Below are 230686 nucleotides of genomic sequence, written 5' to 3' on the forward strand. Positions count from 1 at the left end.
GTCGTGTCGCAGCCGGCTCCGGGCTGGGCTGGTCGGGTCGCACCGACGGGTCCGACGGCGCCGGGGGCGTGGACCGCCTGGTCGCCGAGTCCGACGTGCTGGTGCTGTGCGCGCCGCTCGTGCCCGCCACGAAGGGCCTGCTCGACGCGCGGGTGCTGGCGCTGGCGCCGCGCGGGGCCGTGGTCGTCAACGTCGCCCGGGGGCCGCTCGTCGAGGAGGACGCCCTCTTCGACGCCCTCGCCGGCGGTCACCTGGGCGGGGCGGTGCTCGACGTGTGGTGGAGCTACCCGCGCGGCTCGGCCCCCGGGGAGCCGGCGACGGGGGCTCCGGGGCGGCGCGACTGGGCCTCGCTCGGCAGCCGGGTGCTCGCCTCGCCGCACTCGTCAGCGGTCACGCGGCAGGTGCTGCTGGCCCGGGTGGCCGACGTGGCCGAGAACGCCCGCCGCGCGCTCGCCGGCGAGCCCCTGCTCAACCCCGTCCACCCTTGACCGTGGTGTCAGCGGGCGTCCGGAGCACCTTCCCTCCGTGATCATGGGCGTCCGCCACCCCCGCTGAGCACGACCACGGCCACGCCGACCACCCCCAGCAGCCCAGCGCCGGCGGCCACCAGCGCCAGGAGGCCACCGCCGGGCCGCAGCTGCCCGGGGACCTCGCGGCGGGCGTGACGCCGCTCGCGCGCCGGCGCCGCGAGCAGCAGCGCGAGCCCCAGCGCCACCCCGACGGCCCCGAGCACCAGGCCGGCCACCCCGACGTGCGGCGCGAGGAGGCGCCCCCCGAGCAGCGAGCCCGCCACGACGGCGAGGCCGGTGCGGCTCCACGCCAGGGCGGTCCGCTCGGGCTGGAGCCCCGGGTCCCTCGCCGTCCCCGGCGCCTCCCCGCTCACCACGACCCCGCCCTCGTGATCATGCAGAAGACCCGCAGCACCGGGTCCCGGGTGCGGGTCTTCTGCATGATCACCACTGAGGGGCAGCTCACCGCAGGAGCATCCCCAGCAGCACCAGGACCCCGGCGAGCGTGCAGCCCAGCGCCAGCGGGAGAGCCAGGACGGGCGCCGCCAGCGGCTCTCCGAGGCGCATCGCCCGCTCGTCGCGGCGCCACCCCCGCCAGGCCTGCGCCGGGGCGAGCACCCCGAGGAGCACCAGCACCAGCGACGCGGCGAGCCGGAGCCCCGGCTGCAGCGGGCAGCTGGAGCGACTCCAGCGCCACGCCCGCGGCGAGCAGCGCCAGCCCGGTGCGCACCCACGCGAGGAAGGTGCGCTCGTTGGCGAGGGAGAACCTGACGTCGGGCTCGGACCCGACGCCGTAGACCCCCCGCGGGAAGCGAACCCCTCACAGCACAGATCCCACCACGCCCGGTCCCCCGACGGGCGTGGTGGGACGGCTGCGCCGACGCCGGGGTCAGCCCTTGAGGCCCGACCCGGCGACGCCCTCGATGATCCTCCGCTGGAAGATCATGTACAGGATGATCAGCGGCAGGGCGCCGAGGATCGCGGAGGCCTGGATGTCGGCGTACCGCTGGCCGAAGGAGCCCTGCACCGTGGCGAGACCGACGGGGATGGTCATCAGCTCGGGGTTGGAGACCACGAACAGCGGCAGGATCAGGTTGTTCCAGGTGCCGACGAACGTGATGATCGCCATCGCCGCGATGATCGGCCCCGACAGGGGCATGACGATGCGGCGGTAGATCTTCCAGTAGCCGGCGCCGTCGATCCGGGCCGCCTCGTCGAACTCCTTGGGCAGCCCGTCGAAGAACTGCTTGAAGACGAACACGGCGATGACCGTGGGCACCTGCGGGAAGATGACGGCCCAGTAGGTGTTGAGCAGGCCCATCCCGTCGAGCATCTGGAAGATCGGGACCACGAGCACCTGCGGCGGCACCATGATGCCGAGCAGCATCGCCGCGAACACGAGCCGCCGGCCCGGGAAGCGCAGCTTGGACAGGGCGTAGCCCGCCATCGAGGCGAAGAGCACCGCGAGCACGGTGGTGACGCCCGCGGTGAGGAAGCTGGACAGGTACCAGGCCCAGATGTCGCCGCTGGCCAGCAGGGTCGAGTAGCTGCCGAGCGTCGGGCTGAGGTTGGAGATGACCGTGCCGGCGCGAGCGCGGCGTCGCCGTTGCTCGACAGCGACGCCTTCAGCGCGAACAGGCTGGGGATCAGCCAGATGACGGCGAAGACGCCCAGCACGATCCCGGCGACGACGTTGAACGCGCGCCCGCTGGGGCGCTTCTCCGCGGCGTCCCGGGAGGTGTCGCGGGCCTGCGGCGCGGCGGCCGAGACCCCGGTGGTGGCGGTGGCCATCAGGCGGCCCTCCTCTCCTGGCGGCGCTCGATGAGCTGGCGGCCGACGGCGATGGCGATGATGACGACGAAGAGCAGCACCGAGGCGGCCGAGGCGGCGCCGATGCGGTTGTCGGTGAAGCCGGTGTTGGCGACCAGGGTCAGCACCACCTGCGTGGAGATGCCGGGACCGCCCTGCGTCATCAGGTAGACCTGGTCGAAGATCTTCAGGCTCGCGATGATCTGGAGGAGCACCACGAGCGTCGTCGTCCGCGACAGCAGCGGGATGGTGAGGAAGCGGATCTGCTGCCAGGGCGTCGCCCCGTCGACGGCGGCGGCCTCGTACAGCTCGCGGGGGATGTCCTGCAGGCCCGCGAGGTACAGCACGAAGTTGAAGCCGAGGGTCCACCAGACGGTGGCGATGGCGATGCCGATCATCGCCGTCGCCGGGTCGGCCAGGATCGCGGTGGCGTCGAAGCCGAACAGCCTCTGCGCCGCCGGCCACAGGCCGGTGTCGGGCGTGAAGATGTAGACCCAGATCAGCGAGATCGTGGCCGAGGGCAGCACGTACGGCAGGAAGAACGCCAGCCGGAAGAACCACTTGCCGCGCCGCACGCGGTTGGGCGAGCACCGCGAAGACGAAGCTGAGGATGACGAGCGGGATCGTCGTGATCAGCGTGAAGTAGAGCGTGTGGCCCAGCGCCCCCAGAACTCGGGGCGCGTGAGCATCTCGCGGTAGTTGGCCAGCCCGGCGAAGCTGCGAGGCCGGGGCGCACCAGCGAGGTGTTGAAGAAGCTCGTGACCAGCATGTAGAGCGTCGGACCGACGAGCCACAGCAGGTAGAAGACGGCGAACGGCGCGACGAACAGCCACCCGGCGCGCCCCTCGGCCTTAAGCGCACCGGTCTTCTCGGTGCGCGGCGGGACGTTCGAGGCCGCCGAGCGCTGCTCGGTCAGGGTCGGCGCGCTCATGCGACGGGGCTCGGGGTGTCGAGGTAGGTGTTGAGCTGCGACTTGATCGCGGCCATGGCCTCCTGGGGGCTGGCGAGCTGCTGCTGCACCAGGCCGATCTGCGACCCGACGACGTTCTCGAAGTTCGACCCCGAGCCGGAGTACCAGCCCGGCGGGTCGTACTTGGCGATCTCGGCGGCGGCCGCGTAGTCGGCCTGCGGCTCCAGCGCCGCGAACTCCGGCGAGGTCAGCGTGGGGATGTACGCGGGCACGTGGCCGCCCTCCGCCCAGCTCAGGCTCTGGTCGAGCATCGACTTCACGAAGCCCATGGCGAGCTGGCGCTGCTCGTCCGTGCGCTCCATCTTCGGGATGATGAACGTGTGCGAGTCGGCCTGGGCCGCGGGCACGTCGAAGACCTGCGGGATCGGCGCCATGCCGAAGGTGAGGCCCTCGATCGACTGGGCGGTGGTGATCTCCCACTCGCCCTGGGTCTGGAAGCCGACCTTGCCGGTGAACAGCTGCGTGCCCGCGCCGGCGTAGTCGACGGTCGGGGTGAGCAGGCCCTTCGCGGCCAGGCCGCCGATGAACTCCATCGTGGCGATGGCCAGGTCCTCGTTCACGGTGAGCTGCTGCCCGTCGTCGCCGAGGAAGTCGGTGGCGCCGTCCATCTGCCAGTACAGCGTCTGGAAGAGGCGCCAGGAGCCCGAGGTGTCGCCCACGTTGGAGGCGGCCCACGCCGCGCCGCCGGTGACGCCGGCGATGGCGGTCAGCGCGTCCTCGAAGGCCTGCTGGCCCACGATCTGCACCAGCTTGCCGTCGCCGTCGAGCAGGCCCGCCTGGCCGCACACGTCGCTGTTGAAGAACAGCACGTAGGGGTGGGTGTCGAGCGGGATCGTGTACGCGACGTCGCCGACCTTGCCGGCGTCGAACACCGACGTCGTGAAGTCGGAGCTGCTGAAGCCGCCGAGGGCGAGCAGCTCGTCGGTGATCGGCTCCAGCAGGCCCGCCTGCGCCAGGATCGTGGCCCGGGTGGAGTGGGCCACCGCGACGTCCGGCGGCTTGTTGCCGAGCGTGGCCAGGGAGACCTTCGTGTAGTACGGGTTGCCCCAGGCGAAGGTCGCCGAGGTCAGCGAGCCCGGGCGGTTCTGCTGGCGGTAGACGTCGAGCATCCCCTGCAGGCGGGCTCCGTCGCCGCCGCCGAAGAGGTTCCAGAACGTCACGGTGTCGGGGTTCAGCGGGGTGCCGGCGATGCCGGCGGCCAGCGGGCTGCCGCATCCGGCGAGCCCGAGGGCAGCGGCTCCGGCCAGGCCGCCGCGCAGGAGGGTCCTGCGGGTCGGGCCGGGTGGGGCGTTTCCAGGTCATCGTCGACCTCCTCGTCGCGTGGTGGGGCGAGTGTGCATGCTGGTCCGCAGATTTGCAACGATGGAAACGCGGTGTCGCCCCGTGGCACACTCCGACCCCGTGGCAGCGTCGACACACTCCCCCCAGCGACCGTCCGGCCGACCTCCCCCGGGCCAGCGCCCAGGACGGCACCCACCCCCGGCCGCAGCTCCTGCGCCCGGCCTGGACCGACCTCGGCGGCACCTGGCAGCTGGGCCTCGTCCGCGCAGGAGGGCCCGCCGGCGGCTCCGGGAGCACGGCGGCGGGCGGCCCCCGGTGGCGCCGCACCGACCTCGCCGACCGCACCGGGTACGAGCACGACGTCGTGGTCCCGTACCCGCCGGAGAGCGAGGCCTCCGGGGTCGGCGACCAGGGCCCCTTCGCCGAGCTCTGGTACCGCCGCGACCTCCGCCTGCGCGACGTCGCCGGCGCGGACCGGCTCGCGGACGGCCACCGCCTGGTGCTGCGCTTCGGCGCCGTCGACCACGCCGCCCGGGTCTGGTTCGACGGCCACCTGGTCGCCGAGCACACCGGCGGGCAGACGCCGTTCTCCGCCGACGTCACCGAGCTGCTCGACGCGGGGAGCGCCGGGGACGGCGACCAGCTCGACGCCTTCCTGGACGGCGAGCACGTCGTCGTGGTCCGCGCCGTCGACGACGCGCGCGACCCCGAGCTGCCCGCGGCAAGCAGGACTGGCACGACGCCCCCCACGCCATCTGGTACCGCCGCACGTCCGGCATCTGGCAGACGGTGTGGGCCGAGGTGGTCCCCCCGGTCAGCATCGAGCACCTGACGTGGCGCGCCGACGTCCCCGGCGCCGTCGTCCACCTCGTGGCCGAGCTGTCGTCGGTCCCCGGCGGAGCCCGTCAGCCTGGCCGTCCACCTGCAGCTGGGCGAGCGCGTGCTCGCCGAGGCCGTGGTCGCCGTCCCCGGGCCCGCCGAGCGCGGGGGCCCGCGGGTGGAGGTGGCCCTGGCGGTGCCGCTGCTGCGGCACGGGCAGGAGCGCGAGGCGCTGCTGTGGAGCCCGGAGCACCCCCACCTCGTCGACGCGCAGGTGCGGCTGCTCGCCGGCCCGCCGAGCCGGCCGGGCGGAGCGGTCGGCGAGCTCGACGCCGTGGCCAGCTACCTCGGGCTGCGCTCGGTGGAGGTGGGCGCCGGGCGGCTGCTGCTCAACGGCACCCCGCGCACCCTGCGGTCGGTGCTCGACCAGGGCTGGTGGCCCGACACCCACCTCGCCGCGAGCGCCGAGCGGCTGCGCACCGAGGCGCAGCTGGTGGCCGACCTCGGCTTCGACTCCGTCCGCATCCACCAGAAGGTGGAAGACCCGCGCTTCCTGCACTGGTGCGACCGGCTCGGCATCACCGTCTGGGCCGAGACAGCGAACGCCTACGCGCACACCGCGCGCGCCGTCTCGCTGCTGACGGCGGAGTGGCTGGAGGTGGTGCGCCGCGACGCGAGCCACCCGAGCGTGGTGGCGTGGGTGCCGCTCAACGAGAGCTGGGGCGTCCAGGACATCGGCACCGCGCCCGGCGAGAGGGCGTACGCGACGGCGCTGGCGGCCCTCACGCGGGCGCTCGACCCGACGCGGCCGGTGGTCAGCAACGACGGGTGGGAGCACACCGACTCCGACCTGTGGACCGTGCACGACTACACCGACGCCGGCGAGGTGCTGCTCGCGCGCTACGGCTCGGTCGAGGCGGTGGCGGCGCTCGTCGCGGTGCCCTCGCCGTCGTCGCCCTCGGGCCGCGTGAGCGCCAACGGGCGGCGGCTGCGGGTGGCCGGCGGGGGCGCGAGGGCCGGCGAGCTCCCCACCGAGGAGCGTCCGCTCGTGCTGAGCGAGTTCGGCGGGGTGCGCTTCACCCCCGGCTCGTCCGCGGCCGAGGGCGCGACCTGGGGGTACTCGACCGCCTCCGACGCGGAGGACTACGCCCGGCGCCTCGGCGACCTGCTGGGCGCGGCGAACGCCTGCGTCGAGGCGGGCGGGCTGGTGGGGTGGTGCTACACCCAGCTGGCCGACACGCTCCAGGAGGCGAACGGCCTGGTCACCGAGGACCGCACGCCCAAGCTGCCGCTGGAGCGGCTGCGCGCGCTGGTCACCGGCAGCTGAGGCCGCGCGACCGGCGCGCCGGCCTCACCGGCGGCCCAGCGCGCCGGTCCGCAGCGTCTTCCTGGCCGACGGCGTCAGCAGCAGCTGCCCTCCGAAGCCGATGACCAGCGCGGCGAGCACGCCGAGGTTGGCGTAGGCCCAGGCGCCGTCGCGCCCGCCGAGACCCAGGGGCTCCAGCAGGTAGCCCTGCCAGGTCAGCCAGGTGGCGCTCGAGTTCACCACCAGGCCCCAGCCGACGGCGGTCGCGGCGAGCAGCAGCGCCACCGGGCCCCAGCGCACCGAGCCGTAGGGGCCCGCCGGGTCGAACAGGGCGGCGTCGTCGTAGGCGCCGGAGCGGCGGACCAGGTCGGCGATGGCGGCGCCGGCCCACCCCGCGATCGGGACGCCCAGGGTGATGAGGAAGCCCTGGAACGGGGTGAGGAAGTCCTCGGAGGCGAAGACGACGTACACCGCGCCCGCGACCATGAGCGCGCCGTCGACCAGCGCGGCCGCCCACCGCGGCGCGGGCAGGCCGAGGGAGAGCAGCGCCAGGCCCGAGGAGTAGATGTCGAGCACGGCGCCGCCGACGAGCGACAGGACGGCGACCAGCGCGAACGGCACGAGGAACCACACCGGCAGGCCCGCGGCCAGGGCGCCGATGGGGTCGGTGTTCACGCCGGCGGCGAACTCCGGCGAGGAGGCCGCCAGGAGGACGCCGAACGAGGCGAGCACGAGGGGCGCGGTGGCGCCGCCGAACGTGGTCCACCAGACGACGCCCGGCCGGGAGGAGTGCCGGGGGAGGTAGCGGGAGTAGTCACCGGCGGCGTTGACCCAGCCCAGCCCGAACAGGGTCATCGCGAAGACCGTGGCACCCAGGAGCGCCTGCCAGGAGCCGTTCGGCACCGCGCTGACGGCCGACCAGCTGAGGTCCTCGGCGGCGAGCACCAGGAAGACGACGGTCAGCACCCCGGTGACCACGGTGATGAGGGCCTGCAGCCGCATGATCGCGTCGAAGCCGAGCACGCCCGCGCCGACGACGAGCAGGACGACGAGCAGCAGGGCGACCGCCTTGGTGATCGTGCCCCCGCCCCAGCCGAGCGTCGTGAACACCGTGGCGGTGGCCAGGGCCGCGAGGGAGACCAGCACCGTCTCCCAGCCGACGGTGAGCAGCCAGCTGATGGCCGACGGGAGCCGGTTGCCGCGCACGCCGAAGGCCGCGCGGGAGACCACCATCGTGGGCGCGGAGGCGCGGGTGCCCCCCAGGGCCACCAGCCCGCACAGCAGGAACGAGGCGAGGATGCCGACGACCCCCGCCAGCAGCGCCTGCCACCAGCTGAGGCCGAACCCGAGCACGAAGGCGCCGTTGGCGATGCCGAAGACCGACACGTTGGCCGCGAACCACGGCCAGAACAGGCTCGAGGGCCGGCCCCTGCGCTCGGACTCGTCGATGACGTTCAGGCCGTTGGCCTCGACCCGCGCCGGGACGGGGGTGGTGCTGCTCACCGGGAGAGGCTAGGGCCCCGCGCCGTGATCAGGGGGCCCGCGGGCCGCCCGACCGGCCGTCCCACCAGCGCCACGACCTCGGCCGTCGAACGCCTGTTTGAGATTCGCGTGCTCGACCCACTACCCTGGGTGGCTGGACCGCCGCACCCGCCGGCGGGGATGCGAGGAGGTCTGCTGTGGCGACGACGGGCTCGAGGAGCAGCGGCAGGGCGTCCTCCCGCGAGGCGGCGCCCGGCGCCGGGCTGACCAGCCGCCAGCAGGCCGTGCTCGACACGATCCGCGAGTCGGTCTCGAGCCGCGGCTACCCGCCGAGCATGCGCGAGATCGGGCAGGTCGTGGGGCTGCACAGCCCCAGCAGCGTCGCCCACCAGCTGGTCACCCTCGAGCGCAAGGGCTACCTGCGGCGAGACCCGAACCGCCCCCGCGCCATCGAGGTGGTCGACGCCGGCCGGGCCGCCGCCGGGCTCGCCGCCGTCGAGCAGCCGCAGAGCGCGGCCGAGGAGCGCCTCGACGCCGCGTACGTGCCCCTGGTCGGCCGCATCGCCGCCGGTGCCCCGGTGCTGGCGCAGCAGGAGGTCGAGGACGTCTTCGCCCTCCCCCGCCAGCTCGTCGGCGAGGGAGAGCTGTTCACCCTGCGCGTGGTCGGTGACTCGATGGTCGACGCGGCCATCTGCGACGGCGACTACGTCGTCGTCCGCCGCCAGCCCGTCGCCGAGAACGGCGAGGTCGTGGCCGCCATGATCGACGGCGAGGCCACCGTCAAGGTGTTCCAGCGCCGCGACGGGCACGTGAAGCTGCTGCCCCGCAACGACGCCTACTCCCCCATCGACGGTGACGACGCGACCGTGCTGGGCCGCGTCGTCACCGTGCTGCGCTCGCTCTGACCCCTACCCCTGGCCGAAGAGCTTCGGCAGCTGCTGGCTCATCGTGAGCACCGTCGCGGTCCCGTAGACGAGGATCGCGACGACCAGCAGCGCGAGCCTGACCCCCTTCACCCGGAGCGGGGCGGGCAGCAGCTTCCGGTTGGTGGCGATGAGCAGCGCCGAGTAGATCGTCATCATCAGGCCGCCGACGGTGGCCGAGACGACGACGAGCGCGATCGGCTGGTCGAAGCCGACGAGCAGCACCACGCACCCGATGACCACCAGGCCCCAGGTGAGCCAGAAGTAGATCTTCGACTCGTCGGCGTCCTTGGTGTAGCTGGTCTTCAGCACGTCGGCGGCCATGCGGCTGGTGTAGTCGGTGATGCCCAGGGCCGCTCCGAACAGCGAGAACGCCCCGATGATCCAGAAGAAGACGCCGAACCAGTCGCCCACGGCCTCGGCGAGCTGCTCGCCCTCCACGCGCACGAACTGGATGTCGTTGGGCAGGTCCTCCAGCCCGAAGACGGTGGAGTACGCCAGTAGCGAGGTGAAGAAGATCGACACCACGGTGATGGCGACGAACGTCGAGAGCTGCTCGACGTTGGCGAAGCGCCACCACCCCTTCCAGCGACGCAGGTTCTCCTCGCCCTGGGGCCCCTCGGTGGTGAAGACGTACCCGGTGCTCGGCACGGCCTCCGGCTCACCGGTGACCGGGCTCTGCAGGCGCGGCACGTAGGTGCCCATGCCGAAGCCCTTGTCGCGGATCCAGTTCGACTGCACCAGGTTCTGCCCACCGCCGGCGCCCGCGAAGATCATGGCGCCGAAGAGGGTGGCGAAGCCCAGCTCGGCGGCGGGGAAGCGCGCCTCGGTGACGATCGTCGGCACGGCCTGCCACGCGGTGGCGGTGATGGCGGCGAACGCGCCGACCACCAGCAGCAGCATCACCGCCGCCACCTTGACCATCTGGATCTTCTCCAGCGCGACGTAGACGACCGGGGCCAGGGTGAGGATCAGCCCGATCGCGATGAGCAGGCCGATGGCGATGTACCGCGGCGTGCCGCCGGTGAGGAAGCTGATGAGCGTCGCCGAGCTCGTGGCCCACCCCGGCCAGAGGTTGGCGCCGTACGTGAGGATCGCGAACACCAGGCCCCAGTGCGGCCAGAACCTGCTGAAGCCGGTGACGGCCGTCTCACCGGTGGCGAGGGCGTACCGCTCGATCTCCATGGTCACGAAGTACTGGGTGACCACGCCCACGAGCGCGGCCCACACGAACACGAGTCCCACCTGCGAGGCGATGAACGGGAACAGCACGAACTCGCCGCTCGACAGGCCGACGCCGGCCGCGATGATCCCCGGCCCGATCAGCGGGAGCCACCGCGCTGGTGGCTTCGGCATCTCCCGGACCTCGGGCACCGCGAGGTGCCCGGTCCTGCGGAAGGGGGTGAGGACAGAGGTGGCGCCGTCTCCGGCCGCGTCGTCGCGGGTCGACATGAGCGTCACGGTGGTGCACCGGAGACCGGGCCGCCACCGGAGCACCGGCCGGAGGGGGACGCTCTGCCTCGCGGCTCCTCAGCCGACGAGGAGGGCGCGGCCCATCCCCCGCACCACGCGGCCCGTCAGCCGCCCCCGGGCCAGGCCGATGTCGGCGACGTCGTCGAAGACCCCGGCGTCGCGGGACGACGCGCGCAGCGCCGCGTGCAGCAGCCGGTCGCTGCGCACCAGGCGCGCCGCGACGTCGGTGTGGCGCAGGTGGCCCGCGAGCGCCTCGCGGAGCGTCCTGTCGTAGCGGCCGCCGCCCAGGGCGGCCCGGCCGGCGAGCACCCCCGACAGCACGGCGTAGTAGATGCCCTCTCCCGTCACGGGGTTCACCAGGCTGGCGGCGTCGCCGGCGAGCAGCACCCGCCCCACCGACCAGACGCCGCTGCGCCCCGTCGACAGGGGCAGCGGGTGCCCCGCCACCTGCTCGGCGCCCGCCGTCGTCCCGGGGAGCAGCTCCTCGAGGCGCTCCAGCAGCCGGGCGCGGGTGGGGGCGGCCCCGGCGGAGGAGCGCGCGTCGACCAGCTGCCCGAACCCCACGTTGGCCCGGCCGTCCCCGACCGGGAACGACCAGGCGTAGCTGGGACGGTCGGTGTCCTCCGAGAAGGCGAGCACCTGCACGCCGTCGTGCTCGGGGAGCACGGGGGCGTAGGCGCGGACGGCGATCGCCGTCGTCCCCGGTCGCTGCGGCGGGACCGCCGCGGGCCCCAGCGCGCGCCGGACCTCGGAGTGCGCGCCGTCGGCCCCGACCACCACGCGGGCGCGCACCACCTCGCCGTCGGAGAGGACCACGCCGACGCCGGCGCCGTCCTGGTGGACGTCGCGCACCCGGGCCCGGCGCAGCACGGCGCCGCGGTCGAGGGCGGCCCGCAGGACGCGCTCGTCGAGGACCGCGCGGGGCACCACCTGCGCGGGACGCGACATGGCCTGCTCGACCACGGGGACGCCCGGCGTCCCGACGACGGAGATGCGCAGCCGCGGGGCCACCGGCCAGTCGTCGAGCAGGCCGGTGACGCCCACGGTCTCCAGGACGTCGAGCGCGTGCGGGGCCACGCCGTCACCGCAGACCTTGTCGCGGGGGAAGTCGGCTCGGTCGAGCAGCAGCACCCGCGCGTCCGCCCGCTGGGCCAGGGCCCCGAGGGCGGCGGAGGCGCCCGCCGGTCCCGCCCCGACGACGACGAGGTCCCACCGGGTGCTCGTGGTGCTCACCTGGCGAGGCTAGTCGTCGTCAGGGTCGGCTCCCCCGCTGCGTCGAGGCGGTCAGGCGGCCAGCGAGACGGTGAGGTCGGCGCTGGAGAGGGCCTTGGTGAAGGGGCAGATCTGCTTGGCCTGCTCCAGCACGCGCTCGGCGACGTCGTCGGCGAGGCCGCTGACCTCGAGGGCGAAGTGCGAGGTGTACCCGCCGCCCTCGCCGGTGGTCAGGTGCACCCGGGCGACGACCTTGGCGTCGCTGGCGTCGACGTCCTGCGTGGAGGCGGCGATGCCGATGGACTGCTGCAGGCACGCGGCGGTGGCGGCGGCCATGAGGTGCTCCGGGGTCGTGCGGTCTCCCGCGTCCTCGCCCGCGAGCTGGGTCTGCGCCTCCAGGACGCCGTCGGAGGTCTTGACGCTGCCCGCGGTGGCGGTGGCGGTGGCTTCCTGGACCGAGTGGGAGTCGCTCATGGAAGGACGCTAAGCAGCGCCGCCTCGACCCGCCTCCTGAGAACGGGCGCCGGCGTCGAGGCGCCGCAGCGCGCCCAGCACCACCTGGCGGTCGGTGGTCGGCCACAGCGGCGGCAGGCTCGAGCGGAGGTAGGAGCCGTACCGCTTGGTGGCCAGCCGCGGGTCGAGGACGGCGACCACGCCGCGGTCCGACGTGCTCCGCAGCAGGCGCCCCGCGCCCTGGGCCATGAGCAGCGCGGCGTGCGAGGCGGAGACCGACATGAAGCCGTTGGCGCCGGCGCGGTCGGCGGCCTCGGAGCGAGCGGAGGCGAGCGGGTCGTCGGGGCGCGGGAAGGGGATCCTGTCGAGCAGCACCAGCTGCAGGCTCGGGCCGGGGACGTCGACGCCCTGCCAGAGCGACAGCGTGCCGAACAGGCAGGTGCTGGGCTCGGCGGCGAACTCCTTCACGAGGTTCGCCATGGTGTCCTCGCCCTGGCAGAGCACGGTGATCCCGCGGCCGTCGGCGCGGTCGGCGAGCCGGTCGCGCAGCGCCTCGGCGGCGGCCTCGGCGGCGCGGCGCGAGGAGAACAGCCCCAGCGCGCGGCCGCCCGCGGCCACCAGCAGCTCCTCGACCTCGTCGAGCACCTCGGGCACCGGTCCCTCCCGCCCCGGCGGGGGCAGGTGCTGCGCCACGTAGAGGATGCCCTGCTTGGCGTGCTGGAACGGGCTGCCGACGTCGAGGGCCTTCCACGCCGGGGCGCCGCTCCCCGCGAGACCGACCGCGCCGGCGGCGGCGTCGAAGCTGCCGCCGGGGGTCAGCGTGGCGGAGGTGAGCACCACCACGGAGCTGCCGAACAGGTGCTCGCGCAGCACCATCGCCACGCTCAGCGGCGCGATGTTCAGCACCCGGGCCACGGGCCCGTCGTTCTTCCAGGCTCCCGGTGCGTCGAGCCACGCGACGTCGTCCCCCGGCCCCGTGGTGGGGCCCGTCACCGCGGCCAGCCGCTCGGCCACCTCGAAGACCTCGGTCAGCGCGGCGCGGGCCACCTGCTTGCCGCCGGCGTCCTCGGCGTCCTCCTTGCCCTGCTGCCCCCCGCTGTCGCTCTTGAGGCCGGAGAGGGCCTCGCGCGCCGCGTCGCGGACCCCGGCCACCGCGATGCGCACCGCCTCGGGCAGCCCGCGGGCGAACCTCCCGACGTCGGCGTCGTCGAGGACCTCGGCCAGGTCCTCCCCCGCCACCTCCAGGCGCTCCAGCGCGGAGCCGCCCAGGCCCGCCTGGCGGCGCGCCGTCGTCGCGGCCTGCGCCACCACACCCGCCGAGAGGGTGCCGGTGGCCACCGAGGTGACCCGGTCGGCCAGCTCGTGCGCCTCGTCGATGACCACGACGTCGTGCTCCGGCAGCAGCTGCACCTCCTCGACGGCGTCGATGGCGAGCAGCGCGTGGTTGGTGACGACGACGTCGACCTCCCGCGAGCGCGCCCGCGCCCGCTCGACGTGGCACTCCTCCGCCATCGGGCAGCGGGTGGCGCCGAGGCACTCCCGGGCGCTGACGGAGACCTGCCGCCAGGCGCGCTCGGAGACGCCGGGGGTGAGCTCGTCGCGGTCGCCGGTGTCGGTGTCCTGCGCCCAGCGGTGCAGGCGGGCGACCTCGCGGCCGAGCTGGCTGTTCGGGCCGGCGGCGCGGTGGTCGGTGGCCCGCTCGGCCCTGTCCTTCGAGCCGTCCAGGAGCTCCATGCCGGGGAGGACGTCGGTGGGCTCGTCGGGGAAGCCGCCGGCGAGCTTCTGCACGCACACGTAGTGGGCGCGGCCCTTGACGGTCTGCCAGGTCAGCTCGCGGCCGATGTGCGGGCGCAGCGCGGTGCTGAGGCGGGGCAGGTCCCTGTCGACCACCTGCGCCTGGAGCGCGAGCGTCGCCGTGGAGACCACGGTCGGGGTGCCGGTGGCGACGGCGTGCGCGGCCAGCGGCACGAGGTAGCCGAGCGACTTGCCGGTGCCGGTGCCCGCCTGCACCAGCAGGTGCTCACCGGTCTCGACGGCGTCGGCGACGGCCTGCGCCATCTGCTGCTGCCCCTCGCGGGGTGCTCCGCCGAGGGCCGCGACCGCCGCCGCGAGGAGGGTGGGGACGGACGGGACCTCGGGCACCGAGCCACCCTACGCAGCACGGCCCCCCGCCTCGGCCGTTCGTCCACAGCCCCCGCCCGGACCGGCGGTGATCATGCAGAAGACCCCCGGACGGGGTGCTCCCGTGGGGGTCCTCTGCATGATCACCAGCCCGCAGGCGGCCCAGCGAGCGCACGCCGGACCTCGGAGACCACCTCGCCGGGTCGGCGCCGCAGGTCGTCGCCGACGAGCTCGATGACGGTCCACCCAGCATCGCGCAGGCGGCGCCGCTTGGTCTTGTCCCACTGCCACTGCCCCCGGGTGGTGCGGTGGACGTCGCCGTCGAACTCGATCACGACCCTCCGGGCCCTCCAGACGAGGTCGACCCGGCCGAAGTACGTGCCCCCCTCGCGCAGCGCGAGCCCGCACTCCGGCTCGGGCAGCCCGGCGTCGACGAGCAGGAGCCTCACCTCGGTCTCCATCGGGGAGTCGACGCGCCACCGCACCTCGGAGCGGATCCGGCGCAGGCGGACGACGCCGCGGCGCCCCTCCCGGAGGGCGAGCGCCTCGTCGAGCTCCGCCTCTGACGCCCACCACCGCCGGACGGCGTCACCCAGCGCCACGGCGTCGGTGCGGTCGAGCCCGGGGACGAGGTCGCACCAGACGTCGACCGGGTGCTCGATGCGCAGGCCCCGGGTCCCGGGCGGAAGCAGCGGCAGGACCTCGCTGCGCAGGTCGCCCCCGAGAGCGGTGCGCACCCGGACGGCATCCAGACCGGTCACGCACTCGAGACCCGCGATCCGCGGCGCCGTCGGACCCACCGCCGAGGCGCAGATCCGCTCCCCGCCCGGTCGGCGCCGGGAGCGAGGTGTCGGCAGCCCCGCCACCTCGACCGCCGTCCACCCGCTCAGCGCTGCGTCGCCGGGCAGCGCGAGCGACGCCGCGACGAGGTCCACCGCTCGCGTGCGGGGGAGGTCCACCGGTACCCGGACCCCGCGGTGCGGTGTCCGGAACCGCCTCCCGTCCAGCGCACGAGGTGAGACGCCGCGTGCGAGGGCCTCGACGACGGTGAAGGGACGGCGCGCCAGGTCAGCGGGGAACGGGGAGCGCGGAGGCACCTGGCGATGCTGGCCCCGAACGCGGACAGCCCGCTGCGACTGTCCACAGGCACGAGCCCACCTCCGTGGTGATCATGCAGAAGACCCCCACGACGGGGTCCGTCGTGGGGGTCTCCTGCATGATCACCGACCCGGGCGGACCCGGGCGGCTCGCTCAGGCGGTGAGCTCGGCCGCCAGGTCGGGCGAGACGCGGGCGACCACGCGGGTGCCCTCGGCGGTGTGCTCGGTGGAGACCACCTCGCCGGTGGAGTGCACCCGCGAGACCAGGTCGCCCCGGGAGTAGGGCACGACGACGTCGACCAGCACCTCCGGGTGCGGCACCACCTCGGCGATGCGCTCGCGCAGCGCCTCCAGGCCCTCGCCCGTGCGGGCCGAGACGACCACGGAGCCGCGCTCGCGCCGCAGCAGGCGCGAGACGACCTCGGGGTCGGCCTGGTCGCACTTGTTCAGCACGACGACCTCGACGGGGCCGTCGTCGCCGTGGGAGCCGACCTCGGCGAGCACGTCGCGGACCGCGGAGATCTGGCCCTCCGGGTCGGGGTGCGACGCGTCGACCACGTGCAGCAGGACGTCTGCTTCGCCGACCTCCTCCAGCGTGGAGCGGAACGCCTCCACGAGCTGCGTGGGCAGCGAGCGGACGAAGCCCACCGTGTCGGACAGCGTCAGCGCGCGGCCGTCGGGGGTCTGCGCCTTGCGGACCGTCGGGTCGAGGGTGGCGAACAGCGCGTCCTCGACCAGCACGCCCGCCCCGGTGAGGCGGTTGAGCAGCGAGGACTTGCCGGCGTTGGTGTACCCGGCGATGACGACGCTGGGCACCGCCCCGCGGCGGCGCGACTGGCGGCGGGTCTCCCGCGCCGGGCGCATCTCCTTGATCTCGCGGCGCAGCCTGGGACATCCGGGTGCGGATGCGGCGGCGGTCGAGCTCGATCTTGGTCTCACCGGGGCCGCGGGAGCCGATGCCGGCACCGCCGGCGACGCGGCCACCGGCCTGGCGGGACATCGACTCGCCCCAGCCGCGCAGGCGCGGCAGCAGGTACTCCAGCTGCGCCAGCTCGACCTGGGCCTTGCCCTCCTTGGACTTCGCGTGCTGGGCGAAGATGTCGAGGATCAGGGCGGTCCTGTCGATGACCTTGACCTTGACGATGTCCTCCAGCGCGCGGCGCTGGGACGGCGAGAGCTCGCCGTCGGCGATGACGGTGTCGGCGCCGGTGGCCGAGACGACGTCGGCCAGCTCCTTGGCCTTGCCGGAGCCGAGCCAGGTGCCCGGGTCGGGGGTGTCGCGGCGCTGCAGCACGCCGTCGAGCACGGCCGAGCCGGCGGTCTCGGCGAGGGCCGCGAGCTCGCGCAGGGAGTTCTCCGCGTCGTCCGCGCTGTGGGTGCTGGAGGTCCAGACGCCCGCGAGCACGACCCGCTCCAGGCGGAGCTGGCGGTACTCGACCTCGGTGACGTCGGTGAGCTCGGTGGACAGCTGGCTGGCCAGGCCGCCCACGCGCCGCAGCGCCTGGCGCTCGGCGAGGTCGAGCTGGTCGCCGTCGTACCCGCTGTCGTAGCCGTTCTCGGGCTGGGCCGCGGGCTGCGCCTGCGGGGCCCTCCCGCCGTGGCGGGCGAGGATCCGGCTGACGGCGTCCTCGCCGGTGTCCTGCTGCGCCGCAGGCCGGGTCTCGGGACGGGTCGCGGGCCGGGCTGTGGTGGTCATGCGCCTCCTGGGCCGTGGTGGTCGCGCGTCTCGCGACCCACCTACTGTTCCTCACAACGCCGACGGCGTCGACGGTGTTTCCTCCTGACCGGCCGACCTGGGCTAGCGTCCCGGCCGTGCCCGAGCCGACCGACGACCAGACCGACGACGCGACCGCTGAGCACTACTTCAGCGCCGCGCCCTCGGGTGACGACCGCCGCCGGCCCCTGCACGTGCGCCTGGACGGCCGCGAGGTGGAGCTGGAGACGTCGTCGTCGGTCTTCAGCAGCGACCGCCTCGACACGGGCACCGCCGTCCTGCTCGACCACGTGCCCGCCCCCCCGGCGAGCGGCCCGCTGCTGGACGTCGGCTGCGGCTGGGGCCCCGTGGCCCTGACGATGGCGCTGCGCTCGTCCGAGCCGGCCACCCGCGAGGTGTGGGCCGTCGACGTCAACGAGCGCGCCCGCGCCCTCACCACCGCCAACGCCGCGCGCCTGGGGCTGTCCGGCGTCCGCGCCCTGGCCCCCGAGGACGTCCCCGCCGACGGCGACGTCGCCGCGCTGTGGTCGAACCCGCCGATCCGCATCGGCAAGGAGGCGCTGCACGCGCTGCTGCTGACGTGGCTGCCGCGCCTGGCCCCCGGGGCCAGCGCGCACCTGGTGGTGGCGAAGGACCTCGGCGCCGACTCGCTGCTGCGCTGGGTCGGCGAGCAGGGCGCCCAGCGCACCGACGGGCGCGGCTGGACGGCGGAGCGCACCGCGACGAAGAAGGGCTACCGCGTGCTGCGGGTGACCCGCTGACCCCGGGGTCAGGCGGTGCGGCTGGGGCGGCGCGTGCGGCGCTGGCGCTCCATGGCCAGCTGGTGCAGCAGGCGCTCGCGACGACGCATGCGGTCGTCCTCCTCGGAGCGGGGGTCGTTGACGGCGGCGAGCGCCATCGCGACGCCGATCGACGGAGCGTCCAGCACTGCGCCGGCGGCTCCCGTTCCCTCTCCCACTGCTACCTCCCCCGTGGCCCTGGGTCCACCTTGGGTGGACGCTGCGTGACCAGCAACCACTTTGCCCGAAGTGGTCCCCCGTGCGGCCGCACCGATCACCCCCACGGGGGGACGAAACGGACACCGGCCCCTCCAGTGAACACCCGCCACATCACGGTCCGGTCACGCCCGGCGTGTCGCCACGCCGGACGGCGCGGTGCCGCGGTGGGTCTCAGGCGCTGAGGGCGGCGAGGTCGACGGCGCCGCGGGCGAGCAGCACCGCGGGGCCGGCGAGCTCCACCCGCTGGCCCTCCAGGACGCGCACCGCGACCGTGCCGCCGGGCACGTGCACCAGCCACCGCTCGGGGGCGCCGCCCTCCACGCCGCCGGCCCACGAGCGGACCGCGAGCGCCGCGGCGCAGGCGCCGGTGCCGCAGGAGCGGGTCTCCCCCGAGCCGCGCTCGTGGACGCGCATCCGGATGACGCCGACGGCGCCGGCGAAGGGGGCCTCGTCGTGGTGGGCGGCCCCGCGGGCACCGCCGGTGCCGAGCGCGTCCTCCAGGACGACCAGCTCGACGTTGGTGCCGTGCGGGGGCAGCGGCTCGACCAGGGGCGCGCGGGTCAGGTCGGCGCCGTCGAGCTCGGCGGCCGAGGCGAGCGCCACCACGGTGTGCGGGTTGCCGACGTCGACCGAGAGCCCGGGCCGCTTCACGCCGTCCAGGCCGTGGACGCCGACCTCGGCGTCGGCCCCGGTCTCGGCGGCGCGGACGGGCTCGAGCAGGTGCCAGGGGCCCATGTCGACGGCGAGCCAGTCCTCGCCCTCGGGGCCGCGGACGCGGCGCACGTACCGGACGCCGGCGCGGGTGCCCACGGCGAGGCCGGGCGCGGCGCGCAGCACGGCCTCCTCGACCAGGCCCTCGGCCAGCAGGTGCGCCACCAGCACGCGCACGCCGTTGCCGCACATCTCCGCGAGCGAGCCGTCGGCGTTGCGGTAGTCCATGAACCAGGTGGCGGCCGGGTCCTGCGCGAGGGCGGCGGCGCCGTCGGGCAGCGCACCGGAGCGGACGGCGCGGATGACCCCGTCACCGCCGACGCCGGCACGGCGGTCGCAGAGGCGGGCCGCGAGGACGGCGTCGAGGGCGAGCTCGCCGTCGGGGTCGGTGAGCAGCACGAAGTCGTTCTCGGTGCCGTGGCCCTTGGTGAACGGCAGGGAGGCGGGAGCGCTGGTCACCCCCGCAGCGTAGGCGGCGCGGGGGTGGCCGCCCGGTCGCGCATCCACGCGGTCGCCTCGGCGGCCGGGAGGGGGTGGGCGTGCAGGTACCCCTGGCTGACGTCGCAGCCGAGCCTCCCGAGCTCGGTGAGCACGCCGTCGTCCTCGACGCCCTCGGCGACCACGCGCATGCCCAGGCTGTGGGCGAGGTCGACGGTGGTGCGGACGACGGCGCTGCTGCCGACGTCGCGCCGCAGCTCGCTGACGAACGACCTGTCGATCCTCACCTCCGCGACGGGCAGCTGGAGCAGCAGCGTCAGCGAGGAGTAGCCGGTGCCGAAGTCGTCGATGCTGATCTCGACGCCGAGGGCGACCAGGTCGCGCAGCACGGCCGCCGCCCCCTCGGGGTCGACCACGAGCACGGTCTCGGTGATCTCCTGGACGAGCAGCGCCGGGGGCAGGCCGCTGTCCAGGAGGAGCCGCGAGGCCCGCTCGACGAGGTCGGGGCCCACGTCGGCGGCGGTGAGGTTCACCGACACCGGCACGGGCAGGCCCGCGCGGCTCCACGCGGCGGCCTGGGAGACGGCCTGGTCGAGCACGAGGGCGGTGAGCTCGTGGCCGAGACCCACCTCCTCGGCCACCCGCAGGAACGCGTCGGGCGAGAGCAGCCCCCGCTCGGGGTGCTGCCAGCGGACCAGGGCCTCGACGCCCCGCAGGCGCCCCGAGACCACGTCGACCTGCGGCTGGTAGTGGAGAACGAGCTCGCCGTGGGCGAAGGCCCGCCGCAGCTCCTCGCCGGTCTCCAGCGCCTCGCGGGCGCGGCGGTCGAGGTGGGCGTCGTGCAGCACCGGGCCGGCGCCGCCGGCCTTCGCGGCGTGCACGGCGGTGTCCGCGCGGCGCAGCAGGTCGTCGGCCGCGAGCCGGGCCGCGGCCGCCGCCTGGCGCCGGCCGACGACCCCGGGGCCGGGGTGGTGCAGGGCGAGGCCGGTGCTGGCGGAGGCGTGCAGGGAGCGCCCCCGCACCTCGAAGGGCACGGCGGCGAGGGAGTGGTTCAGGGTCCAGGCGAAGGCCGGTGCGTCCTCGGCGCCGGCGTCGACGAGCAGGACGGCGAACTCGTCACCGCCCGTGCGGGCCAGCAGCGCTCCCGGCGGGAGGAGGCCGCGCAGGCGACCGGCGACCTGGCGCAGCAGCTCGTCTCCGGCCTGGTGCCCCAGGCCGTCGTTGACGTTCCTGAACCTGTCCAGGTCGAGCACGAGCAGGGCCACCGGGCGGGGGGCGGCGCAGACCTCCTCGAGCCGCAGCACCAGGGCGCGGCGGTTGCCCTCCCCGGTGAGGCCGTCGACCAGCGAGGCCTCGTGGGCGCCCTGGAGCGCCGTGGTGCGGTGGGTCAGCACCACCAGGCCCGCACCGACGGCGGCCAGGCTCGTCACGGCCAGCACCGCCGCGGCCGGTGACCCCGCCGGGGAGCGCAGGGCCGGGACCAGCAGCGCGGCGACGCCCATCCCGCCGATCCCGTGGACCGACAGCAGCAGGTGGGACCACCGGACCGGGGTGAGCACCACGCGCTCGGGGGCGGGGGTCAGCACGAACCCCACGAGGACGACGGCGCACGCCGCCACCGCGGCGACGGCGAGCAGGTCGGACCCCAGCACGGGCACCACCGGGCCGAGGAGCTGGACGGCGACGTTGACCACCGACAGCGCCGACGCGGCGGCCAGCCAGGGCGCGCGCCGGTCGCGGGCGGCGCCACCGGCCACCAGCGACCCCACGGCCACCGCCGTCCCGGCGAGGGCCGTCGAGGCGCAGACCAGCCCCAGGGGCGAGACGCCGCCGGCCAGGAGCCCGGGGACGAGCGCGAGGACCACCGCCGCGGCTCCGCAGCACGCGGCGAGCCAGTCGAGCAGGAAGGTCGCGGAGCGCCCGCTGCGGTGGGCGGTGAACAGGCGCAGCTGCATCGCGAGCAGCACCGCCTGGCTGGCGGAGCCGGTCCCGAAGACCCACCCCGGCGCCGGCTCGCTGCCCGGCAGCACGCCGTGCACGAGGGACGGCGCGGCGAGCACGGTCACCGCGGTCGCCGCGACGACCAGGGGTGCTCTGCGCGCCGAGCGCGGCAGGGGGTGGGAGATCACGGCGCTGCATCGGCGCCCGCGGCACGGGCCTCGACGCCGGACGGAGATGATCACCGGTCCGGCCGATCAGCGCAGGTCAGCGCAGGTCAGTCGAGTTCAGCGGCGGCGAGCACCGCCAGCGCGTCCGCCACGGCGACGCGGTCCGCGCCGGGGCGCGGGTCGAGCCAGCGCACCCGGGGGTCGGCGCCGAACCACGACAGCTGGCGCCGCGCGTAGCGGCGGGTGGCGGTGGTGGTGGCCTCCAGCGCCTCGGCCAGGGAGCACCGCCCGTCGAGGGCGTCCAGCACCTGGGCGTACCCCAGGGCGCGCCGGGCCGTCGGTCCCTCGCGCAGCCCCTCACCGGCGAGCCGCTCGACCTCCTCGACGAGCCCCGCGGCGGCCATCCGGTCGACCCGCGCCCGGATCCGCTCGCGCAGCACCTCGCGGTCGGCGCGCAGCCCGACCTGCACCACGCGGCCCAGCCCGGCGACCGCGACGTCGTAGCGGCGCACCGGCATCGACGCCGAGAACGGCCGCCCGGTCACCTCCACCACCTCCAGAGCGCGGACCAGGCGGCGCACGTCGCCCCGGGTCAGGGAGGCCTCGGCGACGGGGTCGACCGCCGCCAGGCGGCTGCGGAGCACGCGCTCGCCGTCCTCCCCCGCCGCGACCAGGGACGCCAGCTCGGCCTCGAGCCGGGCGCGGACGGCGGGGTCCGTGGCGGGGAAGGCGAGCTCGTCGAGGGCCGCGCGGACGTACAGGCCCGAGCCCCCGGTGAGGACGGCGACGCGCCCACGCGCGACGACGTCGGCCAGGGCGGCGCGGGCGTCGCGCTGGTAGGCGGCCACCCGGGCCTCCTGGCGCACGTCGAGCACGTCAAGCAGGTGGTGCGGCACGCCGCGGCGCTCGGCGGGCGTGAGCTTGGCGGTGCCGACGTCCATGCCGCGGTAGACCTGCGACGCGTCGGCGTTGACGACCTCGCCGCCCAGGGCCAGCGCGAGCTCCACGGCCAGGTCGGACTTGCCGGTGGCGGTCGGGCCGACGACGGCGACGACGGCCAGCGGCGCGCCGGCGGGGCCCTCAGCCGCGGCGCGCTCTGGGCTGGTCGGCTCCGGCACGGCGCAGGAGCCTAGCCAGCGGCGCCGGCGAGGTCGGCCAGGTGCCGGGCGACCAGGTGCGCCGGGTGGCGGTCCCACCCGGGGGCGAGCCCGGCGGCGCGCGCCTCGAGCGCGAGCCGCGCGTGCTCGGCCCAGACGGCGCCCACCGCCGCGGCGTCGGCCTCCTCCGCGGCGCTGAGCACCGGGGCGCACTGCGCGAGCGGCTCCGGCTCCAGCACGAGCCACCCGGGCGGCAGGCCGTGGGAGCCCTCCAGCGCCGAGAGCGCCGACGCGGCCGTCTCCGCCTGCGCGGAGGTGGGAGCGCCGCTCGGGTCGGGGCCCACCAGGACGACCAGCAGCCGCTCGGGCAGCGCCCCCAGCTCGACCTCCGGGGCGTCGGCCCCGCGCTCGGCGGTGGCGACCAGCGCCGCGACAGCGGCGTCCAGGGCCGCCCAGCCGGTCTCGGACGCGGCCGCGCGCAGGCCCAGCACCACGGGTGCGGCCTCGCCGCGCACGGCCAGGCCCTCCCGGCGCGCGGCGGCGACGCCCGCGGCGCCCGCCGGGTCAGCAGCCGGGTCAGCCGCGAGGTCGAACCAGACCCCGCTCGCCGGTGCGGTGCGCAGCCGGTGCAGCAGCTCGCCGTGCGCGGCGGTGACGGTCGCGGGGCCCAGGCCCGCGGGGGCGAGCGCCGCGGCCAGCGACGCCGCGTCGGGGGCGTGCCGGGCGAGCAGCCCCAGCGCCCGGCCGGCCCAGCGGCGCACGACCCGCTCGTCGGCGTCGCCGGGTCCGACCAGCAGCCGCGCGGTCACGGGCTCTGCGGCTCCGCCGGGGTGGTGACGACGCCGGCCAGCACCGCCTGCAGGCGCAGCAGCGCGACCTGGCGCAGCTGGTCGGCGGAGACCTCGAGCTCGGCGGCGGCGCTGTTGCCCAGGCGCTCGTCGAGGTCGGCGAGCACCTCCTCCTCGCCCAGCCCGGCCGCCCGCACGAGGTAGTGGTGGCCGAAGCGGGCCTCGTAGGCGGTGACCGCGGCACCGAGCCGCTCGCGCGAGGCGGGGTCCTGGGGCAGGGAGGACTGCTCCAGGCGGCACATGCACTCGTGGGGCCCGTCACCCGGCAGGTCCTCGCCGAGGCGCGGGTGCGTCGCCAGCGCGGCCAGCACCGCCTCGGCGGGCAGGGCCCGGGCCGCGGCGTCGGCGTGCTCGAGGAGCGTCTCGACGTCGGGGTGGGGCGCCGCGTCGAGGACGCCCGCCACCCACAGCGGGCTGCTCAGGCAGGCCGAGAGCGCCTCCTCCTCGCCGCCGGTGGGGGTGGCGCGGCCGAGCAGGACGTCGAGGAGGTGGGACACAGCCGCGAGGGTAGGGGCGCACCCCGTCCGCCTCCCGCGCGGCTGGGCCACCCGGGGGTCCGGGAGGTGGGGCGCTCGGACCGCGCGTGAGGCGCGGGGGGCGCTCAGGAGGCGCTGACGGCTGCGCGGCAGGCGGCGACGTCGTCGGGCAGCTGCAGGCGCAGGGGGCGCAGGTCGTCGACGATCTGGTCGAGCCGGACGGCGTCGAGGTCGGCGACGGCCCCGGCGGCGGCGTCGATGGCGTCGAGGGCCTGCTGGCCGGCCTCACCCGCCGCCGCGCACGCCGCGGACGGGGTCTGCGCGGTCGCGGCGCCGCCGGTGGCGCTGCTCGTGGTGCTGCTCGTGGTGCCGGTCGCGGTGGGCTCGGCGCCCGCCCCGCCACCGCCGTCGGCGCTCGTGGAGGGGCTGGTGCCGCTGGTGGGGGTGCCACTGCCGGAGCCGTCGCCCAGTGCTCCCACGACCAGGCCCCCCACGACCAGCCCGCCGACGAAGAGCAGCCCGCCCAGCAGCAGGGGCCGCGCCGAGTCCCGTCGTGCCACGTGTCCCCCTTGAGCGCGCGCCGCGGTCGTGATCACCCCAGCATAGGGTCGACCCGCCGGGACCGCCCCGAGGGAGAGCGCTGGGGAGGGCCCACCCGTGCACCACCTGATGCGCGCCGCCGCCCGGGCCTACCGGGGCCTGGTGGTCTCGGGCCGCTGGGTGGTGCTGGCGGGGTGGTCGGCGCTGGTCGCCCTCGTGCTCGTGCTGGTGCCGGTGACCGACCTGTCGGCGTCCTCGGGCGGGTTCAACGACCTGCTGCCGGAGTCCAGCTCGTCGGTGCAGGCCGCCCAGCGGTCGCTGGCGCAGTTCTCCGTCCCCGTGATCTCCGGGACGGCCGTGGTGCTGCACGACCCCGACGGCCTCGACCCGCTGACGCGCGCCCACGCCGTCGTCCGCGCCCTGGCGGTGCTGCAGGAGGGCGAGCGGGAGGCCGCCGAGCAGCCCGACGGCGTGCTGCCCCGGAACCGGGTGGTGGCCGCGGTGCCGGTGCCGCTGGTCTCGGCCGACACGAGCGTGACCTACCTGTTCGCCTCCCCGGGCTCCTCGCTCGGGGGGACCACGAACGCCGCCGACCGCTACGCCGCGCACTTCACCGAGCACGACCTGCCGGGGGTGCAGACCGCCGTGACGGGCTTCGTGCCGGCGCAGCGGGCGCAGGCCGACGTGCTGCGCGAGCACCTGGGCACCTTCGAGCTGCTCAGCCTGGCCCTGGTCGTGCTCGTGGTGGCCCTGATCTTTCGCTCACCGGTGGCCTCCCTGGCGGTGCTGGCGGTGGCCGCCGGCGCCCTGCTCGTCTACTACCCGCTGCTCACGTGGCTGGCCGCGGAGCTGGGCTTCAGCGTGCCGGCCGAGCTGCAGCCGGTGCTGGCGGCGCTGCTCATCGGCGTCGTGACCGACTACTGCGTGCTGTTCTTCCACGCCTTCCGCAACGGCCTGGCGCAGGGGCGCGGCGTGCACGAGTCGGTGCGGCGCACGGTCTCGGCGGAGTCGCCCGTGGTCGCGGTGGCCGGCATCACGGTGGCGGTGGGGACGCTGGCCCTGCTGGTCAGCCCGTTCGGGCTGTTCGCGGCGCTCGGGCCGGCGCTGGCCTTCACCGTGCTGGTGGGCGCCGTCGCCTCGCTGCTGCTCGCCCCCGCGCTCATGGCCGTGCTCGGCCACCGGCTCTTCCGCCTGCGCGGCCGGGTGCCGGTGACCCTCCCCCTCGACGCCGCCGACGCCCCCCCCGCCCCCGAGGGCGGCGGCGAGCGCACCGGCGGCTGGCTCAGCCGCGCCCTGGTGGCGGTGCTGACCCACCGCGCGGGCGCCGTGGCGGCCGTCGTTCTCGTCAGCGCCGTGCTCCTCGCCGCGGCCCTGCCGCTGCGGCACGCGGCCCTGTCGATGTCGTTCACCGCGGGCCTGCCCGCCTCGGACCCGGTGGCGCAGGGCGCCGCGCTGCTCGACGAGGCCGGCCTGGCGGGGCTCTCGGCCCCCACGGAGGTGCTCGTCGAGGGTCCGGGCGTCGTCGGCCAGCGGGAGGCCCTCGCCCGCCTGCAGGACTCCCTCGCCGGGCGGGCCGGGGTGGTCCGCGCGATCGGCCCCGCCGACCTGCCGACCCGGGAGGACCGCTTCGGCCTGCTCCTCGCCAGCAGCGGTGACGCCGCGCGCTTCTTGCTCGTGCTGGACAGCGACCCCCTCGCGGCCTCGGCCATCGCCGACGTGCGGTCCCTGCAGGCGCAGCTGCCCGCGCTGGTGGAGCGGTCGGGCCTCACCGGCGTCCAGGTCTCCACCACGGGCCAGACGCGCATCGCCAGCGAGGTCGCCGAGCTCACGGTGCACAGCCTCTTCGTGACCCTGGCGGTCGCGTTCGGCCTGCAGCTGCTCGTCCTGGCGGTCTACCTCCGCTCCCTCCTGACGCCGCTGGTGGTGCTCAGTGCGAGCCTGGTCAGCATGGGATCGGCCCTCGGCCTCACCGTCCTGGTGTTCCAGGACCTCCTGGGCCAGCCCGGGCTGACCTTCTACGCACCGTTCGCGACGGCGGTGCTGCTCCTGGCCCTCGGCGCCGACTACAGCGTCTTCGCGATCGGGGGGATCTGGGAGCAGGCGCGGCGCCACCCCCTGCGGCGGGCCATCGCCATCGCCGTGCCCCGCTCCGCCGGGGCGATCACCGCGGCGGGCGTCATCCTCGCCTCGACGTTCGCCGTGGTCGGCGTCATCCCCCTGGTCACCTTCCGGCAGATCGCGTTCACGATGGCGGTGGGCCTGCTCGTCGACACGCTGCTGGTCCGGCCGCTGCTCATGCCCGCGGCCCTGACGCTGCTCGGTCGCTGGGCGGGGTGGCCGGGCCGGCGCACGGCCCTGACGGAGCCGGGCGCGCCGGTGGTGGCGGCGCGGCGCGTCGAGGCAGGGGCGTGACGGGACGGCGCGTCGCCGGGCCCGAGCGGGGACGGGTCGAGCGCTGGGTGCTGGAGCGCTGGTCCGCGCGGCGCTGGGTGTCGCGGCGCGGCGCGGGCGCCCTCGTCGTGGTGCTCGTGCTCGGCGGCGGGGCGGCCGTGGCGGCGCCGCTGCTGGACGCCGCGGCCCGCCGCACCGCCGAGGAGCGCGTGGCGCAGGAGGCGGCGCAGCAGCTGGGGGCCTCCGGCCCCGTCAGCGCCGCGATCGGCGGCGGCTGGTTCGTGCCGCAGGCGCTGCGCGGCAGCTACCCCTCGGTGGTGCTGCGCGCCGAGGGCGTGCCCGCGGGGGGCGTCGTGCTCGACAGCGTCGAGGCCCGCCTGGTGGGGGTCGACGCACCCGCGAGCGACCTGCTGGGCGGAGACCCGCAGGTGCGCGCGCAGAGCGTCACCGCACGGGTGCTCGTGGCGACGGACCAGGTGAACGCGGTGCTGGCGGCCCAGGACCGCGGGCTCGAGGTCGCCACCGACGCGGGCGAGGACCGGCTGCACGTCACGGCCGAGGAGCGGGTGACGGGGCTGGACCTCGCGCTCTCGGGCTGGGTGGAGCTGCGGGTGGGCGGCGCGGGGCTGGAGGCGGTGCCGGTGGGCCTGGACGTCGACGGCGGCGGCCTGGTCGACCGCCTCTCCTCGGCCGTGCTGGGCCGCTACGAGGACCGGCTGGCCTTCGAGGTGCCGCTGGACGACCTCCCGCTCGGGCAGCGCGTCACGGCGGCGCGCGTCGTGGACGCCGGCGTCGAGGTCACCACCGAGGGCGGGCCGGTCATCGTTGTCGGATCGTGACCGTCAGTGAGCCTTCTGACAGGCCACGTTCATGTGAAAGCGGTAACAAGGTGCTGTGACCACTGAAGGACTACCGGTGGCCCGCGTGATCGTGAGCGGCGTGCGCCGCGATGCGGTGGCCGCGTGGCTGACCGCTCGCTGGCCCCTGCTCGCCTCGACCCTGCTGCTCGCGCTCCTGGTCGACCTGCTCCTGGGCGGGGCCGTGACCACCGCGCTGGACCCCGCCGTCCGCGAGCGGATGGCCGCCCTTCCGCACTCCCCCTCCGACGTCTCCGCGGCCCTGGTGCTCGACCGCACCGGCAAGATCACGACCGTGTCGACGGCGCTGCTGCTCGCCGGCTCCTGGGCCGCCTGGCGCGAGCGGAGCTGGTCGGCGCTGGTCATGGCCGGCACCACGCTGTTCTCGATGCTCGCCGTGCTCGCCGTCGTGAAGTTCGGGCTGGCCCGCGGGCTGGCGGTGAACGGCGACCCGTCCCTGTTCGTGCCGGGCGGCCAGGCCTTCCCCTCCGGCCACGGCGCCCAGGCGGCGCTCGGCGCGGCGCTCGTGGCGGTGCTGGTGGCGCGCGCCCGCGGCCGGCGGCTGCGCCGCTCCACCGCCCTGCTGGCGGTGCTGGTGCCCAGCGCCGTCATGACGTCGGTGTCGCTGTACCTGGGGTTCCACTGGATGAGCGACCTGGCGGCCGGGGCCCTGACCGGCGTCCTGGCCGCTCGCGCCGGGCTCGCCGTCGAGGCCCGCCTCGCGCGCCGCCGCGCCGACCGGGTGCGCATCGGCATCCCCCCGCTGGGTGCCGTGACCACCCCGTTCGACGCGCGCGAGCAGGCCGAGGAGCGGTCCGTGGTCCTGGCCGGGTCCCCGCACGTCCGCTGACGCCCGCGCGACCGGCGCGACCGGCGCGGCGGGTGTCGGCGCGCCAGCTTTTCGGTCGACCGAAACTCGTGGCACGCTGACGGCGTGACCACACCCCCCGCGACCGAGGAGTCCGAGCGGGCGCGCCCCGCGGGGCCCTCCCCGGAGCGGGGCCTGCTGCCCCAGCTCGGCCCGGCCTTCGTCGCGGCGATCGCCTACGTCGACCCGGGCAACGTCGCCGCCAACCTCACCGCGGGCGCCCAGCACGGGTACCTGCTGCTGTGGGTGCTGGTCGTGGCGAACGCCATGGCGGTGCTGGTGCAGTACCTGTCCGCCAAGCTCGGCGTGGTCACCGGGCGCACCGTCCCCGAGCACCTGCGCGACCGGCTCAGCCGCCCCGGCCGGTTCGCCTTCTTCGGCCAGGCGCAGGCGGTGGCCGTCGCCACCGACGTCGCCGAGGTCATCGGCGGGGCCGTGGCGCTGGGCCTGCTCTTCGGGCTCCCCCTGTGGCTGGGCGGCCTGGTCACCGGCGCGGTGTCGACGGCGGTGCTGGCCCTGCACGGACGCCGAGGCGTGCGCCGCTTCGAGGCCGTGGTCATCGGGATGCTCGGCGTCATCGCGGTGGGCTTCGTGGCGGGGCTGTTCGTCGCCCCGCCCGACCCGGCCGAGGCCGCCGCCGGGCTCGTGCCGCGGTTCGAGGGCGCCGGCACGGTGCTGCTGGCCGCGAGCATGCTCGGCGCCACGGTGATGCCGCACGCCATCTACCTGCACTCCGCCCTCGCCCGCGACCACCACGGTCCCGTCACCCCCGCCCGGGTGCCCCGGGTGCTGCGGGCCACGCGCACCGACGTCGTCGCCGCCCTGGTGGTGGCCGGCGTCGTGAACATCTCGATGCTGCTGCTGGCGGCCACCAGCCTGCGCGGGGTGGAGGGCACCGACACCCTCGAGGGGGCCCACGCCGCCGTCGTCGCCTCCCTGGGCCCGGTGGTCGGGCTGCTCTTCGCCATCGGGCTGCTGGCCTCGGGGCTGGCCTCGACGTCGGTCGGCTCCCAGGCCGGCGCCGTCATCTGGGAGGGGATGCTGCACCGCACCCCGCCGCTGCTGGTGCGCCGGCTGCTGACGCTCGCGCCCGCCATCGCGCTGCTGGTGGCCGGTGTCGACCCGACGCGGGCCCTGGTGCTCAGCCAGGTGGTGCTGAGCTTCGGCATCCCCTTCGTGCTGGTGCCGCTGCTGCGCTTCACCGGCGACCGCGCGCTCATGGGGCCCTTCGCCGACGGCCGCCCGGTGCGCGTGCTGGCGTGGCTGGCCGTCGGCGCCGTCATCGCGCTGAACGTCGTCCTGCTCGTGCTGACCTTCACGGGGGCGTGACCGGGCGCCACATGCCCACCGGCCCGCCGCCGTCGGCGAAGGCCGCCACCCGCCCCAGCGGCACGAAGCCCAGCCGCCGGTACAGGGCACCCGTGCGCGGGGACGACGACTCCAGGTAGGCGGGCTCCCCCGCCGCGTCGGCCAACGCCAGGCGGTGGCGCAGGAGCGCCCCGCCGACGCCGCGCCCCTGCCCCGCGGGAGCGACGCCGACGGCCTCGAGGTACCAGTGCGGCACCCGCGGGCGGGCGCGCCCGAAGGCGCCCAGCACCGCCAGCGGGTGGCGCAGGTCGACGCCGCGGAAGGCCCGCAGGTGCTCCGGCAGACCCCTCAGGAGCCCGGCGGCCGCCCGCACGGACTCCAGGAGCGCCCCACCCCGGCGCGGCTCCACCCACAGCGCCACGCCCAGCAGCCGCCCGTCGGCGGCGTCGCGCGCGGCGTCGACGGTCCCCCGCCGCAGGGGGCCGGCCACCAGCAGCGCGCGGTAGAGGTGCTCGGCGCGGCGGCGCAGCGGGGCCCGGTGCTGCAGCAGGGCCCCCACCTGCGGCTCGTGCTCGAAGGCGGCGGCCAACAGGGCGGCGGCCTCGGCGAGGTCGGCCGGTGCGGCGGGGACGACGACGACGCCCGGCTCCTGCTCGGTGCGCTCCTGGGGTGCGATCACGGTCTGCCTCCACGGGTGGTGTGCGGTGCGGGGTCGGGCCCGATCTGGTCATCTGACCAGTTCGATCGACCAGGAGGAAGCTACCCTGCTGCCGTGGACACCACCTCCTCCGGCCCCTCCGCCGGGCGCGATCGGCCCAGCGGCGGCCTGCGCGGCGAGGGCACGCGCACCGCCCTGGTCGAGGCCGCCGTGCGCGTCGTGGAGCGCGAGGGGGTCGCCGCGGCCACCACGCGCCGCATCGCCGCCGAGGCGGGGCTGCCCCTGGGCGCCGTGCACTACTGGTTCCGCGACAAGCGCGCCCTGCTGGCCGCCGTCGTCGCCGCCCTGCTCGACCAGGTGCGCGAGCAGGCCCTGGTCCCGACCGGCCGGACCGAGGGGCAGGCCGAGGGGCAGCCCGAGGGGCAGCCCGAGGGCCGGGCCAGCGGGGAGGACGGCGGGCTGGCGGCCCTCCACCGGCGCCTGGCCGCGCTCCCCGCCGAGCGCCAGCTGGCCCTCTTCGAGGTGACCACCCACGCCCTGCGCGACCCGGCGCTGCACCACCTGGCCCGCGAGCAGTACGCCGCCTACCGCGAGGTGGCGCTGGCCGCCGTGGCCTCGTGGGCCGGCGACGGTGTCGACGCGCTGCCCGGCGGGAGGGCGGCGCTGGCCACCCTCCTCGTGGCCTGCCTCGACGGGCTGACCCTCGCCGCCCTCGCCGACGGTCCCGCGCGGGGTGACGACGGCGCCGTCGACCTGCTGCTCCACCTGCTGCGTGGAGCCCTGCCCCCCACCCCGCCGGGGCGACCCGCCTGACGGGTCGCCGCCGCGCGTGGCCCGCCGTAGCGTCGCGCGGGTGACGCAGAGCGGCGCTGGCGGCGGAACCACCCTCACCGACGTGCGGCTCGCGCCGCGCCCGGGCGGCAGCCCGGAGCTGGGCGGGGTGCTCGGCGTCCCCTCGCGCGAGGTCCACGGCGACGGGCCCTGGCCGGGCGTCGTGGTGGTGCACGAGGCGTTCGGCGTCGACGACGTCATGCGCCGCCAGGTGCAGCGCCTCGCCGAGGCCGGCTACCTCGCGCTCATGCCCGACCTCTTCACCGCCGGCGGGGCCCGGAAGTGCCTCACGGCGACCTTCCGGGCGCTGGCCGCCGGGCACGGCCGGGCGTTCGAGGACGTCGAGTCGGCCCGCTCCCAGCTGCTCGCGCTGGACGAGTGCACCGGACGGATCGGCGTCATCGGCTTCTGCATGGGCGGGGCGTTCGCGCTGCAGCTCGCCGGCTCCCCCGCCGGCCGGTACGACGCCTCGTCGGTCAACTACGGCCGCCTCCCCTCCGACGACGCCTCCCTCGACGCGCTGCTCGCCGGGGCGTGCCCGGTCGTGGCCAGCTACGGCGGCCGGGACGCGTCGCTGCGAGGCGCCGCCGACCGCCTCGAACGCGGCCTCACCCACGCCGGGGTGCCGCACGACGTGCGGGAGTACCCGAGCGCCGGCCACTCCTTCCTCAACGACGCCCCCAACGGGCCGCGGCTCCTGCGCCCCGTGATGCAGCGCGTCATCGGCGCGGGGCCCGAGCCGGAGGCCGCCGCCGACGCGTGGGCCCGCATCGAGGCCTTCTTCGACGAGCACCTCGGTGGCGGGGCTGACCTCGCACCCCGGACGGGGCAGGGTGGTGGCCGTGCCCACTCCTGAGGAAGACCTGTCCGTCTGGAAGCGCCTGGCGCCCTCCGGCCTGCTGCTCGTCGGGGCCGGGACGGCGGTGGCCCTCGACGCCTCCGCGCGCCGCGGCTCCGGGGCCCCCCTGCTGCGCTGGGTGGCCGAGGGCACGGCGGGCCTGGTCCTGCTGAACGCCGGGCTGTCGGTGTTCGGCGAGGCCGTGAAGCGCCGCGCCCTGTACGACTGGTCGCAGCGCCCCTAGCGTTCGGCCATGGCCCTCGCACTGCTCCTGGTCGTGGTGCTCGTGGTGGTGGCGCTGGTCGCCCGCAGCAGCAGGCGGTCGCGCCCGCCCCGGACGCGGACCGGCGGGGACGCCGGGGGCGGCTCCGGCACCTCCTGGGGCGACGACGGAGGCCACCACTCGCACGGCCACTCCCACGGCCACTCGCACGGCCACTCCCACCACGGCGACGGGGGCGGCTGGTCCTCCGACGGCGGGGGCGGGGGTGGCGGCGACTGAGCCGGTGAGCCCGTGAGCCCGTGAGCCGGTGAGGGCACCCGCCTCAAGATCACCGGCCGACCGGTCGATGGGTCACCGTGTCCAGCAAGGGCGACGTCAGGGTCAGGCGCGAGGTGCAGGTCCGCCGCACCGGGGGGCGGCTGTCGCTGCCCGAGCGCGCGTCGCTCGCCAGCGCGCTGGGAGCCGCGGCCTACACGGTCTTCGCGCTCCTGCCGAGCACCGCGGCCCTCGCACCCGACGTCTCGATGGTGCTCGTGGCCGGGGCGGCCGTCGTCCTGGCGGTCGCGGCCCTCGCACCGCGCCCCGACGACCGGACCCCCTGGCTCCTCGTCACCGCCGGGCTGACCGGCACGGTCGTGGCCCGGGCCGTCGCCGTCGGCGCCGGGACCCTGCCGCCCGGAGCGGTCCTGCCCGCCCACCTCTACGCCGACGTCCCGTGGCTCGGGCCGGCGGTGGTCGCGAGCCTCGCCGTCGTCGTCGCCGGCGTGCACCGCCTCGTCGCCGGCTCCCTCAGCGGGGTCCGCGCCGGGCAGTGGCAGGACGCCGCCCTCGTCGCGGTCGTGGCCCTGGCGCTCGCCGTCGCGCTCCTGTCCCAGCGCCTGCACGACCTGGGGCTCGGTCCCGGCGCGACGCTGGCGGTCGTGGCGCGCCCGGTGGCCGCCCTGCTGGTCCTCGGCGTGGTCGTGGCGGCCGTGGTCCTGCGGGGCCGGGACCGGGACCCCCGCCTGGAGGTGGTCGGCCTGGCCGGCGCGGTGCTCGCGGTGGCAGAGGTGACCGCCTTCAGCTGGTCGCTGGTGCCGGGCCCCGTCGAGGCCTGGGTCGAGGTCGTGGTCGGCGCTGCCCGGGTGACCTCCTTCTGCCTGTTCGCCACGGCGGCGCTCAGCGCCGGCGCCCCCCGCTCGCGCGCCACCCCCTCGCCGCGCGTCGCCCAGCTGCTGGTCATCGGCGTGCTGCTGGCCGCCGTCGCGCTGGTCGGCGCCGACCACCTCGGCCTGGTCGCCCCGCTGCCCCCGACGGCGACCACGGCCCTGGCCGTGGTGGTGCTCGGGGCGGGCGTGCGGCTGGTGCAGCTGAGCGCCGAGGTGGGCGGGCTGGCCGACGCGCGCCACCAGCTCGCCCACGACGACCTCACCGGCCTGCTGAACCGCCGCGGCATGACCGCCGCCGCGCGCGACCACGTCCGCCGCGGCGGACGCTCCGCGGCGCTCGTGCTGGTCGACCTCGACGCCTTCAAGGACGTCAACGACCGGTGCGGCACCGCCGTCGGCGACGAGGTGCTGCGGGTGGTCGCCCGGCGCCTGGAACGCACCGTGCGGTCGGGGCTCGTCGCCCGGCTGGGCGGCGACGAGTTCGCCCTGGTGATGGCCGGCGTCGCGGAGCCGGACCTCGTGGAGCTGGCGGCGCGGGCCCTGGAGGCGGTGCGGGCACCGATCACCGTGGCCGACCGGCAGCTGCGCATCGGCGCCAGCGCCGGCATCGCCACCACCGGCACCGCCGCCGACGGCACCGGGGGCGAGGAGCTGCTGCGCAGGGCTGAGCTGGCCCTGCGCCGCGCCAAGTCCACCGGCGGGACGGCCGTCTACGACGAGGCGCTCGACGCCGCCGCCCGGCTGCGCGAGCGGCTGCTCGACGACCTGCGCACCGTCATCGAGTCCCCCAGCGGTGCGGCGGGCCGGGTGGTCGCCCACTACCAGCCGCAGGTCGACGCCGACGGCACCGTCAGCGGGGTCGAGGCGCTGGTGCGGTGGGAGCACCCCGAGCTGGGGCTGCTGCAGCCCTTCGCGTTCATCGACCTGGCCGAGGAGCACGGGCTGCTGCCGGGCCTGACCGAGCAGGTGCTGCGCCAGGCGGTGGCCGAGACCGCGCGCTGGCGGGCCCTCGGGCACCCGCTGAGGTGCTCGGTGAACCTTTCGGCGAGCTGCCTGGACTGGCCGCGGCTGCTCGACGTCGTCGACGACGTGCTGGCCAGCCGGCTGCTGCCCGCCGACGCGCTGGTCCTGGAGGTCACCGAGACCGGGCTGGTCAGCGACGCCGCGGACGGCCTGCGGGTCGCGGCCGAGCTGGTGGCGCGGGGCGTGGAGCTGTCCATCGACGACTACGGCACCGGGTACTCCTCCCTGGCCCACCTCAACCACCTGCCCGCCCGCGAGCTCAAGCTCGACCGCGCCTTCACGCGGCAGCTGCTGGACGACGAGCGGACCGCGACCATCGTGCGCGCCACCATCGCCCTGGCCCACGACCTGGGCATGCGCCTCGTGGCCGAGGGCGTGGAGGACGAGGCGACGCTCCTGGCCATCACGGCCATCGGCTGCGACGTCACGCAGGGGTACTGGCACAGCCGCCCGCTGCCGGCGAGCGAGCTCACCGGCTGGCTGGTCCAGCGCTCTGCACGGGCGATCACCGCCTGACACGAGCACGCTGTGCGGGGTGAGCCCAGGAGCGACGCCCTCGACCGACAGCCGTGACGCCCCCGCGCTGGCCAGGACGGTCTCGGGACGGCTGCTGTTCCTCTTCATCCTCGGCGACGTGCTGGGCGCCGGCGTCTACGTGCTGGTGGGCGAGGTGGCCGGCGCCTCCGGCGGAGCGGTCTGGGTACCGCTGCTGCTGGCCCTCGGGCTGGCGCTGCTGACCGCGGCGTCGTACGCCGAGCTCGCCACCAAGCACCCCCGCGCCGGGGGCGCCGCGGTCTACACGACCCGGGCCTTCGGGCCGCTGGTCGGGTTCGTCGTGGGGTTCTGCATGCTCGCGGCGGGGGTGGTGTCCGTGGCTGCCCTGGCCCGCGCGTTCGGCGGCGACTACCTCGCGGCCTTCGTCGACCTCCCGGTCGTGCCCGTCGCCGTGGTCTTCCTCCTGGCCCTGGCGGCGCTCAACGCCCGGGGCATCCGCGACTCGCTGCGGGCCAACGTCGTGATGACCTGCATCGAGGTGGGTGGCCTCGTGCTCGTCGTCGTCCTGGGCCTGGTGGTGCTGGCCCGCGACGGCGGCGACGCCTCGCGGCTCACCTCCCTGGGCACGCCCGAGAGCGGTCCCGTCGCCGCGGTGCTCGCCGGCAGCGTGCTGGCCTTCTACTCCTTCGTCGGCTTCGAGACGTCGGTGAACGTGGCCGAGGAGGTCCGCGACCCGCGCCGCAGCTACCCGAGGGCCCTCTTCGGCGCGCTGGCCGCCGCCGGCGTCGTCTACCTGGCCGTCGGCGTCGTGGCGAGCCTGGTGGTGCCCACCGACGTCCTGGCGAGCTCCAGCGGGCCCCTGCTCGAGGTGGTGCGCGAGGCCGGGATCGTGCCGCCGGTGGTGTTCGCCGCGATCGCGCTGGTCGCCGTCGCCAACGGCGCGCTGCTCACCGGGATCATGAGCTCGCGGCTCACCTACGGCATGGCCCGCGACGGAGCCGTTCCGCGGGGGCTGGCCAGGGTGCTGCCGCGGCGGCGGACCCCGTGGGTGGCGATCCTCGTCACCACGGCGGCGTCGCTCCTGCTGGCGCTCACCGGTGGGGTGGCCGACCTGGCCGCCACGCTCGTGCTGCTGCTGCTCGTGGTCTTCACCGCCGTGAACGCGGCGGTGCTCGTGCTGCGGCGGCGCGACGGCGGGAGCACCGACCACTTCCGGGCGCCCACGGTGCTGCCGGTCCTCGGCATCGCCTCGTGCGTGCTGCTCGCGACGCAGGTCGAGGGCGGCGTGTGGCTGCGCGGCGGGGTGCTGGTGGTCATTGGGGTGGTGCTGGGGGTGGTGTCGACGGCGCTGCGCCGCCGGTCACCTCGCGCGCCAGAGCCGTCAGCTCGCTGAGCACCCGCTGCACCACCGGCCGCTCGGCCACCTCGGCGCGCACCAGCGCGTCGACCTGGCGGCCCGCGCGCACGCCCAGCAGCGGCAGCAGCCGCACCCCGGGGTGGCGGCCGCAGGTGTAGCGGGGCAGCAGGGCCGCGCCGTGGCCCGCCGCCACCAGCTCCAGCACCACGTGGAAGTCGTTGACGCGGGAGACGACGCGCGGGTCGTCGACCACCGCGCGGAGCACCTCCGCCACGGGGAAGCCCTCCTTCACCGAGATCCACCGCTCCCGGGCGACGTCGGCCGGGGTGACCCCCGCAGAGCCCGTCGACGGGCGGGCCAGCGGGTGCGCGGTCGGCACGGCGACGTCGAGGGGCTCCCGCAGCAGCGGCACCACCCGCACCCCCGGGCTGCCCACCCACGCGCGCTCCCCCTCGGGACGGTGGGCGATGACGACGTCGAGCCTGTCGGTGAGGGGGGCGAAGTCGTCCAGCGGCACGTCCTCGTCGGTGACCTCGACCTCGACGCCGCTGCCCGCCAGGCGCGTCAGCAGCCCGGGGAGCAGGAGCTCCGCGCCGCTGGAGAACGCCGACACCCGGACCAGGCCCGTGGCCGCCTGCTGCTGGTCGCGGACCGCGCCGCGGGCCCGCTCGAGGGCCACGGCCACGTCGTCGGCGGCGGCCGCGAGCGCCAGGCCGGCGTCGGTGAGGCGCAGGCCGCGGCCGACGCGCTCGGTCAGCGGGACCCCGGCGGTGCGGGTCAGCGAGGCCAGGTGCTGGGAGACGGCCGACGGGGTCAGGTGCAGGACGGCGGCGGCGCGCGTCACCCCTCCCTGCGACCTGACGGCGCGCAGCGCCTCGAGGGCCCTCACGTCCACAGCCCCACCCCTCTCCCTCGCCCTCTCCGTCGTCCTGCCGTGATCATGGACGACTGCCGCTCCAACCATCCAGTGCTACTGAACCATCCGTGTCCCAGATGTCGATGGACTGCACGGTCGGTGGTGCCCCACCGTGAGCGGGTGCCTACCTCCGCCCGCCTGCTCGCCCTGCTCGTCGCCGTGACGTGGGGCCTCAACTTCGTGGCCATCCACCTGTCGCTGGAGCAGTTCCCCCCGCTGCTGTGCGCCGCGGTGCGCTTCGCGGTGATCGCCGTCCCGGTGGTGCTCCTCGTGCCCCGGCCGCAGGGCGTGCCCCTGCGGTGGCTGCTCGCCTACGGGGCCGGCTTCGGCGTCGCGCAGTTCGTCTTCCTCTACACCGCGATGGCGGTCGGCATGCCGGCTGGGCTGGCCTCGCTGGTGCTGCAGTCGTCGGCGCCCTTCACCGTGGTGCTCGCCGCGCTCCTGCTCCACGAGCGCCTGGCGCCGCGCCAGGTGGCGGGGGTCGCCGTCGCCGTCACCGCCCTGCTCGGCATCGCCGCGTCGCGCGCCGAGCTGGGTGGGACCGCGACGCTGGTGCCGGTGCTGCTCACGCTGCTCGGCGGTCTGGGGTGGGCGTTCGGCAACCTCGCCTCGCGGCTGGCCTGGCGCGAGCGGGTCGCCACCGGCTCCCCGCCGAGCGCCGCCGAGTCGCTGCGCCTGGTGCTGTGGGTGTCGGTGGTGCCGCCGCTGCCGCTGGGCCTGGCGTCGCTGGCGCTGGAGGGGCCGACCCGCATCGCGGGCGCGTTCACCGGCCTCGGCTCGACGACCGGGCTCCTGGCGATCGCGGGGCTGGCGTTCACCGTGCTCGTCGCGACGCTGGTGGGCCAGGTCGTCTGGTCGGCGCTGATGGCTCGCCACCCGTCGAGCTCGGTCGCACCGTTCTCGATGCTGGTGCCCGTCGTCGGCATGCTCGCGGCGCACGTGCTGCTCGGCGAGGCGACGCCGTGGCGGGAGGTCGCCCTCGGCGCCGTCGTCGTGGCCGGGGTCCTGCTCGGCTCGCTGCGCCCGCGGCGCCGCCCCGCTCCCCCGGCTCCCCCGGCCCCCGCTGCTGCGGCGGCTGCGGCGGCTGCGGCGGAGGGGGACGCCCCGATCGGCGCACGGGCCTGACACTTCCGGCCCTCGTCACCCCCTCCGCGACGATCACGCACCTGCGCGCCACCACCGCCCCCCTCGTACCGGCGATCTGACGCTCAGGTGAGTGATCGTCGCGGGGAGGGGGTCAGGCGACGGGGGTGCGCAGGGTGGGCATGCCCAGGCCGACCGAGCGACCACCGGCGCCGCCACCGGCACCCACCCCCTGCCCGGGGCTGCCCTGGGCGGGGACGCCGCACGAGGCCAGCTGGCGGCGGTCGTAGGCGTCGCCGCCGCGGGTCCGCCGCACGCGCAGCGCCTGGCCGGCCGGCACGTCGGCGACCAGGTGGTGCGGCGCCGACTGCGTGACCTCGACGGTGATGACGTCGCCCGGGCGGGGCCGGTCGGCGTCGTCCACGCCGTCGGGCAGCCCCACGTGCACGAGCCGGTTGTCGCGGGCGCGGCCCGAGAGGCGCTGGCTGGCGCCGTCCTTCTTGCCCTTCGCCTCGCCGACCAGCACCTCGACGGTCCGGCCGACCTGCAGCGCAGCCTCAGACTCGCCGATCCGCTCCTGCAGCGCGATGAGCCGCTCGTACCGCTCCTGCACCACGGCCTTGGGCAGCTGATCGGGCATGGTTGCGGCCGGTGTGCCGGGGCGCTGGGAGTACTGGAAGGTGAACGCGCTGGCGAAGCGCGACGCCTCGACCACGCGGAGCGTCTCGGCGAAGTCGTCCTCGGTCTCACCGGGGAAGCCCACGATGATGTCGGTGGAGATCGCCGCGTCGGGGATCTGCGCGCGCACGCGGTCGAGGATGCCGAGGAACTTCTCCGACCGGTACGAGCGGCGCATCGCGCGCAGCACCCGGTCCGAGCCCGACTGCAGCGGCATGTGCAGCTGCGGCATCACCGTGGGCGTCTCGGCCATGGCGGTGATGACGTCGTCGGTGAACATCGCCGGGTGCGGGCTGGTGAAGCGGACCCGCTCGATCCCGTCGACGCGGCCGACGGCGCGCAGCAGGTCGGCGAACGCCGAGTTGCCGCGGCCCCGCGCCGCGTCGTCGAGCGCGTCGCCGAAGCCGCCGACCCCCGTGCCGTACGAGTTCACGTTCTGCCCGAGCAGCGTCACCTCGACCACGCCGTCGGCGACGAGCGCCTCGACCTCGGCCAGCACGTCACCGGGGCGGCGGTCCTTCTCCTTGCCGCGCAGCGCCGGCACGATGCAGAACGTGCAGGTGTTGTTGCACCCCACGCTGATCGACACCCACGCGCTGGCCGCCGACTCGCGGGCCTGCGGCAGCGTCGAGGGGAAGACCTCGAGCTCCTCCAGCACCTCCACCTGCGCCTCGGCCTGCACGCGGGAGCGCTCCAGCAGCGCCGGCAGGGCGTGGGTGTTGTGGGTGCCGAAGACGACGTCGACCCAGGGCGCCTTCGCGACGATGACGTCGCGGTCCTTCTGCGCCAGGCACCCGCCGACGGCGATCTGCATGCCCGGGCGGCGCGCCTTCACGCTGGCCAGGTGCCCGAGGTTGCCGTAGAGCCGGTTGTCGGCGTTCTCGCGGACCGCACAGGTGTTGAGGACGACGACGTCCGCCTCCCCCGTCTTCGCGGCGTCGTCCTCGGCGCGGGAGTAGCCCGCGCCCTCGAGGAGGCCGGCCAGGCGCTCGGAGTCGTGGGCGTTCATCTGGCACCCGTAGGTGCGGACGGCGTACGTGCGCTCGACGGGCTCTACCGGTGACACCCGATGAGGATAGGTCGCTGTGAGCAGCACCCCGACGCATCCGCCGGAGGCGGTCAGCGCGGCCCCCGACCTGACCGGCCCCGTGATGATGGAGCAGGCCTGGCAGGACGCCGCCTTCCTCCACTGGGCGGTGCCGCCCGAGCGCGTGGCGCGGTGGATGCCGCCGGGGGTCCGGCCCGACGTGCACCCGTCATCGCCGGACGCGACGTGGGTGGGCCTGGTGCCGTTCCGCATGGTCGGGGCGGGGCTGGGCCCGCGGTCGGTGGGCCCGGCCGTGCCGTGGGCGGGCACCTTCCTGGAGACCAACGTGCGGCTGTACTCCGTCGACGAGACCGGGCGCCGCGGCATCGTCTTCGTGACCCTGGAGTGCTCGCGGCTGGTGGTCGTGGCCGGGGCGCAGGCCGCCTTCGGGCTGCCCTACCGGTGGTCGCGGATGGCCTTCGACCGCCGCTGGTCCGGCGGCGGGGAGGGGGACGACGTCGGGGCCGGCCCCCGGCTGGCGTACGCCCTGAGGGGGCGGGGGCGGCGGTCGCGCGTGCACCAGCGGCTCGAGCTGGCCCTCGGTGACGACCTGCCCGCCGAGGAGGCAGCCGACGACGCGGGCCTGCCCCGCTGGCTGACCGCCCGGTGGGGGCTGCACCAGCAGCACGTGGGGCGCACCTGGTACGTGCCCAACGAGCACGGGCCGTGGCCGCTGCGGCGCGCGAGCGTCGTCGGCTTCGAGGACTCGCTGCTGGCCGACGTCGGCTTCCCCGAGCTGGCGGACCGGGCCCCGGACTCGGTGCTCGTCTCCTCCGGCGTGGTCACCCGCTTCGGCCTGCCCGGTGACGCGCGAACACCCCGCTAGGGGCTCGATCAGGTCACATCCGCGTCACGATGTTTACTCGACCATGAAGGTTCCATGACCATCTCTTGACCTCGGGCTAGGTTCCCCGGCCATGGGAACCACCGCGGCGGAGCAGCCGCTCGTCGTCGCCCGGGGCGTGGTGAAGCGCTTCGGCGACCACACCGCCCTCAAGGGCGTCGACCTGACCGTGCACCGCGGCGAGGTCGTCGTCGTCATCGGTCCGTCGGGCTCGGGCAAGTCGACGCTGTGCCGGACGCTGAACCGGCTCGAGACCGTCGACGAGGGCACGATCGAGATCGACGGGCAGCCGCTGCCCGCCGAGGGGCGCGACCTCGCCCGCCTGCGGGCCGACGTCGGGATGGTCTTCCAGTCGTTCAACCTCTTCGCGCACAAGACCGTGCTGGAGAACGTCACCCTCGGGCCGGTCAAGGTGCGCAGGCAGCCCCGCGCGAAGGCCGAGCAGCGGGCGCGCGAGCTGCTCGACAGGGTCGGTGTCGGCTCCCAGGCCGAGAAGCTGCCCGCCCAGCTCTCCGGCGGGCAGCAGCAGCGCGTGGCCATCGCCCGCGCCCTCGCGATGGACCCCAAGGTCATGCTCTTCGACGAGCCGACCTCGGCGCTCGACCCCGAGATGATCAACGAGGTCCTCGACGTCATGACCGGGCTGGCCAAGGACGGCATGACGATGGTCGTGGTCACCCACGAGATGGGCTTCGCCCGCCGGGCCGCTGACCGGGTCGTGTTCATGGCCGACGGCGAGGTCGCCGAGGTCGCCGAGCCCGAGGCCTTCTTCACCGCGCCCACCAGCCGGCGCGCCCAGGACTTCCTGTCCAAGCTCCTCACCCACTGACCCGGAGGACCCCGTGACCCGTTCCACCCGCACCCACCGCCGCACCCGCACCCTCGGCCTCACCGCTGCGGCCGCCGCCTCGCTGCTGCTCCTGACCGCCTGCGGCGGCGGCTCCTCCGACGCCGGTGACGCCCCCGAGCCCGTCGAGAGCGCCTCGTTCGAGGCCGGCACGACGATGGCCGAGCTGTCCCAGGCCGGCGCCATCACCATCGGCACCAAGTTCGACCAGCCCGGCTTCGGCCTGGTCGGCCTCACCGACGAGCCCGAGGGCTTCGACGTGGAGGTCGGCAAGGGCATCGCCGCCCAGCTCGGCCTCTCCGAGGACGACATCACCTGGGTCGAGGCGCCGTCGGCCCAGCGCGAGGACCTCATCACACAGGGGTCGGTCGACATGGTGATCGCCACCTACACGATCAACGACACCCGCAAGGAGCGCATCACCTTCGCCGGCCCTTACTACGTGGCCGGCCAGCAGATCATGGTCGGCGCCAACGAGGACCGCCTCACGGGCCCCGACGACCTGCGCGCCAACCCCGACCTCAAGATCTGCTCGGTCAACGGCTCCACCCCGTCGGAGAACATCCGCGAGTACCTGGCCTCCCCCGACCAGCTGGTGCTCTTCGAGGTCTACGACGACTGCGTCACGGCCATGAAGAACGGCCAGGTGCAGGCGCTGACCACCGACAACGTCATCCTGACCGGGTACGTCGCCGAGAACGAGGGCGAGTTCAAGCTGGTCGGCGAGCAGTTCACCGAGGAGCCCTACGGCATCGGCATCACCAAGGGCGACACGGCGTTCTGCGAGTTCGTCAACGGCGCGCTGCAGACCATGAGCGAGGACGGCTCCTACGAGGAGGCCTGGACCTCGACCGCCGGGGAGTACGAGGGCACCGAGGTGCCGACGCTGCCGACCGCGGACCCCTGCGTCTGACGCATGGAGCCCGTCCTCGACAACCTCGACCTCTTCTGGTCCGGGTTCCTGCGCTCGCTCGGCATCGCCGTCTGGGCGTTCGTCGGCTCGATGGTGCTCGGCACGGTGCTGGCGGTCTTCCGCGTCAGTCCCGTGCCGGCGCTGCGGGCCGTCGGCACGGTCTACGTGGCGGTGGTGCGCAACACCCCGCTGACGGCGCTGCTGTTCCTGTTCGCCTTCGGCATCCCGGCACTGCAGGTCAACGCGTCGTTCTACGTCTTCGGCGTGAGCGGCCTGGTCGTCTACACCGCCGCCTTCGTGTGCGAGGCGATCCGCTCGGGCATCAACGCCGTGGCTCCCGGCCAGGCGGAGGCGGCACGGGCCATCGGACTCACGTTCTCGCAGACGCTCGGCCAGGTCGTGCTGCCGCAGGCCGTCCGGTCGGTGGTGCCACCGCTCGGGAACGTGCAGATCGCCATGGTCAAGAACTCCGCGGTGGTCGGCGCCATCGGTGTCGGTGGAGAGCTGTTCAGCGTGTACGCGCGCCTCTCCAGCGCGCAGGGGTACGAGCGCCTGCCGATCCTCCTCGGCGTCGCCGCCTTCTTCCTGCTGGTGACGCTGCCCGCCGGCGCGCTGCTCGCGGCCACCGAGAAGCGGCTGGCGGTGGCCCGGTGAGCGGGGTGCTCTTCGACGAGCCGGGCCCGCGGGCGAGGCGGCGCACCCGCATCGCCACCGCCGTCACGGTGGTCGCCGTCCTGGCGCTCCTGGCCGCAGTGGTGCAGCGCCTCGCCTCGACGGGCCAGCTGGACCTCGACCTGTGGGCACCGATGCTCGACCCGAGCGCCGAGGAGTTCGGGCCGGTGTGGGACATCATCGGCAGCGGGCTAGGGGTGACGTTGCGCGCCTTCGTGGTGGCGGCTGCGGCCTCCCTGGTGCTGGGCGTGACCGTCGCGGCGGTGCGCCTGTCGCTGGGGCGCACGGCTCGACTGCCGCTGGTGGCCGCGGTGGAGCTCTTCCGCGGTCTGCCCGTGGTGGTGACGATCTTCCTGGCCGGTGAGGTGCTGCGGCTGGTCGACAGCGGCATCTCGACGTTCTGGGCGCTCGTGCTGGGGCTCACCGCCTACAACAGCGTCATCATCGCCGAGATCGTCCGGGCCGGCGTGGTCGCGCTCCCGAAGGGGCAGGCCGAGGCGGGGCTCGCCATCGGTCTCACCCCCGGTCAGGTCATGCGCTCGATCCAGCTGCCGCAGGCCCTGCGGGCGATGCTGCCGGCGGTCATCAGCCAGCTGGTGGTGGTGCTCAAGGACACCGCCCTGGCCTCGATCGTCTTCAACGACGTCCAGGACCTGCTGTACGCGGCCAACCGCCTGCGGCTGGTGCTGGACAACTCCCTCCAGGCGTTCGTGCTCATCGCGGTGATCTACATCGTCCTGTGCGTGCTGCTCGACCGGGCGGCGGTGTGGACCGAGCGCAGGCTCTCCCGGGCCCGCCCCTCGACGGCGGGGGCGGTGGCCCCGGCCGAGGAGGCCGTCACCCGGGTGTGACGACGGGTGTCACGACGGGCCTGACGAGCTCGCGGCGCGCGAGGGCGACCTCCTCGCGCGCCGCGCAGCCCGGGGCGTGGTCGTTGACCAGGCCCATGGCCTGCTGGAACGCGTAGGCGGTCGTCGGCCCGACGAACCTCCAGCCGCGGCGCTTGAGGTCCTTGCTCATCGCCACCGACTCCGGTGAGGTCGAGCGCACCTCGAACGGGCGCTGCTCCTCACCGGCGGGCTCCCAGCTCCAGGCGTAGGCGGCGATGCTGCCGTGCTCGGCGACCAGCTCGACGGCGCGGGCAGCGTTGTTGATCGCCGCCTCGATCTTGCCGCGGTGCCGGACGATGCCGGCGTCACCGAGCAGGCGCTCGACGTCGCGCTCGTCGAACCCGGCGACCACCTCGTGGTCGAAGCCGGCGAAGGCCTCTCGGAAGGCCGGGCGCTTGCGCAGGATGGTGAGCCAGCTCAGGCCGGACTGGAAGCCCTCCAGGCAGACCTTCTCGAAGAGGCGGCGGTCGTCGACGACCGGGAAGCCCCACTCGGTGTCGTGGTACGCCGCGTAGTCGGGCGTGGAGCCACCCCACGCGCAGCGCGGACGGCCGTCGGCGCCGATGACCACGTCCACGTCAGTCCTCCGCCTCGAAGTCCTCGTCGTCGTCCGGCGCGTCCTGGTGCTGCTGGGCCCGGACGGCCTCGCGGACCACGCGCATGGTCAGGCCCTGCGGGTAGCCCTTGCGGGCCAGCATCCCCGCCAGGCGCCGCGTCTGGACCACCGGCTCCAGCGACCCCATCGAGCGCAGCTTGCGCTCGATCAGCGCCCGGGCCGCGGCCTCCTCGCTCTCGTCGTCGACCTGCTCCAGGGCGGCAGCCGCGGTCGCGTCGTCGACGCCCTTGGAACGCAGCTCGTGGGCCAGGCCCCGCCGCCCGAGCCCCCGGGTGAGCTGCTGGGAGCGGACGAGCACCTCGGCGTAGGCGGCGTCGTCGACGAGCCCCACCTCGGTGAACCTGTCGAGCACCTGACCGGCGGTCTCGTCCGGCACGCCCTTCTCGGCGAGCTTCTTCTCCAGCTGGGCGCGGCTGCGGGGCGCAGCCGTCAGCTGGCGGAGCACGACGTCGCGGGCGGTCGCGGCGGGGTCGCGGTCGACCGCGGACGCGGACCGCTCACCACCAGCGGGCCGGTCGGGGCGGTCGGTGCGGACGGGGCGGTCGGTGCGGCCGTCCCGACCATCGCGGGGACCGTGCTCAGCGCCGCCCGAGCGGCCGGGACCGCGACGACCGCGGCCCCGGCGCTGCTCGCGCTCGCCGTGCTCCTGCCCGTCCGACCGCCCGTACGGCTGGTCGGTCAGAAGTCGACCTTGGCCTCGGCGGGCAGCTCGACGGTGTCGGCGACCGCGGGCTGGCCGATGCCCAGCTTCTCCTTGATCTTGCGCTCGATCTCGTCACCGAGGTCGGGGTTGTCGCGCAGGAAGGTGCGGGCGTTCTCCTTGCCCTGCCCGAGCTGGTCGCCCTCGTAGGTGTACCAGGCGCCGGACTTGCGGATGAAGCCGTGCTCCACGCCCATGTCGATCAGGCCACCCTCGCGGGAGATGCCGACCCCGTAGAGGATGTCGAACTCGGCCTGCTTGAACGGGGGCGAGACCTTGTTCTTGACGACCTTCACGCGGGTGCGGTTGCCGACGGGCTCGTTGCCGTCCTTCAGGGTCTCGATGCGGCGCACGTCGAGGCGGACGGACGCGTAGAACTTCAGCGCCTTTCCACCGGTCGTGGTCTCCGGCGAGCCGAACATCACGCCGATCTTCTCGCGCAGCTGGTTGATGAAGATGGCGGTGGTGCCCGCGGAGTTCAGCGCACCGGTCATCTTGCGCAGGGCCTGCGACATGAGGCGGGCCTGGAGGCCGACGTGGCTGTCACCCATCTCGCCCTCGATCTCGGCGCGGGGCACCAGGGCCGCCACGGAGTCGATGACGAGGATGTCGAGGGCACCGGAGCGGACGAGCATGTCGGCGATCTCGAGGGCCTGCTCACCGGTGTCGGGCTGGGAGACGAGCAGGGCGTCGGTGTCGACGCCGAGCTTCTTGGCGTACTCCGGGTCGAGCGCGTGCTCGGCGTCGATGAAGGCGGCGATGCCGCCGGCCTTCTGGGCGCTGGCCACGGCGTGGAGCGCGACGGTGGTCTTTCCGCTGGACTCCGGGCCGTAGATCTCGACCACGCGGCCGCGGGGCAGGCCCCCGATGCCGAGAGCGACGTCGAGCGCCGTGGAGCCGGTGGGGATGAACTTCATCGGCTCGCGGACCTCGTCGCCGAGGCGCATCACGGTGTTCTTGCCGAACTGCTTGTCGATCTGCGCGAGGGCGAACTCGAGCGACTTCGACTTGTCGTTGCTGCGGTCAACGGTCTTGGTGGGCGCGGCGGCCACGGGATCAACCCCTGTCGACGGGCACCCGGCGGGCCGGGCGCTGCTGCGGTGCGTTCGTGGACGACGCTAGGCGCCACCACTGACAGTCCGGTGCCGCGAGCCCGCGCCCTGTGGACGGACGCCCCTCCCGATCACCCTCGAGGGCCCCACCCTACCGCGCGCGGACCACCCGGACCGAACGCGCGTTCGACCTCAGCCGCGCTGCCGCGCCCGGTAGGCGGCGACGGCGGCGCGGTTGCCGCACGAGCCGTCGCAGAAGCGCCGCGACCGGTTCTTGGACAGGTCGACGTACACGTCGGTGCAGTCCTCGCCCGCGCAGCGCTTCAGCCTGCCGAGCTCGCCGCGGCGCACCACGTCGACCAGCGCCATCCCCGCCTCCACCGCCATCCGCTGGTCCAGCGGGGCGTCGGAGGGGGTGGCGTGCAGGTGCCAGTCCCACCCGTCGTGGCGCACCAGCTGGGGCAGCGCGCGCGCCTCGCTGAGCAGCGCGTTGACCAGCGAGACCACGCCCTCGTCGTCGCCGGCCAGCGCCAGGTCCCACAGGGCCAGCAGGCGCGGGCGCAGCGCCCGCACCGCGTCGAGCTCCGCAGCGTCGTGGTCGCGCCGCCCGCTCCAGCGGTGCTCCTCGCAGAAGGCGTCGAGCGCGGCGACGTCGGGCAGCCCCTCCTCGCCGGAGACGTGGCCGAGCGTGTTGACCATCGCGACGAGCGCGGTCAGCTCGCGCTCGGTGTCATGAGCGAAGAGCACCTTGACTCCTTTCACGGCGGTGGATACTGTCCCGGCACATGTCATCAGCGTAGGAGGTTTCGGTCATGTCGGCCAGCACCGGCGAGCGCGTGACGACGGTCTCCGTCCCCCGGCAGGGTCGCAGGTCCGACCCCGCCCCCGGCGCCGCGCTGCCCGCCGCCTCCCCCACCCGCGGGCTCGTGCTGGCCCTCGTCTCCGCCAGCGCCTTCGGCCTGTCCGGCATCTTCGCCAACTCCCTGCTGCACGCGGGGTGGTCGCCCGGCGCCGCCGTCCTGCTGCGGATGCTCGGGGCGTCGCTGGTGCTCGCCCCCTTCGCCGTCGTCGCGCTGCGCGGGCGCTGGGCCTCGCTCTGGCGCGCCCGGTGGACCTGCCTCGCGTTCGGGCTCTTCGCCATGGCCGGCTGCCAGCTCGGCTTCTTCGCCGCCGTGCAGACCGTGCCCGTCTCGCTCGCCCTGCTCGTGGAGTACGCGGGCGTGCTGCTGGTCGTGGCCTGGTCGTGGACCGTCGGCGGCCAGCGGCCGCGGCTGCGGACCGCCCTCGGCGGCGCGGCGGCGCTCGGCGGGCTGGCCCTCGTGCTCGGCGTCGGGGGCACCGCGGGCGGCGCGGGCGGGGTCGGCCTGGTGTGGGCGGGCGTGGCCGGGGTCTGCCTGGCGGTCTACTTCCTCCTCGCGGCCCGGCCCGACGCCGGCGTCCCCGCGCTCGCCCTGGCCTGGGTGGGCATGCTCGTCGGCGCCGCCGTCCTCGGCCTGGCCGGCGCCACCGGCCTGCTCCCCATGCGAGTGAGCAGCGGCGACGTCGACCTGCTCGGCGGCCGCGTGCCGTGGTGGGTCGCCCTCGTCGGCCTCGTGCTCATCGCCACCGCCCTGGCGTACGGCTCCGGCATCGCCGCGGCCCGCCACCTGTCGGCCGCCCCGGCCTCGTTCGTGGCCCTGACCGAGGTGCTGTTTGCCGCGGCCTGGGCCTGGGTGGCCCTCGGGCAGCAGCTCAGCCCGCTGCAGCTCGTGGGCGGAGCCGTGGTGCTGGCCGGCATCGTCGTCGTCCGCAGCGACGGCCAGGGCGCCGCTCAGCAGGCGGGGGTCGTCGCCGAGGCGGCGGAGGCCGAGGCGGGGGCCGCGTCGGAGGCGTCCAGCACCTCGCGCAGCACGGAGACCGGCACCGCGTAGGCGTGCTCCCCGGTGGTCGCCCCGGCGTAGACCACGCCGACCACCGCACCGCTGCCGTCGACGACGGCGCTGCCCGAGCTCCCCGGCGCCACCTGGGCCTCCACCTGGAGCGACCGCGCGCTGCTGGTGCCGAGCGGGTCGTCGACGAGCCCCGTCACCGAGCCGGCCGCGCGGGCGAGGGCCTCGCCGCGGGGGTAGCCGACCACCGTGACGGCCTCGCCCGGGCCCGGGTCGGCGCCCGCCAGCGGGACGGCGGTCGGCAGCTCCTCGCGGGTCCTGACGACGGCGAGGTCCGCGACCGTCGCCGCCACCGAGCCGGTGACCGCCAGCTGGTGACCGTCCCAGGTGTCGACCTGCAGCCGCTCCGCCCCCGCCACGACGTGCGCGTTGGTGACCAGCGTGTGCTCGTCGAGCGCGAAGCCCGAGCCCGTCTCGACGGCGTCGCAGCCGATGCTGCGCACCCGCACCGAGGCCCGGACGGCGGTGCGCTGGGCGGCGGCGCCGTCCGCCGCGGCGACGGCCCGCTCGGCCGGAGCTGCGTCAGCGGGCTCGAGGGCGGGGGCGGGAGCCTGCGGCACCAGGGCGCAGCCCGCCGTCCCCAGCACGCCGACGAGGACGCCCAGGACGACGGCGCAGCGCCTCAGCGCGACCTCGCTTCGCGCAGGTCGGCGGCGCGGGCCTTCTCGGCGGCCAGCTGCTCGACGCGCGCGTCGGAGGCGTCCAGGGCGGCCTGCACCTCGTCGAGCTGCCGCTGCAGCTCGACGGAGGTGGAGGCCAGCCGGTCGCGCTGCGCCTCGGCGTCCTGGGCCTGGGACCGCCACGCCTCGGCGGCGCCCCACAGGTGCGCGGACAGCGCGAGCGCGGCCACCACGGCGGCGACCAGCAGCAGGACGACGGCGGCGGTGCTCCGCGACCGGCGCCGCGGGCGCTGCCGCAGCACCGGCTGGACGGCTCCGGCGCCAGCGCCCTCGGGGGTGCGCCGCGGCGCGGGCAGCAGGGCGGGCGGCGGGCCCGACGGTGCGGACAGATCGGCTCCTGGCCGCTCGCCCGCCACCACCCCCGCCTCGCGCACTCCCTCATCGTGACGCGCCGCGCGGCGGCGCGCGGGGCTTTCGCGGGGTTGACGAGGGGGTGACGAGGGGTCAGCGGGCCCCGGCGAAGGTGCGGCGGTAGGCCAGCGGCGTCGTCCCCAGCCGGGTGAAGTGGTGGCGCAGCACCGCACCGGAGCCCCAGCCCACGGCCGCCGCCACCTCGTCGACCGGCAGGTCGGTGGTCTCCAGCAGCTCCTGGGCGCGCTGCAGGCGCATCCTGGCCACCCACGCGGCCGGGGAGGTGCCGGCGGCGTCGGTGAACCGCCGGGCCAGGGTCCGCGGGGACATCCGCGCGTGCGCCGCGAGGCGCTCCACGGAGAGGTCCTCGGCGAGGTGCTCCAGCGCCCACACGTGCAGAGCGGCGAGGTCGTCGTCGGAGCACGCCTCCGGCGGGAGGACGGCCGCGGGGACGTACTGCGCCTGCCCGCCGTCGCGGTGCGGCGGCACGACCATCCGGCGGGCGATCTTCGCCACGGCGGCCGCCCCGAGCTCGCGGCGCAGCAGGTGCAGCCCGGCGTCGATGGCGGCGGCGGAGCCGGCGCTGGAGATGACCGGCCCGTCCTCGACGTAGAGGACGTCGCAGTCCACCGATGCCGAGGGGTACCGGGCAGCGAACTCGTCGACGTACATCCAGTGCGTCGTGCAGCGGCGCCCGTCGAGCAGGCCCGCGTCGGCCAGCACGTAGGTGCCGCTGCAGGCCCCGAGGAACTGCGCTCCCCGCTCGTGCGCGGCGCGCAGCGACGCCACCACGGCCGGGCTCGCCGTCGTCCCCCGGGGCACCGGGGTGGTCACCACCAGGTCGGCCGACGCGGCGCGCTCGAGGCCGTGCTCCACCTGCACGGAGAAGCCCTGGTTGGTCCTCACCAGACCGGGGTGCTCGGTGACCAGGGCGAAGTCGTAGACGGGCAGGCCGTCGTCGCTGCGGTCGAGGCCGAAGAGCTCGCAGACGATGCCCAGCTCGAAGGGGGCGACCCCGGGCAGGACGAGGACGGCGACGTCGCGGATGGTCACCGGTCCAGGGTGGCAGATGGCCTGGCAGGAAGTCGATGGGCACTGGCACTCCTGCCACTGGTGGCACGACATCGACGGACGCCAACATCGAGCCATGGAGATCGTCATGGCCCTGGCCGCCACCGTCCCGGTGCTCGTCGTCGTCGCGCTCGTCCTGGTCGCCGTCCGCGGCGACGGGTACGGCCACCGCCGGCCGCCGTCGTCCCGGGCGGAGTGGACCGCCGACCGCCTCCCGTCGCGGCCCTACGGCGAAACCGGTCGCTGACCGACCCCGTGGTGCGGTGGGATGCCCCCGTGGACGAGCGCGCGGCCGTGGACCTGAACCTCGCCAACTGGGACGAGCGCGCCGTCGCGCACTCCGCCCCGGGCACCGGCTACCAGCTGGAGCAGTACACCGCCGACCCGGCGAAGGTCTCCGACGTCGTGGCGTTCGACGCGCCGCGGCTCGGCGACCTCACCGGCGTCCGCGGCGTCCACCTGCAGTGCCACCTCGGCACGGACACCCTGTCGCTGGCGCGGCTCGGCGCGCGGATGACCGGGGTCGACTTCTCCCCCAGCGTCCTGGAGCAGGCGCGCTCGCTGGCGTCGAGGGCCGGGACGGGGGTCGACTACCACCAGGCGGACGTCAGCGACGGCGCCGCGGTGCTGGCCGCCGTGGGCGCCGGCCGGTACGACCTCGTCTACACGGGCATCGGCGCGCTGTGCTGGCTGCCCCGCATCGCCGACTGGGCGCAGCTCGTGGCCGACCTGCTCGCACCCGGCGGCCGGCTGCTCGTGCGCGACGGCCACCCGGCGCTGCTCGCCCTCGACCACGACCGGACCGACGGCGAGCTGGTGCTCGCCTTCCCGTGGTTCGAGCGCCCCGAGCCGACCGTCTTCGACGAGCCGGGCACGTACGTGGAGACCGACCACGTCTTCACCCACACCCGCAGCGCCGAGTGGAACCACGGCCTGGGCGAGCTGGTCACCGCCGTGCTCACCGCCGGGCTGCAGGTGACGGGCCTGGAGGAGCACCGCAGCATCCCGTGGCAGGCGGTGGGGCACATGGTCGAGGTGCCGGGCGGCGAGTGGGCCCTGCCCGGCGACGCCGCCGACCGCATCCCCCTGAGCTTCACCCTGCAGGCGCGCAAGCCCGCCTGACGGGGGCGCCTGGCCACCCCTGACCGGGTGGGCTGCTGCCCGTTGGGTGACCTGGTGCCCGGGTGCGAGCCCTCCACCCGGGCACCATCGCACCCAGCGTGCACCGGACCACCCACTCACACCTGGACGAGGTGGCCAGCGCCCATGATCACGGGCGATCGGCCACCTCGTCAGCGGCGCGGGCGGCGGTTGGCCTCACGGGTGTCGATCCAGCGGCGCTCTGGCGGCACGTCCTGCGCGTCGCACAGGGCCTCCCACACGTCGCGGGGCGGGATCCCGGCGTCGAGGCCCTGCACGGGGGTGCGCCCGCCCAGCCGGCTCAGCACGATGTCGGAGGCCAGCGACCGGGCGTACTCGGGCCCGAAGACCTCCTCGGCCAGCTGCCAGAACTCGCTGTGACGCACCCGTCGATCCTCGCGCCGACGCGTGAGGCTCGCCACGCCGGCCCGGCGGGCGTCGTCCGGCGCGGCGCCGGCGTGGTGTGATCGACGACGTGCCCACCGCGAACGACCTGACGAGCCGCCAGCGACTGGTCCTGCGGGTCTTCACCGCCGTCGCTGTCGTCGAGGCCTTCACCTGGGTGGGGCTGCTGACCGGCATGTACTTCAAGTACGTGCCCGACGCCGCCAGCGCCACCGAGGTCGGCGTGAAGGTCTTCGGGCCCATCCACGGTGCGGTGTTCGTGGCCTACCTCGTCCTCGCCGTGGTCGCGTGGCGGGTGCTGCGGTGGCACTGGGCCACGGGGCTCCTGGCGCTGGCCTGCAGCGTCCCGCCGCTGTTCACCGTGGTCTTCGAGGTCTGGGCCGCCCGCACCGGGCGCCTCACCCCCACCCGCAGCCGCGTCCGCGAGACCGTCCCCGCCTGACCACGGCGTGCGCGTCGTCGTCAGGGTGAGGCCGGGCAGCCGGCGCGGGCCGCTGGTGGAGACCGACGACGACGGCGTGCTGGTCGTCCACGTCCGCGAGCGCGCCGTCGACGGGGCCGCGAACACCGGGCTGGTGAGGGCCCTGGCGGAGCACTTCGGGGTCGCGCCGAGCCGGGTCGCCGTCGTCCGGGGCCACACCTCGCGCACCAAGCAGGTCGACGTCGACGTGTGAGGCCCTCCACCGGTCGGTGGAGGCGCAGACCCACCGGCAGCCCCTGACGCCCGCCGCCCCGCAGCGGGCAGGCTCGTCCCATGAGCAGCGAGCCAGCGGTGCGGGTCACGGACCTGCACAAGCACTACGGCGCCGAGCGCGCCGTCGACGGCGTCTCCTTCGACGTCGCCCCCGGGCAGGTGTTCGCGCTGCTGGGTCCCAACGGGGCGGGCAAGTCGACCACCGTCGAGGTGCTCGAGGGGTACCGCGCCCGCACATCCGGCGAGGTCAGCGTGCTGGGAGCCGACCCGGGCCGCCCGACCCCGGTGTGGCGGAGCCGCCTCGGCATCGTCGCCCAGTCGACGCGCGACCTGTCGGACCTCACCGTCACCGAGGTGGTCCGCCAGTTCGCGACGTTCTACCCGCACCCGCGCCGCCCTGAGGCCGTCATCGAGCAGGTCGGCCTCGCCGACGACGCGAGGACCCGCGCCAGCGCCCTGTCCGGAGGACGACGCCGGCGCCTCGACGTGGCGCTGGGCATCGTCGGCGACCCCGAGCTGCTGTTCCTCGACGAGCCCACCACCGGCTTCGACCCGGAGGCGCGCCGCGAGTTCTGGGCGCTCGTCCAGCTGCTCGCGGCCGACGGCACCACGATCCTGCTGACCACCCACTACCTCGACGAGGTGGAGGTGCTGGCCGACGCTCTGGCCGTCATCGACGGGGGCCGGATCGTGGCCACCGGCACCCCCGCCGACCTCGGCGGCCGCGACACCGCGCCCGCCACGGTCCGCTGGCGCGACGCGGGGGGCTGGCGCACCGAGCTGACCCCGCAGCCGGCGGCGCTGGTGGCGCGCCTGCACGCCCAGGTCGGCGAGCTGGACGGCCTCAGCGTCCACCGCCCGACGCTGGAGGACGCCTACCTGTCCCTGCTCTCCTCCACCACCTCGCAGGAGGCCTCCCGATGAGCACCACCACGCCCCCCTCGGCGACGGCGCGCGCGGCCCGCACCCGGCAGCCCGCCGAGCCGGCGGCGTTCCGCTCCCCCGCGTTCCTGCTGCGCACCTCGCTGGCGCGCACCGCCGTGGAGCTCAAGGAGCTGTCGCGGTCGTGGGACGCGCTGATCTTCAACGTCTTCTTCCCGATCATCTTCCTGTTCATCTTCGGGTCGGTGTTCTCGGGCGACGTGGCGCCCGGCGTGAGCTTCACGCAGTACTTCACCGCCGGGATGGCGGCCTCGGGCGTGCTGCTCGTGAGCTTCCAGAGCCTCGCGATCTCCATCGCGGTGGAGCGCGATGACGGCCTGCTCAAGCGCCTCGAGGGCACGCCGGTGCCGCCGGCGGCGTACTTCCTCGGCAAGGTCGGGCTCGTCGTCGTCACGGGTGCGGTGCAGATGGCGGTGCTGCTGACCGCCGCGCACCTGCTGTTCGACGTCGACCTGCCCGCCGGGCCCCAGCAGTGGTGGACCCTCGCGTGGGTGACCGTGCTCGGCGCCGCCGCCGGGACCCTGCTGGGCATCGCCTACTCGAGCGTCCCCCGCACCGGGCGGTCCGCGAGCGCGGTGACGGCGCCCGTCGTCCTGGTCCTGCAGTTCATCTCGGGGGTCTTCTTCGTCTACAGCCAGCTGCCCGGGTGGATGCAGGACGTGGCCGCCGTCTTCCCGCTGAAGTGGATGGCCGAGGGGTTCCGGGCGGCGCTGCTGCCGGAGTCGATGGCTGCCGCCGAGCCCGCCGGCGAGTGGCAGCTCGGCCTCATCGCGCTGGTCCTGGCGGGGTGGACCGTGGTGGGGCTGCTGCTGTGCCGGACCACCTTCCGCTGGCGCCGGCGCGGCGACCGGTGACCGGACACGCCGCCGGGCCGGCCGCGGGGGCCGCGGCGCCGTCGGGCTTCTGGGAGCGGAGCCGGGTCGGCTGGCACGCCGCCTGGTACGGCGTCCTGGGCGTCACCGCGGTGGCGGTCCTGGCGCTGGCGCAGGCGCCGCTGGCCGACCGCCTCGTGGGCGTCGCGGCGCTGGCCGCCGCCGCCGGGCTCTACGCCGGGCTGGGGGCGCGGCTGCTCGCCGAGACCGGGGAGGAGCCCCCCACCCGCAGCTCCCTGGTGCGGTACGCCGGCTACACCGGCGGGGTCGGGGTGTGCCTGGCCGTGCTGTCGCTGGCGCTCAGCCCCGGCGTGGCGCTGGCCCCGCTGTTCGTGCTGTTCCCCCAGGCCTGGGCGATGGTCGAGCGCCGGGGCCCCGCGGTCGCCGTCGTCGTCGCGGTGCCCGCGGCGCTCGCCGTGGTGCAGGTCGCGCAGTCGGGCTGGGCGCCGGGCTCGGTCACCGACGCGGTGGTGACGGCCTTCCTGCAGTCCGCGGCCGCGATCGTGCTCGGGCTCTGGATCACCGGACTGGTCCACGAGAGCGAGTCGCGCGCGGCCCTGCTGGCGCAGCTGACCGCCGCCAGGGCCGAGCTCGCCACCGCCGAGCACGCCCGCGGGGTGCTGGCCGAGCGCGAGCGGATGGCCGGGGAGATCCACGACACCCTGGCGCAGGGGTTCCTCAGCATCGTCGCGCTGGCGCAGGCCGCTCAGGACGGGCAGACCCGCGAGCGCCTCGACCTCATCGAGGCCACCGCGCGGGCCAACCTCGCCGAGGCCCGCGCCATCGTCGCCGCCCACACCCCTCCCGACCTGGCGCAGTCGTCCTCGGACCACCGCCTCCTCAGCGCGCTGGAGCGCCTCGCGGCGCGCACGACCGCCCAGGACGGGCTGGCCGTCGAGCTGGACCTGCCCGCGTCGCTGCCGCCGCTGCGCCCCGAGGCGGAGGTGGTGCTGCTGAGGGCGGCGCAGGAGGGCCTCGCCAACGCCCGCCGCCACGGCGGCGCCACCCGGGTGGTGCTGACCCTCGCCGTCGACGTCGAGGGCGTCGAGGTGGTCCTGGACGACGACGGCGCCGGCCTGGGCCCCGAGGGCGCTGCCGCGCTGACCGGCCCGCGGGCCGGGTACGGGCTGGCGGCGATGGCCGCGCGGGCCGCTCAGGTGGGCGGCTCGGCGGTCCTCAGCGAGAGGGCGGGTGGCACCGGGTGCGTGCTGCGCGTCAGAGTCCCCGCATGACCGCCACGAGCCTCCGCCTGGTCGTCGTCGACGACCACCCCGTCGTCCGCGCCGGCATCGTGGCCCTGCTCTCCGCCGAGGCCGACCTCGAGGTCGTCGCGGAGGTCGACGACGGCGCGGGCGCGCTCGCGGCGTTCGAGGAGCACCGCCCCGACGTCGTCCTCATGGACCTGCGCATGCCCGGGGTCGACGGCGTGGCCGCGACCACCCGCCTCAAGGCGGCGCACCCGGGCGCGAGGGTGCTCGTGCTGACCACCTACGACACCGACGCCGACATCCTGCGCGCCGTCGAGGCGGGGGCCACCGGCTACCTGCTGAAGGACGCCCCCCGCGCCGTCCTCACCGACGCGGTGCGCCGCGCGGCCCGCGGCGAGACGGTGCTGGCCCCGCCGGTCGCGGCCAAGCTGCTGACCCGGATGCGCGAGCCCGCCGCGGAGCGCCTGACGGCCCGGGAGACCGAGGTGCTGGCGTGCGTGGCGCGGGGGCTGAGCAACCCGGGGATCGCCGCGGAGCTGTTCATCGGCGAGGCCACCGTGAAGAGCCACCTGCTCCGGGTGTTCACCAAGCTCGGCGTCGACGACAGGACCGCCGCGGTGACGGTGGCCATGTCCCGTGGCCTGCTCCCCCCGCCCACCTGACCCCCACCCCCTCCCGTGACGATCATGCGGATCCGCGCCACCACCCCCCTGACCCGCGCAGCGCTGGGGGGCCGTTGTCGGTGGTCGGTGCGACCATCCACGGGTGGCAGCGAAGGGCACTCCGACCAGCACCGACGACGTGCTGGAGCGGTTCTCCGCGCCAACCCGCGACTGGTTCCGCGGCGCCTTCGAGAAGCCCACCGCCGCCCAGGAGGGCGCCTGGCGGGCGATCTCCAGCGGTGACCACGCGCTCGTCGTCGCGCCCACCGGGTCGGGCAAGACGCTGTCGGCCTTCCTGTGGTCGCTCGACAGGCTGGCCGCCGAGGGCCGCCCCGAAGACCCGCTGCGCCGCACCCGCGTCGTCTACGTCTCTCCGCTGAAGGCGCTCGCGACCGACGTCGAGCGCAACCTGCGCTCCCCGCTGCTGGGCATCGGCTACGCCGCGCAGCGCCTCGGGCAGCCGGCGCCGGAGGTCACCGTCTCGATCCGCTCCGGCGACACCCCCGCTGAGGAGCGCCGCCTGTTCACGCGCCGCCCACCGGACGTGCTGATCACCACGCCCGAGTCGCTGTTCCTCCTCATGACCTCCAAGGCCCGCGAGGTGCTCGCCGGGGTCGAGACGGTGATCCTCGACGAGGTCCACGCCGTCGCCGGCACCAAGCGCGGAGCGCACCTGGCCCTGACGCTGGAGCGCCTCGACGCCGTCGTCGAGGCCGCCGGCGGCCGGCCCGCCCAGCGCATCGGGCTGTCCGCCACGGTCCGCCCGGTGGAGGACGTGGCGCGCTTCCTGGCGGGCGCACGCCCCGTCGGCGAGGCGCCCGAGGGGGGCGACGGCGGGGGCCGGCCGGTCACGATCGTGCAGCCGCCGGCGAACAAGTCGTGGGACCTGTCGGTGGTCGTCGCGGTGCCCGACATGGGCGAGCTGGGCCAGCCCGTCCAGGACGACCTCTCTGGCCTGGCCGCGGGGCAGCCCCAGCGGCACTCGATCTGGCCGGCCGTGGAGGAGCGCGTGGTCGACCTGGTCGCCGCGCACCGCTCGACCATCGTCTTCGCCAACTCGCGCCGCGTCGCGGAGCGCCTGACCACCCGCCTCAACGAGGTCTGGGCCGAGCGGAACGCTCCACCTGAGGTGGAGGGTGAGGGTGAGGGTCTCGACGTCTCCGCAGGTCCGGAGGCCGTGGGGGCGCTCGTGCGCCGGGCCCCCGCGGAGCTCATGGCCCAGGCCGGCCAGAGCCGCGGGCTGCCCGCTGACGCGCCCGTCCTGGCCCGCGCGCACCACGGGTCGGTCAGCCGCGAGCAGCGCTCCCTCATCGAGGAGGACCTCAAGGCGGGTCGCCTGCCCGCCGTCGTCGCCACCTCCAGCCTCGAGCTGGGCATCGACATGGGGTCGGTCGACCTGGTGGTCCAGGTCGGCTCCCCGCCGTCGGTGGCCTCCGGGCTGCAGCGCGTCGGCCGCGCCGGCCACCAGGTCGGGGCCACCAGCCGGGGCGCGCTGTTCCCCCAGCACCGCAGCGACCTGGTGCAGACCGCCGTGGTCACCGAGCGGATGCGCTCCGGCGGCATCGAGGCGCTGAAGGTGCCGGCGAGCCCCCTCGACGTGCTCGCTCAGCAGGTCGTGGCGATCACCGCCATGGACGAGGTCACCGTCGAGGAGCTCGAGCGCCTGGTCCGCCGGGCCGCGCCGTTCTCCGGGCTGACCCGCGGCGTCCTCGAGGCGGTGCTCGACATGCTGGCCGGGCGCTACCCCAGCGAGGAGTTCGCCGAGCTGCGGCCCCGCATCGTGTGGGACCGCGTCACCGGCGTCCTCACCGGGCGCCCCGGCGCGCAGCGCCTGGCCGTCACGAGCGGCGGCACCATCCCCGACCGCGGCCTCTACGGCGTCTTCCTCGCCTCCGGCGAGGGGCCGGGCCGCCGCGTGGGCGAGCTCGACGAGGAGATGGTCTACGAGTCGCGCGTCGGTGACGTGTTCACCCTCGGCACCTCCACCTGGCGCATCGAGGACATCACCCACGACCGCGTCCTGGTCACCCCCGCGCCCGGCGTGCCCGGCAAGCTGCCGTTCTGGCACGGCGAGGCCCTCGGGCGCCCCTACGAGCTGGGCCGCGCCATCGGCGCCTTCACCCGCGAGCTCGGCGCCCAGCTGCGCGACGACGACGGCGCGGGGGCCCTCGCCCGCGCTCGCGCCGCGGGCCTGGACGAGTGGGCGGCCGACAACCTCATCACCTACCTGCGCGAGCAGCAGGAGGCCACCGGCCACCTCCCGGACGACAGGACCGTCGTGGTCGAGCGCTTCCGCGACGAGCTGGGCGACTGGCGCGTGGTGCTCCACTCCCCCTTCGGCGCGCAGCTGCACGCCCCCTGGGCCCTGGCCCTGGCGGCGCGCCTGCGCGAGCGGTTCGGCCTCGACGCGCAGGCCATGAGCGCCGACGACGGCATCGTGCTGCGCCTGCCCGACCTCGACCTGCTCGGCGGCTCGTCCGACTGGGACGGCGGCGGCTCGCTCCTCGGCGACGGCCAGCTCTCCGCCCGCAGCGAGCCGCCCGACGTCCTCGAGGCGGTGCTGGCCGAGCCCGAGGACGTCGAGGCCGTGGTCACCGCCGAGCTGGGCGGCTCCGCGCTGTTCGCCTCGCGGTTCCGCGAGTGCGCGGCCCGCTCCCTGCTGCTGCCCCGGCGCCGGCCCGACCGCCGCACCCCGCTGTGGCAGCAGCGCCAGCGCGCCGCGCAGCTGCTGGAGGTTGCCAGCCGGTACCCCAGCTTCCCCGTGGTGCTGGAGACCGCCCGCGAGGTCCTCTCGGACGTCTTCGACGTGCCGGGCCTGCAGGGGCTGCTGCGCGACCTGCGCTCCGGGGCGGTCCGCGTGGTCCAGGTGACCACCGAGCAGCCCTCGCCCTTCGCCCGGTCGATGCTCTTCGGGTACGTGGCGCAGTTCCTCTACGAGGGCGACACCCCCCTGGCCGAGAAGCGCGCCGCGGCGCTCTCCCTCGACCCGACCCTGCTCGCCGAGCTCCTGGGCCGCGGTGACGGCGCGTCCCTGGCCGACCTGCTCGACCCGGAGCAGCTCACCCGCACCCAGTCCGAGCTGCAGCGGCTCGCGGAGGACCGGCGCTGCCGCGACGCCGAGGACGCCGCCGACCTGCTGCGCGTGCTCGGCCCGCAGACCACCGCCGAGGTGGCGCAGCGGTCACTGGCGCCCGACGACGTCGGCGGGTGGCTGTCCGACCTGGAGGGCGCCCGGCGCGTCATCCGGGTCCGCATCGCCGGCGAGGAGCGCTGGGCGGCGGTGGAGGACGCGGGCCGCCTGCGCGACGCCCTGGGAGCTCCCCTGCCGGTCGGCGTCCCGGAGGCGTTCACCGCCCCGGTGCCCGACCCGGTGGCCGACCTGGTCTCGCGGTACGCCCGCACGCACGTCCCGTTCACGGCGGCCGCGGTCGCGAGGCGCCTGGGCACCGGGGTGGCCGTCGTCGTCGACGCGCTCAAGCGCCTCTCGGCCAGCGGGAGGGTGGTCTCGGGCGACCTGCTGCCCTCCGAGGTGCGGCTGGCCCTCGACGGGGCCGGGTCCGGCGACAGCTCCCTCCCGGGCGGGACCCCCGACTGGTGCGACGCCGAGGTCCTGCGCCTCCTGCGCCGCCGGTCCCTCGCGGCGCTGCGCTCGGAGGTCGAGCCCGTGCCCCCGCGCGACCTCGCGCGCTTCCTGCCGGGCTGGCAGCAGGTGGGCTCGCGGCTGCGCGGAGCCGACGGTCTGCTGCGCGCGGTCGAGCAGCTGGCGGGCGCCCAGGTGCCCGCGAGCGCCCTGGAGACCCTGGTGCTCCCCGTGCGGGTCGAGCGGTACTCCCCCGCGCTGCTCGACGAGCTCACGGCCGCCGGCGAGGTGGTCTGGCAGGGCCACGGGTCGCTGCCGGGCGAGGACGGCTGGGTCTCCCTGCACGCCGCCGACGCCGCGCCGGTGACCCTCGCGCTGCCCGACGAGTCGCTCGAGCTCACCGACGTGCACCGCGCCGTGCTCGAGCTCCTCGCCGCGGGTGGGGCGCACTTCTTCCGGTCGGTGGCCGCGGCGCTGGAGGGCCAGGTCGACGCCGACGGCGAGCCCCTCGGCGGCGTCGACGACGCCACGCTGGAGCGGGTCCTGTGGGACCTCACCTGGGCCGGGTACGCCACCAACGACACCCTCGCCCCGCTGCGGGCCCGCCTCGGCGGTGGGCGCACCGCCCACCGGGCGCCGCGGTCGGCTCCGCGCTCGCGGTACGGGCGCACCGGGGCCACCGGTGCGCGCTACGGGCTGGGACGCGCCGGCGGGGGCCTCGGCCGGCCGGGCAGCGCCTTCGGCGGCGCACCGCGCTCGGGTCCGCCGAGCACGGTGGGCCGCTGGTCGCTGCTGCCCGAGCTGGAGCCCGACGCCACCGTGCGGGCCTCGGTGACCGCCGAGGTGCTGCTCGACCGGCACGGCGTGCTGACCCGCGGGGCGGTGGCCTCGGAGCGGCTGCCCGGCGGGTTCGCTGCGGTGTACCGGGTGCTGGCCGCCATGGAGGAGGCCGGCCGGGTGCGCCGAGGCTACTTCGTGGAGGGGCTCGGGGCCTCGCAGTTCGCCAGCACGGGCGCCGTCGACAGGCTGCGCGCGGCGAGCCGCCCCCTCTCGACCATCGGGCGCGGCGAGTGGCAGCGCGGCGCTTCCGGAGCCCCCGGGGCCCCCGGGTCCCCTGGACGAGGAGCGGCGAGCTCCGACCCGTGGGAGGCGGCCGGGCTCGGACCCGCCGGGGGCTCCGGCGGCGCGGGCGGTGACCGCGACGGCGCCGACCGGCCGCGCACCGTCGTGCTGGCGGCCTCCGACCCCGCCAACCCCTACGGCGCGGCGCTGCCCTGGCCGGAGCGGGGCTCCACCGCGAGCGGCGAGCCCGGCGCCGGCGGCTCGGGCGCCGCCACCGGCCACCGCGCCGGCCGCAAGGCGGGGGCGCTCGTGGTGCTGCTGGAGGGCGACCTCGTGCTCTACGTCGAGCGCGGCGGGCGGACCCTGCTGTCGTTCACCGACGCCCCCTCCGCCCTCCAGGCCGGGGCCGACGCCCTGGCGCTCGCGGTCCGCGACGGCGCCCTCGGGCGCCTCACCGTGGAGAAGGCCGACGGCGCGGGAGTGCTCACCCCCGGCAGCTCGGCCCTCGCAGCCGCCCTGGAGGCCGCCGGCTTCACCGCGACCCCGAGGGGGCTGCGGGTCCGCAGCTGACCCCGCCGGCCGTCCGCTGGCCGGCCGGCCCCGCGGGACGAGCGGGCGACCGGGCGCGGTGTGCCGGCGGACGCGGACGGCGTCCGCTCCCCCGGCCACCGCTGTGGAGAGCCGTCCACAGGGTCCACGTCCCCAGCGGACGGCGTCCGCGACCGTCCAGATCCGACGCCCCCTCCCCCTGGGGCCGGCACGACGCTCGGGGTCCCAGCTCCGCTGCTGCAGACCACCCCCGGGAACGGACGGGCGCCCCGGCGCCCTGCGCCGGCGGGTGCGGACGGCGTCCGCTCCCCCGGCCACCGCTGTGGAGAGCCGTCCACAGGATCCGTGCCGCCAGCGGACGGCGTCCGCACCGGTGCGAGCTCAGCACCCGCACCGACCCGGCATTGTGTAACAATCTGGCCGTGCGCGCCGCCGTCCTCGTCGTGCTGGCAGCCGTCTGCTTCGGCTCGACCGGCACCGCCGTCGCCCTCGGGGCGCCCGGCGCCTCGCCGCTGTCGGTGGGGTCGGCTCGCGTGCTCGTCGGCGGCGCCCTGCTGGCCCTGCTCGCGGGAGGGGCCCTGGTGAGCGCCCTGCGGGGCGCTGACGCCCGCACGTGGGGCCTGGTCGGGGTGGGTGCGCTCGGCGTCGTCGCCTACCAGCCGCTGTTCTTCGCGGGGACGGCCGCCAACGGGGTGGCCGTCGGCACGGTCGTGGCCCTCGGGTCGGCGCCCCTGGTGACCGGTGTCCTCGGCTGGGTCCTCACGCGCACGGTGCCCGGCCGGCGGTGGCTGCTGGCCACCGGCGTCGCCGTCGTCGGGCTGGCGCTGCTGGCCAGCGGCGCGGGAGGCGCAGGAGGCGCGGACGGCGCGGGAGCGGGAGCCGCGTCGCCGGCGGGCCTGCTGGCCTCCCTGGGCGCGGGCACGAGCTACGCGGTGTTCGCACTGGTCACCAAGGCCCTGCTCGACCGCGGGTGGACCCCGACGACGAGCACGGGTGCCGTCTTCGGCGGGGCCGCGGTGCTGAGCCTGCCGGTGCTGCTGGCCACGGACCTCACCTGGCTCGGTGCTCCGGCCTCGTGGACGGCCGTGCTGTGGCTCGGGGCGGTGACCACGGCGCTGGCCTACGCGCTCTTCGCCCGGGGCCTGCGCCACCTGCCCGCCGCGACGGTCGCGACGCTGACCCTCGCCGAGCCGCTGACGGCGACCCTGCTGGGGCTCGTCGTCCTGCACGAGCACCTCGGGCCGGCGCAGGTGACGGCCCTGGTCCTGCTGGCGGGCGCGCTCGCCGTGCTGGCCGCCCCCGCCCGCCGACGCCTGGGTGCTGCCACGGCGGTCCCCTCGTGAGCCCCGCGACCAGCAGGCCGACGGCCGCCGCGGCGCTCGCGGGCGTGCTGCGCACCCAGGTGCTCGACGGGCACCTGGCCCCCGGCACACCGCTGCGCGAGGAGGCCCTGGCCACCGAGCACGGGCTGAGCCGGCACACGGTGCGCAGCGCCCTGCAGCAGCTGGCCGGCGAGCGCCTCGCCGAGGCCGCCCCCTTCCGGGGCGTGCGCGTGGCGTCCCTCGACGACGACGCCGTCAGATCGCTGCAGGACCTGCGCCGCGCCGTGGAGAGCGAGGCGGTCCGGCTGCTGGTCGCGCGGCACGGGCGGGCCTGGCCGGAGGCGGTCACCGACGTCCTGGCCGAGCACCTGGCCAGCCTGGAGCGGTCCGCGGGCGGGGAGGGCGATCGCCTCGCCGTCCTGAGCGACCACGCGGCCTTCCACCACGCCCTCGTCGCGGCGGCCGGCAGCGCACGGCTCACCGAGGTCTCCGCCGGGCTGAGCGCCGAGGTCCGGCTGTTCACGGCGCACCTGCGGCTGCACCTCGAGCCGGCCGGGCTGGTCGCCGAGCACCGCGCCTACCTCGACGACGTCCGCCTCCGCGGGCCCGCGGCCGTGCACGAGCACCTCGCCGCGTCGCAGGAGGCGCTGCTCACCGGCCGCTGAGGGGCCGCTGAGGGGCCGCCGACGTCCCGCTGAGCAGCTGCCCCCTCAGCCCTCGTCCCAGGCGACCGCCCGCACCGGCGCGCCGTCACCCCCGGCGAGGCGCAGCGGCAGGAGCGCCACCCGGGGCCGGGCCATCGCCTGCACCGCGCCCAGGTCGCGCAGGTTCTCCGCGAGGACCCCGCCCGCGCCGAGCACGGCGTGGTGCACGGCGAGGTCGGTGGAGCCCGTGGCGTCGGGGCTGAGCGCGTCGACGCCGAGGGTCCGGACCCCTGCCGCGACGAGCCGCTCGGCCACCTCGGCGTCGAGCCAGGGGTGCTTCGCGTACGAGGGCCCGCCCCACCGGGCGTCCCACCCGGTCCGCACGAGCACGACGACGCCGGGACCGAGGTCGCCCTCCCGCTCGCCGAACGCGTCCCACCCGACGCGCTCCCCCGCCCCGGCCCCGCGGACGTCGACCACGACGGCCGGGCCCGTGAACAGCCCGAGGTCCAGCGCGTCCAGGTCGGCCCCGCCCGGGACCACGTGCGAGGGGGCGTCGACGTGGGTCCCGCTGTGGCTGCCCAGGCGCCACGCCGTCACCGCGCAGCCGTCGCGCACCACGTCGAGCGCCGGCTCGGCGGAGACCTCCGGGTCGCCGGGGAAGACCGGCATGCCCGGGGCCACCGGCTGCGAGAGGTCGACGAGGCGCACCGCCCCAGCCTGCCCCCACCGGCCCGGTCCGTCCCGGAGGGCGGCCAGGGGCCCGGCGCGTGTGATGCTCGGTGCGTGAGCACGACGACGGCGGGCCGGCTGCTGGCGCGCGAGGAGTGGCGGGCCCGGGCTCAGGCGCACGAGGCCCGGGCCGACGAGCTCACCGCCGGGCGCCGCGAGCGCCGCAGCCGCAGCGCCGAGACCGATGCCGTCGACGACTTCCTCTACGACTACTACGCCCTGCGCCCCGGACAGCTGCGCCGCTGGCACCCCGGGACCGGCCCGGAGGGCGCCGCGGGCCTCGACGACGCCGCCGACGCCCCCCAGGCGCAGTGGCGCTGGTACCGGACCACGCCCTCCGGCCGGGTCGAGCTCGACCTGGCCGCCTTCACCGCCGACCGGGGCCGGGCGCTGGCCACCAGCCGTCGCCTGCTCGCCGCGGTGCAGGGCCGTGCCCCCCACCTGGGCTGCTTCGGCATGCACGAGTGGGCGATGGTGTACCGCTCGGGCGGTGCCGTCGGCGGCCCGACCACCGGCTCCGCCAGCCCCCTGGGCCGCCGCCACGCGCTGCCGCTGCGCCTGGGGCAGGCGGGCACCGACGCCGTGGTCGAGGGGCACGCGCTGCGCTGCACCCACGTCGACGCCTACCGCTTCTTCACCCCGGGGGCCGCACCGCGCAACGCGCTCGTGCCGACGCGCGACACCCAGGCCGAGCTCGACCAGCCCGGCTGCGTGCACGTCTCGATGGACGTGCTCCGCCACGCCGTCGCCCTCGGGCCGGCGTGCCCGGGCGAGCTGCTGCTCGACTGCTTCGCCGCGGCCCGCGAGGCCCGCGTGCTCGACATGCGGGCCTCCCCCTACGACGTCACCGCCCTGGGCCACGAGGCCCTGCCCGTGGAGACCCGCGAGGGCAAGGTGGCGTACGCGCAGGCCCAGTCCGCGATGGCCGAGCGGACCGGCCCCCTGCGGGCCCGCCTGCTCGCCGCCGCCGACGCAGCCGTCGACGCCGATGTGGACGCCGATGTGGACGCCGTCCAGGAGGAGACCCGATGACCACCGGGCAGACCCGGCTCAGCAGCACCCAGCTCGCCGCCGCGCTCGAGGCCGAGGCCCGCGCCGCGCTGCCCGCCCACGTCTCCGGCTACGTGGGGGCCACGGCGGGCGCCGGGGAGTGCCACGCCGAGGGCCTCGCCGACTGGGCCTCGCTGCGGCTGGTGCCGCGGGTGCTGCGCGGCGGCCGGGCCGACGGCGCGGTCGACACCGCGACCACCGTGCTCGGCACGGCCGTGCGCACCCCCGTGCTGCTCGCCCCGATGGCCCAGCAGGTCGCGGCGCACCCGCGCGGCGAGGCGGAGGCCGCCCGCGCCGTCGCCGCCACCGGGTCGCTGCTGGGCGTCTCCACCAACACCGCGGTGCCGTTCTCGGAGGTCGGCGCCGCGGGGGCGCCGTGGTGGTACCAGGTGTACGTGCTGCGCGACAGGTCGCTGACGCAGCTGCTGGTGGAGCGGGCTGCCGCCGCGGGGGCCACCGCCCTGCTGCTGACCGTCGACACCACCTCCCTCACGCAGCCCTCCGAGCCGGGGGCCGCGAGCGTGGAGCCGACCGAGTGGCCCGACGGCCCCGGGCGCGCGCGGCTGACGGCGCTCACGAGCACCGACCTCGCGGACCGGGAGTCCGGGGCCGCCTCCCCCGCCCTCGACGTCGGGCTGGGCACCATCGGCTGGCTCGCCCGGGTCTCCGGCCTGCCCGTGGTGGTCAAGGGCGTGCTCCACCCCGACGACGCCGCCGCGTGCGTGGCGGCCGGAGCCGTCGGCGTCGTCGTCTCCACCCACGGCGGGCGGCGCCTGGGCGCCTCGGTGACGTCGGCGGCCGCGCTGCCGGGGGTCGTCGCGGCGGTCCGCGCCGCGAGCCCGACGGCCGAGGTCTACGCCGACTCCGGCGTGCGCTCTGGCGCCGCCGCGGCCGCGGCCCTGGCCCTCGGCGCCCGCGCGGTCTTCGTGGGCAGGCCGGCGTGGTGGGGCCTCGCGGCGCGCGGGGCCGACGGCGTGGGCCAGGTGCTCGACGGCCTCACCGACGAGCTCGCCGGCGTCATGAGGCAGTGCGGTGCCGCCTCGGTGGCCGACCTCACCCCCGACCTCGTCGTCAGCCAGCACCTCCGTGCCTGAGGGCGACGTCGTCTGGCGCTCGGCGCAGCGGCTGCACGCGGCCCTCGCGGGGCGGGAGCTCGTCACCAGCGACCTGCGCTGGCCGTCGCTGGCGGCCGTCGACCTGCGGGGCCGCGCGGTCCAGGAGGTGGTCAGCCGCGGCAAGCACCTGCTGGTCCGGGTCGCGGGCACCCCGGCCGGCCCGAGCGCCCCGGGAGGCGAGCCCGCGGTGACCCTCCACAGCCACCTGCGCATGGAGGGCAGCTGGCACGTCCACGCGACGGGCGGCCCGTGGCGCACCGCCCGCTCCCAGCACGGGGTGCGGGCGGTGCTGGCCAACGCCGAGTGGACGGCGGTGGGCCACCGCCTCGGGATGCTCGACCTGGTGCGCACCGCCGACGAGCACCGGCTCGTCGGTCACCTGGGGCCCGACGTCCTCGGCCCGGTGTGGGGTCCGGAGGCGGTGGAGCGCGTCGTCGCGACGCTGCGGGAGGCGCCCGAGCGGCCCGTCGGCGAGGCGCTGCTCGACCAGCGCGTGCTGGCGGGGGTGGGCACGTTCTTCATGGCCGAGGTGCTCTTCCTGCGGGGCACCTCGCCGTGGACGCCGGTCGGGTCCCTCGCCCCCGCCGCGCTGCGGGCCGTGGTGGAGCTGGTCCACCGGCTGCTGGTGGCGGGCACGAAGGACGTGGCGCAGTCGAGCACGGGCGAGACCAGCCACGGCGCGCGGGCGTGGGTGCACGCCCGGTCCGGTCAGCCGTGCCGGCGCTGCGGGACGACGGTGCGCGTGGCCCCCATCGGCGTCGCGCCCCACGACCGCGTGGCGTTCTCCTGCCCGCACTGCCAGCCGGGACCGCGCCCCACCGACGACGGAGCCACCCAGGCGCCGCTGGGCGCCGGGCGGCAGTCACTCAGGCCGCAGAGACCAGCCCGTCGCGGGTGATGACGACCTGCTTGATGCCGAGGTCACCGACCGGCAGGGCAGGGGCGGTGGTCTCGGGGACGTCGAAGCCGGCGAGCACCGGGGCCGCGGGGGCGGTGAGCACCGGAGCCGCGGAGGCGGCGACACCGGGCCGGACGCCCACGGCCGCGCCCTCGACGGCGGCGACCCGGTCGCTCACGGCGCGCAGCACCGTGGACATGGGGACCTCGAGGGCGTTGCAGATGGACGACAGCAGCTCGCTGGACGCCTCCTTCTGCCCGCGCTCGACCTCGGAGAGGTAGCCCAGGGAGACCCGGGCGGCGCCGGAGACCTCGCGCAGCGTGCGGCCCTGCTGCTGGCGGGCGGAGCGGAGCACGTCACCGATCTCACGTCTCAGCAGTGGCACGGGCCGCCTCCCTTCGCTCGCTCCGGCCGCTGCGCCTGCAGCGGGCCCGGTCGGCGGTGGGGTCGCCGATGGGCCACGGTACCCCTTCGCTGCGCTGCGTGACGGGACGTCCACCGGCTCCGGCGGCCGCGGCGCCGGGCGGCGCGCAGCAGCGCGCACCGCGGGGCGCGTGACGGGGCGGGCGGTCGACCGGTCGGTGGGGCGGTCAGCAGGTCGAGCGGCAGGACGGCGGGTCGAGGGACGGCGGGCAGCAGCGCTGGGCATCACCTGGTCCAACGCCCGGGCCTCCCCCGGCGTTCCCGGCGGGCGCAGGTGGCGCGGGTGGCGCGGGTCACGGGAGCAGCTCCCGCAGGAGGTCCAGCGCCGCGGCGGTGGCCCCCGCGCGCACGTCGGCGCGGTCGCCGTCGAGGGCGAGCCGGCGCACCCGCGAGGGCCCCTCACCGGGGGCGGCGACGGCCACGAAGACCGTGCCGGCCGGGTGGCCGTCGTGGGGACCGGGCCCGGCCACCCCGGTCGTGGCCACCCCCAGGTCGGCGTGCAGGAGCTGCGCGGCGCCCCGGGCCATCGCGACGGCGACGTCGGCGTCGACGGGGCCGGTGCGCTCCAGGTGTCCCGCGGGGACGCCGAGCACGGAGGCCTTGACGTCGGTGGCGTAGGCGACCACCCCACCGCGGAGCACCTCGGAGGCGCCCGGGACCTCCGCGAGGGTGGCGCTGACCTGCCCCGCGGTGAGCGACTCGGCGGTCGCCACGGTCAGGCCCGCCGCCCGGAGGGCGGCCACGACGCCCTCAGCGGCCACCGCGGACCAGCCGGCGGGCGCGCACGAGGTAGTCCACGCCGGTGACCGCGGTGACGGCGGCGGCGGCCAGCAGCAGCACCAGCAGCGCGCCCTGGACCACGGCGAGCGCGGTCGGGGCACCGGCCAGCCACTGCTCCCGCGGCAGCAGGTAGAGCCCCGCGGCCGCCATCTGCAGCACCGTCTTGAGCTTGCCGCCCGGCGAGGCGGCGATGACGCCGTACCGGATGACCACGAACCGCAGCAGGGTGATGCCGACCTCGCGCACGAGGATGACGACGGTCAGCCACCACCAGACCTCGCCGAGCAGCGACAGCCCGATGAAGACGGCGCCGAGCAGCAGCTTGTCGGCGATGGGGTCGGCGATCTTGCCGAAGTCGGTGATCAGCCCGCGGCTGCGGGCGAGGTCGCCGTCGACCTTGTCGGTGTAGCTCGCGAGGGCGAAGAGGCCGAAGGCGCCCAGGCGCAGCCACGCGTCGTCGCCGTCGCGCGCCAGCAGCAGCCACGCCACGAACGGCACCAGCACGATCCGGAAGACGGTCAGCGCGTTGGCGATGTTCCAGCTGCTGACCCGCTGCCCGGTCGGCTGCCCGGTCGGCTGCCCGGTCGGCTGCCCGGTCGGCTGCCCGGTCGGCTGCCCGGTCACGGCAGCGGCCGGGCCACGAGGTCGACGCCCTCGCTGCCGACGACCTCGACCTCCACCAGGTCGCCGACCGCAGGCACCGCTGCGCCCACAGCGAGCACGAGGCGGGTGGTCCCGTCGACGTCCGGGCCCTGGAACGCGGTCCGCCCGACGACCGAGGGCCGCCCCTGCGCGTCCGGCTCGTCGGCGTCGTGCTCCTCGACCAGCACCACCGCCCGCTGGCCCGTGCGCTCGGCGGCGCGGGCGTCGACCAGGGCCTCCACCAGCCGCGAGACCCGGTCGACGCGCTCGGCGACGACGTCCTCGGGCAGGTGCCCGTCCAGGCCCACGGCCTCGGTGCCGTCCTCGTCGGAGTAGCCGAACACCCCGACGACGTCGAGCCGCGCGGCCTCGAGGAAGCGCTCGAGCTCGGCGACGTCGTCGTCGGTCTCGCCGGGGAACCCGACGATCACGTTGGAGCGCACGCCGGCCTCGGGGGCGAGGGCGCGGACCCGCTCGAGCAGGGCGAGGAACTCCTCGGTCCCGCCGAAGCGCCGCATCCGGCGCAGCAGCGCGGGGGCGGAGTGCTGGAACGACAGGTCGAAGTAGGGGACGACGCCGGGCGTGCCGGCGATCGCCTCGAGCAGCCCCGGGCGGACCTCGGCGGGCTGCAGGTAGCTGACGCGGACGCGCTCCAGGCCGTCGACCGCCGCCAGCTGGGGCAGCAGGGTCTCCAGGGCGCGCAGGTCGCCGAGGTCCTTGCCGTAGGAGGTGGAGTTCTCGCTGACGAGGAACACCTCCTTGACGCCCTGCTCGGCGAGCCAGCGGGCCTCGGTGAGCACGTCGGCCGGGGGCCGGGAGACGAAGGAGCCGCGGAAGGCGGGGATGGCGCAGAACGAGCAGCGCCGGTCGCAGCCGGAGGCGAGCTTCAGCGGCGCCCAGGGCGCGGTGCCGAGGCGGGCGCGGACCACCGGCGGGCCGGACTCGGGGACCTTGGCCAGGGACACATCGCTCAGCTCGCCCAGGCCGGGCAGCGCGACGGCGCCGGTGCGCGCGGCGGCCTGGCGCTTGGCGGGGCTGACGGGCAGCAGGGTGCGGCGGTCGCGCGGCACGTGCGACTCCGGCCGCTCGCCGTGGAGGATCCCCTCCAGGTGCGAGGACAGCTCGGTGTAGGAGTCGAAGCCGAGCACGGCGTCGACCTCCGGCAGCTCCTCGGCGAGGTCCTTGCCGTACCGCTCCGACATGCAGCCCACGGCGACGACCGCCTGGGTGCGGGCGTCGGAGTCGTCGCGCAGCTCGGCGACGTCGAGCAGGACGTCGACGCTGTCCTTCTTGGCCTGCTCGACGAACCCGCAGGTGTTGACCACGGCGACGTCGGCCAGGGCCGGGTCGGTCTCCAGGCGCCACCCCGCCGAGGCCAGGCGCCCGGCGAGCTCCTCGGAGTCGACCTCGTTGCGGACGCACCCCAGGGTGACCAGCGCCACCGAGCGCTGGGGGGCTGCGGGTGGCGTGGAGGGTGACGTGGTGGAGGGCGCGGACACCCGTCGAGGGTACGGGGCCGCGCCGTCGGCCCGGGCCGCCGCGACGACGACCCGGCCCTCAGCCGCGGTCGGTGAGGTTCCAGGCGTCCTCGGAGCCGGGGTCGTCGCCCTCGTCGTCCCAGCCCTCGCCCTCGGCGAGGTCCACGACCGCCGTCGCCCCCTCGGGGACCACGACCGGCGGGCCGCCTCGCCCGGTGCCGGTGGCCTCGCCCTGCAGGCGGGCCAGGGCCTCGTCGAGGTCGTCGGGCTTCACGTACACGTCGCGGGCCTTCGAGCCCTCCGAGGGGCCGACCACGCCGCGCTGCTCCAGCAGGTCCATGAGGCGGCCCGCCTTGGCGAAGCCCACGCGCAGCTTGCGCTGCAGCATCGACGTCGAGCCGAACTGCGTCGTGATGATGTGCTCCGCCGCCGCCAGCATCAGCTCGAGGTCGTCGCCGACGTCCTCGGCGATCTTCTGGGCGTTGCTGGCGGCCACCACGCCCTCGACGTACTGCGGGTCGGCCTGAGTCTTGACGTGCGCGACCACGCGCGCCACCTCGGACTCGGTGACCCACGCCCCCTGCACGCGGTTCGGCTTGGAGGTGCCCATGGGCAGGAAGAGCGCGTCGCCCTGGCCGATGAGCTTCTCGGCGCCGGGCTGGTCGAGCACGACCCGGGAGTCGGCGAGGGAGCTGGTGGCGAAGGCGAGGCGCGAGGGCACGTTCGCCTTGATGAGGCCGGTGACGACGTCGACCGAGGGCCGCTGCGTCGCCAGGACCAGGTGGATGCCGGCGGCGCGGGCGAGCTGGGTGATCCTGACGATCGAGTCCTCGACGTCGCGGGGGGCGACCATCATGAGGTCGGCGAGCTCGTCGACCACCACCAGCAGGTACGGGTAGCGGCGGAAGACCCGGTCGCTGCCCGGGAGGGCCTCGATGCGCTCCTCGTCGACGGCGGCGTTGAAGTCGTCGACGTGCTTGAAGCCGTACTCGGCGAGGTCGTCGTAGCGCCGGTCCATCTCCTCGACCACCCACTGGAGGGCCTCGGCGGCCTTCTTCGCGTTGGTGATGATCGGGTTGAGCAGGTGCGGGATGCCCTCGTACGCCGTGAGCTCCACGCGCTTGGGGTCGACCAGGATCATCTTGACCTGCTCGGGCGTGGCCCTCATGAGGATCGACACGATCATGGAGTTGATGAAGCTCGACTTGCCGGCGCCGGTGGCGCCCGCGACGAGCAGGTGGGGCGTCTTGGCGAGGTTGGTGATGACGTACCCGCCCTCGACGTCCTTGCCGATCCCCATGACCATCGGGTGCTTGTTCTTCTGCGCCACCTCGCTGCGCAGCACGTCACCGAGCACCACGACCTCGCGGTCGGTGTTGGGGATCTCGACGCCGATCGCCGACTTGCCGGGGATCGGGCTCAGGATGCGGACGTCGGCGCTGGCCACCGCGTAGGCGATGTTCTTGGACAGCGCCGTGACCTTCTCGACCTTGACGCCGGTGCCCAGCTCGACCTCGTAGCGGGTGACCGTCGGGCCGCGGGTGAAGTCGGCCACGCGCGCGTCGATGGAGAAGTTCTCCAGCACGGCCGTGAGCGCGTCGACCACGCGGTCGTTGGCCTCGGTGCGGGTGGCGTGGCCCTCGCCGTGGCCGAGCACGTCGTCGCCGGGCATCTCGTAGGTGCCGTTGAACGACATCGCCATCTGCTCGACGCGGTGCGGCAGCTGGGTGGTCGGCGGGGCCTGCCGCAGCACGGGGGCGGGCGGCTGCGCACCCCGGGCGTGGGCGGTGACGCCGGCGGCCGAGGAGGTGCGGGGGCCGGGCGCCGCGCCGTCGGCGTCGTCCGCGTCGTCGGGGCCGGCGGCGGGCGCCCCGGCGGGCACCTCGGTGGTGGGAGCGCTGGAGCCGAAGTCGCGGAAGGGGTCGAAGACCTCCTCCACGGCCGTCTCCGGCAGCTCGATGGTCTGGCCGGCCTGCTCCTCGAAGGCGGGCCTGTCGTCGCGGGGGGCCTTCTTGCCGCGGCGGCCCCTGCGGCCCGCCTGCCCCTCGCGCTCCATGGCCTGCTCGTAGGCCTCGTCGCCGTGGCGCTGCTCATCGCGGGCGCGCTCCAGCTGGCGGCGCTCGAGCTCGCCGTCGGGGTCGTCCCAGTCCTCGTCCGCGCCGCGCGCGCCGTGCACCTCGTCGCCGCCGGTCAGGGTGCGGTACAGCTGCCCGAGGCGGTGGGGCACCAGGTGCACCGGGGTCGCGGTGGTCACCAGCACGCCGAAGACCGCCAGCATCGCCAGCAGCACGTAGGTCAGCGCCTCGCGGACGGCCGCCTCCAGCGGCGTGGCCACGAGGTAGCCGAGCACGCCCCCGGCGGTGCGCAGCGGCGCCAGGCCGGCCTCCACCGGGCTGCCGGCGCCGCTGTTGAGGTGCAGCACCCCGGCCACCGCGACGGTGATGATCGACAGCCCGACGACGACGCGGCTGTTCTCGCTGCCGCGGTCCGGGCGCAGCAGCAGGCGCAGCGCCAGCACCGCCAGGGCGATCGGCAGCGCGAGGCTGACCTTGCCGACGGTGCCCGCGACCACGGCGTGCACGACGTCGCCGAACGTGCCCGGCATCGCCCACCACTCGCGGGCGGCGACGACGATCGCCGCGGCGACCAGCGCCAGGCCGATGCCGTCGCGGCGGACGTCGGGGTCGAGGTCGGCGCTGTCGGGGCGGCCCCGGCGCGCTCCCCCGCCGACGGCGTGGGCGACGCCCATCCAGGTGCCGCGGACGGCGCGCACCGGCCACCAGGGCCGGGTGCGCGCGTGCGCGGGAGCCGGGGTGCGGCTCTTCGACGCGCCGCCCTTCACGGCCTTCGAGGAGGTCGTGCGGGGGGCCGCCGACCTCCCGCCGCTGCGGGTCGAGGTCGACGCCTTCGTCCGCGACGTCGTCGAGGGCGAGCGCGTAGCCATGCGGTCACGCTAACGCGACGTCACATCCCTCACACAGGCCCCACGCCGGGACGGATCCGGCGCGGGGCGCGTGCGAGGTCGGGGGCTGCTGCACCAGCAGCCCCCGCGGGCGCTCAGGCCTCGACGACCACGGGGATGATCATCGGGCGGCGGCGCAGCGACGTGCCGGCCCAGCGGCCGACGACGCGGCGCACGACCTGCTGCAGCTGGTGCACGTCGACCTTGGCGCCCTGCCCGCCGCCCTGGCCCACGGCCTGGGAGAGGGCGTCGGTGATCTTCGGGGCGATCGACTGCAGCGTGGAGGTGTCCTCGGCGACGCCGCGGGCGTGGACCTCGGGCCCGGCCACCACCTTGCCGGTGGAGGAGTCGACGACCACGAAGACCGAGATGAAGCCCTCGTCGCCCAGCACGAGGCGGTCCTTGAGGTCGGCCTCGGTGATGGAGCCGACCGAGGAGCCGTCGACGTAGACGTAGCCGCACTTCACCGCGCCGGTGATGCGGGCGCGGCCCTCGCGCAGGTCGACCACGGTGCCGCAGTCGGCGAGCACCACGCGGTCGCGCGGCACGCCCGTCTTGACCGCCAGGTCGGCGTTGGCGTGCAGGTGGCGCACCTCGCCGTGGACGGGCATGACGTTCTTCGGCTTGACGATGTTGTAGCAGTACAGGAGCTCGCCGGCGCTGGCGTGGCCCGAGACGTGCACGCGGGCGTTGCCCGAGTGGACGACGTCGGCGCCGAGCCGCATCAGGCCGTTGATGACCCGGTAGACGGCGTTCTCGTTGCCGGGGATGAGCGAGGACGCCAGGACGACGGTGTCGCCCGAGCCGACCTGCACGCGGTGGTCGCCGTTGGCCATGCGGCTCAGCGCCGCCATCGGCTCGCCCTGGGAGCCGGTGCACATGAGCACGACCTGCGAGTCCGGCAGGTCGTCGACCTGCTTGAGGTCGATCAGCACGCCCTTGGGCACCTCGAGGTAGCCCAGGTCCGCGGCGACGCCCATGTTGCGGACCATCGAGCGGCCCACGAAGGCCACCTTGCGCCCGTGCTTGTGGGCGGTGTCGAGCACCTGCTGCACGCGGTGCACGTGCGAGGCGAAGCTCGCCACGATGAGGCGGCGCTCGGCGTTGCCGAAGACGCGGTCGAGCACCGGGGTGATCTCGCGCTCGGCGGTGGTGAAGCCGGGGACCTCGGCGTTGGTGGAGTCGACCATGAACAGGTCGACGCCCTGCTCGCCCAGGCGCGCGAAGGCGCGCAGGTCGGTGATGCGGCCGTCGAGGGGCAGCTGGTCCATCTTGAAGTCGCCGGTGTGCAGCACGGTGCCGGCGCTGGTGCGCACGGCGACGGCGAGGGCGTCCGGGATGGAGTGGTTCACGGCCACGAACTCGCACTCGAAGGGGCCGAGCTGCTCGACCTGCCCCTCCTTCACCGCCAGCGTGTAGGGCTGGATGCGGTGCTCCTTGAGCTTGGCCTCGATGAAGGCCAGCGTCAGGGTGGAGCCCACCAGGGGGATGTCGGGGCGCAGGCGCAGCAGGAACGGCACGGCGCCGATGTGGTCCTCGTGGCCGTGCGTGAGCACGACGGCGACGACGTCGTCGAGGCGGTCGGCGATGTGCGAGAAGTCCGGGAGGATCAGGTCGACGCCGGGCTGGTTGTCCTCGGGGAACAGCACGCCGCAGTCGATGATGAGCAGCTTGCCGTCGATCTCGAGGACGGCCATGTTGCGGCCGACCTCGGCGAGGCCGCCGAGGGCGATGACGCGCAGGGTGCCGCGGCCGAGCTTCGGCGGCGGTCCGAGCGGCCCCGGCATGGCGCCGGGCTGGGGGTCGTGGGGCGCGGTGCGCTGGTCGTCGCGCTGGTCGGCGCCCTGGCCCCCGCGCTGGCCCTGGCCGGAGCCCTGGCCCCCGCGCTGGCCGGACCCGCGGCCACCGCGCTGGCCGCCGCGGGTGGAGGTGCTGGAGGTGTTTCGGGTGGGGGCTGTCACAGCAGGCTGGCTCCTCGCAGGTCGTCGGCGAGGTGCGCGACCTGCTCGTCGGTCGCCTCCACGAGGGGGAGGCGCACGTGGCGGTTGGGGATGGCGCCGGTCAGCTCCAGCGCCGCCTTGACCATGACCGCGCCCTGGGCGCGGGTCATGATCGCGGTGACGGCCGGGACCAGCTGGGCGTTCAGGGAGCGGGCGGTGGCCAGGTCGCCGGAGTCGACGGCGGCCACCATCCGCGCGTACTGCGGCGCCGCCACGTGGGCGACGACGCTGACGATGCCGGCGGCGCCCTGCGCGAGGTGCGCCAGGTTGATCTGGTCGCTCCCCGAGTAGTACGCGAGGCCGCCGGCGGTGGCGGCCATGACGGCGGCCGAGGCGAACAGGTCGTCCTTGGCGTCCTTCACGGCGACGATCCGCGGGTGCTCCGCGAGGCGCACGAGCGTCTCGCTGGCCACCGCGGTCCCGGTGCGACCCGGGATGTCGTACAGCATGACCGGCAGGTCCGTGGCGTCGGCGGCCGCGGTGAAGTGCCGGTAGAGCCCCTCCTGGGGCGGCTTGTTGTAGTACGGGGTCACGACCAGCAGGCCGTGCACGCCCGTCTTCTCCGCGGCGCGGGCGCGGCGGAGGGTGTGGTCGGTGTCGTTGTTGCCGCACCCGGCGACGAGGTGGGCGCGGTCTCCCACGGCCTCCACCACGGCGGCGAGCAGGGTGTCGTGCTCGTGCTCGGCCAGGGTCGGCGACTCCCCCGTGGTGCCGGCGACGACGAGGCCGTCGTTGCCCTCGTCGACGAGGCGGACCGCGAGCGCCTGGGCGGCGGCGACGTCGAGGGCGCCGTCAGCGGTGAACGGCGTGGCCATCGCCGTGAGGACGGCCCCGAACGGCCGGGACGTCGCGGAGGCGGGGTCGGGGAGCACCGGGGAAGGCTACCGGCAGGCCTCAGCGGCCCGGGCGCTCGTCCGGGGCGGCGCGCGGGGCGGGCTCCGGAGCGCCGCCGGACACGACGCCGGGGGCCGAGCCGCCGTCGTCGGCGCCGGTCGCGCCCGGGAGGGCCGAGCCGACGTCGCCGAGGGCCTCGGGGCCGGGCTCGGGCTCGCTCGCGCGCTGGGTGGTGGACGCCGCGCCGGGGCCGGCGGCGAGCACGGCGGCCGCGGAGGCCTCCCGCGCCCCGGCGCCGCCACCGGCGGCCCGGGCGGCGCGGCCCTGGGTGCGGCGCTCCTTGAGCGACGCGGCCAGCTTCTCCTTCATGGAGGCGGCGTAGACGTCGACGTACTCCTGCTCGGACAGCCGCATGATCTCGTAGGTGATCTCGTCGGTGACCGAGCGCAGCACGAACCTGTCGTTCTCCATGCCCTCGTAGCGGGAGAAGTCGAGCGGGGCGCCGATGGTGATGCCCACGCGGCGGATGCGGGGCAGCTTGCGGCCGATGGGCTGGATGACGTCGGTGCCGTGCATCGCGACCGGCAGGACCGGCACGCCGCTGGTCAGCGCGACGCGGGCCACGCCGGTCTTGCCGCGGTAGAGCCGGCCGTCGGGGCTGCGGGTGCCCTCGGGGTAGATGCCGAAGAGCTCGCCCCGGTCGAGCACCTGCAGGGCGAGGTCGATCGCGGCCTCGCTGGCCCTGCCGCCCGACCGGTCCACGGGCAGCTGCCCCACGCCCTTGAAGAACCCGGCCGTGATGCGTCCCTTGACCCCGCGGCCGGTGAAGTAGTCGGACTTGGCCATGAAGCTGACCCGCCGCGGCACCACCATCGGCAGGAAGATCGAGTCGGAGAACGACAGGTGGTTGCTGGCGAGCACCGCCGGCCCCGTCAGCGGCACGTGCTCCAGGCCCTTCACCTCGGGCCGGAACAGCGACGTGATGACGGGGTAGAGGACCGCCTTGAACAGCCAGTACAGCAACCCGTCCTCCTCGCGCTCGCGTCCCCGGCACGGCCTGCTGCCCTGCGCGGTCGCGCCCGCCTCCGCTGCGCCAACTCTAGGGTCGCGGCGGCGCCCGGTCGCCCGCGACCGGGTCCCCGTCCGTGCGACGATGGCGCGCGTGGGTGTCCTGGCCGGTGCGGAGGCCTTCGCCGCTGACGGCGCGGCCGGCTCGAGCGGCCCGGCCGTCCTGCTCTGCCACGGGTTCACCGGCAGCCCCCAGGGCCTGCGACCGTGGGCGGAGGACCTGGCCGCCGCGGGCCTCGCGGTGCGCCTGCCCCGCCTCCCCGGGCACGGCACCGCGTGGCAGGAGCTGGCGCGCACCACCTGGGCCGACTGGGCTGGCGCCGCGGCCGCCGAGCTGGCCGCCCTGCGCGCGCAGGGCCGGCGGGTCGTGGTCGGCGGCCTGTCGATGGGCGGTGCCCTCGCGCTGCGCCTCGCGGCCGACCACCCCGCCGACGTCGCCGGTCTGGTGCTGGTCAACCCCGCCGTCCGCCTGCGCGACCCCCGCCTCGCCGCGGTCCGGGCCCTCCCCCTCGCACGGCGCTCCGGCCTCCTGCGCCACCGCGAGCCGACCGCGGGCGCCATCGGCGGCGACATCGCCGCGCCGGGTGCCGTCGAGCTCGCCTACGACAGGGTCCCGCTGAGCGCCGTCGCCTCGATGCTCGACGGGCTGCGCGGCGTCGCCCGCGACCTGCCCCGGGTGACCGCCCCCACCGTCCTGCTGCGGTCGGCCGTCGACGGCGTCGTGCCCGCCTCCAGCAGCGCCCTCGTGCTCGCCCGCACCGGCGCCGCCGACGTGCGCGAGGAGGTGCTCGGGCGCAGCCGCCACGTGGCCACCCTCGACCACGACGCCCCCCGCATCACGGCAGCCACCCTCGCGCTGGTGGAGCGCACCTGCCGGGTGGTGCCCGCATGAGCACCGCGACGCCCCCCGGCGACGGGCCCGGCGAGGGCCCCGAGGAGCCCCGCGAGGACGAGCAGGGCCCCCAGCCCGCTGAGCGGGCCTCCGGCCAGACCCCCGACCGACCCTCGGACCAGACCTCGGACCGGCCCTCCGAGCACACCCCCGGTCGGCCTCCTGAGCAGCCGGCCCCGGGTCCGGACGGCGTCGACGTCGACGCCGCGTGGGCCCAGATCATGGCCCACTGGAACGAGCCCGCCGTCGACCCCGGCACCCGCAGCCCCGCGCGCCCCGGCCGGCACCGCCGCGCCGGCCACGAGGGCGGGGAGCCGCCCGCCGGGCCGCAGGTCCCGCCGCACGAGCTGCGGCGGCGCCGCACCGACCGCCCGGCCGACCGGCCCTCAGACCGCCCGATGGCCCCGCCCGCGGCGCAGGGCCCGTCGTCGGCGCCCCCGCCGCAGTCCCCGCCCCCCGCCGCGCCGTCGTCGCGGGCGCCGCGCACCGAGGGCGGCCGGCCGGGGCTGCCCGACGGGCGCGGCGGCACCGAGAGCGACCCCCTGGCCGAGGAGCACTACGTGCCGCCGGAGCCGCCGCCGCTGCCCCGCGGCAGCTGGCGCACCTGGCTGCCCTGGGTGGGCGTGCTGGGCGTGCCGCTGTTCTTCGTGGTCGTGGTGGTGCTGCGGCCGTCGCTGCCGTCCGAGGTGGTGCTGGTCGCCGTCCTCGGCTTCGTGGCCGGGTTCCTCACGCTGGTGCTGCGCCTGCCCGACCACCGCGACGACGACGGCGACGACGGCGCCCGCGTCTGAGCGGGCGCCGTCGGGCCCTCAGGAGCGGGCGAGGTCCGCGACGCCGATCATGCCCGCGTCGTTGCCGAGCTGGGCCGGCTCGAACGGGATGGCCGGGCGGTGCCCGCGCGCGGTGAGCTGGCGCGCGAAGGCCGCGCGGGCGGGCTCCAGCAGCAGGTCACCGGCCTCGGAGACGCCCCCGCCGATGATGATCATGGCGGGGTCGAGCGCGGCGACGATGCTCGCGGCCCCCTCGCCGATCCAGCGGCCCAGGTCGGCCAGCAGCTCGACCGCGGCGATGTCGCCCTCGGCGGCGGCCTGGGTGACGTGGGGCCCCTGGATGCCGTCGACGTCCCCGCCGGCCAGCTCCAGCAGGCGGGCCGCCAGCGGCGTCCCCCCGCGGGCGAGGTCGCGCGCCTCGCGCACCAGCGCCCGCCCCGAGGCGTACTGCTCCCAGCACCCGCGGTTGCCGCAGCCGCAGCGGTGGCCGTCGGGCACCACGCGCACGTGGCCCAGCTCGCCGGCGAAGCCCGCGGCGCCGCGCAGCAGCCGGTCGCCGATGACGATGCCGCCCCCCAGGCCGGTGCCGATGGTCAGCAGCACGACGTCGTGGACGGACGCGCCGGCCCGGTCGCCCGAGCGGCCGGCGCCGTGGGCGAACTCGCCCCAGGCGGCGGCGTTGGCGTCGTTCTCGACCACCACGGGGAGCCCGAGGTGGCGCTCGAGGTCGGCCCGCAGGGGCTCGTCGCGCCAGGCGAGGTTGGGGGCGAAGGTCACCACGGAGCGCCCGGCGTCGACGAACCCGGCGGCGGCCACGCCCACGGCGGCGACGTCGTGCCCGCGGCGCAGCTCGGCGACCGCGTCGACGACGGCGGCCTCGATGGCGGCCACGTCCGTGGCGGGGGTGGAGCGGCGGGTCCGGGCGAGGACGCGCCCCGTGCCGTCGACGACCCCCGCGGCGATCTTGGTGCCGCCGATGTCCACGCCGATGGTCGGGCGCAGCTCCGGCGAGCCGGGCGTGGACGGGGTCTCGCTGGTGCTCACGGTGCCGGAGGCTACCGGCCGTCCGGGTGCGGCGCCGCGCTGGCCAGCGGCGCCGCGGGGAGCCCCCGGCTAGGATCGCAGCGGCTGCTCCAGCGCCGGTGCGGCCGGTGTGGCCAGAGCCACGCGTCCCGCCCGAGGAGAGCTGTGATCGAGCGAGCCGAGCCCCTGGACGTGCAGGTCGACCCGTCGACCTCCATCACCGACCTGCTGGTCGAGGTCGCCGACGACGACCCGGGCCTGGCGCTCCTGGCGCGGCCCACCGGTGACGGGTGGGAGCACCTGTCGGCCGCCGACGTCGTCGCGCGGGTGCGCTCCCTGGCGGCCGGCCTGGCCGCCAGCGGCGTGGCCCCCGGAGACCGCGTCGCCCTGCTCAGCCGCACCCGGCTGGAGTGGACCCTGGCCGACCTCGCGATCTGGTGGGCCGGCGCGGTGACGGTCCCGGTCTACGAGACCTCGTCGGCGGAGCAGGCCGCGTGGATCCTGTCCGACTCCGGCTGCGTCGCGGCGGTCGTCGAGCAGCCGCGGCACGCCGCGCTCCTGGCCTCGGTCGCCTCCGAGGTGCCGGCGCTCGACCCGGCGCGCACCTGGGTCATCGACGACGGCGGCTTCGAGGCCCTGGAGGCGCTCGGCCGCGACCCGGGCCTGGCCGTGGGGGACGCCGAGCTGGAGCGCCGCCGCAGCGCGGTCACCGGCGCCGACCTCGCCACGATCATCTACACCTCCGGCACCACGGGGCGCCCCAAGGGCTGCCAGCTGACGCACGCGAACTTCGTCGTCCTGTCGCGCAACGCGGTCTCGGCGATCCCCGAGGTCTTCGGCCCGGGCGGCTCCACACTGCTCTTCCTGCCGCTGGCGCACGTCTTCGCGCGGTTCATCCAGGTGCTGAGCATCGCGGGGCGCACCACGCTGGCGCACACCGCCGACCCCAAGGACCTCACGCGTGACCTGGGCACCTTCAGGCCCTCGTACGTGCTCGCGGTCCCGCGCGTGTTCGAGAAGGTCTACGCCAGCGCCGAGCAGAAGGCGATCGAGGGCGGCAGGGGGAAGGTCTTCGCGAGGGCCGCGGCCGTCGCCGAGGCCCACAGCCGCGCCCAGGACGCCGCGCTCGGGGGCGGCCGCGGGCCGGGCCTGGCGCTGCGGGCCCAGCACGCGCTCTTCGACAGGCTCGTCTACTCCAAGCTCCGCGCCGTCCTGGGCGGGCGGGCCGAGCACGCCGTCTCCGGCGGCGGGCCGCTGGGAGACCGGCTCGGCCACTTCTTCAAGGGCGCCGGCATCCGCGTGCTGCAGGGCTACGGCCTCACCGAGACCACGGCCCCCACCACGGTGAACCGCCCCGGGCACCTCAAGGTCGCCACCGTCGGCCGCCCGCTGCCCGGCACCTCGGTGCGCATCGCCGACGACGGCGAGGTGCTGCTCAAGGGCCCGCACGTGTTCTCCGGCTACTGGCACGACCCGGCCGCCGACGCCGAGGCCTTCGACGCCGAGGGGTGGTTCCGCACCGGCGACCTGGGCGCCCTGGACGACGACGGCTTCCTGACGATCACCGGCCGCAAGAAGGAGATCATCGTGACGGCGGGCGGCAAGAACGTCGCCCCCGCCGTCCTGGAGGACCGGCTGCGCGCGCACCCGCTCATCAGCCAGGCGCTGGTGGTCGGCGACGCCCGCCCCTACGTGGCGGCCCTGCTGACCCTCGACGCCGACGTGCTGCCCGGGTGGCTGAGGGCCCGCGGGATGCCCGTCCTCGACGTCGCCGCCGCGGCCGCCGACCCGGGGGTGCGAGCAGTGCTGCAGGAGGCCGTCGACGCCGCCAACGCCGCCGTGTCCCGCGCGGAGCAGGTCAAGCGGTTCGCGGTGCTCACCGAGGACTTCACCGAGGCCAACGGCCTGCTCACCCCGTCGATGAAGCTGCGGCGCCGCGTGGTGCTCCGCGAGCGCGCCGACGACGTCGAGCGGCTCTACGCCGGCTGAGGGGCCGGCGCGGCGGCTGGCCGCGGTGCGGCCGCGTCAGCGGGGCTCGAGCAGCACCGCCAGCTCGTCGACCCGCTCCTGCCAGCCCCACGCGCTCCGCACCCAGGCGCGTCCGGCGGCCCCGACCTCGCGCGCCCGGTCGGGGTCGCCCAGGAGCCCCGCGACGGCCTGCGCCACGTCGTCGACGTCGCGCCCGTCGACGAGGACACCGGTGACGCCGTCCTGCACGGCGTCGGGGGCGCCTCCGGATCGCCCGACCACCACGGGCAGGCCGCTCGCGGCCGCCTCGAGGAAGACGATGCCGAGGCCCTCGGTCTCGAGCCCCCCGCGCAGGTCGCGGCAGGGCATCGCGAAGACGTCGCCGGCGGCGTAGGCGGCCGCCAGGCCCCCGGCGGGCGCGCGGCCGGCGAGGACCACGTGCTCCTGCAGCCCGAGCTCGGCGACGAGGCGCTCCAGGCGCGCCCGCCGCGGCCCGACGCCGACGAGCACGAGGGCGGCGCCGGGGACCGCCGCCCTCACGGCCGGCAGGGCGCGCACGAGGACGTCCTGCCCCTTGCGCTCCACCAGCCGCGAGACGCACAGCACCACCGGCCGGCCGGTCACGCCCCAGCGCTCGCGCATCTCGGCCGCGGCGGCGCGCACGGCGGGGTCGGTGGCGTCGAAGTCGCCGGCCTCGACACCGGGCGGCATCGAGGAGACGCGCTCGCGCAGCCGCCGGGGCAGGGCCGCGACGATGGGGGCCCCGGTGGCCTCGCCGAGCACCGTGACGGCGTCGTTGACGGCGACGATCCGCCGCAGGAGCGCGCGGGAGACCGGGAGCCGGGCCCACCACACCTCGTGGCCGTAGGTGGTCGCGGCGGTGCGCCGCACACCGGCGCGCCGCAGGGCGGGGGCGAGCAGGCCCAGCGGCGCCGCGGCGCCGAACCACGCCCGGTCGCAGCCGTGCTCGCGGGCGGTGGCGGCGACCCGCCGCGCGAGCGCGGGCGTGGGCAGGAGCAGGCGGGCGGGGTCGCGCACGACGACGACGCCCTGCGCGGCCAGCTCGGCGTCCACCTCGGCCTGGGCGGCGGCGCCCGCGGCGTCGCCGTCCTGGCGCTTGGTGTGGACGACGACGCGGCCGGGCAGCCGGCGAACCACCTCGAGCACGAAGCTCTCGATGCCCCCCGCCCGCGGGGGGAAGTCGTTCGTGACCACGAGGGTCGCACCGCTGCTCATCTGCTGCTCCACCTGCTGGTCCGTCGGCTCGTCGGTGCTCCGCACCGGCCGGGCGGGGTCACCCGGCGAGGTCCACGAGCTCGGCGCGCCACAGTGCCAGCACCCCGGCGCGGTCGGTGCCCAGGGTGCTGCTGAGGGCGGCGTCGAGGGCGGCGTCGGCGTCGGTGGCGCTGTCGGTGGCGCCGTCCGTGGCGCCGTCGGTGGCGCTGCTGGGCGGTGCGGCCGCGCCGTCCGGGAGCGGGTCGCGCGAGGCGGCCCGGTACAGCTCGACCACGGCGTCGTCGCCGTAGCGGCGGGCCAGCGCGTCGACGGCGAGCCAGGCGCCGGAGTAGGCGGGACCGATGTCGCGGCTGCGCTCGGGGTCGAAGTCCGCAGCCGTGGGCAGCGCGCTCGGGGGGCCGTCGGCGCGCACCTGCCGGAGCAGGTCGGTCGCCACCACCTGCCGCGACAGGCCGGTGCCCTGGTAGCCGACCCAGTCGGCGAAGCCCTCGGAGAACCACAGCGGCACCGCGCGCACCGCGCCGGAGCGCGTGGCCACGTGGGTCAGCTCGTGGGTCAGCACCACCCGCTGCCCCACGGGGGCGAGCTGCCCGAACCCCCGCGGGTTGACCACCACGTGGTCGCCGCGGGTGGCGCCCTCGCCGCCGACCAGCTCCCCGGTCGTCACGGCGGCGATCTGGCCCAGCCCGGCGTCGTCGTCGCGGCCGAGCAGCGCGGCCATCTGCGCCTGGTCGGCGGGGACCTCCACCACGGTGCGCCGGGGCCAGGAGGTGCCCCACACGGCGTCGACGCCCTCGGCGGCGGGGGTGGTGACCTCCGCCGTGCGCTCCAGGGCCTCGCGGTCGGCGGTGCCGAGCACGACGGCGCGCTCGGTGGTGAGCACGTCGACGGCGCCGAGGTCCCACAGGTCGGGCACCGTCTCGCCGTCGCCGTCGTCGACGACCGCCCAGCCGGCGCCGGCCGGCACCACCGTCAGGTCCTGCTGGCGGCGGACGGGGTCGTCACCGGCGCCGTCGACCGACCACACCAGCGTGGTGCGGGCCACCCAGCTGCCCTCGGGCAGCTGCTGGGCGCGGGCGTCGGCCAGGGCCGGCCCGCTGCCGGTCACCTGCCAGGACCAGCTGCCCAGCGGCACCGGCTCGAGGCGGTCGAAGACCCCGGCGGTGCGCTCCCGGTAGGCGTCGAGGGCCGCCTGAGCCCCCGTGGCGACGTTGCCGTCGCCCCCGACCGCGGCCAACCAGCCGGCGCGGTCGCGCGCCAGCAGCGCGGAGGCGCGCTCGTCGAGGAGGGCCTGCACGGCCCGCGCGGCCGAGGGCGCTCCGGCGTCGGAGGCGCCGCCCGCCGACGGGCTGCCGGCGCCGTCCCCGGTGCTCAGGGCCAGCGGCGCCGCGTCCCGGGCGGTCGGCAGGGAGCCGAGCAGCCGGGGACCCACCAGCACCGACAGCGCGACGACGGCGACCAGCACGCCCGCCAGCGCGACGCCCGCGCCGCCCCGGCGGGCCGCTGCCCACCTCCGGGGCGCCCGGCGCGCCGAGCGGCGCCGCCCCCGCTCGGCGCGCAGGTCCGAGCGGCGGGGGAACGGGCTCTGCTCGACGTCGCCCGCGGCGTCGTCCCCACCCGCGCCGTGCGCGAGGTGCCTGCCCCCCACCCCGCGATGCTAGGTGGACCCCGGCCCGGCCGCGGGCGGTTCGCGGGCGGAGCCGGACGGAACGGGACGGACCGGGCTGTCGGTGGGCGCGCCTAGCGTCCGCGGCGTGGCGCTCCCCTCCCCCACCACACCGTCCGCGGCACCCCGCGGGCACCAGCAGGCCAGCTTCGAGGAGCTCTGGTCGCACGCGGCCCCCGACGAGCCCGCCCCGGGCCTCCCGGCGGTGCCGCTGCACGAGGTCGACTTCGTCGTGGTCGACCTGGAGACCACCGGAGCCTCGGCGGCGACGTGCGCGATCACCGAGGTCGGGGCGGTGCGCGTGCGCGGGGGCGAGGTCGTCGCCGAGCTGGGCACCCTGGTGCGCCCCCCCGGGCCGATCCCGGCGGAGATCACGGCGCTCACGGGCATCTCCGACGCGATGGTCGCCAGCGCCCCGACGATCGGGCAGGTGCTGGCGCCGCTGCTCGAGGTGGCCCGCGGCGCGGTGCTCGTCGCGCACAACGCCCCGTTCGACGTGTCCTTCCTGAAGGCCGCGTGCGCCGCCACCGGGCGGGAGTGGCCCGCGCCGCCCGTCGTCGACACCCTGCGGCTCGCCCGCGCCGTCCTGTCCCGGGGGGAGGTGCGCAACCACAAGCTGGGCACCCTGGCCGAGCACCTGTCGGCGCGGACCACCCCGACGCACCGCGCCCTCGACGACGCGCGCGCCACCGTCGACGTGCTGCACGCCCTGCTGGGCCGGGTCGGCTCCCTCGGGGTCACCGACCTGGCGGGCCTGGAGCAGCTGTGCGCCCGCGGGGGCGGCCGCGTCCCCGACGCCGTGCGCCGCAAGCGGACCCTCGCCGACGGCCTGCCCTCGGCGCCGGGGGTCTACCTCTTCAAGGACGCGCGGGGGCGGGTGCTCTACGTGGGCACCAGCCGCGACCTGCGCGCGCGGGTGCGCAGCTACTTCACCGCCGCCGAGCGCCGCACGCGGATGGCGGAGATGGTGTCGCTGGCCACGAGCGTCACCCCGGTGGTCTGCGCCACGCCCCTGGAGGCCCAGGTGCGCGAGCTGCGGCTCATCGCCGAGCACGACCCGCACTACAACCGGCGCTCCCGCCGCCCCGACCGGCTGCCCTGGGTCAAGCTCACCGCCGAGGCCTACCCGCGGATGTCGGTGGTGCGGGAGGTCCGCGACGACGCGGCGGCGGGCGCCGCCTACGCGGGGCCGTTCTCCTCGGTGGGTGCCGCGCAGGCGGCGGTCGAGGCCCTGCAGGACGCGCTCCCCCTGCGCCGCTGCACCACCCGGCTCCCCCTGCGGCCGGCGGCCGGGGCCGCGGCCTGCGCCCTGGCCGAGATCGGCCGCTGCGGCGCGCCCTGCACGGGGGCGCAGACCCACGCCGACTACGCCGCCGTCAGCGCCCTGGCCCGCTCGGCGATGGTCGGCGACCCCACGCCCGTGCTGGCCGCCGCCCGCGGGCGCCTCGCCGAGCTCGTGGCGCTGGAGCGCTTCGAGGAGGCCGCGGCGGTGCGCGACAGGTCGCTCGCCTTCCTGCGCGGCGCCGCGCGCGCCCAGCGCCTGGCGCCCCTGGCGGCCGCCCCCGAGGTCGTGGCCGCCCGCCGCCGCCCCGGCGGCGGCTGGGAGCTGGTCGTCGTCCGCCACGGGCGGCTCGCCGGCACCACCACCACGCCGCCCGGTGCCGACCCGCGCCCCGCCGTGGACGCGCTGCGGGCCACCGCCGAGGTGGTGGCCCCGCCCGTGCCCCCCGAGCCCGCCTGCTCCGCCGAGGAGGCCGAGCGGGTCGCCGCCTGGCTCGAGGGCGACGGCGTGCGCCTGGTCTCCGTCGAGGGCACCTGGGCCTGCCCCGTGGCTGGGGCGGGGGCCTCCGGCGGGAGCGGCGCGCACGCCCCGACCGTCCTAGGCTCGGCGGTGTGATCACCGCCATCGTCCACGTCGACGTCGAGGTCTCCCGCGTGCCGGAGGCCGCCCAGGCCATCGCCGACCTGGAGGGGGTGAGCGAGGTCTACTCCGTCACGGGTGACACCGACCTCGTGGTGCTGGTGCGCGTGCGCCAGCAGGAGGCCCTCGCCGACGTCATCGCCGACCGCATCGGCAAGGTCGACGGCGTCCGGGCCACCCGGACGTACCTCGCCTTCCGCACCTACTCCCAGCACGACCTCGAGGCGGCCTTCGCCCTCGGCGCCGAGGACTGACGGCCCCCCCCCCACCCGAGCCCGACGCCCCGGAGCCGTCAGAGCCGTCTGAGATGTCAGGGCCGTCGGGGCGCGGCCGGGCCGGCGCGGTCGTCGGGCCTCAGGAGGCGGTGGCGGCGGTCCAGCGCTCCAGCACCGCTGCGGCGGCGCCGCTGTCCACGGAGGCGGCCGCCACGGCCAGCTGGCGGTGGACCGCCTCGTGCAGGTCCTCCGCGTCGGCGCCCCCGGCCGTCGGACCGGCGCCGTCCGCCAAACCGTCCGCGGCGACCAGGGCCGCGGCGGCGTTCAGCAGCACCGCGTCGCGCACCGGCCCGCGGCGGCCGCCGAGCAGGTCGCGCGCCACTGCGGCGTTGTGAGGTGCGTCACCGCCCTGCAGGTCGGCCAGGGTCGCCGGCGGCAGGCCCAGGGCGGCCGGGTCGAGGGAGAGCTCCTCGACGCCGCCGCGCGCCACCCGCCACACCGTCGAGGGCCCGCTGGTCGTCAGCTCGTCGAGGCCGTCGTCGCCGCGGAAGACCAGGGCGCTGGTGCCCCGGCCGGCGAGCACGCCCGCCACGAGGGGGGCCAGGCGGGCGTCGGCCACGCCGATCGCCGCGGCCCCGGGACGGCCGGGGTTGGTCAGCGGCCCCAGCACGTTGAACGCGGTGGGCACGCCCAGCCCGGACCGCGCCTCGGCGGCGTGGCGGAAGGCGGGGTGGAAGACCCGGGCGAAGGCGAAGGTGATGCCGACCTCGCCGGCGACCTCACCCACCCGGGAGGCGGGCAGGTCGAGGCGGACCCCCAGCTCCTCCAGCAGGTCGGCCGAGCCGCACAGCGACGACGCCGCCCGGTTGCCGTGCTTGACCACCGTGCGGCCGGCGCCCGCCACCACGAGGGCCGCCATCGTCGAGATGTTGACGGTGCCGACGCCGGTGCTCGACCGGTCGCCACCGGTCCCCACGACGTCGACCGCGGCCGCGACCGGGCCGGCGCTCGCGGGCAGCCGCAGGGGGACGGCGTGGGCGAGCATCTCGTCGGCGAGCCCGGTGAGCTCCGCCACGGTCTCGCCCTTGGCGCGCAGCGCCACGAGGAAGCCGGCGAGGGCCACCGGGGGCGCCTCCCCGGCCATCACGCGCGCCATGGCCCAGGCGCTGTCCGCGGCCTCCAGGTGCTGACCTGCGACGAGGGCCGAGATGAGGCCGGGCCAGGAGCGCGCGTCGGGTGCCACGGAGGATCACCCTGCCAGGTGCGGCAGGGCCCCGGCCCAGCCCGCCCCCAGGCGGCCGTGATCGAGTCGTGACCGCGGGTCGCGGCTCCCGGCGGGTCCCGACCCCCGGTCCGTCACCGGCGGACCCCATAATGGCGCCGTGTCGAGCACAGCAGCCCTGCCGCACGCGCCGGCGGTCAACCGGCCCGATCCCGTCTCGGTGGGGACCATCGTCTGGCTCTCCAGCGAGCTGATGTTCTTCGCCGGCCTCTTCGCGATGTACTTCACGATCCGGGCGGTCGTGCCCGACCTGTGGGTCACCGAGACCGAGCTGTTGAACATCCCGTTCTCGGCCACGAACACCACCGTGCTGGTGCTCAGCTCGTTCACCTGCCAGATGGGCGTCTTCGCCGCGGAGCGCTACCAGGTGGCCCGCACCGGGTCCCTGCTCCAGTTCCGCCGGTGGGGCATGCGCGAGTGGTACGTCCTGACGTACCTCATGGGCGCGTTCTTCATCGCCGGCCAGGTCTTCGAGTACGCCGAGCTCGTCCACGAGGGGCTGTCGATCTCCTCCAGCCCCTACGGCTCGGTCTTCTACCTGACCACGGGCTTCCACGGCCTCCACGTGACGGCCGGCCTGCTCGCGTTCCTGCTGGTCATCGGCCGCAGCTTCGCGGCGCGCAGGTTCGGCCACCAGGAGGCCACCAGCGCCGTCGTGACCAGCTACTACTGGCACTTCGTCGACGTCGTGTGGATCGGCCTCTTCCTCGTGATCTACGTGATCAAGTGATGGCCTCCGTGAGTCGCGTCACGTCCGCCGCGCGCCCTGTCGCGCACCGCTCCCCAAGGATGAGGATGTCCTCGTGAAGGCTCTCGCCGCCCGCCGGCGCCACCCGTTGGCGACCGTCGTCGTCACGCTGCTGGCGCTCGTCGTCGTCGGCGGTGCCTACACCGCCCTGACCCCCTCGAAGGCCGTCGCCGCCGCCGCCAGCACCGCTGACGTGCAGGCCGGGCGCGAGCTCTTCCTCGCCAACTGCGCCAACTGCCACGGCCTCCAGGCCCAGGGCACCGACGCGGGCCCGACCCTGATCGGCGTCGGCGCCGCCTCGGTCGACTTCCAGGTCGGCACCGGCCGCATGCCCCTGTCGGCCAACCTGCCCCAGGCGCACGACAAGCCCGTCCAGTTCAACGACGAGCAGATCGGCCAGATGGCCGCCTACGTCGCCCAGCTGGCCCCCGGCCCGGCCGTCCCCGCGGCCGAGTACCAGGAGTTCACGGACGACCCCGAGCGCATCTCGACCGGCAACGAGCTCTTCCGCACCAACTGCGCGATGTGCCACAACGTCGTCGGGGCCGGCGGCGCACTCACCCGGGGCAAGTACGCCCCGAACCTGCAGGACGTCTCCGCCAAGCACGTCTACGAGGCCATGCTGACCGGCCCGCAGTCGATGCCCGTCTTCAACGACGCGAACATCACGCCGCAGGAGAAGCAGGACATCGCCAGCTACCTGCACTTCGTCGGCACCGAGCCCTCCCCGGGCGGCCTGAGCCTGGGCAGCCTGGGCCCGGTCTCCGAGGGCCTGTTCGTGTGGGCCGGCGGCATCCTCGCGCTGGTCGGCTGCGCCGTGTGGCTCGGATCGAGGGCCTCGTGAGCACCCCCACCCCCACCACTGCCCTCCGGGAGGACCGGCGATGAAGGACTCCCCGACCACCGGGCACAACGACGCCGGCCCCAGCCACGGCAGCGTCGGCACCGACCTGGCCGCGCCCGAGGGCGCGGACCTCGAGAACCGGTTCGCGAACCCGGGCCTGCCGGCCCACCGGTACCGCACCACCGACATCGACCCGGCCGCTGCCAAGCGCGCCGAGCGGCAGGTCTCCACGATCTTCCTGCTGTCCGCCGTGGGCACCGTCGTGTTCCTGGTGGGCTACTTCGCCCTGCCGATCGACGACGACAAGTCCTTCGGCCGCCTGCAGCTCTCGACGATGGTCCTGGGCCTCGGCCTGGGCTTCGCGATCTTCCTCATCGGCATCGGGCTGGTCCACTGGGCCAAGACCCTCATGCCCGACCACGAGCAGATCGAGCTGCGCCACGACATCCGCGGCACCGACGAGGAGCGGCGCGACGCGTCGAACATCATCCTCGACGGCGTCGAGGAGAGCGGCATCATGCGCCGCACCGTGATCCGCAACTCGCTCATCGGCGCGATGGCGATCCTGCCCATCCCCGCCGTCGTGCTCTTCCGCGACCTGGGCCCCCTGCCGGGCGAGGTGCTGCGCGAGTCGCTGTGGGAGGAGGGCGTCCGCCTCACCCGCGACCCCGACGGCACCCCCATCCGGGCCGCCGACGTGACCTTCGGGTCCGTCTTCCACGTGATCCCCGACGGCCTCTCGGAGTCGTCGCACCCGATCGAGGAGAAGGCCAAGGCGGCCGTGCTCCTCATCCGCATCCAGCCCGAGGACGTCGTCCCGCTCGAGGGCGAGCAGGCCGTCCGCAACGACTGGGACTACGACGGCATCTACGCCTACTCGAAGATCTGCACGCACGTCGGCTGCCCCGTCGCCCTGTACGAGCAGCAGACCCACCACCTCCTGTGCCCGTGCCACCAGTCGACCTTCGACCTGACGCAGCACTGCAAGGTGATCTTCGGTCCGGCCAAGCGGCCGCTGCCGCAACTTCCGATCACCGTGGACAGCGAGGGGTACCTGGTCGCCTCGGCCGGCTTCCCCGAGCCTCCCGGCCCCAGCTACTGGGAGCGAGGCGCATCAGAATGAGCTCGATCCTCACCGACAAGAGGACCGCGACGCTCGCCGGCTACGTCGACGACCGCGTCGGTGCGTCGAAGATCGTCAAGACCTTCGCGCGCAAGATCTTCCCGGACCACTGGTCCTTCATGCTGGGCGAGATCGCCCTGTACACGTTCGTCGTCCTGCTCATCTCCGGCACGTTCCTGACGTTCTGGTACACGCCGAGCATGGCGCTGACGACCTACGAGGGCTCCTACCCCCCGCTGGTCGGCCAGACGGTCTCCGAGGCCTACGAGACGACGCTGAACATCAGCTTCGACATCCGCGGCGGTCTGCTCATGCGGCAGATCCACCACTGGGCGGCGCTGCTGTTCGTGGCCGCGATCCTGGCCCACATGGCCCGCGTCTTCGTGACCGGCGCCTTCCGCAAGCCGCGCGAGCTCAACTGGATCGTCGGCTGCCTGCTGGCGATCCTGGCGCTCGCCGCCGGCTTCACCGGGTACTCCCTCCCCGACGACCTGCTCTCCGGCAACGGGCTGCGGATCATCTCGGGCGTCATCCAGGCGATCCCGGTCGTCGGCACCTACATGGCGTTCTTCATCTTCGGCGGCGAGTTCCCCGGCGAGGTGATCATCCCGCGCCTGTTCATCCTCCACGTGATGCTGATCCCGGCCGCGCTGCTGGCCCTCATCGGCGTCCACCTGGGCCTGCTGGTGCTGCACAAGCACATGCAGTTCCCGGCTCCGGGCCGCACGAACACGAACGTCGTCGGCTACCCGGTCTTCCCGGTGTACGCCGCCAAGGCCGGTGGCTTCTTCTTCATCGTCTTCGGCGTCGTGGTCCTCATGGCCGCGGTGGTGACCATCAACCCGATCTGGGCGTACGGGCCGTACGACCCCTCCCCGATCGGCGCGGGCACGCAGCCCGACTGGTACATCCTCTTCGTCGACGGCGCGCTGCGCCTGATGCCGGGGTGGCTGGGCCCGATCCCGACGGAGTTCACGACCTTCGGCTACGTCTGGTCGCTGAACATCCTGCTGCCGGGCGCCGTGGTGCCGGGGCTCATGATCATGGCCCTGTTCGCCTACCCGTGGGTGGAGCAGTGGCTGTCCGGTGACTCGCGCGAGCACCACCTGCTCGACCGCCCGCGCAACAAGCCCACCCGCACCGGCCTGGGCGTCGCCGCGCTGGTCTTCTACGTCGTGATGGCGCTGGCCGCCACCAACGACCTGGTCGCCACGCACTTCCACATCTCCATCAACGACATGACGTACGTGCTCCGCACGCTGTTCTTCGTCGGCCCGCCGCTGGCCTTCTGGGTCACCAAGCGGGTGTGCCTCGGCCTGCAGCGCCGCGACCGCGACCTCGCCCTCCACGGGCGCGAGACCGGCCGCATCGTGCGGACCGCCGACGGCGAGTACTTCGAGGTGCACGAGCCGCTCGACGTCTACGAGCGCTGGAACCTGGTGCAGCAGGAGGCCGACCAGCTCGTGCCGCTGCCCACCGGCAGGGCCTCGGGGCTCGACAAGCTGCGCGCCCGGATGTCGGCGTTCTTCTTCGAGGACCGCATCGAGCCGGTCACCCCGGCCGAGCTCGAGGCGGCGCACTCGCACGACGACGGCCACGGCCGTGAGCTCCAGGGCGACACGGACCCGCACGCCGTGAGCGCGAGCGGTCGGGGCTCGGAGACGGGCCACGGCCACTGAGGTCCCCCAGGCGCCGGTGAGGCGCTGACACGAGAGGGGCGGAACCCGTACGGGTTCCGCCCCTCTCGCCGTCTCTGCGTCCGCTGTGGGCGCTCCTCCGACCGGAACACGACCCCGGGTCTGCGGCTTCCCGGCCGCACACTCCACCCCGCCCAGTCCGCACGCTCTGCGGAGGGTGCGCAGCCCCTCTCGAGAGCAGCCGAGCGCTCGACTGCGGTTCCGGAGGGGCCAGGGACCGCAGCCAGGCGCCTGGCTGCGGTTCCGGAGGGACCCTTAACCGCAAGGAGGCGCTCGGCTGCGGTTCCGGAGGGGCGTCAGCTCGTGGTGAGGCGACCTGGGACGTGGCGCAGGGCCGCCAGATAGCCCTCGGGACGCATCTCGGCGACGACCGCTGCCGCCACCGGCGAGATCGTCGACGACGCTCCTCCATCCCTCCCCCGTTCCGCACTCTCCACGGAGAGTGCGCAGTCCCGGGGGGGGGCGAGGACCGCACTCTCCGCAGAGAGTGCGCATCCACGGGTCCAAGTGACGACGAGGACCTCTCGCAGCGAGCCGAGGAACGGCTCCGGAGCCTCGACGGGTCCGGAGCACCCGGTGTCGCCGGGGCATGCTCACGCAAGCGCGGAGCGCCGCCCCCCAGCCCTCTCTGCACTCTCCACGGGTGGCGCGGTTCCCCAGGACCCTGTCGGACTGCACTCTCCGCGGAGAGAGCGGTCCCGCAGGGGGCTGGAGCGCGCTCTGCGCGGAGAGTGCGCTCCCCGGGCTCGGGGGGAGCCGGAGGGCAGCAGAACGCCTGAGGGCCCCCGAGACCGTGGTCTCAGGGGCCCTCAGGCGTGCAGCGAGGCTGCGGGGCTGCCTCAGTGGGCGTGGGCCCCACGGTAGAACTCGAAGAGCCAGCCGACGAGCGACACGAGGGCCAGCAGGCCACCGAGCAGCGACAGCCACCAGCCGACTGCGAGGCCGGTGATGACCATCGCGATGCACAGCGAGATGGCGAGCGGCCACCACGAGTGGGGCGGGAAGACGCCCTGCTCGCCGGCGCCGTCAGCGATCTCGGCGAAGACGTCGTCCTCGGGGCGGGGCCCGATGCGGCGCGAGACCAGCCAGAGGTAGGCGCCCATGAGCGACGCCAGGCCACCGGTGAGGAAGAGGCAGACGGTGCCGACGGGCTCCCAGGAGGAGAGCACGCCGTACACCACGGCCAGCGGCAGGAAGAAGAAGGCGCCGCCGCCGAAGGTCCAGAACTCGGTCTTCACGCCGTCCTCACTTCCCGCGGAGGTCGGGCTCGCCGACCAGCTTGTCGAGCAGGCCCTGGTCCGGGGTGGCGCGGTCCGCTGCGGCGACCTCGGGGTGGTGCAGGTCGAACGCCGGGGACTCGCTGCGGATGCGGGGCAGCGAGGTGAAGTTGTGGCGCGGGACCGGGCAGGCGGTGGCCCACTCGAGGGAGCGGCCGAAGCCCCACGGGTCGTCGACCTCCACCTTCGGGGAGCGGATGCCCTTGTAGACCGCGTACAGGAACGGGATGAACGAGGCCGCGAGCACAAAGGACGCGATCGTGGAGAGCTGGTTCATCCACGTGAACTGGTCGGTCGGCGAGTAGTCGGCGTAGCGGCGCGGGAAGCCGCGCACACCCAGCCAGTGCTGGATGAGGAAGGTGCCGTGGAAGCCGACAAACAGCAGCCAGAAGTGCCACTTGCCGAGCTTCTCGTCGAGCATGCGCCCGGTCCACTTCGGCCACCAGAAGTAGAAGCCGGCGAACATCGCGAACACCACGGTGCCGAACACCACGTAGTGGAAGTGCGCGACCACGAAGTAGCTGTCCGAGACGATGAAGTCCAGCGGCGGGCTCGACAGGATGATGCCGGTCAGGCCGCCGAAGAGGAACGTGACCAGGAAGCCGATCGACCACAGCATTGGGGTCTCGAAGGTGATCGAGCCGCCCCACATGGTGCCGATCCAGTTCACGAACTTCACGCCCGTCGGCACCGCGATGAGCATCGTGGTGAAGGCGAAGAAGGGCAGCAGCACCGCGCCGGTGACGTACATGTGGTGGGCCCACACGGCCACCGAGAGGCCGGCGATCGCGATCGTCGCGTAGACGAGCGACTTGTAGCCGAAGAGCGGCTTGCGGCTGAAGACCGGCAGGACCTCGCTGATGATGCCGAAGAACGGCAGAGCGATGATGTAGACCTCGGGGTGCCCGAAGAACCAGAACAGGTGCTGCCAGAGGATGGCGCCGCCGTTCTCGGGGTTGAACACCTGGGCCTGGAAGATGCGGTCGGCGGCGAGCGCGAACAGCGCGGCGGCCAGGGCCGGGAAGGCCATGATCACCAGGACGCTCGTGATGAGCACCGTCCAGGTGAACAGCGACATGCGCCACATGGTCATGCCGGGCGCGCGCATGCAGATGATCGTGGTGATGAAGTTGACGGCGCCGAGGATGGTGCCGAAGCCGCTCATCGCCAGGCCGAGGACCCACAGGTCACCGCCGATGCCGGGGGTGAAGGAGTCGTCGGAGAGCGGGGCGTACGCGAACCAGCCGAAGCTGGCGGCGCCCGAGGGGGCCAGGAAGCCGGCCATGGCAATCAGGCTGCCGAAGAGGAACAGCCAGAACGACAGCATGTTCAGGCGCGGGAACGCCACGTCGGGCGAGCCGATCTGCAGCGGCATGATCGCGTTGGCGAAGCCGGCGAACAGCGGGGTCGCGAACAGCAGCAGCATCACGGTGCCGTGCATGGTGAACAGCTGATTGTACTGCTCGGCGGTCTGGACCACCTGCAGGCCGGGCTCGAAGAGCTCCGCGCGGATCAGCAGCGCCATCACTCCTCCGAGGAGGAAGAAGATGAAGCTGGAGATCATGTACATCGCGCCGATGACCTTGTGGTCGGTGCTCGTCACCCACTTGACGACGACGGCACCCATCGACTCGCGGTTGCTGATGGCGCGCGACCGGGTGGCAGAGGCCACCCCGCCGGCCTCGTAGTACGTGGTCATCCGTTGGCTCCCTCAGGGTTCGTCTGGCCGCCGGCGTCCTCGCCCTGCTCGTCCTCCTGCTGGTCCACGCCGCCCTGCACCTGCTCCTCCGAGGGGCTGGAGTGCGCGGGGCCGATCTCGGGGCTCAGCTCGCCGGTCTGGCCGGCGGCGCGGAGCTCCTCGAGATGTGCCTGGTAGTCGGCCTGGGAGACCACCTGGACCCGGAAGATCATGCGGCTGTGGCCCTCGCCGCAGAGCTCGGCGCAGCGGCCGATGAACGTGCCCTCCTTCGTGGGGGTCACGCTCATGTAGTTGGTGCGGCCGGGGATGACGTCCTTCTTGTAGGAGAAGGCCGGCACGTAGAAGTCGTGGATCACGTCACGCGCGGAGAGCTTGAGCTCGACCTTCGTGTCGACGGGCAGGAACAGCGTCGGGATGGTGTCCGGGGCGTCGAAGTCGAGGCCGTCAGCGGTCTGCGCCGCCATGATCCCGGTGTCGTAGACGTCGGGCTGGCCGTCGGCGGTGAGGTAGTTGAAGTCCCACGCCCAGCGCTTGCCCACGACCTCGATCTGGACGGCGGGGTCGTCGTACCGCTCCTCCAGGATGTGCTGGTCGCGCGCGGTGAAGTAGAAGAGCACCCCGACCATGAACAGCGGCATGACCGTGAAGAGCATCTCGACCGGCACGTTGTAGCGCAGCTGGGGCGGCAGCCCCGCCTCGCCGCGGCGGCGGCGGAACCTGACGATCGCGTAGATGATCAGGCCCCACGTGATGACGCCGACGACGAGCGCGGCGATCCAGGAGCCCACCCAGAGGTTCTGGGACAGGTCGGTGGTGGTGGTCGCGCCCTCGGACTCCGGGGGGAGCCACGCGCGGCGGACGTCGTCGTTGACGGCGGCTGTGCAGCCGGTGGTCAGGACGGTCGCCGCCGCGGCGACGACGGCCCAGCCGGCAGCCGCCCTGGCTGTTCCCGATCGACCTGTGAACCGCCTGGGGCGGTGCTGCTGCGACACGTGCGCTCCTGCTCGTCTGGCGGCCCGGCCACCGGCCGCCGTGGAGGCGCGCGGCGGAGGACCCGGATCAGCGGCACAGTACCCCGCCGCCACCCTGCCGGACCCTCCTGGGGCCGTGCCGCGTCGCACCTGTGACCTCCCCCACGGTCGTGCTCCGCGACGGCGCTGGTCACCGGCGGGGCGCGCCCGGGCTCACCAGGCCGGTGCGGGGGCGGGCAGGGCCCGTGCGAGGCGGCGCAGGTACTCCTCGCGGGGCACCTCGACCACGCCGAGGGAGGCCAGGTGGTCGGTGCGCCACTGGACGTCGAGCAGGCGGCGCCCGTCGTCGCCGTCGCGCAGGACCTCCACCAGGCGCACCAGCGCCACCTTGGAGGCGTCGGTGGCCGTCGAGAACATCGACTCCCCGCGAACAGGCCCCCGGTGCCGACGCCGTAGAGCCCGCCCACGAGCCGCGCTCCCCCGCCGGTGCCGTCGCCGCCCGGGTCGCCGCCCGGGTCGTCGTCCCAGACCTCCACCGAGTGCGCCCACCCCAGCCGGTGCAGCCGCGAGTAGGCGCCGGCCACCTCGTCGGTGATCCAGCGCCCCGAGCGCGAGGGGTCGGCGCAGCCCGCGACGACGGCGTCGAAGGCGGTGTCGACCGTGGTGCGCAGCCGGCGCGAGGAGCGCCGCAGGGAGCGGGAGACGCGCAGCCCGTCGAGCGGCAGGACGCCGCGCGGGTCGGGGCTCCACCAGCCCAGCGGGGGCTCCCCCCGGCCGCCCAGCCCCATGGGGAACAGGCCCAGCCGGTAGGCGGCGAGCAGGGTGCCGGGCTCGAGGTCGCCCCCGGAGCCGGCGACCTCGCCGACGTCGTCGCCCGCGACCGCGGCCGCCCGCAGACGCGCGAGAGCCGCCGCCAGCCCCGCGGCGAACGGGGACGGCGGCGGCTCCAGCGGAGGCGCCGGGAGCGCCGGGCGGCTCAGTGGAACGAGTCGCCGCAGGCGCAGCTGCTCTGCGCGTTCGGGTTGTCGATGGTGAAGCCCTGCTTCTCGATCGAGTCGGCGAAGTCGATGACGGCGCCCTCGAGGTAGGGGCGGCTCATCTTGTCGACGATGACCTCGACCCCGTCGAAGTCGCGGGCGGCGTCGCCGTCGAGGAAGCGCTCGTCGAAGTAGAGCTGGTAGATGAGGCCCGAGCAGCCACCGGGCTGCACGGCCACGCGCAGGCGGAGGTCGTCGCGGCCCTCCTGCGAGAGGAGGCTGCGCACCTTCTCGGCGGCGACGTCGGTGAGGTCGACGCCGTGCTCGCGGGCGGGCGCGTCGGCGGCGGGGGCCTCGACGGTCTGGGCGGTGTCGGTCAAGAGGGTCCTCCTGGGCCGGGGGTGAACAGCTGCTCACCTGCGCAACGCGCGCACGAGCCGAGCTTGTTCCTGCCGGTCACGAGGTTACGCCCGTCACGGGGCCGCCGAGGCCCGCGTCCCGTGGGGCCCACGAGGCCGCCACCTCGGACACCGCCGCGGCCAGCGCCGGTCCCGGGGCGGCCATCGACGCCGCCAGGGACGCCTCGTCGTGCGCCACGGCGCGCGCCAGGGCCAGCCCGCCGTCGGCCACCTGCTGGGCGTCGAGGCGCACCCGGCCCGCGACGGCGACCACGGGCGTCCCCGCGGAGCGCGCGCAGGCGGCGGCCTGCGCGACGACCTTGCCCCGCAGCGACTGCCAGTCCAGGCACCCCTCCCCCGTGACCACGACGTCGGCGGCGGCGGCCCGGCGCTCGAGGTCGACCGCCTCGGCCACGGCGAGCGCCCCGGCCACCCGGCGTCCGCCGAGCACCGCCAGGCCGTACCCGAGCCCGCCGGCGGCTCCGGACCCGGGCGCCGGCCCCAGCCCGGCAGCGCCGGGGTCGGCGCCCTCGACCGCCGCCTCCCACGCCGCGAGCGCGGCGGCGAGGGCCTCGACGTCGGCCGGGGAGGCGCCCTTCTGGGGGCCGAAGCCGCGGGCGGCGCCGTGGGGGCCGTGCAGGGGCACGTCGACGTCGCTGGCGACGACGAGGTCGACGCCCCGCCAGGCCAGGCGCAGGGCCGCGAGCCCGGACAGGTCGGCGGGGAGCACCCCGGCCAGGGCGCCGCCGCCGCGGACGAGGCGCTCGGCGGCGTCGTCGGTGGCCGCGCCGAGCACGGCGAGGGCTCCGGCGCCGCCGTCGGTGGTGGCGCTGCCCCCGAGGCCCACGAGGATCCGCCGCGCCCGAGCGGTGCGGGCCGCGGCGAGGAGGTGGCCGACCCCGGCGGTGGTCGCCGCGAGCGCGTCGCGCTCGGTGACGGGCCCCGCAGGCAGCAGCGCGGTGCCGCAGGCGAGGGCCGACTCGACCGCGGCGGTGCCGTCGGCGAGCACGAGCAGCGAGGCGGTCAGCTGCTCGCCGGGGGGCCCGGTGACCGGGACGCGCACGCGGTGCGCCCCGGGGGCGGCGGCCTCGAGGACGTCGAGGAAGCCGGGCCCGCCGTCGGACAGGGGGCACAGGTCGACCTCGTCGCCGGGCCGGGCGGCCAGCCAGCCGTCGGCGACGGCGCGGGCGGCCTCGGGGGCGCTGAGGGTGCCGGTGAACCCGTCGGGGGCCACCAGGACGCGCACGCCTCAGCCCCGCTCGGGGTGGGCGGCGCCGGCGGTGGTGGCCAGGGAGTCGAGCAGCAGCGCCTCGGCGGTCAGGGCCCGCCGCAGGACGTCGAGCGAGAGCGACTCGTCGTGCCCGTGCGCGCGGGTGTCGGGGTCCTCCACGCCGGTGACCAGCACGACGGCGGAGGGGAAGGCCTCGACGAGCTCGGCGATGAACGGGATCGAGCCGCCGACGCCGGCGTGGACCACGGCGCCGGGGCCGTCGAGCTCCCAGGCGCGGGCGAGGGCGGCGCGGGCGGCGTCGTAGACGGGCCCGTCGACGTCGCCGGCGAACGCCTGCCCGGTCTCCTCCAGCTCGACCTCCACGCGGGCGCCGAAGGGCGCGCTGGCGAGGAGGTGGTCGCGCAGGGCCGCGTAGGCGTCGTGCGGGGCGGTGCCGGGCGGCACGCGCAGGGAGATCCGCGCGGTGGCGCTGGCGGCGAGGGTGTTCGAGGCGCGCTCGAGCGGCGGGACGTCGACGCCGATGACGGTGACCGCGGCGCGGTGCCAGAGGCGCTGGGCCAGCGGTCCGCTGCCGACCAGCTCGACGCCGTCGAGCACGCCGGCGTCGGTGCGCAGGCGCTCCTCGCTGACGTCGGGCAGTCCCGCGGCCCCCTCCCCCGAGGCGCCCGTGGAGCCCGGGGAGCCCGGGGAGCCCGGGGAGCCGGCCGACGACAGGCCGGGGACGGCGATGTCGCCGCTGGCGTCGCGCAGGCGGTCCAGCAGGCGCAGCAGCGCCGTCGTCGCGTCGACCACCGGGCCCCCGTACATGCCGGAGTGCACCGCGTGGTCGAGCGTGGAGACGGTCACGCGCGCGTCGACCAGGCCCCGCAGGCTGGTGGTGAGCGAGGGGACGTCGACCGACCAGTTGTCGGAGTCGGCCACGACGATGACGTCGAGGCCGCTCCCACCGCCGAGCAGCTCGCGGTGCTCGGCGAGGAAGGCCGCGAAGGACGGCGAGCCGACCTCCTCCTCCCCCTCCACGAAGACCACCACGCCGACGCCCTCGTCGGGCGCCCAGGTGGGCAGCAGCGCGCGCAGGGCCCCGACGTGCACCATCACGCCGGCCTTGTCGTCGGAGGCGCCGCGGGCGTAGAGGCGCCCGTCGCGCTCGGTCGGCTCGAAGGCGGGCGAGGTCCAGCCCTCCTCGGTGCCGGGGGGCTGCACGTCGTGGTGGGCGTACAGCAGCACCGTGGGCGCTCCCGCGGGCGCGGGGCGGCGGGCGACGACGGCGGGCGCCCCCGGGGTGCCGTCCGGCCGCGGGGCCGAGAGCACGCGGACGTCGTCGAGCCCCGCGTCGCGCAGCAGCTGCGCGACGGCGTCGGCGCTCTCGGCCACCCGGGCCCGGTCGAAGGACGCCGCGGACACGCTGGGGATGCGCACCAGGGCCTCGAGGTCGGCGCGGGCCCCGGGCAGCACGGCCTCGGCGCGGCCCACGACGCGGGCCGGGCGGTCTGCGGGGCCCGCGGGGCCCGCGTCCTCGGCGGGCCCGCCGGGGCGGCCCGTGGCACTGTCTCCTGCGGCGCTGGTCATCCACCGACGCTATCGGCCGCTCACCGGGCCCCCTCCGGCGCAGCGCGAGCGCGAGGAGCCGCGGTGTCCGCCCAGCAGCAGACCGAGCGCGTGGTCGGTGACGGCAGCAGCACCGGCGGGGGCGGGGAGTCGACCGCCACGGTGCTCGTGGCTCTCGGGGCCAACCTCCTGGTGGCGATCGCCAAGGGCGTCGCCGCCGTCATCACGGGGTCGGCGTCGATGGCGGCCGAGACGGCCCACTCCTTCGCCGACACGATCAACCAGGTCTTCCTGCTGACCGCGCTCAAGGGCAGCAAGAAGCCCGCGGACCGCTCCCACCCCTTCGGCTACGGCCGGGTCCGCTACTTCTGGGCCCTGCTGGCCGCCGTGTCGATCTTCGTGACCGGCGCCCTCTACTCGGCCTACGAGGGCGTCACCGCCCTGCTGAGCGAGGAGCACGAGGTCGTCTCCCCGGTGGTCAACTACGTGGTCCTGGGCGTGGCGTTCCTCCTGGAGGGCTTCTCGCTGCTGAAGGGCTACCGCCAGACGCGGTCCGAGGCCGCCGAGCACGGCCAGAGCCTGCGGCAGTTCCTGCGCACCAGCGACGACCCGACCGCCACCACCGTGGTCTTCGAGGACAGCGCCGCCCTCATCGGGCTGGTCCTCGCGGCCGCGGGCACGGCCGTGCACCAGGCGACCGGGCAGTCGTGGGGCGACGGCATCGCCAGCATCGCCATCGCCGTCCTGCTCGCGGCCGTGGCGCTGCGCCTGGGGCGCGCCAACAAGCGCCTCCTCACCGACGTCCAGGCGGACCCCCGCCTGGTGCGGTCCGTGCTGGTGCACCTGGGCGACGAGCCCGAGGTCGACGCGGTGGTCGACCTGCTGACCCTCACCCTCGGCACCGACCAGGTGCTGGTGTGCGCCCGGCTCGACCTCGCCGACGACCTCTCGGCCTCCGACGTCGAGCGCGCCATGGTCCGCATCGCCGCCGGCCTGGAGGAGACCTTCCTGGAGGTCGTGGAGGTCTTCCTGGAGCCGGTGCCCCGCCAGGACGAGGTCGTGCGCGAGCGCGTGCGCTCCCGCTACGGAGACCGCCTGGCCCAGTACATGGTCGACGAGGCCGGCAGCTGACGCCCTGCTGACCGGCTGCTGACCGGCTGCTGACCGGCTGCTGACCCGCTGCCCGCGGCCACCCGGTCGGCGGGGCCGTCCACCTCGCGTCTTGACCTACTCTTGGTGCGTGTTCGGACGGACGAAGGAGCCCCCCGCCGCGGCGGTGCCGGCGGAGACCGCGACGACGACGGGCGCGAAGGCCGGGGGCAAGAACCGCCCCACGCCCTCGCGCTCGGCGCAGGAGGCGGCCAACCGCCGTCCCCTCGTGCCGACCGACCGCAGGGCGGCCTCGTCCAGCTCCAAGGAGGCGCTGCGCGCCGAGCGCCGCCGGGTGCAGCTGGGTCGCATGAACGGCGAGGAGAAGTACCTCTCCGCGCGCGACCGCGGCCCGGTGAAGCGGTACGTCCGCGACGTCGTCGACTCCCGCCGCAACCTCGGCGAGCTGTTCCTGCCCTTCGTGCTGGTGCTGCTCCTGGTGCAGCTGGCGGTGGGCCAGACCGCCAACAGCGCCGCGTGGCTCGCCTCCTACGCACTGCTCTACGTCGGCCTCATCGCTGTCGTCATCGACTCCCTGCTGCTGCGCCGCCTGGTCCGCCGCAGGGTCACCGAGCGGTTCGGCGAGGAGGCGCTCGTGCGCACCGGCGTCGTCGGCTACGCGATCATGCGAGCGCTGCAGCTGCGGCGCAGCCGCCTGCCCAAGCCGCAGGTCACCCGCGGCGCGAAGGTCTGACCGCGCCCCTCCGGCCCTCTCGGCCCCTCACTCGGCGGGGCGCAGCGGCATCGGCCCGTAGACCCGCCGCTCGTCCTCGCTGAGCACCGCGCCCTCGGCCCCCGCGGCCAGCAGGGCGCGCCAGTGCTCGCCCACCCACGTCTCCGCGTCGGCCTGCGCGGAGAACCCCTCGGGCGGCGCCGCGGGCCCTCCGAGGGTCTCCGGCAGCACCGGCTGCCCGTCGGCGTCCTCGAACGTCCAGGTCCACGTGGCCACCGCGCCACGCTAGTGCGCACCGCCCGTCCGACGCCGCCGGCGGCGGGCAGGAGAGGATGACCGCCATGGGGTTGGGAGGCGGGCCGAGCGCGCGCGACGACTACGAGTGGGTCGACCTCGCGGCCCTGAGGCAGCGCGACCGCGCCGGGCGCCGGCAGGGGTCCCGCGGGCCGACGACCTCGGCGTCGACGGCCGCATCCCCACCGGCTACCACCACCCCCACCACCCCCGCCGCCCCGGCGGAGCCCGACCACCTCGCCGACGCCCTCTGCGCCCTCCTCACCGACCGGCCCCTGTGGCTGGCGCTCCCGGTGCGCAGGGTGCTCCTGGTCGACCTCGACAACCTCCGCGCGGGCCCCGCGCGCTGGCGGGCGCGGATGGCGGCCGTGGTGTGCCTGGCCCGCCAGGCCGACGCCGTCCACCTGGCCGGCCAGGCCAGCGCCGTCGAGCGGGCGCGCCCCCACCTCGAGGAGTTCGCCGACCAGGCGGTCCCGGTGGCCGACGGCGCCGACGTCGCCGACCACGTGCTGCTGGAGGCCGCCGCGCGCGACGCCTCCGACGCCCTGGACGCCGGCGAGGACGGCCCCCAGGTACTGGTCGTCAGCAACGACGGGATCTTCGCCGCGCTCGCCGAGACCGGTCCGCTGGTGGTGCTCTCCCCCGGCGTCGAGGCCCTCTCGGACCGCCTCGACGACGCCGCGACCGACGTCCTCGACCTGTACGGGCTCGAGGCCGACGTGACCGCGAGCGCGCTGGCCGGAGAGGGCTGAGCACCCGGTGAGCGCGACCCTGCTCGCCCGGGGCCTGGCCGCCGGGCACGCCGAGCGCACCCTGTTCTCGGGCCTGGACCTGGTGGTCGCCCCCGGCGACGTGGTCGGCCTCGTGGGGGCGAACGGCGCCGGCAAGTCGACCCTGCTGCGGGTGCTGGCGGGCGTCGGCGACGCCGCGGAGGGGTCCGTGGCGCTCTCGCCCCCGGACGCCGTCGTGGGGTGGCTGCCGCAGGAGGTCGAGCGCCGGGCCGGCGAGACCGTCGCCGAGCACCTGGCGCGGCGCACCGGGGTGGCGGCGGCCGACGCGGCCCTGGAGGAGGCGACGGCGGCCCTGTCCGAGGGCCTCCCCGGCGCCGAGGACGCGTACTCGACGGCCTTCGACCGCTGGATGGCGCTGGGGGCCGCCGACCTGGAGGAGCGCGTGCCCGCCGTCCTGGCCGACCTGGGCCTCGACGTGCCCACCACCGCGCTGATGACGTCGCTCTCGGGCGGGCAGGCCGCGCGGGCCGGCCTCGCGGCGCTGCTGCTCAGCCGCTTCGACGTGCTGCTGCTCGACGAGCCCACCAACGACCTCGACCTCGACGGCCTGGCGCGCCTGGAGCGCTTCGTGGCCGAGCAGCGCGCCGGGGTGGTGCTGGTCAGCCACGACCGCGAGTTCCTCACCCGCACGGTGACCACCGTGGTCGAGCTCGACCTGGCCCAGCAGCAGGTCGGCGTCTACGGCGGCGGCTACGAGGCGTACCTGGAGGAGAGGGCGGTGGCCCGCCGCCACGCCCGCGAGGCCTACGAGCAGTACGCCGACACCCGCTCGGGGCTGGAGGAGCGCGCCCGCACCCAGCGCGCGTGGATGGACAAGGGCGTGAAGAACGCCGTCCGCAAGGCCAAGGACCCGGACAAGGTCTCCAAGGCGTTCAAGCGCGAGTCCACCGAGAAGCAGGCCGCCAAGGCCCGCCAGACCGAGCGGCGCATCGAGCGCCTGGAGGTGGTCGACGAGCCCCGCAAGGAGTGGGAGCTCCAGTACTCGATCGCGGCCGCCCCCCGGGGGTCCAGCGTCGCGGCGGTGCTCTCAGGAGCCGTCGTGCGCCGCGGCGGGGACGACGGGGACCACGGGGGCGGCGGCTTCCAGCTGGGGCCGGTGACCGCGCAGGTCGACGCCGGCGACCGGATCGGGATCACCGGCCCGAACGGCGCGGGCAAGACCACGCTGCTGTCCGCCCTGCTGGGCCGGACGGCCCTCGACGCCGGGACGGCCTCCCTCGGCACGAGCACGCAGGTCGGGGAGGTCGACCAGGCCCGCCGCACCCTGGCCGGCGCCGCCGGGGCCACCTCGCTGCTCGACGCCGTCCGCGCCCAGCTCGACGACGGCGCCGCCGAGGAGCTCGCCCCCGCGGAGGTGCGCACCCTGCTGGCCAAGTTCGGGCTCCGCGGCGACACCGCGCTCCGACCGGCCACCACGCTCTCGCCGGGCGAGCGCACGCGCGCGGCGATGGCCGTGCTGCAGGCGCGCGGCGTCAACCTCCTGGTGCTCGACGAGCCGACCAACCACCTCGACCTGCCGGCCATCGAGCAGCTGGAGGAGGCGCTGGAGGCCTACACCGGCACGCTGCTCCTGGTCAGCCACGACCGCCGCCTGCTGGAGCAGGTGCGCCTCACCCGCCGCTGGCACGTCGACGCCGGCCGCCTCACCGAGGCCTGAGGGGCGCACCGGCGTGGAGCTCCTCGCCGAGGTGTGGGCGCGGGCGACGGCGGTCGCGCCCACCCTGCCCGCCGCCACGGCCCTGGCCACGGGGGCCGTCGCGCTCGCCGTCGTCCTGTGGCGGCCGTCGTGGCGGACCGCCCGCACCGTGCTGGTGCTGGCGCACGAGGGGGGCCACGGGCTGGTGGCGGCCCTCGCCGGGCGGCGCCTGCGCGGCATCCGGCTCCACCCCGACGCCTCGGCCGTCACCGTCTCGGTGGGCCCCGCGCGCGGCGCCGGGGTGGTCGCGGTGCTGCTGGCCGGCTACCCCGCGCCGGCCCTCGTGGGGCTCGGGGCCGCAGCGCTGCTGGCCGCGCACCGCCCCGCCGCCGTGCTGTGGGCGGTGCTCCTCGCCCTGGCGCTGCTCGCCGCCCAGGTGCGCGGCTGGCGCGCGGTCGGGGCCCTGGCGGCGGCCCTGGTGCCCGCGCTGGCCGTGACCTGGTGGGCCCCCGCGGCGGTGCAGCAGGTGGCCGCCGCGCTGCTCGCGTGGGTCCTGCTGCTCGGAGCGCCCCGGGGCGTGGCCGAGCTCGCGCGCTCGCGGCGCGGCGGTCGCTCCCCCAGCAGCGACGCCGACCAGCTGGGGCGCCTCACGGGCGTCCCGGCGGTCCTGTGGGTGGGGGTGTTCTGGCTGGTCACCGCCGCCGCGGCCGTGGTGGGCGGCGCGTGGCTGCTGGACCAGCCGCTCCCCCTCCCGTAGCCCCGGGCGGGCTACGACCGGCTGGTGTCCGGCACGAACGGCGGGCGCACCACCTGGACCGGCAGGGGCCGGCCGCGGACGTCGACGACGAGCTCGTCGCCCTCCGCGATGCCGGCGCGCGCGTCGAGCAGCGCCAGCGCGACGCCCTGCTGCAGCACCGGCGAGAACGTGCCGGAGGTGGTCGTGCCCACCACGCCGTCGGAGGCGGTCACGCCGTCGGCCGCGCCGGCGGTGCGCACCTGCATCCCGGCGCGCGGCACGCCGCGGCCGAGGGCGAGCAGGCCCCAGAGCAGCCGGTCGGGGCCGGCCTCGCGCTCGGCGAGCAGCGCCTCGCGCCCGGTGAAGGACTCCTTGCCCCAGCCCACGGCCCACCCGAGCCGCGCCTGGAGCGGGGTGGTGTCCGTCGAGAGCTCGTGCCCGTGGAGCGGGTAGCCCACCTCGGTGCGCAGCGTGTCGCGGGCGCCCAGGCCGCAGGGCAGGCCGTCGAGGGGGTCGGCGGCCTCCAGGAGGGCGTCCCACAGCTCGGCGGTGTCGTCCCAGCGGGGCAGCAGCTCGTAGCCGCGCTCCCCGGTGTAGCCGGTGCGGCAGACGACGACCGGCAGGCCCCGCCAGGTGGCGTCGACGAACGCGCCGCGGTCCATCCCCGCCGGCAGGCCGACGGCGTCGAGCAGGTCGTCGCTGCGCGGCCCCTGCACCGCGAGGACGCCGAGCTGGTCGTGCTGGTCCTCGACGACGACGCCGTCGAGCCCCGCGCGCTGCGCCGCGTCGCGCACCGCGTCGGCCACGGCCGCGGCGTTGGCGGCGTTGGGGACCAGGAGCAGCTCGTCACCGGCGCCACCCCCGCCGCCCTCGTGGTCGGCGCGGCGCAGGTAGACGATGAGGTCGTCGACGACGCCGCCGCGCTCGTCGCAGCACAGCGAGTACTGGGACCGCCCGGGCACGAGGCGGCGGGCGTCGGCGGTGAGGGCCTCGCCGACGGCGGCCAGCGCGCCCGGCCCGGTCACGCCCAGCTTGCCGAGGTGGCTGACGTCGAAGACGCCGACGGCCTCGCGGACCGCCGTGTGCTCGCGCACCACGCCGCCGCCGGGGTGCTCCAGGGGCATCGACCAGCCGGCGAAGGCCGCCATGCGGGCCCCGGTGCCGGTGTGGCGGGCGTGCAGGGGGCCCTCGCGCAGGGCCTGGGGGGCGTCGCTCACCCCGGCGACCGTAGCCGAGCCGGGCCCGCCGCAGCACGGCCGGGCGCGGGCTGGCCCTGCCGACGCGGCGATGACGACCTAGGCTCGTCCGGCGTGACAGACCTGCGCGCCACCACGACCTCCCCCGCCCGCGTCAAGGCCGACGCCCTCGTCGTCGCCGTGGCCCCCGGCCCGGAGCTGCTCGGCGCCGCGGCGCTGCCCAAGGCCCTGCGCAGCGCGCTGTCCCCCGCAGCGCTGGAGGCCCTGGGCGCCACCGGCGGGGCCGACCAGGTGCAGCGCATCCCGTCGGGCGGTGCGGTCGCCGCCGACGTCGTCGTGCTCACCGGCACCGGGCCGCTGGCCGGCTCGGCGCCCTCGGCCGAGCAGCTGCGCCGCGCCGCCGGCGCCGCCGTCCGCACCCTGGCCGGCACCGCGTCGGTGGCCCTGGCCCTGCCGGCCGACGACGCCGACAGCGCCGTCGCCGTCGCCGAGGGCGCCCTGCTCGGGGCGTACGCCTACCGCGCCCAGCGGTCCCGCACCGCCGAGGCGACCGCGCTGCCCGTGGCCTCCGTCGAGGTGGTGACGCCGCTCGCCCGCGACCGGGCGCTGTCCGCGCGGGTCCAGCGCGCCGCCGTCCTCGCCGACGCCGTCTCCGCCACCCGCGACCTCGTGAACGCCCCGCCGAACGAGCTGTACCCCGAGTCGTTCGCGCAGGCGGCCCGCGACGCCGTCCGCGGCACCCGCGCGACCGTCACCGTCCTCGACGAGCGGGCGCTCGCCGCCGGCGGCTACGGCGGCATCCTCGGCGTCGGCCAGGGCTCCGAGCGGCCCCCGCGCCTGGTGCGGGTGGAGCACGCCCCGAAGCGCGGCGGCCGCGTGCCGCACCTGGCCCTGGTGGGCAAGGGCATCACCTTCGACTCCGGCGGCCTGTCGCTGAAGCCCGCCGGCGGCATGGTGACCATGAAGTGCGACATGGCCGGTGCCGCCGCCGTGCTGGCCGCCGTGGTCGCCGCCGCCCGCCTCGACCTGCCCGTGCGGGTCACCGGCTGGCTCGCCCTCGCCGAGAACATGCCCTCGGGCACCGCGCAGCGCCCCTCCGACGTCCTCACCACCCTCGGCGGGCGCACCGTCGAGGTGCTCAACACCGACGCCGAGGGCCGCCTGGTCCTCGCCGACGCGCTCGTGGCCGCCTGCGAGGAGGGTCCCGACGCCGTCGTCGACGTCGCCACGCTCACCGGCGCCCAGGTGGTGGCCCTCGGCACGCGCGTCAGCGCTGTAATGGGCGACGACGCCCTGCGCGACCAGGTGCTCGCCGCCGCCGAGCGGGCGGGCGAGCAGTTCTGGCCCATGCCCCTGCCGGAGGAGCTGCGCGCCAGCCTCGACTCCCCCGTCGCCGACATCGCCAACATCGGCGACCGCAACGGCGGGATGCTCGTCGCGGGGCTGTTCCTGCGGGAGTTCCTGCCCGGTCGCGCCGGCAACCCCGGGGCGCAGGTGCCGTGGGCGCACCTCGACGTCGCGGGGCCGGCCTTCAACGAGCAGGGCCCCCACGGGTACACCGGCAAGGGCGGCACCGGCGTGCCCGTGCGCACCCTCGTGGCGCTCGCCGAGGACCTCGCCCAGCGCTGATGGTCCTCCAGCTGCCGGCGCACCCGGCACGACCCCTGCTCGGCGCCAGCGCGCTGGTCACCGGCGGCGCCAGCGGCATCGGGCAGGCGGTCGCCCTCGCCCTGGCCGCCGCCGGCGCCCGGGTGCACGTCGCCGACCTCGCCGACGGGGGCGGCGCCGCCACGGCGGCGGCCACCGGCGGCCTGGCGCTGCCCACCGACGTCACCGACCCGGCGGCCGTCGAGGCCGCCGTCGACGCGGTGGTCGCCGCCGACGGCGCGATCGACGTGCTGGTCAACAACGCCGGCACCTGCGACAACACGGCGAGCCTCGAGGTGCGCGACGACGAGTGGCGGCGCGTCTTCGCGCTCAACGTCGACGCCGTGTTCTGGGGGTGCCGTGCCGCGGGGCGGCACATGGTGGCGCGCGGCTCCGGGGCGATCGTCAACACCGCCTCCATGAGCGCGCGGATCGTCAACCGCCCGCTGCCCCAGGCCTCCTACAACGCCTCGAAGGCCGCCGTCGTGCAGCTGACGCGGAGCCTCGCCGCCGAGTGGGCGCCCCACGGGGTCCGGGTGAACAGCGTCTCGCCCGGGTACACGGCCACCCCGATGACCAGGGCCGCCCTCGCCGACGACGCGCTGCGCAGCACCTGGGAGTCGCACACCCCGATGGGCCGGGTGGCCCGGCCCGAGGAGGTCGCCGCCGCGGTGGTGCACCTGGCGAGCCCGGCGGCCTCGTTCACGACCGGGACGGACCTGCTGGTCGACGGCGGCTACACGGCCTGGTGACCCGACCTGCGACGGCTCGGCGGGTCAGACGGCGGGCGGCGGGTCAGACGGCGGGCTGGGAGCCCGTGCCGCCCTCCTCGCGCCGCTTGCGCGCCGTCCACTCGCGCATGCGCTGCGGGTAGCCGGTGAGGTTCACGTCGTAGACGGGGATGCCGGTGCGCCGCGCGAAGTCGCGCGCGGTGGCGGGGTCGGGCACGCGCCGGCGGGTCCACTCGCCGTCGGTGGCGACCAGCAGCAGCGTCGTCGGTGTGACGTTGGTCGCAGGCTCGACGTAGGCCTCCACACCGACCCGGCTGGCGGCGAACTCGGCCAGGTGCGCCGAGTCCTGGCCCGTGGCCGGTCGGTCGCCGGACGGTCGCCGGGCCGGGCCGCGGCCCAGCCCCAGGCGCTTGAGGAGACCCACGGGGCACAGGCTAGTGGCGTCTGGGAGAGTGGATCCCCTGCGCCGGTGGCAGAGGCCGCTGGTGCGCCGCAGCAGGCTGAGCGTGGAGGTGGCTCCTGGTGACCGAGTCCTCGGACGGACAGGTCTACGACGTCGTGATCCTGGGTGGAGGCAGCGGCGGGTACGCCGCGGCGTTCCGCGCCGCCGAGCTCGGCCTCAGCGTCGCGCTCGTGGAGAAGGACAAGCTGGGCGGCACGTGCCTGCACCGCGGGTGCATCCCGACCAAGGCGCTGCTGCACGCCGCCGAGGTCGCCGACGCCACCCGCGAGAGCGCGCAGTTCGGCGTCAGGGCGACCTTCGAGGGCATCGACATGCCCGCGGTCAACAAGTACAAGGACGGCACGATCGGCCGGCTGTACAAGGGCCTGCAGGGCCTGGCCAAGGCGCACAAGCTGACGCTGGTCGAGGGCGAGGGCAGGCTCGTGGCCCGCGACACCGTCGAGGTCGGCGGCAAGCGCTACCAGGGCCGCAACGTCGTGCTGGCCACCGGCTCCTACTCCCGCTCGCTGCCCGGTCTCGAGGTCGGCGGCCGGGTCATCACCAGCGAGACCGCGCTCGGCCTCGACCACGTGCCCGACAGCGTGATCATCCTGGGCGGCGGCGTCATCGGCGTCGAGTTCGCCAGCGCCTGGAAGTCGTTCGGGGCCGACGTCACCATCGTGGAGGCCCTGCCCCGCCTGGTCCCGGTCGAGGACGAGGCCGCCAGCAAGGCCCTCGAGAAGGCGTTCCGCAAGCGCAAGATCGGCTTCAAGACGGGCGTGCGCTTCTCCGGCGTGACCCAGGACGGCTCCGGCGTCACGGTGTCCCTGGAGTCCGGCGAGGAGCTCAAGGCCGACTACCTGCTCGTGGCCGTCGGCCGCGGCCCCGTCACCCAGGGCCTGGGCTACGAGGAGCAGGGCGTCACGATCGACCGCGGCTTCGTCATCGCCGACGAGCGCCTGCGCACCGGCGTCGACGGCCTCTACGCCGTCGGCGACATCGTCCCCGGCCTGCAGCTGGCCCACCGCGGCTTCGCGCACGGCGTGTTCGTCGCCGAGGAGATCGCCGGGCTCAACCCCGTTCCGGTCGTCGACTCGGGCATCCCCCGCGTCACCTACTGCGACCCCGAGATCGCCTCCGTGGGCCTGTCGCAGAAGCAGGCCGAGGAGGCCTACGGCGCCGACCAGGTCGAGGTGCTCGACTACAACCTCGGCGGCAACGGCAAGAGCCAGATCCTCGGCACGCAGGGCTTCGTCAAGCTCATCCGCCGCAAGGACGGGCCGGTCGTCGGCTTCGTCGCCGTCGGCGCGCGCATGGGCGAGCAGGTGGGCGAGGCCCAGCTGATCGTCAACTGGGAGGCCTTCCCGAGGAGGTCGCCCAGCTGGTGCACGCCCACCCGACGCAGAACGAGGCCCTGGGCGAGGCGCACCTCGCGCTCGCCGGCAAGCCCCTGCACTCCCACGCCTGATCGACCGAGGAGAACGAACGATGCCGTCCGTCCAGATGCCGGCTCTCGGCGAGAGCGTCACCGAGGGCACCGTCACCCGCTGGCTCAAGAACGTCGGTGACACCGTCGAGGTCGACGAGCCCCTGCTCGAGGTCTCCACCGACAAGGTCGACACCGAGATCCCCTCGCCCGTCGCCGGCACCCTGACCGAGATCCTCGTCCAGGAGGACGAGACCGTCGAGGTCGGTGCCGACCTGGCCGTCATCGGCGACGCCGACGGCGCCGGCTCGGGCGGCGGCTCCCCGCAGGCCGAGGCCCCGGCGCAGCAGGAGGCCCCGCAGCAGGAGGCCCCGCAGCAGGAGGCGCCGAAGGCGGAGGCCCCGGAGCAGGAGGCCCCGAAGCCCTCCGGCGGCTCGGGCGGCTCCTCGTCGGGCGGCGACACCTCTCCGGTGACCATGCCCGCGCTCGGCGAGAGCGTGACCGAGGGCACCGTCACCCGCTGGCTCAAGGGCGTCGGTGACACCGTCGAGGTCGACGAGCCCCTGCTCGAGGTCTCCACCGACAAGGTCGACACGAGATCCCGTCCCCCGTCGCCGGCACCCTGGTCGAGATCCTCGTCCAGGAGGACGAGACCGTCGAGGTCGGCGCGAAGCTCGCCCTCGTCGGCTCGGGCGCCGCTGCGTCCGGCGGCTCCTCCGACAGCGGCTCGTCGGGCTCGTCGAGCGCGTCCGAGGGCGAGGACCGCGCCGCGGGCTCCCTGGCCGACGAGGTCGAGGAGCGCGCCAAGGCCGAGGGCGAGTCCCTGGGCAGCGCCGAGCGCGACCAGGCCGAGACCTCGCAGAGCTCGCACTCCGGCGACGACGTGCCCGAGCGCCAGGTGGCCGACGAGGCCCCCGCCAGCGCCAGCGGCGCCGAGCAGGCCTCGGAGGACTACAACTCCCCCGCCAAGCAGACCGGCGGCCCCGTCACGCCCCCCGTCGACCCGGGCAAGACCGCTCCGGCGGCCCCGGCCGACGTCTCGGCGTACGTGACCCCGCTCGTGCGCAAGCTGGCCGCGTCCGAGGGCGTCGACCTGTCGAGCGTCAAGGGCACCGGCGTGGGCGGGCGCATCCGCAAGGAGGACGTGCAGAAGGCCGCCGAGGCCGCCAGGGCGAAGGCGGCGGAGGCCTCGAAGCCCGCCGCTGCTCCGGCGTCGTCCGGTGCGTCGGCGCCGAAGGCCCCCGCTCCGGTCCAGGTGTCCGCCAAGCGCGGCACCACCGAGAAGATGAGCCGCCTGCGCAAGGTCATCGCCGCGCGCATGGTCGAGTCGCTGCAGGTCTCCGCGCAGCTCACGACGGCCGTCGAGGTCGACGTGACGCGCATCGCCAAGCTGCGCGAGCGCGCCAAGGACGCCTTCAAGGCGCGCGAGGGCGCCTCGCTGAGCTACCTGCCGTTCATCACGCTGGCCTCCGTCGAGGCGCTGAAGCAGTTCCCGCAGGTCAACGCCAGCATCGACGGCGACTCCATCGTCTACCACGCCCAGGAGAACGTCGGCATCGCCGTCGACACCGAGCGCGGGCTGCTGGTGCCGGTCATCAAGGACGCCGGCGACCTCAACCTCGCCGGCATCGCCCGCAAGATCGGCGACCTCGCCAAGCGCACCCGCGACAACAAGGTGACGCCCGACGAGCTCGGCGGTGGCACGTTCACCATCACGAACACCGGCAGCCGCGGCGCCCTGTTCGACACGCCGATCATCAACCAGCCGCAGGTCGCCATCCTGGGCACCGGTGCCGTCGTCAAGCGCCCCGCGGTCATCACCGGCCCGGACGGCGACGACGTCATCGCCGTCCGCTCGATGATGTACCTGGCGCTGTCGTACGACCACCGCCTGGTCGACGGCGCCGACGCGGCCCGCTTCCTCACCGCGCTGAAGGCGCGCCTCGAGGACGGCGCGTTCGAGGCCGAGCTCGGTCTCTGACGCAGCCCATGAGGATCGTCGCCGCCGGGGCCTCCGGCATGATCGGTGAGCCGCTCGTCCGGTGGTGGCGGTCCGCGGGGCACGACGTGGTCAGGCTCGTGCGCCGGGCTCCCACCGCACCCGACGAGGTGCAGTGGGACCCGGCGTCCGGCCGGCTCGACCCGGCGCTGCTGGGCCGGGTCGACGCGGCGGTCAACCTCGCCGGCGCCGGCGTGGGCGACCACCGCTGGAACGACGAGTACAAGCGCACCATCGTCGAGTCGCGGACGTCGTCGACGGCGACGCTCGCGCGGGCCCTGGCGCAGCTCGACGAGGCGCCGCGCGTGCTGCTGCAGGGCAGCGCCAGCGGCTTCTACGGCGACCGCGGCGAGGAGCTGGTCGACGAGGGCTCCAGCGCCGGCCGCGAGTTCCTCGCCGGTGCCTGCGTGGCCTGGGAGGCCGCGGCCGCGCCGGCGCGGGCTGCGGGCATCCGCACCGTCTCGCTGCGGACCGGGCTCGTCATGGCCTCCAGCGGGGGTGCCTTCGGGCCGCTGCTCCCCCTGGTCAAGCTCGGGCTCGGGGGGCCGCTCGGCGACGGGCGGGCGTGGTGGTCCTGGATCACCCTCGACGACGAGCTGCGCGCCATCGACCACCTACTGCACGCCGACGTCTCGGGCCCGGTGAACCTGGTCGCCCCCGAGCCCGGCCGCAACGCCGACGTCATCGGTGCCCTGGCCCGGGCCAACCACCGCCCCTCGCTGCTGCCCGTGCCGCGCTTCGCCCTCAAGGCGGCGGTGGGCGAGTTCGCCGAGGAGATCCTGTCCAGCCGGCGCGTGGCGCCGAAGGCCCTCCTGGACAGCGGCTTCGAGTTCCGGCACCCGGACATCGCCTCCGCTGTCCGGTGGACCCGCGCCGAGGGCTCGCGCTCCTGACCCACCCGGCCCGCGGGCCGCACCACCTCATGCGGCGTCGGCGACCTTCCAGGCGCCGGCGTCGCGCTGCAGGAGGAGCCGTGAGGTCACCGGCGCTGACGCGGCGACCTCGCGGACCCCGTCCGCCGAGACCACGCGGTGCGCGGAGGCGGCGCTGACCACCTCGACCCAGGTGCCGGCGTCCGTCGTCTGACGGGTCCGGGCCGAGACGACGTCGACGCGCAGGCCCTGGACCCGGCCGTCCAGGGAGGCGAGCAGCGCGCCGTCGCGCCGCTCCGCGGGCGAGGCCGGCACGTCGACCGCCCCCAGCAGCGCGGCGTCACCGGCGGCCAGGGCAGCGACGCGGAGGTCGGACAGGGCCGCGACGGCCGCGGCGGGGTCGTCACCGGTGAGGCGCTCGTCGACCGGTGCCGTCGCGGCGCCCGGAGCGACCACCGCCGGCCCCGGCGCGCGGGTGGCCACGAGCGGCACCACGGCCAGCGGCTCCCCGCCGGGCGGCAGGACCCCCGTCGCGGCGGCGGCTCCCAGCACGAGCGCCGCTGCGCCCAGCGGGACCAGGGCCCACCGCTCCGGGCGCCGGGCCCACCCGGCGCGCCACCGACCGCGACGCACCGCGCGCTCCAGCGGGACCGCCGGGAGGTGCCCCGCGGGTGCGCGCGGCACGAGCGAGCGCAGCGCGTCGGCGTCCAGCGGCTCCGCGGCCGCCAGCTCCCAGCAGGCGCTGGCGAGCTGCCCCGCGGACGGACGGCTCCCGGCGTCCTCGGCAGCGGCAGCGACCAGGAGGTGGCGGAGCTGCTCGCCCGCTCCTCCGCCAGCCGCCCCACCGCCGGCCGCCCCACCATCGGCAGCACCGGCACCCGGGACGCCCACAGCCCCCAGAGCGCCCAGGCCGAGGCGGGCGAGCGCCAGCACGTCGTCGCCGGCGCGCGGCACCGCCTGACCGCCCGGACCGCCGGCCCGCTGCTCGCGGCGCCGGACCTCCGCGCGCCCCCTCGGGGCGGGGCGGGCGGCGCCCCAGCCGAGGAGCACCGGCATGCCGCGCTCGTCGACCAGCACGGCGCGGGCGTCGAGCTCCCCGTGCACGAGGCCCTCGTCGTGGAGGGCGGCCAGGGCGCTGCCCAGGCCCGCCACGAGCACCACGACCTGCCCCGCCGAGAGGGCGGGGCCAGCGGCCAGCAGGTCCGCCAGGCCGCCCACCACCGGCCCGAGCACCTGCACGGCGCCCTCGCGGCAGCGGACCACCTGCAGCAGGGGCACGAGGTGGGGGTGCGGCAGCGCGCGGCGGCGGGTCGCCTCGTCGAGGGCCGCCAGCGGCGCGGTGGTGCCGCTCGCCGGGCGGACGCGCTGCACGACGACGGTCCGGTCGTGCTCGTCGACGGCCCACCAGGCGACCGGCCGCCCCGGCGCTCGAGGTGCCACGGGCGCACCGACCACCAGCCCGGGCACCTCGGGGGCGGAGGGGCCCGTCGGGTCGGGACGGCGTCGGGCGCGGACGATCACCGGGACACCCTGGCGCGCGGGCCCCCTCCCCCGCTGGCAGCGGGCGCGCGCCTGTGGACAGCCGGCCGCCCAGCCGCCACCGTCCCGGTGGCCCCGGTGCCGGGGGGCCGCCGCCACCTCCCGCGGGTAGCGTCGCCGGGGTGTCGACGGGTGATCACCGCGGGAGCAGCAGGGGTGGGGCCGGCGCCGACGTCGTCGTCGTGGGCGCGGGGCTGGCGGGCCTGGCGTGCGCGCTGCGGCTGGCCGAGGCCGGTGTCGGCGTCCTGGTCCTCGAGGCCGACGACGGCCCCGGCGGCCGGGTCCGCACCGACGCCGCAGGAGACCTCCGGCTCGACCGCGGCTTCCAGCTGGTCAACCCCGCCTACCCGGCGCTGCGCCGGGTGCTGGGCGCGAGCGGGATGGACGAGCTCGGCCTGCGCTCCTTCGGCGCGGGTGCGGCCGTGGCGGTCGCCTCGGCCCGCGGGCCGCGCCACCACGTGCTCGCCGACCCGCGGCGGATGCCGTCGGCGGCCCTCAGCTCGGTGCTGGCCCCCCTGGGGTCCCCGCGCGAGAAGGCCGCCTTCCTCGCCTGGGCGCTGCGCGCCGCCACCGCCGACCCGCACGCCGTCCGCGACGGCGCCGACGAGCCCCTCTCCAGCGCGCTCGACCGCGCCGGGGTGCGGGGGCGGCTGCGCACCGGGGTGGTCGACCCGTTCCTCGCGGGCGTCCTCGGCGACGACGAGGGCCGCACCTCGGCGTCCTTCGCGCGGCTGGTGGTCCGCTCCTTCGTGAAGGGGACCCCGGGGGTGCCGGCGGGCGGCGTCCAGGCGCTGCCCGACCTGCTCGCGCGCCGCCTCGCGAGCGCCGGCGGGGCCGACCTTCGCTGCTCCTCCCCCGTCCGCGGGGTCGCCGCGCGGGCCGGTGGGGTCCGGGTGCGCACCGACGACGGCGAGCTGACGGCCCGCGCCGTCGTCGTCGCCACGGACGCCGCCGTGGCGGCCGAGCTGCTGCCGGGGCTGGAGGTGCCGGCGCAGCGGGGCCTGACCACGTTCTGGTTCGAGGCTCCGGAGCCTCCCGCGCCCGAGCGGAGGGCGCAGCTGCTGCACCTCGACGGCGAGCGGCGCGGTCCGGTGGTCAACTCGGCCCTGATGAGCGCTGTCGCCCCCGGGTACGCGCCGACGGGTCGCCACCTCGTGGCCGCGACCGTGCTCGGCACCCCCGACCCGGCCGCCACCCAGCTGGTGGTGCGCCGCCAGCTCGCGCCGCTGTGGGGAGCGCCCACCGACGGCTGGGAGCTGGCGGGCGTCACCCCCGTGCCGCACGCGCTGCCCGCGCTGCTGCCGCCGCTGCGCGCGCGCCAGGACCCCGCGCTGGGCGACGGCGTCTTCGTGGCCGGCGACCACCGCGACACGGCCAGCCAGCAGGGGGCGCTGACGTCGGGGCGGCGGGCCGCGGGGGCCGTGCTGGCCCACCTCGGCCTCTGACGGGAGACCTACCCTGGTGGGGTGGAGCTGCAGGTCGAGCGCGCCGGGGGCGTCGGTGAGGGCGGGCTGGTCGAGTACCTCGCCGGGTGGGAGCTGCAGCGCCAGCTGCACGCCGACGTCGTCGCCGGGCGGCGCCCCGGCACCCTGGTGCTGCTCGAGCACCCGCCGGTCTACACCGCCGGCAAGCTGACCGAGCCCGCGGACCGCCCCCTCGACGGGACGCCCGTGGTCGACGTCGACCGCGGCGGCCGCATCACCTGGCACGGCCCCGGGCAGCTCGTGGGGTACCCGGTGGTCGCGCTCGAGGGACGCCTCGACGTGGTCAAGCACGTCCGGCGCGTCGAGGAGCTGCTGATCGCGGTGTGCGCCGACCTCGGCGTCGCGGCGCGGCGCGTGAAGGGGCGCAGCGGCGTCTGGGTCGCCGCCGACGCCCCCGGCGAGGGCCTGCGCCCCGACCGCAAGGTCGCCGCGATCGGCATCCGCGTGGCGCAGGGCGTGACCATGCACGGGTTCGCCCTGAACTGCGACAACGACCTGGCCGCCTACGGCGCGATCGTCCCGTGCGGCATCGCCGACGCGGGGGTCACCACGCTCGCGGCCGAGCTCGGCCGCGACGTCACCAGCGCCGAGGTGCTGCCGCTGGTGGAGCGGCACGCGCAGCTGCTGGACCCGGCCCGCGAGCCGGGCGCCGACGCCGTCCCCGCCTGACCGCCCGGATGCTCAGCGGCTCAGGCCGAGCAGTCCCTCCACCAGGGGCGTCAGCAGGAGCGACAGCAGGAACGCCCAGCCGCCGGTGAGCCGCCGGGCCGCACGTCGAGGTGGCCGCACCCCGGGGGTCGGACCTGCCAGGAGGAAGAAGGCGACCACTCCCCCGGGCACCCAGCTGAGCCAGAACCAGGCCCAGCGCGTCGCCCGCCACGGAGCGGGGCCGTGGACGAGCAGACCCAGCCAGCACGCCCAGCCCAGCAGCAGCGCCACGGTCACCGCCGCCGGGAACGGCATCGCCCACCCCCAGAAGGACGCGGAACCGCTCGTGTCGCGGTGGTCGCGCTCGACCACGAGCCCGGGGCCCAGCTCGGCCAGCACCCGGCCGGCGTCCTGCGGCACCTGCACGAGCGTCGAGGTGCTCTGGCTCCCTGGCGGGCTCACCAGCACCTGGACCCGGCGCTGCAGCAGCCCCTCGCGCCACGTGACCTCCTGGACCGAGCTGCCCGAGCCGTCGAGCCCACCGGCCACGGCGACGCCCGTCACCCGCCCGCTGGCCACCGCCGCCTCCAGCCCTGACCACGAACCGGCGCGGGCGCCGAACAGCACCGCGACGACGAGCAGCAGCACGTTGCCGGCGACCAGGCACCAGCGCCAGACGTCGTAGCCGGTCCGCGGGCGGGGCGCTCGCGGGGTGCGGCGGAGGTCGCCGTCCTCGGCGCGGGGCTGCACCTCGTCGGCGATCGGCGTCGTCACGCCCGGACGCTAGGCCAACGCCACCGCCCGGCACAACGACCACGGGGTTCCGGGAATGGCGCCTGGGGCGGTTCCTGGGGCGGAGCCTCGTGGAGTCCGTGATGAGCGCACCGGACGTCCTCGATCGCGGCCGGCGTGGTGGAGGCGGCCGTCGCAGGTTGAGACGGTGGCTGGCGAGGGGCCGCGCGCCTGGAGAGGCTGGGCGCACGACCCTCCGGCGGACCGGCCGGCGGGACCTCGACGAGGAGGAGCGCCGTGAAGGCCCTGCGCGTGCACGAGTACAACGAGCCGCCGTCGCTGGACGAGGTCGCCGAACCGGAGGTCAAGGGCCCCTGGGACGTCGTCGTCGACGTCGGCGCCGCCGGGCTGTGCCGCACGGACCTGCACATCCTCGAGGGGCAGTGGGAGGCGATCCAGCACCCGCCGCTGCCGTACGTCATCGGCCACGAGAACGCCGGCACCGTGCGGGCGGTCGGCTCGGCCGTCTCCAACGTCGCCCCGGGCGACCTGGTGATCATGCACCCGCTGGTGACCTGCGGGCTGTGCCTGCCCTGCCGCAACGGGCAGGACGCCCACTGCGAGGCCGCGACCTTCCCCGGCCTCAACGTCGACGGCGGCATGGCGGAGCAGATGCTGACGAACGCCCGCTCCGTGGTGAAGCTCGACTCCGGACTGGCCCCGGCCGACGTCGCCGCGCTCGCCGACGCCGGGGTCACCGCCTACCACGCGGTGCGCAAGGCCGCCGGGGTGCTCTTCCCCGGCACCCACGCCGTGGTCGTCGGCGCCGGCGGCCTCGGGCACATCGGCATCCAGACCCTCGCGGCGATCACCAGCGCGCAGATCACCGTGGTCGACCGCAACGAGGCGGCGCTCGAGCTGGCGAGGAGCATCGGCGCGCACCACACGGTGCTGGCCACCAGCGACGCCGAGGTCGAGAAGGCCGTGATCGACGCCACCGACGGCGGCGCGCACGTGCTGTTCGACTTCGTCGGCGAGCACGGCGCGGAGCTGCTGGCCCCCAGGCTGCTGCGCAACCGCGGCCAGCACTACGTCATCGGCTACGGCGGCGAGGTCCGCCTGCCGACCATCGACGCGGTCATCCGCGAGATCAGCGTGGTCGGCAACCTCGTGGGCACCTACCAGGACCTGGTGGAGCTCATGGCGCTCACCGCGCAGGGCCGGGTCACCCTGCACACGAAGAAGTACCCGCTCGAGGCGGCGCTCGACGCCATCCACGACCTGGAGAGCGGGGCCATCCGCGGGCGGGGGATCCTCATCCCCTGACCGCCCCCCGACCCCCGTGATCATGGGCTTCCGCCACCCCCGGAGGTGGCGGAAGCCCATGATCACGGGCGGGGGACCTCGATGCCGTAGCTGCTGATGCGGCGGTAGACCGTCGCCCGGGAGATGCCCAGCCGCGCGGCCGCCTGAGCCACCGACGTCCCCGGCACGCCCAGCGCCTTGACGATCTCGTCGCGCTCCAGCGCCTCCAGGCGCGACAGCTGCCGCCGGCCGCGGGCGACCACGTCGGCCGGCAGGTGGCGCACGTCGATGACGTCGGTGCGGGCCGACGCCGCCTGCACCACCGCCCGCAGCTGGGTGGCACCGCCGGGCCACGCCGCCGACCGCAGCGCCTGGGCCGCGGCGGGGGTGACCCCCACGTCGCGGTGGCGGTGGGCGCGCGCGAAGTGCTCGGCGAGGGGGACGACGTCGTCGGGCCGGTCGCGCAGGGTCGGGACCTCGACGACGGCGTCGACCAGGCCCGCCAGCGGCGCGGGCAGGAGCGCGGCATCGTGCTCGGCCAGCACGAACGGCTGGGGCGTCCCGCCCGGCCGGCGCGCCTGCGCGAGGAGCGCGGCGAGGGCGTCGACGGCCCACGCCGGCAGGTCGGACGCGCCGGAGACGACGATGCACGCGTCGTCCTCCCCCAGCACCGGCGTCCACGCCGCGAGCCACGGCTCGGCGTGCTCGGGGGCGGGCGCGCGGGCGGCCAGGAGCGTCCCCCGCAGCCCGGCGGCGCGGCGCGCGGAGGCCACGAGCGCGGTCTTGCCCGCACCGGGCTCCCCCGCGAGCGCCACCGTGCGGCCGGCGCGGAGCAGCTCGGCCACCTGCTGCACGGCGGAGCGCCAGGCGGCGGAGGTGCACGGGTCGGCCGGGCCCGCGGCGCGGCTGGGGAGCACGCGGTAGACCTGGCCGCGGGGAGCCGCGACCCCGGCAGCCGTGCTGGCCCGGCTGCTCACGGCGGCGCTGGAGAGCCCGCCTGGCAGCCGCCCGGGAGCGCCCCCGCCGCGGGCGAGCATCAGCGCCGAGGTGCTGCGCGCCGCCGTCGTCGCCAGCGCGAGGAGCAGCCCCGAGGAGGTGCTCGACCAGGTGGTGAGGTTCACCGTGCCGGCCAGGTCGCCGGTGCGCGGGTCGAGGACCGGGGCCGCGGCGCAGGTGTACTCGCGCAGGGCCTCGACGTAGTGCTCGGCGCCCCGCACCAGGCTGGGCGCGCGGTCGGCCAGGGCCAGCGCGAGGCCGTTGGTGCCGGCGTGTGCCTCGGCGTAGGAGAACCCCGGCGCGAGGTGCACGCGGTCGAGGGAGCGGTGCATGGCGGCGTCGTCGAGGAAGCGCTGGAGCACCAGGCCCGTGGCGTCGGTGAGCATCACCCCGACCGGCTCGCCGGCGAGGGTGGAGCGGAGGTCGTTCAGGACGGTGCGTCCGGACTCCACGAAGAGCGGGTCGACGTCGACGGCGCCGGTGTAGACGGGCGGAACCTCGTCGGGCGGCACCTCGAGGTGCTCGCAGCGCGCCCACGAGGCGCGCAGGCGCAGCGACGGCTCGAGCGACGTTCCCGGACCCACAGCCCACCCCCGGCGCCGGGGCAGCGCTGCTCCCGACACCGGCAGCGTAGGCCCGGTGGCCGGGCGGCGTCTCACAGTGAGACGTCGGACCCCTGGGAGACGGGCGCGCGGGGTGCGACCTTCGTGGAGCGAAGGAGCACCACCTCGACGAGGAGGCACCGTGTACAGCAAGGACGGCACCGACTACTTCATCCTCGACGCGCACATCGCGCTGTGGGACGCGCGGCCGGAGAACCTGAGGAACGTCCACGGCAAGCAGTTCATCGACTGCTTCTACGACTACCACCGCAACCTCTCGCCGGAGAGCGAGCAGTGGGACTACGACCAGTACCTCTACTACTCCGACCGCCTCATGAAGGACCTCTTCGAGGACGGGTACGTCGACCACGCCATCTTCCAGCCGGCCATCCTCGGCGAGTTCTACACGAACGGCTTCGGGCAGACCGAGGAGGCCTTCGCGCTGGCCCAGGCGCACCCCGACAAGCTCACGTACAACCACGCCTTCGACCCGCGCTTCGAGGCGAAGGGCCTGGAGCAGCTGCGCCGCGACGCGGAGCGGATGGACCTGAAGGGCGTGAAGCTCTACACCGCCGAGTGGCAGGGCGACTCCCGCGGCTACAAGCTCACCGACCCCTGGTCGCGCCGCTACCTCGAGGCGTGCCTGGAGCTCGGCATCAAGAACATCCACGTGCACAAGGGCCCCACCATCCGTCCGCTGGACCGCGACGCCTTCGACGTCGCCGACATCGACGCCGTGGCCAGCGACTACACCGACCTGAACTTCGTGGTGGAGCACTGCGGCCTGCCCCGCCTCGAGGACTTCTGCTGGATCGCCACGCAGGAGCCCAACGTCTACGCGGGCCTGGCGGTGGCGATGCCGTTCATCCACACCCGCCCGCGCTACTTCGCGCAGATCATCGGCGAGCTCATGTACTGGATGGGCGACACCCGGATCTTCTTCTCCTCCGACTACGCGATCTGGACGCCGAGGTGGCTGGTCGAGAAGTTCGTCGACTTCCAGGTCCCCGAGGACATGACCGAGTACGCGCAGCTCACCACCGACACCAAGAAGCGCATCCTCGGCCTCAACGCCGCGGCGCTCTACGACATCCCGGTGCCGGAGCACCTGCAGGTCGCCCCCGAGCCCGCGGCGGTGCCTGAGCCCGCCGTGTCCGTCGCCGAGCCCCGCGCGGAGGGCAAGGCGGAGATGGCGGGGATGGCGTGACCGCGCTCGAGACCCGCCCCCAGCGGCGCACCCGGCTGGAGCAGGCGGCCTGGGACGCGCTCGGGTCGGTCATGGACCCCGAGCTCGACGAGGCGATCACGTCGCTCGGGTTCGTGCGCAGCCTGGAGGAGCAGGTCGACGACGACGGGCGCACCGACCTGCTGGTCCACCTGCGGCTGCCCACGTCGTTCTGCTCGCCGAACTTCGCCTACCTCATGTGCTCGGACTCCAAGGACGCGCTGACCCCGCTGCTGGGCGACCACGGGGGCGGGCGCGTGCTGGTGGAGCTCGACGACCACCACGACTCCGACCTCATCAACCGCGGCCTCGCCGCGGACGCCGGGTACCGGGGCACCTTCGGCCACGAGGCGGAGTCCGACCTGGAGGAGCTGCGGCTGACCTTCCGGCGCAAGGCGCACACCGCCGCCGCCGAGCGGGCCCTGACACAGCTGCTGCGGGCCCGCGCGGAGCTCACCGAGCACGACGTGCACGCCGTCCGGCTGCGCGACCTGCTCCCCGGCGACGCGGCCGAGGCGCTCGTGCGGCGCCGCGCGGCGCTGGGGCTGCGGGTGGACGACGACGCGCCCGTCGCCGTCGACGACCACGGCACCCCCGTGGCGCCGTCGGTGGTCGGCGTGTGGCTGCGCAGGGCCCGCTCGACGCGCATCAGCATCGACGGCAACGCGCACTTCTGCCGCGGCTTGCTGGCCACCCGCTACCCGGGGGCCGAGCTCGACCAGGCGCCCCGCGACGAGGGCACCGCACCGGTCCCGGTGCAGCTGCTCACCCGCCGCCCCGTCTGACCCCCGCACTGCTCCGGAGGTCCGTGATCACCGTGATCACGGGCCTCCGGAGCAGTGTCCGGGGCGGTGTCAGAGCTGGGGGGTCACCAGGGACGCGAACTCGTCGAGGTGGTCGAGGTCGGCCAGGTCGAGCACCTGCAGGTAGAACCGGGTCGCCCCGGCCTCGACGTACCGCCCCAGCAGGTCGGTGACCTCGGCCGGGGTGCCGCAGAACCCCTGCGACCGGATCTCCTCCGGGTCGCGGCCGACGGCCGTGGCCCGGCGCGCCACCTCGGCGTCGTCCTTCCCGAGCACCAGCAGGTGCGCCACCGACATCTCGATGCTGCCCGGGTCGCGCCCGATCGCCTCGCACGCCGCGCGCACGCGGGCGAAGCGCTGGCCGGCGTCCTCAGGGGTGCAGAAGCCGGCGTTGAAGTCGGCGGCGTAGCGCGCGGCCAGCTCGGGGGTGCGCTTCTTGCCGGCCCCGCCGACCACCACGGGCAGCGGCTGCTGCACGGGCTTGGGCAGCGCGGGGCTGTTCGAGACCGTGTAGTGCGCCCCGGAGAAGTCGTACGTGGAGCCGACCGGCGTCGACCACAGGCCGGTGATGAGCTCCAGCTGCTCCGCGAGCCTGTCGAACCGCTCCCCCAGCGGCGGGAACGGGATGGCGTAGGCGGCGTGCTCGGCCTCGAACCAGCCGGCGCCGAGGCCCAGCTCCACGCGGCCGCCGGACATCTCGTCGACCTGCGCCACCTGCACGGCCAGCACGCCGGGGTGGCGGAACGTCGCGGAGGAGACCAGCGTGCCGAGGCGCACGGTGGAGGTCTCCCGGGCGAGCCCGGCGAGGGTGGTCCAGGCGTCGGTGGAGCCCGGCAGCGCGGCCGTCGGGTCGTCCGACATGGCCAGGTAGTGGTCGGAGCGGAAGAAGGCGCTGAAGCCGGTCTCCTCCGTGCGCCGGGCCACGGCCAGCAGGTCCGCGTAGGTGGCCCCCTGCTGGGGCTCGGTGAAGATCCGCAGGTCAGGTCGCTCGCTCACAGGCGACGACCCTACGCACGGCCTCGCGACCGGCTGGCCGGCGCCCGGGCGAGCGCACCTGCCCGAGCACCACGCCCCCCAGCACGAGCAGCAGCCCCGTCCACTGCAGCGGCGCGAGGTGCTCCCCCGCGAGCGCCGTGCCGAGCGCGACACCGGCCACGGGGTTGAGGAGCCCGATGACGGCGACGGCGCTCGCGTCGAGGCGGGCCAGGCCGGCGAACCAGGCGGTGAAGGCCAGCGCCGTCGCCACGAGGGAGACGTAGAAGAGGGCGAGCCACCCCGCGCCGTCGAGCGCTGGTGGCGGTCCCTCCGCGAGCCCGGCGACGGGGGCGAGCAGCAGCCCGCTGAGGGTGAGCTGCCACGCGGTCATCGTGATCGGCCGGGGAGCCGGTGACAGGGCGCCGGCGGCGGCCCGGCGGATCCACCGCTGCGACAGCAGGGTGCCGGTGGAGAAGGCGACCACGCCCGCCACCGCGGCGAGCACCCCGAGCGGGTCGAGCCCGGAGGTGGCCGCCCCCACGAGCAGGACGACGCCGAGCAGACCGACCAGCGCCGCCGCGAGCGAGGCGGCGCGGGGCCGCTGCGACAGCAGCGGCCAGGCCAGGGCCAGCACCACGAGGGGCCCGATGCCGGTGACCGTGGCCGCCACCGACGAGGGCAGGAGCTGGGCGCTGGCGTAGACGAGGGAGAAGAAGGCGCCGTTGACGAGGGTGCCGAGGACCGCGGCGCGCCACCACCACGCGCCGGTGAGGCGGCGTCCACGGGGGTGCAGCGGGAGGGTCAGCAGCACCAGGCCGGCGGGCAGGGCGCGCAGCACGCCGCCCCACAGCGGCTCGTCCGCGGGGAGGGCGTGGCCCGTCACCCAGTAGGTGGTGCCCCAGGAGACCGGGGCGACGGCGGTGACGGCGGCCCAGCGCCAGGTGCCTTCCACGGAAGACAGAATGCCTGACGGGGAAGGTAGGTTCCACGGCGTGGGAGACCGGGACCGCGTGGCGGAGATCCAGGAGCAGTGGCGCCGGGAGCGGCCCGACCTCGACGTGACCCCGCTCGGCGTCGTCGGGCGCCTCCACCGGCTCGCCGCGGCCCTCACCCGCGAGCTGGAGGTGGTCTTCGCGGCGCACGGCCTGGGCGAGGGCGACTTCGACGTGCTCGCCACCCTGCGCCGCTCCGGCACCGACCTCCCCGCGGGCGAGCTGGCCGCGGCCACGATGGTCACCACCGGCGGCACCACCAAGCGGCTCGACAGGCTCGAGCGCGCCGGGCTGCTCACCCGCCGCGTGAGCGAGACCGACGGCCGCGGACGCGTCGTGGCGCTCACGCCCGCCGGGCGGGAGGTCGTCGACGCGGCGTTCACCGACCACGTCGCCAACGAGCACCGGCTGCTCGCGCAGCTGGACGACGGCGACGCCGCCGCCCTCGAGGGGATCCTGAGGCGCTGGCTGGCCCACCACGAGGATCCCGCGTGAGCCGCCCGCAGCCGCGTCCGGCAGCCTTGACCCCGTGACCGACGACCGCGACGACGACCTCGGTGCCGGCCTCGTGCCCGCAGGAGACCACCGCGCCCTGCGCGACGCCTTCGGGCGCTTCCCCAGCGGTGTGGTCTCGGCCTGCGCCCGCGTCGACGGCGCCCCCGTGGGCATGGCGATGAGCTCGTTCACCTCGGTCTCCCTCGACCCGCCGCTGGTGCTGGTCTGCGTCGACAGGGCCTCCTCGACGTGGCCGAAGCTCCGTGACCGCCCCGACGGAGGGCGCCTCGGCGTCTCGGTGCTCGGCGAGGCCCACGACGCCACCGCGCGCCAGCTCGCCTCGCGCACCGCCGACAGGTTCGCCGGCCTCCCGCTGGTCGACGGCGAGGGCGGCGCGGTCTTCGTCGGCGGCGCCGCGGCGTGGCTGGAGTGCTCGGTCGAGTCCGAGCTGCCCGGGGGCGACCACGTCGTCGTCCTGCTGCGCGTGCACGCCCACCGGGTGCTGGAGACGGGTCCCCTGGTCTTCCACGGGAGCACCTTCACCACGGTGGCGCCTACCCTGGTGGGGTGATGTGCGCATGACGCTGGCACCCGAGGGACGTCGCATGCTGCGGGTCGAGGCCCGCAACTCCGCCGTCCCCATCGAACGCAAGCCCGAGTGGATCCGCACCACCGCCAAGACCGGCCCCGAGTACACCGCCCTGCAGGGCCTGGTGAAGCGCGAGGGCCTGCACACGGTGTGCCAGGAGGCGGGCTGCCCCAACATCTTCGAGTGCTGGGAGGACAAGGAAGCCACCTTCCTCATCGGCGGTGACCAGTGCACCCGCCGCTGCGACTTCTGCCAGATCGACACCGGCAAGCCCGCCGACTTCGACGCCGACGAGCCCCGCCGCGTCGCGGAGTCCGTGGCCTCCATGGGCCTGCGCTACGCCACCATCACCGGCGTCGCCCGCGACGACCTCGCCGACGGCGGCGCGTGGCTGTACGCCGAGACCGTCCGCCAGATCCACGCCAACCCCACCGTCGACGGCGCGGGCACCGGCGTGGAGCTGCTGATCCCCGACTTCAACCGCGAGCCCGACCAGCTCGCCGAGGTCTTCTCCTCCCGCCCTGAGGTCCTGGCCCACAACGTCGAGACCGTGCCGCGGGTGTTCAAGCGGATCCGCCCCGCCTTCCGCTACGAGCGCTCCCTGGGCGTCATCACCGACGCCCGCGAGGCGGGCCTGGTGACCAAGTCCAACCTCATCCTGGGGATGGGCGAGACCTACGACGAGGCCGCCTCGGCGCTGCGCGACCTGCACGACGCGGGCTGCGACATCATCACCATCACCCAGTACCTGCGGCCCTCCCCGCGCCACCACCCCGTGGAGCGCTGGGTCAAGCCCGAGGAGTTCGTGGCCCTGTCCGACGAGGCGAACCGCATCGGGTTCCTCGGCGTGCTCGCCGGGCCCCTGGTGCGCTCCTCCTACCGCGCCGGGCGCCTGTACGCCCAGGCCCTGGCCGCGCGCGGCGGGGTGCTGCCCGCGCAGCTGGAGCACCTGGGTGCGGCCTCGGCGGCGGGCCCGGCCCGTCAGGAGGCCTCCGCGCTGCTCGCCGCGCAGGCGAAGCGGAGCATCCCCAGCGCTCGCTGAGGCGACGCTGACCCGACGCTGACCCGGCCGTGGACCGCCGGTGACCCGCCGCTGACCCACCTGGACCTGCGCACCGGTCCGGGTGGGTCGCGCGGCGCCTAGGATCTCGGGCATGGCACGCCGCGTCGATCCCGCTCCCTCCCCCGCCCCGGCGGAGGGGCGTCGTGGGCTCTTCCGCCGCCGCAAGCCCCGCACGGGGCCCGGCCGCATCGCGCAGATGCGCGAGGTCTACCGGATGACCGCCCGCGTCGACCCGTCCATCAAGTGGTGGATGATCGGCGCGCTGCTCATCCCGTTCGTGGTGTTCGAGCTCATCGGCGTGCTCACCGGCCACCCGATCTACTTCGGCATCATCGGCGTCCTCTTCGGCGTGCTCGCCGCGCTGTTCGTGCTGGCGCGCAAGGCCGAGTCGGCCGCCTACAAGAGCCTCGAGGGCCAGCCCGGTGCCGCCGGCGCGGCGCTGCGCACGCTGCGCCGCGGCTGGGTGGTCGAGGACGAGCCCGTCGCCATCGACCCGCGCACCCGCGACACCGTCTTCCGCGTGGTGGGGCGCCCCGGCGTCATCCTCGTCTCCGACGGCCCGCCGCACCGCGTGGGCAAGCTCCTCGACGACGAGCGCCGCCGCACCGCCCGCGTGCTCCGCGACGTGCCGCTCCACCTGGTGCAGTGCGGCCGCGGTGACGGGCAGACCCCCCTGCCCAAGCTGCCCCGCAAGATCCAGCGGCTGGAGCGCAAGCTCACCAAGCAGGAGGTCATGGAGGTGCAGAAGCGCCTCAAGGCCCTCGGCGGCCTCAAGGCCCCGATCCCCAAGGGGATCGACCCGTTCCGCGCGCGGCCCGACCGCCGCGCCGTCCGCGGGCGCTGACCTCCGCTCCCCCGCTCCCCGCAGCGCCTCTGGCCGCTGCTCCGCTCGGCCGCCGACCGGCCGTCAGCGGGGCAGCGGCCAGCGCTGTTCGTGGGAGCTGAGCAGCGCGAGGGCGGCCAGCGACACGGCGTCGACGAGGACGCCGTCGCGCACCATCGCCGCCAGCTCGGCCTCGGGCACGAACCGCGTGACGAGGTCGGCCTCGGTCTCCTCGAGCTGCTGCTCCCCCTCGACCAGCCCCTCGGCGAGCCAGGCGTGGCCGCGCTGCGAGCTGAGACCGGCGGCGAGGTCGAAGCTGCCGAGGGCCGTGACGCGCTCGGCGCGCAGGCCGGTCTCCTCGGCGAGCTCGGCGCGGGCGAGGTCCTCCAGGGACCCGGAGGCGCCGGTGCCCCAGGTGCCCTGCGGGAACTCCCAGCGGCGGGCGCCCACGGGGTAGCGGAACTGCTGCACCATCCACCAGCCCGGGCGGCCCTCGGCGTCGGTGCCGCGGGGCAGCACGATGCAGAAGTCGGGCTTGTCGACGACGCCGTAGATGCTCTCGGCGCCGTCGTCGCGGACGACGACGTCCTCCCGGACGCTGATCCAGGCGTTGGCGTAGACGACCGTGGACTCTCGCTGCTGCACCCGCCGATCCTCCCCCGGCGGGGGCCCCGGACGCGTCAGGGGCGGGGCTGGCGGCGCAAGAGCACCGTGCCGGCGGCCTTGTCGTGCGTGCCGCGACCGTGGGCGTCGGGGATGAGCGCGGGGATGACGAGCACGAGCAGCAGCGTCCTGATGAGCACCGACCGCAGCGGCGGCGGGGTGGTCCGCGCGGAGACGTCGAGGGCGGAGCCGGTCCAGACGTGCACGCGCATCCCCAGCAGCACGTGCCCGAAGCTGCCGCCCAGCAGGGCGACGAAGAGCAGCTGCTCGGCGGTGAAGAGCAGGAGGGTGGCGAGGGAGTCGTAGCCGAAGAAGGCCGCGGACAGCACCGAGCAGGCCGCCCAGTCGATGACGAGGGCCCCCACGCGGCGTCCGACGCGGGCCAGGGAACCGGGGCCGTGCACGGGCAGCCCGAGGCTGCGGCCGGGCCAGTCGTCGGGGGCGTCGGCGCTCTGGCTCACCGCGGCAGGCTACGTCGCAGCGATCTGGACGGGGTGATCGGAGCAGGCCAGGAGGCCCTACTAGGGTGCTGGCAGCGGTACCTGCCCTGCTGTCCGACCCCCCGAGGAGGTCTGGTGTTCAAGGACGCGAACGAGGTCGCTCGCTACATCACCGACAACGACGTCAAGTTCGTCGACGTGCGGTTCTGCGACCTGCCCGGCGTGATGCAGCACTTCAACGTGCCGGCTGCGACGGTCGACGAGGACTTCTTCACCGAGGGCCAGATGTTCGACGGCTCCTCCATCCGCGGCTTCCAGGCCATCAACGAGTCCGACATGAAGCTCATCCCGGACCTCGACACGGCCTACATCGACCCGTTCCGCGTCGAGAAGACGCTGAACATCAACATGCACATCGTCGACCCGATCACGGGCGAGCCCTACAGCCGCGACCCGCGCCAGATCGCGGCCAAGGCCGAGGCCTACCTGAAGAGCACGGGCATCGCCGACACGGCGTTCTTCGCGCCGGAGGCCGAGTTCTACATCTTCGACGACGTGCGCTTCAAGACCTCCCAGCAGGAGGCCTACTACCACATCGACTCCATCGAGGCCGCGTGGAACACCGGTCGCGTGGAGGAGGGCGGCAACCGCGGGTACAAGACGCCCTACAAGGGCGGCTACTTCCCGGTCCCCCCGACCGACCACTACTCGGACCTGCGCGACCAGATGAGCCTCGCGCTCGACGCGCAGGGCCTCGGCGTGGAGCGCGCCCACCACGAGGTGGGCACCGCCGGCCAGACCGAGATCAACTACCGGTTCGACACGCTCGCGAAGTCGGCCGACAAGATCATGCTCTTCAAGTACATCATCAAGAACGTGGCGTGGGAGGCCGGCAAGACGGTCACCTTCATGCCGAAGCCGCTCTTCGGTGACAACGGCTCGGGCATGCACGTGCACCAGTCGCTGTGGAAGGACGGCTCGCCGCTCTTCTACGACGAGTCCGGCTACGGCGGCCTGTCCGACATGGCCCGCTGGTACATCGGCGGCCTGCTGCACCACGCGCCGTCGCTGCTCGCCTTCACCAACCCGACGGTGAACAGCTACCACCGCCTGGTCCCGGGCTACGAGGCCCCGGTGAACCTCGTGTACTCGGCGCGCAACCGCTCCGCCTGCGTGCGCATCCCGATCACGGGCTCCAACCCCAAGGCCAAGCGCATCGAGTTCCGCGTGCCGGACCCGTCGTGCAACCCGTACCTAGCGTTCTCCGCGATGCTGCTCGCCGGCATCAACGGCATCCAGAACCGCATCGAGCCGCCGGACCCGGTGGACAAGGACCTCTACGAGCTGCCCCCCGAGGAGCACGCCTCGATCGCGCAGGTCCCCGGCTCCCTCGGCGCCGTCCTCGACGCCCTCGAGGAGGACCACACCTACCTCACGGACTCCGGGGTCTTCACCGAGGACCTCATCGAGACGTGGATCGAGTACAAGCGGAAGAACGAGATCGACCCGATCCGCTTCCGCCCGCACCCGCACGAGTTCGAGATGTACTACGACATCTAAGCACTACAGGCGGTCTGACCTGCGGAAACGTCAAGGCGACCTCGATCTAGTCCGCAATTAGTCCGCACTGCACACACGTTCGAGCCCGCACCACCCGCCTTATGACCTGACATGGCGGATGGTGCGGGCTCGTTCGTCGTAACGGTCGGTAACGGGTCTCTGGTTCGCGCAGTCAGCGTCGCGGGATAGGCCCACCGGGGTCGAGACCCGGGCGGCGCTGGTGGTGCGCGGTGATGGCCTGGGCGGCGATGTCCGCCCTCGAGCGGGCAGGCGGCTGCGCGGCCCGTTGCGCCATCACCTCACCGATCACCGCCCTCGCTGACTCGTCCGACTCCGGCCACAGGTGGGCGTAGACGTTCAGCGTCGTCGTCGCTGCTGCATGGCGGAGCCGGTACTGCACCACCTTGACGTCCAGGCCCTGGCTGATCAGCAGCGAGGCCAGGTAGTGCCGCAAGTCGTGAAAGCGGAACTCCTTGGGCAACCCTGCCTCCCGGCGGGCCTTGATCATGGCGCGGTCGATGGTGCGCGGGCAGATCTGCCGGCCCCGCCCGTCGCTGACCACGTAGTCACTCCCCCACCGCTGCACCGAAGCCACCAGCTGGTCCATCAGCTCCGGCGGCACCGGCAGCGAGGTGCGGTGGCTGTTGCCCTTGAGGGGCTCCTGGGGGTACTGGAACATCGGGTTCACCAGGCCCCGCTCGACGTCGAGGTCCTGCACGCGCAGCCCGCACGCCTCGCCGGTGCGCAGCCCGACGAAGGCGCCGAGCAGCACCGCGGGGCGCAGGTGACCGGGGAAGGCGTCGTGCAGGGCCCACACCTGCTCGGTGCTGGGCACGAAGGGTCGCTGGGTGGCGCTGCGCGGGGAGGTGCGCCGCGAGCAGGGGTTGCGATCCAGCAGCTCGTCGTGGATGGCGTCGGTCATGATCTGCGACAGGCGCCGGTGCAGGGAGTAGACGTAGCTGGGCGCGAAGCCCTGCTTCTTGAGGGCCGCCACCCAGGCCCGGACGTGGGAGGGCTTGACCTCCCGCAGCGGCATGTCACCGAAGGCGGCGTTGATGTGCGCCAGGTGCACCCTGGCCTGGCGCACCGTGCGGGTGCGGTTAGCGCCATGGCCCTCTAGCCAAGTCTCACCCCACTGCGCCACGGTGGTCCGGTCCTGCTGCTCGCAGATCAAGGGGTCGCCGCCAGCCCGCACGACGGGCATGACCTCGTCGAGCCATTGCTGAGCGTCGGCCTTGCGGTCGAAGTGTCGTGCGACCTCTCGTCCACCAGGCCCGCGGTAGCGCGCTCTCCACTTGCCGTCGGCGCGTCGCGCGATGCTCACCGAGGGGGCCGCGCCGGACGCTGCCGTCCGTACCCAGCGACACGGGCTGCGATGACCTCATCGCTGGTGCGTGGGCGCGGTACCGGACCAGGCTCGCTCGCGCGCTGGGCGTCGAGCCACGCGAGGACGGCGACCCTGTTGTACAGGACGCGCCGGCCGACCTTGACACTCGGCGGGCCTGTGCGTACATGCCGCCAGTACCGGACTGTCGACTCCGGGGTGCGCAGCAGCTCGGCCACCTCGCGGGTCAGCAGGTACTCGGTGGCGGGATTGGTGTGTGGGTCAGGCGTCGCGGCCATGGCGGAGGTCCTCGGGCTCGGCGCCCGGCAGGTCACCGGGCGGGCTGACCAGGGCATCCGCAGCGCCTTGCCCAGTCCCTAACAGGCGCAGCCGTTCTCGGCTCGCTTGCCGCATTCCCTTTGCCCAGTCCCTGACGACGCTGGTCAGACCGGCCCACGGCGGGCGCCCGCGACCCGTCTAGCTGTCTCCGCAGGCTCTACCGGCGCGCGAGCTCGTGAGCGACCCGCGCGTCCCGGAAGCGCAGTAGCGCCTGCGCCGCGGGCCGCGCAGAGGCGAGGTCCCACAACGCTTCGCGGCGCGCGCTCCACCGTGTCCATTCCCTGTGGGTCATCGTGGGCACGATCTCGACACCGTCACGGGCCTCGCCGTCAGCGAGGTCCGGTACTCCTGGGCCGGAGAGAACCAGGAGCGCGCGCACGGGCACTCCTGGGGCGACCTGGCGCAAGAGACCTCGGATCTTCCGGGTCGCTTCCTGGACCTGCCGCAGGTGTCCCTTCAACCCCTAGAGATGCTGGAGGTCATGGCTAGGAGTCATGGCCCACTTGACCTCCACGACCCACACCCCGTCGAGGGCCAGGACGACGTGGTCGACGTCGGTGTTCTCGAACATCAGGGAGCTCACCACGCCGAAGACCCCACGGGCTCGGCGCAGCTCATCGCCGACGTCTGCCTCGACATTGCGGCCGATGCGGCGCAGCACCGAACCGTCGAGGAGGCTGAGCAACACGGCGAATCCTGCACGAGCAACCCCGCGCACATGCCGACGACGAAGCCCTGCCACTGAACCTCACCGGAAGTCGGCAAGACCAGGCAGGCGCAAATCATGAGAAAGAGGACTGCGAAGGCGAGAAGGTCCCGCCACCGCCGGCGGAGGACAGTCACCCTGCGCTCGCGCATCCGCCGCGTCACCGGATGGGCGCGGCGGAGGATCCGCCGGTCATGAGGGATGCGCAATGGACCGTGTCCGCGTCGGTCGAGCCACCATTTTACGGCTATGCATCGACAGGAGCACTGATCATCTGTTTTCCGTTGCGCCTTTCAGGTGGTGCAGCAGCCGCGACTGAACCGGCGGGCCTCCGCTTGTCCGCGGCACCCCGCACTCGCCCTCGTCACGACCGCGCCGGTCGGGACCGTACTGGGCAAGGGTCCATGGACCACTTAGATACCTTGCTCCGCTCCCAGGCACTTCCCAGCAAAAGACTGGGCAAGGCGCCCGATACCTGTCTCGCTCGTCGCCCCGTTGTGACACACGACCACCGGGCGGGGTATATGCGACATCGTGACTCAGCGCTACGGGCGCCCCCGAGCGCCCGGTAGGACGTCTCGCTGAGCGGTCGTCTTACGGGCCTGTTGTCCTTCTATACGGACTAAGGACCTCCTCCACTTCCTCAGGTCCCCAGCCACGTCCCTCCTCGAACGAGCGCAAGGAAGTCCCTACAGCCGCAGACGGCGCACCAGCTGCGCGAAGATTAAGGCGCGGGTGTCAGCACCTGCCGGCACCGGCACCTCGGGCGTCGTGAAGCCCACGGCCACCCCCGTCCCCGGGTCGGCGAACCCGAGCGCCCCTCCGGCTCCGTCGTGCCCGAACGCCGCTTCGGTGCCGAAGTCATACCGGGGCGAGGGTTTCTGGAAGAGCACGGCGAACCCCGTCTCTACACCCAGGACCAAGTCAGGGCCGGAGGTTCGCAGCTGGGAGACGTCGGCGACCACGTCGGGGCGAAGCAAGGGCTCGATCCCGTCCGCACCGATCGCCCGCGCGTACACCTGACTCAGCCCCAGAGCCGAACCAGCGCCCGAGACCGACGCCGCCCCGGCCTCGAGGAGCTCGTGCGACTGGATCCAGGTATTACCCGGGCCGGCGGCGTCGAGCCTGCCGAGGGCGAGGTCAGCAAGTCCCTTCAGCGGCTGGGCCGGGCACTGCGTAGGCACGTGCACACGGTTCAGGCGGTGGTACTGCTCACGTGGGAGCCGGATCCAGAAGTCGACGTCACCTGAGCCCCTGACCCGGTCCTCGTACTGGTCTATGAGCGGGCGCCCGACCAGGCGACGGACCAGCTCATCAGCCAGCGGGCCGATGGACAGGGCGTGATAGCCGTGGCCCGCGCCCGCCACCCAGGCGGGCGCCTGGGCGGCGAGGTCGGCGGCCACCGCGCGGTCACCGCCCCACGCCGCCAGCGGATAGCGACCCGTGGTGTCCAGCAGCCCCACCTGATGCGACATCAGCTGGGCGATGGTGACCCCCTCCTTGCCCCGGGCGGCGAACTCCGGCCAGAAGCGCGCAACGGGCTCCTCAGCGCGCACATCGGCGTCCTGGAGCGCTAGGGCCAGCGCCACCCCTGCCACGCCCTTGGTCGCCGAGGCCTGCAGGTGCAGAGGGCGACTGTCGTCGTCATAACCCGCACCGGCGGCAACGTCCACCACCAGCTCACCATCGGCATGCACGGCCAACTGGAACGTCAGATGCGAGTCATCGGTCAGCAATCGGGTAGCCACATCGGCCACCCGCCCCCACCCCTGCGCCAGGGCACGGACCCTCAGCGCGCTCACTTCACCGCGCCTCCGGTGACCCCCGCCGCGATGTAGCGCTGCGCGACCACCAGGAGCGCCGCCGCCGGGATGCTCGCGATGGTCGCAGTCGCCATCAGCGCCGCCCAGCTCTGCGTGTGGGCACCGATGAAGGTGTACATGCTCAGCGTGATCGGCACGACGTCCTGCCCGGTGGTCAATGTCAAGGCAAACAGGAAGTCGCTCCAGGCGAACAGGAAGGCGAAGACGGCAGCCGTGACCAGGGCGTTGCGGCTCAGCGGCAGCACGATCGACCAGAACAGACGCAGCTCGCTCGCTCCGTCGATCTTCGCCGCCTCGATGAGCGAGGAGGGGATGTTGGTCATGAACGAACGCATCAGCAAGATGCAGAACGGCACGCCGAGTGACGCGTCGGCAAGGATCAGGCCGATGCGGGAGTCGATGAGCCCGACGTCGTTGTACAGGGAGTACAGCCCGTTGGCGATGACGATCCCCGGGATCATCTGGGTGATCACCAGCAGCGTCAGCAGCGCCGCCCCGCCGGGCAGAGGGAGCGCGGTCCGCGATAGGCCGTAGGCGGCGGGCGCCGAGACCGCCAGGCAGACGAGAACGGCGCCGACGGCAATGACCAGGCTCGTGCCCAGGTTGCCCAGCTGTGAGTCGATGGCCTCGCGGTAGCCGCCCAGGTCGACCTGGAAGGGGAACCACTGGGTGCTCAGGAGGTTCTCGCTGCCCTGCAAAGAGGTGTTGACCATCCAGTAGACCGGGAACAGCAGCACGGCGACGATGACGACGCCGAAAGCGGTGCGCAGAGCCGACATCGCGCTGCGCCTGCTGCTCCGTCCTGACTTGCGTCCGGACTGGTCCCTGAGCCCGGAGCCGGGTGCGGCGCTGCTGCCTGCAGGGTGGCGCAGCTCACGACGTCGGTCAGTGCGTGCAGGGTGGGTGCAGTCATGTCAGCCTGCCAGGTCGCTCGCGCGGCGGTTCGCCCGCAGCTGGACGGCAGCGACCAGCAGCGTGACGACGATGAGGATGTTGCTCAGGGCAGCTCCGGTGCCGAACTGGAAGTCGCGGAAGGAGAGCTGGTAGGCCTGCGTGGCGTAGGTGTCCGACGCGCCGGCCGGGCCACCGCCGGTCAGGGCCAGCACGATGTCGAGCACGCGGATCGTGTAGATGAACCCGAGCATCAGCACGATCACCACCACCGGCCGCAGCAGCGGCCAGGTGATGCGGCGGAAGGCGCGGGCCCCGGTCGCGCCATCCAGGGAGGCTGCCTCGTACAGGTCCTGAGGGATCTCCTGCAGACCCCCGTAGAGGATCACCATGACGAACGGGATACCCACCCAGACGTTCACGATGATGACGGAGTAGAGCGCCACGGACGGGTCGGTCAGCCAGGGGACGGCGCCCAGCCCCACCAGGCCCAGCAGCTCGTTCAGCACCCCGGAGGTGCCCTCCATCATCCGCCGCCACACGGCGGAGGAGATGATCAGCGGTAGCAGCCAGGGCAGCAGCACTAGGGAGCGCAGCACGGCGTTGAGCCGAAAGTGCGCGTTAAAGTACACCGCCAGTGCCAATCCGATGACGAACGTCGCAGCCAGGGAGACCAGCGTGAAGATCGCCGTGTTGAAGGTGATCCGCCCGAAGGTCCGCGACGTGACGACGTCGACGTAGTTGGCGAACCCGACGAAGGGCGCCTCGCCGGTGTAGAAGGTCGCCGTCGTGTACTCGCGGAAGCTCGTGGTGATGTTGTTGACCACCGGCACCGCGAAGAACGCCAGCATGTAGAGCGCGGCTGGAAGTACGAACCACCACATCGTCCACCGGCGGCGCCGCAGCACGCCGCGAGGTGCACCTTGGGCCGTGGTGACCGCTACACCCTGGGTGTCGGGGTCCACCGGTCCGGGCTCGAGGGTGCTGGCGGGGGTGCTCACTGCGCCTCCACGTCGGCCTGGGCTGCGGCGAGTGCGTCCGGGACGCTCTCCTGACCCGAGATGACAGCCTGGATAGCTGTGGAAAGGGCCGCGTCCACCGCCGGCCACTTCAGGCCTGAGTCAGATGTGAGGGCCTTGGCGGTGGTGACGGTCTGCACGATGGGAGCCATCTCCGGCTGCTGCTGGGCCAGCTGCTGGGCTGAGGCCGAGTCGCTGGGAACGGTGTTGTTCTGCAGCGCCGTGGCCAGCTGGGTCTGCGGCGCGTTCAGGCAGGTGACCACGCTGGCCGCGGCCTGCTCGCGCTCGGGAGTGCTGCGTCCGACCGTCCACAGCTCCCCACCCAGGGGGGCGACGGGGGTGTCACCAGCTGCGGGTACGGGGATGGTGGTGCTGGCCCACTGGAGGCCTTCGGTGGCGTTCAGGCTGGGGATCTGCCACGGCCCGTTGATCATCATGGCGGCCCTACCGGCGGCGAACTGGTCCTTGGCGTCGGCCTGGGTCCAGTTCACCGCAGAGGTGGAGACGTAGCCCTTGGTCGCTAGACCGGTGTAGAAGCTCACAGCCTCCTGGGCCTGCGGGCTGGTGAGGTCCAGCTGGGAGCCGCCGTTGCCCCACAGGAACGGGATGAAGGTCCAGGTGCCCTCGGTGCCGGAGGCCGCGGCGTAAGCGAAGCCCTGGTGCTCGGGGGTGGTGAGCGCCGCCGCGGCGGCCTCGAGCTCGGGCCAGGTGGTCGGGACGGCGACGCCGGCGTCAGCGAGCATCTGGGTGTTGTAGAAGAGCACAAGGGTGTTGACGTTGGGCGCCAGCCCGTACAGGTCACCCTCGTACTGCCCGGTCTCCAGCACCGACGGCAGGTACCCGCTGGTGTCCACGTCAAGGTCGGTCAGCGGAACCAGGGCCCCGGTGGAGGCGAACTGCGGCAGGTCGGGGTTGTTGACCATGACTACGTCGGGCACGGTCTTGGCCGAGACCTGCTGCAGGACACGGGCGTTGTACTGGCTGGACGGCACACTGGAGTGGCTGATGGTGGCCCCGGCCTGCGCGGCGCAGTCGCTGAGGCGCTTCTCGGTGTCGGTGTGCGAGGGCTCATCGGTGTAGTAGTCCAGGGCGGTCAGCTCGAGCGGGCCGCCGGAGGCGTCGTCGCCAGAGGAGCTGGAGCAGGCGCCCAGCGCCAGCGGCAGGGCGAGAACCGCCGCCAGTGCGGCGCGACGGGTGCGGGTGCGAGTCATCATTGACCTCTTTCGGGGGTGCTGTCGGCGGTCGGCCGGTGGTCCGGTGGTCCGGTGGTCCGGTGGAGCAGGGCGGCTGTCAGGCGGTGGCGGGCTGCGCAGCCCACGCCGCAAGAGCGGTCTCGAGCACTTCCGGCTCGGGTGCGCCGGGCAGGACGACCACGCGGGTCCGCAGCCGCAGGTCCTCACCCGCGGCGAGCACTCGGTCGCCGTGCATGAGGGGGGCGGTGGCCAGGAAGCCGAACCCGTCGGCCGCGGTCGCTGCGTAGACGGGGTGGGGGGCGCCCTCATCTGCGGGGTGAGGCAGCAGCGCCACCCCGCCCCGGCCGGGGACCTCGGGCTCGTCCACCTCGGCGCCATCGACCAGGCCGCTGTAGGCGGCCCATGTGGCGACCTCGCCGTGGACGGCGACAGCTCCCGAGCGCCCCCCGGAGGCGAGGATCTCCTCGCCGTCGGCCATGGCGCGGGCAGCGCGGTAGTTCAAGCCCGCATAACCGCCCCAGCTGGTCTGCGGCCACGGGGTGGTGGACAGCGCCACTTCGCGGGTGGCGCGCCAGCGCTGGTCCCAGTCGAGCACCCAAGCGCCAGCCAGCAGCGGGTCCAGGCCAGCGGTCACCTCACGCTGCTCGGTCAGCAGCACCTCGGTGGTGGCGTCGACGGTCCAGTCGAGCTGTTCGTGCACGGTGACCCGCCCGTTGTCCTCGCGCACGGCGTGCTCGCGCACGAGGCTCCGCCCGAGGCCGCTGCGGTTCCCCCCGTACCCGGGGTGGTCCTCCCAGAACAGGACGTCGTCCACGAACTTCCAGGACCACCACAGCCCGTGGTGCCAGCGGTGATCGTGGGGGGCGTGAGTGGTGAGCACGCCCCGGTGGGTCAGCGGGCGCAGGTCGTCGAGGTAGGGGTGGTTGGCGCCCGTGCCCCAGTGGAACCGAGCAACGGGCTGGCCCTGCGGGCCGAGCAGCTCACCGGTCTGTCCCGGTCCTTGCTGCCAAGTCAGGCCACCGCTCATGCGAGCGCCCGCGCGGCGGAGGCGTCCACCGGGGCCTCCGGAAGCGGCGGCTGCCAGCCCGAGAAGCCATGCGACCAGCCCGTGCCGTAGTCGGGATCCCAGCGGTCGCCCATCACCTCGGCCAGCTCAACCACGCGGTGCTGAGCACCGGAGGTGTAGGTCGCCTCCAGCACCGCCATCACGGCGAGGTTGTCCTGCACCGAGCACAGAGGCGCCTGACCGGCGGCCAGTGCCTGGCGGAAGTGCGCCATGGTGAGCCCGAATGCGTGGGGGAACCACGTGCCGCGTACGTGCGGCGCGATGGACCGCCGCTGCACCTGGCTCCCGCCATCGGTGCGGGTGGAGATGACCACGTCGCCCTCGGGGCGCCAGTCGACCAGACCGTCCGGGCCCTGCACCCACACGGCCTCGTTCCCGTGGGGCACGGGCTCGGTGCCGTAGTACGTGCCGGTGGAGACGAGCACCAGCTGCAGGCCGCTGCGGTAGCGCAGGGCTAGGTGCCCCCAGCCGTCGGAGGTGACCCCGGGTTGGGACACGTCGTGCCCGGTCAGGGCGTGCACCTGCTCCGGCGGGCCGAACAGCAGCTGCAGCAGCCCCAGGTGGTGGACCGAGAGGCCGGCGGTCCACCAGCGCTCGTCCTTGCCGAACCACGGGTGGTCGGGCAGGTCGAACTGGTACTGCGCCACCAGCTGGGCGTAGCTGGGCTCGCCGGCCACCCGGTCCTGGCACAGTGCCGTCGCCAGGGCGATGGCCGAGGGGGTGAAGCACATGTTCTGGTTGACCATGCCGACCACGCCCGCAGCCTCGGCGGTTTCGACCAGCTCCAGGGCGTCGGCGTAGGTCATGGCCATTGGCTTCTGCACGAGGAAGGGCTTGCCGGCGGCGGCGATCTGCTCCACCACCGGTAGGCGGGTGGAGCGGTGGTGCGGGGTGGCGAGGTCGACGACACCGACAGCGGGGTCGGCCAGCAGATCCGCCAAGTCCGCGTAGACGACGGCGCCGGGGGTGTCTGCGGCGAGGCGGGCACGGGCGGCGGGGTCGGGGTCGTAGCCGGCCACCACGGGCTGGCCGTACAGGCGGTAGCCCTCGCGGTGGGCGGTGGTGATGCTGCCGAGCCCCACCTGTCCCACACCCCAGGCCGGCTGGGAATTACTCGTGGTGCTGTTCTCCGTGCCGTTCGTCGTGCCGGTCATCGGGTGGCCCCCAGGCCCTCGAGGTAGGTGGCGGAGGCGAGCACGGCCTCGTCCCCGGCCACCTCCAGCGTGGTGGCGCCGTCGAAGCCGGCGGACACCAGAGCGGAGTAGACGCCAGCGACGTCGACGACCCCGGTGCCGAGGGCGATGGTGGACATGCCGCAGCCGAAGACCTCCCCGCGCTTGGCTTCCCACTCGGGGCCGAGGTCCTTCCAGTGCACGTGCTCGATGCGGTCACCGAACCGGCGCACGTACTCCACCGGATCAGCACCGGCCAGCCAGCTGTTACCGGTGTCGAGGTTGACACCGAGCGCCGGGGAACCAGCGCGCTCGAGCAGCTCCTCCATCGCGGTGGGGTCGCCGGTGACGGGCCCGTGCGGTTCCAGGAGCAGCTTCACTCCGTGGTCCTCGGCCACGCGCAGCGGCTCGTGGAGCTTCTCCAGCACGGTGAACAGGCGCTGCTCGCGGGTCAGTCCGCGGCCGAATGCCGTCTCGGGTTCGCCCTCCGTGGTGACGACGTGGGAGACGCCGATCGCAGCCGCGGCGCGGATGGCCTTGATGACCTGTGAGGTCCCGTACCGCCACGGCGCCGACGCGTCCAGGAGGTCTGCGTGGGCGCAGAAGGAGGTGATGCGCAGCCCTCGGTCGGCGAAGAGGCGCCGCAGGTCGTGCGGGTTGGCGTCCAAGCTGGCCACGGCGCTGAAGCCAAAGTGGTTGCCGAGCACGGCGCCGTCGCCGGTGTCGGTGACATCGGCGGTGGTGAAGCCCCAGTCACGGATGCGGTCGAGCTGGTGGTCGAGGTTGGAGAAGGGGTCGACAAGTGCGAAGCAGCCGACGGTGATGGCCACGAGCGCTCCTTCGGGCTGGTGGGCGGAGGGGCGTGCCCCTCTTGGTGTGCTCCGAGCCTGCGCCGGAGCTCACCGCGGTGTCGTCCGCTGCCGGTCGCTGGCCGATTTCGAACACCTGCGCCCATCGCCGTCTCGCTGGCGGTGACGGTCCCGCGTGGGCCGGTGGACGGCGTCGTACCGTCGTGGAGGACTCCGCCGCGCTAGGGCCGTGACCCGGCTGACCTGCGCTGCGGCGTCGGCGATGGACGGCTGCAGCACTCGGGCGTCACACCGCGCCTAGCGTAGGAAGTGGTGGTCGACTGTGCGCGAGCGGGCGATGTTCAGGGGCTCTGACGGGACGTACCGGGACGATCCGAACGCCCCGCTGCGGCGCGCCGGCGCCCGCGGCGACATCGGCTTGTGGGCCTGGGGGCGAGACCATTACCCCGGGCTGCCCCTGCAGGACGGTGTGCTGCCGGGCCTGCTGAGCGCGGGCCTGTGGGAGGTCGCGGCGGACCAGGACTGGGGCCTGGACTGGCACCTAAATGAGGGGGTGGAGGTCACCTTCGTCACGCACGGACGCGTCGGCTTCTCGTGCGGGGCGGCTGAGTGGGAACTCGGCCGCGGGTGGGTGACCGTCACCCGCCCGTGGCAGCGGCACCGCGTGGGACTACCCCACGTCACCGCGTGCACGCTCGGGTGGTTCGTGCTGGAGGTGGGCGCGCTGAGACCCAACCAGGAGTGGACCTGGCCGTCGTGGCTGGCTCTGCAGGATGTCGACCGGCAGCGACTGTCGCACCTGCTCCGAGGCCAGGAGCAGACGACCTGGCGGGTCAGCCCTGCGGTCGAGCAGGCGGTGGAGCGGCTCGAGCTGGCGCTGCGTAGCCCCGGCCCCCGGACCACCAGCCGGTTGGGCCTGCGCATGTCGGAGGTGTTGTTGGAGCTGCTCGACGTGCTGGAGGGCGATGATGGCGTCTCCGACCCCTACCTCACCTCGGCTGAGCGCACGGTCGAAGTCTTCCTCGCCGGCCTGCGGACGCGGCTGGCTGAGCCGTGGACGGTGAATGCCATGGCGGCGGCCTGCGGGCTCGGGCGGACGCGCTTCACCCACCACTGCCGTCAGCTGGTCAACACCACCCCGCTGGAGTACCTGACGGGGCTGCGGATGGAGCGGGCCCTGGTACTGCTGTCGACCACCGGCTCTACGGTCACGGAGGTCGCCTTGTCGTGCGGGTACTCCTCCAGCCAGTACTTCGCCACAGTCTTTCGCCAGCACTTCGATCGCACGCCGTTGCAGGCCCGCCGGGCGGCGGGACCCACTTCCTGATGAGGACGACTCGCTGGCACCACAACTCTTGTCTGCCCTGCCCGGGTAGCGATCGGCGGTCTCAAGGGGTCGTCGCAACACCCCACGTGAGAGGTGCTGCCGATGTCCCAACGACGCCACGAACAACTCCGACGCGAAGAGCAGTTCTGGACCCTGGTCCGCCAAGGCATCGGCTTCAGCGCCGCCTGTGAGGCTGCCGGGGTGCACCGACGACAGGGCTACCGCTGGCGCAAAGCAGCCGGCGGACGCATCCCCACCGCACCGCGCGTCGTCAGCAAGCGCTACCTGTGCCTGCAAGAGCGGCTGACCATCGCCGACCTTCACCTGAACGGGCACGGGATACGCGCCATCGCCACCGACCTGGGTCGGGCGCCCTCGACCATCAGCCGCGAGCTGACCCGCAACGGCACTCCCGGTCCGGGGCGCAGACCCCGCTCCACGCTGGCGCCGCGGCCGCGCAGCTACCTGCCCTACGCCGCCCACCAGCGCGCCGCCGCACGAGCGGCCCGACCCAAGGTGGCCAAGCTGGACGACGCCGTCATCGGCCCCGCACTCACCGCCTACGTCAGCGCCAAGATGGACCTGCGGTGGAGCCCTGAGCAGATCAGCCGCACCCTGGCTCAGGCCTACCCCGATCGGCAGGAGCTGCGGGTGTCCACATGAATCGACACGAGACGATCTACCAGTCCCTGTTCGTCCAGGGCCGCGGTCACCTGCGCGCTGACCTGCACCGACAGCTGCGTAGCGGCCGAGCTCAACGCCAGTCCAGCGGCGGCAGCGCCGCGCGTCAGCCCAAGATGCCGGGTCTGGTCAGCATCAGTGAGCGACCCGCTGAGGCCGCCGACCGCGCCGTTCCAGGCCATCGGGAGGGCGATCTGATCTTGGGGTCGAACTGCCGCTCAGCGGTGGGGACGCTGGTGGAGCGCGCCACCCGCTACGTGCTGCTGGTGCACCTGCCCGGCGCTCATGACGCCCCAGCGGTGGCCGCGGCGCTGACGGCGACGATCCAGACGCTGCCGGCTCATCTGCGGCGGTCGCTGACGTGGGACCGCGGCACGGAGATGGCTCGCCACGCCGAGGTCACTCTGGCCACCGACATGGCGATCTACTTCTGTGACCCGCACTCGCCGTGGCAGCGGGGGTCGAACGAGAACGCGAACGGCTTGCTCAGGCAGTACATGCCGAAGGGGACAGACCTCTCCAAGCACACCGTCGAGGACCTGGCCGCGATCGCTGCTGAGCTGAACGGCCGGCCTCGTAGGACGCTGGGGTGGGCCACTCCGGCGGAGGCGATGAGCCGTCTACTGTCCGATCCCAGTCAGCCAGTCGTTGCGACGACCCCCTGAATCCGCCATGGTCTTCTGCGACGGACGGCGACCTCGAGCGCCACTGCACTGAAAGGCGCTCCGAGGCGGGCGGTCAGCGGTCGTCGATCGAGATACAGGTAGTGAATCCAGCTAGACGCGCGATCTACCGATTGGCCGGCTGTAGGACCTTGGCCTCGACGAACTTGCGCGGGACCGGGCCGTCGCTCATGAGCGTCGAGGAACCAGGGCGGAGCAACGCATCACAAGAAGCACCTAGGGGGACCACAGCGGCACGTCCGCGAGAAGACCCTGGCAGCGCCGACGAGGGATCCGAGCGCTGATCGGTGCCAGCGATCGCGTGTCGCCCCCGCGCCCTTGCTGGGACGACGACTGTCGCCGCTACCACCAGCACAACGGCGCACCCAGCGGCCACGGCCGAGACGCTGCTGGCCGCGACCAACAGTGGAAGGCAAGCCGTGGCTGCCGCTGACCCGAGCGCTCGAGCGGCGGTGGCTCCCGCCAGGGCCTGGGTCACGCGAGCTCCACCCGAGCGCCGGGCCGCGTCGTCGAACAAGCCTTCGGCCGCGGCCGAGGCGGCTCCGCCCAGCGCCGCTGCAGTGCACAGCGCCGCCACCGACAAAGGCGCGAGCGCCCACCCGGCCACCATCATCGTCCCGCACAGCAGCCACGCGACGGGCCGGTTACCGACGCGCCGCTCGAGCAGACCCGCCAGCGCCGGGCCAGCCAGCGTCCCCACCGTCAGCGCCGTACCCACCAGTGCGACGCTCGCGCGGCCGTGCAGCTGCTGGGCCAGCGGAACCGCTAGGAGCAGTGGGCCTGAACCCAACACCATGACCGCGGCGCCGGCCGTAGCCACCACCGGTAGGCGCAGACGGCGCCGGCGTGGCCGAGACCACCCGACGGGTCCGGCACCTGGCTTGGGCGCTTGAGGCACCCTCGCGCCGAGGGAGGCGAGCAGCTGAGGCCCCAGCGCCAGGACATAGGCAGTAGCCGCCACCAAGGTGAAGGAGCTGTAAAGGTGGTCGGGCAGCAGGAGCGGGACCACCGCAGCGACTGCGACACCGGCCGCCTCGACGGCCCCCACCCCGGCTGCGTACCACGCCAGCCCTTTCGCCCCCTCGCTGACCGCGGCCACCTCTGCGCGCATCGCGGCGTAGCCGGACCACGTCAGCACGTTCAACACCACCACAGCCAGGACCAGTAACGGCAGCTGTACCCCCGTGCCACCGACCAGCACGAGGACCGCGACGACGGCCCGCGCCGTCGCCTCTCCGGCAGCCGTCAGCGCCAGCACCCCGCGCCCCGACATCCGGTGCACCAACCAGCTCAAGGCTGGGGCCGACGCCGCGACGCCGACCAGCGCGGCAGCGGTCAGCAGACCCACCACCGCCAGGCCGCGCTGGTCCTGCACGCGCAGGACGAGCAGTGTCCACCCCAGCGAGAGCAGAAAGGAGTCCAGCACGCCGGCTATCAACAGGCTGCGGGAACGTCGCCTACGGCCGCGGCTGGCTCTGGTGGCCGCACTGGCTACGGGAGTAGATGCGGGAGAGCGCACCGCTCAGCCCGCGCTGCGAAGCGCTACTGCGTGTGATGGCTGCGGCACCACGCGACCCACCGTCGAGATACTCGTGGCGGTGTAGCGCGCCTGCGGCGGGGGGAAGCCGTTGAAGGAGGAGGCGTAGCTCAGGGTGTAGGCCCCGGCGCTGGCGATGTATAGGCGGTCCCCTTCGGCCATCGTGGCCGGTAGTAGTGCGCGGTCCAGGAAGGTGTCAGCGGAGTCGCAGGTCGGACCGGTGACCACGTACGACAGCGACGGCGCAGTGCCGTGGTCGCTGCGCGAGGTCCACAGCGGGTAAGGCCACCCCGACGGGGTCTGCTGGGTCTCGATGAGGCCGTGATAGGCGCCCACGTCGGTGTGCAGCCAGTCCTGGCCACCGCGCCGCTCCCGACCGAGCACGCTGGCCACCATCACGGCGCTCTCCGCCGCTAGGTGCCTGCCCGGCTCAGCGGCGAGGAGCTCGGGTGTGTACGGCAGGCTGGCCAGACCGCGGGTGATCGCAGCGCCAATCTCCTCGATCTCGGGCACCGGAGTGCCATACCACGCGGGAAATCCGCCACCGATGTCCACCATGTCCAGGTGGATGCCAAGGTCAAGCAGCTCGGCGGCGATCAGCGCAACTCGGCGAAGGGCTGTGGTCCATGCCGACGGAGCCGTGCTCTGAGACCCGACGTGGAAGGTCAGTCCGTAGGGGCGCAGCCCCCGGTCGCGCGCTTCTAGCAGCAACGCCACGGCCTTGCCGCCATCGACGCCGAACTTTCGCGACAGCGGGAAGGCGCTCTGGTCGTCCTCGACAGCCAGACGCACGTACACCGCCGATCCCGGCGCCTCCCTGGCGACCTTGGCGACCTCGCCGGCGGAGTCCACAGCGAAGCGCCACAGCCCCAGCTCAGCGGCACCCTTGATGTGGGAGGCGGGCTTGACGGTGTTGCTGTAGAGCACTTCGCGGGCGTCAACCCCCAGGCCCACCAGCAGCTCCAACTCACCCAGAGACGCCACCTCGAAGCCGCAGCCCTCGGCGGCCAGAGCAGTGAGCACGCCGGCGTCAGGGTTGCACTTGACCGCGTAGAAGGGCTGCACCTCCCGCACGGCGCTGCGGAACCGGCGCAGCTTGGAGGTGACCAGCTCGGTGCTCCCCAGCAGGAAGGGGGTCGGACCGGCTGCGTCCGCGAGCACGTCTGGACGCAGCAGGGAGGGCCAGCGAGTCGGCAGCGCCAAAGCTGGTCCGTTGCGAGTCTCGGACGCACTCGTCTGCAGTGCGGACGTACTCATCTGCTAACTCCTGTCGCAAGACGACGGCGCTCGAGGCACCAGGCTCCTGATGTCAGTCGGCCAGCAGGCACCGCCCTTGAGGGCGCCTTGGGCCGATCGGCGCCTTGGCCAGGCGGGGAGGAGCTCATATGGCGTAGAGGGCGAGCTGCCCGAGTTAAAGGTTCAACTGCTGTGACCGATGTCTTGCTCATGAGCAGTCCTGCAGGTGAGCGGCGCCGTGTGGTTGCTGCGCTCGGCCCGACGCTGGGTGCGCTGCTGGTGTGGACCGTTGGCCTGTCCATCACCGCTGGCACCCCGGCAGCGCAGCACTTCTCCAACGTCGCCCTGATGGTGGTGGCCGTGGGAGCTGGTCTGGCGGGCCTGCTGCGCGCCCGTCGCCAGCAAGGCACCGTGCGCAGGTTTTGGCTCTTTCTGGGTCTTGGCGCCTTCTCGTGGGGCGCCGGCCAGGCAGTGTGGACGTGGTATGAGTCCGTTCGGGGTCAGGAGGTGCCTTTCCCCTCCTTGGCTGACATCGGTTACCTGGGCTTTCCCCCCCTCGCCGCCGCCGGCTTGGCTTCTGTGCTGCTGGGCCGACGCAGCCGCGCCGGCCGAGCGCGAGACCTGGTGGACGGTCTGCTCGTCGCCACGGCACTGCTCGTGGTCAGCTGGCTGGTGGTGCTGCGCCCCATCGTCAGCAGCGGCGACCGCCCTCTGCTGACCGTGATCTCTCTGGCCTACCCGGTGGCTGACATCGTCGTGATGACCGCCGTGGTGCACGCGATCACTCGAGCTCGCCAGCTGCGCGAGTCCCTGCCCGTCCCCCTGGGACTGGTGGGTGCCGGCCTGGCCGCCTTCGCCATCTCCGACATCAGCTTCGTCTACCTGACCACCACCGGCCTGTACAGCTCCGGCAGCCCGACCGACTCCGGATGGTTCATCGGGTTCTCGCTGCTGCTGCTGGCCGCGCGCATCGACGCTCCAGCCGCTGCCCGAGAGGAAGTAGAGAGTCACCGCATCCTGAGCAACGCGCTGCCTTACGCCGCGGTGGTCGTGGCACTGACCACGTCCGCCGTCGAGGTGCTGTCCAACGGGCACGGGGGGGACCTGGTCGTCTACTGGTTGCGCACCCTGCTGCTGGTGCTGCTCGTCGCGCGCCAGGTGCTTACCTTGGTCGAGGTGCACTCCCTGACCGGGGGCCTGGAACGGCGCGTGGCCGCCCGCACCCAAGAGGTGGTCGCCAGCCAGCAGCGCTTCGCCTCTCTAGTCGCTCACAGCTCAGACCTAGTCACCGTGGTCGACGCAGCAGGCTTCATCACCTACCAGAGCCCCTCCAGCGCCCGGGTGCTGGGCCAAGAGGCAGACCAGCTGATCGGCCACCCGCTGACGGACGTCCTCGACGGGCGCAGCGACCAGTCGCTGGCCGAGCTGCTCACCGTGCTGGCAGACGACGGGCTACGCAGCCGCCACCTGCGCAGCACCTGGCGGCACGCCTCCGGACGCCGCTTGCTGCTGGACATCACGGTGACGAACCTGCTGACAGACCCTCACGTGCACGGCTTCGTCCTGAACGGGCGGGACGTCACCGACCGCGTCCGACTGGAGGAGGAGCTGACCCACCAGGCCTTCACCGACGCACTGACCGGTCTGCCCAACCGCGCTCTATTCAAGGACCGCCTGGAGCAGGCACTGCGCCGGCGCAGCAGTGACGATGAGCCGGTGGTCGTCTGCTACTTCGACCTCGACGGCTTCAAGGCCGTCAACGACACCCTGGGGCACAGCGCGGGTGATGAGCTGCTGGCGCAGGTGGCCGACCGTGTCCGTGACGTCGTGCGCGACGGGGACACCGTCGCCCGCCTCGGCGGAGACGAGTTCGCCGTCCTAATCGAGCAGCGGACAAGCCCCAACACCGCAGAGGCCGATCAAGAAGACGGTACTCGCCTGGCCTGGCGGGTGTGCGAGGCCATCCGTCGCCCGTTTCAGCTGCGCGGCGGCGAAGTCCACGTCGCCGCCAGCGCCGGGCTGGCCAGCTCGGCGACGACAGGTCGTGATGCTGAGCAGCTGCTGCGCAGCGCTGACCTGGCGATGTACCAGGCCAAGGCGGAAGCCACAGGAGGCTATGCGGTCTACCACCCCAGCATGCACGAGCAGCTGGTCGACCGCGTGCGCTTGGAGGCTGACCTGCGCCGCGCGGTGGCCGAGGCGCAGTTCCGCGTCGTCTACCAGCCGCTGATCGACATGGGCAGCGGTCGGGTCACCGGCGTGGAGGCACTGGTGCGCTGGGCTCACCCCGAGCGGGGTGTCGTCAGCCCCCTGGACTTCATCCCCCTGGCGGAGTCCACTGGTCTCATCGTGCCGATCGGGGACTTCGTGCTGCGGGAGGCCTGCCGCCAGGTGGCGCAGTGGCGGCGAGAGCACACCGGCTGCGAGGACCTGCGCGTAAGCGTGAACCTGTCAGGCCACCAGATCCGGCTCCCCAGCCTGGTCGCCGACGTGGCGGCGGCGTTGGCTGCCACAGAACTGCCCGCTACAGCCTTGGTCCTGGAGATGACCGAGAGCGTCCTGGTCGACAAGGCCGAAGAGACCCTCGCGACGCTGCACGCGCTGCGGGCGATGGGCATCCGCCTGGCCATCGACGACTTCGGGACCGGGTACTCATCGCTGAGCTACCTGCACCGGCTGCCCGTGGACATCCTCAAGATCGACAAAAGCTTCGTCGACCGCATGGCCACCGGTGGCGACACCTCGCTCGTCGACACGATCCTCGGTCTGGCCGAACACCTGCAGCTGACGACCGTGGCTGAGGGTATCGAGCACGAGCACCAGCGGGATGCGCTCGCCGCGCAAGGCTGCAACACCGGGCAGGGGTACCACTTCTCACCGCCGGTTTCCGCGGACGTCTTCCCAGAGCTGGTCGCAGGAGCTCTGCGCGCCGACGCCTCAGCCGGGCACGAAGCGCCCGTCGCGTGATGCTTCGATCGACGTTTAGCTGAATGCGGCAGAACGCTCTCGTTGACAACGGCCGCTGACCGGTCGGGGATGGTCAGCGTTCCGCTGACCGGTCGGGGATCCGTTGTGAGACGGATCGCGGCATGCGTCCTCGAGGGGTGACAAGGCACCCAAGGCGCCCGGTGATCGGTCCTTGGGTGCGACATGCGACGCAGCGCAGCCGATGGTTGCCTGACCCATCAAGTTGATCGACCCCGCGTCCGATGCCTCTCCCATGCCCCACGTGCTCGCCAACGCGCCACAGGTGAGCCTGCGCACCAAGACCGCCACCACCGGCTGCCTCTACCTCAGCGGCGGGACAGCCGGGGCCATGACGACCTCAGCAATCTGGGGCTCCATGCGCCCAGCGACCACGGTGCTACTGGCCCTGACCCTGCTCGCGGTCCTGACAGGTGCTGCCCTGCTCGCCTGGGGACACCGCGCCCCGCAGTGGTCGATCCACGCCGTGGTCGCCTCCGGCTCGGTGCTCATCGCCGCTGCCGTCGTCCTCAGCCACGACAACACCGCCGCGATGGGTGTGGCTGCCGTTTTCACCCTCTGCGCCATCGGCATCCTGTACTTCTTCGGCCGGCGCCAGGCGCAGGTGCACACCGCCGTGCAGCTCACCGCCGTGGTGGCCAGCCTCGCCTGGCGAGGCATCCACCCCGGCGTGGTGGGTGCTCTCGTGCTCGTGCAGCTCGCAGTGGTGGTCACGGTCGGGCGGCTCGTGACGAGAGCCGCCGACAGCGTGCTGGACAGCCTGACCGGACTGCCCAACCGTCGCGGCTTCGACGAGCGTCTTGAGCAGTCCGCTGCGGACGCCCAGCGGAGCGGGACCCGGCTGGGCATCGCCCTGGTGGACGTCGACCACTTCAAGGCGGTCAACGACCGGGGTGGGCACGCGGCCGGTGACGCGCTGCTCCAGCACCTGGCGCGGACGTGGGTGCGCCTCCTCCCGGCCCAGGTGCAGCTCAGCCGCCACGGCGGTGACGAGTTCTCCCTGGTGGCTCCCGCTCACTCGGCAGCGGAGCTGACGCTGCTATGCCAGCGGTTGCGCGAAGCCGCTGCCCCTCACTCGGTCTCGGCGGGGGTGGCAGAGCTCGACACCGCGGAGAGCTGCGCCTCCCTCGTGCGCTGCGCCGACAGCGCGCTGTACGTCGCCAAGGCCTCCGGCCGCGCCCGCACCCGCACCGCCGCACCCGACGACGACGCCCTCAGCGGGGAGCTCGCTGCGGCCCTGGCCGCCGGATCGCTCAGCGTCGTCCTGCAGCCCATCGTGCAGCCCACCACCCGCGGGCTCGTCGGCGTGGAGGCCCTGGCGCGCTGGAAGCACCCGGTGCGCGGCTGGATCCCTCCAGGGTGCTTCATCCCCTTGGCCGAGCGCACCGGCCAGGTGGCCGCGCTGGGCCGCTTCGTGCTGGAGCGGGCCTGCCGCGACGCGGCGGTGCTGCGCGCGGCGCTCGGGCGCGACGTGGTGCTGACCGTGAACGCCTCCGGCCACCAGCTCACCGACCGCGGCTTCGTCGACGACGTCGCCGCCGTGCTGCTCCGCACGGGCTGGCCCGCGGCGCAGCTGGTGGTGGAGGTCACCGAGAGCACCGTGGAGATCGCCTCCTCAGGTGCGCTGACGACTCTGGCCCAGCTGCGGGAACTGGGGGTGGCGGTGGCGATCGACGACTTCGGCACCGGCTACTCCGCCTTCAGCCACCTCGACACCCTGCCTGCTGACTACCTCAAGCTCGATGCCGCCTTCACCGCGCAGATCACCTCCAGCAGCCGACGCGCCGCGATGATGGTCGCCCTGCTCGACCTCGCCGAGCAGCTGGGCCTGACGGTGATCGCCGAGGGTGTGGAGACCGCCGAGCACGCCAACCTGCTCAGCCTGCTCGGCTGCCCGCTGGCGCAGGGCTACCACTACGCACGCCCATCCGCTGTGCACGACCTCGTGGCGACCCTGGCCACCGCGCGCGTCCCTCGGCCGTCGCCCCCGGTGGTCGACCGGCTGCTCGACGACTCCAGCGCTGGCCGCTAGATGCACTGCCCAGAGGCGCACGGCTCACGGCACAGCCCCGCGCAGTCGGCGCAGCCACGACTCATCACGACTCACCACTGCTCGACGTCCTTCCGCCCGCTGCGCAGGCCGAGCCACTCGGCACTTGATCTTGCCTCGGGCAAGTTCTTCGTCAAGATGAATGCTGAGCGCGTCGATGACATGCAGGTGACCCAGACATCCAGCGGCGCCGCCGCCAGCACCGCCGAGGACGCCTTCGCCGCTGGCGCTGGGGCAGCGCGGGCGGCGACAGAGTCCCTCGACGGTGCCGCGGCCCGGCTCGTCCTGGTCTACTCCAGCGTCCGGTACGACCTGAGCCAGCTCCTGGCTGGCGTGCGCTCCATCACCGGCGACGTCCCCCTGCTGGGCGCCACCACGGCGGGGCACGTGGTCGCCGGCCACTACACCGCTCCTGGGCGCGGCGTGGCCGTGATGGTGCTGGGCGGTGAGCGCTACCGCTTCGGCGTCGCCTCGGCCGTCGGCATGGCCGAGGCCCCAGAGCGCGTCGGCGAGCAGCTGACGACCGCCGCGCGGGCCGGCGCCGGACCCGTGGACACCACTCACCAGCACTCCGCGGTGCTGCTGCTCACCGACGGCCTGGCCGGAGACGGCCAGCGGGTGCTCAAGGGGGTGCACCGCGTCGCTGGCGCAGCAGTGCCCGTCGTCGGCGGCGCGGCTGGGGACGACCGGCGGATGTCAGCGACCGCCGTCTTCCACGACGACCAGGTGCTCAGCGACGCCGCGGTCGGGGTCTGGATCTCCTCCCCCGACCCGCTCCTGGTCACCTGCGCCCACGGCTGGCTCCCGGTGTCGGCGCCGGAGGTCATCACCCGCGCGGAGGGTCTGGTCATCCACGAGATCGGCGGCCGACCGGCAGCCGAGGTGTACGGCGAGCACGCGGTGCTCGGCCAGGTCGGCGCGCGGCTCGCTGAGGAGGGTGAGTCCCCGGCCAGCTATGCGCTGGGGGTCATCGAGCCTGACGGCTCCCACGCGGTCCGCGGGGTCTACCCGCTGCCCGGTGGCGCGCTGGGCACCTTCACCAGCGTCGAGGAGTTCTCCGCGGTGCAGGTGGTCACCGCCGACACCGAGGCGGTGCTGGCCACCGTGGAACCCGTGGTCGCGGCCGCGGTCGCCGGCCTCGACCGGCCGCGGGCCCTGCTGGCCTTCGACTGCATCGGCCGCGCAGACATCCTCGGCGAGGCGGTGCACGAGGAGGTGGCGGCGATGACGGCCGCCGCTCGAGGAGCCGAGGTCTTCGGCTTCTACAGCTACGGGGAGTTCGCTCGTAGCGCCGGTGTCGGGGGGACCCACAACGCCACCCTGTGCGCCCTGGCGCTGTGATGCTCAGCGAGCCGGACCGGTCCGACGCACCAGCACCGCGTCCCGCGCGCCCTCGTCGCGCCGCGGCACTCCGCCTCGCGGGCGACGACGGCCGCACGGCCGGGGGACCCGCCCGCCCCGACCCGGAGGCCGTGGTGGCGGACCTGCGGGAACAGCTCGCTGCGGCACGTCGCGAGACCGGTGCTGCACGCGAGTCGGCCAGACGGGCCCACCGGGACTCCGCGCGCCTGGTGCGCCTGCTGACGGCGCTCTCGCGTCCGGCCGTCGACGCCACTGCACTCGTGACCTCGGCGCTGGAGGCGGTGTCGGAGGCCTTCGGGGCCGACGTGGTCTGCCTGGTGCGCGCGGCAGTGCCGGTGGCGGCTGCCGACGTGGACCACGTCGTCGTCGCGGCGTGCGGTTTCCCCCAGGGCGGTGCGCTCGCACTGCCGACGCTGCCCGCGGAGCTGGCCGTCGCTGGGCCTGCGGCGACGTCGCACCCCGCGACCTGTGGTGGGTGGTCGGGTGAGGGGCTCGAGCTGGAGGTGTCCGGCGTCGTCATCCGGTCAGGGGCCCGCCTGGTGCTGGACCCTGCCGATGCCTCAGCCGGGATGCTGCTCGTCCTGCGCGCCAAGACCGACACCTTCTCCCCCACCGAGCTGAAGATGCTGCAGTCGCTGACCGAGCGACTCCACGCCGCGGTGCAGGCCCTTGAGCGCCGCAGTGCTGCGGAGGTGCTCGCCACCGCCGGGGCCCACCTCACCCAGCACCAGGACAGCGCACACCTGTGCCGGGAAGCCGCCGCGCTGCTGGTGGCGCTGACGGAGGCCGAGTGGGCCGGAGTCGCAGAGGTGCGTGACGGCCGGGCCCACCTGGTGGCGCAGACCGGTCCGCTGGGCGTCGACCTGGCTCCGCACTGGCCCCGGAAGACCGAGGACCTGCTGGGGTGGGAGCGGTTGCGCGAGGGCCGTTCGCACCTGTGCCAGGACCTGGCCAGCGTCGTCGACCACCCTGATCGTCCTCCTCACAGCGGCGTCCGCACCGTCATGAACGTCCCGGTGGTGGCTGAGGGAGCGACCCAGCTGGTGCTGACTGCGCTGCACCGCACGCCGTCGGCCTTCTCACGCGTCACCGTGGAGGCGGTGGAGCAGCTGAGCAGCGCTCTGTCCGGCGCACTGGTCTCCTCGCGCCTCCACAAGGCGCTGCGCGCCAGCGAGCAGAGCGCCCGCCACCGCGCCACGCACGACACCCTCACCGGTCTGGCCAACCGCGCCCTCTTCCTCGAGGAGCTTGAGCGGCGCCTGGCGCCTCGGAGCACCGAAGACGGCGACCCCGGAACCGTTCCAGACCACCCGCGGGATGCGGTGGACCCGACGCCCTCGACCCCGGCCGACGGCATCGCTGTGCTCTTCTGCGACCTCGATGGGTTCAAGGCGGTCAACGACCAGCTCGGCCACGACGCTGGTGACCAGCTCCTGTGCCAGGTCAGCCAGCGCCTGAGCGCTGCGGTGCGTTCCGATGACCTCCTGGCGCGCCTGGGCGGGGACGAGTTCGTGGTCCTGCTCGACGACGTGCCCGACGCGGTCGCCGTCCGACCCGTGGCCGAACGGCTGCTGGCGGTCCTCAGCGAGCCCTTCTCGCTGAGCCGCCACGACGGGGGTGTCGAGGTGGTCCGCGTCGGCGGCAGCCTCGGTGGCGCCAGCACGGTGCGTGGAGCTCACCCCCACCAGCGCGCCAGTGATCTGCTGCGCCGCGCCGACACCGCCATGTACGCGGCCAAGAGGGCCGGAGGAGGCCAGGTGTGCACCGACGTCGCGTCGGGCACCGACAGCCGGATGGCCGGCTGACTGCAGGACCGCCTCTATCACCTCGGAACCCGGCTTCGCCGAGCAACACCGTGCGGTGCCCGGCCAACGAACCCATCTGGGACGAGCGGCGGACTCGGGCGCAGGGGCGCTACGGCTGCACCGAGTCGGGCGGTCAGCGGTGGCCTGACGGGCACCCCTGAGCTCCGACCAGCCGGCCATGCATCACCAACACCCGCGCTGCCCTGCTGAACACGCATGCGGGTGCGCAGGCTCCTCACGACCTAGCCTCGGGCCGTGTCACAGCGCCGTGCCTCCTCCGATGATCACGTGCCAGACCCGGCCCACGACGACGAGTGGGACGTCGACGAGTCGCCTTCACCCGGGCACCCCAGCACCCCGGGCTCCGCGACGACTGACGGCGCCGTACCCGCCCTGTCGACCACTGCCACCGCTGGGCGTCGACGGGGCCACTCACCCTGGGCACTACCGGTCCTCGTCGCGGTCATCACGGCCCTGATCGGCGGGGCGGGCCTGCGTGCCGCCCGCAGTGCCGCCACCCACGACCTGCAGCTGGCCGAACAGCTCGCCTCCCTCCGCGTGGGCACCACCCAGGTCCTGCAGGGCACCGACAACCTCCAGCGAGACGCCCAGGGCCGCCTGGTCGTGCCGCTGCAAGCCGAGGTGCGCAACGACGGCGACGCGCCAGTCACCGTGACCGTGCTGGCGACCTCCACCCAGCACGCGGTCCTGGCCTCAGCGCAGGCGCTGCCAGCGCTGGCCGGTGGTGCCAGCGGTCAGCTGCAGTGGACGGTGGCGGTGGACTGCTCGGCAGTGCCCAGCGCCGCTGACAACACCGCGGCGCTGAACCAGGCGCTGCGCATCTCCACGACCTCGCCCACGCAGTGGCTGGACCTGCGGGTGGCCACAGACGACCAGACCGGTGACGACGTCACCCAGCAGGACCGGCAGCAGGGTCAGGGGCAGGGTCAGGATCAGGGGCAGACGCGGCGGTACTTCACCGCTGACGCGCCGGGCTCCGACGTCGCCTACCTGCTGCCCTTCGCGTGCGACCCCACCGCCGTCCCCGGCGGATGACCCTCCCCCGGCCAGGTCACCATGAGCCCGTGGGCACTCGGCCCGAAGGCGAGTCGAAGGACCTTCGTCCTACTGGTGACAGAGCAGGCTCGCGGCTCAGTCACGCGGCGCCCGCAGCAGCCCCGCGTCACGGGCCAGGACCGCTAGCTGCACCCGCCCCTCCAGGTGCAACCGCGTCAGCAGCCGCGAGACATGGGCCTTGATCGTCGCCGGTGACAGGTGCAGCTGAGCCCCGATGTCGGCGTTGGACAGCCCCCTGCCCACCCCGGTCACCACCGAGCGCTCACGCTCGCTCAGAGCGGCCACCACCTGTCGGGCTCGCTGGTCCCCTGTCTGCTCGGTGGCCTTGGTGATCAGCAGGCGGGCCACCGACGGTGACAGCGCCGGGCTCCCGGTGGCCGCCAGGCGCACGGCCTCGACGATCTGCGCCGGCGGGGTGTCCTTGAGCACGAAACCGGCCGCGCCTGCACGCAGCGCGCGCAGCACGTGCTCATCGGCGTCGAAGGTGGTCAGCACCACCACCGCCGGCGGTCCTGGGCTCGCGGTACCGCCGGAAGGCGCGGTGTCGGAAGCGCCGCGGCTCTGCCGTGGGGAGGAGCCTGACAGGATCGCCTCGGTGGCAGCCAGACCGTCCACGCCCGGCATGCGGATGTCCATCAGCACCACGTCCGGGACCAGCTCGGCTGCGGCGGTGACCGCCTGGGCGCCGTCGACGGCCTCACCGATGACCTCGATGCCTCCAGCACCGCCAAGGACCATCCGCAGCGCTGAGCGCACCAGGGCGTCGTCATCCACGAGCAGCACCCGCACGCTCACCGCCTCACACCTCCCCGCAGGTTGCCGCGCTGCTCGCCGGACTGGTCACTGGGCTGGACACCAGGCTGCCTGCGGGGGTCCACACCGCCGTTCCCACCCACCAGGTGGCCTCCACGTCCGCGAGTGTCCACCGCGCTGGACGCCACCGCACCGTCCATCCCCAGCCCCTGCCCCGTCCCGGCTCCAGCTCCAGGCTCGGGGCGGTGGCCGAGATCGGGTGCGAGCTGCGTCAGCGGGAGGTCCACCTGCAGCCTGTACCCGCCGTCCGGCGTCGCACCGTGCTCAGCGCGGCCACCGAGCAGCACTGCTCGCTCATCCACGCCGAGCAGCCCGGTCCCTGAGCCGGGCAGGTCCAGCTCAGCCTCCGCCGCCGGGGCGAGCAGCCGCCTGGAGATGATGTTGTCCGCTCTTCCAGGAGCGGCCTGAGCACGCACCGGTACGGCTGGGCGGGCGGCGTTGCGCACCTGGATGATCAGCTCGTGCTCAGTGACCGCCAGGTCCACCCACACCGGGGCACCTGCTGCGTGCTTGCGAGCGTTGGTCAGCCCTTCTTGCACCACGCGGTAGCCCGCGCGGCTCACCGCCGTCGGCACGGCGCGCAGGTCCCCGTCCACCTGGAGGCCCACCTGTGCCCCCGTCGTGCGGGCCTCCTGGACCAGATCGTCGACCTGAGACACCTCCGGCAGGGGGCGTAGCCCCTCCTGCCCGCCTCCGACCACGCGGTCCTCAGCCATGCGGTCATGAGCGGTTCGGGGACCCGCCGCTGGGGCCGGTACCGGGGCCGGCTCCAGGGGTGATCCGTTGTCCTCACGCAAGACCCCCAGCACCTGGCGCAGGTCCTGCAGCGCCTCATGGGCACTGCGGCGCACCACACCAGCGGCCTGGGCCACCTCTCCGCCAGCGACGTCCGCGCGGTACTCCAGCGCTCCCGCGTGCAGCGCCAGCACCGACAGCCGGTGGGCCAGCACGTCGTGCATCTCCCGGGCGATCAGCGCCCGCTCGCGCTGACGGGCCAGGTCCGCCGAGCGCTGCTGGTCGGTCTCAGCGCGCGCCGCGCGCTCCTGGGCCGAGATGAGCAGCTGGCGCCGGGCACCGCGGTAGAGCCCCGCGCAAGCGACGAGCGCGAGCATCACCCCCGCGAAGACCACGGTGATGAGCCCGTTGAGGCTGCTCCAGGGCGGCTGCGGCACCGGTGCGGTGAAGAAGACCCGCACCGCGTACCCCAGCCACAACAGCCCAGCGGCCAGCAGGGCCCGCCGGGCATGACCCGCCCCGTGTGCCCGGGTGACCACTGAGAGCAGTACCACCAGGGACGCCAGCCACACCGCGCCTCCGGCGACCGCGACCAGGACGGCGATCCCCGCCACGGCTACCAGCGGCCGACGCCGTCGCACCAGCAGCAGCACCGCCACTGCCACGGCCGCGACCAGGCGGACCCAGCCCTGTGTCGTCAGTCCCCCCACCAGCCCGCCGGCCGGGTCCACGTCACCTGCGCTCGGCAGCGCCAGCAGCGCCGGGACACCGATCAGGACCACCTCCCGCAGGAGGCGGCCGCTCGCCCGCAGCCGCGAAGACCTTGCCGTCCTCGACGCCGCCTGGGCCTGAGGGAGGTCCGGAGTGGAGGGCATGCCTCGACGCTAGGCGCCGCGCGGTGGCTGCGTCATGGGCCACCTGGCCACACCTGCGGTCCGACCGGACCGCACCACCGGTCTAGATGGCTAGCCCACGGTCGACGGGTGGACGCCGCGTTCTGGCCGTCCGGGCGACGACGTGCACCCTGCCCGCTGAGCAGCGTGGACGCCATGCCGAGGTCTTCACAGCCGACCCAGTCCCAGCACCTTGATGACCGAGCCCATCACCGTTTCGAGCACCGTCCCGAGCACCGTCCCGATCACCGCCCCGTGCGCACCACCGCCACACCTTCCCGGTCCTGCAGCACCGGTGTCGCCGCTGCTGGACCCGTCGATGGGACTACCGGTCGAACTGCCGATCGAGCTGCTGGTCTGAGTGCTGCTCTGAGCTCTGGCGTCGCCGTTCGTGGCGGCGCCCTGGTCGGAGGGGGCCTGGCGCTCGTCGCGCTCAGCGCGATCTGGGCGGCCCGGGTGCTGCTGGCACGCGACGTCTACGTCAGCCAGCTCGGCGCACCCTCTGAGCCCACCGCGGTGGTCTTCAACACTGCCCTGCTGGTCCTGGGAATCGGTGGTGTCCTCGTCGCCGGGGCCAGCCGCCTCAGCGAGCCCGCACGGGCATCCGACCCCGCCAGCAGGCCCGCACCTGGAGCTGCGCGTGGACGATCAGAGGAAGACCAGGGTGGACGGGCCGGGCTGGCTCACAGGGCCGTGGGCGCGTGGTCGGTCTCGGCCACGCTGAGCTTCGCCGGCACGGCGTTCGTGCTGGCCTCCCGGGTGACGTGCACCGACGGGTGCCCGGTGCCCCTGACCGCTGGGTCCACGGTGCAGGACCTGGTGCACGTCAGCGCCGCAGCGGCGGGATTCGCTGCGGCGGCATGGGCGATGCTGCAGGTCGGTCGGGCTCGCACTCGTGTGCCGGTGGGCGTGCGGTGGGTCTCGCGGGCGGCGGCGGCCGCAGTGGCGCTGTGCTCAGCGGCCGGTGGGCTGCTGTCGGTGGCCGCCTACCGCACCGATGTGGGGGCGCTGCTGGAGTTCGCGGCGATGAGCATCGGGGGGCTGTGGCTGGCCTTCTTCGCGGGGTGGGTGGCCTTGGGTGGGCTGGCCTCACCAGGGCGTGGGGCCGTGGCGGTCCGTGAAGCGCCCGCTGGGTCCGGTGGTGTCCAGTGCCGCGGTGATGACCGCTGCGGCGCCCTCGGCGACGCTGTGGCCTGACCCGGCGGTGAACTCGGTGGCGGTCAGCCCGGGGTCGACTGCGGTGACCAGCACCTCGGGCAGGGCCTTGGCGTACTGGACCACCAGCATGTTCAGCGCTGCCTTGGAGGCGGGGTAGGGCAGGTGGGCGATGTCGGCGTAGGTCGCGTCGCTGCTCTGCAGGGTCAGGGAGCCCATGCCGGAGGAGACCATCACCAGCCGTGGGTGCTCTCCGCGCAGCAGCAGCGGCAGGAAGGCGCGGGTGACGCGGGCGGGGGCGAAGACGTTGACCTCGAAGACGTCGCGGAAGTCATCAGGGCCGATCTCAGCCGGTCCGGCCCAGCTGCCGGGGACACCGGCGTTGTTGACCAGCACGTCCAGGGCGCCGACCTCGTCGCGGATGCGCTGGACGGCAGCGGTGACGGAGGCGTCGTCGGTGACGTCCAGGCCGATGGGGCGCAGGTCCGGCCCGTCGTCGGTCTGCACGTGCTCGGGGTGGCGGGCGCCGGCGTAGACGGTGGCTCCGGTGCCAGCGAGGTGGCGGGCGGTGTGAGCCCCGATACCGCGCGAGGCGCCGGTGATGAGGATGGTGGTCACCCTCCCACCGTGCGCTGGACCGCCGTGACGCGCCACACCGACGCCCGCTCGACCGTGCCACACGGCGTGCCATGACGACGGTCATCCATGACGGCCTCACAGCACATGGAGCGGTCAGAGCAGCGATGGCTGAGAAGCCTGGCCCTGCGCGTTGTCGGAAGCAGGCGCAGGGCCAGGGACTTGCCGGCTTCCTCATCAGGAGGTGCCCCACGAGGCATCGGTGCGCACACCGACCATCCGCCTGCACCAGCGGTGTCACCGCCTACGCCGGCGCCTACGCCGGCGCCTCCGGCTGCAGCCGGAGGATGACCCGGCCGGCATCACCGCCGCGACGCCTGCGTGCAGCACCCTCCAGGGCCAGCACGAGGCGGTACTGCAGCCCGTACTTCGCCGACAAGGCCGCCACCGCGCTCGGCTGGTCACCATCAGGGCCGGCGACCCGTCCGACCGCAGAGACCACCGCCGCCCCGAAAGGCACCCGACCCAGTCGCCCGCACGGCACCAGCAGCACCCGCTGGTCGCGGTGCAGCCGTTTGACCTTCCCGCTGCCGGAAGGGGTGGTGACCACGAGGTGGTCCCCGTCGCGGGCCACCCACACCGTGGTGGCGACCCCCGTGCCGTCACGGCGGTAGGTCACCAGCAGCGCGAAACGCTCTTCGCCCATCAGCCAGAACCGCTCTTCGCTGGTCACCCGCCCACTGTGGTGCATCACCCGTCTCTCGGGACGTCCCCCGGTGAACACGCCGATGCACGTCGGGCAGCCGGCCCCGCCCGGCCGGCAGCCTGCGAGGTGGCCGGCCACAGCAGCGAAGGACGATCCTGGGCGGCACGCATCCTCCTAGGTCCTCCTCGATGAAGCACACCAGGAGCGACAGCACGACGCCCGGACCGAGCTCACCGCCAGGACGCGAGCACCGTGGTCAGTGCGACCCTGCACGCGTCGGCCACGACGCAGGGCGCCAGCCCCCCCGGCGTCCTCGCGACGAAGCCTCTGCATCCGCACAGGGTGAGCGCCTTCTACGCTGACGCCTGCAGCCGGTCCACCGCTTGTGAGACCGCCTCCACAGTTCTGCGTCGAGGCGCGTTGTAGGGGTCGCACACCCCTGTCGACGATCGGACATCGCCATGGCCAAGAAGGACACCACTCACCTCACGACACCGTCGACCGCCCGCAACCGACGCGCCCTCGTATGGGGGGCGGCTATCGGCACGCTCGCTGTCACTGGCGGGTTGGCCGCCACAGCGAGCGGGGCGCTGGCCGCGGCGCCTGGCTCCACTCAGCCCCAAGCGCAGGTCCAGACTCAGCCCGTGTCGGGAGCTGCCGCAGTGACCACCGACCCCACCACCGCAACGTCAACGTCGGCCCCGGTGGCGCCCACCGCCGACGCCACAGCCGGCTCCGCGGAGCCGGCGGGCACCGGTGCGATGCCCGTGGGGTACACCGCCGAGCAGTACGACGCCTTCTGGGGCGCGGGGTACACCGCCGCCGACGCCGACGCGCTCGCCGCGCTGTGGAACACCGATGTCACCTCGGCCAAGGCGCGCGCCGGACAGGCCCTGCTCGACGGGACCACCGTCCCCGTCTCCCCCGGCGACCACCCCGAGGGACCCGTCGTCGACGAGGACCCGCTGTGGACGGCGTTCTCCGGCGCGGGGTACACCTACGACGACGCCGTGGCGCTGGCTGAGCTGTGGAGCACCGACGTCACCGAGGCGAAAGCACGCATCGGCCGGGCGGTCCTGGACGGCCAGGAGCTGCCGATCGCCCCCGGCAGCTCTGGTGGCAGCGCCACCTCGAGCACTTCCGCGAGCACCACGGCCGGCTGAGGGCGTCCCACCCGCGAGCCGACCGAGAGGTAGACACACCCCGTGACCCGCCCCCGCCGCACCGGCTTCGAGGTCGAGCTGCTGGCACCCCCGGCGCTGACCGGGAGGTGCTGGCCCGCGAGCTCGCCGACCGGTGCGGCGGGCTGGTGCGCCGCGTGCTGGTGACCGGCAGCGAGCCGTCCGCGGTCCCCGGCATGGGGGCGTTCTGGCACCTGTCACCCGGATTCGAGGTCCGCAACGCCACCGGCGCCGTCGTCGCGACGCTGGTCGACGACACCACCCTGGTCGCGGACCTGCCGCGCGGCGGCCCCGCCCACTCGAGCTGGTACCGGGTGCTCTCCGACGACCCGCGCCTGCTGCGCCTGGTCGCTGCCCACGCCGACCCCCGCGCCGACCGCGAGCGGGTGCTCGAGGGCGTAGGGGTGCTGTTCGGCACGCGGCCGCAGGCCTTCCCGCCGCGGTGCGGCTGTCCGATACCGCCGGAGCCACCGTGGCCCTGGCCGCCCCGTTGCCGGCGGGGCGTGAGCGTCCGTGCGAGGTGGTGACCCCACCCCTGCTCGCCCCGCACGCCCCGGCGCTGGAGGCGCTGCTGGCCCCGGCCCGCGAACTGGGCTTCACCGTGCCGTACGAGGCCGCGGTCCACCTGCACGTCGACGGCGCCCGGTTCCGCGATGCACGCGCGTTCACCGACCTGGTGCGGCTGTTCGCGAACTGGGGCCCGGTGCTGCGCGCGGCGTTGGGCACCAACCCGGCGTGCACCCGTCTGGGCCCGCTGTCACCGGCCCTGGTGGACCTGGCAGAGCAGGTGCACCAGGTGGACGCCGGTCGAGCGCGGCCCAGCTGGCGGGAGCTGCAGCGAGCGGCCCGCGCCACCGACCCCGTGAAGTTCTGCGACCTCAACATCACGGCGCTGATGAACGATGCTCCCGCGCGCGACACGGTGGAGGTCCGCATCCTCGGCGGCAGCGACGACGGCCAGCTGATCGCCGAGCGAGCGTCCCTGGTGCACGACCTCCTGGAGCGCTGTGGCCGCGGTGCGCCCCTGCCCGTCCCGCCGGCGGAGTCGACGACGCCCGGCGCCGCCGCCCTTGCCAATCTTTGCGCTGACCCCGCCGCCGCCCAGGACGCGCTGCGCGAGCTCGCCGGGGGCGGCGCGTGAACGCGTCTCCAGGTTCCTTCACGGCGGCCTCCTCGCGCCCTCGCGCCAGCCAGTCACCGCGCCACCGCGCCGCCCCGGACCAGGCACCGGCGCCGGCACGGGACTTCCTCCCCGCCACTGACGGTGTCGACGGTGAGGAGGTCGTGGACGTCGACGACCTCGACACCCTCGTGCGCCAGCAGCTCCCGGCGCTGCTGCGCTACGCCGCGGCCCTCACCGGTGACCGCGACCTGGCCGGCGACGTCGTCCAGGAGGTGCTGCTGCGGGTGCACAGCCGCTGGCGGCGCATCGCCCTGCTCGAGCGGCCGGACCTGTACCTGCGCCGGATGGTGACCAACGAGGTCACCTCCTGGCGCCGGCGGTGGCACGTGCGCACGGTCAGGCCCGCCTCGGCGGAGGTTCTCGCCGCGCGGGCGGCACCGTTGCCCGACCACGCCGACCGGGTCGCCGACCACGACGCGCTCGGCCGCGCGTTGGCCGAGCTGACCGCCCGCCAGCGCAGCGTGGTGGTGCTGCGCTACTACGAGGGGCTGGACGACGGCGAGATCGCGCAGGTCCTCGGCACCTCCCGCGCCACCGTGCGCTCCCACGCCTCGCACGCCCTCGCAGCCCTGCGAACCGCACCGGAGGTCCAGTGATGACCCGCACCCACCACGCCGCCGGACCTGGCGCGCCCGACGGCGGCGGAGGCAGCGACGCCCAGCTGGAGCAGCGTCTGTCCGCGGTGCTCCGAGACCGGGCGGCCCTCGCCCCGGAGGCGCCGTCGGTGAGGGCTGCGGCCGACGCCCTCGGCGTCGTGCGCCGCCGGCGACGGCAGCGGGCGGGGGCCGGGGCGGTCCTCGGGTCGCGGGGCTGCTCGCCCTCGCAGCCCCCCGCCTGGACGACGTTCTAGGAGCGGTCAGGCCGCCAGCTCTCGTACCTGCCGCGCCAGAAACGACGACTTCTTCACTGACGCCGTCGCCCACCGCGTCGACAACGGCACAGTCACCGGCGCCGACGTTGCCGTGGCTCTTGCCCCAGGACGCCACATCACCTGCGGTGGAGGTCACCGAGCCAGCGGTCGCGTGGAACCAGGACGACGTCGACGCCTTCTACGGTGCCGGGTACACCTACGCCGACGCCGTCGCACTGGCTGAGCTGTGGCGGCACCCCGGTGACGCCACCTACGCGAAGGTCACCGGCGGCGCCGACCTGCGCAGCGGTACATCCCTGCCCGTGTTGCCGGGCAGCACGCCGGACCTGATCGGTCAGGACCCCGCGTGGGGGGCCTTCACCTCCGCGGGTCACGACGTGGAGGATGCGCTGGAGCTGGCGCGGGTGTGGGCGATGCCCAGCGGCTACAGCGCAGCGCTCAAGGCGGGCCGGGAACTCACCGCGGGGCTGGAGCTCCCTGAGCCGATGCCGTCAGCCGTCAGCGACGTCCAAGACGGACGAGCCCGGCAGGCCTGGGTCGCTGCTGGCTATGACGACCAGGACGCCCAGGAGCTGGCGGAGCTGTGGGCTCTGGGTACCCCTGACCAGGCGGTGCTGGCCGGCGGATACAACCTCCAGGGAGGGCAGACGGTGCCCGTCCAGCCGTGAGCCCACGGATGACGGCCGCCGGCGGTCAGCCATCTCCTGTCGGAGTGTCCGGGTGCGCCATCCGCTGTGACGCACCATCGTGACTGGCTAGCCAGTCCACCGATGGGCCCGGCGAGCGCCCGACCACGGGTAACACCTGGGGGCTCAAGTGGTGCTCCCCCGAGATGGTCACGCGGATCGGCGCAGGCGGTGCACCGCTGACAGTGCCGGCAACCCCACCCGGGCGGCTCCGCGGACCGCTGGCCGCGACAGGTGGCGGATCCAGCGCAGCGGCACCAGGGACTCCCGCACCGCCTGCGGGGCGTAGCTGGCCATCGTCTTCTCGAAGCGCAGCGTCGCCAGCGCGATCGTGGAGTTGCCGTCACGGGCGGCGATGAGCTCATCGGCGAGGTGGTCGGCGTCGCGGATGGCCGTGGCCGCGGCGCGGCCGGCGGTGGGGGGCATGGCGTGCACCGCATCACCCAGGGCGGTGACCGGCCCGGCGGGCCACGGGGTGAGCTCGGCGTCGGGGTCGGCGGCGTGGAAGCGGTAGTACCCCGCGCTGGTGGGGTCGGCGGCGGCGACCAGCTCGCGCAGGTGGGCGGGCCAGTCCTGCAGGGCGCTCAGGGCGGTCTCGAGCAGGTCACCGCCCCCCATAGCTCGGGCGTGCTCGGGGGGCAGCAGGGAGTCCAGGACGATCAGGGACCACACCAGCGCGGGAGCTTCGGTGATCGCTGGGACGTCGTGGCAGGCGGCGGGGTCCAGGGCGGCGCGGGTGGCCGGGTCGTGCTGGGTCATGAAGATGCCGGTGCCCTGGGGCCCGAGTGCCAGGACCGCGCCGCCGTGCAGCGCCGGGGGCAGCAGGGCGCGGGTGCGCTGGTCCAGGGGGGTGCGCGCGGCCAGGCCGCCGAAGCCGAAGGGGGCTGAGGTGGGGTGGCCGGCCAGGGCGGTGGCCAGGCGGGAGGTGGCGCCGTCGGCGCCGACCAGGACGTCGGCGACGTCGGTGCTGCCGTCGGCGAAGCAGGTGGTGACCCGCCCGTCGGCATCGACGGTGTGGGAGGTGTAGGTCGCTCCGAAGCGGATCCGCTCTTCCAGGCCCCGGACCAGCAGGCGGCGCAGGGGGACGCGGCCGATGAGCAGCGCCTCCTCGGAGGGGTCCCAGGTGGTCACCGACAGCGGCCGCAGCCGGTGGTCGGTGAAGGTGAGGCGGTTAGTGGTCTCTGAGGGCACCGAGCTGGCCTGCAGGGCCTGGTAGTGCTGCGGGGTCAGGTGGCGGCGCAGGACGGCGCAGGCTCGTCCGTCCAGGGCCAGGCGGTAGCCGCCGGTGGCTTCGGCGCTGAGATCGCGGTCGTGGACGGTGACGTCGATGCCGGCTCGGTGCAGGGCGTGGGCCAGGGTGAGTCCGCCCATGCCGGCTCCGATGATGCTGACGCGCATGTCGTCTCCTCGGGTGGATCGCACACCGGGTCGTGCACCCGGTCGCGCAGTCGCTGCAGGGGACTCGCGCGGTGGTTCGACGAGACGGTGCTGAGTAACAGTCACCTGTTACTAGGTTGGTACCGTACGCGCATGTCGCGGGAACCGCTCATCGCCTGGGAGCTGGTGAGCACCGCGCACGTGGTCGGCCAGCGCTTCGCCGACCTCTTCGCGGGCCTGGGGCTGACGCCGACGCAGTTCGCGGTGCTGATGCACCTGGACGCCGAGGAAGGGCTGAGCCAGACCGAGCTGGCGCGGCGGGTGCTGGTGCGGCAGCAGAGCATGGGGGTGCTGCTCGCCTCGATGCTGGAGCGCGGCCTGGTCGAGCGCACCGGTCCCGGAGGGCGTGGGCGTCGCGCGGGACTGGTCCTGACCGAGACCGGCGGGCGAGCACTGCGCGAGGCCTGGCCGGCGGTGCGTGCCTTCAACGCGCCCGAGGCGCTGGGGCTCACGCCGGACGGAGCGGTGATGCTCGTCCAGGGCCTCCAGCAGATGCGGACCTCGGCCACTGCGCCGGAGAGACCCACATAGCCGTCGCTGAGCGGGCACGTACCGCTGAGGAGCGACGCGCGGCCGCAGGTGACGGATACCACCGCCTTCGGGATCCTGGCCTGCTAACGGCTCAGACCCCGACGGCTCCTCATGTTGTGCACGCTCTGTGACTGGTGACTACCGTCCGGTCATGAAGATGCACCGTCGCACCTCCACCCTCCTGGCGACCCTGGCCGCCCTGGCCCTCAGCACCGCCGCCCTGGCCAGCGCCCCCGCCGCCAGCGCAGCCCCCGGGGACCGCGAGCTGGTCAACCGCTGGTACGCCAACTTCCTGGGCCGCCTCGCCGACCCCGGATCGCAGTACTGGGTGGACCGCCTCACCACCCAAGCCCCCGCAGACGTGCTGTGGGCCATCACCCACTCCGAGGAGTACGACGCCACCACCATCGACCTGTACTACCGCTCGCAGCTCAACCGCGAGCCCGACCGCGGGGCCCGCTACTGGGTCGACGGCATCAACGCCCAGCGCTTCCCCGCCGAGTGGGCCCTGCAGAACATCCTGGCCTCGGCGGAGTACCAGGCCGGCAGAAGCAGCACCACCGTCATCAACGGGTACTACGAAACCCTGCTGGGCCGCGCACCCAGCGCAGGGGAGGTTTCCTACTGGGCCGGGCGCCTTCGCACTGCTGGCTCCCTGGGGACGGTCCGAGAGATCTACTACTCTAGTGAAGCGGTCACCCGGCGCATCACCGACACCTACGACCAGCTGCTGGACCGTGCGCCCAGTTCCGGGGAGGTCTCCTACTGGTACCCCAAGCAGGTGGAGAACTCCGTCAACGTGGACGTTCTGATCGCCTCCACCCCCGAGTACCGCACGTTGAGCTCCTGACAGCCCGGCCCAGGCATGACAGGGCCCAGTCCTGTGGCCTGTGGGCCCGCTCGGACGTGAATGCCCGACCGGGCCAACGCATCGCGGCGCCACCGCGCCCCGCAGTGGTCCTGTGGCCGAGGGGTGGCCGAGGGGTGGCCAAGGGGTGGCCGGTGCCTACGAGCGGGCGGTTAGCGAGGGCGATGCTCAAGCGCCGGCGCTGGCGACCGTGAAAAGCCCACACAGGACCTCACCGCACCGGGACGCCATCGACGCCCGGCCTCAGCTCTCTGCCTGCACCAGCGCTCCAGGTGCTCGAGGCACAGCCCGCCGCGGCCTACCTGACCTGCACCCCACCCCGAGGGGCATCCGCGCTCTGCCCGGCGTCCCAGCCCGAGTACCACGCCGGTCCCCCGTCACGGCGGTAGATGACCACGTTGCCGTCGTCCTGGACGACCAGCCGGGAACGAGCTCCGGTGGTGCCGGTGGCGAAGAGCACCGACCCGTCCCCGGCGTAGGCCACCAGGTTCCCATCGGCCTGGAAGGCGAGCCGGGTGGCGCCGTAGGACCCGGTGAAGAACAGCGGCCGCCCCGAGCTGGCGCGGACCACCACGTTGCCGTCGGCTTGCAGGTTCAGGGAGTAGCGCCCGCCTGCGGAGGTGACCCGCTGGCCCGCCAGCAGCTGCTCACCGGGGTATAGACCGGTGCGGTCCCAGCCGGTGTAGAAAGCCACCTGCCCGCCGGGGCCGGTGATGACCACGTTGCCGTCGTCCTGCACCCGCAAGGACGCGCCCGCGCTGATGTAGGTGCCGGAGTGCCACAGCACCGCCCCACTGGCGGCGTAGATGACGGCGTTGCCGTCGGGCTGCAGGGTGAAGCGGGCGCCGGGGTTGGCATAGGTGCCGGAGTGCCACAGCACCCGGTAGTTCGCACCGTAGGCGACCAGGTTGCCGTCGGTCTGGAAGGCCAGGCCGTGGGAGCGGTCGGGGCTGAGCAGCCACTGGCCGGGGGCCAGGGACTGGCCCGGGGCCAAGCGGTCACTGAGGCGGTCGCTGGGCGTGGCGGCACTCAGCACCGGCGCGGCCGGCGCGGTGAGCACCGTGGCCACGGGCGCAGGTGCTGCTGAGGCTGAGACGGCAGCAGCGCCCATGCAGGCGGCGGCCAGGGCAGCCCCGGTGAGGGCTGCGGTCACGGTGGTAGCGGACAGCCGGGGCAGGGGCAGGCGCATCGCAGTCCTGACGTCGTTGAGCAGGCGTACACCGAACGTAGTCGCCGCAGGTGCTCGGGCCTTCATGAACACCGTTGTCGACCACCGACTAGCCGCCTGTCGTCGCAGCAGCACGCCAATCCGACGGAGCCGCCCTGGGCACTCCCCAGCGAGCCACCTGGAGGCGCCCAAGGGCGGCAGTGCTGCAGCCCAGTATGAGGACGCCGCCAGTCGAGGCGTCCACCTCGCCCAGTGCTCACCTTCGGTGTCTGAGTTGGTCATCCCGAGTGACACACGATTGCCGCGGCGGAGTGCGAAGGCACAGAAGGCGCCCGGTCGCCGGTCCCTGACCGGGCCTAGCCACTGCGACTGCGCAACCACCACCCTGCCCCCATGAACAGCACCGGGTCGACGCCCGACACCGGCGCAACCACCGAAGATGACCATCCCGCAGACCGGACCGCAGCCCTGCGCGCACTGGTGCTCGCCGCGCTCCCAGGGGCCGCCGTCTGGGCAGCAGGCTGGAGCTGGAACGCACCCTTCACCCCTGACTGAGTCGCCCTGGGTGTGATGGAGTTTCATGACCTTGGAGACGAGGATGAGCCCATGCCCAAGGACCACCCCCCAGGGCAGTGCACTCGCTATGAGTTCACGCGCGGTCGAGGTCCAGGACGACGCGGTCGTTGGTGGCCTGCAGCCCGGCGCCAGTGCCAACCGCCAGTGACCACCTCTGGACCCCACTCGCCGTGGCGTGCAACGTCCGGCCGCGGCGCTCGACGTCGATGACACCGGGCTCTTCACCCACGGGACCGGGCACTGACACTCGGACGTGCTGTCCGTCGGTGAGCTCGAAGGCGCGCAGCACGAGACCCTCACGAAGGTCCCTGTCGGGCCGGTCGACGCGCTCGCCGGTGGCCAGCACTGTGCCGGGCCGCACCAGCAGGGGCAGAGAATCGACGTCATGCTGCTGGCGGTACCAGCGCGGGCCGACCAGCACCGAGCCGTCGAGCAACGAAGTCCAACGACCCTCGGGCACGTAGACGTCGACGGTTCCGTCGGCGGTGAACACCGGCGCCACCACGAGGTCAGGCCCGAGGGCGTACTGAGTGGCGATGCCCGCGGTCGCCGGGTCGCGGGGGAACTCCACGGCCATCGGCCGCATGACGGGGATCCCGTCGGTGTGCGCCTCCTCCCCCACCCCCGCCAGGTACGGCATGAGGCTGAGCTTCAGCTCGGTGAAGCGGCGGGCGACCTCCACAGACTCCTCGTCGACCAGCCACGGCACCCGGTAGCTGCTGGAGCCGTGCAAGCGGCTGTGGGAGGACAGGAGGCCGAAGGCGAGCCAGCGCTTGAACACCCCCGGGTCGGGGGTGCCCTCGAAGCCGCCGATGTCGTGGCTCCAGTACCCAAACCCCGACGCCGACAGCGACAGCCCACCGCGCAGCGACTCGGCCATGGCCGCGTGCGTGACTCGCAGTCTCCACCCCAGTGCACCGGGAACTGCTGACCACCAGCGGTGGCGGAGCGCGCGAACACGACTGCCTCGCCCTCGCCGCGCTCCTCGCGCAGCACCTCGAAGACGGTGCGGTTGTAGAGCTGGGCGTAGTGGTTGTGCATCCGTTCGGGGTCAGAGCCGTCGTGCCAGACGACATCGGTGGGGATGCGCTCGCCGAAGTCGGTCTTGAAGGCGTCGACGCCCTGGCCGAGCAGCTCGCGCAGGTATCCGCTGAACCACTCCTGCGCGGCGGGGCTGGTGAAGTCGACCAGGGCCATCCCGGCCTGCCACAGGTCCGTCTGCCACACCGAGCCGTCGGCGCGCCGCACCAGGTGCCCCAGGCGCCGCCCCTCCTCGAACAGCCGGGAGCGCTGTGCGATGTAGGGGTTGATCCAGACGCACACGCGCAGGTCGCGCTCGTGCAGACGGCGCAGCATCCCCTCGGGGTCGGGAAAGACCGCGGGGTCCCACACGAAGTCGGTCCAGTGGAAGGCCCGCATCCAGAAGCAGTCGAAGTGGAACACCGACAGCGGCAGTCCCCGCTCAGCCATGCCGTCGACGAACGACATCACGACGTCCTCGTCGTAGCTGGTGGTGAATGACGTGGAGAGCCACAGCCCGTACGACCACAGCGGCACGCGGGCGGGGCGTCCGGTCAAGGCGGTGTAGCGGCGCAGCACGTCCTTGGGCTCCGGACCAGCGATCACGTAGTACTGGAGCACCTCCCCCGGCACGGAGAACTGCGTGGCTGAGACCGCCTCAGAACCCACCTCGAAGGAGACCCGGCCCGGGTGGTCGACGAAGACCCCGTAGCCCGCGTCGGACAGCAGGAAGGGCACGTTCTTGTAGGCCTGCTCGCTCGAGGTGCCGCCGTCGGCGTTCCACACCTCGACCGACTGCCCGTTCTTGGCGAGGGGGCCGAAGCGCTCACCGAGGCCGTAGAGGTGCTCACGCGGCCCGAGCGAGAGCTGCTCGTGCACGAAGGTGCGTCCCTCGCCGTCGCGGACCACGCCGACGCTGCGCGCCCCGGACGACGTCAGCACCCGCCCCTCGTGCTCGAAGTCGACGCGCCAGGGACCCTCGGTGGCCACCCGGGCCGACAGCGTGCCGCTGGTGAGGGAGGCCACGGGCTCGCCGGCGTCGGCAGGCAGCTGGACCTTGAGGTCGGTGGCCTCGAGGAAGAGCTCGACGTGCGGCCCGCGGTCCAGCCCGCCGGTGTGGTGCTCGAGGCGCACTCCGATGACATCGGGGGCGGGGCTGGTGAGGGTCACCGTGACGGTCGGGCGGTTGAGGGTGTCACCACGGCGGGCGAGCTCCTTGGTGGAGGTGTGCACCACCAGGGCCTCAGCCCCGCCGTCGCGCTCGAGGACCTCGACCTCGACCACCTGACGCGGTCGCAGCACCTCCAGCCCGGGGAGCAGCTGCCAGAAGCCGTCGGTGAACTTCACGGGTGGAGCCTCCTCATCGAGAGCGCATCGAAGCGCTTCGCATAAAGGTACCCCGCTGTCCGAGCGAACGTCGAGACTCCTCGTGCCGCAGCGGAACTGCAGGCGACTAACCTCCGCTCGTGCCGACCATCGAGGACGTGGCGCGCGCTGCCGGCGTCTCCCTCTCCACGGTGTCCTACGCCCTGTCGGGCAAGCGTCGTATCTCCGAGGCCACCCGGCTGCGGGTCGAGCGTGCCGCTCGCGAGCTGGGCTACCGCCCCCACGCCGGCGCACGCGCCCTGGCCTCCAGCCGCTCAGACGTCATCGCCCTGGCGGTGCCGTTCCGCCCCGGGCTCGACGTGCAGATCGTCATGCAGTTCGTCGCCGGCGTGGTGGCCGCTGCCCGCACCCACGGCCGCGACGTGCTGCTGCTCACCGCCGACGACCCCGAAGAGGTGGCCCGCGTGGCGGCCAGCTCCACCGCCGACGCCGTGGTGGTCATGGACGTCGCCTCCGACGATGCCCGCCTGCCCGCCCTGCGGGCCCTGCCAGTGCCCAGCGTGCTGATCGGGGTGCCCGACGACACCCGCGGCCTCTCGTGCGTCGACCTCGACTTCACCGCCGCCGGGCGGCTCGCCGTGAGCACGCTGGCCGAGGCCGGACACACCACGATCGGCCTGGTCAGCGCGTCGGCAACGCGCCTGGCGGAGGGCGCCAACTACGCCGTGAGGATGCGTGCCGGCGCCCTGGCCGGGGCCGCCGCGCACGGAGTGGAGCTGCTCCAGGTGCCCTCCGAGCCGACCTTCGCCGGCGGGGCCGCCGCCGTGCAGGAGGCTTTCACGCGCGGACCGCGGCCCACGGCGCTGGTCGTGCACAACGAGGCCGCCCTGGGGGGCGTGGTCTCTGCGCTGGAGCGCCTGGGCCTGCGCGTGCCGGCCGACGTCTCTGTCGTGGCCGTCGCCCCCTCCGAGATCGCCGCGGCCCTGCCGATCCGCTTGACCACCGTCGAGGTGCCGGGCCAGCGGATCGGGCGCATCGCCGTGGAGATGGCCATGCAGCGCATGGGCGGTGACGACACCGCTGAGACCCGCCTGGTGGCGCCGGCCCTCCTCGACGCCGAGGTCTCCGTGGCGCGCTGCGCGGCGCAACCGGCCTAAACCCCGCCTCACGGCGCTCACCGCTCGCCCCCACCGCCGGCCTCGCCCCCCGGGGATGCCCGGGGTTGACGCACGCCCACCCTCCTGCGCACACTGGCTCGACTTCACAGTCGAAGCGCTTCGCCATCCAGAGTCGGGTGGAGGCCACCGTCGAAGGAGATGCGTGGATGTCCCGCAAGAGTCTTCTCACCGCTGCCGCCCTCAGCGCCGCCCTCGTGCTGTCCGCCTGTTCTGGCGGCTCCGGTTCTGGTGGTGAGGGCGGCGGCGACGGTCCCGTCACCCTCGACTACTGGGCCTGGGGCACCGCCCAGCCCGGCCTGGTGGAGGCGTGGAACGCCGCCAACCCCGACATCCAGGTGCGCCTGACGGACGCCGGCGGCGGCACCGACTCCTCGGCCAAGCTGCTCACCTCGACCCGCGCGGGCGAGGCCCCGGACGTCGCCGTCGTCGAGTACCAGACCCTCCCCGCGATGATCGTCGGTGACGTCGCCACCGACATCACCGACCTCGTGCCGCAGGACGTCACCGAAGCCTTCCCGGCCAGCACCTGGGACCTGACCCGCTTCAACGACGCGGTCTACGGCGTCCCGCAGGACGTCGGCCCCCAGGCGCTGGTCTACAATTCCGCGCGCTTGGCCGAGCTCGGCATCACGGTGCCCGCCACGTGGGCGGAGTTCACCGAGGCCGCCCGCGCCGTTCGCGCAGCCAACCCGAACGCCTACCTGGCGACCTTCAACCCGGGTGAGTTCGGCTTCTTCGCCGCGATGGCCCAGCAGGCCGGCGCCTCCTGGTGGGAGGTCGACGGCGAGTCGTGGAGCGTCGGCATCGACAGTCCCGAGTCCGTGGCGGTGGCCGACTACTGGCAGCAGCTGGTCGACGAGGACCTCGTCAAGGTTGAGGACCTGCTCACCCCGCAGTGGAACCAGGAGCTGAACGCCGGGCAGATCCTGTCGTGGCCCTCTGCACTGTGGGCGCCGGGCGTCATCTCCGGCGTCGCCCCCGACATGACCGGCCAGTGGGCGATGGCTCCGATGCCGCAGTGGACCCCCGGTGATGACCGCGTCGCCTACCAGGGGGGCTCGGCCACCATCGTGACCACCTCCTCGGACCACCCGGAGGAGGCCGCCGAGTTCGCCGCCTGGATCAACACCTCCCAGGAGGGCGCGGACATCCAGCTGACCACCGGTCAGTACCCCGCCTCCACGCTCGGCCAGACCACCGCCGAGGGTTCTGCGCCGCCGGAGCTGATGCCGCAGCAGACCGACTTCTGGACCACCGCCTCCGGCATCGCCCAGAACACCATCCCCGCCATCACGTGGGGTCCGAACGTCAACGTCGCCTCCAGCGCCTTCCAGGACGCCATGGCGGCCGCGGTGCGCGATGGGCAGCCCCTGTCCAGCGCGCTGGCGCAGACCCAGCAGGCCGTCGTCGCCGACATGGAGAAGACCGGCTTCGACGTCACCGGCTGACCCGACCGGGACGGCGCCCGGACACCCCTGCCACCGGGCGCCGTCCCGCTCCACATCGCACGTCCCCCGAACCCCCGGCCGAGGAGCACCTGTGGCCAGCACCACGGCACCACCTGCCCACCCCGCGCGCGCCGGGACGCCGTCCGAAGACGGCGGCTCACCGGTGCGCCGCCCTCGCCAGCGGCACCGCCTGGCCGCCTGGTCGATGCTCGCCCCGGCGTTGCTGCTGTTCGTCGCCTTCCTGCTGGTCCCGATCGGGTACGCGCTCTGGCTCAGCCTGCGCGGGCTGCGGCTGGAGGGCGGCGGACCGTTCGGGCGTCGGGTGGAGACCTTCGTCGGACTGGAGAACTACGCCACCGCGATCGCCGACGCGGAGTTCCTCGCCGGGTTCGGGCGCCTGCTCGTCTACGGCGCCCTCGCCGTCCCGTTCACCCTCGGCCTGGCCCTAGTCTTTGCCCTGCTGCTCGATGCCCGAGCGGCCCGCGCCACCCGGTTCTCCCGCACGGCGATCTTCCTGCCGTACGCGGTGCCCGGCGTGGTCGCCTCGCTGCTGTGGGGCTTCCTCTACCTGCCCGGGACCAGCCCCTTCAGCTGGCTGTCCGACCAGCTGGGGGGCGGTGCCATCCCGTTCCTGCTAGACCCGTGGATCTTCGCCTCGGTGGCGAACATCGCGGTCTGGGGCGGGGTGGGCTTCAACATGATCATCATCTACACCTCGCTGCGTGGGATCCCTGAGGAGATCTACGAGGCCGCCCGCATCGACGGCGCGGGTGAGTGGCAGATCGCCTGGCGCATCAAGGTGCCGCTGGTGGCGCCGGCCCTCGTGCTCACAGGCCTGTTCTCCCTCATCGGCACGCTGCAGGTCTACGGCGAGCCGACCACCCTGCGGCCGATGACCTCGGCCATCTCCCAGACCTGGGTGCCGCTGATGACCATCTACCGCGACGCCTTCACCCGTGACGACCTGCCGCTGGCCGCCGCTGAGTCCGTGCTGCTGGCCGGCTTGACGGTCGTGCTCTCAGTCGTGCTCCTGCGCCTGAACCAGCGCCGCATCTTCGGAGGCAGCTGATGACCGCCGCACCCTCGACCGCCCGTTCGACCGCGACGGCGGCTCCACCCGCGCCCACGGGGCGCCCCCGCCGCTCGGTCGGCGGCGTCGCCGCCACCACCGTGCTGCTCCTGGGCGCCCTGTACTGCCTGGTGCCCGTCGCCTGGGTGGTGGTCGCCTCCACCAAGAGCCGCGGGGAGCTCTTCACCACCTTCACGTTCCTGCCGGGCAGCGGGCTGCTCGACAACCTGGGTGACCTGTTCGCCTACGGCGGCGGGCAGTTCGGCGGGTGGGCGCTGAACTCCCTGCTCTACGCCGGCGTCGGCTCGGTCCTCTCCACGCTCGTCTCAGCGCTGGCCGGGTACGCGCTGGCAAAGTACGAGTTCACCGGCCGCAACCTCGTCTTCTTCCTGGTGCTCGCCGGGGTGCTCATCCCCGGGATCACCCTGGCGGTGCCGCAGTACCTGATCATGTCCGACCTGGGACTGGCCGGCTCGCGCTGGTCGGTGCTGCTGCCCTCGATCATCAGTCCGTTCGGCATCTACCTGGCCCGCGTCTTCGCGGCCTCCGTGCCCGACGACACCGTCGAGGCCGCCCGCCTCGACGGCGCCAGCGAGGGGCGGATCTTCATCTCGATCGCCCTGCCGATGCTGGTGCCGGGCCTGGTGACCCTGTTCATGCTGCAGTTCGTCGGCATCTGGAACAACTTCCTGCTGCCGTTCATCATGCTGGCCGACCAGGGCAAGTACCCCCTGACCGTGGGCCTGTACACGCTGCTCTCGCGAGGCTCGGGCGAGCCGGGCCTGTACTCCCTGGCGATCATCGGGGCCGCCCTGTCGGTGATACCCCTGGCCGCCCTGATGCTCGTGCTCCAGCGCTACTGGCGCCTCGACGTGCTGAGCGGGGGGCTGAAGGGATGAGCGGCGACCCGTCGCGCGCTCCCCGCCGGCTCCTGTTCGGCGGCGACTGGAACCCCGAGCAGTGGCCCCACGAGGTCTGGGACGACGACGTGCGCCTCATGCGCGAGGCTGGCATCACCACCGCCACGCTCGGCGTCTTCTCCTGGTCGGTGTTGGAGCCGGAGGAGGGCCGCTACGACTTCCGCCTCCTCGACGACGCGCTCGACCTGCTCCACCGCAACGGGCTCGACGCCTTCCTGGCAACCCCCACGGCCTCGCCCCCGCCGTGGTTCACCCTCGCCCACCCCGATGCCCTGCCGGTGCGCGCCGACGGCACCCGCCTCACCCACGGCAGCCGTGACACCTACTGCCTGGCCGCTCCCGCCTACCGGGAGGCGAGCCTGCGCATCGCCACCGCACTGGGCGAGCGCTACGGCGACCACCCGGCAGTGCTGGGCTGGCACGTGCACAACGAGTACGGCACCCAGTGCTGGTGCGACCACGCCGCCGCGGCGTTCCGCACCTGGCTGCGCGCCCGCTACGGCACCCTCGACGCGCTGAACTCCGCATGGGGGACCGCCTTCTGGAGCCAGCGGTACGGCGCATGGGAACAGGTGCTTCCGCCGCGCGCCACGCAGTACCTGCACAACCCGGCGCACCTGCTCGACTTCAAGCGCTGGACCTCCGACGAGCTGCTCGCCTGCTTCACCGAGCAGCGCGACGCCCTGCGGGCCTCCGGCTCGACGGCGCCGGTCACCACCAACTTCATGCTGCCCACCTGGAACCACCTTGAGCAGTGGAGCTGGTCGCGCGAGCAGGACCTGGTCTCCCTGGACCACTACCTCGACACCACCGGTCCCGACGGCGAGGCCCATGCCGCCTACGGCGCCGACCTGGCCCGCTCCTGGGCCAGCGGGCGCCCGTGGCTGCTCATGGAGCAGTCGGCCGGGGCATCACCACCTGGGGCGCCGGCGGTGCGAGCACCACCGCGCACAAGGAGCCCTCGCGCATGCTGCGCAACTCCCTGAGCTACCTGGCGCGTGGCTCGCAGGGCTCCCTGTTCTTCCAGTGGCGCGCCAGCACCGCCGGCGCCGAGACCTGGCACTCCGCGCTGGTGCCGCACGCCGGCCCCGACAGCGAAGGATTCCGCACCGCCCGCAAGCTCGGCGCGACCCTGCGGGCCGTGGCCGAGATGGCCGAGCCCCCCGTCGACGGGCCGGTCGTGGAGGCCGACGTCGCCCTCCTGTGGCACGCCGACGGCTGGTGGGCGCTGGAGAGCGGAGGCCTGCCCTCGGAACGTCTCGACTACTCCGACGCCGTGCGCCGCACGCACCGCGAGCTCTACCACCTGGGTATGGCGGTCGACGTCGTCGAGCCCGGCGCCGACCTCGGGCGCTACCGCCTCGTGGCCGTGCCCAGCCTGGCGGGTATGAACGACGCCACGGTCACCGCCCTGCACCGCTATGTGGAAGAGCAGGGCGGACACCTGGTGGTCTTTCCCTTTACCGGCGTCGCCGACCAGAACCTTCGCGTGGTCACGGGGGGCTACCCAGGTCGACTGCGTGACCTGCTGGGCGTGCGTGTGGAACAGATGCGCCCGCTGGTCCTCGGCGAGGAAGTCCGCCTCGATGACGGGTCCACCGGTGCGAGCTGGAGCGAACTGGTGCACACCGAGCAAGCCGGAACCACCCGCCGATACCTCGGCGGTGGGCTCTCCGGGCTTCCCGCGACCACCGTGCGCGAGTACGAGGGCGGGGGCCAGGCGCACTACGTCTCCACTGAGCTCGCTCCTGCGGACCTGCGGCGACTGCTGGCCGACCTGGTCCGAGGAGCCGGCGCGAGGCCCGTGGTCGGCGACCTGCCCGAGGGAGTGGAGGCCATACGCCGTCGAGGGGCACGAGGGTCCTTCCTGGTGCTGCTGAACCACGGTCCGGGCACTGTCACTTGTGCAGGCCCGGGGTTGGACATGCTCAGCGGGCAACCCCTCGAGCAGCCAGCTCGACTCCACCCTGGCGGGTACCTCCTGATCAAGGAGGACGCCGGCTCGTCTCACAGCGATGCATGGCAGGTGACCGCGACCGACACCGCCCCTGGTGGGTAGTACCGGTCCAGTCGCCAGGCCACCAAGGGGCCCCTGGCCGAGCTGATCCGGGGGCCCTCGAGTCGCGGCGGTCGGCCAGCACCCCGGAAGGGAGTCGGTGGGGCTCACCGTGGCAGCCCGCATCTCCCTGGAGGTCGTGCTGAGGGATGCGGCCTGCGGCTCCGCTGCACGCAGAAGACGTCCTGCTGGCAAGCGGCTCAGGGTCGGTGTTGGTTCGCGTTGGACGATCGACAACGGAGAGCTCACGTTGAGTGACACCCGTGGGGAGAACCCAATGTCGTCGTTCTGAGTCCCAGCGGTCTACACCTGGTCCCCAACGCAGTCGAGAACACCTGGTCAGGGCCAACGGTGACCAACGGCAACTGCGCAGACCAGAGGCCATTCTGGTGTGTTTCCGCTGTTCCAAGACCTGTTCCTATGCTGCGAGCCGACTCCACCACGGGGCCCTGGCCAGGTGCTGGGTGCCAGACCGCTGCAAGAGCAGCCACGGCACCCAGCCCAGCACCACTGGCGACTGTTACTGGTCGGTGTAGGGCCACTCCAGCTCGGGCAGGAGGTAGTCGTTCGTGGAGAACTCCCCGCGCTGGGTCTGACCCAACGAGGTGGGACCGGGGAAGCCGATGGTCCGCCAACCGACGTGGTCACGGTTGCCGCCGTAGGCGGGATCGGCGTAGAAGCCCTGCCGCACGTGCAGCAACAGCATGGGGAAGAAGTCCAGCGCATCATCGGGAACCGGCTGGTTGGACGGCGGGGCGCCGCCCTCCTCAGCGGGGCTGGGGTCGACTCCGCTGGCCGAGCGCTGCTCACCTTGGGCGGTCAGCTTGCCCTCTGCCCGCAGCCTCGCGACGAAGTCACTCGGCTTGGGCCTACCTGACACCTCGACCAGGACGGCGTCCTGCTGCTCCGGGTCGAGGTCGATGTAGGAGGTGCCGTAGCGACGGTCGCTGATGTCCTCGATGTCGCTCACCCCCTGGGTGTAGCGCTCCTGCATCGTCTGCGTGCGCTGGGCCCAGGCAGCCGCGGCCTTGCCGGTCTGGACCAGGAAGCCGTTGCCGTCGGCGGCGGCGTAGACGTGGCCGGCGAGGTAGCGGTCGATGAAGCGCACCACTCCCGCGTCCTTGGCCCCGGGGTCGTGGTCGGCGGGGATGATGCGCTCAGCAGCGGCTTCGATGACACCCCATTGGTGGGCGTCGAAGAAGAGCCGACCCTCCTCGGGCAGGTGCACCACACCCCAGTCGGCCTGCGAGGTCGAGGACGAACCACTCCCGTCCTGTCCTGCGCCGTCGGCGATGGGCCCACTCCTTGCCTCAGTCCTGTCGGTGCTCATGCCACACGCTCCTGGACCAGGTGCTCAGCACAGCGCCAGGCGTTGGCCATGATGGTCAGTGTCGGGTTGACGCCGGGCCCCGTGGGGAAGCCGCTGCCGTCCAGGACGAACAGGTTCGGCACGTCATGGGCTCTTCCCCACTTGTCCAGCACGCTGGTCGCCGGGTCGTTGCCCATGCGGGCGGTGCCGTGCTGGTGGCAGGAGTTGCCCTTGGCCTGCTCGAACCACACCGGGATGGTGCTGGCTGCTCCAGCGGCGTCGAGGATCTCCAGGTTCTTGCGCACCTGCCAGTTGCCGATGACGACGTCGTTGGGGTGGTTGGTGTGGGTGATCCGTGCCGCCGGCTGGCCCCAGGCGTCCTTGACGTCGGGGTCCAGGTCGACGCGGTTGCTCTCCCGCGGCAGGTCGTTGAGCAGCACACCGATCTTCATGCTGTGGTTGAAGAACTCCCGGTCGGTGTCCTTGGCGGCCTGTCCCCAGGTGGGCCGGCCCGGGAAGGTCCAGTTCACCGGCGGCCCCAGGCCCGAGGCGGTGATGACGCACCCGGCGATGCCCCCGCGGTCCTCGTCGGTCTCGTAGAAGTCGAAGGTGGTGCCGTTGACGTAGTTGCCGGCCCAGCCGTAGAGGGGGTCGGTGAGCTCGCGGTCGAACAGGCCGATGGCGAAGAAGTAGTCGTGGAAGGTCGCGTTGCGCCCGAGCTGACCGCTGTTGTTGGCCAGCCCGTCGGGGAAGTGCGCGCTGCGGGAGGCCAGCAGCAGGCGTGCGGACTCGATGGCGCCGCAGCACACGATGACGGCGGTGGCCTCCTGCTCGACCATGCGGCCCTGGGAGTCCTCGTACACGGCGCCCTTGGCGCGGCCGTCGGCAGTGGTGGTGATCTCGTGCACGTAGCAGTCGGTGCGCAGGTCGTACCGCCCGGTGGCCAGAGCGTCCGGGGTGAAGACGCGCTGGGTGGTGGACCGTCCGTCGGTGGGGTCACCGAACTGCTGCACGAACCCGGCGTTCGGGCTGGGCTGACGCCCGTTGTGGGGGCGCGTCAGGATGGACTGGGGCATGGGGAAGGCGTTGTGGCCCAGCTTGGCCATCGCGTCGTAGAAGACCTTGCCGTAGCGCGAGACCGGCGGCGGCGGACAGGGGTAGTCCCTGCTGCGGGGGCCTTCGTGCTTGTTGGCGCCCTGCTGGCCCGAGACGCCGAACTCCCACTCGATGCGGGAGTAATAGGGCTCGAGGTCGTCGTAGCTGAAGGGCCAGTCCGCCAGGCTGGCGCCCTCGACGTCCCCGTGCAGGGAGCGCATCCGGAAGTCGTTCTCCGTGGCCCGGGGGAACCAGCCGCTGTAGTGGATGGTGCCGCCACCGACGCAGTGCGGGGTGTTGGAGAACTGCTCCAGCACCGCGGTCTGGGTCTCATCGCGCCGCACGGTGCGGGGGTTCAGGACGGGGTCGGGCCACAGGTAGTTGCGGTTGATGTACTTGATCTCGTCACCGGAGAAGTGCTCAGGGCGCAGGAACGGGCCGCGCTCGAGGCCGACGACGCGCAGTCCGGCTTCGGTGAGCACCTTGGCGGTGGTGGCGCCCGAGGCGCCGCCGGCGCCGATGATGAGCACGTCGACGGGGTCGGGACGTGTTGCTGGGGTCGTCATTGACGTGGGTCCTCTCGTGCTGTCGTGCGTGGGGGTCGGGTCGAGGGGCCTACTGGCACGTCGTCACAGGCCGACGCCGCTCCGCCCCTCTGCGGCCAGCTCCAGCAGCTGGCTCCACAGCTCTTCGGGGATGGGGTGCTCAGCCAGCGCGGTGGTCTGCGCCACGCGCTGGGGCGTGGACATCCCCACGATCGTCGAGGCGACCCGCTCATCGCGCAGGGAGAACTGCAGGGCTGCAGCGGCCAGGGGCACCTCGTGGCGCTGGCAGGCCTGCTGCATCGCCTCCACTCGCGCGATGACCTGCGCGCTGGCGGGCTGGTAGCAGTAGTTGGGCACGGCCTGGGGCCCGCGCACGAGCATGCCGCCTCCGTAGGGCGCGGCGTTGAGGAAGGCGACCCCTCGAGAAGCCGCGTCGGCGATGAGCGGTTCGGCGGAGGAGTCCACGAGGGTGTAGCGGTTGTGGCTGATGACGGCGGCGAAGACGTCCAGCTCCAGGTAGCGCAGCATGAGGTCGATGGGCCCTCCAGCCACCCCCAGGTGTTCGATCAGCCCCTCGCGCTGCAGGTCCACCAGGGCCTGCACGGCCCCGTCAGGGGCGGTCGCCTGCTCAAAGGAGATCCGCTCGGGGTCATGCAGGTGCACCAGCTGCAGGCGGTCGAGGCCCAGCCGCTCCAGGCTCTCCTGGACCGAGGCGCGCACGCGCTCACCGGAGAAGTCCTCACTGCCCGGTGCCGGGTCGACCTTGGTGGCCAGCACGAACCCCGGCGGCGGTCCCCCCGCTTCGGCGAGCGCCTTGCCGATGCGCCGCTCGCTCTCACCGTCGCCGTAGTTGTTGGAGGTGTCCATGAAGTTCAGCGGACCGCCGAGGACCGACAGGACGGTCTCCACGGCCTGGTCCTCACCGACCTCGTATCCGTACTGGGAGGGGAAGTTGCCCAGCGGGCTGGTGCCGACGCACAGCGGCGTCACCTGCAGGCCGGTGGTGCCGAGATCGCGCTTGTCCATGGTGGGTCCTCTCTCAAGGTGCTCATGAGGGGTCGTGTGTCAGGACGTGGTGCGCCGGCGACGTCGGGCCGCGCGACGACCGTTCAAGGGGTGGGCGGAGGCGCCGCGCTGCTCCCACGTGTCAGCAGGTGGGGACGGACCGCATCGGTGGTCTGGACCTCGTCACCGTCGATGTAGCCCAGGAGGCGCTGCACGCAGCGGCGTCCGACCTCGGCGAAGTCGAGCTGCACCGTGCTCAGCGCGGGACGGGACCAGGTGACCTCGGGGATGTCGTCGAAGCCGACGATGCTGACCTGGGAGGGCACGTGACGGCCGGCGTCGGCCATGGCGGCCATCACGCCGATGGCCATCTGGTCGTTGGCGACGAAGACGGCCGTGACCGAGGGGTCTCGGGCGAGGTCCTGGCCGGCGTCGTAGCCCGACCGCGAGCTCCAGTCCCCGGCGACCGGCGCGTAGGCCGGGCGTCCAGCCGCGGCCAGCTCTGCGCGCCAGCCCTCGATGCGCGCCCGGGTGCCCAGCCAGCCCTGGGGACCGCTGACGTGGTGCACCGTGGCGTGGCCCAGGTCCAGGAGGTGCCGGGTGGCCAGCCGCGCCCCCAGGGCCTCGTCGATGGCGATCTTGGTGGTGCCGTTGTCGAGGCCGGGCTCGAACATCACCAGGGGGATGTCGGTGAGCTGGCCTTCGACTGCGTCAGCGGCGCTGTCAGTGGGTGCGATGACCAGGATGCCGTCGACGGCGTCTCGGGTGAGCTGGTCCAGCGCAGCGCGCATGGCACGGCGGTCCACCGTCTCCAGGGGGTACAGGTTGCAGGTGTAGCCCGCCTCACGGGCCGCGGCAGCGGCCGCCATCAGCGTCAAGGAGGGGCCGTACTGCTCCGCCCCGACGCAGACCACCCCCAGGTGCATCGTGCGCCGGGTGGCCAGTGCCCGGGCCGAGGCGTGGGGGCGGTAGCCGAGCTGGGCGACCGCAGCCTGGACCTTGGCCCTGGCCGCCTCGCTGACCAGGGGACTGTCGTTCAGGACACGGGAGACGGTCTGGTGGGAGACCCCCGCCAGGCGGGCGACGTCGCGCAGCACCGGCGCCTTGGTGCCCACAGCTGCTCTGGTCACCGGGAGGTCCTTCCTAGGCGGGGTCGCGTCGCGTTGGATGAGGTGGGTGTGCAGGTCATGGCGGCCATCCTGGGTGCGCTGTCCTCGTGCGACGTGGGCGGCCTCGACATGGGCGGGAGCGGGTCAGCGGCGCTCTCACGTCGTGGACGGTGTCGCGGCAGGACCCGAGGTGGGCGCCGCAGGGTTCTGCGGCGGGGCGCCGCGACTCGGGCGGGGCCCGCGGCGCAGGGCCGAGCGGATGCGGGCCACCCCTCCAGCGCTGGACAGGAAGACGGCGATGATGATGACGGCGCCCTTGATCACGAGCTGGGGCTCGGAGGAGATGCCGATCAGGTTCATGACGTTGGTGATGATGGAGATCACGAAGCAGCCGATGACGGCGCTGATCGGGTCACCCTTGCCCCCGAACAGCGAGGCCCCGCCCACCACGACCGCGGCGATGGCGTCCAGCTCGTAGCCCTGGCCGATCAGGGAGCTGCCCTGGAGCAGCTGGGCAGCTGCGAGCAGCCCGGCCAGTCCCGCCAGCAGCCCGGACAGGATGTAGGTGGTCATGAGGTCCCGGCTGACGGGCAGGCCTGACAGTCGGGCGGCCTCACGGTTGCCGCCGATGGCGTACAGGCGCCGCCCGAAGGTCGTGTACTTGGCCACGAAGGCGGCGATGAGCATCACGACCAGGAAGATCGACACCGGGTTGGGCAGCCCCAGCCAGGCACCGTCGGAGAACCACTGCACGAAGCTGGTGTTGCTGATGGAGATCAGGCTGGTGGACTGGATGATGTAACTGGCACCTTGCACGATGCTCAAGGTCGCCAGAGTGGCGATGAAGGGTGCTAGCCCCAGGACGACGACGAGCACTCCGTTGAGCAGCCCGACCAGCGCTGCGACCACCAAGGTGGCGATGACGGCGACTCCTGCGGGGACGCCCTGCTGCATGAGCAGTGCGCTGACGACGGTCGAGATCGCCACCGTCGATCCCACGGACAGGTCGATGCCACCGGTCAGGACGACGAAGAACTGCCCGACTGCCAGGACTGCCACGATGGCGGAGAAGGAGATGACGTTGGTGGCGTTGCGGACGGTGAGGAAGTCCGGTGTGGCGATGAAGCCGATGACGATGATGCCGACCAGCACGATGAGCAGGTAAGAGCGCGGCAGGGCGGCCTTGGCGCGGTCCAGGAGCCCTGGGGTTGCACTCGACCTCGTGGTGCTCGCGCCGCCGCCAGAGTTGGCTGAGCCGTTGGCTGAGCCCGGCGTGGTGGTCGTTGAGTGGGTCATGGTGCCTCTCCGGTCCTCGTCGCGGTGCTGTGGGTGCCCGCCGCAACCAGATAGCTGGCCGGCTGGGTGGTGGGCTGCAGGCCCGAGCTGCCTGAGCAGGCCGGCGCCGTGTACCGCCATGTCGGTCGCCCGCTCGACTGCTCGATCGGCTGCCCGGCCCGGCTCGTCGGTGCGACCGTCGAAGGGGTGTGTGGACCGTCCAGCAGGACGTCCGCTCGCCAGGTGCTCACCCGAAGCGCTCGATGATCGCTGCGCCGCGGGGGTCGATGTCGTCGTGGTCGAGCTCAGCGACCATCTGCCCGCTGGCCATCACCAGCACCCGGTCGCACATGAGCGCCTCGGGGATCTCTGAGCTGGCCACGATGACGGTGCCGCCGGAGGCGGCGAACTCCCTCAGCAGCTCGTAGATGTCCTCCTTGGCGCCGACGTCCACGCCGCGGGTGGGCTCGTCGCAGATCAGCACCCGGGCTGAGCGCACCAGCCACCGAGCCAGGATCGCCTTCTGCTGCGTACCCCCCGAGAGGGTCTTCACGGGCTGGTCGACGCTGGTGATGCGCATGCCCAGCCGCTCGGCCAGGCGGCGGGCCTCGGCGTTCTCCTTGCGCTGGTCCCGGACGGAGAAGCGGCTGAACATCGGCAGGCTGGCCAGGGTGATGTTGCCGGCCACCGACATGTCCGGGACGAAGCCGGAGGTCTTGCGGTCCTGTGGAAGCAGGCCGATCCCGTGCTTGATCGCCTCGCGGGGACTGGCCAGAGCCGCAGGCGTGCCGTCGACGGCGGTCTGGCCGCTGGTACGAGTTCGGGCGCCGGCCAGGCAGGAGGCCAGCTCTGACTGCCCGGAGCCGACCAGCCCTGCGATGCCCAGCACCTCTCCCTCGTGCAGGTCGAAGGAGACACCGTGGTACTCCCCCGCCTCGCTGAGGTCGCGCGCGGACAGGATGACCTCGCCGCGGGCGCCCGTGCCGATGCGGGGGCTTCGCTGTCCGGACAGGGCCGCCTCGGCCAGCGATCCCTTGAGGTCGCGTCCCACCATGGCCGAGACGACCTGGGCGGCGGTGCTGTTCTGGGTGGAGAAGGACTGGGCCAGCGTCCCGTCGCGCAGCACCGAGACGGTGTCGCACAGGCGGTAGAGCTCGTCCATGCGGTGGGAGATGTAGATCATCCCCACCCCTTGGGCAGCCAGGCCCTCCAGCACCTCGAACAGGCGCTGCACGTCCGGGGGCGGCAGCGTGGAGGTGGGCTCGTCCAGGAGCAGGACGCGGGCGTTGCGGTGGATGGCCTTGGCCAGCTCGACGGCCTGCTGCTCGGCCACGGACAGGTTGCCCACCGGGGCGGCGACGTCCAGGGAGAACCCCACGCGCTCCAGGGCCTGGCGGGCCTGGGTGCGCATCGTGGGCCAGGAGACCGCGCGCAGGCCTCCGGTGGGCAGACCCCCCAGGAGCACGTTCTCAGCGACGCTGAGCTGGGGGACCAGGCTCAGCTCCTGGTGGATGGTCTGGATACCTGCGTCCTGGGCGTCCTGGGGGCTGCGAAAGGTGACAGGGCGCCCGGAGACGGTGATGCTCCCGGCATCTGGCGACTCAGCCCCTGAGAGGATCTTGATCAGGGTCGACTTGCCGGCGCCGTTCTGACCGGCCAGGGCGTGGATGCTGCCGGCGCTCAGGTCCAGGTCGACCCCCTTGAGGGCTGGGACACCGACGTAGGCCTTGGTGATGCCACGCACCTGGAGCAGGCCACCACCACCGGGCACCGGTGCGCTGTCGGCGGGATCCGGCGCCGGAGAGCTCACTGGTCGTCCTGCGCGCGGACGTAGGTGTCCTCGGGCTTGTAGTACTGCGCGGCGTTCTCGGGGGTGACCACGGTGGTCTGGACGTACTTGGTGCCCCCGGGGCAGGCCTCGGCGTTCTTGTTGTAGGCCTGCAGCGCCATGCGCACGGCTTCAGCGCCCTGGTCCCAGGGCTGGTTGGACGCGGTAGCCTGCAGCGGTCCGGTGGGGTCGTCCACCATCTGCTTGACCGACTCCATGCCCCCGTCGTAGGAGCCCTCTAGGATCCCGTCTCCCCAGAGCCCGGCCTGGGTGAGCGCCTGCTGGACGCCGGCCTGCATGACGTCGCTCTCGCTGTAGACGATCTTCAGGTCGGGGTTGGCGGTGGCCACGTCGCGCATGGGGGCCAGGGCCTTGTCCGGCAGCCAGTTGCCGTACTTGAAGTCCAGCTCGGTGGTGGTGATGCCGGGGTTGGCCCCCATGACCTCGTTGTAGCCCTGCATGAAGCCCTGGTAGCGCAGCTCGCTCAGGACGTCTCCGGGGTAGCCGCCGATGCCGACCAGCTTGATCTGGCCGCTGGTGCCCCACTTGGTGATCGCCTTCTGGGCGATGTCCTTGCCGGCCAGCGCGCCGGTGGCGACCTGGTCCTCGGCGACGTAGCAGAACTGCTGGTCGACCAGTGAGGGGTCCAGGCTGGAGTTGACGGTGACCACGGGGATGCCGGCAGCGGCCAGGGCCTTGACGGAGCCGGCCAGGCCCAGGGGGTCGTTGGGGTTGATGATGACGACGTCGACGCCCTTGCTGATGAGGGTCTGCACGTCCTGGTTCTGCTGGGTGGTGTCGCGGTTGGCGTCCAGCACCTCGATGCTGGCGCCCAGCTGCTTGGCCTCGTCCTCGCCGCCGGCCACCAGCGTCTTCCACCAGTCGCTGCCGGAGATGCCCCGCTGTGACCAGCCGATGACGAGTCCCTCCCCGGTGGCCTTGTCCTCCTCGCTGGCGGTCGCAGTGCCTCCGCGTCCGCAGCCGGTCAGGACCAGGCCGGTGACGGCGACAGCGGCCGCGGCGGCCAGCAGCGGCGAGCGCCTGCGCGGGGGCTGGGGTGCGGTGGGTGCCATGGGAACCACTCCTTCGTGGGTGACGGGGCGAGACGGCTCTGGCAAGCGGTGGGCCGGCCGGTGCTGGGTTGGTGCGTGGGGTGGGCTGGTGGTGGCTGGCTCGTCGAGGTGACGGCGTGGTGCGGCTGGACGCGCGAGGCTGGACTCGCGCGCCCAGCCCGCTGGGACTGCTGGGCCCAGTGGCAGCGGTTGCGGTGCGCCCGTGGGCGCCGCGCGATCGCCGAGAGGGCACTGAGCGGGGTGGGCGGGTGGGCGGGGTGGGCGGGGTGGGCGGGGTGGGCGGGGTGGGCGGGGTGGGCGGGGTGGGCGGGGTGGGCGGGGTGGGCGGGGTGGGCGGTCAGTCCCACCCGGGTCCGGGGGCCCGGATGAGACTGACCGCGGGGGGCTGCAACCCCGGGATGCTCACCGGGCTCGGCCGGTCAGCGGGTCAGACCATGAGAGGCAGGTCAGGCCTTGTCGCCGGACTTCTCCGCGGTGGAGGTGATGGGCTCGCGCTCGTTGCCGCCGGACTCGGGCCGGACGAAGACGCCGCGCTCGACCAGCAGGTCGATGTTGCGAGCACGCGTGGCGTCCTCGCGGGCCAGCCACCCCTCGGTCGGCGCAGCGTCCAGGTACTGGTTCTTGGGGTAGATGGGCTTGTCGTAGATGGCGCGGTACTGCTCGGTGCGCAGGTCCTTGAACTGGTTGTAGAGGCCGTTGGCGATGCGGCGTCGGCGCAGTGCCTCCACGTCGATGGTGGTGCAGACGAAGGAGTCCCCTGAGGTCCATCCGGTCTGCTGGGCCACGATGTGGCCGCTCGGCTCGACGATCATGGAGCGGCCTCCGAAGAGGTCCTGCATGCCTCCGTCGTCCATGACCTCCGGGCCGAGGTTGGGGGCGACGACGTACATCTGGTTGAAGACGGCGTGGGCGCGGTTCTGCAGCTCCCAGAAGCCCTTCATGACTGCAGGCTCGATGAGGGTGGGGCGGATGAGGATCTCGGCGCCGTTCATCGCCAGACCGCGACCGATCTCGGGTAGACGCCCTCGTGGCAGATGGCGATGCCGATGTTGCCGATCTCGGTGCGGGCGACGGGGAAGATGGCTTCCATCACGTCGCCGCCGCCCTTCTTGGCGACGAACTCGTCCCACACGTCGTGGGGGTTCATGTTGCCGAGCATGCCGCCCTCGTAGGCGTCACTGGTGGCCTTGTACCGCTTGTAGACGATCTCGCCCTGGGGGTCGATCACGAAGGCGACGTTGAAGTAGCGGTCTTCGAAGTCGGGGTCCTTGACCATGTACAGCTCGGCGGCGATGAACACGTCGAGCTGGCGTGCCTTCTTGCCCAGCTCGTCGGTCTCGGGTCCGGGGATGGTGACCGCGAAGTGCTTCTCGCGCTCTCGGTTGCCGGGAGTGTTGGGGATCATCCCCTGGATGGCCATCTCGGGGATGGCGACCAGCCGGACCGGCGCACCCTCCCACGCGGCGACCATGACCGCGGTGTCCATGAACTTGTTGATGCGCTTGACGTTCTCCAGCGCATCGCCCTTCTCCTTGGCTGTGAAGGTGCGGGGCGAAAGGGCTGTGACCGCGTACGGCTCCACCATGAGCGAGTCCTCCTCGAGTCGCTTGCGTCTCATGACTGTGACCGGTCACACCAGGTCGTGTCAACCCCTGAGGGGTCGCTGACCAGTACGATCATGGTTGTCTGCGACGCTGTTGTTACCGCTCTCACCTGGGGCAGCTGGGCGGTTCATGACATGGCGGCCTACCAGGTAGGTGGCGCTGGCCTGCACCTGAGCAGCAGTGATGGGCAGCGGGTTGCTGTGGGCGACGCGCGCCTTCGGGGGCAGACCCAGCCCGTTAGGAGCCTGTGGATCACTCGTAGATTCGGAGCACTGGTGTGGATCCGGGGTGGCTGTTCTTAGCGGCGTGGGCTTGGGCGCGGGTCTCGACGGGCCAGCCGGCTCAGGGTGGGCGAGGGTGCCGCCAGCGGCGTGCACCTACCCGCACCTGACGCAGTACCGGTCTGGCGCGAAGATCGCTCCACGCGGAAGGCCCCCGGCGGGGGTGCCAGAACCGGATGAGGCACCGTCGCCGGGCTCTGATGCGTGCGGAGCATCCGGGCCTTCCCGGCGAGAACAACGGCGCTCTTCGCAACGAGAGCAGGGGTAGTCCCGCCCCCGTGGTCACGGTGGTCAAGGGGGTCACCCTTGCGACAGGGCCTGTTACTCGGGACAGCGTGGTGGACCAGTCATCGCCGACGGCGCACAGGAAGCCAGCAGGCTTGCCCCCAGGCGGCCCCGGCCATGGTGCGGTGACTGCGAACCCTCGACGGTGATGAACCGCAGACAACCCACAACATGGCTGTGGCTCCACCGCGAGTCGATGACACCTGCAGGCATGCAGCTCGGGTCTGACCACGGTTCACGCTGGACGCTCGGAGCATGAGTTCACGTTGAGTAACACCCGCCCGAAGAGCTCAGTGTCGTAGTTCGAAGTCCCAGCAGTCCCCATCTGGTCCTCAACGCAGTCGAGAACACCTGGTCAGGACCAACGGTGACCAACGGCAACTGCGCAGACCAGAGGCCATGTCGACGTGTTCGCGCTGGTCAAGGCCTCATTCCTGTGCTGCGAGATGTACTACGACATCTGAGTCTCGCGACGGCGTGACCGCGGCCCAGCCGCGACCGACGAACGAGCCCGCACCGCTGGTCCTCCAGGACCGGTGGTGCGGGCTCGTCCGGCGTCGCGGGCCAGGCCCGAGCACCGCGGCTCCGACTCCTGGATCGACGTCTACCCTCGCCGCACAGGGCACCAACGCCCGGCCGCCGACGCGGGCGACGACCTCATCGTCGTGGCGGCGTGCGCGTCGACGCCCCCCTCCACGGACGCCTACGCGGGCGGCACGGTCTGACAGGCCCACCGCAGCGCCTCGCACCACCACCGCTGGCACGCACCGGCGACCGGCACGGTGGTGCGCCTTCGTGGTGGAGACGACCTGCTGCTCCAAGGCCGACCGACCCGGCGCCGGCTGGTGGCCCTGGTGGCCGTGGGGATGCCGGACGTGTCCTCGTGCGTCATCGCCGACGGCGTCACCCCGGCGCCCACCTGGACGAGGTCGGGAGGCTGGGCGCGTCGCCTCCGACGGTCCCCGGCACCGCCTCGTCTTGGAGCCTCGCCGTGGTGGACGTCACCGCACAGGCGCTTCCGCGCCCCCACGCCCCCACGCCCCCGACGCGCCGCTGGTGCGCTCGCGGACCGCGACGACCCGCTGAGCCGCTGCGCTGGTGCTCGCGTCGGCTGTCAGCCTTGCGTGTCAGCCGCGGCGGTCCTAGCGTTCGGTCCCAGTCGATGACTCGGCCACAGCCCTCCCCCACGAGGCCGCCATGGACCACGCTGCCCCGACCCCGCCGAGACCGCGCAGGGTCAGCGACACCACGAGGAGCACCTCCCCGCTCCACCCTCGCCGGGTGCACCAGGAGCTCCCCGCCCTTCCCGGTTCAGCAGCGGTGCGCTGGAGGGGTCGCCAACCCCTGGTGTCCCTGACCGGTGACATCGATCTGGCGATGGTCAGACGACTGGAAGCGGTAGGACTGCTGCTGCGGAGCTGACGGTCCCTGGTCCTCGTCGACGCCGCCGCGGTGACCTTCCTGGACGCTGCCGGCCTGCGCGCCGTGCTGTCCCTGGCTGGCGGCGACGCCTGCCACGAGGCGACCGTGGTCCTGCAGCAGTCCAGTGCTGCAGTCGTGCGGCTGCTGGAGATCGCCGTCGCCGCTCGTGCTGGCGTGCGCCTTGACCCGTCCGCGGTGCTGTCCGAGCTGCATCCAGAGGTCCCGGAGCAGGGGTGGGCGCTGACGGGGTTGCCGGGGTGGTGACCCCGACCTCGCGGGCGCATCGCCGGAGCGCAGGCTGCGAGCCCTGCTCGCTGCAGACCAGCTCGGCGTCCGCTCCCCCCGGCCGCTCAGGTGCGCAGGGTGTGGCTGGGCGTGACCCCGTGCACCCGGGAGCAGGCGGCGCCGAAACGGCTCGTGGCAGGAGAGGTCGGCGGCGTCCCCGCTGGAGCGGATCGGCCGTTCCGGGGTGTGCACCTCAGTCAGCGCGGCGTGGGCGACACCAGGCTCACGGGTGTCGAGCTCGAAGACGTGAACGGGCACGGGCCGACCTCCACGGGTGGAAGAGCAGCGAGCGCCCGGGGTTGGACCAGCGTGCCTCCACGCTGAGCCCCGCCGGTGAGGACGTGCCCCGCCGGCGCGCGCCGGGCCCCTTCTACCGCGCCGACGGCGGTCCGAGGACCGCTGGCCAGCGACCCCGACCCACACCGCTGGTCGCACCTGGCTCCACCGTCCCTGCTGACTCGCCCTGACGCGAACGGCTTCGCCGGGCAGCGCATCCTCGGTGGCTCCAGCTGGGCTACCGGAGGTCTTCTGGGGCCAACGCGCTGGTGCGGCCCGGGCCGGACCAGCGGTGAGGTCCAGGAGCTCAGACCAGCGGGCTCCTGGACCGCCCCCCTTCGTCGTCGTCACCCCCGCGGGTCTTCGCGCCGCCCTGGCCGTCGCGGCCGGGGTGTGGCGCGCCCGGCGGCGCTGGTGACGCAGAACCTCTAGCCTTCAGCACGGTCGATGATCCGGCCTGACTCGCTCACCCGTCCTGAGCACCCTCGAGCGCTGCTGGGCACCGCACCAGCGATGGCGCCGGTGGTGCTCGAGGTGTCTCCGCGGGGCAGCGCAGGCCGAAGGACTTCCCATGGACGCCGGATCCCACGACACCTCCCCCCGTTCCCGCAGCCACAGCCACGTCCAGCCGGGTTCGGCGGAGGGCGGGCGGGGCCGGGCCTCCACGGCTGATGCAGGCACCACCACCGGTCTGGACGCGCTGGCCTGGGAGCTGGCCGACGCGGCCCGCAGCCTGCAGACCTCCTCCACCCCCCAGCAGGTCCTCGACCGCGCCCTGGCCATCGCCGTCGACCTGGTCCCCGGCGCCGACGCCGGTGGCATCTCCCTGGTCCGGGCTCGGCGCACCGTCACCTCCGCAGCCGCCACGAGCCCCGCCGCGCGGCACCTCGACGAGCTGCAGACGGAGCTCGGCCAGGGACCCTGCCTGGACGCTGTCTACATCCAGCGCAGCACCCGGGTGGACGACCTGGCCGCAGAGACCGCCCGCTGGCCGGCCCTGGCCGCACGCGCCGGCGAGATCGGCATGGCATCGATGCTGTGCCTGCAGCTGTTCGTCGAGGGTGACAACCTCGGCGCCCTGAACCTCCTCGGTGCCCAGCCGTCGGCGTTCACCGACGCCTCCGAGCACGTCGGGCTGCTGCTGGCTGCGCACACGGCAGTGGCTGTGGCCGATGCCCGGCAGCTGGAGCACACCCAGCGGGGCCTGGCCAACCGCGACGTCATCGGTCAGGCCAAGGGCATCCTGATGGAGCGGCACAAGCTGTCCGCGGACCAGGCCTTCGCGGTGCTGTCCCGGCTGAGCCAGGACCTCAACCGCAAGGTGGTCGACATCGCCGTCGACTTCACCGCCAGCGGCGAGCTTCCCGGACGAGCGGCGACGCAGCACTCCGCGAGGCCGGCGGCGAGGCCCGCGACCGGGCCGTGACGCGCGCTGCGTGACGCTGCACCTGCGCGACGGCACCGACGCGAGCAGGCCGGCGTCGTCGCTGCCGTGCAGCGGGGGAATGCTCCGGCGCACCCAGGGGGTTGATGTGCGCAGCAGGTCGATGGCTCGGCTTCCGGAACTCATCCGCGAGGTCGCCTTGACCAGCTCATCCCCATCGCCGTGCCCCTCCGACGAGCCCGCGGTCCCCGCCACGCCGCCGTGGACAGCGCCACCGCCACCGCTGGACCCGAAGGCACCGGCGACCGCGGTGGCAGTGGCCGTCCCGCGCCTGCGGTGGCCGTCGCGGGGCTGCAGGTGCGGTGGGCCCAGGGCAGACCCGTGGTGGTGCTCGCCAGCGACGTCGACCTCGCCTGCGCACCCCAGATCGCCTCGGTGGGCCTGTTCTTGCGCCGGTGGAACCATCCCGCCTGCGTGGACGCCGCCGGGGTGGGCTTCATGGACGTCGCGGGTCTGCGCGCGGTGCTGGGCCTGGCGGGGGCCTCGGGCACGGTGGAGGTGCGCCGCCCCAGCTGGGCGGTGCTGCACCTGCTGCAGGTGCTGGACGCAGCGGGGGTGGGGGTCCAGCTCAGCCGCGCCCTGGGTCCGCACCCTGCGGTGGTGCTGCACGAGCCGCCGGTCCAGGGATGAGGCCCCCGACGAGCCGGCGACCGGCGCTCCTCCTGCGAGGACGACGGCGAGCACCGCGGTGACCGCCACGACCGGCAGGCGCCGGCGGTGGTCTTCTCGGAGGTCCCGGTGAGCCCCGAGCTGCAGCTGTGCGCGGCGCTGCGGGCGCTGGTGGGATGGGACCGCGTCGCCGTCGTCGCTGCTGACGGGTTGGACCACCGGTTGCCGCTGCCGGGCTCTGATGCGGTGCTGAGGCACTGGGGCGACCTGCAGCAGAGCCTGGCCCAGGGTCCCGGGGCTGACGTGCTGGTCACCGGGGCGCCGGTCCTGGTCGACGACCTGCGCCTGGGGCCATCGCCGTGGCCGGTGCTGCAGGCAGCCGGCCCGGCGGACCTGCCGGTGCGCAGCCTGGCGGTGCTCCCGCTGCTCGCTGCGGACCGCGCTCAGGTGGTGGGGACGCTCAGCGTCGCTCGAGACGCGGCGGACCCGTTCACCGGTGTCCAGGTGGGTCTGCTGACGGCGCTGGCTGCGCTGCTCGCGGCGGTGGTGGCTCACCGCCTGGACGACGGGACCCTCCTCGCCGACGACGACCAGCTGACCGGCGGTGGCGGCGGCCCGGGTGACGAGGTCGCGGTGGTCGTGGGGATGCTGACCGAGCGCCTGGGAACCGGAACGGACGAGGCACTGGCCCGTCTGCGGGCCCACGCGTTCTCGTCGGGGCGCACCATCCACGAGGTGGCTCGGGCGGTGGTCGCCGGAGAGGTCGACCTGGCGTCGATCGCTGCGCAGGCGTGAACGCGACGCAGCTGCGCATCCACCCCCTCGCTGGAGGGGGCAGGGGCCTCCGCCCAGCGGGTCCGGCACAGGCCGAGGGGGCCAGCCTGCCGGTGTTCGCCCTGGTGCTGCTGCTGGTCGGGGTGCACCGCGACCGGCGCGGCCGCTGGTCCCGGGGCGCCTCGCGACGGCCCTGCTGGCTGCGTGCGACCTCACCGACTGGAACGCGAAGGACGTGGACCGCTGAGCCGCCGGACCGCTGAGCCACCGCCCCGGGGGTAGTGGCAGCACGTGGACCTCGACATCACCGGACGGACCGTCCTCATCACCGGCGCCAGCGGCGGGATCGGTGAGGAGACGGCGCGTCAGCTGCTCGCCGAGGGTGCCCGCGTGGTCATCACCGACCTCGACGAAGCGGGCCTGCGGCACGCCGCAGAGCGCCTGCGCGGCGCCGGCGGCGGCCACGGGAGCGGCGGGCACGGGAGCGGCGGGGTCGCTGCGGCGGTCGCCGCTGACGTCACCAGCACGCCCGACGTCGAGCGGCTGGTCCGCGCCGCTGAGGAGGCGCTCGGGGGCGGTGTCGACGTCCTGGTCCACACCGCGGGCACCACCGGCGCCACCGGCGCCTTCCACGAGCTCGACGACGACGGCTGGCTGGCCACCATGGACCTGAACTTCTTCTCCGCGGTGCGCCTGTGCCGCCTGCTCGCCCCGCGCATGGCCGAGCGCGGCTGGGGGCGCATCGTGCTGCTGGCCAGTGAGGACCCGCTGAACGCCTACGTCGACGACATGCCCTACAACGCCTCCAAGGCGGCGCTGCTGACGACCACCAAGGGCCTGTCGAAGACCTACGGCGCCTCGGGGGTGCTGGTGAACGCCGTCTCCCCGGCGTTCATCCAGACGGACATGACCGACGCGATGATGCGCGAGCGCGCCGAGAAGGACGGGACGACCTTCGAGGAGGCGGTCGAGCACTTCCTGGACACCGAGCGCCCGGGCATCGTGCTGCGCCGCCGGGGGCGTGTCGAGGAGGTGGCCGCCGTGATCGCGTTCCTGGTCTCCGAGCGCGCCAGCTTCGTCACCGGGAGCAACTACCGGGTGGACGCCGGGTCCGTCGCCGTCATCTGACGCTGAGCAGACGCCCTTCGGCTCCCGGACCGTCGGCCTGCGCAGCGGCCGCCGTGGGCGACAGCGGCCGGCGGCCGGCGACCTGCCGGTCGCTGCAGCGCGACGAGGAGGCGCCTCGCCGGCAGGCGGCGCGGGACGGTCCTCGGTTCGCACCCGTGCTGCTGGCCCGTCTGGCCTGGTGGAGCGGGCGCGTTCGTCATGGCGCTGGGCAGCCGGACCTCCGGTCCTGCGGTCCTGCGGTCCCGCGTCGCGAGCGCAGCGTGCAGGTCAGGCTCCCGGTGCCCCCTCCGCCGCCGCTCCGGGCTGTGGGGGCAGCGCCGCCGGCGCCACCCGCTTCTCGGCGTTCCAGGTGACCACCGCGGCCCACGCCACCGCGGCGAGCGGCACCGACAGCACCGCTCCGACGACTCCACCCAGCACGGTCCCCGCCGTCAGCGCGAGGAGGATGGCCAGCGGGTGCAGCGAGAGGGCGCGCCCCAGCAGCACCGGCTGCAGCAGGTTGCCCTCCACCTGGTTGACCACCACCACGATCCCGATGACCACCAGCGCCGAGACGGGCCCCACGGTGACCAGCGCGACCAGAGCGGCCACGACACCCGCCGCGACGGCTCCCACGATCGGGATGAACGCGGCGACGAAGGTCAGCAGGGCGATCGGCAGCGCCAGCGGCACCCCGACCACCGCCACCCCCGCGCCGATGAGGACGGCGTCGACCAGCGCCACGGTCGCGGTGCCGCGCACGTAGCCGCCCAGCACCACCGCGGACCGCTGCCCGACCCGCTCCAGACGGCGGTGGCGAGGGCCGTGGACGCCGCTGATGAGGAAGGCCCAGATGCGCGGCCCGTCCTTGAGGAAGTAGAAGAGCAGGAACAGCGCCAGCACCGTTCCCGTCGCGACCTGGGTGATGACCCCCAGCCCCGCCAGCGCCCCGGAGCGGAAGCCCGCCCCGGTCAGGACGCCGACGGCGGCGTCGCGGGCCTGCTCCACCTGTGCGTCGCTGACCGGGAGACCCCCCTCGACCACGAAGCGCTGGACCTCGGCGAAGCCCTCCTGCGCACTGGCCTGCAGCTGGGGCCACTGGTCGCGGACACCCCCGACGACGGCCCAGCCCACGGCCGTCAGGACGACGGCTCCACCGAGCAGCACCAGCCCCGTGGCCACCCCGCGTCCCAGGCCGCGGCCCACCAGCCACCGCACCAGGGGAGCCGCCGCCGCGGCGACGAGCGCCGCGAGCAGCAGGGGGACGACGACCAGCCGCAGCTGCAGGCAGGCGTAGACCACCACCACGCCGAGCAGGACGAGGAGGAGGAGCTGCAGGCTCCGGGTGGCGGTCCGCCCCAGGCCGTCGGCCCACGGTGAGGTGGGCGGTGCTGCCAGGACGGGAGGCTCGGCGACCGGGGCCCCGGAGGTCCCCGCGCCTGCTGGGCCGGCCTCGTCGGAGGAGCCGGGCTGGTCGGGCTGGTCGGGCTGGTCGGGCACACGTCGACGGTCCAGCACCCCGGGTCGCGTGTCCACCGGAAGGGAGGCAGGGCGCGGCTGCGCCGCTCAGCCCGACGTCGGTGGACCCGATGGTTGCCCTGGCCATCAAGGTGCACGACGGTGCGACCGATGCGTCCACCATGCCCCGCGCTCTCGTCAACGCCTCCCGCGTCAGCGCACGCACCAAGACCGCCACCACGGGCTGCCTCTACCTCACCGGCGGCGCCGCGGGCGCCCTGACCACCGCAGCGGTCTGGGGCGCCCCGCGCCCCGCGACCGTGGTGCTGCTGGTGCTGACCCTGCTCGCCGTCCTCACGGGTGCGTCCCTGCTCACCTGGGGGCACCGCGCCCCGCAGTGGGTCATCCACGTCGTGGTCGCCTCGGGCTCCTTCCTGATCGCCACCGCGGTGGTGCTCAGCCACGACGACACCGCAGCGATGGGCGTGGCCACCGTCTTCGCGCTGTGCGCCATCGGCATCCTGTACTTCTTCGGCCGGCGCCAGAGCCAGCTCCACGCGGCCGTGCAGCTGGCCGCCGTGGTGGTCAGCCTCACCTGGCGCGGGTTCCACCCCGGGGTGGTGGGTGCGGTGGTCCTGGTGCAGCTCGCGGTGGTCGTCACCGTCGGGCGGCTGGTCACCCGAGCCGCCGACAGCGTCCTGGACAGCCTCACCGGGCTGCCCAACCGCCGCGGCTTCGACGAGCACCTCGAGCGGGCGAGTGCCACCGCCCACCGGACCGGCGGTCCCCTGGCGCTGGCCCTCATCGACGTCGACCACTTCAAGGCGGTCAACGACCGCGGCGGCCACGTCGCCGGGGACGCCCTGCTGCAGCACCTGGCGGCCCGGTGGGCGGGTCTGGTCCCGGCCGGAGCCCGGCTGAGCCGCTACGGCGGGGACGAGTACGCCGTGGTCGCCTCCGGCCCCTCAGCAGCGGGTCTCGTCGAGCTGTGCGACCAGCTCCGCGGAGCCGCAGCACCGACGTCGGTCTCGGCGGGCGTCGCCGAGCTCAGCGCCGGCGAGAGCTGCGCGTCCCTGGTGCGCCGGGCCGATGCCGCTCTGTACGCGGCCAAGGCCGCGGGACGGGCGTGCACGCGCACCGCAGCGCCTGATGACGACGCGCTCGCCGTGGAGCTGGCCGCTGCCATCGCCGGCGGCGCGCTCGACGTGGTCCTGCAGCCCGTCGTGCGTCCCGCGAGCCGGGAGGTCGTCGGGTTCGAGTCCCTGGTCCGGTGGGACCACCCCGAGCGGGGGCAGGTCCCTCCGGGGTGCTTCGTCCCCCTGGCGGAGCGGACCGGGCAGGTGGCCGCACTGGGGCGCCTCGTGCTGGAGCGCGCCTGTCGCGACGCCGGGCTGCTGCGCGCGGCGGTGGGTCGTGAGGTCCTGCTGACCGTCAACGCCTCCGGACACCAGCTCGTCGACGCCGGCTTCGTCGACGAGGTCGCTGCGGTGCTCGTGGACACCGGCTGGCCGGCGGAGCAGCTGGTGGTGGAGGTGACCGAGAGCACCGTGGAGATCGCCTCCACGCAGGCGTTGAGGACCCTGGCCCAGCTGCGCGAGCTGGGTGTCGCGGTGGCGATCGACGACTTCGGGACCGGCTACTCCGCCTTCAGCCACCTGGACACCCTGCCGGCGGACTACCTCAAGCTCGACGCGGCCTTCACGGCCCAGATCACCACCAGCAGCCGGCGCGCCGCGATGCTGTCGGCCCTGCTGGACCTGGCCGACCAGCTGGGTCTGGTGGTGATCGCCGAGGGCGTCGAGAGCGCAGAGCACGCCAACCTGCTCAGCCTGCTGGGGTGTCCCCTGGCGCAGGGCTACTTCTACGCCCGCCCGGCCGGCGTGCACGACCTGCTCCGGCGACCGGCCGACGCCGGCTCGCTCCCTCGCCCGGTCTCCGCTCTCGTGAGCTCCGCCGGGGGCTGACCGGCACCGGACGAGGCGTCCACCGCCCGCTCGCGCCACCCGCCGGAGCAGAGGCCACGTCGCGAGCATCCCCTCGGCCCGCTCCACGGAGCTGCGCGCCCCCTGGTGGGCCCCTGGGAGCGCCACCGCTGGACCAGCCGGCGCAGGTGCGGGCCGTCCACCGTCGGGGGGACCCTAGGGTTGACTGGTGAGTCCCACGGGTCAGGCACTGCCTGACGTGCTCGATGCCGCACAGGACGCCTCCCCGGTGGACGCCGTCGAGGCGGTCACCCGCGAGCTGGGCAAGGCCCTGGGCGCGACGGCGGTCTCCTTCCTGATCGCTGACCTGTCAGGACGAGCGCTCATCCGCTTGACCCACACCCCCCTGAGAGCCGGTGTGAGAGCGGCTGCAGGTGGTCACACCGCCCAGGTGCGGGAGGTAGGTCCTGCAGGGGTGGAGCGCCTCCAGGAGCGGGAGTCGGCGAAGGCGGTCTCCTTCGACGGCGGTCCGGCCGAGCAGGCGGTCCGCACCCAGCAGGTCCAGGTCGTCGAGACCGGTGACCGGGGATGGGTGGTCCTGGCACCCGTCACCGAACGCGGCGAGGCGATCGGCCTGGTGGAGCTGACCATGCCCACCCGACCGAGCCCTGCCCAGCAGGCGGAGGTCGCCCGCACCGCCTTCGTGCTCGCCTACGTCCTCATCGCCAGCCGCCGGCACACCGACCTGTTCGAGTGGGGCCAGCGCAGCGTGCCCTACTCCCTGTCCGCGGAGATCCAGCGGCGCCTGCTGCCCGCGGCCCTGACCTGCGAGGCGGGGGCGTTCACCCTGTCGGCCTGGCTGGAGCCGGCAGCTGAGATCGCCGGGGACACCTTCGACTACGTCCTGGCCCGTGACGAGCTGCACCTGTCGATGAGCGATGCGATGGGACACGGCGTCGCCAGCGCTCTGATGGCGACGCTGTGCCTGGGGGCGCTGCGCAACAGCCGCCGCCGAGGCGTCTCGCTGGTGGAGCAGGCGGCCTCGGCGAACAGCGCGCTGCACGAGCACCTGACCGGTGAGGGGCAGGAGGGCTTCGTCACCGGGGTGCTGGGCAGGGTGGACCTGCCCACCGGCAGGCTGAGCCTGCTCAACGCCGGTCACGCCCACCCCTACCTCGCGCGCAGGGACCGCGTCGAGCCGGTCCGGGTGGCCCCCGGTCTGCCGCTGGGCCTGTTCTCCGAGCTGGAGCACGGGTGGGCCGCGGTGGATCTCCTCCCCGGAGACCGGGTCGTGTTCGTCACCGACGGGATGCTGGAGCGCAACGCCGAGGCGGTGGACCTCGCTGCTCTCATCCGGGTCTCGCAGCACCTGCACCCGCGGGAGGCGACCCGAGCGCTGGCTGACGCGGTGGTCCGAGCGTGCGGCGGTGACCTGGCGGACGACGCGACGGTGATGGTGCTGGACTGGCACGGGAACCACGGCCGGGACCGCCGCACGACGTCCGGGGCCGAGGTCCACCGCGCCAGTCCTCGGAGCTGAACCGCCTCCTGCCGCGCAGAGCAGTCGCTGCTCGTGCGCGCTCGCCCTGTTGGAGCCCGGGAGGGGCCTGCCTCGCGGCTGCACCCCTCCACGGACCGCGGAGCCCTGCGGACGCTGGTGGCACGGGAGGGCCGACCTCAGGCGGTGAGCACCATCCGGAACCGCGGGCGACCCGCCATCATCGCGTCGAAGGCGTCCTGGGCGTCCTCCAGCGGCGCCTCCTCGATCATCGGGCGCACCCCCGTGAGCGCGGCGAAGCGCAGCGCGTCCTCGGAGTCCTTCGAGGTGCCGCTGGCGTGACCGGCCACGGTCCGGCTGCCGAGGATGAGGTTGACGGCGTCGAGCGCCAGCGGCTGCTGCGGGACCCCGACCACCACGAGGCGGCCCCGCGGACGCAGTCCCCCGGCGGTGCCGGCGATGGCCTCGGCGTCGGTGACGGTGGCCAGCACCGCGGCGGCCCCGCCGAGCCGCTGCAGGGCGCCGGCCACACCCCCCTCACCGGTAGCGGTGGAGTCGACGTAGTGGTGGGCACCCAGCTCCTCGGCGAACTCGCCCTTCTCGGCGCCGCGGGCCACCGCGACCACCTCGAAGCCCATCTTCGCGGCGTACTGCACGCCCAGGTGCCCCAGGCCGCCCAGGCCGATGACGGCCACGAGGTCACCCGCGAGCGCCCCGGAGGTGCGCAGTCCGTGGAAGGTGGTGACGCCGGCGCACATGAGGGGCGCGGCCTCGGCGTCGGTGAGCCCGTCCGGGACGGCGGCCAGCGCGTCGGCGGGGGCGAGCACGTGGTCGGCGTAGCCGCCGTCGAAGGACAGGCCGGTCACCCGGCCCTCGACGCAGGAGATGAGGTCGCCGCGGCGGCAGGGGTCGCAGCGGTAGCAGGCGCCGCCGAACCAGCCGATGCCGACGCGCTGGCCGACCTGCCACTGCGGCACGTCCTCGCCGACCTCCTCGACGCGCCCGGCGACCTCGTGGCCGGGGACCCGCGGGAACCCGCCCATCCCGCCGACCGCCATGGCGTCGCTGTGGCAGACGCCGCACGCCGCGACGCGCACGAGCACCTGCCCGCGACCCGGACGAGGGACCTCCCGCTCGACCACCTGGAGGCCGGAGTCGGGACCGCTGACCTGGATCGCTCGCACGCGACCGTTCTACCCGGGCCGGACGGCGACGGCGCGTCGAGCCGGTCGACGCGCAGGTCGCAGACCTGAGTCGAGGGGCGCACCTGCGGAACGGCCCGGAGCGGCCCGGCGCGGTCCGGCCCGGCCGCAGGCGGTGCACGCCGCCTCCACCGAGGCGGTCCGGGTGGGCCGAACGGGTCCTGTCGCGCTCACCCTCCTCAAGCCCCTCCCCCGCGGTGCCGAGGCCGCGGGGTGACCACCGGACCCACCCAGAACTACGCCGACCCCGACCTGGCGACCCAGCGCGCCAGGCCGGTGCTCGCGCTGGCGGTGCGCACGGCCGTCGCCGTCCTGCCGCTGGCGCTCGCGCTGGTCGTCGGCGCGGTGGCCGCGCTGGCTCTGCCTCCGGGTCGCGTGGGCCTGCCCGTGTGGCTGTGGCTGGTCGGCGTGGTGCTCGCCACGTCGGGGGTCCTGTTCGTCTGCTCCCGCCTGCTGCGGCGCCTGGCCCCGCTGTCAGCGCTGCTGCGGATCAGCCTGGTGCTGCCCGACGACGTGCCCCACCGCTTCGCCCTGGCCCGGCGGCGCTGGTCGCCCACCGCGCTCGAGAGCTCCACCTCCACCGAGGACGGGGGTCCGTCCCAGCGGCTGCTGGAGCTGGTGGCGACCCTCGCCGCTCACGACGGCAGGACCCGCGCCCACGCAGAGCGCGTCCAGGCCTACGCCGCCCTCATCGGTCGCGAGCTGGGCCTGTCCGACAGGGACGTGGGCCACCTGAGCTGGGCGGCGCTGCTGCACGACGTCGGCAAGGTCCACGTCGCCCCGGAGATCATCAACAAGGCCGGCAAGCCCTCGGAGGAGGAATGGGCCCAGCTGCAGGCACACCCCCACCACGGCGGTGAGCTGGTGGAACCGCTGCGCGGCTGGCTCGGCGACTGGCTGGACGGGGTCGAGCAGCACCACGAGCGCTTCGACGGCACGGGCTACCCCCGCCGACTGGCCGGGCAGGACATCTCCCTGGCAGCGCGCATCATCGCCGTCGCCGACACCTACGACGTGATCACCTCCGCGCGGTCGTACAAGAAGCCGATGTCGGCGGAGCAAGCCCGCGCCGAGATCATCCGGTGCGCCGGGGCGCAGTTCGACCCCGTCGTCGTGCGGGCGCTGCTGAGCGTCGGGATCGCCGAGCTGCGCCGGGTGGCGGGCCCGGCGACGCTGCTGGCGCTGCTGCCGGTGGCCATCGCCGCCCCGGCACAGGCCGCCCCCTCGGTCGGGGCGGTGCTGCAGGCCGCGGGGAGCCAGGCCGCGACAGCCGTCCTGGCCGCCGGGGTGGGCGTCACCGGCGGCGTGGCCACCGCCGACGTGCTCGCCGCGCCGGCCGCCGCACGGGTCCTGGTGGTCCAAGAGACCTCCGCGCCTTCAGCGGTGACGGCTGGCTCGAACGGTCCTCCTCGGGGTGCCGCCTCCGGCACGGACCAGTCGCGCGGTCAGGGGGCCAGCGACCCGGCGCAGGACGGTCAGGCCCGGCTGGAGGGTGCGATGCCCGCTGGCGCCACCCCCACGGAGACCGCCGTCGCTCCCGAGCCGGGTGCCTCGACGCCGGCGCCAGGAGCCACCGGGGACGCCGCCACCGGAGGAGCCTCGCCGGAGCCGCAGGCCCAGCAGACCGCAGCGCCTGTGGCGACCCCCTCGTCGGGCGACTCGTCGGAGAGGAGGGCCTCGGCTCCGGCGCCGGCGGCCGCACCTCAGAAGACCTCATCGGCCTCGCCGTCGGCAGCTCCCCCGACGCCGCCGGCGCGCAGTGCGCCGGCAGCACCGGGGCCCAGTGCCCCGACCACCACCAGCCGCCCGACGGCGAGCAGCGGCACCGCGGCGGCCGATGACGCCGCCAGAGCTGCCCAGAAGACGGCGGACGACGCAGCGGCGAGGGCCGCCAAGGACGCCGCCGACGCAGCGAAGGCCGCCCAGGACGCGGCGGCCAGGGCTGCCAAGGAGGCTGCCGACGCCGCCAAGAGGGCCAGCGACGCCGCCGGGAAGCTCACCGGCGGACTGACCAGCGGACTGACCGGCGGACTGACGGGGGGACGCACCTCCACCTCGTCGGTCGGCTCCTCCGGCTCTCCGGTGGCGACGCCCGCGCCGTCGACCAGCTCCCCCAGCAGCGGCGGACTCATCGGGGGGCTGCTCGGCGGGGGGCCGCTGACCCCGTCGGTGCAGCGGTGACCACGGCTGCTGGCGCCGTGGCCGACGGCCTGGCCCACGTGGCGCGGACCCCGTTCCTGCGCGCTGTCGTCCTCATCACCGCGCCCGCGAGCGCTGCGCTCACCGCCCTGACGTCCACCACCACCATCGCGCTGCGCCAGGCCGGTGCGTCATCCGCACTGATCGGTACCGCCATGAGCGCCCTCGGCGTCGGGGCCGTGGTCGGGGCGCTCGCCGCACCGCCGCTCGTGCAGCGCCTGCGCCTCCGCCCGCTGCTCATCGCCACGACGGCGGCGCTGCTGGTGGGCGCAGCGCTGACCAGCGCCCTCACGGGGACCCTGTTCATGACCGTCCCGCTGGCGGCCGCCCACCTGCTGACCCCGGGGATCAACACCGCGCTGCTGTCGCGGTTCGCCGCCACTACGCCCCACCACCTGCAGGGGCGGGTCCTGTCGGTGGTACACCTGGCGTCGGGCGGCCTGGGGGCGCTCGCTCCGGTGACGGCCGGCTGGGTCATGAGCGGTCGTGGAGCCACGAGCGCCGCGGTGGTCGCGGCGGCCGTCCTCGTCGTGCGGCTGGTCACCGCCCTGTCCACGCGGTCGCTCAGCGAAGCGCACCCGGCTGCGCCATGACACGGACCACCGAGGTGCGGTCCCTCAGCCGGTGAGCTGCCTGCCGGCGCTGGGCGGCGCTACCCGCGACTCCCCCGTCAGCTCGAGCGCCTGCGACGGCGCCCCCGCGAGGTGCGCGCGGACACCGGCGACGACCTCCCGGACCGGTCGGGGCGGCAGGTAGGCGGACGCTCCCGCGTCCAGCATCCGACCGACCGGGCCGGAGTAGTGGACGCCGAGCACCTCGTCCTCGATCTCCGTGACGACGACCCGCGCACGGGGGAAGCGCGCCTGCAGGACCTCCAGCAGCTGCGGGCTGACGGGGTTGACGAGCAGCACGTCCGTGCTCTCCGGCGCCTCGTGCAGGTCCAGCACCAGGAAGTCGCGCCCGAAGGAGTCGGCCAGGTGCCGGCGGACCTCCCGGGACAGGCGCATCGCCGTCGCCACCACCAGCACCCCCTCGGGCACCTCCACCTGCGGGGGCGGCAGCCGCGGCGCCTCGACGACGTCGCCGTCGAGCACCCGGGGGCGCGCGGTGAGCACCCCGAGGTCCTGCTCACCGCGGCGCAGCGACACCTCAGCCCCGCTCAGCGCCGCCTCCAGCGCCGTGCGCACCTCGGCCGGCAGCCGGTCCAGGTCCAGTGAGGGCACGACCTTGCAGCGTCGAGGCATCCGGGCACTGTGGCAGAGGTCGACCCCTGCAGCGGGCAGCCGGACATGATGGCCGGGTGCGACCCGCGCCGACGAGCCTGCTCCGGGCGCCGGAGGGCCGCGACTTCCGCCGCCTGTGGGTCGGCGACTCCGCCTCGCAGGGCGCGGCGGAGGTCGGCGACCTCGTCGTCCCGCTGCTCGCGGTGACCGTGCTCGCGGCCTCGCCGCTGCAGATGGGTGTGCTGTCAGCCGCGCAGTCGGCGGCGTTCCTGCTGCTCGGCCTGCCCGCCGGGGCGTGGGTGGACCGGTGGTCCAAGCGCCGTGTGCTGCTGCTGGCCAACGTCGTGAGGGCGCTGGCCCTCGCCGTCCTGCCGCTGGCGTGGTGGGCGGGGGTGCTCTCGCTGCCGCTGGTGGTGGCGGTGGCGTTCGTCGTCGGGGTGGCGACGCTGTTCTTCGACGTCGCCTACCAGAGCTACCTGCCCTCGCTGGTGCGCTCCGAGCGGCTGGGCGAGGGCAACGCGCTGCTGCAGGTCTCGGCCTCGGTGGCGCAGGTCGGTGGGCCGGCCGTGGGCGGCTGGCTCGCCCGGCTGGTCGGGGCGCCGCTGGCGGTGGCGGTCTCGGCGGCGGCCTTCGCCCTCTCCAGCGGGCTGGTCTCGCGGATCGCCCACCGCGAGCCGCCGCACGACCCGGCCCAGCGCCGCCCGCTGCGCACCGAGGTCGCCGAGGGCCTGGCGTTCGTGCTCCACCAGCCGCTGCTGCGCCGGATCGTCGCCACCACGAGCCTGTCGAACCTCGGTGGCAGCGCCACCAGCGCGCTGCTCGTCCTCTACGCCGTCCGCCAGCTCGGGCTGTCCGAGGGCGAGGTCGGCACGGTCTTCGGCATCGGCGCCCTCGGTGCCCTGGCCGGCGCTCTCGGCGTGCAGGCGGTGGTCCGCCGCGTGGGCGAGGGCCGGACCATCGCCCTGGCCCTGCTGCCGGGGGTCGCGGTCGGGGCGGTGGTGCCGCTGGCGGCGCCGCTGGTAGCCGTGGGCGTGCTCGACGACGTCGAGGTGGTCGCTCTCCTCGGGGCGTCCGCCGCGGTGCTCGGGGTGAGCGTGGTCCTCTACAACGTGGCGCAGGTGACCTACCGCCAGCGCCTGACGCCGGTGCCGCTGCTGGGTCGCATGAACGCCTCGGTGCGCTTCCTGGTGTGGGGCACCATGCCGGTCGGTGCCCTGCTCGGCGGCGTGCTCGGCGAGCGGACCGGGCTGGTCGCGACGCTGTGGACGGCGCTCGCGGTGCAGGCGCTCGGCGTGCTGCCGGTGCTCCTGAGCCCGCTCGCGCGTTCCGGCCACGCCGCGGAGACCGAGCCCGGCGTCACGCGACGACCGAGATGACTCCGGTGATGATGAGCGCGGTCAGCGTGGTCCACCCCACGATGGCCACGGCCTGCCACAGCAGCACCCGTGACACGCCCACGCCGGTGGCCGCGAGCATCGTGGCGGTGAAGTGCGTCGGCAGCAGCAGCGGGCCGAGCAGGCTCACCCCGGGCACGCCGTAGCGCTCGTAGGCCTTCTGGAACTTGGCCCGCCGGGCGGAGCTGCGGCCGCCCGGGTCCGCGACGGCGTCGTCCGCTCCCCCACCCCCGCTGCTTCGACCAGCGGTGACCGCTCGGCGGGTCCGCGCCGAGGCCAGGACCAGCAGCGCGACGACGGCGAAGTTGCCCAGGGCCGCGGCGACCCCCGCCACGACGGGGTGGAGCCCTCCGAGGACGCCGATGACGACGGCGCCCTCGCCCTCCACGAAGGGCACCGCGCCGGCCAGGGCGATGACCACGGGCTGCAGCAGCTGCGGTGCCTGGCCCAGCAGGTCCTGCCAGAAGGTGATGACGTCCATGGGCCTCAGTCCACCGGCTGACGGGGTGCTCCGGCAGTGGTGCGCTGTCACCGGTCGGGGTGCAGCCCTGCACGGTGCACCGGTGACATCCGTCAGGTGGGGTTCGACCCCGCGACCGCGAAGGGGTCCGCGCCGCACCGCCGCCTCGTGGCGGCGAGCGGCGCGGGCCCTTCGACGGTCGAACTGGTCGAGCTGCTCAGGCGGTGGTGACGAGGGCCTCGCGGACGAGGGTCACCGTGCCGCCGTCGACCCGGACGGGCACCGGGTCGGTGATCCGGCCGCCGAACTCGCCGTCCGGGCCGTGGTTCTCGAAGGCGAGGAAGACGGCGTCCTCCGTGCCCCGCCGCTTGACGATGCGCCCCACGTACAGGTCGTGACCGGTCAGCAGCGTCGCCTCGGACGGGACCCACGACCGGGGCCCGGAGGTGGTCGGGGTGATCCAGACGCCGCCGGTCGTGCCGGTTGGCGCGGTGCGAGGCGGACAGGTCGCTGGCCAGGCAGTTGAAGACCAGGTGCTCCTGGCCCTCGAGCGAGACGACCTCCATGACCTCCAACTGCCCGAAGCCCTGGCCGGGCTCGGACAGCGGCGCTTCGAGCGTCCACCGGCGCAGGTCGGGTGAGACGGCCGTGCCGATGACGCCCCGGTCGTCGGCAGGGCCGTGGTTCGCGCGGGCGGTGATGAGCATCCGCCACTGGTCGCCGTCGCGGTAGACGAACGGGTCGCGGAAGGCCTCGTCGTGCCACTGGCCGTCGGAGAGCTTCTCGTACCAGCGCGGATCGGCCTCGAGCAGCTGGCCCTGCTTGTCCCAGGTGACGAGGTCGTCGCTCGTGGCCAGGCCGATCGACTGCACGTTGCCGGCCTCGGTGAGGGTGGCCCCGGTGTAGAAGGTGAACCAGGTGCCGTCGGGGCCCTGCAGCGTGCACCCGGTCCAGGTCGCGAGGTCGTCGAAGGCGGGCCCGTCGCCGCGGACGAGCGCGTCCTCGACGCGCTCCCACGTGGCCATGTCGTCCGAGACGGCGTGGCCGATGGAGGCGCGGTGGTGGCGGGCGTCGGGGTCGCGGAGCGCCTTGGAGGCGTAGAGGAAGAACAGGTGGTACTTCGAGCCGTCGTCGACGACCCAGAAGTCCCAGACCCATGCCTCGGGGAGTGCGTATGCCACTGGTCTCAGCCCTTCACGCCGGAGGAGGCGATGGAGTTCACGAACGATCGCTGGAAGGCGATGAAGAGGACGAGCACCGGCACGGTGATGACGCTCGCGTAGGCCATCAGCTGGCCCCAGGAGACGTTGAGCTGCCGGAAGTAGTCGATGCCCACCATCGCGGGCCGGACGGCCTCGCTCTGGGTCACCATCAGCGGCCAGAGGTACTGGTTCCAGGCCGGGAGGAAGGTCAGGATCGCCACGGTCGCGATCGCCGGGCCGGACAGCGGCATGATGACGCTGCGGTAGATCCGGAACCAGCCGGCGCCGTCGATCATCGCCGCCTCGTCCAGCTCCTTCGGGATGGTGTCGAAGTACTGGTAGAAGAGGAAGATCGAGAACGCGTTCGCGATGAACGGGACGATCTGCACCGCGTAGGTGTCGAGCCAGCCCTGGGAGAACTCCACTCCGTCGAAGTACGGCAGCAGGTTGACCTCCCACAGCAGCGGTAGGGCCATGACCTCGAAGGGCACGATCAGCGTGGCGAGGATGACCGCCAGCAGGACCTTCTGGCCGCGGAAGCGCATGCGGGCCAGCACGAAGGCCGCCATCGAGTTCACGACGAGGCCGCCGACCACCGTCGCCACGGAGATGAAGACGGAGTTGAACAGGAACTGCGCGAACGGCACCCGGTCGAAGACCCCGGTGTAGTTGTCGAGGCCGATGTCGCCGACGGGCAGGAAGGCCCGGATCCCGCCGAGGTCGGCGAAGATCTGGGTGTCGGGCTTGAAGCTCGACACGATCATGAAGAGCAGCGGCAGCCCGAACACGAGCGCGAGCGCGCTCTTGAGGACGGTCACCAGCACGGCCTTGCCGCGCCCGGAGCGGTCGGCCCCCGCCACGGAGACCGCGTGGGGCGCTGCCGGGTTGTCGGCGACGTGGGTCAGGACCTCGCTCATCGGGTGGCCTCCTTGTCGCGGGTGAGGTGGCGCTGGACCAGGGACACGGCCAGCACGAGCACGAAGAAGACCAGCGAGATCGCCGACGCGTACCCGGTCTGCTGCTGCTGGAAGCCGCTGCGCACGGCCTGGAACACCAGCGTCGTGGTCGAGTTGAGCGGTCCGCCCTGGGTCATGATGTTGACCTGCGAGAACAGCCCGAACGCGGCGATGGTGATCGTGATGAGGATGAAGGTCCTGGTCTGCCGAAGGCCCGGCCAGGTCACGTTGACGAACTGCTGCCAGCGGCTCGCGCCGTCGAGGGCGGCAGCCTCGTAGAGCTCCTGCGCGATGGTCTGCAGACCCGAGAGCCAGATGACCATGTGGAAGCCCATCGCCTGCCACGCGGACATGAGGATGATCGCGATCAGGGCCGTCTTGGGGTTGCCGAGCCAGTCCGGTCCGGCGATGCCGAAGTTCGCCAGCACGGCGTTGATCAGGCCGTTGGGCTGGTACAGGAACAGCCACAGCATCGAGACCACGACCATGGAGGTCACGACGGGGAGGAAGTAGACCGTCCGGAAGAAGTTGGTGCCGCGCATCTTGGAGTTGATGAGGACGGCGAGGCCCAGGGCCGCACCGGACTGCACCGGGACGATGACCACGGTGAAGATGATCGTGTTGCGCAGCGACGCCCAGAAGGTGTCGTCGGAGAAGAGGTTCACGAAGTTCGTGACGCCGATGAACTGCGCCGGCTCCGGGGAGATGAGCCGGGCGTTCGTGAAGGCCAGGACGAAGGTCAGGCCGATCGGCACGAGCAGGAACGTGATGATGAGCACGGAGGCCGGCAGCAGCATGAGCAGGGCCACCAGGCCGGGGCTCCTGGTGCCTCTCGGCGCCCGCCGCTCGGCGGTGCGGGTGGTGCGGGCCGATCGGGGCACGACGCCCGCCTCGGAGAGCGGTTCAGCGGTCGGTGTGGTCACAGCAGGGCTCCTCCATCCATGAGCTGGCCGGGGTGACGGGGCGGGCCGCCGCCTGCTGCTGCGGCCCGCCCCGTGGTGCTCACTGGAAGTAGTTGTTCTGCTGCTGGTTGGCGTCGATGTCCTTGGTCGCCTGGTCGAGCACGGCCTGCGGGTCGGCCCCGTTCAGGATGTCCTGGGCGGCCTTGGTGAACGTGGTGGCGATGAAGGGGTAGCCGGGCGTCACCGGGCGCAGGACGGCGTACTCCTGGGCGTACTGGCGGAAGATGTCGTTCTCCCCGCCGTCCTCGAACCCGGGGACCTCAGCCGCTGCACCCGGGGTGGTCGGGATGTTGTTCGTGTCCGTGGCCACCTTCGCCACGTACTCGTCCTGCGCCGCGAACTTCATGTACGCCGACGCGGCCTCGGGGTTGTCGCAGGTGGCCGACATGCCCCACTGCCAGGAGCCGCCACCGATCTTCGGGCCCTGGCCCAGGTCGACCGTGGGCAGGAAGACGGTGTCGTCGAAGGCCTTGCGCAGCGGGACCGCGGTCCACGAGCCGCTGTAGAGGATGCCGGTCTTGCCGTTGGCGAAGGCCTGCGTGGGGTCGCTGCCCGACTTCAGGGCGATGTCGCCGTTGGCCGCCAGCCCGCGGAACCAGGTCGCCCACTCGACGGCCTCGGGGCCGTTGAGCACGCCGTCGGCGCTCTTGTAGTCGTCGCGGTCGATCAGGTCGCCGCCGGAGCTCTGCAGGAACGGGGAGTAGGCGTAGGGCCACCACTCTCCGGTGCTGCCGGTCTGGAAGTCGGCCGGGTACTCGTACTTGCCGGACGCCTTGAGCTTGGCCAGGGCGTCGGAGAACTCGTCCTTGGTCCACGGCTGGTCGATGGTCGGGGTGCGGATGCCGTTCTCGTCCAGGATCGACTGGCGCGAGACCATCACCAGGGAGACGTCGTAGAAGCCGTAGGAGTAGATCTTGTCGTCGTACTTGCCGATGGTGGTGGGCAGGTAGTCCGACAGCTCCTCGTCCATGCCCTCGAGCGGGGCGAGGTAGCCGGCCCACGCCCAGTTCGGCACGTTCGGGCCGTCGATGTCCATGATGCAGGGCAGCTTCTTGGCGGCCGCGGCAGCGGTGACGGACTGGTTGTAGGAGTCCTGGGGGAACGCCTGCAGGTCCACCGTGTAGCCGCTGCCGCTGGCGTTGAAGTCGTCGACGATCGTCTGGATCGCGCCGAGCTCGCCGGCGTTGCCGGCGTTGTGCGTCCAGAGGGTGATGGTGCCGTCCTCGCCGGACGACGACGAGCCGCCGCCCTTGGCGCAGCCGGTGAGCAGCAGGGTGGTAGCGGTGACGACGGCCGCGCTGACGGTGAGGCGACGGCGGATCGAGCTCTTCACGGGGACTCCTTCGTTGGATCCGGGTGGTGCTGCGAGGGGCCCGCCGGGCAGGGGTGAGCTGCTCGGCACACGGGGTGTGGCTGAGGTGTGGCGGGGGTGTGGCGGGGTGCTCGGCACCCGGACGACTCATCGGTGAGCGTCGATCCGGCGACGAGCGCTAAATCGGTTTAGCGGGAGGAAGGTAACATCGGCTTCCCGGCTGCTGCAAGGGTTTAGCAGCGCGATCTCACGGCGTTGCCGGGCCGTGATCTGCGGACGGCACGACGAACGGATGAGGCCCCGATGACGAGACGCACGACCATCGCCGACGTGGCTGCGGCGGCGGGCCTGTCGAAGACGACCGTCAGCATGGTGCTCAACGACAGGCCGGGGACCCGCCTCTCCCCCGAGACGGCGGAGCGGGTGCGGGCGGTCGCCGCGGAGCTGCAGTACCGGCCCAACCTCGCCGCGCGCGTGCTGCGCCAGGGCCGCACCCGCACCGTCGGGTTCGTCTCCGACGACGTCACCATCACCCGGTACGCCTCGGCGATGATCCGCGGCCTGCTCGACGTCGCCGACGACCAGGACCACACCGTGCTCATCGCCGAGACGGGGCACCACCCCGAGCGGGTGGCCAAGGCCGTCGAGACGATGCTCGACCGGCGCCCCGACGCGGTGATCTTCGGCTTCATGGCCGCGCGGCGGGTCCCGCTGCCCGCCCTCCCCGACGGCCTGCCCGTGGTCCTGCTGAACGGCCGCACCGACCGCCCGACCCCCGTCGTGCTCCCCGACGAGCTGACAGCGGGGCGCGCGATGGCCCGCGTGCTGCTCGACGCCGGCCACCGCGAGGGCATCGGGATCATCGGGACCTTCCCCGAGGGGCACCTCGTGCCGGAGGTGTCCGTGACCCTGCACGACCGCTTCACCGGCATCCACGAGGAGCTCGTGGCGGCCGGCACCGGCGTGGTGGCCGCCGCCGAGGAGACGTCGTGGAGCGACCCCGAGCACGGGTACCGGGCCGCGCGGCGACTGCTCGCCGGCGGGGAGCGGATCCGCGCCCTCATCGCGATGAACGACAACCTCGCCTTCGGCGCCTACCGCGCCCTCCGGGAGGCGGGGCTCTCCGTGCCGGACGACGTCTCCGTCGTCTCCTTCGACGACGACGTCATCGCCTCCTACGTGCGCCCCGCGCTGACCACGGCCCGCATCCCCTACGAGGAGATGGGCAGGACGGCGATGCGCATGGCGCTCGACGGCGAGGTGGAGCCCCAGACGGTGCTCGTGCCCATGCCCGTCCAGCACCGGGACTCGGTGGCCGCCCCCTGACGCTCCTGATCGTGCAGAAGACCCGCACCCACCGGCCCGGGGTGCGGGTCTTCTGCACGATCACCTCGGAGTGGTGGCCTCGCTGTCCAGGTAGGCCAGCCAGCCGCCGTGGGCGGTGATGTCGCGGGCGCCCTGGACCGCGTCGTGCGTGCAGGTGAAGCCGACGACCTCGCGCCCGTCGTCCAGCGCCACACGGGTCAGGCCCATCGGAGCGGGGAGCTCCGCCAGGAAGGTGCCGAGCGCTGCGGCGCTCAGCCGCCAGAGCCCGCCGAGCACCGACGCCCCGCCCGCCGCCTCGTCCGGACCTCCTGCACCGACGCGCACCAGCCCCGGCTTCGGCGGCACCGTGTCCAGGGCCACCAGCCGGTAGCCGGCCTCCGTGTTGACCGGCCCGAGCCAGCGGGCTCCCCGGGACGTCAGCTGGCCCACCAGCGGCTGCCCGGGCAGGTGGGCGCCGACGACGAACAGGTCGACGGCGCTGGCCCCCGCCACCACGGGCCACGGGTCGGAGGCAGCGCGGGGCTCGGCCGCCCCGGGCGCGGCGACCGACGCGACCGGCGCCTGCACCTGCGCGGCGAGGTCGAGGGCGACGGCGTCGTGGAACGCGGGCGCGAGGACCGTCACGCCGAGGGGCCCCGCCGCGGGACCCTGCACCTCGCCGCTGGGAACGGCCACCGCGCACAGGTCGAAGAGGTTGCAGAAGTTCGTGTACGTGCCCATCCAGGCGTTGACGCCCACCGGGTCCGCCGCGACCTCCGCCTGCGTCGGGTGCCCCGGGGCGGTCGGCACGAGCAGCGCGTCGCACCCGGCCACGGCCTCCTCGCACTGCGCCCGCAGGCGGGCCAGCTCGGCGAGGTCGCGGACCATCGCGCTGCCCGTGACGGTCCCGGCGCGGGCGATGATGCCGCGCACGGTGGGGTCGACCTCTCCGGGACGGGCGTCGACGAAGGCGCCGACGGCGGCGTGCCGCTCGGCCACCAGCGCGCCGTCGTAGAGCAGCCGGGCGGCCGCGAGGAACGGCCCGAACGGCACCGGCACCACCTCGTGGCCCGCGGCCCGCAGCCGCTCGACAGCCTCGCCGAAGGCCTCCTCGTAGCCGGGCGCCAGAGCGGGCAGCGCGTCGGGCACGGCCACCCGGGCGCGCGGCGGCGCGGCCAGCGGCGCGTCGGCGGGCCAGGCCCGCGTGCCGGGACCGCCCGCCATGACGCCCATCGCGAGGTCAGCGGTGCCCAGGTCGCGCGCGAAGACCGTCACCGCGTCCCACGACCGGCACGCCGGCACCACGCCGTCGGTCGAGACGACGCCGAGGGTCGCCTTGATGCCGACGATCCCCTGCAGCGCCGCGGGCACCCGGCCCGAGCCGGCGGTGTCGGTGCCGATGGCCACGTCGGCCAGCCCGAGGGCGACGGCGACGGCGGAGCCGGAGCTCGACCCGCCGGAGATGCGCTCCGGTCGCCGCGCGTCGCGGACCCCGCCGTGGGGACTGCGCTGCCCGACCAGCCCGGTGGCGAACTGGTCGAGGTTGGTGGTGCCGAGCACCACCGCGCCCGCCGCGCGCAGCCGCGCCACGGCCTGCGCGTCGGACCCGGCCGGCTCGGTCGCGAAGGCCGGGCAGCCCGCCGTGGTGGGGAACCCCGCGACGTCGACGTTGTTCTTGACCGCCAGCAGCAGCCCCGCCAGCGGGCCGGTGTGCTCACCCCACGCCGCGGCGTCGCGCTCGACGTCGTCCCGCGAGCGCCGGTGGACCCACACCTCCGGGCGGTCGGTGTCCTCCACCGCGCGGAACGCGGCGTCGACCCGCTCCTGCGCGCTCGCCGGCGCGCTCATGCCGCGACCTCGACGTCGGCGGAGAGCACCACGAGGGCGTCTCCGGCGGCGACCTGCGCGCCGGGGCGCGCGATGACGGCGTGGACGGTGCCGTCCCGGTCGGCGACGACGGGGCTCTCCATCTTCATGGCCTCCAGCACTGCCAGGACCTGCCCGGCGCGGACCTGCTCCCCCGGGGTGACCTCCACCTTCCACACGCTGGCGGTGAAGGGGCGTCGATGCGGCTGCCGCCGTCGGGCACCTCGACGTCGGGGGCCGCGGCGGTGGCGGAGGCCGCCTGCTCGGCGCGGCTGGCCCTGTCGAGCTCGCCCGAGGCCGCCCACGCGGCGCGCTCGGCGGCGAAGGCCTCGGCCTGGACGGCGCGGAACGCCGCGATGCTCGTCGCCTCCCGCTCGAGGAAGGCCTCGTGCTCGGCGAGGGAGAACTCCCCCTCGGTGATGTCCAGGCGCCCGCGGCCGGCGGCCACGTCGGCGCGCAGGTCGAGCAGCTCCTCCGGGGAGACGGGGTACCAGCTGATCCTGTCGAAGAACCGCAGCAGCCAGGGGTGGCCGTCGGTGAAGGGCGCGTCGGTGCGGTAGCGGCTCCACACCTGGGTGGTGCGGCCGACGAACTGGTAGCCGCCGGGCCCCTCCATGCCGTAGACGCACAGGTAGGCGCCGCCGATGCCCACGGAGTTCTCCGCGGTCCAGGTGCGGGCGGGGTTGTACTTGGTGGTCACCAGGCGGTGGCGGGGGTCGAGCGGGGTGGCCACCGGGGCGCCGAGGTACACGTCGCCCAGGCCGAGCACGAGGTACTCGGCGTCGAAGACGGTGCGGTGGACGTCCGCGGGAGCGTCGAGCCCGTTGATGCGCCGGATGAACTCGATGTTCGACGGCGTCCAGGGGGCGTCGTCGCGGACGCCGGCCTCGTAGCGGGCGATGGCCTCGCGGCAGGCCGGGTCGTCCCAGCTCAGCGGCAGCCGCACCGAGCGGCTCGGCACGACGAGCTCGCTGACGGCGGGCAGCTCGTCCTCGACCTCGGCCAGCACCTCCAGCAGGCGCGGCACGGGCAGGACGTCGGGGTCGACGTGCACCTGCAGCGAGCGGATGCCGGGGGTCAGGTCGACGACGCCGCGCAGCTCGCCGGCGGCGGCGCGCTGCTCCAGGGCGGTGTGCAGCGCGTGCACCCGGGCCCGCAGGCCCAGGTCGAGCACCATGTCGCCGTACTCGACCAGCACGTTCGCGTCGCCGCTGCGCCGGTAGACCACGGCCGGGACACCCGCCTGGCCCTGGTCGCGGCGGCCCAGCACGGCGGGCTCCCCGCGGTGGGGGCGCCACAGCACCGGCTCCACCGCGCGCGGCGAGGGCACGGACGACGCGGCCACCGGCACGAACGAGACCGTGTCGCCCGGGCGCAGCTGGCCCAGCTTCCACAGGTCGGCGCCCACCACGGTGACCGGGCAGACGAAGCCGCCCAGGCTGGGGCCGTCGGGACCGAGCAGGATCGGGGTGTCGCCGGTGAGGTCGAGCGCCCCGACGGCGTAGGCGTTGTCGTGGAGGTTGGACGGGTGCAGGCCCGCCTCGCCGCCGTCCGGGCGCGCCCACGCGGGAGCCTGACCGACCAGGCGGACGCCGGTGCGCGCGGAGTTGTGGTGCACCGAGTACCGCGTGCTGTAGAGCGTCTCCACCCCCGCGGGGGTGAGGAAGTCCGGCGCGGCGTGCGGGCCCTCCAGCACCGCCAGCTCCCAGTGGCCGGTGATCTCGGGTCGCTGGTGGGGCGGCACCGCGGCGGGCGTCGGCGCCGCCGTCGTCCCGCTGTCGGCGGGCAGGGTGCGCAGCACGTCACCGGGGCGCAGCGCGCGCCCGCCGTGGCCGCCGAAGCGGCCCAGGGTGAAGGTGGCGCGGCTGCCCAGGTGCTCGGGCACGTCCAGCCCCCCGGCCACGGCCACGTAGGTGCGCAGCCCCGCGGTCGCGTCGCCGACGTCGAGGACGCCGCCCGCGGGCACGAGCACCGGCTCCCACATGGGCACCGGCTCGCCGTCCACGGTCACCAGCGCGCTCGCGCCGGTGACGCAGACGAGCAGCGGGTGCGTGGTGCGCAGGCGGGGCCCGGTGGCGGTGCACTCCAGGCCGGCCGCGTCGGCGGGGTTGCCGAGCGCGGTGTTGGCCAGGCGCAGGGAGCGGGAGTCCATCGCGCCGCTCGGCGGCACCCCCACCTGCCACAGGCCGGTCCGGCCCTCGACGTCCTGGACCGTGGTCATGAGCCCGGGACGCTCGACGACGACGCGGGGCTCCGGGTCGGCGTGCTCCCCCAGGGCGCCGAGCGTCGCGGTGGAGTGCGTCACGGCCAGCACGCCGGGCAGCTGGGTGGCGTGCCGGAGCAGCCCGAGGTTCACCTCGATGCCGTCCACCCGGGTGCGCCCCAGCGCCTCGTGGAGCCGGGCGAGGGCGGAGGGCCGGTCGTCCGCGGAGGCGATGATCTTGGCCAGCAGGGGGTCGTAGGCGGTGGAGACGTCGGTGCCGGTCTCCGCCCACCCGTCCACGCGCACGCCCTCGCCGGTGGGCAGCTCCACGCGGGTCAGCTCGCCGGCGCTGGGCCGGTAGCCGGCGCTGGGGTCCTCGGCGTAGACGCGGGCCTCCACGGCGCAGCCGCGCACGGGGACGGCGCCGAGCCGCTCCCCCGCGGCCAGGTGCTCGTCGAGCACGCCGGTGTCACCTGCGGCCAGGCGCAGCATCCACGCGACCAGGTCGACGCCGGTGACGGACTCGGTGACGGGGTGCTCCACCTGCAGCCGGGCGTTGACCTCCAGGAAGGAGGCCTCGCCGCGGGCGGCGTCGTAGACGAACTCCACCGTGCCCGCCGAGCGGTAGCCCACCGAGGCGGCCAGGCGCCGGGAGGCCGCGTGGAGCTCCTCGCGCACGGCGTCGGGCAGCGCGGGCGCGGGCGCCTCCTCGAGGACCTTCTGGTTGCGGCGCTGCAGGGAGCAGTCACGGTCACCGAGGGACAGCACCCGGCCGGTGCCGTCGCCGAAGACCTGCACCTCGACGTGCCGCGCGGCGCTGACGTAGCGCTCGGCGAACACCCCCGCAGACCCGAAGGAGTGCGCCGCCATGCGGGTCACGCGCTCGTAGGCCTCGCGCAGCTGGGCGGCGTCCTGGCAGACGCTCATGCCGATGCCGCCGCCACCACCGGTGGCCTTGAGGATCACGGGGTAGCCGACGGCCTCGACCTGCTCGACGGCGGTGTCGGCGTCGGGCAGCAGCCCGGTGCCGGGGAAGACGGGGACGCCGGCGGCCACGGCCGCGGCTCGGGCGGTGTGCTTCTCGCCGAAGGCCCGCAGCTGGTCGGGGGTGGGCCCGACGAACGTCATACCCGCGGCCTGGACGCGCTCGGCGAACGCCGCGCTCTCGGAGAGGAACCCGTAGCCGGGGTGGACGGCGGTCGCGCCGTGCAGCGCCCCGGCGGCGAGCACGCGCTCGACGTCGAGGTAGCTGCTCGCCGGCGGGGTGGGACCGAGGTGCACGGCCTCGTCGGCCAGGCGCACGTGCGCGGCGGCGCGGTCGGCGTCGGAGAAGACCGCCACCGTGCGCCAGCCCAGCGCGCGGGCGGACCTGATGATGCGGCAGGCGATCTCACCGCGGTTGGCGACGAGCAGCACGTGCTCACCCGCGGCCGTCGTGGGCTCACTCACCGGAGCGCACCACCATCTCGGCGCGGCTCGGGTCGAAGCCGTTGCACGGGTTGTTGACCTGCGGGCAGTTGGACACCACCACCAGCACGTCGGTCTCCGCGCGCAGCACGAGCGAGAGCCCCGGGGCGGAGATGCCGTCGACGATGCCGAGCGCGCCGTCCGGGTCGACCGGGACGTTCATGTACCAGTTGATGTTGGGCACGTGGTCGCGCTTGCCCAGGCCGTGGCGGCTGAGCTCGGACAGGAAGTTCTCCACGCACGCGTGCTGGGACTGCGTGTGGTGGCCGTAGCGCAGGGTGTTCGACTCCTTGGAGCAGGCGCCCCCGAGGGTGTCGTGGCGACCGACCTCGTCGGCCACGACCGTCATCAGGGGCGAGCCCTCGTTGTCGCGCAGCACGCTGCCGGTGGTGAGGAACACCGAGTCCTGCTCGACCAGCGTCGCCTGCGCGCTGTAGGCGCGGGAGGTGTCGGCGGCGTCGTAGCAGAGGAAGTCGACGGCCTGGTTGCCGTCGAGGTCGACGACCTCCAGCAGCTGGCCCTTCCGCACCACGTGCGACCAGGGCGCCCGGGGGCGCACCACGGCGCGCAGCAGCTCCTCGCCGGTGGTCGTGCCGGCCAGCCCGTTCGTCGTCGTGCTCACAGCCCGGCTCCCTCGCGGTAGGACGTGGTGTTCTCGAAGGCGCGGCGCCCCTCCGGGGTGGCGCTCCACAGCGGGTCGTCCGGCGAGGTGGTGCGGTCGCGCCACGCCACCACCTCCAGCGGGGTGCTCGTGTACGCGGGGCGCGGGTCCAGCGGGTGCGGGGCGTTGGCCACCAGCAGCACCACGGGCAGCTCGGTGCGCAGCACGAGCGACGTCCCGGCCCCGGCGGAGCCGCGCCAGCGGGGGTGCCCGCCGTCGTCCACCCGGACCCCCTGGAAGAACGAGACCGACGGCGGCAGGTCGCGCCGCCCCAGGCCGTGCTTGGCGGCGCCGAGCACGAACAGCTCCCGGCCGGCCGGGGTGGGGCCGTCAGGGGCGCCGTCGCCGTAGCGGGCGGTGTTGCGGGCGGCGGTCGAGGCGCCGAAGACGGCGTCGTGGTGGCCGGAGGTGTCGGAGAGCACCGAGGCGAGCACGCGGCCCTGGTCGCTGAGCAGCAGCTGGCCGGCGCCGGAGTAGACCTGCCACTGCACCTTGACGGTGTCGGCGACGTTGAGCCGCTCCCAGGGTTCAGCGGCGTTGTAGAGCAGCACGTGGGCGCAGGCGTCGCCGTCGACGTCGTTGAGCTGGACCGCCGTGCCCGCCGCGAGGCGGCGGTGCGTGTAGCCGCCACCGGCGACCAGCTCCGCCCACACCACCGCGGAGGCGTCGACGCCCTCGGGCGCCTCGGGGCGGTGCCAGGTGCCGGCCGCGGCCGCCTCCTGGGCGCGGGCGTGCTCGCGGGCACCGGCCGTGGTGGCGGTGCTCGACGTCGTGGTCGTCGTGCTCATGGGGCTCCCCGGTCGGCTGCTGCGGCTGGTTCCTGTCGATCGACAGAAAAGGAACCAGGGGCGCGTTGCCGACCGATCTCGCACTCGTTACGGCGGTGTGACGCCCTCGACGAGCGGTCAGGACGACGGGGGGCCGCCGTAGCATCGCGGCGTGTCGCCACGACTGCCCGGCCGCCCGCGCGCCGCCGCTCCCCGTGACGGCATCTCGACGCAGGAGGAGATCCTCCAGGCCAGCGACCGGCTCTTCTGCGCCCAGGGGTACGGCCCCACGAGCACCCACGCCATCGCGCGCGAGGCGCGGATCTCCCAGGCCTCGCTCTACCACCACTTCGCCGGCAAGCAGGACGTGCTGCTCGCCCTGCTCCTGCGCACCGTGCGCCCGTCGGCCGACCTGGCCGAGCAGCTGGTGGCCGGCGGCGACGGCGACGGCGGAGGACCCGCCGAGCGCCTCCGGCGGCTGTGCGCCTACGACGTGCGCCTCCTGGCGTCGGGAGCGGAGAACACCGGGCTGCTGTACTCCCTGCCCGAGGTGCGCGCCCCCTTCTTCGCCCCCTTCCACGCCGAGCGGCGACGGCTGTTCGAGGCCTACCGGGCACTGGTCTCCGCCGCGCGCGGCGCCGAGACCGCCCCCGGTGCACCGGACCCCGACCGGCGCGCGGCGATGGTGCTCAGCCTGGTCGAGAGCGTGGTCACGCGCCGCCTCGACGGCCTCGGCGGCGTGGACGACCAGCTGCCCGACCAGATCGCCGACGCCGCACTGCGCCTGGCCCTCGACCGACCGGCGCGCTGAGAGCACCTCGTAACGCAGCCGTCACCTGCGTCAGCCCCGCCGAAACACCCGTCCCCCACGGTGGTCCACGGTTTCGATCAGCCGACCGGAACCCGTCCCGGGTGGAGGCAGATCATGATCATCGCAGGAGTGGGGCTCACCGTTCTCGCGGTGCTGGTGGTGGGGATCGTGGTCGCCAAGAAGGTCGACGGCGACAGCGCGAACTACCTCGTGGCCGGCCGGTCCCTCGGCGTGCCGCTGGTGGCGATCGCCCTGTGCACCGCCGCCGTCGACAGCAACGCGACCGTCGGCAACACCGACCTGTCCGCCAGCTTCGGCTTCTGGGCCGGTGCGTCCCTGGCGCTCGGCCTGGCGATCTGCCTCCTGCTCGCGGGGCTGTTCCTCGCCGCCCCGATGAACCGCATCGGCCTGTTCACCCTGGGCGACTTCTTCGCCCGCCGCTACACGCGGCCCGTCGAGGTCGGCGCCTCGGCGCTCATGATCTTCGCCTTCACCATCCTGCTCGGCGGCAACCTCATCGCGTGCGGCTTCCTGCTGGAGCACTTCCTGGACGTGCCCTACGCGGTGGGCGTGGTCGTCTGCGCGGGCCTGGTGCTGGCCTACACGATCGGCGGCGGCCTCTACTCCGACGCGTACGCCTCCGTCATCCAGGGCGCCATCACCGTCGTCGCGACGTTCAGCCTGCTGGTCTGGGTGGCCTCCAGCTACGGGATCGTCATCCCCGAGGGCATGGGGCCGTTCGACGTGGGGCAGCTCACCGACCCGGCGCAGGGCGCCCCGGTCAACTGGGCCACCCTCGTCTCGCTCGGCATCGGCGACCTCGTGGCCGTCGACTTCATGCAGCGCATCTTCGGCGCGAAGACGCCGGCCGCGGCCAAGAGGGCCTGCTTCATCGGCGCCGGTGCCACCGCCGCGATCGGCGTCGTCTGGTCGCTCGTGGCCCTCTCGGCCACCTCGGTGCTCGGTCTCACGCCCGACGCCGGCCCGGTGATGTACCAGCTCATGAGCGACCACGCCCCGGCGGTCATCTCGGTGCTGGTGCTGTCCGGCGTCGTCGCCGCCTCGTTCTCCACGGCGTCCGGCGCCATCCTCGCCACCGCCGCCATCGCCGTCCGCAACATCGCCGGCGTGCGCCGCGAGGTCGAGCCGGGCCACGCCGACCCGCTGCTGCGCTGGACCCGCGTGGCGATGGTGCCGATCCTCGGCATCGGCGTGCTGCTGGCGGTGCGCGTGCACCACACGGGCATCCTGCTGACCCTCGCGTTCGACATCATGCTGGCCGCGCTGATCGCCCCCTTCCTGCTGGGGCTGTTCTGGAAGCGGTCGACGTCGACGGCGGCGCTGGTCGGCATGGGCACCGGTCTGGTGGTGCGCGTGGGCCTGCTGGCCGTGACGCCCACCCTGTACGGCGTCGACAACACCCTGCTCTACGTGCCCAACACCCTGGTCACGGCGGCCTTCGACGGGTGGGCCACCTTCGTGGCCTTCGGCCTCGGAGCCGGGGCGTTCGTGGTCACCGCGCTCCTGACGCGCAACCGCGCGGAGGAGGAGGTCGACCTGCGCCACGTCGACAGGTTCGCCCTCGCCGAGGTCGGGGCAGCGGCCGACGTGCGACTGCCCGCTCCCGCGGGCGAGGTCGACCTGCGGCTGGCGCGGGAGCGCTCCGTGCGCTGAGCCCCCCGGTGATCATGCAGAAGACCCGCACCCCGAACCCCGGGGTGCGGGTCTTCTGCATGATCACCCCGCGGGCCGCGTCGGGAGGAGCCCCTGGTCGCGCTCAGCGGCGCCAGAGCAGGTGGTGCACCACGCCGCTCGGGCTCGGCACCACCTCGCGGTGGTACCGGTCGTCGAGCTCCTCCGGCGCCGTCCACAGCCGGCTGCCGGCGCCGAGCTCGAGCGGGGCGACCGCCACGTGCAGCTCGTCGACGAGCCCGGCGTCGAGGAAGGCGCGGATGCTGTGCGCTCCCCCGCCGAGCCGCACGTCGAGCCCGCCCGCCGCCGCCCTCGCCTGCTCGGCCACCTCGGCGGGGCTGCCGCCGACGAAGTGGAAGGTGGTCTCCCCCAGGGTGAACGACGGCCGCGGGTGGTGGGTCAGCACGAACACGGGGGTGCGGAAGGGGGGCTCGTCTCCCCACCACCCTGCCACTCGTGGTCGGTCCACGGTCCGCGCTGCGGCCCGAACTTGTTTGCGCCCCATGATCTCGGCGCCGATGCCGTGGGCGTAGCCGCGCACCAGGTGGTCGTCGAGCCCGCAGGTGCCCTCGCCGCTGCGGGGCCCGGGGAAGCTGGCGGTCGCCATCGCCCACCGCATGAGGTCGCGGGGGTGGGCGTGCCCGAAGGGCCGCTCCAGGCCCTGCCCCTCTCCGGCCCCGTAGCCGTCGGCGGAGACGGTGAAGTTCTGGACCTTGAGCAGCTGCGCCACCGGTGGAGGGTTCCACGCCCCGGGCGCGCGGGGAAGAGCGACAGCCAGCCCGTCACGCTCAGCAACTCCGTGCCTGGCGCCTCGACGGCCACGACCGGTGGAGGGACCTTCCTCACCGCTGTGGCGCGCCGCACCGCTCAGGGCGACTACCGGGTGCGCGCCAAGCTGCTGCCCACGGGTGCCGTGTCCCTGAGCACCTCCGCCGTGGTCGGCGGGGTCGAGACGGCCCTCGGCAGCACGACGGTCAGCGGCCTGGTCGTGGCCCCCGGCCAGCAGCTGAGGGTGCGCCTGCAGGTGACGGGCACGCGCCCACCACGGTCTCGGCCAGGGTGTGGCTCGCGGGGACCGCTGAACCGACCGCCTGGCAGCTCACCGCCACCGACGCCTCCACCGCCCTCCAGGCGCCGGGCGCGGTGGGCCTGGTGACCTACCTGTCGGGAAGCGCCACCGCCCCCGTGACGGTGTCGTGGGACGACCTGGCGGTCGTCACCGCCGGCTGACACCGGGCGCCGCAGCGGCCCCGCCCCTCTCGGGCGGGGCCGCTGCGGTCCGCTGCAAGCGACATGCAAGCGGGGTCGGTGACTCTGCGTGCATGACGACACGGCAGAACACGAGCAGCACGACGAGCACGACCCGACGGGCGGCGGCGCTGGCGGGTGCGGTCCTGGCTGCAGCCGTCGGCCTGGCCACCGCGGCGCCCGCGAGCGCCGCCCCGACCGACGCGACGGTGGTGGAGGCGTGGCACCGGGACTTCCTGCAGCGGGGCGCCGGTGCCGCCGATCAGGAGCGGTGCACCGGCTTCATCACGACGTTCGGCGCCGTCGCGGCCGCTGACGACCTGACGAGGACGCGCGAGTACGCCGAGCACCAGGTGGGACAGGTCTACCGGGAGCTCCTGCAGCGCTCCCCGGATCCGGGAGCGGCGTACTGGGTCGACGGGGTGGCCGAGGGCGGGTTCCCGCTGGAGTGGGTGGTGCAGAACGTGCTGGCCAGCCAGGAGTACGCGGACCTGTGGGCGGGCGCTCACGGCTCGAGGAAGCCGTCGGTGACGGCGGGCGCGTGGGTCCTCGCGCTGCTGGACCGCAGGGCGACACCCGGCGAGGAGGCCTACTGGGGTGACCGGATCACGCAGGTCGGGCGTCTCGGCGCCCTGCGCGACCTCTACTACACGCCCGAGGGCGTGCGCCACCGGATCGACGGCCACTACCGGGAGCTGCTCGACCGCCCGGCCGACGGCGGCGGCACCTCGTACTGGTACGGCCTGGAGAGCACAGACGACCGCGCCGTCCAGGTGCAGATCGCGGCGTCCCCGGAGTACCGCGAGCGCAGCGAGCGGCGCTGACCACCGCCCGTCACCCACCCCGCCAGCCACCTCACGGGCCACCCCCGCCGTCGTCGACGGCGGGGGTGGCTAGCGTCGTCGGCCGTGGAGGGGTCGTTCGGCGTCGGGCACCGCACCGACGTCGTGGTGCTGCGGCTGGCCGGCAGCTCGGTGGAGCCCGGCCCCGCGGGGGTCGTGGTGAGGACGCCGGGCAACCCCGCGTACCGGTGGGGCAACTTCCTGCTGGTCGAGGGCCCGACCGCGCCGCACGACGGCGGGGTGGTCCTCGACGCCTACCGGAGCGCCTTCCCCGGCGAGACGACCGTGCGGATCGGGCTGGGCACCACGGCGGGGCGGGTCGTGGTACCTCCCCCGCTGGACCGCCTCGACCTGCAGGCCGACGTGGCGCTGGTGAGCACCAGCGCGCCGGTCGCTCCCGTCCCGAGCGGTGTGGACGTGCGGGCCGTCGAGGGCGGCGCGGGCTGGGCGGCGGTGCTGCGCCTGCAGCGCGAGAACGGCGACGTGCACGACGCCGACGGGGTCGACTTCCTCACCCGCCAGGTCGCCTCGCTGCGCGGCGCGGTCGAGCGCGGCGGTGGCCGGTGGTTCGGGGCGTTCGCCGGGGAGGTGCTGGTGGGGAGCCTGGGGATCTTCACCGCCGGTGGGGGCGGCTCGGACGAGGCCCGCTTCCAGGCGGTGGACGTCCTGCCGGCGTGGCGCGGCCGCGGCACCGCCTCGGCCCTGCTGGCCGCGGGCGGCCGGTGGGCGCTGGAGGAGGCGGGGGCCCGGCGGCTCGTCGTCGTCGCCGAGCGGGACTCGGCCGCGCTGCGGCTGTACCGGCGCCTGGGGATGGGCGCGGCCGGCGCCGAGCTGCAGTGGCGCCTCTCCGGCCCCCTGCCCCTCTGACCGGGCGGACACCAGCGCAGCGCCCCCCGGTCGCGGGAGGCGCTGCGCTGGTGAGGAGGGGTCTCAGGCCCTGCCGCTGACGAGGTCGGCGACGCCGCCGTCGACCCGTGCGCGGCGCTGCGCGCCGTCGGGGGAGACCGAGGGGCTGCACAGCAGCACGAGCAGCAACACCGGGCCGACGAGCGGCACCAGCTGGACCAGGTACCACCAGCCGGAGCGGCCGGTGTCGTGCAGCCGCCGCACGACGACGGCGAGCAGCGGCACGACCGCCGCCGCGACGAGCGCCCAGGTCAGGGGCATCACGCCGACCATCCCGAGCAGCTGCCCGAAGAGCAGGGTGTCGGCGGTGGCGGTGAGGGCTGCCGAGCCGAGGTAGGCCGCGGCGGACCACCCCAGCTCGGAGCGGGTGGCGCGGCCGCTGAAGGCGGCGTACTGGCGCAGGGTCGAGCGGACGGCGTCGGTCGGGGACATCTCGGGCCTCCTGTCAGGAAGGGGTGGGCGGGGGCGAGCCGGGTCGCTGACGAGCCGCTGTCAGGGCTGCAGCGAGCCGCTGTAGAGGCACCCGGTGAGACCGGTGTCGATGCCGTGCTGGAAGGAGCTGGCGCGCTCCTCGGCGCTGCCGTGCGAGGTGGTGTCGGTCCACCCGGTCTCGTCGGCCACGGCCAGCAGGCCGGCGGCCACCTCCTCGTCGTCGCCCTCCTCCCAGGTGACCAGCCCCTGGTCGGAGGCCTCGGCGAGGGTCGCGCCCGCGATGCAGTCGGCCTGCAGCTCGACCCAGGGGGCCGTGAGCTCGGGGTGGCGCAGCTGGATGGCGTGACCCCACTCGTGGGCGACCACCAGGTACGTGAACGCGTCACCGATCTGAGCGGTGCCGTCGAGGAGGAGGTCGTCGCTCACGGCGATCCAGTCCTCGCCCACCGGTTCGGCGCAGTGCAGGGCGTTGGTCGGCGTGAGCGCCTCCTCACCGCCGCACGGGTGGCTGTCGACGCCCGAGGTGTACATGCCCTGCACGCCGGCCTCTCCGGTGAACACGAGCGGAGCGACGTACTCGTCGCCGAAGTACCCCTGGTGGTTGTCGGCCCAGTACTGGTCGACCACGGTGATGGCGTCGGTGAGCTCCTGCTCGGGCGTGACGTCGTCGGTCTCGGTCGTGGCCGCCGCGGGCAGCGCACCCGCGAGGACGGCTCCGGCCGCGGCCACGACGACGGCGGCCGGACGGGTCAGGGAACGGGTGGGACGGGTCGTGCTGGGCATCTCGATCTCCCTCGTCGTGGCGCCCCCGGTCGGGGCCGCGGTCGTCCGCTGGTGACGAGGACGACGGTGGCCGGGCGCGCTTGCAGACCGCCTGCAGGCGGGTTGCAGACGACGGGTCCTGGACGGTCGGCGCCAGCCCCGGGCAGACTCGCCGGCGTGCTGGGGGCGGCACCGGGCGACGGCGTCCGGGTCGGGGTCCTGGGACCGCTGCGCCTGCAGGTCGACGGCGAGGACGCGAACCCCGGCGGCCCGGTGCCCCGCGCCCTGGTGGCGCGCCTGGTGCTGGCGGGTGGCGCGACCGTGACCGACGCCGCCCTGGTCGAGGACCTCTGGGGAGAGGACCCCCCGCCCAGCGCGGCGACGGCGCTGCAGGCCTACGTGTCGCGGCTGCGCAAGGTGCTGGAGCCGCGGCGCGCCCGCGGTGCGCCCGCCACCGTGCTGCTGCGCCGGGGTCCCGGGTACGCCCTCGCGCTCGGCGAGGACGCCGTCGACGCGACCCGCTTCGAGCGGCTCGCCGCCCGGGCCCGCCCGCTGGTGGAGGGCGACCCGCGCGCCGCCGTCGCCCTCCTCGACGAGGCCCTCGCGCTGTGGCGCGGCAGCGCCTACGCCGACGCCGACGGGCGGGAGTTCGTCCGCCCCGAGGCGCACCGCCTGCACGAGCTGCGGACCACGGCCGTCGAGCACCGCCTGGCCGCGCTCCTCCACGCCGGGGAGCTGGCAGAGGCGGTCACGGGCCTCGAGGCGCTGGTGGCCGTGCACCCGCTGCGCGAGCGGGCGTGGGAGCTCTGGGCGCTCGCCCTCTACCGCCAGCACCGCCAGGCCGACGCGCTCGCCGTCCTCGCCCGCCTGCGCGACGTGCTCGCCGAGGAGCTCGGGACCGACCCGGGCCCGGCCGCCGCCGCGCTGCAGGAGGCGGTGCTCGCGCAGGACGCGTCGCTGCTGGGACGGCCCACGGCCGTCACCGCGGCGGCGCCGGAGGCGCTGCGGCGCACCCACAACCTCCCGGCGCGGCTGTCCAGCCTGGTCGGACGACGCGAGGAGGTCGCCGACGTCGAGGCCCTGCTCGCCGAGCACCGCCTGGTGACGCTGCTCGGCACCGGCGGCGCGGGCAAGACGCGCCTCGCGCTGGAGCTGGGCCGGGCGCACCTCGACCGGGGCGCCGACGGCGACGGCCCGTGGCTCGTGGAGCTCGCGGGCGTCCGCGACGCCGCGCTCCTCCCCCAGACGGTCGCGACCGCGCTCGGGCTGGCGGGAGCCGCCGACCCCGCGTCGCTGGCGGGCGTGGTCGGCGGTCGGCGCCTGCTGCTCGTGCTGGACGACTGCGAGCACCTCGTCGCCGGGGTCGCCGAGCTGGTGGAGGCGCTGCTCGGCGCCTGCCCCGGGGTGCGGGTGCTGGCCACCAGCCGCGAGCCGCTGGCCGTGGAGGGCGAGGTCGGGTACGACGTCCCGCCCCTTTCGGTGGGCGCCGACGGCGACGCGGTCGCCCTGTTCCTCGCCCGCGCCGCCGCCTCGGCGCCCCGCTGGCGGCCGCAGGACGGCGACCTGGCGCACGTCGAGGAGGTCTGCGCCCGCCTCGACGGCCTGCCGCTCGCCCTCGAGCTGGCGGCGGCGCAGCTGCGGGCGCTGTCGCTGCAGCAGGTGCTCGAGATGCTCGACGACAGGTTCTCCCTGCTGCGCGGCGGCCGGCGCACCACCAGCCGGCACGCCACGATGCTGGCCGCCGTCGAGTGGTCCTTCGACGTGCTCGACGACGACGAGCGCGCCGTCTTCTGCGACCTGTCCGTCTTCGACGGCGGCTTCACCCTCGCCGCCGCGAGGGAGGTGCTGGGGCGCGACGACGTCGTCGTCCTCCTGGCCGACCTGGTGGCGAAGTCGCTGGTCGTCACCGCTCCCGCCTCCGCCGGGCGGCGGCGCTACCGGCTGTTGGAGACGCTGCGGCAGTTCGGGGCCGCGCGCCAGACCCCCGAGCGCGCCGCCGAGCTGCGCGCGCGCCACGTCGCCTGGGTCGTCGGCCTGGCGGCCCGGGCGGACGCGCTGCTGCGGGGCCGGGTGTCCCTGGCGGCCACCTCGGAGCTGCACGAGGAGAGCGCCAACATCCGCGCCGCCATCCGCCGCGCGGAGCCCGCCGACGCGCTGCGCATCGGCGCCGGCTTCTACTGGTTCTGGTACCGCGAGGGCCTGGTCGCGGAGGGTCTGGGCCAGCTGCTGCCGGCGCTGGCCGCCGTCGCCGCCGACCCCGACGGGCCACCGGGGCACTCCGTGCGGGCACGGGCCGCGCTGGGCGCCACGCTGCTCAGCTACCTCGCGGGCGACCTCGCCGCCGTGGGGACCCACCTGCAGCTGGCCGGCGCGGAGGCCGCGGCCAGTGACGACCCGGCGGCCCAGGCCCAGGTGCTGTGCACCGTCGCCTACTTCGAGGCGCTCGCGGGGCAGACGGAGGCGGCCACCGCCCACACCGAGGCCGCCGGCGCCATCATCGCGGCGACCGGCAACCCCACCGCCCGCGCCGAGCTGCTCATGGTGGAGGGCGCCACCCTGCGCGCTCGGGGCCTGGCCGACGCCGCGGCCGCCCGCCTGGAGCAGGCCGTCAGCGCCGCCGACGCCGTCGGCTACGACTGGGTGGCCATCTCCTCGCGGTGGAACCAGGCCAAGGTCGAGGTCGACAGGGAGCGCTGGGACGCTGCCCGCGCCGCCGCCCTCGACTCCCTGGAGCGCTGCGCGCGGTCCTCCGAGACGACGTCGTGGCTGGTGGCCCTGGCCACGCTCAGCCACATCGCCCACCGCACCGGCGACGACGAGGGGGCGGCCGAGCTCGCCGGTGCCGTCGCCTGGATCGGAGGCCGCATCGGCTTCTCGCCGTCGATGATGGACCCCGACCTGGAGCGCTACGCCGCCGAGCTGGCCGCGGACCTGCCGCCGGAGGTCTTCGCCGCCGCGGCCGACCGCGGGCGGTCGGTGTCGCCCTCGCAGCTCACCGAGCGGCTGCTGCGCCCGTCACCCGCAGGGGCGCACCGGCCCTGACCCACCGGCGCCGTCAGCGCATGAGGTCCGCCAGCTCGGCCCACCACTCCAGGCGGGTCGGGCGCCCGTCGTAGCTGGCGCGCCGGTTGGCGCCCGAGGCGCTGGGGAGCACGAAGACGCGGCTGCTCGCCACGGTCCACGGCGCCTCCCCCAGCCCGAGCGGCGGGTGCCCCGCCCCGGCGGCCCACGCCGCCGCAGCGGCCTTGCCGTGGAAGGCGACCCACGCGGGGGCGGCCTGCTCGACCCGCGCCCGGAAGGCTCCGAGGTCGGCGCCGGTGGCCCGCCCGCGCGGCCGGGCCGGG

General features: G+C 74.4%; 199 protein-coding genes and 9 pseudogenes (1 of these 208 cut by a window edge). 104 read left to right on the top strand and 104 right to left on the bottom strand.

The annotated features are described in order from the left end of the window. Positions 1-488, top strand: a 488-nt coding sequence (locus F1641_RS09890) for an NAD(P)-dependent oxidoreductase (RefSeq protein WP_305079847.1), incomplete at its 5' end; no start/stop codon positions are given. Between the two features lie 41 nt (positions 489-529). On the opposite strand, the gene F1641_RS09895 is transcribed toward F1641_RS09890, so the two are convergent. The 5 genes and pseudogenes from F1641_RS09895 to F1641_RS09915 form a co-directional block, all read right to left on the bottom strand. After that, complete coding sequence (locus F1641_RS09895; RefSeq protein WP_194905154.1) at positions 530-886, bottom strand: DUF202 domain-containing protein; 357 nt, start codon at positions 884-886, stop codon at positions 530-532. An 85-nt stretch (positions 887-971) separates the two neighbouring features. Next, positions 972-1323: pseudogene (locus tag F1641_RS23825) on the bottom strand (YidH family protein); the annotation flags it as partial. Positions 1324-1398: 75 nt separating this feature from the next. Continuing rightward, on the bottom strand, positions 1399-1971 hold the full coding sequence (locus tag F1641_RS19845; RefSeq protein WP_206690985.1) for a carbohydrate ABC transporter permease: 573 nt from the start codon (positions 1969-1971) through the stop codon (positions 1399-1401). A 328-nt stretch (positions 1972-2299) separates the two neighbouring features. Continuing rightward, positions 2300-2893: a carbohydrate ABC transporter permease gene (locus tag F1641_RS19850; protein WP_206690986.1), complete on the bottom strand. Its 594-nt coding sequence runs from the start codon at positions 2891-2893 to the stop codon at positions 2300-2302. Positions 2894-3245: 352 nt separating this feature from the next. Then, positions 3246-4448 (bottom strand): extracellular solute-binding protein, encoded by a 1203-nt coding sequence (locus F1641_RS09915; RefSeq protein ID WP_309225537.1) that lies wholly within the window; start codon positions 4446-4448, stop codon positions 3246-3248. 122 nt (positions 4449-4570) lie between these two features. On the opposite strand from F1641_RS09915, the gene F1641_RS19855 reads away from it, so the two are divergent. Further along, positions 4571-5401 carry a sugar-binding domain-containing protein gene (locus F1641_RS19855; protein ID WP_206690987.1) on the top strand — a complete coding sequence of 277 codons (831 nt, stop codon included), beginning with the start codon at positions 4571-4573 and terminating at the stop codon, positions 5399-5401. A 108-nt stretch (positions 5402-5509) separates the two neighbouring features. Beyond that, positions 5510-6715, top strand: a complete 1206-nt coding sequence (locus tag F1641_RS19860) for a glycoside hydrolase family 2 TIM barrel-domain containing protein (RefSeq protein ID WP_206690988.1) — start codon at positions 5510-5512, stop codon at positions 6713-6715. Positions 6716-6739: 24 nt separating this feature from the next. Here the strand turns inward: F1641_RS19860 and F1641_RS09925 are convergent, their stop codons facing one another. After that, a complete protein-coding gene (locus F1641_RS09925; RefSeq protein ID WP_194905155.1) occupies positions 6740-8197 on the bottom strand; it encodes a cytosine permease in 1458 nt (485 codons plus the stop codon). Between the two features lie 176 nt (positions 8198-8373). On the opposite strand from F1641_RS09925, the gene lexA reads away from it, so the two are divergent. Further along, positions 8374-9081 (top strand): transcriptional repressor LexA, encoded by a 708-nt coding sequence (gene lexA / locus F1641_RS09930; RefSeq protein WP_194905157.1) that lies wholly within the window; start codon positions 8374-8376, stop codon positions 9079-9081. Between the two features lie 3 nt (positions 9082-9084). On the opposite strand, the gene F1641_RS09935 is transcribed toward lexA, so the two are convergent. From F1641_RS09935 to hflX, 6 genes and pseudogenes are all read right to left on the bottom strand, one after another. Next, positions 9085-10551 carry an Nramp family divalent metal transporter gene (locus tag F1641_RS09935; protein WP_194905159.1) on the bottom strand — a complete coding sequence of 489 codons (1467 nt, stop codon included), beginning with the start codon at positions 10549-10551 and terminating at the stop codon, positions 9085-9087. Positions 10552-10629: 78 nt separating this feature from the next. Next, the gene (locus F1641_RS09940; protein WP_194905161.1) at positions 10630-11805 is read right to left on the bottom strand and encodes an NAD(P)/FAD-dependent oxidoreductase; all 1176 of its coding nucleotides are present in this window, start codon (positions 11803-11805) and stop codon (positions 10630-10632) included. A 51-nt stretch (positions 11806-11856) separates the two neighbouring features. Further along, positions 11857-12258: an OsmC family protein gene (locus tag F1641_RS09945; RefSeq protein ID WP_194905162.1), complete on the bottom strand. Its 402-nt coding sequence runs from the start codon at positions 12256-12258 to the stop codon at positions 11857-11859. A gap of 9 nt (positions 12259-12267) precedes the next feature. Continuing rightward, positions 12268-14379: an ATP-dependent DNA helicase gene (locus tag F1641_RS23165; RefSeq protein WP_309225538.1), complete on the bottom strand. Its 2112-nt coding sequence runs from the start codon at positions 14377-14379 to the stop codon at positions 12268-12270. A 122-nt stretch (positions 14380-14501) separates the two neighbouring features. Next, positions 14502-15455, bottom strand: a complete 954-nt coding sequence (locus F1641_RS23170) for a DUF559 domain-containing protein (RefSeq protein WP_194905164.1) — start codon at positions 15453-15455, stop codon at positions 14502-14504. 154 nt (positions 15456-15609) lie between these two features. Further along, positions 15610-17152: pseudogene (gene hflX / locus F1641_RS23830) on the bottom strand (GTPase HflX). 116 nt (positions 17153-17268) lie between these two features. Between hflX and F1641_RS09965 the strand changes: the two are divergent. Continuing rightward, a complete protein-coding gene (locus tag F1641_RS09965; RefSeq protein WP_194905166.1) occupies positions 17269-17931 on the top strand; it encodes a methyltransferase in 663 nt (220 codons plus the stop codon). Between the two features lie 8 nt (positions 17932-17939). Here the strand turns inward: F1641_RS09965 and F1641_RS09970 are convergent, their stop codons facing one another. The 7 genes from F1641_RS09970 to F1641_RS10000 all read right to left on the bottom strand — a co-directional run bounded on the left by F1641_RS09970 (position 17940) and on the right by F1641_RS10000 (position 24406). Further along, positions 17940-18128: a hypothetical protein gene (locus F1641_RS09970; RefSeq protein ID WP_194905168.1), complete on the bottom strand. Its 189-nt coding sequence runs from the start codon at positions 18126-18128 to the stop codon at positions 17940-17942. A 211-nt stretch (positions 18129-18339) separates the two neighbouring features. Beyond that, positions 18340-19338: a diaminopimelate epimerase gene (locus tag F1641_RS09975; protein WP_309225539.1), complete on the bottom strand. Its 999-nt coding sequence runs from the start codon at positions 19336-19338 to the stop codon at positions 18340-18342. Next, on the bottom strand, positions 19335-21446 hold the full coding sequence (locus F1641_RS09980; protein ID WP_194905172.1) for a bifunctional diguanylate cyclase/phosphodiesterase: 2112 nt from the start codon (positions 21444-21446) through the stop codon (positions 19335-19337). The genes F1641_RS09975 and F1641_RS09980 overlap by 4 nt, the downstream gene beginning before the upstream one ends. An 86-nt stretch (positions 21447-21532) precedes the next feature. After that, positions 21533-22486 carry a tRNA (adenosine(37)-N6)-dimethylallyltransferase MiaA gene (miaA, locus tag F1641_RS09985; RefSeq protein ID WP_194905865.1) on the bottom strand — a complete coding sequence of 318 codons (954 nt, stop codon included), beginning with the start codon at positions 22484-22486 and terminating at the stop codon, positions 21533-21535. Positions 22487-22554: 68 nt separating this feature from the next. Further along, the gene (locus F1641_RS09990) at positions 22555-23331 is read right to left on the bottom strand and encodes a hypothetical protein (protein WP_194905174.1); all 777 of its coding nucleotides are present in this window, start codon (positions 23329-23331) and stop codon (positions 22555-22557) included. Then, positions 23328-23867: a 2-oxo-4-hydroxy-4-carboxy-5-ureidoimidazoline decarboxylase gene (locus F1641_RS09995; RefSeq protein ID WP_194905176.1), complete on the bottom strand. Its 540-nt coding sequence runs from the start codon at positions 23865-23867 to the stop codon at positions 23328-23330. Before F1641_RS09995 ends, F1641_RS09990 begins: the two co-directional genes overlap by 4 nt. Before the next feature lie 104 nt (positions 23868-23971). After that, positions 23972-24406 carry a hypothetical protein gene (locus F1641_RS10000; RefSeq protein ID WP_194905178.1) on the bottom strand — a complete coding sequence of 145 codons (435 nt, stop codon included), beginning with the start codon at positions 24404-24406 and terminating at the stop codon, positions 23972-23974. Between the two features lie 97 nt (positions 24407-24503). On the opposite strand from F1641_RS10000, the gene F1641_RS10005 reads away from it, so the two are divergent. The 4 genes from F1641_RS10005 (at position 24504) to F1641_RS10020 (ending at position 29831) form a co-directional block, all read left to right on the top strand. After that, a complete protein-coding gene (locus F1641_RS10005; RefSeq protein ID WP_194905180.1) occupies positions 24504-26798 on the top strand; it encodes an MMPL family transporter in 2295 nt (764 codons plus the stop codon). Continuing rightward, the gene (locus F1641_RS10010) at positions 26795-27616 is read left to right on the top strand and encodes a DUF2993 domain-containing protein (protein ID WP_194905182.1); all 822 of its coding nucleotides are present in this window, start codon (positions 26795-26797) and stop codon (positions 27614-27616) included. Before F1641_RS10005 ends, F1641_RS10010 begins: the two co-directional genes overlap by 4 nt. Positions 27617-27671: 55 nt before the next feature. After that, a complete protein-coding gene (locus tag F1641_RS23175) occupies positions 27672-28484 on the top strand; it encodes a phosphatase PAP2 family protein (RefSeq protein ID WP_194905184.1) in 813 nt (270 codons plus the stop codon). Positions 28485-28568: 84 nt separating this feature from the next. Beyond that, positions 28569-29831, top strand: a complete 1263-nt coding sequence (locus F1641_RS10020; protein WP_194905186.1) for an Nramp family divalent metal transporter — start codon at positions 28569-28571, stop codon at positions 29829-29831. On the opposite strand, the gene F1641_RS10025 is transcribed toward F1641_RS10020, so the two are convergent. Beyond that, positions 29818-30489, bottom strand: coding sequence for an N-acetyltransferase (locus F1641_RS10025; protein WP_206690989.1), 672 nt, complete (start codon positions 30487-30489; stop codon positions 29818-29820). The two genes, F1641_RS10020 and F1641_RS10025, sit on opposite strands and share 14 nt — an antisense overlap. A gap of 93 nt (positions 30490-30582) precedes the next feature. Between F1641_RS10025 and F1641_RS10030 the strand changes: the two genes are divergently transcribed. From F1641_RS10030 to F1641_RS10055, 6 genes are all read left to right on the top strand, one after another. Continuing rightward, positions 30583-31281, top strand: coding sequence for a TetR family transcriptional regulator (locus tag F1641_RS10030; RefSeq protein WP_194905188.1), 699 nt, complete (start codon positions 30583-30585; stop codon positions 31279-31281). A 40-nt stretch (positions 31282-31321) separates the two neighbouring features. After that, positions 31322-32155: a dienelactone hydrolase family protein gene (locus F1641_RS10035; RefSeq protein ID WP_194905190.1), complete on the top strand. Its 834-nt coding sequence runs from the start codon at positions 31322-31324 to the stop codon at positions 32153-32155. After that, positions 32142-32381, top strand: a complete 240-nt coding sequence (locus F1641_RS10040; RefSeq protein WP_194905192.1) for a hypothetical protein — start codon at positions 32142-32144, stop codon at positions 32379-32381. The genes F1641_RS10035 and F1641_RS10040 overlap by 14 nt, the downstream gene beginning before the upstream one ends. Positions 32382-32390: 9 nt before the next feature. Continuing rightward, positions 32391-32639 carry a hypothetical protein gene (locus tag F1641_RS10045; RefSeq protein WP_194905194.1) on the top strand — a complete coding sequence of 83 codons (249 nt, stop codon included), beginning with the start codon at positions 32391-32393 and terminating at the stop codon, positions 32637-32639. 77 nt (positions 32640-32716) lie between these two features. Continuing rightward, on the top strand, positions 32717-35047 hold the full coding sequence (locus F1641_RS10050; protein ID WP_194905195.1) for a bifunctional diguanylate cyclase/phosphodiesterase: 2331 nt from the start codon (positions 32717-32719) through the stop codon (positions 35045-35047). A gap of 10 nt (positions 35048-35057) precedes the next feature. Next, complete coding sequence (locus F1641_RS10055) at positions 35058-36419, top strand: APC family permease (protein WP_206691075.1); 1362 nt, start codon at positions 35058-35060, stop codon at positions 36417-36419. Here F1641_RS10055 and F1641_RS10060 read toward each other — a convergent pair. Further along, positions 36340-37278 carry a LysR family transcriptional regulator gene (locus tag F1641_RS10060; protein WP_194905200.1) on the bottom strand — a complete coding sequence of 313 codons (939 nt, stop codon included), beginning with the start codon at positions 37276-37278 and terminating at the stop codon, positions 36340-36342. The two genes, F1641_RS10055 and F1641_RS10060, sit on opposite strands and share 80 nt — an antisense overlap. A gap of 141 nt (positions 37279-37419) precedes the next feature. On the opposite strand from F1641_RS10060, the gene F1641_RS10065 reads away from it, so the two are divergent. Continuing rightward, entirely contained in the window at positions 37420-38424 is a 1005-nt protein-coding gene (locus F1641_RS10065; protein WP_194905202.1) for an EamA family transporter, read from the top strand. A 112-nt stretch (positions 38425-38536) separates the two neighbouring features. Here F1641_RS10065 and miaB read toward each other — a convergent pair whose 3' ends face one another. After that, the gene (miaB, locus tag F1641_RS10070; RefSeq protein ID WP_309225541.1) at positions 38537-40126 is read right to left on the bottom strand and encodes a tRNA (N6-isopentenyl adenosine(37)-C2)-methylthiotransferase MiaB; all 1590 of its coding nucleotides are present in this window, start codon (positions 40124-40126) and stop codon (positions 38537-38539) included. Between the two features lie 19 nt (positions 40127-40145). Here miaB and F1641_RS10075 point away from each other — a divergent pair, with 19 nt between their 5' ends. The 5 genes from F1641_RS10075 (at position 40146) to F1641_RS10095 (ending at position 44274) form a co-directional block, all read left to right on the top strand. Next, a complete protein-coding gene (locus tag F1641_RS10075; RefSeq protein WP_309225542.1) occupies positions 40146-40973 on the top strand; it encodes a DUF2071 domain-containing protein in 828 nt (275 codons plus the stop codon). A 91-nt stretch (positions 40974-41064) separates the two neighbouring features. Further along, the gene (locus F1641_RS10080; protein ID WP_194905204.1) at positions 41065-41820 is read left to right on the top strand and encodes an amino acid ABC transporter ATP-binding protein; all 756 of its coding nucleotides are present in this window, start codon (positions 41065-41067) and stop codon (positions 41818-41820) included. A gap of 13 nt (positions 41821-41833) precedes the next feature. Beyond that, positions 41834-42751, top strand: coding sequence for a glutamate ABC transporter substrate-binding protein (locus tag F1641_RS10085; RefSeq protein WP_194905206.1), 918 nt, complete (start codon positions 41834-41836; stop codon positions 42749-42751). A gap of 3 nt (positions 42752-42754) precedes the next feature. After that, on the top strand, positions 42755-43405 hold the full coding sequence (locus F1641_RS10090; RefSeq protein WP_194905208.1) for an amino acid ABC transporter permease: 651 nt from the start codon (positions 42755-42757) through the stop codon (positions 43403-43405). Beyond that, positions 43402-44274 carry an amino acid ABC transporter permease gene (locus F1641_RS10095; RefSeq protein ID WP_194905210.1) on the top strand — a complete coding sequence of 291 codons (873 nt, stop codon included), beginning with the start codon at positions 43402-43404 and terminating at the stop codon, positions 44272-44274. The genes F1641_RS10090 and F1641_RS10095 overlap by 4 nt, the downstream gene beginning before the upstream one ends. Here F1641_RS10095 and F1641_RS10100 read toward each other — a convergent pair. The 4 genes from F1641_RS10100 to F1641_RS10115 all read right to left on the bottom strand — a co-directional run bounded on the left by F1641_RS10100 (position 44261) and on the right by F1641_RS10115 (position 47428). After that, positions 44261-44890 (bottom strand): DNA-3-methyladenine glycosylase I, encoded by a 630-nt coding sequence (locus F1641_RS10100; protein WP_194905212.1) that lies wholly within the window; start codon positions 44888-44890, stop codon positions 44261-44263. The genes F1641_RS10095 and F1641_RS10100 overlap by 14 nt on opposite strands. A gap of 1 nt (position 44891) precedes the next feature. Beyond that, a complete protein-coding gene (locus F1641_RS10105; RefSeq protein WP_309225543.1) occupies positions 44892-45374 on the bottom strand; it encodes a regulatory protein RecX in 483 nt (160 codons plus the stop codon). A 233-nt stretch (positions 45375-45607) separates the two neighbouring features. After that, the gene (recA, locus tag F1641_RS10110; RefSeq protein ID WP_194905215.1) at positions 45608-46681 is read right to left on the bottom strand and encodes a recombinase RecA; all 1074 of its coding nucleotides are present in this window, start codon (positions 46679-46681) and stop codon (positions 45608-45610) included. Positions 46682-46873: 192 nt separating this feature from the next. After that, positions 46874-47428, bottom strand: coding sequence for a CGNR zinc finger domain-containing protein (locus tag F1641_RS10115; protein WP_194905873.1), 555 nt, complete (start codon positions 47426-47428; stop codon positions 46874-46876). Positions 47429-47493: 65 nt separating this feature from the next. Here F1641_RS10115 and F1641_RS10120 point away from each other — a divergent pair, with 65 nt between their 5' ends. Continuing rightward, on the top strand, positions 47494-48591 hold the full coding sequence (locus tag F1641_RS10120) for a DMT family transporter (RefSeq protein WP_194905217.1): 1098 nt from the start codon (positions 47494-47496) through the stop codon (positions 48589-48591). Here the strand turns inward: F1641_RS10120 and F1641_RS10125 are convergent. The 3 genes from F1641_RS10125 to F1641_RS10135 form a co-directional block, all read right to left on the bottom strand. Next, complete coding sequence (locus F1641_RS10125; protein WP_206690991.1) at positions 48492-49196, bottom strand: serine protease; 705 nt, start codon at positions 49194-49196, stop codon at positions 48492-48494. The two genes, F1641_RS10120 and F1641_RS10125, sit on opposite strands and share 100 nt — an antisense overlap. Before the next feature lie 35 nt (positions 49197-49231). Then, positions 49232-49663, bottom strand: a complete 432-nt coding sequence (locus tag F1641_RS10130) for a hypothetical protein (protein WP_194905219.1) — start codon at positions 49661-49663, stop codon at positions 49232-49234. Positions 49664-49733: 70 nt separating this feature from the next. Continuing rightward, the gene (locus F1641_RS10135) at positions 49734-50693 is read right to left on the bottom strand and encodes a GlxA family transcriptional regulator (protein ID WP_219729535.1); all 960 of its coding nucleotides are present in this window, start codon (positions 50691-50693) and stop codon (positions 49734-49736) included. Between the two features lie 94 nt (positions 50694-50787). Between F1641_RS10135 and F1641_RS10140 the strand changes: the two genes are divergently transcribed. Then, a complete protein-coding gene (locus F1641_RS10140; protein WP_194906035.1) occupies positions 50788-50958 on the top strand; it encodes a hypothetical protein in 171 nt (56 codons plus the stop codon). Positions 50959-50987: 29 nt separating this feature from the next. Next, the gene (locus F1641_RS10145; RefSeq protein ID WP_194905223.1) at positions 50988-51833 is read left to right on the top strand and encodes a bifunctional 2-polyprenyl-6-hydroxyphenol methylase/3-demethylubiquinol 3-O-methyltransferase UbiG; all 846 of its coding nucleotides are present in this window, start codon (positions 50988-50990) and stop codon (positions 51831-51833) included. 170 nt (positions 51834-52003) lie between these two features. Here F1641_RS10145 and F1641_RS10150 read toward each other — a convergent pair whose 3' ends face one another. Beyond that, on the bottom strand, positions 52004-52237 hold the full coding sequence (locus F1641_RS10150) for a DUF3046 domain-containing protein (RefSeq protein ID WP_194905224.1): 234 nt from the start codon (positions 52235-52237) through the stop codon (positions 52004-52006). Positions 52238-52326: 89 nt separating this feature from the next. Here F1641_RS10150 and F1641_RS10155 point away from each other — a divergent pair, with 89 nt between their 5' ends. The 9 genes from F1641_RS10155 to F1641_RS10195 all read left to right on the top strand — a co-directional run bounded on the left by F1641_RS10155 (position 52327) and on the right by F1641_RS10195 (position 63812). Next, positions 52327-52698: a DUF3817 domain-containing protein gene (locus F1641_RS10155; protein ID WP_206690992.1), complete on the top strand. Its 372-nt coding sequence runs from the start codon at positions 52327-52329 to the stop codon at positions 52696-52698. A gap of 7 nt (positions 52699-52705) precedes the next feature. Then, positions 52706-52930 (top strand): DUF167 domain-containing protein, encoded by a 225-nt coding sequence (locus F1641_RS10160; RefSeq protein WP_194905226.1) that lies wholly within the window; start codon positions 52706-52708, stop codon positions 52928-52930. Positions 52931-53010: 80 nt separating this feature from the next. Further along, on the top strand, positions 53011-53874 hold the full coding sequence (locus F1641_RS10165; RefSeq protein ID WP_194905228.1) for an ABC transporter ATP-binding protein: 864 nt from the start codon (positions 53011-53013) through the stop codon (positions 53872-53874). Next, complete coding sequence (locus F1641_RS10170) at positions 53871-54746, top strand: ABC transporter permease (protein WP_194905230.1); 876 nt, start codon at positions 53871-53873, stop codon at positions 54744-54746. Before F1641_RS10165 ends, F1641_RS10170 begins: the two co-directional genes overlap by 4 nt. Beyond that, positions 54743-55996 carry a histidine kinase gene (locus tag F1641_RS23180; RefSeq protein WP_194905232.1) on the top strand — a complete coding sequence of 418 codons (1254 nt, stop codon included), beginning with the start codon at positions 54743-54745 and terminating at the stop codon, positions 55994-55996. The genes F1641_RS10170 and F1641_RS23180 overlap by 4 nt, the downstream gene beginning before the upstream one ends. Continuing rightward, positions 55993-56634: a response regulator transcription factor gene (locus F1641_RS10180; protein ID WP_194905234.1), complete on the top strand. Its 642-nt coding sequence runs from the start codon at positions 55993-55995 to the stop codon at positions 56632-56634. The genes F1641_RS23180 and F1641_RS10180 overlap by 4 nt, the downstream gene beginning before the upstream one ends. A 103-nt stretch (positions 56635-56737) precedes the next feature. Continuing rightward, on the top strand, positions 56738-61846 hold the full coding sequence (locus F1641_RS10185; protein WP_194905235.1) for an ATP-dependent helicase: 5109 nt from the start codon (positions 56738-56740) through the stop codon (positions 61844-61846). A gap of 401 nt (positions 61847-62247) precedes the next feature. Further along, entirely contained in the window at positions 62248-63168 is a 921-nt protein-coding gene (locus F1641_RS10190) for a DMT family transporter (protein WP_194905238.1), read from the top strand. Next, positions 63165-63812: a GntR family transcriptional regulator gene (locus F1641_RS10195; RefSeq protein WP_194905240.1), complete on the top strand. Its 648-nt coding sequence runs from the start codon at positions 63165-63167 to the stop codon at positions 63810-63812. The genes F1641_RS10190 and F1641_RS10195 overlap by 4 nt, the downstream gene beginning before the upstream one ends. 45 nt (positions 63813-63857) lie before the next feature. On the opposite strand, the gene F1641_RS10200 is transcribed toward F1641_RS10195, so the two are convergent. Beyond that, positions 63858-64502 (bottom strand): cyclase family protein, encoded by a 645-nt coding sequence (locus F1641_RS10200; protein WP_194905242.1) that lies wholly within the window; start codon positions 64500-64502, stop codon positions 63858-63860. A gap of 75 nt (positions 64503-64577) precedes the next feature. On the opposite strand from F1641_RS10200, the gene F1641_RS10205 reads away from it, so the two are divergent. The 3 genes from F1641_RS10205 to F1641_RS10215 are packed head-to-tail and all read left to right on the top strand — an operon-like array spanning position 64578 to position 67586. Beyond that, a complete protein-coding gene (locus F1641_RS10205) occupies positions 64578-65555 on the top strand; it encodes a 3-methyladenine DNA glycosylase (protein ID WP_309225544.1) in 978 nt (325 codons plus the stop codon). Then, the gene (locus F1641_RS10210) at positions 65552-66667 is read left to right on the top strand and encodes an alpha-hydroxy acid oxidase (RefSeq protein ID WP_194905245.1); all 1116 of its coding nucleotides are present in this window, start codon (positions 65552-65554) and stop codon (positions 66665-66667) included. The genes F1641_RS10205 and F1641_RS10210 overlap by 4 nt, the downstream gene beginning before the upstream one ends. Continuing rightward, on the top strand, positions 66660-67586 hold the full coding sequence (locus F1641_RS10215; protein WP_194905247.1) for an Fpg/Nei family DNA glycosylase: 927 nt from the start codon (positions 66660-66662) through the stop codon (positions 67584-67586). The genes F1641_RS10210 and F1641_RS10215 overlap by 8 nt, the downstream gene beginning before the upstream one ends. Here the strand turns inward: F1641_RS10215 and F1641_RS22440 are convergent. From F1641_RS22440 to F1641_RS10255, 8 genes are all read right to left on the bottom strand, one after another. Beyond that, positions 67555-67971 carry a helix-turn-helix transcriptional regulator gene (locus F1641_RS22440; RefSeq protein WP_194905249.1) on the bottom strand — a complete coding sequence of 139 codons (417 nt, stop codon included), beginning with the start codon at positions 67969-67971 and terminating at the stop codon, positions 67555-67557. The two genes, F1641_RS10215 and F1641_RS22440, sit on opposite strands and share 32 nt — an antisense overlap. Before the next feature lie 331 nt (positions 67972-68302). Beyond that, complete coding sequence (locus tag F1641_RS10225; protein ID WP_194905250.1) at positions 68303-68770, bottom strand: CinA family protein; 468 nt, start codon at positions 68768-68770, stop codon at positions 68303-68305. Further along, complete coding sequence (gene pgsA / locus F1641_RS10230) at positions 68760-69413, bottom strand: CDP-diacylglycerol--glycerol-3-phosphate 3-phosphatidyltransferase (protein ID WP_194905252.1); 654 nt, start codon at positions 69411-69413, stop codon at positions 68760-68762. The genes F1641_RS10225 and pgsA overlap by 11 nt, the downstream gene beginning before the upstream one ends. Continuing rightward, positions 69410-70930, bottom strand: coding sequence for a 30S ribosomal protein S12 methylthiotransferase RimO (rimO, locus tag F1641_RS10235; RefSeq protein WP_194905254.1), 1521 nt, complete (start codon positions 70928-70930; stop codon positions 69410-69412). Before rimO ends, pgsA begins: the two co-directional genes overlap by 4 nt. Before the next feature lie 58 nt (positions 70931-70988). Then, on the bottom strand, positions 70989-73853 hold the full coding sequence (locus F1641_RS10240; protein WP_194905256.1) for a DNA translocase FtsK: 2865 nt from the start codon (positions 73851-73853) through the stop codon (positions 70989-70991). 113 nt (positions 73854-73966) lie between these two features. After that, on the bottom strand, positions 73967-75658 hold the full coding sequence (locus F1641_RS10245) for a ribonuclease J (protein ID WP_194905881.1): 1692 nt from the start codon (positions 75656-75658) through the stop codon (positions 73967-73969). Between the two features lie 170 nt (positions 75659-75828). Beyond that, positions 75829-76743: a 4-hydroxy-tetrahydrodipicolinate synthase gene (gene dapA, locus F1641_RS10250; RefSeq protein ID WP_309225547.1), complete on the bottom strand. Its 915-nt coding sequence runs from the start codon at positions 76741-76743 to the stop codon at positions 75829-75831. Positions 76744-76765: 22 nt separating this feature from the next. Continuing rightward, positions 76766-77728: a 1-acyl-sn-glycerol-3-phosphate acyltransferase gene (locus F1641_RS10255; RefSeq protein ID WP_194905258.1), complete on the bottom strand. Its 963-nt coding sequence runs from the start codon at positions 77726-77728 to the stop codon at positions 76766-76768. A 130-nt stretch (positions 77729-77858) separates the two neighbouring features. Between F1641_RS10255 and F1641_RS10260 the strand changes: the two genes are divergently transcribed. Together F1641_RS10260 and F1641_RS10265 are read left to right on the top strand one after the other, a co-directional pair. Beyond that, positions 77859-78665, top strand: coding sequence for an alpha/beta fold hydrolase (locus tag F1641_RS10260; RefSeq protein ID WP_194905260.1), 807 nt, complete (start codon positions 77859-77861; stop codon positions 78663-78665). Beyond that, on the top strand, positions 78662-79456 hold the full coding sequence (locus tag F1641_RS10265; RefSeq protein WP_194905264.1) for a hypothetical protein: 795 nt from the start codon (positions 78662-78664) through the stop codon (positions 79454-79456). Before F1641_RS10260 ends, F1641_RS10265 begins: the two co-directional genes overlap by 4 nt. Before the next feature lie 18 nt (positions 79457-79474). Here the strand turns inward: F1641_RS10265 and F1641_RS10270 are convergent, their stop codons facing one another. Next, entirely contained in the window at positions 79475-80479 is a 1005-nt protein-coding gene (locus F1641_RS10270; protein WP_309225548.1) for an ROK family glucokinase, read from the bottom strand. A gap of 144 nt (positions 80480-80623) precedes the next feature. Between F1641_RS10270 and F1641_RS10275 the strand changes: the two genes are divergently transcribed. Then, a complete protein-coding gene (locus F1641_RS10275) occupies positions 80624-82447 on the top strand; it encodes a long-chain fatty acid--CoA ligase (RefSeq protein ID WP_194905266.1) in 1824 nt (607 codons plus the stop codon). Between the two features lie 36 nt (positions 82448-82483). Here F1641_RS10275 and F1641_RS10280 read toward each other — a convergent pair whose 3' ends face one another. Both F1641_RS10280 and F1641_RS10285 read right to left on the bottom strand, forming a co-directional pair. Continuing rightward, positions 82484-83662: a glycosyltransferase family 4 protein gene (locus F1641_RS10280; RefSeq protein WP_194905268.1), complete on the bottom strand. Its 1179-nt coding sequence runs from the start codon at positions 83660-83662 to the stop codon at positions 82484-82486. 58 nt (positions 83663-83720) lie between these two features. Then, positions 83721-85310 carry a hypothetical protein gene (locus tag F1641_RS10285; RefSeq protein ID WP_194905271.1) on the bottom strand — a complete coding sequence of 530 codons (1590 nt, stop codon included), beginning with the start codon at positions 85308-85310 and terminating at the stop codon, positions 83721-83723. Positions 85311-85416: 106 nt separating this feature from the next. Between F1641_RS10285 and F1641_RS10290 the strand changes: the two genes are divergently transcribed. Both F1641_RS10290 and F1641_RS10295 read left to right on the top strand, forming a co-directional pair. After that, positions 85417-87225, top strand: a complete 1809-nt coding sequence (locus F1641_RS10290; protein WP_309225549.1) for a DEDD exonuclease domain-containing protein — start codon at positions 85417-85419, stop codon at positions 87223-87225. Beyond that, the gene (locus F1641_RS10295; protein WP_194905275.1) at positions 87222-87503 is read left to right on the top strand and encodes an Lrp/AsnC family transcriptional regulator; all 282 of its coding nucleotides are present in this window, start codon (positions 87222-87224) and stop codon (positions 87501-87503) included. The genes F1641_RS10290 and F1641_RS10295 overlap by 4 nt, the downstream gene beginning before the upstream one ends. Positions 87504-87603: 100 nt before the next feature. On the opposite strand, the gene trpD is transcribed toward F1641_RS10295, so the two are convergent. Next, a complete protein-coding gene (gene trpD / locus F1641_RS10300; protein WP_194905277.1) occupies positions 87604-88707 on the bottom strand; it encodes an anthranilate phosphoribosyltransferase in 1104 nt (367 codons plus the stop codon). 139 nt (positions 88708-88846) lie between these two features. Between trpD and F1641_RS10305 the strand changes: the two genes are divergently transcribed. The 4 genes from F1641_RS10305 to F1641_RS10320 all read left to right on the top strand — a co-directional run bounded on the left by F1641_RS10305 (position 88847) and on the right by F1641_RS10320 (position 93140). Beyond that, the gene (locus F1641_RS10305; RefSeq protein ID WP_194905279.1) at positions 88847-89476 is read left to right on the top strand and encodes a heme-copper oxidase subunit III; all 630 of its coding nucleotides are present in this window, start codon (positions 88847-88849) and stop codon (positions 89474-89476) included. A 73-nt stretch (positions 89477-89549) separates the two neighbouring features. Beyond that, positions 89550-90338 carry a c-type cytochrome gene (locus F1641_RS10310; protein WP_194905280.1) on the top strand — a complete coding sequence of 263 codons (789 nt, stop codon included), beginning with the start codon at positions 89550-89552 and terminating at the stop codon, positions 90336-90338. A gap of 40 nt (positions 90339-90378) precedes the next feature. Next, positions 90379-91461: a ubiquinol-cytochrome c reductase iron-sulfur subunit gene (locus tag F1641_RS10315; protein WP_194905282.1), complete on the top strand. Its 1083-nt coding sequence runs from the start codon at positions 90379-90381 to the stop codon at positions 91459-91461. Continuing rightward, positions 91458-93140, top strand: coding sequence for a cytochrome bc complex cytochrome b subunit (locus F1641_RS10320; RefSeq protein ID WP_194905285.1), 1683 nt, complete (start codon positions 91458-91460; stop codon positions 93138-93140). Before F1641_RS10315 ends, F1641_RS10320 begins: the two co-directional genes overlap by 4 nt. Before the next feature lie 857 nt (positions 93141-93997). On the opposite strand, the gene F1641_RS10325 is transcribed toward F1641_RS10320, so the two are convergent. From F1641_RS10325 to F1641_RS10355, 7 genes and pseudogenes are all read right to left on the bottom strand, one after another. Continuing rightward, the gene (locus tag F1641_RS10325; protein ID WP_194905287.1) at positions 93998-94396 is read right to left on the bottom strand and encodes a cytochrome c oxidase subunit 4; all 399 of its coding nucleotides are present in this window, start codon (positions 94394-94396) and stop codon (positions 93998-94000) included. Between the two features lie 7 nt (positions 94397-94403). Next, on the bottom strand, positions 94404-96134 hold the full coding sequence (gene ctaD / locus F1641_RS10330; RefSeq protein ID WP_194905288.1) for a cytochrome c oxidase subunit I: 1731 nt from the start codon (positions 96132-96134) through the stop codon (positions 94404-94406). Next, positions 96131-97126: a cytochrome c oxidase subunit II gene (coxB, locus tag F1641_RS10335; RefSeq protein WP_206690995.1), complete on the bottom strand. Its 996-nt coding sequence runs from the start codon at positions 97124-97126 to the stop codon at positions 96131-96133. The genes ctaD and coxB overlap by 4 nt, the downstream gene beginning before the upstream one ends. 192 nt (positions 97127-97318) lie before the next feature. Further along, positions 97319-97893: pseudogene (gene aat, locus F1641_RS23835) on the bottom strand (leucyl/phenylalanyl-tRNA--protein transferase). Between the two features lie 188 nt (positions 97894-98081). Then, positions 98082-98462, bottom strand: coding sequence for an iron-sulfur cluster assembly accessory protein (locus tag F1641_RS10345; protein WP_194905290.1), 381 nt, complete (start codon positions 98460-98462; stop codon positions 98082-98084). A 76-nt stretch (positions 98463-98538) separates the two neighbouring features. Beyond that, a complete protein-coding gene (locus tag F1641_RS10350; protein WP_194905292.1) occupies positions 98539-99726 on the bottom strand; it encodes a glycerate kinase in 1188 nt (395 codons plus the stop codon). Between the two features lie 3 nt (positions 99727-99729). Beyond that, positions 99730-101280 (bottom strand): M20/M25/M40 family metallo-hydrolase, encoded by a 1551-nt coding sequence (locus tag F1641_RS10355; RefSeq protein ID WP_194905293.1) that lies wholly within the window; start codon positions 101278-101280, stop codon positions 99730-99732. 63 nt (positions 101281-101343) lie between these two features. On the opposite strand from F1641_RS10355, the gene F1641_RS10360 reads away from it, so the two are divergent. Then, positions 101344-102390, top strand: coding sequence for a cation diffusion facilitator family transporter (locus F1641_RS10360; RefSeq protein WP_309225552.1), 1047 nt, complete (start codon positions 101344-101346; stop codon positions 102388-102390). Positions 102391-102499: 109 nt separating this feature from the next. After that, on the top strand, positions 102500-103102 hold the full coding sequence (locus F1641_RS10365; RefSeq protein ID WP_194905295.1) for a DUF3043 domain-containing protein: 603 nt from the start codon (positions 102500-102502) through the stop codon (positions 103100-103102). Positions 103103-103129: 27 nt separating this feature from the next. Here the strand turns inward: F1641_RS10365 and F1641_RS10370 are convergent, their stop codons facing one another. Beyond that, positions 103130-103357: a hypothetical protein gene (locus F1641_RS10370; protein WP_219729536.1), complete on the bottom strand. Its 228-nt coding sequence runs from the start codon at positions 103355-103357 to the stop codon at positions 103130-103132. 65 nt (positions 103358-103422) lie between these two features. On the opposite strand from F1641_RS10370, the gene F1641_RS10375 reads away from it, so the two are divergent. The 3 genes from F1641_RS10375 to F1641_RS10385 are packed head-to-tail and all read left to right on the top strand — an operon-like array spanning position 103423 to position 106559. Beyond that, on the top strand, positions 103423-104127 hold the full coding sequence (locus tag F1641_RS10375) for a hypothetical protein (protein WP_194905297.1): 705 nt from the start codon (positions 103423-103425) through the stop codon (positions 104125-104127). 7 nt (positions 104128-104134) lie between these two features. Next, the gene (locus tag F1641_RS10380; protein WP_194905299.1) at positions 104135-105823 is read left to right on the top strand and encodes an ABC-F family ATP-binding cassette domain-containing protein; all 1689 of its coding nucleotides are present in this window, start codon (positions 104135-104137) and stop codon (positions 105821-105823) included. A 13-nt stretch (positions 105824-105836) separates the two neighbouring features. Next, the gene (locus tag F1641_RS10385) at positions 105837-106559 is read left to right on the top strand and encodes a M50 family metallopeptidase (RefSeq protein WP_194905301.1); all 723 of its coding nucleotides are present in this window, start codon (positions 105837-105839) and stop codon (positions 106557-106559) included. An 11-nt stretch (positions 106560-106570) separates the two neighbouring features. Here F1641_RS10385 and gcvT read toward each other — a convergent pair whose 3' ends face one another. Beyond that, positions 106571-107755, bottom strand: coding sequence for a glycine cleavage system aminomethyltransferase GcvT (gcvT, locus tag F1641_RS10390; protein ID WP_219729537.1), 1185 nt, complete (start codon positions 107753-107755; stop codon positions 106571-106573). A gap of 93 nt (positions 107756-107848) precedes the next feature. Here gcvT and F1641_RS10395 point away from each other — a divergent pair, with 93 nt between their 5' ends. Continuing rightward, the gene (locus F1641_RS10395) at positions 107849-109363 is read left to right on the top strand and encodes a leucyl aminopeptidase (protein ID WP_194905302.1); all 1515 of its coding nucleotides are present in this window, start codon (positions 107849-107851) and stop codon (positions 109361-109363) included. Beyond that, positions 109363-110133, top strand: coding sequence for an SDR family oxidoreductase (locus F1641_RS10400; RefSeq protein WP_194905304.1), 771 nt, complete (start codon positions 109363-109365; stop codon positions 110131-110133). The genes F1641_RS10395 and F1641_RS10400 overlap by 1 nt, the downstream gene beginning before the upstream one ends. A gap of 43 nt (positions 110134-110176) precedes the next feature. Here the strand turns inward: F1641_RS10400 and F1641_RS10405 are convergent, their stop codons facing one another. Further along, positions 110177-110536: an oxidoreductase gene (locus F1641_RS10405; protein WP_206690996.1), complete on the bottom strand. Its 360-nt coding sequence runs from the start codon at positions 110534-110536 to the stop codon at positions 110177-110179. A 98-nt stretch (positions 110537-110634) separates the two neighbouring features. On the opposite strand from F1641_RS10405, the pseudogene lpdA reads away from it, so the two are divergent. The 3 genes and pseudogenes from lpdA to F1641_RS10420 all read left to right on the top strand — a co-directional run bounded on the left by lpdA (position 110635) and on the right by F1641_RS10420 (position 114872). Further along, positions 110635-112022, top strand: a pseudogene (lpdA, locus tag F1641_RS10410) (dihydrolipoyl dehydrogenase). 20 nt (positions 112023-112042) lie between these two features. Beyond that, positions 112043-113961: pseudogene (sucB, locus tag F1641_RS23840) on the top strand (2-oxoglutarate dehydrogenase, E2 component, dihydrolipoamide succinyltransferase). Between the two features lie 8 nt (positions 113962-113969). Beyond that, positions 113970-114872, top strand: a complete 903-nt coding sequence (locus F1641_RS10420; protein ID WP_194905306.1) for a TIGR01777 family oxidoreductase — start codon at positions 113970-113972, stop codon at positions 114870-114872. Between the two features lie 27 nt (positions 114873-114899). Here the strand turns inward: F1641_RS10420 and F1641_RS23185 are convergent, their stop codons facing one another. Next, a complete protein-coding gene (locus F1641_RS23185) occupies positions 114900-116372 on the bottom strand; it encodes a protein kinase (protein WP_194905308.1) in 1473 nt (490 codons plus the stop codon). Between the two features lie 140 nt (positions 116373-116512). Between F1641_RS23185 and F1641_RS23190 the strand changes: the two genes are divergently transcribed. Then, complete coding sequence (locus F1641_RS23190; protein WP_194905310.1) at positions 116513-117835, top strand: NAD(P)/FAD-dependent oxidoreductase; 1323 nt, start codon at positions 116513-116515, stop codon at positions 117833-117835. Between the two features lie 21 nt (positions 117836-117856). After that, positions 117857-118543 (top strand): lipoyl(octanoyl) transferase LipB, encoded by a 687-nt coding sequence (gene lipB / locus F1641_RS10435; protein ID WP_309225554.1) that lies wholly within the window; start codon positions 117857-117859, stop codon positions 118541-118543. A gap of 12 nt (positions 118544-118555) precedes the next feature. Here the strand turns inward: lipB and F1641_RS10440 are convergent, their stop codons facing one another. Further along, positions 118556-119296, bottom strand: a complete 741-nt coding sequence (locus F1641_RS10440) for a hypothetical protein (protein ID WP_194905312.1) — start codon at positions 119294-119296, stop codon at positions 118556-118558. Positions 119297-119551: 255 nt separating this feature from the next. Between F1641_RS10440 and F1641_RS10445 the strand changes: the two genes are divergently transcribed. Continuing rightward, entirely contained in the window at positions 119552-120580 is a 1029-nt protein-coding gene (locus F1641_RS10445; protein WP_194905314.1) for an NAD(P)-dependent alcohol dehydrogenase, read from the top strand. A gap of 62 nt (positions 120581-120642) precedes the next feature. Here F1641_RS10445 and F1641_RS23195 read toward each other — a convergent pair whose 3' ends face one another. Next, positions 120643-122139 carry a helix-turn-helix domain-containing protein gene (locus F1641_RS23195; protein ID WP_194905316.1) on the bottom strand — a complete coding sequence of 499 codons (1497 nt, stop codon included), beginning with the start codon at positions 122137-122139 and terminating at the stop codon, positions 120643-120645. Between the two features lie 160 nt (positions 122140-122299). Between F1641_RS23195 and F1641_RS10455 the strand changes: the two genes are divergently transcribed. After that, on the top strand, positions 122300-123364 hold the full coding sequence (locus tag F1641_RS10455) for an amidohydrolase family protein (RefSeq protein ID WP_194905318.1): 1065 nt from the start codon (positions 122300-122302) through the stop codon (positions 123362-123364). Beyond that, entirely contained in the window at positions 123361-124167 is an 807-nt protein-coding gene (locus F1641_RS10460) for an iron-sulfur cluster assembly protein (RefSeq protein ID WP_206690998.1), read from the top strand. Before F1641_RS10455 ends, F1641_RS10460 begins: the two co-directional genes overlap by 4 nt. A 69-nt stretch (positions 124168-124236) precedes the next feature. Here the strand turns inward: F1641_RS10460 and F1641_RS10465 are convergent, their stop codons facing one another. Continuing rightward, positions 124237-125181, bottom strand: a complete 945-nt coding sequence (locus tag F1641_RS10465) for an LLM class F420-dependent oxidoreductase (RefSeq protein WP_194905320.1) — start codon at positions 125179-125181, stop codon at positions 124237-124239. After that, on the bottom strand, positions 125165-126112 hold the full coding sequence (locus F1641_RS10470) for a DMT family transporter (RefSeq protein ID WP_206690999.1): 948 nt from the start codon (positions 126110-126112) through the stop codon (positions 125165-125167). The genes F1641_RS10465 and F1641_RS10470 overlap by 17 nt, the downstream gene beginning before the upstream one ends. Before the next feature lie 10 nt (positions 126113-126122). Here F1641_RS10470 and F1641_RS10475 point away from each other — a divergent pair, with 10 nt between their 5' ends. From F1641_RS10475 to F1641_RS10490, 4 genes are all read left to right on the top strand, one after another. Continuing rightward, the gene (locus F1641_RS10475; RefSeq protein ID WP_194905321.1) at positions 126123-126647 is read left to right on the top strand and encodes a MarR family transcriptional regulator; all 525 of its coding nucleotides are present in this window, start codon (positions 126123-126125) and stop codon (positions 126645-126647) included. A 34-nt stretch (positions 126648-126681) separates the two neighbouring features. Then, a complete protein-coding gene (locus F1641_RS10480; protein WP_309225555.1) occupies positions 126682-127218 on the top strand; it encodes a flavin reductase family protein in 537 nt (178 codons plus the stop codon). A 7-nt stretch (positions 127219-127225) separates the two neighbouring features. After that, the gene (locus F1641_RS10485) at positions 127226-128278 is read left to right on the top strand and encodes a lipoyl synthase (RefSeq protein WP_194905323.1); all 1053 of its coding nucleotides are present in this window, start codon (positions 127226-127228) and stop codon (positions 128276-128278) included. A 112-nt stretch (positions 128279-128390) separates the two neighbouring features. Further along, on the top strand, positions 128391-129143 hold the full coding sequence (locus tag F1641_RS10490) for a DUF4191 domain-containing protein (protein WP_194905325.1): 753 nt from the start codon (positions 128391-128393) through the stop codon (positions 129141-129143). A gap of 63 nt (positions 129144-129206) precedes the next feature. Here F1641_RS10490 and F1641_RS10495 read toward each other — a convergent pair whose 3' ends face one another. Together F1641_RS10495 and F1641_RS10500 are read right to left on the bottom strand one after the other, a co-directional pair. Next, positions 129207-129767, bottom strand: coding sequence for an NUDIX hydrolase (locus F1641_RS10495; RefSeq protein ID WP_194905326.1), 561 nt, complete (start codon positions 129765-129767; stop codon positions 129207-129209). 35 nt (positions 129768-129802) lie between these two features. Continuing rightward, positions 129803-130246 (bottom strand): RDD family protein, encoded by a 444-nt coding sequence (locus F1641_RS10500; RefSeq protein WP_194905328.1) that lies wholly within the window; start codon positions 130244-130246, stop codon positions 129803-129805. Between the two features lie 114 nt (positions 130247-130360). Here F1641_RS10500 and glnA point away from each other — a divergent pair, with 114 nt between their 5' ends. Beyond that, positions 130361-131785 carry a type I glutamate--ammonia ligase gene (gene glnA, locus F1641_RS10505; protein WP_194905330.1) on the top strand — a complete coding sequence of 475 codons (1425 nt, stop codon included), beginning with the start codon at positions 130361-130363 and terminating at the stop codon, positions 131783-131785. Between the two features lie 172 nt (positions 131786-131957). Here glnA and F1641_RS10510 read toward each other — a convergent pair whose 3' ends face one another. The 10 genes from F1641_RS10510 to F1641_RS10555 all read right to left on the bottom strand — a co-directional run bounded on the left by F1641_RS10510 (position 131958) and on the right by F1641_RS10555 (position 142148). After that, positions 131958-132872 (bottom strand): site-specific integrase, encoded by a 915-nt coding sequence (locus tag F1641_RS10510; protein WP_206691001.1) that lies wholly within the window; start codon positions 132870-132872, stop codon positions 131958-131960. A gap of 233 nt (positions 132873-133105) precedes the next feature. Beyond that, a complete protein-coding gene (locus tag F1641_RS23845) occupies positions 133106-133465 on the bottom strand; it encodes a helix-turn-helix domain-containing protein (RefSeq protein ID WP_375541477.1) in 360 nt (119 codons plus the stop codon). A 446-nt stretch (positions 133466-133911) separates the two neighbouring features. Next, positions 133912-134136: a nuclease-related domain-containing protein gene (locus F1641_RS10520; RefSeq protein WP_194905335.1), complete on the bottom strand. Its 225-nt coding sequence runs from the start codon at positions 134134-134136 to the stop codon at positions 133912-133914. Between the two features lie 707 nt (positions 134137-134843). After that, positions 134844-135911, bottom strand: a complete 1068-nt coding sequence (locus F1641_RS10525) for a serine hydrolase domain-containing protein (RefSeq protein ID WP_194905337.1) — start codon at positions 135909-135911, stop codon at positions 134844-134846. Positions 135912-135952: 41 nt separating this feature from the next. Then, positions 135953-136756 carry a carbohydrate ABC transporter permease gene (locus tag F1641_RS10530; protein ID WP_194905339.1) on the bottom strand — a complete coding sequence of 268 codons (804 nt, stop codon included), beginning with the start codon at positions 136754-136756 and terminating at the stop codon, positions 135953-135955. 135 nt (positions 136757-136891) lie between these two features. Next, positions 136892-137869 carry a carbohydrate ABC transporter permease gene (locus F1641_RS10535; protein ID WP_206691002.1) on the bottom strand — a complete coding sequence of 326 codons (978 nt, stop codon included), beginning with the start codon at positions 137867-137869 and terminating at the stop codon, positions 136892-136894. Further along, positions 137866-139098 (bottom strand): sugar ABC transporter substrate-binding protein, encoded by a 1233-nt coding sequence (locus F1641_RS10540; RefSeq protein WP_194905341.1) that lies wholly within the window; start codon positions 139096-139098, stop codon positions 137866-137868. Before F1641_RS10540 ends, F1641_RS10535 begins: the two co-directional genes overlap by 4 nt. A 79-nt stretch (positions 139099-139177) precedes the next feature. Then, positions 139178-140107, bottom strand: a complete 930-nt coding sequence (locus F1641_RS10545) for a DUF6807 family protein (RefSeq protein ID WP_194905343.1) — start codon at positions 140105-140107, stop codon at positions 139178-139180. Then, complete coding sequence (locus tag F1641_RS10550; protein WP_194905344.1) at positions 140104-141300, bottom strand: Gfo/Idh/MocA family protein; 1197 nt, start codon at positions 141298-141300, stop codon at positions 140104-140106. The genes F1641_RS10545 and F1641_RS10550 overlap by 4 nt, the downstream gene beginning before the upstream one ends. Beyond that, positions 141297-142148 carry a sugar phosphate isomerase/epimerase gene (locus F1641_RS10555; protein ID WP_206691003.1) on the bottom strand — a complete coding sequence of 284 codons (852 nt, stop codon included), beginning with the start codon at positions 142146-142148 and terminating at the stop codon, positions 141297-141299. The genes F1641_RS10550 and F1641_RS10555 overlap by 4 nt, the downstream gene beginning before the upstream one ends. Positions 142149-142449: 301 nt before the next feature. Here F1641_RS10555 and F1641_RS23200 point away from each other — a divergent pair, with 301 nt between their 5' ends. Next, positions 142450-143454 (top strand): helix-turn-helix transcriptional regulator, encoded by a 1005-nt coding sequence (locus F1641_RS23200; RefSeq protein ID WP_194905347.1) that lies wholly within the window; start codon positions 142450-142452, stop codon positions 143452-143454. A 102-nt stretch (positions 143455-143556) separates the two neighbouring features. After that, positions 143557-144800 (top strand): annotated as a pseudogene (locus tag F1641_RS10565) (IS30 family transposase). Positions 144801-144924: 124 nt separating this feature from the next. Here the strand turns inward: F1641_RS10565 and F1641_RS10570 are convergent. Then, positions 144925-146337 carry an MFS transporter gene (locus F1641_RS10570; RefSeq protein WP_375541478.1) on the bottom strand — a complete coding sequence of 471 codons (1413 nt, stop codon included), beginning with the start codon at positions 146335-146337 and terminating at the stop codon, positions 144925-144927. A gap of 3 nt (positions 146338-146340) precedes the next feature. Continuing rightward, positions 146341-147516, bottom strand: a complete 1176-nt coding sequence (locus F1641_RS10575) for a type III PLP-dependent enzyme (protein WP_194905350.1) — start codon at positions 147514-147516, stop codon at positions 146341-146343. Between the two features lie 267 nt (positions 147517-147783). Here F1641_RS10575 and F1641_RS10580 point away from each other — a divergent pair, with 267 nt between their 5' ends. The 5 genes from F1641_RS10580 to F1641_RS10600 all read left to right on the top strand — a co-directional run bounded on the left by F1641_RS10580 (position 147784) and on the right by F1641_RS10600 (position 156849). Continuing rightward, complete coding sequence (locus tag F1641_RS10580; protein ID WP_194905352.1) at positions 147784-150558, top strand: bifunctional diguanylate cyclase/phosphodiesterase; 2775 nt, start codon at positions 147784-147786, stop codon at positions 150556-150558. 253 nt (positions 150559-150811) lie between these two features. After that, positions 150812-152608: a bifunctional diguanylate cyclase/phosphodiesterase gene (locus F1641_RS10585; RefSeq protein ID WP_194905354.1), complete on the top strand. Its 1797-nt coding sequence runs from the start codon at positions 150812-150814 to the stop codon at positions 152606-152608. A gap of 186 nt (positions 152609-152794) precedes the next feature. After that, positions 152795-153967 carry an FIST N-terminal domain-containing protein gene (locus tag F1641_RS10590; protein WP_194905356.1) on the top strand — a complete coding sequence of 391 codons (1173 nt, stop codon included), beginning with the start codon at positions 152795-152797 and terminating at the stop codon, positions 153965-153967. Beyond that, positions 153967-155793 carry a diguanylate cyclase domain-containing protein gene (locus F1641_RS21420; RefSeq protein ID WP_255514601.1) on the top strand — a complete coding sequence of 609 codons (1827 nt, stop codon included), beginning with the start codon at positions 153967-153969 and terminating at the stop codon, positions 155791-155793. The genes F1641_RS10590 and F1641_RS21420 overlap by 1 nt, the downstream gene beginning before the upstream one ends. A gap of 288 nt (positions 155794-156081) precedes the next feature. Beyond that, on the top strand, positions 156082-156849 hold the full coding sequence (locus F1641_RS10600; RefSeq protein ID WP_194905360.1) for a hypothetical protein: 768 nt from the start codon (positions 156082-156084) through the stop codon (positions 156847-156849). Between the two features lie 96 nt (positions 156850-156945). On the opposite strand, the gene F1641_RS10605 is transcribed toward F1641_RS10600, so the two are convergent. From F1641_RS10605 to F1641_RS10620, 5 genes are all read right to left on the bottom strand, one after another. Then, on the bottom strand, positions 156946-157665 hold the full coding sequence (locus F1641_RS10605) for a response regulator transcription factor (RefSeq protein ID WP_309225556.1): 720 nt from the start codon (positions 157663-157665) through the stop codon (positions 156946-156948). Then, a complete protein-coding gene (locus tag F1641_RS10610) occupies positions 157662-159293 on the bottom strand; it encodes a sensor histidine kinase (protein ID WP_194905362.1) in 1632 nt (543 codons plus the stop codon). Before F1641_RS10610 ends, F1641_RS10605 begins: the two co-directional genes overlap by 4 nt. 701 nt (positions 159294-159994) lie before the next feature. Next, positions 159995-160117 (bottom strand): hypothetical protein, encoded by a 123-nt coding sequence (locus tag F1641_RS21425; RefSeq protein ID WP_255514533.1) that lies wholly within the window; start codon positions 160115-160117, stop codon positions 159995-159997. A gap of 283 nt (positions 160118-160400) precedes the next feature. Next, positions 160401-161084, bottom strand: a complete 684-nt coding sequence (locus F1641_RS10615; protein ID WP_194905363.1) for an SDR family NAD(P)-dependent oxidoreductase — start codon at positions 161082-161084, stop codon at positions 160401-160403. 274 nt (positions 161085-161358) lie between these two features. After that, a complete protein-coding gene (locus F1641_RS10620) occupies positions 161359-161775 on the bottom strand; it encodes a PPOX class F420-dependent oxidoreductase (RefSeq protein ID WP_206691004.1) in 417 nt (138 codons plus the stop codon). Positions 161776-162452: 677 nt separating this feature from the next. Between F1641_RS10620 and F1641_RS10625 the strand changes: the two genes are divergently transcribed. The 6 genes from F1641_RS10625 (at position 162453) to F1641_RS10645 (ending at position 165651) form a co-directional block, all read left to right on the top strand. Next, positions 162453-162911, top strand: a complete 459-nt coding sequence (locus F1641_RS10625) for a hypothetical protein (RefSeq protein WP_194905367.1) — start codon at positions 162453-162455, stop codon at positions 162909-162911. A gap of 107 nt (positions 162912-163018) precedes the next feature. Next, positions 163019-163456, top strand: a complete 438-nt coding sequence (locus F1641_RS19885) for a hypothetical protein (RefSeq protein WP_206691005.1) — start codon at positions 163019-163021, stop codon at positions 163454-163456. Continuing rightward, on the top strand, positions 163450-164070 hold the full coding sequence (locus F1641_RS19890; RefSeq protein WP_206691006.1) for an amidoligase family protein: 621 nt from the start codon (positions 163450-163452) through the stop codon (positions 164068-164070). Before F1641_RS19885 ends, F1641_RS19890 begins: the two co-directional genes overlap by 7 nt. Positions 164071-164213: 143 nt before the next feature. Next, on the top strand, positions 164214-164708 hold the full coding sequence (locus tag F1641_RS10635) for a SigE family RNA polymerase sigma factor (protein WP_194905369.1): 495 nt from the start codon (positions 164214-164216) through the stop codon (positions 164706-164708). Further along, positions 164708-164962 carry a hypothetical protein gene (locus tag F1641_RS10640; protein WP_194905371.1) on the top strand — a complete coding sequence of 85 codons (255 nt, stop codon included), beginning with the start codon at positions 164708-164710 and terminating at the stop codon, positions 164960-164962. The genes F1641_RS10635 and F1641_RS10640 overlap by 1 nt, the downstream gene beginning before the upstream one ends. 146 nt (positions 164963-165108) lie before the next feature. Continuing rightward, entirely contained in the window at positions 165109-165651 is a 543-nt protein-coding gene (locus F1641_RS10645) for a hypothetical protein (RefSeq protein WP_194905373.1), read from the top strand. Positions 165652-165819: 168 nt separating this feature from the next. On the opposite strand, the gene F1641_RS10650 is transcribed toward F1641_RS10645, so the two are convergent. After that, the gene (locus tag F1641_RS10650) at positions 165820-167067 is read right to left on the bottom strand and encodes an NAD(P)/FAD-dependent oxidoreductase (protein WP_194905375.1); all 1248 of its coding nucleotides are present in this window, start codon (positions 167065-167067) and stop codon (positions 165820-165822) included. Between the two features lie 132 nt (positions 167068-167199). Between F1641_RS10650 and F1641_RS10655 the strand changes: the two genes are divergently transcribed. Together F1641_RS10655 and F1641_RS10660 are read left to right on the top strand one after the other, a co-directional pair. Then, a complete protein-coding gene (locus tag F1641_RS10655; RefSeq protein ID WP_194905377.1) occupies positions 167200-167637 on the top strand; it encodes a MarR family winged helix-turn-helix transcriptional regulator in 438 nt (145 codons plus the stop codon). A gap of 151 nt (positions 167638-167788) precedes the next feature. After that, positions 167789-168487, top strand: a complete 699-nt coding sequence (locus F1641_RS10660) for a DUF4214 domain-containing protein (protein ID WP_194905380.1) — start codon at positions 167789-167791, stop codon at positions 168485-168487. 316 nt (positions 168488-168803) lie between these two features. Here F1641_RS10660 and F1641_RS10665 read toward each other — a convergent pair whose 3' ends face one another. Continuing rightward, the gene (locus F1641_RS10665; RefSeq protein WP_194905381.1) at positions 168804-169658 is read right to left on the bottom strand and encodes a hypothetical protein; all 855 of its coding nucleotides are present in this window, start codon (positions 169656-169658) and stop codon (positions 168804-168806) included. A gap of 408 nt (positions 169659-170066) precedes the next feature. On the opposite strand from F1641_RS10665, the gene F1641_RS10670 reads away from it, so the two are divergent. Further along, complete coding sequence (locus tag F1641_RS10670) at positions 170067-170228, top strand: hypothetical protein (protein WP_194905383.1); 162 nt, start codon at positions 170067-170069, stop codon at positions 170226-170228. 94 nt (positions 170229-170322) lie between these two features. Here F1641_RS10670 and yicI read toward each other — a convergent pair. After that, positions 170323-172616: pseudogene (gene yicI / locus F1641_RS10675) on the bottom strand (alpha-xylosidase). 119 nt (positions 172617-172735) lie between these two features. Here yicI and F1641_RS10680 point away from each other — a divergent pair. The 6 genes from F1641_RS10680 to F1641_RS19905 all read left to right on the top strand — a co-directional run bounded on the left by F1641_RS10680 (position 172736) and on the right by F1641_RS19905 (position 179269). Beyond that, positions 172736-173752 (top strand): LacI family DNA-binding transcriptional regulator, encoded by a 1017-nt coding sequence (locus F1641_RS10680; RefSeq protein WP_194905385.1) that lies wholly within the window; start codon positions 172736-172738, stop codon positions 173750-173752. 167 nt (positions 173753-173919) lie between these two features. Continuing rightward, positions 173920-175221, top strand: a complete 1302-nt coding sequence (locus tag F1641_RS10685) for an ABC transporter substrate-binding protein (RefSeq protein ID WP_194905387.1) — start codon at positions 173920-173922, stop codon at positions 175219-175221. Positions 175222-175312: 91 nt separating this feature from the next. Continuing rightward, positions 175313-176290 (top strand): carbohydrate ABC transporter permease, encoded by a 978-nt coding sequence (locus F1641_RS10690; RefSeq protein ID WP_219729539.1) that lies wholly within the window; start codon positions 175313-175315, stop codon positions 176288-176290. Beyond that, positions 176287-177189, top strand: coding sequence for a carbohydrate ABC transporter permease (locus F1641_RS10695; RefSeq protein WP_375541484.1), 903 nt, complete (start codon positions 176287-176289; stop codon positions 177187-177189). The genes F1641_RS10690 and F1641_RS10695 overlap by 4 nt, the downstream gene beginning before the upstream one ends. Further along, positions 177186-178196 carry a beta-galactosidase gene (locus tag F1641_RS19900; protein ID WP_206691009.1) on the top strand — a complete coding sequence of 337 codons (1011 nt, stop codon included), beginning with the start codon at positions 177186-177188 and terminating at the stop codon, positions 178194-178196. The genes F1641_RS10695 and F1641_RS19900 overlap by 4 nt, the downstream gene beginning before the upstream one ends. Further along, positions 178178-179269: a beta-galactosidase trimerization domain-containing protein gene (locus F1641_RS19905; protein WP_255514606.1), complete on the top strand. Its 1092-nt coding sequence runs from the start codon at positions 178178-178180 to the stop codon at positions 179267-179269. The genes F1641_RS19900 and F1641_RS19905 overlap by 19 nt, the downstream gene beginning before the upstream one ends. Positions 179270-179786: 517 nt before the next feature. Here the strand turns inward: F1641_RS19905 and F1641_RS10705 are convergent. From F1641_RS10705 to F1641_RS23850, 8 genes and pseudogenes are all read right to left on the bottom strand, one after another. Then, complete coding sequence (locus F1641_RS10705) at positions 179787-180596, bottom strand: gluconate 2-dehydrogenase subunit 3 family protein (protein WP_194905391.1); 810 nt, start codon at positions 180594-180596, stop codon at positions 179787-179789. Next, positions 180593-182236, bottom strand: coding sequence for a GMC family oxidoreductase (locus F1641_RS10710; RefSeq protein WP_194905393.1), 1644 nt, complete (start codon positions 182234-182236; stop codon positions 180593-180595). Before F1641_RS10710 ends, F1641_RS10705 begins: the two co-directional genes overlap by 4 nt. 63 nt (positions 182237-182299) lie before the next feature. After that, a complete protein-coding gene (locus F1641_RS10715; RefSeq protein ID WP_194905395.1) occupies positions 182300-183241 on the bottom strand; it encodes an aldo/keto reductase in 942 nt (313 codons plus the stop codon). Positions 183242-183324: 83 nt separating this feature from the next. Beyond that, entirely contained in the window at positions 183325-184350 is a 1026-nt protein-coding gene (locus F1641_RS10720) for a LacI family DNA-binding transcriptional regulator (RefSeq protein WP_206691011.1), read from the bottom strand. Between the two features lie 135 nt (positions 184351-184485). After that, positions 184486-185625, bottom strand: a complete 1140-nt coding sequence (locus tag F1641_RS10725) for an ABC transporter permease (protein ID WP_194905396.1) — start codon at positions 185623-185625, stop codon at positions 184486-184488. Positions 185626-185851: 226 nt separating this feature from the next. Beyond that, positions 185852-187414, bottom strand: coding sequence for a sugar ABC transporter ATP-binding protein (locus tag F1641_RS10730; RefSeq protein ID WP_194905398.1), 1563 nt, complete (start codon positions 187412-187414; stop codon positions 185852-185854). Continuing rightward, positions 187411-188505 (bottom strand): substrate-binding domain-containing protein, encoded by a 1095-nt coding sequence (locus tag F1641_RS10735; RefSeq protein WP_194905400.1) that lies wholly within the window; start codon positions 188503-188505, stop codon positions 187411-187413. Before F1641_RS10735 ends, F1641_RS10730 begins: the two co-directional genes overlap by 4 nt. Before the next feature lie 446 nt (positions 188506-188951). Continuing rightward, positions 188952-190090, bottom strand: a pseudogene (locus F1641_RS23850) (nitrilase-related carbon-nitrogen hydrolase). A 2037-nt stretch (positions 190091-192127) separates the two neighbouring features. Between F1641_RS23850 and F1641_RS10745 the strand changes: the two are divergent. The 5 genes from F1641_RS10745 (at position 192128) to F1641_RS10765 (ending at position 196613) form a co-directional block, all read left to right on the top strand. Continuing rightward, the gene (locus F1641_RS10745) at positions 192128-192361 is read left to right on the top strand and encodes a hypothetical protein (RefSeq protein ID WP_194905402.1); all 234 of its coding nucleotides are present in this window, start codon (positions 192128-192130) and stop codon (positions 192359-192361) included. Between the two features lie 868 nt (positions 192362-193229). Further along, on the top strand, positions 193230-194084 hold the full coding sequence (locus F1641_RS10750) for a GAF and ANTAR domain-containing protein (RefSeq protein ID WP_194905404.1): 855 nt from the start codon (positions 193230-193232) through the stop codon (positions 194082-194084). A 180-nt stretch (positions 194085-194264) separates the two neighbouring features. Beyond that, entirely contained in the window at positions 194265-194732 is a 468-nt protein-coding gene (locus F1641_RS10755; protein WP_194905406.1) for a hypothetical protein, read from the top strand. 87 nt (positions 194733-194819) lie between these two features. Next, complete coding sequence (locus F1641_RS10760; RefSeq protein ID WP_194905408.1) at positions 194820-195506, top strand: ANTAR domain-containing protein; 687 nt, start codon at positions 194820-194822, stop codon at positions 195504-195506. 270 nt (positions 195507-195776) lie between these two features. Next, entirely contained in the window at positions 195777-196613 is an 837-nt protein-coding gene (locus tag F1641_RS10765; RefSeq protein ID WP_194905410.1) for an SDR family oxidoreductase, read from the top strand. A gap of 267 nt (positions 196614-196880) precedes the next feature. Here F1641_RS10765 and F1641_RS10770 read toward each other — a convergent pair whose 3' ends face one another. Beyond that, positions 196881-198092, bottom strand: a complete 1212-nt coding sequence (locus F1641_RS10770) for an AI-2E family transporter (RefSeq protein WP_194905412.1) — start codon at positions 198090-198092, stop codon at positions 196881-196883. Positions 198093-198181: 89 nt separating this feature from the next. Here F1641_RS10770 and F1641_RS10775 point away from each other — a divergent pair, with 89 nt between their 5' ends. Both F1641_RS10775 and F1641_RS10780 read left to right on the top strand, forming a co-directional pair. Further along, on the top strand, positions 198182-200014 hold the full coding sequence (locus tag F1641_RS10775; protein ID WP_255514611.1) for a bifunctional diguanylate cyclase/phosphodiesterase: 1833 nt from the start codon (positions 198182-198184) through the stop codon (positions 200012-200014). A 187-nt stretch (positions 200015-200201) separates the two neighbouring features. Next, a complete protein-coding gene (locus F1641_RS10780; protein ID WP_194905416.1) occupies positions 200202-201512 on the top strand; it encodes a PP2C family protein-serine/threonine phosphatase in 1311 nt (436 codons plus the stop codon). A gap of 137 nt (positions 201513-201649) precedes the next feature. On the opposite strand, the gene F1641_RS23205 is transcribed toward F1641_RS10780, so the two are convergent. After that, positions 201650-202654, bottom strand: a complete 1005-nt coding sequence (locus F1641_RS23205; protein WP_194905419.1) for an alcohol dehydrogenase catalytic domain-containing protein — start codon at positions 202652-202654, stop codon at positions 201650-201652. 231 nt (positions 202655-202885) lie between these two features. Between F1641_RS23205 and F1641_RS10790 the strand changes: the two genes are divergently transcribed. Both F1641_RS10790 and F1641_RS10795 read left to right on the top strand, forming a co-directional pair. Beyond that, positions 202886-204853: an HD-GYP domain-containing protein gene (locus tag F1641_RS10790; protein ID WP_194905421.1), complete on the top strand. Its 1968-nt coding sequence runs from the start codon at positions 202886-202888 to the stop codon at positions 204851-204853. After that, positions 204850-205464: an MFS transporter gene (locus F1641_RS10795; RefSeq protein WP_194905423.1), complete on the top strand. Its 615-nt coding sequence runs from the start codon at positions 204850-204852 to the stop codon at positions 205462-205464. The genes F1641_RS10790 and F1641_RS10795 overlap by 4 nt, the downstream gene beginning before the upstream one ends. 24 nt (positions 205465-205488) lie before the next feature. On the opposite strand, the gene F1641_RS10800 is transcribed toward F1641_RS10795, so the two are convergent. Further along, positions 205489-206094, bottom strand: coding sequence for a hypothetical protein (locus F1641_RS10800; RefSeq protein WP_194905425.1), 606 nt, complete (start codon positions 206092-206094; stop codon positions 205489-205491). A gap of 77 nt (positions 206095-206171) precedes the next feature. Between F1641_RS10800 and F1641_RS10805 the strand changes: the two genes are divergently transcribed. Then, positions 206172-207470, top strand: a complete 1299-nt coding sequence (locus F1641_RS10805; protein ID WP_206691014.1) for an MFS transporter — start codon at positions 206172-206174, stop codon at positions 207468-207470. On the opposite strand, the gene F1641_RS10810 is transcribed toward F1641_RS10805, so the two are convergent. The 5 genes from F1641_RS10810 to F1641_RS10830 form a co-directional block, all read right to left on the bottom strand. Next, positions 207451-207969 (bottom strand): small multidrug efflux protein, encoded by a 519-nt coding sequence (locus F1641_RS10810; protein ID WP_194905426.1) that lies wholly within the window; start codon positions 207967-207969, stop codon positions 207451-207453. The genes F1641_RS10805 and F1641_RS10810 overlap by 20 nt on opposite strands. Before the next feature lie 92 nt (positions 207970-208061). After that, positions 208062-209129: a glycoside hydrolase family 68 protein gene (locus F1641_RS10815; protein WP_206691015.1), complete on the bottom strand. Its 1068-nt coding sequence runs from the start codon at positions 209127-209129 to the stop codon at positions 208062-208064. A 5-nt stretch (positions 209130-209134) separates the two neighbouring features. Further along, a complete protein-coding gene (locus tag F1641_RS10820; RefSeq protein ID WP_194905428.1) occupies positions 209135-210067 on the bottom strand; it encodes a carbohydrate ABC transporter permease in 933 nt (310 codons plus the stop codon). Next, positions 210064-211029: a carbohydrate ABC transporter permease gene (locus F1641_RS10825; RefSeq protein ID WP_206691016.1), complete on the bottom strand. Its 966-nt coding sequence runs from the start codon at positions 211027-211029 to the stop codon at positions 210064-210066. Before F1641_RS10825 ends, F1641_RS10820 begins: the two co-directional genes overlap by 4 nt. Positions 211030-211108: 79 nt before the next feature. Further along, positions 211109-212401 (bottom strand): sugar ABC transporter substrate-binding protein, encoded by a 1293-nt coding sequence (locus tag F1641_RS10830; RefSeq protein WP_206691017.1) that lies wholly within the window; start codon positions 212399-212401, stop codon positions 211109-211111. A gap of 282 nt (positions 212402-212683) precedes the next feature. On the opposite strand from F1641_RS10830, the gene F1641_RS10835 reads away from it, so the two are divergent. Then, positions 212684-213706, top strand: a complete 1023-nt coding sequence (locus F1641_RS10835; protein ID WP_194905429.1) for a LacI family DNA-binding transcriptional regulator — start codon at positions 212684-212686, stop codon at positions 213704-213706. A gap of 60 nt (positions 213707-213766) precedes the next feature. On the opposite strand, the gene atzF is transcribed toward F1641_RS10835, so the two are convergent. The 4 genes and pseudogenes from atzF to F1641_RS10855 all read right to left on the bottom strand — a co-directional run bounded on the left by atzF (position 213767) and on the right by F1641_RS10855 (position 220670). Next, positions 213767-215533, bottom strand: coding sequence for an allophanate hydrolase (gene atzF / locus F1641_RS10840; protein ID WP_194905430.1), 1767 nt, complete (start codon positions 215531-215533; stop codon positions 213767-213769). Next, positions 215530-219170: pseudogene (gene uca, locus F1641_RS21450) on the bottom strand (urea carboxylase). The gene atzF and the pseudogene uca overlap by 4 nt, the downstream one beginning before the upstream one ends. 25 nt (positions 219171-219195) lie before the next feature. Then, complete coding sequence (locus F1641_RS10850) at positions 219196-219795, bottom strand: urea amidolyase associated protein UAAP2 (RefSeq protein WP_375541485.1); 600 nt, start codon at positions 219793-219795, stop codon at positions 219196-219198. Between the two features lie 44 nt (positions 219796-219839). Continuing rightward, entirely contained in the window at positions 219840-220670 is an 831-nt protein-coding gene (locus tag F1641_RS10855; RefSeq protein ID WP_194905434.1) for an urea amidolyase associated protein UAAP1, read from the bottom strand. 151 nt (positions 220671-220821) lie between these two features. Here F1641_RS10855 and F1641_RS10860 point away from each other — a divergent pair, with 151 nt between their 5' ends. After that, positions 220822-221460, top strand: coding sequence for a TetR/AcrR family transcriptional regulator (locus F1641_RS10860; RefSeq protein ID WP_194905436.1), 639 nt, complete (start codon positions 220822-220824; stop codon positions 221458-221460). A gap of 114 nt (positions 221461-221574) precedes the next feature. After that, the gene (locus F1641_RS10865; protein ID WP_194905438.1) at positions 221575-223134 is read left to right on the top strand and encodes a sodium:solute symporter; all 1560 of its coding nucleotides are present in this window, start codon (positions 221575-221577) and stop codon (positions 223132-223134) included. A gap of 103 nt (positions 223135-223237) precedes the next feature. On the opposite strand, the gene F1641_RS10870 is transcribed toward F1641_RS10865, so the two are convergent. Continuing rightward, a complete protein-coding gene (locus F1641_RS10870) occupies positions 223238-223882 on the bottom strand; it encodes a dihydrofolate reductase family protein (protein WP_194905440.1) in 645 nt (214 codons plus the stop codon). Positions 223883-224211: 329 nt separating this feature from the next. On the opposite strand from F1641_RS10870, the gene F1641_RS10875 reads away from it, so the two are divergent. The 3 genes from F1641_RS10875 (at position 224212) to F1641_RS23210 (ending at position 226109) form a co-directional block, all read left to right on the top strand. Then, on the top strand, positions 224212-224382 hold the full coding sequence (locus F1641_RS10875) for a hypothetical protein (RefSeq protein ID WP_194905442.1): 171 nt from the start codon (positions 224212-224214) through the stop codon (positions 224380-224382). 92 nt (positions 224383-224474) lie between these two features. After that, on the top strand, positions 224475-225224 hold the full coding sequence (locus F1641_RS10880) for a hypothetical protein (RefSeq protein WP_194905444.1): 750 nt from the start codon (positions 224475-224477) through the stop codon (positions 225222-225224). 84 nt (positions 225225-225308) lie between these two features. Beyond that, on the top strand, positions 225309-226109 hold the full coding sequence (locus F1641_RS23210; protein ID WP_194905446.1) for a GNAT family N-acetyltransferase: 801 nt from the start codon (positions 225309-225311) through the stop codon (positions 226107-226109). Between the two features lie 63 nt (positions 226110-226172). Here F1641_RS23210 and F1641_RS10890 read toward each other — a convergent pair whose 3' ends face one another. Both F1641_RS10890 and F1641_RS10895 read right to left on the bottom strand, forming a co-directional pair. After that, positions 226173-226580 (bottom strand): DUF805 domain-containing protein, encoded by a 408-nt coding sequence (locus F1641_RS10890; RefSeq protein WP_194905448.1) that lies wholly within the window; start codon positions 226578-226580, stop codon positions 226173-226175. Positions 226581-226640: 60 nt separating this feature from the next. Beyond that, a complete protein-coding gene (locus F1641_RS10895) occupies positions 226641-227363 on the bottom strand; it encodes a hypothetical protein (protein WP_194905450.1) in 723 nt (240 codons plus the stop codon). 156 nt (positions 227364-227519) lie between these two features. On the opposite strand from F1641_RS10895, the gene F1641_RS10900 reads away from it, so the two are divergent. Then, the gene (locus F1641_RS10900) at positions 227520-230384 is read left to right on the top strand and encodes a BTAD domain-containing putative transcriptional regulator (RefSeq protein ID WP_194905452.1); all 2865 of its coding nucleotides are present in this window, start codon (positions 227520-227522) and stop codon (positions 230382-230384) included. Positions 230385-230397: 13 nt separating this feature from the next. Here F1641_RS10900 and F1641_RS10905 read toward each other — a convergent pair whose 3' ends face one another. After that, positions 230398-230686: the 3' portion of a mismatch-specific DNA-glycosylase gene (locus tag F1641_RS10905; RefSeq protein ID WP_194905454.1), read on the bottom strand. It continues 215 nt past the right edge of the window; 289 of the gene's 504 nt are visible here — the last part of the coding sequence; its start codon lies beyond the right edge, outside the window — the gene reads right to left on this strand; the stop codon is at positions 230398-230400.

Origin of the sequence: Quadrisphaera sp. INWT6 (genome assembly GCF_015390235.1) — a bacterium.
In the GTDB taxonomy this organism is placed as follows: Bacteria; Actinomycetota; Actinomycetes; order Actinomycetales; family Quadrisphaeraceae; genus Quadrisphaera.

Excerpts from the sequence above, each read along its gene's own strand:
- F1641_RS10705 (WP_194905391.1), bottom strand. The coding sequence starts at position 180,596 with ATGAGCACCGACAGGACTGAGGCAAGGAGTGGGCCCATCGCCGACGGC.
- F1641_RS10170 (WP_194905230.1), top strand. The coding sequence starts at position 53,871 with ATGAGCACCACCACGCCCCCCTCGGCGACGGCGCGCGCGGCCCGCACC.
- F1641_RS10775 (WP_255514611.1), top strand. The coding sequence starts at position 198,182 with ATGGTTGCCCTGGCCATCAAGGTGCACGACGGTGCGACCGATGCGTCC.
- F1641_RS10865 (WP_194905438.1), top strand. The coding sequence starts at position 221,575 with ATGATCATCGCAGGAGTGGGGCTCACCGTTCTCGCGGTGCTGGTGGTG.
- F1641_RS10540 (WP_194905341.1), bottom strand. The coding sequence starts at position 139,098 with ATGACTCGCACCCGCACCCGTCGCGCCGCACTGGCGGCGGTTCTCGCC.
- F1641_RS10545 (WP_194905343.1), bottom strand. The coding sequence starts at position 140,107 with ATGAGCGGTGGCCTGACTTGGCAGCAAGGACCGGGACAGACCGGTGAG.
- F1641_RS10710 (WP_194905393.1), bottom strand. The coding sequence starts at position 182,236 with ATGACGACCCCAGCAACACGTCCCGACCCCGTCGACGTGCTCATCATC.
- F1641_RS10265 (WP_194905264.1), top strand. The coding sequence starts at position 78,662 with ATGAGCACCGCGACGCCCCCCGGCGACGGGCCCGGCGAGGGCCCCGAG.
- F1641_RS10245 (WP_194905881.1), bottom strand. The coding sequence starts at position 75,658 with ATGCCGGGGCCGCTCGGACCGCCGCCGAAGCTCGGCCGCGGCACCCTG.
- F1641_RS19905 (WP_255514606.1), top strand. The coding sequence starts at position 178,178 with ATGCTGCGCAACTCCCTGAGCTACCTGGCGCGTGGCTCGCAGGGCTCC.
- F1641_RS09945 (WP_194905162.1), bottom strand. The coding sequence starts at position 12,258 with ATGAGCGACTCCCACTCGGTCCAGGAAGCCACCGCCACCGCCACCGCG.
- F1641_RS10890 (WP_194905448.1), bottom strand. The coding sequence starts at position 226,580 with ATGTCCCCGACCGACGCCGTCCGCTCGACCCTGCGCCAGTACGCCGCC.
- F1641_RS10855 (WP_194905434.1), bottom strand. The coding sequence starts at position 220,670 with ATGAGCACGACGACCACGACGTCGAGCACCGCCACCACGGCCGGTGCC.
- F1641_RS10180 (WP_194905234.1), top strand. The coding sequence starts at position 55,993 with ATGACCGCCACGAGCCTCCGCCTGGTCGTCGTCGACGACCACCCCGTC.
- F1641_RS10650 (WP_194905375.1), bottom strand. The coding sequence starts at position 167,067 with ATGCGCGTCAGCATCATCGGAGCCGGCATGGGCGGACTCACCCTGGCC.
- F1641_RS10685 (WP_194905387.1), top strand. The coding sequence starts at position 173,920 with ATGTCCCGCAAGAGTCTTCTCACCGCTGCCGCCCTCAGCGCCGCCCTC.
- F1641_RS23845 (WP_375541477.1), bottom strand. The coding sequence starts at position 133,465 with ATGCCCTGGTCAGCCCGCCCGGTGACCTGCCGGGCGCCGAGCCCGAGG.
- ctaD (WP_194905288.1), bottom strand. The coding sequence starts at position 96,134 with ATGACCACGTACTACGAGGCCGGCGGGGTGGCCTCTGCCACCCGGTCG.
- F1641_RS10735 (WP_194905400.1), bottom strand. The coding sequence starts at position 188,505 with ATGGCACCCACCGCACCCCAGCCCCCGCGCAGGCGCTCGCCGCTGCTG.
- F1641_RS10640 (WP_194905371.1), top strand. The coding sequence starts at position 164,708 with ATGACCCGCACCCACCACGCCGCCGGACCTGGCGCGCCCGACGGCGGC.
- F1641_RS10320 (WP_194905285.1), top strand. The coding sequence starts at position 91,458 with ATGAGCTCGATCCTCACCGACAAGAGGACCGCGACGCTCGCCGGCTAC.
- F1641_RS09935 (WP_194905159.1), bottom strand. The coding sequence starts at position 10,551 with ATGTCGACCCGCGACGACGCGGCCGGAGACGGCGCCACCTCTGTCCTC.
- F1641_RS10835 (WP_194905429.1), top strand. The coding sequence starts at position 212,684 with ATGACGAGACGCACGACCATCGCCGACGTGGCTGCGGCGGCGGGCCTG.
- F1641_RS10750 (WP_194905404.1), top strand. The coding sequence starts at position 193,230 with ATGGACGCCGGATCCCACGACACCTCCCCCCGTTCCCGCAGCCACAGC.
- F1641_RS10655 (WP_194905377.1), top strand. The coding sequence starts at position 167,200 with ATGTCGCGGGAACCGCTCATCGCCTGGGAGCTGGTGAGCACCGCGCAC.
- F1641_RS10420 (WP_194905306.1), top strand. The coding sequence starts at position 113,970 with ATGAGGATCGTCGCCGCCGGGGCCTCCGGCATGATCGGTGAGCCGCTC.
- atzF (WP_194905430.1), bottom strand. The coding sequence starts at position 215,533 with ATGAGCGCGCCGGCGAGCGCGCAGGAGCGGGTCGACGCCGCGTTCCGC.
- F1641_RS10355 (WP_194905293.1), bottom strand. The coding sequence starts at position 101,280 with ATGACCAGCGCCGCAGGAGACAGTGCCACGGGCCGCCCCGGCGGGCCC.
- F1641_RS10375 (WP_194905297.1), top strand. The coding sequence starts at position 103,423 with ATGGGGTTGGGAGGCGGGCCGAGCGCGCGCGACGACTACGAGTGGGTC.
- F1641_RS21420 (WP_255514601.1), top strand. The coding sequence starts at position 153,967 with ATGCTCAGCGAGCCGGACCGGTCCGACGCACCAGCACCGCGTCCCGCG.
- F1641_RS10585 (WP_194905354.1), top strand. The coding sequence starts at position 150,812 with ATGCCCCACGTGCTCGCCAACGCGCCACAGGTGAGCCTGCGCACCAAG.
- F1641_RS10140 (WP_194906035.1), top strand. The coding sequence starts at position 50,788 with ATGGAGATCGTCATGGCCCTGGCCGCCACCGTCCCGGTGCTCGTCGTC.
- F1641_RS10090 (WP_194905208.1), top strand. The coding sequence starts at position 42,755 with ATGGAGCCCGTCCTCGACAACCTCGACCTCTTCTGGTCCGGGTTCCTG.
- F1641_RS10670 (WP_194905383.1), top strand. The coding sequence starts at position 170,067 with ATGAACAGCACCGGGTCGACGCCCGACACCGGCGCAACCACCGAAGAT.
- F1641_RS10820 (WP_194905428.1), bottom strand. The coding sequence starts at position 210,067 with ATGAGCGAGGTCCTGACCCACGTCGCCGACAACCCGGCAGCGCCCCAC.
- F1641_RS10240 (WP_194905256.1), bottom strand. The coding sequence starts at position 73,853 with ATGGCTACGCGCTCGCCCTCGACGACGTCGCGGACGAAGGCGTCGACC.
- F1641_RS10880 (WP_194905444.1), top strand. The coding sequence starts at position 224,475 with ATGACGACACGGCAGAACACGAGCAGCACGACGAGCACGACCCGACGG.
- F1641_RS10165 (WP_194905228.1), top strand. The coding sequence starts at position 53,011 with ATGAGCAGCGAGCCAGCGGTGCGGGTCACGGACCTGCACAAGCACTAC.
- F1641_RS10550 (WP_194905344.1), bottom strand. The coding sequence starts at position 141,300 with ATGACCGGCACGACGAACGGCACGGAGAACAGCACCACGAGTAATTCC.
- F1641_RS10280 (WP_194905268.1), bottom strand. The coding sequence starts at position 83,662 with ATGAGCAGCGGTGCGACCCTCGTGGTCACGAACGACTTCCCCCCGCGG.
- F1641_RS10810 (WP_194905426.1), bottom strand. The coding sequence starts at position 207,969 with ATGGACGTCATCACCTTCTGGCAGGACCTGCTGGGCCAGGCACCGCAG.
- F1641_RS10895 (WP_194905450.1), bottom strand. The coding sequence starts at position 227,363 with ATGCCCAGCACGACCCGTCCCACCCGTTCCCTGACCCGTCCGGCCGCC.
- F1641_RS10315 (WP_194905282.1), top strand. The coding sequence starts at position 90,379 with ATGAAGGACTCCCCGACCACCGGGCACAACGACGCCGGCCCCAGCCAC.
- F1641_RS10610 (WP_194905362.1), bottom strand. The coding sequence starts at position 159,293 with ATGCCCTCCACTCCGGACCTCCCTCAGGCCCAGGCGGCGTCGAGGACG.
- F1641_RS10530 (WP_194905339.1), bottom strand. The coding sequence starts at position 136,756 with ATGTCGGCTCTGCGCACCGCTTTCGGCGTCGTCATCGTCGCCGTGCTG.
- F1641_RS10400 (WP_194905304.1), top strand. The coding sequence starts at position 109,363 with ATGGTCCTCCAGCTGCCGGCGCACCCGGCACGACCCCTGCTCGGCGCC.
- F1641_RS10715 (WP_194905395.1), bottom strand. The coding sequence starts at position 183,241 with ATGGACAAGCGCGATCTCGGCACCACCGGCCTGCAGGTGACGCCGCTG.
- F1641_RS10260 (WP_194905260.1), top strand. The coding sequence starts at position 77,859 with ATGGCGCGCGTGGGTGTCCTGGCCGGTGCGGAGGCCTTCGCCGCTGAC.
- F1641_RS10045 (WP_194905194.1), top strand. The coding sequence starts at position 32,391 with ATGGCCCTCGCACTGCTCCTGGTCGTGGTGCTCGTGGTGGTGGCGCTG.
- F1641_RS10485 (WP_194905323.1), top strand. The coding sequence starts at position 127,226 with ATGACGCTGGCACCCGAGGGACGTCGCATGCTGCGGGTCGAGGCCCGC.
- F1641_RS10475 (WP_194905321.1), top strand. The coding sequence starts at position 126,123 with ATGCCTGACGGGGAAGGTAGGTTCCACGGCGTGGGAGACCGGGACCGC.
- F1641_RS10120 (WP_194905217.1), top strand. The coding sequence starts at position 47,494 with ATGTCGGCCAGCACCGGCGAGCGCGTGACGACGGTCTCCGTCCCCCGG.
- F1641_RS10210 (WP_194905245.1), top strand. The coding sequence starts at position 65,552 with ATGACCACCGGGCAGACCCGGCTCAGCAGCACCCAGCTCGCCGCCGCG.
- F1641_RS19900 (WP_206691009.1), top strand. The coding sequence starts at position 177,186 with ATGAGCGGCGACCCGTCGCGCGCTCCCCGCCGGCTCCTGTTCGGCGGC.
- F1641_RS10725 (WP_194905396.1), bottom strand. The coding sequence starts at position 185,625 with ATGACCCACTCAACGACCACCACGCCGGGCTCAGCCAACGGCTCAGCC.
- F1641_RS10490 (WP_194905325.1), top strand. The coding sequence starts at position 128,391 with ATGGCACGCCGCGTCGATCCCGCTCCCTCCCCCGCCCCGGCGGAGGGG.
- F1641_RS10660 (WP_194905380.1), top strand. The coding sequence starts at position 167,789 with ATGAAGATGCACCGTCGCACCTCCACCCTCCTGGCGACCCTGGCCGCC.
- F1641_RS10080 (WP_194905204.1), top strand. The coding sequence starts at position 41,065 with ATGGGAACCACCGCGGCGGAGCAGCCGCTCGTCGTCGCCCGGGGCGTG.